The sequence below is a fragment of the Streptomyces sp. NPDC085866 genome (assembly GCF_044541035.1).
GTDB lineage: Bacteria > Actinomycetota > Actinomycetes > Streptomycetales > Streptomycetaceae > Streptomyces.
Window position 1 is genome coordinate 55,435 of sequence record NZ_JBITSQ010000008.1, and the last position, 229,789, is coordinate 285,223.

Consider the following 229,789-nt stretch of genomic DNA (forward strand, 5'->3'; position numbering starts at 1 on the left):
CCAAGGGGAGTACGGACACGGAGGCGATCGTAGCCAGCCGGCGGGCCGGCGTCGTGGGCCCGTGCACACACGCCTGAGTATCCGTACCTAGGAGGCGAGATGAGTACGCGCGCGGATGGGGCGGGACCCGAGTGAACGGGAGAGTGGAGACACGGCAAGGGGCGCGGACCGGCACCGCCGACACGGGGCGGCGGAGCGGCGCCCGCGCCCTGGCCGCTCCTTCCGCCGATCCGTCGGCGGAAGCGAGACACGGGGGGCCCGGGGCAGACCACCACGGGGGACCGAAGGGGAAAACCGTACGGGGGAGTGCGGGAAGTACGGGGGAGTGGGAAGGCGCCGGTCCGGCGAACGGACCGGCGCCTTCCTCGTGCTCGGGGGGTGCTCAGCCCTTCCCGCTCACGCGCCCCTGGAGCAGCCGGGACAGGGCCGCGTGGACGTCGTCGAGGGAGCGCTCCGGCTGGAAGGACTTCCAGTCCAGGGCGGCCACCAGGACCATGCCGACCAGCGCGGCCGCGGTCAGCTGGACGTCGATCTCGTCGCTGAACTCGCCGGCCGCCACGCCCTCGCGCAGCACGCCCTCGACGACGGCGACGGCCTCCTGCCGCACCACCATCAAGGTGGACTGCCAGGCGCGGTTGGTGCGCCACAGCTCGGCCACGTAGAGCTGGGTGAAGGCCGGGTAGCGGTCGATGAAGACCAGACCCGCGCGGACCATCGCGTCCAGCGCGTCCACCTTGCTGCCGCCCTCGGCCGCGGTCCGCTCGGCCGCCTCCCGCAGGGAGGCGGTGAGGAGGCCCACGCCGTGCCGCAGCAGCTCCTCGAAGAGGACCGACTTGCTCGCGAAGTTGTAGTAGACCGTGCCCTTCGCGACTCCGGCCCGCTCCGCGATCTCGTCCACAGTGGTGGCGGAGAAGCCCTGCTCGGCGATGAGTGTGACGGCCGCCTCGTAGAGCTTCTGCCGGGTTGCCTCGCGGCGCGTGCTGCCGCCGGACGTGGCGCTGGTGCTTTCCATGGCCCTGATTGTCACAGGTACGCGCGCGTGCAGGGGTGTCTTGGGGATCACAGGCTCAGCTCCGGGTGCAGCCGGTCCAGCGTCCACACCTGGCGGCGCCGGGCCGCGAGCGCGGTCAGGGCCAGGGCGCCCGCGGTGAACGCCGCCAGCACCGCGCACGCCAGCCACACCGGGCCGAGCCCGCCGCCCGTGATCAGCCGGCGCAGGGCCGCCACGATGTAGCTCATCGGCAGGAACGGGTGGAGGGCGTTGAAGAAGCCCGGGCTGGTCTGCACCGGGTAGGTGCCTCCCGCCGAGGTCAGCTGGAGCATCAGCAGGGCCAGCACGAGGATCCGGCCGGCCGCGCCGAAGCGGGCATTGAGCCACTGCACGATCGCGGCGAAGCACGCCGCCACCAGGAACAGGAAGCCGACCGTGCCGGCCGCCCGCGCCATCTGCAGGCCGATCGCCCAGTGCAGCACGGACATCAGGGCCACCGTCTGCAGCACGCCCACCGCGGCCACCGGCAGCCAGCCGGCCAGCGCGATCCGCCAGCCCGGCGAACCTGCCGCCAGGGCACGCCGGTTGAGCGGCGGGATCAGCATGTACGCCACCATCGCGCCCACCCACAGGGACAGCGGGATGAAGTAGGGGGCGAAGCCGGTGCCGTAGTTGGGCGCCTTGTGCAGGTCGTGGGTGGCGAGCTGGACCGGGTCGGCCATCACGCCGGTGTGCTGGTCGCGGTCCTGCTTGTCGTAGTCGGGGATCTTCTTCGCGCCGTCGTGCAGACCGCCGGCGAGCTTTCCGGAGCCGTCGACCAGCTTGTACATGCCGCCGCTCAGGGTCTGGGCTCCCGACTCGGCCGTCCCGATGCCCTGGTCGAGCTTCGCCGCGCCGGTGCCGGCGGTGCCCAGTCCGGCATGGAGCTTCTTGGCGCCCGCGGCGACCTCGGCCGCGCCGTCGTTCAGCTTGTTGATCTTCGTGACGGCGTCGTTCACGTCCTCGTAGAGGTGCGGCGCGCGCTCGGCCAGGGCCTGGGCCTGCGTTTGCAGCTTGGTGAGGTTGGTCCGCAGCGTCTTCAGGTCGCCGTTCTGGTCGGCGATCAGGGTGTTGAGGTCGTCGGCGACGGTGGCCACGTCGGCGGCCGCCTGCCTGGCCTTCTTCAGGTCGGGGCAGACGGGGTCGGGGATCGCCGCGCTCGCGCAGCGCGCCTGGTAGACCTCGTCCAGGACGGCCGCGGACGCGTGGGCCGTCCGTGCGGCGCCCGGCGCGAGCTTCACCAGGTCGTCGAGGTTGTGGCGGACCGCCTCGGCCGAGTCGGCGACCAGCTGAGCGGTGTCCCCGATGGTCTTCTCGTTGTCCTTCAGGAACGGGCCGGCCTTGCGGTAGACGCCGTTGACGTTGTCGGCGAGGGTCTGCGTGCCGTCCGCGACCCGCTGCGAGCCGTTCTCCAGGTCGCTCGCACCCTGGGTGAGCTTCGTCAGGCCCTTGGAGAGCTTGCCGCTGCCGCTCTTGGCGTCCGTCAGGCCGTCAGCGAGGTCCTTGGAGCCCTTTTCCGCCTTCCCGAGGCCGCCCTTGAGCCGGTCGGCGCCCTCGGCCGCCGTCACGGTCTTGTCGTGGATGCCGGAGAAGGAGATGAAGATCTTGTCCAGGAAGGTCCGGGACGCCTTGGTGGAAGCGGCCGTGCGGACCTCGTTGAAGACCGTCCGGGAGATCTGGCCGACGATGTAGTTGTTCGCGTCGTTCGTGCGCACCCGCAGCGCGCCCGTCTCCGGGGAGTCGCCCGAGCTGGAGGCGATCCGGTCGCTGAAGTCGGCCGGCATCGTCAGCGACAGGTAGTAGGTGCCGTCCTCGACGCCCTTGCGGGCCTCGGCGTCGCTCACCTCGTGCCACGCGAAGGTCTTGCTGTCGCGCAGCCCGGCCACGATGTCGTCGCCGGCCGTGATCTTCTTCCCGCCCGCGGTGGCGCCCTTGTCGTCGTTCACCAGGGCCACCGGGATGCGGTCCAGACGGCCGTACGGGTCCCAGAACGACCACAGGTACAGGGCGCCGTAGAGCAGGGGCAGCACGAGCAGCGCGACCAGCGCGGCGCGCGGCAGCTTCCCGCGCCCGAAGCGCCTCAACTCAAGCGCGGCCAGCCTGGGCGAGCGCATCGGCCTCCTCCTTCGTGTCGCTCTTCTCGCTGTCGTCGTCGCTCTTCGCTTCGCTTCGGTCGCTCTCGTCCTCGCTGCGCAGGTCGCTCTCGTCCTCGCTGCGGAGGGTGGGGACGACGACGCAGTCCTCGGGGGCGGTACGGCACACCGCCACGACCGTCGTGCCCGCGCGCGCCAGGGACCGCAGCAGGTCCCAGACCTCGGCGCGCTCGGCGTCCGAGAGCTTCGTCTCGACGTCGTCCACACCGAGCAGTCCGGGCCGGCCGAGCAGGGCCAGCGCGATGGACAGGCGCAGTTCCTCCAGCCGCTCCAGATCGCGTACGGCCGTGCGGGGGCCCTTGGGGAGCGCGTCGAGGTCGAGTCCGGCGGCGGCCAGCGCCGCGTCGACGCGCTGCTGTGACTCGCGGGCCCGGTCCGCCCGGCGGCGCAGCAGCAGGCGCGGCGAGTCGCCGAACCTGCGCTGCAGCAGGGCCCGTTCCCGCAGGTGCTCCCCGACGGTCAGGGCCGGTTCCAGGTCGGTGACACCGGCCACGTTGGCCACGGCGGCGACACGGCGCACGGCCGCCATGTGCCGCGGGATTGCGGATCCGCCCACGGTGGCCGTGCCGGCGGTGGCCTTCATCCGTCCCGTGAGCGCGAGCAGCAGGCACGTACGGCCGGAGCCGGACGGTCCCTCGATCGCGATCAGCGAACCGGGCTTCGCGTCGAAGGTGATGTCCCGGAAGGCCCACCCCCGTGGCCCCTTGAGCCCTAGGCCCTCGGCTGTGACGTCCATGCCGTCCACAAGCCCCCCTGCCTGCTTGGAATCTTTTGAACTGACTGGTCAGTGCAAAAATACGCCCGAACCTGCGATCGAAGCAAAAGCCCAGGTCAGAACGGATTGTCAGTGCCATACCTCACGATGGGCACATACGGCACCTGTGCCGTCACCCAGACGACAGGAGGTTCGTCATGGCCAACTCGTCCGCAGCCGCCGCCCACCGGCGCCGCGCCACCGGCCCTGCCCCCTCACTGACCGGCCCGGCGAGCGATGTGCACCCCGTGCTCCGCCGGGCCACGGCCCCGCCCGCCGCCCTCGACCTGCTGACGCTGGCCCGGGCCGGCCTCGAAGAAGCCGCCGTCCTGGAAACCCCCAACGAGCGCTATGCGACGGCCCATCTCGCCGCGCTGCGCACCGCCGCCGCCGTGCTCGCCGCCCGGGCCCGCCCCGAGACCTCCCCGCGTCGCCGGGCCCGCATCCGCAGCGCCTGGGAGGTGCTCCCCGAGGTCGTTCCCGAACTGACCGAGTGGAGCGCGCTCTTCGCCTCCGGCGCCGCCCGCCGGGCCCGCGCCGAGGCGGGCATCCAGGGAGCGGCCGGACAGCGGGACGCCGACGACCTGATACGCGACGTGGCGATGTTCCTCCGCATCGTCGAGCGGATGCTGGTGCTGCAGCCCGTCCTGCCCCAGCCCCGGCAGGACACCGGCGAGCGCGGCGGCCCGGGCCCGCACGGGGGTCTCCCGGACGCGGGCTGACCGGGCGACGGTCCACCGGGTGGGACGGACACGGCAGTGCACCTCTGCGGTGACCAGGTACGGCGCCGGAGGCAATAGGGTGGAGTTCGCCTGAAGCCGTCCGCCCTGCCGAGGAGTCAACTGCCGTGTCGGACCCGATGCGCCCGCCCGTCTCCCCCCACCACACTCATGCGACGTCGCTGCGCTCCGGCTCCTCCCGACCCCGCGCCTCTCTCCGTACCGCCGTGGTCTGGGAGGTCCTCCAGGACGCCCTCGACCGCCGGGTCAAGGCCACGGGGCGGGACTCGCTGGACGTGCTCGACACCGGAGGCGGCAGCGGCAACTTCGCCGTGCCCCTCGCCCGCCTCGGTCACCGGGTCACCGTCGTCGACCCCAGCCCGAACGCGCTGTTCGCGCTGGAGCGCCGCGCCGCCGAGGCCGGTGTCGCCGACCGGGTCAAGGGCGTCCAGGGCGATGCCCTCGGCCTGTTCGAGGTGGTCGAGCGCGGCGGCTACGACGCCGTCCTGTGCCACGGCGTCCTGGAGTACGTCGACGACCCCGGCGAGGGCCTGCGCAACGCGGTCGCCGCGCTGCGCCCCGAGGGCGTCCTCAGCGTGCTCGCCGCCGGTCTCGGCGGTGCCGTCCTCGCCCGGGCCCTCGCCGGTCACTTCAAGGAGGCCAAGCAGGCCCTGGAGAACCCGGAGGGCCGCTGGGGTGCCGGCGACCCGATGCCGCGGCGCTTCACCGCGGAGCAGCTCACCGCGCTGGTCGAGGGCGCGGGCCTGAGGGTCGGTGCGGTGCACGGCGTGCGGGTCTTCGCCGACCTGGTGCCCGGTGTCCTCGTGGACACCGAGCCCGGCGCCCTCGACGCCCTGCTCGAGCTGGAGGCCGCGGCGGCCGAGTTGCCCGCGTTCCACTCCGTCGCCACCCAGCTCCATGTGCTCGGTGAGACGCGGGGGGCCGCGGAGGCCTGAGCGGCCTTCCGGGACCCGGCGCTGATCAGGGACTTGGCAGCAGATGGAGTACGCCACAGGCCCCCCGATCGAGCGGTTTGCGCCGTATGATCGAGGTATACCGTTCGGCATGACGGTTCGGCCGCCGGGGAATGGAAGCCTCAGCGAGCCGGGACGGCCATGGCGGATTCCGGTTGGCCTATTGGCGTAGAGGGGCGGGTTTCACGGGGGCGATTCCCTGCCTATCCTGAAGGGACCCCCCGGGTCGCCCCGGCGACTGCACGATGAGGAGGACTCCGTGCCGCTCTCGGAGCACGAGCAGCGCATGCTCGAGCAGATGGAGCGAGCGCTGTACGCCGAAGATCCCAAGTTCGCGTCGGCGCTTGAGGGAAGTGGGCTGCGGACGTACACCCGGCGGCGGGTCTACCAGGCGGTCGCAGGCTTCCTCGTGGGTATCGCGCTCCTCATGGCCGGAATGGTCGCACAGCAGATCTGGGTCAGCGTGGTGGGCTTCCTCGTCATGCTGGGCTGTGCCGTACTCGCCGTCACAGGCTGGCGGAAGGCACCCAAGCCGGGTGAGCAACCCGCGGCCGCCCCGCGCCGCCAGGTACGACAGAAGCGTTCCATGATGGACCGGATCGAGCAGCGCTGGCAGCGCCGACGGGACGAGCAGCAGGGCCACTAGCCGCTCGCCGGTTCGCGCCCACCACAGGTTCGCGCACACCACAGCAGACATCCGTGAGGGGTGACCACCAGCCGGTGGTCACCCCTCACGCGTTCTCCGGTCTCAGCCCTGCTGCCCCGAAGGCCTGCGCAGCGTCGGCCGGGCCGCCACCGCACGCGCCCTGAGCGCCGCCCACCGGGTCGACACCGCCCACAGCACCCGCGCCGCCGACCGCGGCGCGAACCGTGCCCGCAGCCGCGTCCGCCCGCTCACGCCGCCGTTCAGGCCGGCGATCACCCGGCGCACGTCCTCGGCCAGGCTCGCCACCGGGCGCGGCCGGGGTGCGTACAGCACCTGCTCCAGCGCGTCCGCCACCCGGTGCACGGCGGCCCCGGCCGCCGGGTCGAGCTCGCCCAGCCGCACGATCCTGGCCGCGGCCTTGCGCGGGGTCTGCGACTCGTCCGGCAGGATGCCCACGTCCCAGGCGCTGTCGATCAGCTCCTGCCAGACCGCCAGCGTGTGTGCCGCCGCACCCTCCTCGGTCCGCGCGTGCGCGCCGAGCCGTACGGACCGCACCCGCGCCCGCCACAGCATCGGCGCCAGCGGGATCGCCAGCACCGCCAGGCCGCCGAGCCCGATCAGCGCGTACCACAGCCAGTGCCACGAACCTCCGCCACCACTGTGCACGGCCACCGCCGCGGACGGGCTGTCGCACGCCTCCAGCTTGCGCAACTGGGCCGTGCAGCCCTCGCTCGGCGAGGCCGACACCGAGGGCGCCGCCGACGCCCCGTGGGACGGCAGGGCCTCGTCCGGCTCGGAAGTGCCGGGCTTGTTCGACTGGGTGTACGAGGGCACGGTGCCCCGGGTCGGGGTCGGCTCGAAACGGGTCCAGCCCACGCCCTCGAAGTACAGCTCGGGCCAGGCGTGCGCGTCCTTCAGGCTCACCGAGACCGTGCCGTCCGCCTGCGGGGTGCCGGGCGCGAAGCCCACCGCGACCCGGGCGGGGATGCCGAGCGTGCGGGCCATCGCCGCCATCGTGAAGGAGAAGTGGACGCAGAAGCCCTGCTTCTTCTTCAGGAAGGCCGCGATCGCGTCGGGACCGCGGCCGACCTCCACCTGGGTGTCGTACTGGAAGCCGCCGGACACCGCGAAGTAGTCCTGGAGCTTGACCGCCTCCTCGTAATGGCTCGCCGAGCCCGCGGTGATCTCCTTGGCGGTCGTGGCCACCACCTTCGGCAGCCTGGACGGCACCTTGGTGTACTCGCGCCGCAGCGCCGCCGGCGGCTGCGGAGCCGCGGCCAGCTGCTCGGCGGTCGGCTGCACGTCCAGGCTGTTCACCTGGTACGTCTCGCCGCGCGTGTTCTGCCCGTGGTCACCGACGAGCGTCATGCCGACGGGCTCGTACCGCCAGTTGCCGCTGACCCGCACACCGCTCGGCGGGTACGGCATCGGCAGCCAGTCCTGCGCGTACCAGTCCGCCGCCGTGATCGTCGTCTTCACAGTGGTGCGCTTGACGCCCGTGCCCAGGCCGACGGGCGTGGGGAAGGCGTCGGGCACGGCGACGATGTGCCGCTGGGACGGCTTCCAGGTGGTGCCGTCGAAGTCGTCCAGCGACACGATCCGCAGGTACATGTCCGAGAGGTCGCCGGCACTGGTCTTCAGGGACAGCACCTGGCGGTCGTTCTCCACGTTCAGGCTGTCGCGCAGCGACACCAGGGGGTTGACCGCGGAGATCGTGCCGCCGTTTCCGTTGCCCGCGCCGACGCCCGCTCCGGCGCCGTCCAGCAGGCCGCCCTGCATCGCGGGCAGGGTCAGCGGCACCGCCAGGGCGACACCGAGGGCGACCGCGCCGATCCGGCGTCCGGTGCGCACCGGGGCCACCGCGCCGGCCTCCGGGTCGCCCGGGGCGCGGGCCGCGCCGCCGAAGACCCGGCCCCACTGGGCCAGCCGCTCCCGGCCCTCGGCGAGCAGCAGCATCAGATAGCCGGCCGCCGCGACCAGGAACCACAGCCAGTCGGTGCCGCCGCCGGACAGTCCCGCGGCCACCGAGTACAGCGCGAGCAGCGGCAGTCCGGCCGGGGCCGCGCTGCGGAAGGTCACCGCGAGGGTGTCCACCAGCAGGCCGATCACCAGGACACCGCCGATCAGCATCAGCCTGATGCCGTCGGTCAGCGGTGCCGGTATCGCGTACTGGCTGACGTCGTCGGAGCCCTGCTGGAGCAGGTCTCCGAAGTGCCGGAAGGCCTCCGGACCGGGGACCAGCCCGACGAGCGCCTGCTGCCGGGCGAAGACCAGGGTCAGCAGCATCAGCGTGACCAGGACCTGCGCCGCCACGGTCAGTGGGCGCGCCAGCGGCACCCGTCGGGCCGCCGCGCCCACTGCGGTCTGCACCGCGACCAGCAGCACGGTCTGGAACAGCCACGTGGGCTGGTCGACCAGGGGCAGCAGTGCGCACGCGGCCATCAGCGTCGCCGCGGCGGCACAGAGGGCAAGTCGTGCCCGCCCGCTCATCACAGTGCCTCCCCGCTCACCGCGGTCAGACCCGAGCGTTCCCGGTCCGCCTGCCGCCACAGATCGTTCAGCGAGGCGCCGCGGGGCACGCCCAGCGCCGTCCAGCCCGCCTCGCGCAGCATGCGCAGCCGCTCGGCGGGCCGGCCGCCCGGGCCCGGTACGTCCGTGGCCTCCCGCACCCAGGTGTCCGGGTCCAGCACGAACGCGATCGCACCGCCGCTGCGTTGGCGCATCTTCGCGACCACCGCGGCCTGCTCCTCGTCGAGATCGCCGAGGAAGGCGATCAGCAGCCCCTCGTTCCCACCGCGGAGCATGTCGTACGCCCGGGACAGGTCCGTGCCGTCGGAGTGGTCGATCACCGCGAGGGTGTCCATCATCAGCCCGGCCGCGTCCGCGGAGTCCTGGCCGGCACCCGCGAACCCGTCGGCGCCCTCGCCGGGCACCGAGCTGCCGTTCTCCGTGAGCAGGCGCACCGTGAAGCCCCGTTCGAGCATGTGCACCAGGACCGACGCGGTGCCCGAGACGGCCCACTCGAAGGCCGAGTCGGGGCCCGCGCCCTCGTAGCCGATGCCCCGGGTGTCCAGCAGGACCGTGCAACGCGAGCGGCGCGGCTGCTCCTCGCGGCGCACCATCAGCTCGCCGTAGCGCGCGGTGGAGCGCCAGTGCACCCGGCGCAGGTCGTCGCCGTAGCGGTACCCGCGCGGGATCACGTCGTCCTCGCCCGCGAGGGCCAGCGAGCGCTGCCGCCCGTCGCCGTACCCTTTGGCCTCACCGCTGAACCGGACCGGAGCCAGCGGCTCCACGCGCGGTATGACGGTCAGCGTGTCGAACGTCGAGAAGGCGCGGGTGAGTTCGCACATCCCGAACGGGTCGGTCAGCCGCAGCTGCAGCGGACCCAGCGGATAGCGGCCGCGCAGGTCCGAGCGGACCCGGTAGGACACCTCGCGGCGGCCGCCCGGCTCCACCCGGTCCAGCACGAAGCGCGGCCGGGGCCCGAGCACGTAGGGCACCCGGTCCTGGAGCATCAGCAGGCCCGTGGACAGCCGGGAGACGTTGTCCACCCGCAGGTGCACCCGGGCCTCGCTGCCCGCGGGCACGCGCGCGGGGGAGAGCCGGCGGCTGCCGGCCACCCGGTAGCGCGTGCGGTAGAGCACGGTCGCGCAGAGCAGGGGCAGCACGGCCAACAGCAGGCCGACCCGCAGCAGATCCATCTGGCCCAGCACATACGCGCAGATCGCGGCCGCGATCCCGGCGGCCAGGAAGGAACGCCCGCGGGTGGTGAGCCCCGCCAGGGCCGTACGGACCCCGCCCGCCTCCCCGCGGTCGGGCTCCGCCTGCCCCGTCCCCCCGGTGCTCATCACAGACTCCGCGGGGGCTGCTGCGGATAGGCCGGGACACCCCGGCCGAGACCGCCGAAACCGCTCTGCTGCTGCGGCGCCGCGGGCACCGGGGTGTGCTGCAGGATCTCCAGCACCACCTGCTCGGCCGTACGGCGGTTGAGCTGGGCCTGGGCGGTGGGCAGCAGCCGGTGGGCGAGAACGGCGACGGCGAGCGCCTGGACGTCGTCCGGCAGCGCGTACTCCCGGCCGCTGAGGGCGGCGGACGCCTTCGCCGCGCGCAGCAGATGCAGCGTCGCGCGCGGGGAGGCGCCGAGTCTGAGGTCGGGGTGCGTGCGGGTGGCCGCGACCAGTTCCACCGCGTACCGCCGCACCGCCTCGGAGACGTGCACCCCGCGCACCGCCTCGATCAGCTTCACGATCTCGTGCGCGTGCGCCACCGGCTGGAGGTCCTCCAGCGGGGAGACCCCGCCGTGCACGTCCAGCATCTGCAGCTCGGCCTCGACACTCGGGTAGCCGACGGATACCCGGGCCATGAAGCGGTCGCGCTGCGCCTCGGGCAGCGGATAGGTGCCCTCCATCTCCACCGGGTTCTGCGTGGCCACCACCATGAAGGGGCTGGGCAGTTCGTAGCTCTGCCCGTCGATGGTGACCTGGCGCTCCTCCATCGACTCCAGCAGCGCGGACTGGGTCTTGGGCGAGGCGCGGTTGATCTCGTCGCCGATCACGATCTGCGCGAAGATGGCGCCCGGCTTGAACTCGAAGTCCCGACGCTGCTGGTCCCAGATGGACACACCGGTGATGTCCGAGGGCAGCAGGTCGGGCGTGAACTGGATACGCCGCACCGAGCAGTCGATGGACCGCGCCAGTGCCTTGGCGAGCATGGTCTTGCCCACTCCGGGGACGTCCTCGATCAACAGGTGTCCCTCGGCGAGCAGTACGGTCAGCGAAAGCCGTACGACCTCGGGCTTGCCCTCGATCACACCCTCCACCGAACTGCGGACACGCTCCACAGTGGCGGTCAGATCAGTGAGGCTCGCTCGATCGTCATAGGTCGTCACCCGGCCCTCCTCGGCCCGTTCTTACTCGGGCCGACGCTCTGCGATGCGAAACCGGCCCACCCCGAAAACACGGACACCGCGCGGAAAAGGTTCCACGCGACGCCCACACCCCGCATTCTTGCTGCCGTTACCGATTCGTGTCACTCGCCTGTGGACAACTGCCCTCACGATGTCGGTCTTACGGCCTTTTCGACCACCGTTTTCGATGCCGTGCGGCGGAATGCTTTCGCAGCGCGGGGGTGTTCGGGTTGGGCCGGCGGCCCCGGTCAGGCCGGGTCGACCTCGCGCAGCAGGCCGGTGCGCACGTCGAAGACGAAGCCGCGCACGTCGTCGGCGTGCAGCAGGAACGGCGAGGTGCGCACCCGCTGCATCGACTGGCGCACGTCCTGGTCGACGTCCCGGAACGACTCCACCGCCCACGCCGGACGCTGGCCGACCTCCATCTCCAGCTCGGTGCGGAAGTCCTCGGTGAGGGACTCCAGACCGCAGCCGGTGTGGTGGATCAGGACGATGCTGCGGGTGCCGAGCTTGCGCTGGCTGATGGTCAGGGAGCGGATCACGTCGTCGGTGACCACGCCGCCCGCGTTGCGGATCGTGTGGCAGTCGCCGAGCTGCAGGCCGAGCGCGGCGTGCAGGTCGAGGCGGGCGTCCATGCAGGCCACCACGGCCACGTGCAGGACCGGACGGGCGTCCATTCCGGGGTCGGTGAAGGCCTCGGCGTAGTGCTCGTTGGCCTCCACGAGGCGGTCCGTCACGGTGCCGCTCGTTATGGCGCCTTCGGATCCAGTGGGAACTGCTGCGGAAGTCGTCATACTCATGACGTTACTGGTCACCCCCGGTCCCGGCCTGCTGTGAGAGCGGACAAAGAACGTCATCGTGGCTTGTTGTGAGCTAACCCACACGGAGGGCAAACGTGGGCCGGATGGGTGAATCTTTTCGAATTGCCACTCCGTCCGAGGCGCGGTACGCGACGCGCAGGCCGGTTGATTGACCGCGAGACACGGTGGACTAAAGTGACGCGAAGCGGGAGGGGCGGCTCTCCCTGCTGGTGAAACCCCCGGAGACCCCGGCCCACACCCGGACCGTCTCCCCACGTGCGCGGCGCGTACGTACGGCTCGGCCTCCTCCCGCTCCCGGTCGGCTGACGCTTCCGGCGCCGGCAGGCCTCCCCTTCACAGAGCGGGCGGGGACCCGGCGGTGCGTACGGCCCGCCGGAACTGAGAGGCCCCCTTGAGCCAGAGTCGACACGTCCCGGTGATGCTCCAGCGGTGCCTGGATCTGCTGGCGCCCGCCCTGGAGCGGCCGGGAGCGGTGGTCGTCGACTGCACCCTCGGCCTCGGCGGCCACAGCGAGGCCCTGCTGACGCAGTTCCCCGAGGTGCGGCTCGTCGCCCTCGACCGGGACAAGGAGGCGCTGCGCCTGTCCGGCGAGCGGCTCGCGCCCTTCGGCGAGCGGGCCACCCTGGTGCACGCCGTCTACGACGAGCTGCCCGACGTACTGGACCGGCTGCGCATCCCGCGCGTGCAGGGCGTCCTGTTCGACCTCGGCGTCTCCTCCATGCAACTGGACGAGGCCGACCGCGGCTTCGCCTACGCCCAGGACGCCCCCCTCGACATGCGTATGGACCAGACGACCGGCATCAGCGCCGCCGAGGTCCTCAACACCTATCCGGCGGGCGAGCTGGTGCGGATCCTGCGCGCGTACGGCGAGGAGAAGCAGGCCAAGCGGATCGTCTCGGCGATCGTCCGCGAACGCGAGAAGGAGCCGTTCAGCAACAGCGCGCGGCTCGTCGAGCTGATCCGGGACGCGCTGCCGCAGGCCGCCAAGCGCACCGGAGGCAACCCGGCCAAGCGCACCTTCCAGGCGCTGCGCATCGAGGTCAACGGCGAGCTGTCCGTCCTGGAGCGGGCCATCCCGGGCGCGGTGAAGGCCCTCGACGTCGGCGGACGCATCGCCGTGCTGTCGTACCACTCGCTCGAGGACCGGCTGGTGAAGCAGGTGTTCGCGGCCGGCGCCGCGTCCACCGCGCCGCCCGGGCTGCCGGTCGTGCCCGAGCGCTACCAGCCGCGGCTCAAGCTGCTCACGCGTGGTGCCGAACTTCCCACCGAGGAAGAGGTCGCCGAGAACCGCAGGGCCGCCCCGGCCCGGCTGCGGGGCGCCGAGCGCATCAGGGAGGACGCCGAGTGAGCGAATCGGGTCGGTTGGGTTTCCGAACTCACCCGTCGGCGCGCCGGAGCCACCGGAGGCCCAGTGAGTAGGAAACCCGAACTGAGGGGGAGGGCCGCCCGGCTCGCCCGGCTCTTCCCGGCCGGCCGCGCCCGCGCGGCCCGCACCCCGTTCGTCCTCCTCGTCGTCCTGCTGCTGGGCGGCGGCCTCATCGGGCTGCTGGTGCTCAACTCCGCCCTCAGCGAAGGCTCGTTCAAACTCGACGACCTGCAGAAGCAGACGAAGGGCCTCACCGACGAGGAACAGGCCCTGCAGCGGGACATCGACGCCTACTCGTCCCCCGACGCCCTCCAGCGCCGCGCCCGCCAACTCGGCATGGTCCCCGGCGGCGACCCGGCCTTCCTCGGCTCCGACGGCAAGGTCAAGGGTGTACCGAACGCGGCCAGCCCCGAGCCCGCCTCCTTCGCCCAGCCGGTCGCCCCGGAGGCCATCCTCACGGCCCCCGGTGTCTCCGCGTCGCCCTCGACCGCCGCGACCCCGTCGTTCTCCCCGGTCGCGCCGACGCAGCCACCCGTGACCCCGGCCCCCTCGGCCCCGGCGGCCGCCCCGGACGGGGCGGTGCCACCGCCGCCCGCCACCTTCCAGTCCGCGCCCACCCCGACCCCCGGCAGGTGACGGAATGTCCGACAGGGAACCGTCGCGGCGCCGCGTGCCCGGCCCCGCGAAGCCGCCCCGGCCGCGGGGCGCCGTACGGCGGCAGCCCGGGCCCGGTGCCCGACCGGCCCGCCGGCCGAGCGGGGCCCGGCCCATGCCCCCGCCCGCCCTCCGGCTCGGCAGCCCCCGCCCCCGGCTGCGCATGGTCGGCCTCGCGCTCACCCTGGTGCTGCTCGCCTTTGTCGTACGGCTGCTCCAGGTCCAGGCCGTCGACGCCAGCGCGTACGCCGCCAAGGCCGAACTGAACCGGTACGTCGTGCACACCCTGGCCGCCGAGCGCGGCCAGATCACCGACCGCAACGGCGTGGCCCTCGCCATCAGCGAGGACGCGTACGACATCACGGCCGACCCGACGATGTTCACGGTCAAGCAGCTCAAGATCGACGACGGGCCCGAACAGGCCGCCGCGCTGCTCGCGCCGATCCTCGGCCAGGACCAGGCCACGATCGTCAAGAAGCTCAGGCCCGCGAACAAGCTGTCGCGCTACACCCGGCTCGCCACCCGGCAGACACCGCAGGTCTGGAAGCAGATCAAGGACCTGAAGAGCGCGCTCGCCCAGAAGGCCAGGACCGACAACAACTCGGCCAACGTGCTCGCCGGCGTCTTCGCCGATCCCAGCAGCCAGCGCGTGTACCCCAACGGCGAGCTCGCCGCCGGGATACTGGGCTGGGTCAACGCCGAGGGCCAGGGCGGCGGCGGCATCGAGCAGGAGCTGAACAAGCAGCTGTCCGGCAAGGCCGGCAAGATCCGCTACGCCCAGTCCGGCGGCCGCGAGGTGCCCACCGCGGGCTCGACGGAGACGCCCGCCGTGCCCGGCAGCGACGTCGAGCTCACCATCGACCGCGACATCCAGTGGGCCGCCCAGAACGCCATCACCGAGCAGGTCAAGAAGTCCAAGGCGGACCGCGGCTACGTCATCGTCCAGGACACCCGCACCGGCCAGATCCTGGCCATGGCCAACTCGCCCGGCTTCGACCCGAACGACCTGTCGAAGGCCGACGGGGCGGCCATGGGCAACGCGGCCGTCCAGGACGCCTACGAGCCCGGCTCCACCGCCAAGGTGATGTCGATGGCGGCGGTGCTGGAGCAGAACGCGGCCACCCCGCTCACCCATGTCGTCGTACCGAACCGGCTGCACCGCGGCGACCGCCTCTTCCAGGACGACATCGACCACGTCACCTGGTACCTCACGCTCAACGGCGTGCTCGCCAGGTCCAGCAACATCGGCACCATCCTCGCCACCGGCCAGCTCGGCAAGACCCAGCCGGAGGCCAACAAGGTCCTCTACTCGTACCTGCGCAAGTTCGGCATCGGCGGTCCCACCGGGCTCGGCTTCCCCGGCGAGACCAGGGGCATCCTCGCGCCCGCCGGCAAGTGGTCGACGTCGCAGCAGTACACGATTCCTTTCGGCCAGGGCTTCTCCCTGAGCGCCATGCAGGCCGCCTCCGTGTACTCGACGATCGCCAACGGCGGTGTCCGTGTCGAGCCGACCCTGGTGCGCGGCACCGAGGGCGCCGACGGCCGCTTCACCCCCGCCGCGCAGCCCAGGAAAACGCGAGTGGTCAGCGAGAAGACGGCCAGGACGCTCGCCCAGATGCTGGAGTCCGTGGTGGACGACGAGCACGGCACCGGTGCCAAGGCCCGCATTCCCGGCTACCGGGTCGCGGGCAAGACGGGTACGGCCAACCGCGTGGATCCGGCCACCGGCCGTTACCGCGGCTACACCTCGTCGTTCGCCGGATTCGCACCCGCGGACAACCCGCGCATCACCGTCTACTGCGCGATCCAGAACGCCACGTCCGGCAACTACTTCGGCGGCCAGATCTGCGGACCCATCTACAAGCAGGTGATGGAGTTCGCCCTGAAGACCCTCCAGGTCCCGCCGACCGGGGCGAAGCCGGCGAACCTGCCCGTCGACTACAAGCCCTGATCAGCCCCACCCCGCACCACCGGAACACCACCAGGAACGAGCCCGTGAGAACGATCACCCCCGATTCCGGGAACCAAGGCGCCGCAGAGCCCTCACTTCGCTCCGGAGCGGGTGCGCCCGGTACGCTCACCGCCGTGCCACACGCTGATCAGTCCCAAATCACCCAGAAGGGCGCTTCCGTGACATATCCGGGACCGCCGCGACCGGTTCAGGTCTCCGCCACACCCCTCGCGGAACTGGCCGATCAGCTGGGTGCCGTCGCTCCGGACAGCGCAGCCGAGGTCACGGGGATCACCCATGACTCGCGCGCCGTCCGCCCCGGCGACGTGTACGCCGCCCTTCCGGGCGCCCGCCTGCACGGCGCCGACTTCGTGACCCAGGCCGCCGGCCTCGGCGCGGTCGCCGTGCTGACCGACCCGACGGGCGCCGAGCGCGCGGCGGCGACCGGACTGCCGGTCCTGGTCGTGGACGATCCGCGCGGGCGGATGGGCGAACTCGCGGCGACGATCTACGGCCACCCCGGTCGCGACCTGCTCCAGATCGGCATCACCGGCACCTCCGGCAAGACCACCACCGCCTACCTGGTCGAGGGCGGTCTGAAGACCACCCGCGACACCGGACTCATCGGCACCGTCGAGATGCGCATCGGCGAGGAGCGCATCAAGTCCGAGCGCACCACCCCCGAAGCCACCGACCTGCAGGCCCTGTTCGCCGTCATGCGCGAACGCGGCGTCGAGGCGGTCGCCATGGAGGTCTCCAGCCACGCCCTGGTCCTCGGCCGGGTCGACGGCTGCGTCTTCGACATCGCCGTGTTCAACAACCTCAGCCCGGAACACATGGAGTTCCACTCCGACATGGAGGACTACTTCCGGGCCAAAGCGCAGCTGTTCACGCCGAAACGCAGCAAACTCGGTGTGATCAACGCGGACGACGAGTACGGCCGCCGACTCGCCGACGAGGCGACCGTCCCGGTCGTCACCTTCTCCGCCGAGGGCCACCCCGACGCCGACTGGCGCGCCCAGGACGTCCAGGTCGGCCCCATGGACTCGACGTTCACCGTCGTCGGCCCCCAGGGCGAGCGCGTCCACGCCAAGTCGCCGCTGCCGGGCCCCTTCAACGTGGCGAACACCCTCGCTGCCATCGTTGCCCTCGCCGTGGCCGGCCTCGACCCGCAGGTCGCCGCCGACGGCGTCGCCGCCGTACCGGGCGTCCCCGGCCGCCTGGAGCGGGTGGACGCGGGGCAGCCCTACCTCGCGGTCGTCGACTACGCGCACAAGACCGACGCCGTCGAGTCGGTGCTCAAGGCGCTGCGCAAGGTCACCAAGGGCCGGCTGCACGTCGTTCTCGGCTGCGGCGGCGACCGCGACCAGACCAAGCGCGCCCCGATGGGCGCCGCCGCGGCCCGGCTCGCCGACACGGCCGTACTGACCTCCGACAACCCCCGCTCCGAGGACCCGCTCGCGATCCTCGCGACCATGCTCCAAGGCGCGGCCTCCGTGCCCGCGCACGAGCGCGGCGACGTGCTCCTGTTCGAGGACCGGGCCGCCGCGATCGAGGCCGCCGTGGGCCGCGCGCAGCCCGGCGACACCGTGCTGGTCGCGGGCAAGGGCCACGAGCAGGGCCAGGACATCGCCGGCGTGGTCCGTCCCTTCGACGACCGCCAGGTGCTTCGCGCAGCTATCCAGAAGACCCAGGGATGAACTTGTGATCGCCCTCTCCCTCGCCGAGATCGCAGCAGTCGTCGGCGGGCAGACCCACGACATACCGGATCCGTCCGTCCAGGTCACCGGACCGGTCGTCCGGGACTCCCGCGAGGTGGTGCCCGGCACCCTGTTCGCCGCGTTCGTCGGCGAGCGCGTGGACGGCCACGACTTCGCGCAGGCCGTCGTGGAGGCGGGCGCGGTCGCCGTACTGGCGTCGCGCCCCGTCGGCGTGCCCGCGATCGTCGTCGACGACGTCCAGACCGCCCTCGGCGCCCTGGCCCGCCATGTCGTACGACGGCTCGGCGCGACCCTCGTCGCCCTGACCGGCTCGGCCGGCAAGACCAGCACCAAGGACCTCATCGCCCAGGTGCTCCAGAGCAAGGCGCCGACCGTGTTCACGCCCGGCTCGCTCAACAACGAGATCGGGCTGCCGCTGACCGCCCTGTCCGCCACCGAGGACACCAGGTTCCTCGTCCTGGAGATGGGCGCGCGCGGCATCGGCCACATCCGCTACCTCACCGACCTCACTCCGCCGAAGGTCGGCCTGGTGCTCAACGTCGGCACCGCCCACATCGGCGAGTTCGGCGGCCGTGAGCAGATCGCGCAGGCCAAGGGCGAGCTGGTGGAGGCGCTACCCGAGGACGGAGCCGCGATCCTCAACGCCGACGACCCGTTGGTACGTGCCATGGCCTCCCGTACCAAGGCGAAGGTGGTCCTTTTCGGAGAGTCGGCCGAAGCGGACGTACGCGCCGAGAACGTGCGACTCACGGACAGCGGACAGCCCGCCTTCAGGCTTCACACACCCTCCGGTGCAAGCGATGTGACCATGCGCCTGTACGGTGAGCACCACGTGTCGAACGCGCTCGCCGCGGCCGCCGTCGCCCATGAGCTGGGCCTGTCCGCGGAAGAGATCGCCACCGCGCTCTCCGAGGCGGGCTCCCTCTCCCGCTGGCGGATGGAGGTCACCGAGCGCCCGGACGGCGTGACCATCGTCAACGACGCCTACAACGCCAACCCCGAGTCCATGCGGGCAGCCCTCAGGGCGCTCGCGGCCATGGGCAAGGGGCGCCGCACGTGGGCGGTGCTCGGCAAGATGGCCGAGCTGGGGGACGAGGCGCTCGCCGAGCACGACGCCGTCGGACGGCTCGCCGTCCGGCTCAACGTCAGCAAGCTCGTCGCGGTCGGGGGGATTGAGGCCTCCTGGCTGCAACTGGGCGCATATAACGAGGGTTCGTGGGGTGAGGAGTCGGTGCACGTGTCCGACGCACAGGCGGCGGTCGACCTGTTGCGCAGCGAGTTGCGCCCAGGGGACGTCGTACTCGTGAAGGCGTCCCGTTCGGTGGGGCTCGAAAGCGTCGCCCAGGCGCTCGTCGAGACCGGTGCCGAGGGTGAGGTTGCCGCCCGATGATGAAGCAGATCCTGTTCTCGGGAGTCATCGGCCTCTTCCTGACCCTGATCGGGACCCCGCTGCTGATCAAGCTGCTGGCCCGCAAGGGGTACGGCCAGTACATCCGTGACGACGGCCCGCGTGAGCACGCCAGCAAGCGCGGTACGCCCACCATGGGTGGTATCGCCTTCATCCTGGCGACCATCGCCGCGTACTTCCTGAGCAAGCTCATCACCGGCTACCCGCCCACCTACTCCGGCCTGCTGGTGCTCGGCCTGATGTTCGGCATGGGTCTGGTCGGCTTCCTGGACGACTACATCAAGATCGTCAAGCGGCGTTCGCTGGGTCTGCGGGCCAAGGCCAAGATGGCGGGCCAGCTGATCGTCGGCATCGGCTTCGCGGTGCTGTCGCTGATGTTCGCCGACGCCCGGGGCAACACCCCGGCCTCCACCAAGCTGTCGTTCATCACGGACTTCGGCTGGTCCATCGGCCCGGTGCTGTTCGTCGTCTGGGCGCTGTTCATGATCCTGGCGATGTCGAACGGCGTGAACCTCACCGACGGTCTGGACGGCCTCGCCACCGGCGCCTCCGTCCTCGTCTTCGGCGCCTACACGTTCATCGGTGTCTGGCAGTTCCAGGAGTCCTGCGCCAACGCGGGCACCCTGACCAACCCGGCCGCCTGCTACGAGGTGCGCGACCCGCTGGACCTCGCCGTGGTCGCCTCCGCCCTGATGGGTGCCTGCCTGGGCTTCCTGTGGTGGAACACTTCGCCGGCGAAGATCTTCATGGGCGACACCGGTTCGCTCGCCCTCGGTGGTGTCCTGACGGGCCTGGCCATCCTCTCCCGCACGGAGCTGCTGGTGGCCATCATGGGTGGCCTGTTCGTCCTCATCACCATGTCGGTCGTCATCCAGGTCGGCTCCTTCCGGCTCACCGGCAAGCGCGTCTTCCGGATGGCGCCACTCCAGCACCACTTCGAACTCAAGGGCTGGTCCGAAGTCCTGGTGGTGGTCCGCTTCTGGATCATCCAGGGAATCTGTGTGATTGTCGGACTTGGCCTCTTCTATGCGGGATGGGCAGCGGACAAGTGACCTCCTCGGTGCCTTCTGAGCCTTCTGACTTCCAGGGCAAGCACATCACCGTCGCCGGGCTCGGCGTCTCCGGCGTCCCGGCGGCGAAAGTGCTGCACGCGCGCGGGGCGCTCGTCACCGTCGTCAACGACGGCGACGACGCACGCGCGCGTGAGCAGGCCGCGGAGCTGGAGGCGCTCGGCATCACCGTGCGCCTCGGCGACGGGGCGACCCTGCCCGAGGGCACCGAGCTGATCGTCACCGCGCCAGGCTGGAAGCCGGACAAGCCGCTGTTCCTCGCGGCCGAACAGGCGGGCGTGCCCGTCTGGGGCGACGTGGAGCTGGCCTGGCGCCTGCGGGGCCCCGACGCGGCCCCCTGGCTGGCCGTGACCGGCACCAACGGCAAGACCACCACCGTCCAGATGCTGGCGTCGATCCTGAAGGCCGCGGGCCTGCGCACGGCCGCGGTCGGCAACATCGGCGTCTCCCTGCTGGACGCGGTCCTCGGCGAGGAGCGGTACGACGTCCTGGCCGTCGAGCTGTCCAGCTACCAGCTCCACTGGGCGCCCTCCCTGCGCGCCCATTCCGCGGTCGTCCTGAACCTCGCTCCGGACCACCTCGACTGGCACGGCTCCATGGAGGCCTACGCCGCCGACAAGGGCCGCATCTACGAAGGCAATCGGGTCGCCTGCGTCTACAACGTGGCCGACAAGCTCACCGAGGACCTGGTGCGCGAGGCGGACGTGGAGGAGGGCTGCCGCGCCGTCGGCTTCACCCTCGGCACCCCGGGCCCCTCCCAACTCGGCGTCGTGGACGGCATCCTGATCGACCGCGCCTTCGTGGAGAACCGCCACAAGAACGCGCAGGAGCTGGCCGAGGTCTCCGACGTCAACCCGCCGGCCCCGCACAACATCGCCAACGCCCTTGCCGCCGCGGGCCTCGCGCGCGCCTTCGGAGTGCCCGCCAAGGCCGTACGCGACGGCCTCAGGGCCTTCCGGCCGGACGCCCACCGCATCGCACACGTCGCCGACATCGACGGGGTGGCCTACGTGGACGACTCCAAGGCGACCAACACCCATGCCGCGGAAGCCTCGTTGGCGGCATATGAGCCGATCGTATGGATTGCGGGTGGTCTGGCGAAGGGTGCGACCTTCGACGAGCTGGTCGCCAGGTCGGCAAAGCGGCTTCGCGGTGCCGTTCTGATCGGCGCCGATCGTGCCCTGATCCGCGAGGCCCTCGCGCGACACGCCCCGGAGGTACCCGTCGTCGACCTCGAACGGGCCGACACTGGGGCGATGCTCCAGGCGGTGACGGAGGCGAAGCGGCTCGCGCGGCCCGGCGACACGGTGCTGCTGGCCCCGGCCTGCGCCTCCATGGACATGTTCACCAACTACAACCAGCGCGGTGACGCGTTCGCGGAGGCCGTCCGCGAACTCGGCGCGGGCGCCTGACGGCGGGTCTCGGCCACCTGGGGTGCTTCGGGACCCTTGGAGGGACGCGTGAGGCGGATGTGGCTCGGGTTTGGTCGGTGGGTGCGAGGAGCTGGTGATGTCCAGTAGCCGTACAGGCCGTCCTCCGGTTCAGCGCGCCGCCAAAAGGCCCGCGGCGTCCCGGCCGTCGGGCGAGAACCCCCTCCTGCGGCTCTACATGCGCGCACGCAAGGCCTGGGACCGGCCGCTGACCGCCTACTACCTGATCCTCGGCGGCAGCCTGCTGATCACCGTGCTGGGCCTGGTGATGGTCTACTCGGCCTCCCAGATCACCGCGCTGCAGCTGTCGCTGCCGGGGTCGTACTTCTTCCGCAAGCAGTTCCTCGCCGCGCTCATCGGCAGTGCGCTGCTGTTCGCCGCGTCCCGTATGCCGGTGAAGCTGCACCGCGCACTCGCCTACCCGATCCTCGCCGGTGCCGTCTTCCTGATGGTCCTGGTGCAGGTGCCGGGGATAGGGATGGCGGTCAACGGCAACCAGAACTGGATCTCCCTCGGCGGCTCCTTCCAGATCCAGCCCAGCGAGTTCGGCAAGCTCGCCCTGGTGCTGTGGGGTGCGGACCTGATCGCCCGCAAGCAGGAGAGGAAGCTGCTGACCCAGTGGAAGCACATGCTGGTGCCGCTGGTGCCGGTCGCCTTCCTGCTGCTGGGCCTGATCATGCTCGGCGGCGACATGGGGACCGCGATCATTCTCACGGCGATCCTGTTCGGCCTGCTGTGGCTGGCGGGGGCACCGACCCGGCTGTTCGCCGGTGTCCTCTCGACCGCCGGTCTGATCGGTGTGGTCCTGATCAAGACCAGCCCCAACCGGATGGCCCGGCTCGCCTGCATCGGTGCCACCGAGCCGAAGTCCGGGGTCGCCGACTGCTGGCAGGCCGTGCACGGGATCTACGCCCTCGCCTCCGGCGGACTTTTCGGGTCCGGTCTCGGCGCGAGTGTGGAAAAATGGGGCCAACTACCTGAAGCCCACACCGACTTCATCTTCGCCGTCACAGGTGAGGAACTGGGCCTGGCGGGGACGCTGTCGGTGCTCGCCCTGTTCGCGGCTCTAGGCTATGCGGGAATCCGCGTGGCCGGATGCACGGAGGACCCCTTCGTGAGGTACGCCGCGGGAGGCGTGACCACCTGGATCGTCGCCCAGGCGGTGATCAACATCGGTGCGGTGCTCGGTCTGCTGCCGATCGCCGGCGTCCCCCTCCCGCTGTTCTCCTACGGAGGGTCCGCCCTGCTGCCGACCATGTTCGCCATCGGGCTGCTGATCGCCTTCGCACGCGACGAGCCCGCTGCGCGGGCGGCGCTTGCGATGCGGCAACCTCGCTTTGGTAGAAAGCGGGCTGGAGGCGCCAGGATGGATCGGGGGCCTCGGAGATGGAACACGATGCGACGGCGTGCCTCGGTGGCGCGTTCGTCCGGAGAGCGGTGAATTTCGGTGCATGTCGTACTCGCTGGTGGGGGGACCGCCGGCCACATCGAGCCCGCGCTCGCCCTCGCGGACGCCCTGCGCAGGCAGGATCCGACTGTGGGGATCACGGCCCTGGGCACGGAACGCGGACTTGAGACCCGACTCGTCCCGGAGCGCGGCTACGAGCTGGCGCTGATCCCCGCCGTGCCACTGCCCCGCAAGCCCACGCCCGAGCTGATCACCGTTCCGGGCCGGCTGCGCGGCACGATCAAGGCCGCCGAGCAGATCCTGGAGCGCACCAAGGCCGACTGCGTGGTCGGCTTCGGCGGCTACGTCGCCCTGCCCGGCTACCTGGCCGCCAAGCGCCTCGGTGTGCCCATCGTGATCCACGAGGCCAACGCGCGGCCCGGCCTGGCCAACAAGATCGGCTCGCGGTACGCGGCCCGGGTCGCCGTCTCCACGCCGGACAGCAAGCTGCGCGACGCCCGCTACATCGGCATCCCGCTGCGCCGCTCCATCGCGACCCTGGACCGCGCCGCCGCCCGCCCCGAGGCCCGCGCCCGGTTCGGCCTCGACCCGAACCTGCCCACGCTGCTCGTCTCCGGTGGTTCGCAGGGTGCCCGGCGCCTCAACGAGGTCGTCCAGCAGGTCGCTCCCTGGCTGCAGCAGGCCGGTATCCAGATCCTGCACGCGGTCGGCCCGAAGAACGAACTGCCGCAGGTGCAGCAGATGCCGGGAATGCCCCCCTACATCCCGGTAAGTTACCTGGACCGGATGGACCTCGCGTACGCCGCGGCCGACCTGATGCTCTGCCGCGCGGGCGCGATGACCGTCGCCGAACTCTCCGCCGTCGGGCTCCCGGCCGCCTACGTCCCGCTGCCCATCGGCAACGGCGAACAGCGGCTGAACGCCCAGCCGGTGGTGAAGGCCGGCGGTGGACTCCTCGTCGACGACGCGGAGCTGACCCCCGAGTGGGTGCAGCAGAACGTCCTTCCCGTGCTCGCCGACCCGCACCGGCTGTACGAGATGTCGCGCGCGGCAAGCGAGTTCGGTCGCCGGGACGCCGACGAGCTGCTCGTCGGCATGGTGTACGAGGCGATCGCCTCGCGCCGATAGGACCGTATGACGAAGGGGCAGTGAGCGTGGCCGGACCGACGACCGCCGAGCGCGGTGAACGCCAGCAGGAGTCGTCCGGCCCGCCGCTCGCGCGGCGGTTGAGGAAACCCCGCCTTCGTACGATCGTCATTCTGGCGGTCGCCCTGGTGCTCCTCGGGGCGGGTTCCACTTGGGTGTTGTACGGCTCGTCGTGGCTGCGTGTGCAGCACGTCTCGGTCTCGGGCACCCGTGTCCTGGCCCCCGCCGACGTGCGCGAGGCCGCCTCCGTGCCGGTCGGGGACCCGCTGATTTCCGTGGACACGGACGCCATCGCGGCCAGACTTCGCCGGAAATTGCCCCGAATTGACACCGTTGATGTCGTCCGTTCCTGGCCCCATGGAATCGGCCTGAAAGTGGTCGAGCGCACTCCGGTGCTGCTTGTCCGAAAAGCCGGGAACTTCGTCGAAATCGACGATGAAGGTGTCCGTTTCGCCACGGTTTCACAGGCGCCGGAAGGCGTTCCGGTGCTGGAATTGGCCGCATCCCGCAAGGGTTCCGGTTCCGCCAGTTTCCGGCGTTTCGGCACCGACCGGCTGGTGCGCGAGGCGGTCCAGGTCGCCGGCGACCTGTCGGCCGCGGTCGCTCGGGACACCCGGACCGTCCAAGTCCGCTCCTACGACGACATCTCGCTGGAGTTGGGCGACGGTCGCACGGTGGCATGGGGTAGCGGCGAGAGCGGCCGCGCCAAGGCGCGGGCCCTCACGGCTCTCATGAAAGCAGCTCCCGGCGCGCGGCACTTCGACGTCAGCGTCCCCACCGCCCCTGCGTCATCGGGGAGTTGACGCACATCAGCGCAGGCCAGCACCCTGGTTGGGCACTGCTACGGCTGATCACATAGGGTGAAAAGAAAAACGGGAGGTTCGGCGTGTTCGTTGAACGGGCGCCACTTGTCGACTTAGTGTCCTGTTCAGAAGACTCCAGGGAACAGACACACTGGTAACCCTAAACTTCAGGGTTAGGGTTCGGGTCGGCGTTCGGACCGTCCCATTCGGCATCAGTCGTCCCGGTGCGGGGAACCGCCCGGTGGCGACAACGTAATTCGAGGCGAGAGGCCTTCGACGTGGCAGCACCGCAGAACTACCTCGCAGTCATCAAGGTCATCGGTGTCGGCGGCGGTGGTGTCAATGCCATCAACCGGATGATCGAGGTCGGTCTCAAGGGCGTCGAGTTCATCGCCATCAACACCGACGCACAGGCGCTGTTGATGAGCGACGCCGACGTCAAGCTCGACGTCGGCCGCGAACTCACCCGCGGACTCGGCGCCGGAGCCAACCCGGCCGTCGGCCGCAAGGCCGCCGAGGACCACCGTGAGGAGATCGAGGAGGTCCTCAAGGGGGCCGACATGGTCTTCGTGACGGCCGGTGAAGGCGGCGGCACCGGCACCGGCGGCGCGCCCGTCGTGGCCAACATCGCGCGCTCGCTGGGCGCCCTCACCATCGGCGTGGTCACGCGCCCGTTCACCTTCGAGGGACGGCGCCGCGCGAACCAGGCCGAGGACGGCATCGCCGAGCTGCGCGAAGAGGTCGACACCCTCATCGTCATCCCGAACGACCGGCTGCTGTCCATCTCGGACCGCCAGGTCTCGGTCCTGGACGCCTTCAAGTCCGCCGACCAGGTCCTGCTCTCCGGTGTTCAGGGCATCACCGACCTCATCACCACCCCCGGTCTGATCAACCTCGACTTCGCCGACGTGAAGTCGGTCATGTCCGAGGCCGGTTCGGCCCTGATGGGCATCGGCTCGGCCCGTGGCGACGACCGCGCGGTGGCCGCCGCCGAGATGGCGATCTCCTCGCCGCTCCTCGAGGCCTCCATCGACGGCGCCCGGGGCGTCCTGCTCTCCATCTCCGGCGGTTCCGACCTCGGCCTGTTCGAGATCAACGAGGCCGCCCAGCTGGTCAGCGAGGCCGCCCACCCCGAGGCCAACATCATCTTCGGCGCGGTCATCGACGACGCCCTCGGCGACGAGGTACGGGTCACCGTGATCGCGGCCGGCTTCGACGGCGGCCAGCCGCCGGCCCGCCGGGACAACGTCCTCGGCTCGGCCTCCTCCTCGGCCCCGGCCCGCCGCGAGGAGCCCGCTCCGGTACGGCAGCCGGAGAGCCGCCCGTCCTTCGGGTCGCTGGGCAGCGTGACCCCGAAGGAGGAGCCGGAGCCGGCGCCCGAGCCGGTGGCCGACGTCCCGGCCGCCCCGCCGGTCCCGTCGTCGCGGAGCTACTCGGACAGCGCGGCCGAGGAACTGGACGTCCCGGACTTCCTGAAGTGATAGGACAGCGCGAGAGCGTGAGCGGCGCGCACTTCGCCTTCACCGACCGGTGGGGCGGGGTGAGCGCCGCTCCGTATGAGGAGCTCAACCTCGGCGGCGCGGTCGGGGACGATCCCGCGGCGGTACGGGAGAACCGGGAGCTGGCCGCGAAGGCGCTCGGGCTGGACGCCGGGCAGGTCGTCTGGATGAACCAGGTGCACGGCGCCGACGTGGCCGTCGTGGACGCGCCCTGGGGCACGGGGAAGCCGGTACCGGAGGTCGACGCGATCGTCACCGCCCGCCGGGGACTCGCCCTGGCCGTCCTCACCGCCGACTGCGTGCCGGTGCTGCTGGCCGACCCCGTCGCCGGGGTCGCGGCCGCGGCTCACGCCGGGCGGCCCGGCATGGTCAAGGGGATCGTTTCCGCTGCCGTACGGGCCATGGCCGAACTCGGCGCCGAGCCGGGCCGGATCGTCGCCCGCACCGGACCGGCCGTCTGCGGCCGGTGCTACGAGGTGCCGGAGCAGATGCGCGCCGAAGTGGCCGCCGTCGAGCCGACGGCGCACGCCGAGACGAGCTGGGGCACACCCGCGGTCGACGTGAGCGCCGGAGCGCACGCACAGCTCGACCGGCTCGGGGTGCGCGACCGGGCGCAGTCACCGGTGTGCACGCTGGAGTCGGGCGATCACTTCTCGTACCGCCGTGACCGCACCACCGGGCGGCTCGCGGGCTATGTCTGGCTGGACTGATGGGGCATGACGGACCGTAAGACCGAACTCGCCGCAAATCTGGCGAAAGTGGAGGAGCGCATCGCTGCCGCGTGCGCGGCAGCCGGGCGTGAGCGGGAAGAGGTGACCCTGATCGTGGTCACCAAGACCTACCCGGCGAGCGATGTGCGGATTCTGTCGGAACTCGGTGTGCGCCATGTCGCCGAGAACCGCGACCAGGACGCGGCACCGAAGGCCGCGGCTTGTGCGGATCTGCCCCTGAATTGGCATTTTGTCGGCCAGTTGCAGACCAACAAGGTGCGTTCCGTGGTCGGTTACGCCGACATCGTGCAGTCCGTCGACCGCGCGCGACTCGTCACCGCCCTGTCGAACGAGGCCGTGCGGGCGGAGCGTGAGGTGGGGTGTCTCATCCAGGTCGCGCTCGACGCCGGCGAGAGTCTGCGGGGCGAGCGCGGAGGCGTGGCGCCCGGCGGAATCGAAGAGTTGGCCGACTTCGTAGCCGGTTCGCCCGGACTGCGGCTCGACGGACTGATGACCGTCGCTCCGCTCACCGGGGAGTACGCGGGACGCGAACAGGCGGCATTCGAGCGGCTCATGGATTTGTCGACTGACCTGCGCCGCGCCCATCCGGCTGCAACCATGGTGTCGGCAGGGATGAGTGCGGACCTCGAACAGGCCGTGGCCGCCGGGGCGACACATGTGCGCGTCGGCACCGCGGTACTCGGAGTCCGCCCCAGGCTCGGGTAACGTCGCCAAGAAGTCGGACCACAGCAGAAAATATGGTCAATGCCTGTGAAGACGGGCACAACGACCTCGTGGATCGCGGGCACTTGGCAGTCGTCAGTCGATCCACCACAGAGCGGAGGACTCAGAGCATGGCCGGCGCGATGCGCAAGATGGCGGTCTACCTCGGCCTCGTGGAGGACGATGGGTACGACGGCCGCGGATTCGACCCCGACGACGACTTCGAGCCCGAACTGGACCCGGAGCCCGAGCGGGACCACCGACGGCATGAATCGTCACACCAGTCGCACAGTGCACACCAGTCCCAAAGGGACGAAGAGGTGCGAATCGTGCAACCGCCCGCACCGCGTGAACCGGTGGCCCGTTCGACTTCGCTCGCCGCGGAATCCGGACGTCCGGCGCGCATCGCGCCCGTGGCATCCATCACACAAGAACGTCAGTCCCTGGAGAAGAACGCACCGGTGATCATGCCCAAGGTTGTGTCGGAACGAGAGCCTTACCGGATCACCACGCTTCACCCGCGGACGTACAACGAGGCCCGTACCATCGGGGAACACTTCCGTGAGGGCACCCCGGTGATCATGAATCTGACTGAGATGGATGACACAGACGCGAAGCGACTTGTCGACTTTGCGGCCGGTTTGGTGTTTGGTCTTCACGGCAGCATCGAGCGGGTGACGCAGAAGGTGTTCCTGTTGTCTCCTGCTAACGTCGATGTCACGGCGGAGGACAAGGCCCGCATCGCAGAGGGCGGGTTCTTCAACCAGAGCTGAGACGCACCACCGGAAAGAAGCATGGAACAGGGGAGAGGGAAGTCCAGGCCATGAGCGTGTTCGCGCAGGTGATCTACATCGCGCTGATGGTGTTCCTCGTTGTGCTGATCTTCCGGCTGGTCATGGACTATGTCTTCCAGTTCGCCCGCTCGTGGCAACCCGGCAAGGCGATGGTGGTCGTCCTTGAGGCCACCTACACTGTCACCGATCCACCGCTGAAGCTTCTGCGGCGGTTCATCCCGCCGCTGCGTCTCGGGGGCGTGGCGCTCGACCTGTCCTTCTTCGTACTGATGATCATCGTCTACATCCTCATCTCCGTTGTGCAGAGCTTCTTGTGATGAGGGTGGACGATACGGTCTTGCCGACTGCCGATGACTACGTTGAGGTGAAGAGATGCCGTTGACCCCCGAGGACGTGCGGAACAAGCAGTTCACGACCGTCCGCCTCCGAGAAGGCTATGACGAGGACGAGGTCGATGCCTTCCTCGACGAGGTCGAAGCCGAACTGACCCGTCTGCTCCGCGAGAACGAGGACCTGCGCGCCAAGCTGGCCGCGGCCACGCGCGCTGCTGCCCAGAACCAGCAGAACATGCGCAAGCCTCCGGAGCCGCAGGACCAGCAGCCCGGCATGCCTCAGCAGGGTATGCGAGGACCCGGCGCTCCGGTGCCCGCCGGCATATCGGGCCCGCCGCAGCAGCAGATGGGTGGCCCCATGGGTGGTCCGCCCCAGCTGCCGAGCGGTGCCCCGCAGCTGCCCGCCGGTCCCGGCGGTCAGGGTGGCCCGCAGGGTCCCGGCCCGATGGGCCAGGGTCCGATGGGTCAGGGTCCGATGGGTCAGGGTCCGATGGGTCAGGGCCCCATGGGTGGTCAGCCGCCCATGCCGCAGCAGATGGGTGGCCCGATGGGCGGCCCCATGGGCGGTCCGATGGGCGGCCCCGGTCAGGGCCCCGGTGGCGACAGCGCCGCCCGTGTCCTCTCGCTGGCCCAGCAGACCGCCGACCAGGCGATCGCCGAGGCCCGCTCCGAGGCCAACAAGATCGTCGGTGAGGCCCGCAGCCGCGCCGAGGGTCTGGAGCGTGACGCCCGTGCCAAGGCGGATGCGCTGGAGCGGGACGCGCAGGAGAAGCACCGCGTCGCCATGGGCTCCCTGGAGTCCGCGCGCGCCACGCTGGAGCGCAAGGTCGAGGACCTGCGCGGCTTCGAGCGCGAGTACCGCACGCGTCTGAAGTCGTACCTGGAGTCGCAGCTGCGTCAGCTGGAGACGCAGGCCGACGACTCCCTGGCTCCGCCGCGCACCCCGGCCACCGCCTCGCTCCCGCCGTCCCCGGCGCCCTCCATGGCACCGGCCGGCGCGAGCGCCCCGTCCTACGGCGGCAACCAGGGGATGGGCGGCCCTCCGGCGCCGTCCGCCCCGTCCTACGGCGGCCAGCAGCAGATGACCCCCGCGATGACCCAGCCCATGGCTCCGGTCCGTCCGCAGGGTCCGTCCCCGATGGGCCAGGCACCCTCGCCGATGCGTGGGTTCCTGATCGACGAGGACGACAACTGACGGGCCGCGGCCACTAGTACGACAACGGCGTCGGCAGCGTTCAACAGGGCGGGGCCCCGGACTTCGGTCCGGGGCCCCGCCCTGTTTACGCGGGTTGCGAGGGGACGCATCTCAAGGGCACGGGGCTGCGTCGACATGCTGCTCCGCCGCGTGGGCGCACGGTTACGGCACCCACCGGACCCCATGACGAAGGGCCCGGCCTCCTTGCCGGAGACCGGGCCCTTTCAGACGATCAGCGTCTACGCCTTGCGCAGCCGGAACGTGAGAGACAGCCCCTCGTCGGTGAACGGCTCGCCGAAGCTGTCGTCCGCCTCACCCTGGCCGAAGTCGGTCGACAGGACCTCCTCGGCGATCAGTTCGCTGTGCTCGGTCAGGGCCGCGATGACCGCCGGGTCCGTGGAGGTCCAGCGCAGCGCGATCCGGTCGGCGACGTCCAGGCCGCTGTTCTTGCGGGCCTCCTGGATCAGCCTGATCGCGTCACGGGCCAGGCCCGCCTGCCGCAGCGCCTCGGTGATCTCCAGGTCCAGGGCTACCGTCGCGCCCGAGTCGGACGCCACCGACCAGCCCTCGCGCGGGGTCTCCGTGATGATCACCTCGTCCGGGGCGAGGGTGACCGTCTCCCCGTCGACCTCGACCGACGCCGTGCCCTCGCGCAGGGCCAGGGACAGCGCCGCCGCGTCCGCGTTCGCGATGGCCTTGGCCACGTCCTGGACGCGCTTGCCGAACCGCTTGCCCAGGGCGCGGAAGTTCGCCTTGGCGGTGGTGTCGACCAGCGAGCCGCCGACCTCGGACAGGGACGCCAGCGCGGAGACGTTCAGCTCCTCGGTGATCTGGACGTGCAGCTCGGGGTCCAGGTTCTCGAAGCCGGTGGCGGCGATCAGGGCCCGGGACAGCGGCTGGCGCGTCTTGACACCCGACTCCGCGCGCGTGGCACGGCCCAGCTCCACCAGCCGGCGGACCAGGACCATCTGCCTCGACAGGTCGGGGTTGATCGCGCCGAGGTCCGCCTCCGGCCAGGAGGCCAGGTGCACCGACTCCGGGGCGCCCGGAGTCACCGGCACGACCAGGTCCTGCCACACCCGCTCGGCGATGAACGGGGTGATCGGGGCCATCAGCTTCGTGACCGTCTCCAGCACCTCGTGCAGCGTGCGCAGCGCGGCCTTGTCGCCCTGCCAGAAGCGGCGGCGCGAGCGGCGGACGTACCAGTTGGACAGGTCGTCGACGAACGCGGAGAGCAGCTTGCCGGCGCGCTGGGTGTCGTAGGCCTCCAGCGCCTGGGTCACCTGGTCGGTGAGCGCGTGCAGCTCGGACAGCAGCCAGCGGTCCAGCACCGGGCGGTCGGCCGGGGCCGGGTCCGCGGCGGACGGCGCCCAGTTCGACGTACGCGCGTACAGCGCCTGGAAGGCCACCGTGTTCCAGTACGTGAGGAGCGTCTTGCGGACGACCTCCTGGATGGTGCCGTGGCCGACCCGGCGGGCCGCCCAGGGGGAACCGCCGGCCGCCATGAACCAGCGCACCGCGTCCGCGCCGTGCCGGTCCATGAGCGGGATCGGGTCCAGGGTGTTGCCCAGGTGCTTGGACATCTTGCGGCCGTCCTCGGCGAGGATGTGGCCGAGGCACACGACGTTCTCGTACGACGACTTGTCGAAGACGAGGGTGCCGACCGCCATGAGGGTGTAGAACCACCCGCGCGTCTGGTCGATCGCCTCGGAGATGAACTGGGCCGGGTACCGGCTCTCGAACAGCTCCTTGTTCTTGTGCGGGTATCCCCACTGCGCGAACGGCATCGAGCCCGAGTCGTACCAGGCGTCGATGACCTCGGGCACGCGCGTGGCGGTCTTGCCGCAGCCGTCGTGGCGGCACGCGAACGTGACGTCGTCGATGTACGGGCGGTGCGGGTCCAGGCCGGCCTGGTCGGTGCCGGTCAGCTCGGTCAGCTCCGCGCGGGAGCCGACGCAGGTGAGGTGGTCGTCCTCGCAGCGCCAGATCGGCAGCGGGGTGCCCCAGTAGCGGTTGCGGGACAGCGCCCAGTCGATGTTGTTGTTCAGCCAGTCGCCGAACCGGCCGTGCTTGACCGTCTCCGGGAACCAGTTGGTCTGCTCGTTCTCCTGGATCAGGCGGTCCTTGACCGCCGTGGTGCGGATGTACCAGGAGGGCTGCGCGTAGTAGAGCAGCGCGGTGTGGCAGCGCCAGCAGTGCGGGTAGCTGTGCTCGTACGGGATGTGCTTGAAGAGCAGACCACGCTGCTGGAGGTCCTCGGTGAGCTTCTCGTCCGCCTTCTTGAAGAAGACGCCGCCGACCAGCGGGACGTCCTCCTCGAAGGTGCCGTCGGGCCGGACCGGGTTCACCACCGGCAGGCCGTACGAGCGGCAGACCCTCAGGTCGTCCTCACCGAAGGCGGGGGACTGGTGGACCAGACCCGTACCGTCCTCGGTCGTGACGTACTCGGCGTTCACCACGTAGTGGGCCGGCTCCGGGAACTCCACGAGCTCGAACGGACGCTGATACGTCCAGCGCTCCATCTCGGCGCCCGTGAAGGACTGGCCGGTGGTCTCCCAGCCCTCGCCGAGCGCCTTGGCGACGAGCGGCTCGGCGACGACGAGCTTCTGCTCGCCGTCGGTCGCGACGACGTAGGTCACCTCGGGGTGCGCGGCGACCGCCGTGTTGGACACCAGGGTCCACGGGGTCGTCGTCCACACCAGGAGCGCGGCTTCGCCGGCGAGCGGTCCGGAGGTGAGCGGGAAACGGACGTACACGGACGGGTCCACGACCGTCTCGTAGCCCTGCGCCAGCTCGTGGTCGGACAGGCCGGTGCCGCAGCGCGGGCACCAGGGGGCGACGCGGTGGTCCTGCACCAGCAGGCCCTTGCCGAAGATCTCCTTCAGCGACCACCAGACGGACTCCACGTACTCGGGGTCCATGGTCCGGTAGGCGTCGTCCAGGTCGACCCAGTAGCCCATGCGGGTCGTCAGCTCGGTGAAGGCGTCGGTGTGCCGGGTCACCGACTCGCGGCACTTGGCGTTGAACTCGGCGATGCCGTACGCCTCGATGTCCTGCTTGCCGGAGAAGCCCAGCTCCTTCTCGACCGCCAGCTCCACCGGGAGGCCGTGGCAGTCCCAGCCGGCCTTGCGGGCCACGTGGTAGCCGCGCATGGTGCGGAAGCGGGGGAAGACGTCCTTGAAGACCCGCGCCTCGATGTGGTGGGCGCCGGGCATGCCGTTCGCGGTGGGCGGGCCCTCGTAGAACACCCATTCCGGGCGGCCCTCGGACTGCTCCAGGCTCTTGGCGAAGATCTTCTGGTCGCGCCAGAAGTCGAGCACGGCGTGCTCAAGCGCGGGCAGGTCGACCTGGGCGGGCACCTGGCGGTACGTCGGCGCTGTCATCTGCGAGCATCCTCCAACGGACTTGCTGCCTTCCGTCGGAGGGACGAGAGCCTTCATTCCTGCTACGCCGTGTGCGGCGCGCTCCCGCGGTACCACCCTCCTTGGCTCCCCGTCGCGCCGTACGCGCCGGTGAGCCCCCTCATTGGGGTCGCGAAGCCGGCTCTACTCGCCGTGGGTCCTCCACGGCTTTCTTCCGACGGCTCCGGGGTGATCTTCACGTCGCGCTCGCCCCCGGGCTCACACCGTCCCCGGGTCGCTCTGGGCTGCGTACGTCGCTACTCGTCCCCATCCACGCTTTTCGCTCCGCCCAGTGTACGGCGCCGCGCGGACAGCGGCCGACCGCTTTTCGGGGCACGCGCGGGACCCCGCCGGGGCGGCGGCGGGATGACCCGAATGGCGAGGGGTACGGGTGTGCACATCCGCGCGCGCCCGGCTCGGCGGATTACCCGGCGGGGAGCTGGGCACAACGGATGCAGGTCCGCTGCGCGGGGGGTGCGGGCGGGCGAATCGGGCGGTGTGCCCCGTTGCCGCGGGACTCAAGTCGATTTATCGTCCCAGCACGATTCGCGGGCAAGATCACAATATGTGAAGGGGTCGCGGCCATGGTGGCGAAGAAGACCGCCGTACAGCAGCCGGCGACCGGCCGCTCCCAGGGAGTGGGCCGCAAGAAGACCACGCGCGCGGGTGCCGCCTCGGCCGGCCGGGCGGGACCGGTGAAAACGGTCCGTTCCCGCGCCGACGGCACCACACGCTCCGACCGCCCCCCGGGCGGCACGGCAGCCGCCAGGACAGCGGGGAAGCCGCCCGGTGAGGAGCCGAGCGCTGCCGAGAAGCGGGCGGCCGCGACGGAGGAGGCCGGGCGGACGAGGGGCTCCACGGCGAAGAGGGGCTCTACGGCGGCGGCCGGCAAGGGCACGGCCGTCGAGGGCGCCGGGAAGAGCACGGCGGTCGAGAAGGCCGGGAAGAGCACTTCGGTCGGGAAGGCGGGGAAGAAGACGGCGACTGGCGAGGCGGGCACGAAGCCTGCCGCCGGGAAGGTGGGCGTCGGGAAGGTGGGCGCCGGGAAGGTGGGCGTCGGGAAGGCTGCGGCCGAGGCAGGGGCGGCCGAGGAGGCGGCGGCTGGGACGGCGGCGGCCGGGAGGACGGCGGGCAGGAAGGCCGTGGCCGGGGACGCGGTGGCCAAACAGGCTCCGGCTGGTAAGGCGGCTGCGAAGAGAGCGGGCTCCGGGAAGGCCGCGGCCGACGTGGGGGTGGTCGAGGAGGCCGCGGCCGAGAAGTCGGCGGTCGAGGAGTCGGCGGCCGAGGAGTCGGCGGTCGAGGAGACGGCGGCCGAGGAGTCGGCGGTCGAGGAGACGGCGCCGAGGAAGGCCGCGGCCAAGGAGGCGGTGGCCAAGAAGGCAGTGGCCAAGAAGGCAGTGGCGAAGGAGACGGTCGGCGAGGACTTGGCTGCGAACGCGATGGCCAAGAAGTCCGCGGCCAGGGAAACGGCGGCCAAGGGCACGGCCGTCGAGGAGCCGGCCGCGAAAGCGGGGGCCAAGAAGGCGACGGCCAAGAAGGCGACGGCCAAAGAGACGGGCGCCAAGGGGACGGCCGCCGGCAAGAAGGGGGCCGGGAAGGGCGCCCTCGCGGAGAAGGGGGGCGAGAAGGCGGTGGAGGTGGTCCCCGAGGTGGCGGCCGCCGAGGAAACGGTCGCCGGTGGAGTCGTGAAGGGGGCTGCCAAGAAGGCCGTCGGTAAGAAGGCGGTCGGCGAGGGCGTCTCCACGGGGGCGGCCGGGAAGAGCACGGCCAAGAAAGCGGGCGCGGCGCGGGCCGCGAAGCAGACGGGAGCCACGACGGTGGTTGCGAAGAAGACTCCTGGCACGGCCACGGCGGAGCAGAACGCCGTTCCCAAGGCGCGGGTCGCCGCGGCGGAGCCCGGCGAGCTGGCGGTGCGCCCGGGCGAGGACCCCTGGACCCCGGAAGAGGTCGCGGAGGCCCGTGCCGAGCTGCAGTCCGAGGCGGAGCGGCTGCGGACCGAGATCAGCTCCTCCGAGGCCTCCCTGGTGGGCCTGATGCGGGACTCCGGGGACGGTGCCGGTGACGACCAGGCCGACACCGGCACCAAGAACATCACGCGCGAGCACGAGATGGCGCTGGCCGCCAACGCGCGCGAGATGCTCATCCAGACCGAGCGTGCCCTGGAACGGCTCGACGCGGGCACCTACGGCCTGTGCGAGAACTGCGGAAACCCCATCGGCAAGGCCCGCATGCAGGCGTTCCCGAGGGCCACTCTGTGTGTGGAGTGCAAGCAGAAGCAGGAACGTCGCTCCTGAGCACGAGGGCCTGTCGGGACGTGCCGTACTCTCGTCCTCAGTCAGGCACCTAGGTTGAGGGACTCACGTGGCAGAGGCGGAGCGCATCATCGGTACGCCGGACACCCCGGACGACAGCGGCGAGCGGACGTCCGGCGTGCCCGGCGAGGGTGAGCAGGGGGCGGCGGCGCCGCAGCGGACCGGGCGCGGGCGCCGGATCGCGGTGCTGTTCGCGGTGGCCGCGTTCGCATACGCCCTCGACCTGATCAGCAAGATGATCGTGGTCGCGAAGCTGGAGCACCACGCTCCGATCGAGGTGATCGGGGACCTGCTGGAGCTGCACGCCATCCGCAACCCGGGCGCGGCCTTCGGCTTCGGTGCGGCCTTCACGATCATCTTCACGCTCATCGCGGCCGCCGTGATCGTGGTGATCATCCGCCTGGCCCGCAAGCTCTACAGCTTCCCCTGGGCGATCGCCCTCGGCCTGCTGCTCGGCGGCGCGCTCGGCAACCTCACCGACCGGATCTTCCGGGAGCCCGGGATCTTCCAGGGCGAGGTCGTGGACTTCATCGCGCCCAAGGGCTTCGCGGTGTTCAATCTGGCCGACTCGGCGATCGTGTGCGGCGGCATCCTGATCGTGCTGCTGTCCTTCCGCGGTCTGGACCCCGACGGCACCGTCCACAAGGACTGACGCCGACCGGCACCGCGGGTGCGTTGTCCACAGGCTCGTTCGGGGTCTTCGGAACCGTCCGGCATACTCGTCGGGTGAGCACGATTCCCGAGATCCGTACCCTGCCCGTGCCCGACGGCCTGGAGGGCGAGCGCGTCGACGCCGCCATCTCCCGCATGTTCGGCTTCTCCCGCACCAAGGCGGCGGAGCTGGCCGCGGCCGGCAAGGTCCAGGTCGACGGGACGGTGGTCGGCAAGTCGGAGCGGGTGAGCGGAGGCGCCTGGCTCGAGGTCGAGATGCCCCAGGCACCCGCGCCCGTGCAGGTGGTCGCCGAGCCGGTCGAGGGCATGGAGATCGTGCACGACGACGATGACGTGGTCGTGATCGTCAAGCCGGTCGGCGTGGCCGCGCACCCCTCGCCGGGCTGGAGCGGCCCGACCGTCATCGGCGGTCTCGCCGCCGCCGGGTACCGGATCTCCACCTCCGGCGCCGCCGAGCGCCAGGGCATCGTGCACCGCCTGGACGTCGGCACCTCCGGCCTGATGGTCGTCGCGAAGTCCGAGTACGCGTACACGTCGCTCAAGCGCCAGTTCAAGGAGCGCACGGTCGACAAGCGCTACCACACCCTCGTCCAGGGCCACCCGGACCCGACGAGCGGCACGATCGACGCCCCCATCGGCCGCCACCCGAACCACGACTACAAGTGGGCGGTCACGGCCGAGGGCAAGCCCTCCGTGACCCACTACGACCTCATCGAGGCCTTCCGCGCCGCCTCCCTGCTCGACGTGAAGCTGGAGACCGGCCGCACCCACCAGATCCGCGTCCACATGTCCGCCCACCGCCACCCCTGCGTCGGCGACCTGACCTACGGCGCCGACCCGACCCTCGCCAAACGGCTGCACCTGACCCGCCAGTGGCTGCACGCGGTGCGGCTGGGCTTCGAGCACCCCGGGGACGGGCAGTGGGTGGAGTTCGCCTGCGACTACCCGGAGGACCTGCAGAGCGCCCTCGACCAGGTCCGCGAGGAGACGTGGGCGTGAGCACGCCGTACACCGTCCGGATCGCCGAGGACCTCGCCGACCGCGAGGCCTGCTTCGCGGTGCGCAAGAGCGTCTTCGTCGTCGAGCAGGGTGTTCCGCAGGACATCGAGTACGACGCGTACGACGCCGTGGCCGTGCATGTGCTGGCGGTCCGCGAGGACGGCGTGCCGCTCGGCACCGGCCGCCTGCTGTACGGCGAGGAGGCCGCCGCGAAGACCGGTGGGGACGCCTCGGTGGGCTCCCTGGGGCGGCTCGCCGTCACCCGTGAGGCGCGCGGGCTGGGCGTCGGCGTGGCCCTGGTGCGGGCCATCGAGGAGGCGGCACGCGCGCGTGGCCTGGCCGCGGTGGACCTGCACGCGCAGACCCACGCCCTGGGCTTCTACGAGCGCCTCGGGTACGAGGCGTACGGCCCGGAGTACCCGGAGGCCGGGATCCCCCACCGGGCGATGCGGCGCGCCCTGTAGCCGAGGTGCCGTGACGGCCGGGGCGCGCAGTGCCGTGGCAGGCTGGACGCCTGCCGTGTGATCGTCGACTCCCGGAGCGCCGGCCGTGGATCAGTTGGCTCTGTTGTTCGTGGTGCTGCTCGGGGCCCTGGTGAGCGTCCCGGTGGGGGAACGGTTCGGCTTGCCGGCGCCGGTGCTGATGACCGTGCTCGGCGGGGTCCTGGCGGTGACCGACTTCGTGCCCGACGTGGACATCCCGCCCGAGCTGATCCTGCCCGGACTGCTGCCGCCGCTGCTCTACGCCGCCGTACGGCGGACCTCATGGCGGCAGTTCGCGGCGAACAAGCGGCCGATCTTCCTGCTGGCCGTCGCCCTGGTCTTCGTGACGACCATCTGCGTGGCCGCCGTGGCCCATGCGATCGTGCCCGGCCTGCCGATCGCGGCCGCCGTCGCGCTGGGCGCGCTGATCGCCCCGCCCGACCCGGTCGCAGCCACCGCCGTCGCCGGGCAGCTCGGGCTGCCGCGCCGCCTGGTGTCGATCCTGGAGGGCGAGGGGCTCTTCAACGACGTCACGGCCATCGTGCTCTACCACGTGGCGATCGCCGCCGCCGTGAGCGGGGAGTTCTCGGCCTGGCACGCCGGCCTCGACCTGGTCCTGTCGGCCGTGGTCGCGGTCGCGGTCGGACTGGTGCTCGGCTGGGGCGCGAACAAGCTGATGGACCTGCTCGGCGACCCCACCCTGCAGATCGGGATGACGCTGCTGGTGCCGTACGCCTCCTACGTGCTCGCGGAGGAGCTGCAGGGATCCGGGGTGCTCGCCGTGCTCACCACGGCCCTCTTCCTCGCCGAGTACGCAACCGACGCCGACGACGTGATGACCCGGCTGGCCGGGTACACCTTCTGGGACATCGTCGACACGCTCGTCACCGGAGTCGCGTTCGGGCTGATCGGCCTCGAACTGCACAACGCGATCAGGACGGCGACCGGGCGCTGGGGCGAGCTGCTCGGCTGGGCCGCCATCGTCGTCGGCGTCGTCGTCCTCGTACGGCTGGTGTGGCTGATGCCCGCGACCTGGCTGACCAAGCGGCTGCACGCCCGGCGGGACTACGACGAGGACATCCCGATGAGCTGGCGGGAGACCGTGGTCATGTGGTGGTCCGGGATGCGCGGGGTGGCCTCGGTGGCGCTGGCACTGGCGATCCCGCTCAGGACCGACGACGGATCCCCCTTTCCCGAGCGCGACGAGATCGTCTTCATCGCCTTCGGGGTGATCATCGCCACCCTGGTGCTGCAGGGGCTGACTCTGCCCTGGCTGGTGAAGCGGCTGGGGGTGCGGGCCGACTCCGAGCGGGAGACGGAGTTCGAGGAGGAGCTTGCGCGACGGGCCACGAAGGCCGCAAGGCGGAGGCTGCGGGAGATCGAGCAGGTGGAGGAGTTGCCGGAGGAGCTGGCGGAGCAGATGTTGCGGCGGGCCTTCGACATCGGGATCCGGATCAGCCCGGACATGGGGGAGGCGGAGCGGCGGGAGGCGCATCAGCAGCGGGAGCGGCGGGTGAAGCGGGTGAGGCGGATTCAGGGGGAGATGTTGAGTGCGGCTCGGCATGAGGTGTTGGCCGCTCGGAGTGAGCCGGGGGCGGATCCGGAGATCGTGGATCGGGTGCTGAGGCATCTCGATGTGCGGAGCTTGCGCTGAGATTCCCTCTCCCACCCGCGCACCATCCGTTTCCAGTCGGCCGAGAGGCGGGCGTTCGCTGTGTGTGGGGGCGCGGCGCTGACGGCGGCCTTTCGTGATTTTCGTCGCGTCAACGGTGGTACCGGGCCGGGCCGTTGGGGGAGCGTGCGGGTTGCCACGGTGGGAGGGCCGCCTCTGCCGTGTTGACGCGGGGCAGGGCGTAGGGGTGTTCGGTCGTCAGCCAGGTGATCATTTGTTCGCGGACGGTGACCCGGACCGTCCAGATGTCGTCCGCGTCCTTCGCGGTCACCAGGGCGCGGACCTGGATGGTGTTCGGGGTGGCGTCCGTCACGTAGAGGTTGGAGGTGCGGCCGTCCCAGGCCGGGCACTGGCGCAGGATGTCGCGGAGCCTCTCGCGCATCGCCTCGATCGGCGCGCTGTGGTCGAGGTGCCAGAAGACGGTGCCCGTCATCTGCGGGGTGCCCCGCGACCAGTTCTCGAAGGGTTTGGAGGTGAAGTACGACACCGGCATCGTGATCCGCCGCTCGTCCCAGGTACGGACCGTCAGGAAGGTCAGGGTGATCTCCTCGACGGTGCCCCACTCGCCGTCCACCACCACCGTGTCGCCGATGCGCACCATGTCGCCGAAGGCGATCTGCAGCCCCGCGAACATGTTCGACAGCGTCGACTGGGCGGCGACACCGGCGACGATGCCGAGGATGCCGGCGGAGGCCAGCAGCGAGGCACCGGCCGCGCGCATCGCCGGGAACGTCAGCAGCATCGAGGCGCTCGCCATCACGATCACGATCGCGGAGACCACCCGCATGATCAGCTCCACCTGGGTGCGGACCCGGCGCACCCGGGCGGCGTCCGGGTGGGCGCGCGCGTACCGGGCGTAGGAGGTCTCGACGACCGCAGCGGCGATCCGGATCACGAGCCAGGCGGCGGACCCGATCAGTACCAGCGTCAGGCCCCGGCCCACGCCGGCCTGATGCCGCTGCAGCAGGTTCGTGTGGGCGTAGGAGCCTCTGAGCAGGGCGGTGCACAGGACGAGCTGATAGGGGATGCGGCCGCGCCGCAGCAGGTCCCACAGCGGGGTGTCGGGGTTTCGCTCGTCGGCCTTGCGCAGCAGCCGGTCCGTGGCCCAGCCGATGGCCAGGGTGAGCAGTATCGAGCCGCCGAGCACGATCAGGGGGCGGAGCACGTTCTCCATGCCTTCGCGTCTTACCAGACTCGCGGGCTCCTGAACCTGTGTCTTCGCGGCGCACCCGGGAAGACCGCGCTACGGCGCTGTCGTACCCGGCTGGCACCATGGCCTCATGAACATCATGCTCTTGCACTCGGCCTACGGGCTCAGGCCCGCGGTGCGCGAGGCCGCGGACCGGCTGCGCGCGGCGGGCCACGAGGTGTGGACGCCGGACCTCTTCGAGGGGCGCACGTTCGACACGGTCGAGGAGGGGATGGAGTTCAAGGAGCGGATCGGCAAGGAGGAGTTGCTGAAGCGGGCCGTGCTGGCGGCGGCGCCGTACTCGGAGCGGGGGCTCGTGTACGCCGGCTTCTCGCTCGGCGCCTCCATCGCGCAGACCCTGGCCCTCGGCGACGAGAAGGCACGCGGCGTGCTGCTCCTGCACGGCACTTCGGACCTCGCGCCGAACGCGCAGGTGGACGAGTTGCCCGTGCAGCTGCACGTGGCCGAGCCGGACCCGTTCGAGACGGACGACTGGCTGAGCGCCTGGTACCTGCAGATGCGCAGGGCGGGGGCGGACGTGGAGATCTACCGGTACGCCGGGGCGGGCCACCTGTACACCGATCCCGGGCTGCCGGACCACGACGCGGAGGCTGCCGAGGCCACCTGGCGGGTGGCGCTCGGCTTCCTCGACAGCCTGTAGTGGTCGGCTACACCGGGTCGTAGGTGCGCTCCACCTTCTGCGTTCCGCTGCGGGTGCGGTACGAACGTACCCAGGAGGAGGTCGCGGCGGCGTCCGTGCGGTCGGACAGGACGTAGTAGTCCATCTGCGCGCGGTCGGTGGTGATGTCCAGGACGCCGTAGCCGTGGCGGTCGGTGTCCACCCAGTGGACGTGCCGGTTGGCCGCCTTGATGACCGGCGAGGCGATCGCGGAGACGGTGCCCTCGGGGACCTTCACGATGTCGTCGAGGTTGTCGGAGGTCACCGAGGTGACCACGAACTCGGTGGCCGCCGAGGCCGACAGCGGGTAGGTGCCCGCGTCCACCGGCACGTCGTTGGCCCACGCCATGTGGATGTCACCGGTCAGGAAGACGGTGTTGCCGATGGCGTTGGAGCGCAGGTGGTCCAGCAGCTCGTGGCGGTCGTCGGTGTAGCCGTCCCACTGGTCGGTGTTGGCGGCGATCCCCTCCTGCGGCAGCCCGAGCAGCTTGGCGAGCGGCTTGAGCAGGTCGGCGGAGAGCGAGCCGAAGGAGAACGGCGAGATCATCACCGAGTTGCCGACCAGCCGCCACTTGGTGTCGGAGGCCTTCAACCCGGCCTTCAGCCAGTCGAGCTGGGCCCGGCCGGTGATCGTACGGTTCGGGTCGTCCACCGAGCCGCTCGCCGTGGCGGCCTGCTGGGAGCGGAAGGAGCGCAGGTCCAGCAGGGAGAGGTCGGCGAGCTTGCCGAAGCGCAGCCGGCGGTAGGTGGTGCCGGCGATCGCGGGGCGGACCGGCATCCACTCGAAGTAGGCCTGCTTGGCGGCGGCCTGACGGGCCGTCCAGGTGCCCTCGGCGCCCTCGGTGTGGTTGACCGCGCCGCCCGACCAGGCGTTGTCGGCGAACTCGTGGTCGTCCCAGATCGCGATGACCGGTGCCTTCAGGTGCAGCGCCTGCAGGTCGGGGTCGGTCTTGTACTTCGCGTGCCGGATCCGGTAGTCGGTGAGCGTGAGGATCTCGTTCGTGGGCGCGTGCGGGCGGACGACCGTGCCCCGGGCCGCGTACTCACCGGACTTGTACTCGTAGATGTAGTCGCCGAGGTGCAGCCAGGCGTCGAGGTCGGAGCGGGCCGCGAGGTGGCGGTAGGCGGAGAAGTAGCCGGCCTCCCAGTTGGCGCAGGAGACCACGCCGAAGCGCAGGCCGGACACGGCGGCGTCCGCCGCCGGCGCGGTGCGGGTACGCGCCACCGGGGAGTTCGTGTCACCGGCCGAGAAGCGGAACCAGTAGTCGGTGGCCGGCTCCAGGCCGCGGATGTCGGCCTTGACCGTGTGGTCGGAGGCGGCGGTCGCCGTGGTCGAGCCCTTGGCCACGACGTTCGTCAGCGCCTTGTCCTTGGCGACGACCCAGCTCACCTCGGTGTCCGGGCCGATCCCGGAGCCGGGTATCGCCTGCGGGGTGGGGGTCACCCGGGTCCACAGCAGGACGCCGTCGGGCAGCGGGTCGCCGGAGGCGACACCGTGCAGGAAGGCGGGGGCGTCCGTGGCGGCGCGCGCCGGCAGGGCGGCGGCGAGCGGGCCGGCCAGGACAGCAGTCGCCGCCGCGGCCTTGACGACCGTACGGCGGCGGGGCGACAGGGAGTTGAGGCGCTTGGCGGCCTCGGATGGCTTGTATCGACTGGTCACGACCGATCAGGTTACTGATCGGTACGCGCGAGAGCGGGCGAACTCCGAAAGTTCGCCCGCTCTTCATGCGGTGATCAGTTACTGACGGATCGTCAGATGGTCGGTCAGCCCTTGAGGGCCGCGTCCACAGTGGTGTTGAAATCGGCCACCGACATGGGCGCGTTGCCCTGGCTGCCGACGGTGAGCTTCTTGCCGTCCATGACGAGGCTCGGAGTGCCCGACACGCCGTCCTTGTTGTCGTCGAAGGTCTTCGACATGGCCATCGCCCAGGCGTCGTAGGTGCCCTTCTTGACCGCGTCCTGGAACTTCGCGTTGCTCTTCAGCGCGGGCACGGTGTCGGCGACCTTGATGAGGTAGCTGTCGTCCTTGAACTTGTCGGTGTTCTCGTCCGGGTGCCACTTCGCGGTGTACAGCGCGGTCTTGTACTCGAGGAACGCCTCGGGGCTGACGTTGAGCGCCGCGCCCAGTGCGCTCAGCGCGTTCTTGGAACCCACGCCGTTGTCGTGGTTGTCGATGAACGTGCCGCTGATGAACTGGATCTTGTACTTGCCGGCGTCGATGTCCTTCTTCACCGTCGAGCCGACGGTCTGCTCGAACGCGGCGCACACCGGGCAGCGCGGGTCCTCGTAGACCTTGAGGGTCTTCTTGGCGGTGTCCTTGCCGATGACGACGGTGGTGCCCTTCGTGCCCGTGGTGTTGGCCGGGGCGACGACCGAGGCGTCCTTCAGGCCCTCCCAGTAGCTGGGCTTGTTCATCTGGACGACGGCGTAGCCGATGCCGCCGGCCGCGGCCAGCACGCCCACGACCGAGGCGGCCACGACGACCTGCCGCCTGACCCTGTCGCGCTTGGCCTGCCGCTCGCGCTCCTGGCGCAGCCGCTCCCGGGCCGCCGTCTTCGCCGACTGGCTGTTCCGCTTGCTCATGTTGGTGATCTCCATGTGGGACGCGCACACGTCGTACGCGGGATACGTATGGGGGACTGGTCGTGCTCAGGTGAATGCCGGTGAGCACGGCGGTCCACGCCGTCCCAGGGAGTGCACGAGGAGCCGGTCGCGCGCCGTGACCGGGCGGAGGGCCGGGCGCGGCAGCCGGCGCGCCGGCAGGAGCCGTACGGCGACCACGGCCACCGCCAGCAGCAGCGGCCGGAAGGTGGTCGCGGCGACCGCGCGCAGCAGCTGGGTCAGGGCCCGCTCGCCCCGGCGCAGCCAGGCGGCGGCCAGCAGTCCCACGCCGATGTGCGCGGCGAGCAGCAGCCAGGCCGCGGCCGGGCTGGCGTGCGCGAGCAGTGCCGCGCCGCCGCGGCCCGAGGTGCCGGTCACCTGGGCCAGTGGGGTGCCCACGCTGCCCTGGCACAGCACGTCCAGGCCGAGGGCGCGCAGCGGTCCGGCGACCGGCCCGCCCGCGCTGCCGTAACAGGTGTGCTGGCCGGTGGTGAACACCGTGTCCGCGGCCAGCTCCAGCGGGATCAGCAGGGCCGCGATCCGGCCGAAGCCGCGCTCGCGGCCCGCCAGCGCGTACGCGGTCAGGAACACGCCGGTGGCGACCGCGGCGACGGTCGACACCGGCAGCGGGGCCCTGGACAGCAGGACGTGCGACGCGGTGCTGAGCGTCACGACCACGGCCGTGAACAGCGCCGCGCGCACGGCTCTGAGCTGGGTCCCGGAAATGTCCATAGCGAGAGCAGAGTCTGTCACGTACGCGAGTAAGAGACCCCTAAAGAGTGCCTGTGAGTGTGCGAGGTTACAGCCCCGGAATCCGGCCGTTGCGGAACAGGTCGACGAAGATCTGGTGGTCGGCACGCGCGCGTGCGCCGTACCCGTGCGCGAAGTCCACCAGGAGGGGCGCGAAGCCCTCCTCGTCGGCCGCGAGCGCCGCGTCGATGGCCCGCTCGGTGGAGAACGGCACCAGGGACTCGCCGGAGGTGTCGTCCGCCGCCGCGTGCATCGTGGCCGTGGCCCGGCCGAGGTCGGCGACGACGGCCGCGATCTCCTCCGGGTCGTCGATGTCGCCCCAGTCCAGGTCGACCGCGTACGGCGAGACCTCGGCGACCAGCTGGCCCGCGCCGTCCAGCTCGGTCCAGCCCAGCCACGGGTCGGCGTGCGCCTGCAGGGCGCGCTGGGAGATCACCGTGCGGTGGCCCTCGTGCTGGAAGTACTCCGCGATCGCCGGGTCCGTGATGTGCCGGGAGACGGCCGGGGTCTGGGCCTGCTTGATGTAGATCACGACGTCGTTCTCCAGGGCGTCGCTGTGGCCCTCCAGAAGGATGTTGTACGACGGCAGGCCGGCCGAGCCGATGCCGATTCCGCGACGGCCCACGACGTCCTTCACCCGGTACGAGTCCGGGCGGGCCAGGGAGGAGTCCGGAAGGGTCTCCAGGTAGCCGTCGAAGGCCGCCAGCACCTTGTAGCGGGTGGCGGCGTCCAGCTCGATGGAGCCGCCGCCCGGTGCGAAGCGGCGCTCGAAGTCGCGGATCTCGGTCATCGAGTCCAGCAGCTCGAAGCGGGTCAGCGAGCGGGCGTCACGCAGTGCGTCCAGGAGGGGACCCTGCGCGGTGTCCAGCGTGAACGGCGGCACCTCGTCGCTCTTGGCGCCCGTGGCCAGGGCGTGGATGCGCTCGCGGTAGGCGGCCGCGTAGATCGTCACCAGCTCGGTGATCTGCTCGTCGCTGAGCGCCTTCGCGTACCCGATGAGCGCGACGGAGGCGGCGAAGCGCTTCAGGTCCCAGGTGAACGGGCCGACGTAGGCCTCGTCGAAGTCGTTGACGTTGAAGACCAGGCGGCCGTTGGAGTCCATGTAGGTGCCGAAGTTCTCGGCGTGCAGGTCGCCGTGGATCCACACCCGCGAGGTGCGGTCGTCCAGGTACGGGCCGCCGCGCTTCTCGGCGTCCAGGTCGTGGTAGAAGAGGGCCGCCGTGCCCCGGTAGAACGCGAACGCCGAGGCCGCCATCTTCCGGAACTTCACCCGGAACGCGGCCGGGTCGGCGGCCAGGAGCCGGCCGAAGGCGGTGTCGAAGACGGCGAGGATCTCCTCGCCGCGCTGCTCGTCGTTGAGCTGGGGTACCGACATCGCGGGGTGCCTCCTGGTGCAGGACGGGTGGTGCTGGAATGTGCATGAAGGGGTACGACGGCGCTTCCGCCGTCTCCAACGGGCGACGCCGCGCGGGAGTGCCCGGTTCCCGCACGAAGGTACGTCCGGATCGCCCGCGGGTGTCAGTGGCGGGGCATAGGATTCGACGTTGTCCCCCAGACCGTCCGCAGTCGGTCCACAGCCGGTCGGAAGATCGTAGACGCCTGTTTCCCTTGGAGGCCGAAACCGTGTCAAAGCCGCCCTTCACGCACCTGCACGTCCACACCCAGTACTCGCTGCTGGATGGTGCCGCGCGGCTCAAGGACATGTTCAACGCCTGCAACGAGATGGGCATGACGCACATCGCCATGTCCGACCACGGCAACCTCCACGGTGCGTACGACTTCTTCCACAGTGCGAAGAAGGCCGGAATCACCCCGATCATCGGGATCGAGGCGTATGTCGCCCCCGAGTCCCGGCGCAACAAGCGCAAGATCCAGTGGGGCCAGCCGCACCAGAAGCGCGACGACGTCTCCGGTTCCGGTGGCTACACCCACAAGACGATGTGGGCCGTGAACAGGACCGGCCTGCACAACCTCTTCCGGCTCTCCTCGGACGCGTACGCCGAGGGCTGGCTCCAGAAGTGGCCCCGGATGGACAAGGAGACCATCTCCCAGTGGTCCGAGGGGATCGTCGCCTCCACCGGCTGCCCCTCCGGCGAACTCCAGACGCGGCTGCGCCTCGGGCAGTACGACGAGGCCCTGAAGGCCGCCGCCGACTACCAGGACATCTTCGGCAAGGACCGCTACTTCCTGGAGCTGATGGACCACGGCATCGAGATCGAGCACCGGGTCCGCGACGGCCTCCTGGAGATCGGCAAGAAGCTCGGCATCCCCCCGCTGGTCACCAACGACTCGCACTACACCTACGCGCACGAGGCGACCGCCCACGACGCCCTGCTGTGCATCCAGACCGGCAAGAACCTCTCCGACCCGGACCGCTTCAAGTTCGACGGCACCGGCTACTACCTGAAGTCCACGGACGAGATGTACGCCATCGACTCCTCGGACGCCTGGCAGGAGGGCTGCGCCAACACGCTCCTCGTCGCCGAGATGGTCGACACCACCGGCATGTTCGAGGCCAAGAACCTCATGCCGAAGTTCGACATCCCGGAGGGCTACACCGAGATCACCTGGTTCAAGGAGGAGGTCCGCCGGGGCATGGACCGCCGTTTCCCGGGCGGTGTCCCCGAGGACCGGCAGAAGCAGGTCGAGTACGAGATGGACGTCATCATCCAGATGGGGTTCCCGGGCTACTTCCTCGTCGTCGCCGACTTCATCATGTGGGCCAAGAACAACGGCATCGCGGTGGGTCCCGGCCGAGGCTCCGCGGCCGGCTCGATCGTCGCGTACGCCATGGGCATCACCGACCTCGACCCGATCCCGCACGGCCTGATCTTCGAGCGGTTCCTCAACCCCGAACGCGTCTCCATGCCCGACGTCGACATCGACTTCGACGAGCGCAGGCGCGTCGAGGTGATCCGGTACGTGACGGAGAAGTACGGCGCCGACAAGGTCGCCATGATCGGCACCTACGGCAAGATCAAGGCCAAGAACGCGATCAAGGACTCCGCGCGCGTGCTGGGCTACCCGTACGCCATGGGCGACCGCCTCACCAAGGCGATGCCCGCCGACGTCCTCGGCAAGGGCATCGACCTCGACGGCATCACCAACCCCTCGCACCCGCGCTACAACGAGGCCGGCGAGATCCGCGGGATGTACGAGAACGAGCCGGACGTCAAGAAGGTCATCGACACCGCGAAGGGCGTCGAGGGCCTGGTGCGGCAGATGGGTGTGCACGCCGCCGGCGTGATCATGTCCAGCGAGCCCATCGTCGACCACGCCCCGATCTGGGTGCGCCACACGGACGGCGTGACCATCACGCAGTGGGACTATCCGCAGTGCGAGTCGCTCGGGCTGCTGAAGATGGACTTCCTCGGCCTGCGCAACCTGACGATCATGGACGACGCCGTCAAGATGGTGAAGTCCAACAAGGGTATCGAGCTCGACCTGCTGGCCCTGCCGCTCGACGATCCGAAGACCTTCGAACTCCTCCAGCGCGGCGACACCCTGGGCGTCTTCCAGTTCGACGGCGGCCCCATGCGCTCGCTGCTGCGCCTGATGAAGCCCGACAACTTCGAAGACATCTCCGCCGTCTCCGCGCTCTACCGTCCGGGCCCGATGGGCATGGACTCGCACACCAACTACGCGCTGCGCAAGAACGGGCTCCAGGAGATCACCCCGATCCACAAGGAGCTGGAGGAGCCCCTGGAAGAGGTCCTGGCCGTCACGTACGGCCTGATCGTCTACCAGGAGCAGGTGCAGAAGGCCGCCCAGATCATCGCCGGGTACTCGCTCGGCGAGGCCGACATCCTGCGCCGCGTGATGGGCAAGAAGAAGCCCGACGAACTGGCGAAGAACTTCGTCCTCTTCCAGAAGGGCGCCCGGGACAAGGGCTACAGCGACGAGGCGATCCAGGCCCTGTGGGACGTGCTGGTCCCCTTCGCCGGATACGCCTTCAACAAGGCGCACTCCGCCGCGTACGGCCTGGTCTCGTACTGGACCGCCTACCTGAAGGCGAACCACCCCGCCGAGTACATGGCCGGGCTGCTCACCTCGGTCAAGGACGACAAGGACAAGTCGGCCGTCTATCTCAACGAGTGCCGCCGCATGGGCATCAAGGTGCTCCCGCCGAACGTCAACGAGTCGGTGCACAACTTCGCCGCGCAGGGCGACGACGTGATCCTCTTCGGCCTCGAAGCCGTGCGCAACGTGGGTACGAACGTGGTGGAGTCGATCATCAGGAGCCGCAAGGCCAAGGGCAAGTACGGCTCCTTCCCCGACTACCTCGACAAGGTCGAGGCGGTCGCCTGCAACAAGCGGACCACGGAGTCACTGATCAAGGCGGGCGCCTTCGACTCCCTGGGGCACACCCGCAAGGGCCTCACCGCGCACTTCGACTCGATGATCGACAACGTGGTCGCGGTCAAGCGCAAGGAGGCCGAGGGCCAGTTCGACCTCTTCGGCGGGATGGGGGAGGAGGAGAGCAGCGAGCCGAGCTTCGGACTGGACGTCGAGTTCACCACCGAGGAGTGGGACAAGACCTACCTCCTCGCCCAGGAGCGGGAGATGCTCGGTCTGTACGTCTCCGACCACCCGCTCTTCGGCCTGGAGCACGTGCTGTCCGACAAGGCCGACGCGGGCATCGCCCAGCTCACCGGAGGTGAGCACGCGGACGGCGCGGTGGTCACCATCGGCGGCATCATCTCGGGCCTGCAGCGCAAGATGACCAAGCAGGGCAACGCCTGGGCGATCGCCACGGTCGAGGACCTCGCCGGTTCCATCGAGTGCATGTTCTTCCCGGCGACGTACCAGCTCGTGTCGACCCAACTCGTCGAGGACGCGGTCGTGTTCGTCAAGGGCCGGCTCGACAAGCGCGAGGACGTGCCGCGGCTGGTCGCGATGGAGCTGCAGGTGCCCGACCTGTCGAACGCGGGCACCAACGCGCCGGTGATCCTCACCATCCCTGCGGTCAAGGTCACCCCGCCAATGGTCAGCCGCCTCGGCGAGATCCTCAGCCACCACAGGGGCGAGAGCGAGGTCCGCATCAAGCTCCAGGGGCCGACGAGGACGACGGTGCTCCGGCTGGACCGGCACCGCGTGAAGCCGGATCCGGCGCTCTTCGGAGATCTGAAGGTGCTGCTCGGCCCGTCCTGCCTGGCGGGCTGAGCCGGTGCAGCAGGAAGGGGCGCACCCTCGGCGGGTGCGCCCCTTCCGTGTGCCTGGGCTTCAACTGCCCTTTAGTTGTGGCCGAAGCGCTGCTGCTTCTTACGAGCAACATCCGCCGGGCTGCCCGGGACGTGCATCGGAGACTCGTGCGCCTCCGAGGACGACCGCGGCGCGTGCTCCTGGGCCTGCGAGGTGCGCTGCTGCTGGCTGCCCTGCTTGCGGTTCTTGTTCTTGGCCATGGTGATCTGCCTCCTGTGGGGGATCTAGGGGCCAGGGCCGCGACCAGATTCACATAAGCTGACATCACGCGCATGTCGGATAATTACCGTGTGTAACAGGGGCGATGGGCGAGCGGTATGCACAAACGCCACGCCGAAGATCGAGTTCCGGCCGTTAACCCCCGCGTGGTCGGGCAGACTCGAAGGAAGTCCGGAGCAAAGGAAGTCCGAAGCAAGAGCCTCCTGGGAAGAGGGTGAGTCGCGTGGACCGCTGCATCGTCCTGGTGGACGCCGGGTATCTGCTGGGAGCCGCCGCCAGCCTCCTTGCCGGTGAGCCCTCACGGTCCCGGATCACCGTCGACCACGCCGCGCTGATCCAGGCCCTGCGCGAACGCGCGGAGTCGGAGACCGAGCGCCCGCTGCTGCGCATCTACTGGTTCGACGGCGCCCCCGACCGGGTCCCCCAGCCGGAGCACCGCCGGCTGCGCGTGATGCCCCGCGTCACCGTCCGGCTCGGCGCCCTCACCCGCAGCGACGGTCGCTGGGCACAGAAGGGCGTGGACGCCGCCATGCACGCCGAGCTGACCGAACTGGCCCGCAATCGCGCCTGCTCCGACGTCGTCCTGGTCACCGGCGACGGCGATCTGCTGCCCGGCATGATGGCCGCCAAGGAACACGGCGTCGCCGTCCACCTGTGGGCCGTACAGGCCGCCGACGGGGACTACAACCAGTCCGAGGACCTGGTCGCCGAGGCCGACGAGCGGCGGGTGCTGGACCGGGCCTGGATCACCCAGGCGGTCCGCGCCAAGGAGCTGACGGGCGTCTGCGCACCCCCGCCCGTGCCCCGTCCCGAGATCGCCGCGATCCTCTCCGCACCGCTGCCCGAGTCCGCGCTCGCCACGGCCGCCGAAGCACCCGCCGAGGAGGGCGCCCGCGCGCCCGCCACCGCGGCCGAGGCCGGAAGCCAGGAGCGGGTGCCCACCCCCAAGGGCGTACCGACCCCCAAGGATCTCGCCGCGCTGCGTGCACCCGGCGTACAGGCCGTGCAGCATCCGGCGACCGCGACCCTCAGGTGGTCCTCCGACAAGGGCTGGGTGGACCGGCCCGGTGGGGTCTCCGAGCCGCCCGAGATCGCCTCCATGCCGACGCTCGCCCAGCTCACCACCGCCGAGCAGCGCTGGGCCGACCGGGAGGAGGACATCACCACGGTCGGCGGCGACCCTTACGAGGTGGGGCAGGTCTTCGCCCGTCGCTGGATGTCCCGGCTCGGCGACCAGGGCCAGCTGCAGCGGCTGTCCACGATGTACCCGCGCATCCCGCACCGCATCGACGGCGAGCTGTTGCGCTACGCCGCCCGCTTCGGGCTGCTCGCCCACAAGGACGACCAGATCGACGAGCACGACCGTTACGCCATCCGGGCGGGCTTCTGGCGGGAGATCGACGTACCGGCCGCGGCCGAGCACGCCCCTGCCGGGGAGTGAGCCGGGACTTTCCCGGTGGCGAGATGGGAAGCCGGGGGTGAGGAGAGGCCCCAAAGGCGAGTAAAGGGGCCGGACCCCGTAGTCTCGTGCCTTGTGAGTACGCGCGTGGGACAGGCACTTCGGCATGACGAGGTCGTACGCGTGCGCGGGCTCAGCAAGACCTACCCGCCCGTGAAGGGGCGGCGCGGAGCGCCGGGCGCGCCCGAGGTGCGGGCCACCGACGGCGTGGAACTGGACGTACGGCGCGGAGAGATCTTCGGGCTGCTCGGGCCGAACGGCGCCGGCAAGTCCACCCTCGTACGGCAGCTCACCGGACTGCTGCGGCCGGACGCCGGCAGCGTCGAGATCCTCGGCCACGACATCGTCAGGCATCCCGAGCGGGCCGCCCGGATCCTCGCCTACCTGGGGCAGGAGTCCTCCGCCCTGGACGAGCTGACCGTCGCGCTCGCCGCCGAGACCACCGGACGCCTGCGCGGCCTGGACGTACGGCAGGCGCGTGCCGAGCGGGACGCTGTGCTCGAGGAGCTGGGACTCACGCCGATCGCCGGGCGGGCGCTGAAGAAGCTGTCCGGCGGACAGCGGCGGCTCGCCTGCTTCGCCGCCGCCCTCGTCGGCGAGCGGTCGCTGCTCGTGCTGGACGAGCCGACCACCGGCATGGACCCGGTGGCCCGGCGCGCGGTGTGGGCGGCCGTGGACCGACGGCGGGCCGAGCGCGGTACGACCGTGCTGCTGGTCACCCACAACGTCATCGAGGCCGAGACCGTCCTCGACCGGGTCGCCGTCCTGGACCAGGGCCGGGTCATCGCCTGCGACACCCCGGCCGGACTGAAGGAACAGGTCTCCGGCGAGGTGCGGGTGGAGCTGGTGTGGCGGGAGCGGGCGCCGCTGGACGTGCCCGAGGTCGCCGTGCTGCGCGAACGGGCCGTGGAGTCCGGTCGGCGCTGGACGCTCCGGCTCGCGCCCGAGGAGGCCAGGGCCGCCGTCGCCACGGTGACCGGCGGGGCCGCCTTCGCCGCCCTGGACGACTTCACGCTCGCCACGCCCAGCCTGGAGGACGTCTACCTGGCGCTGGGCGGGGCGGCACGGCAGGGGCTGGTGAAGGCGTGAGCGCGAGGAACGTCGTACCCGTATGGTCCCTGTGGGACGGCGGCGCGGCTGCCGTAGGGAAGAGGAGCAGCTCGTCGTGAGTGTCGTACCCGCGGAGGTTCTGCCGGGCGGTGGCCGGGCCGTGCCGGAGCCGGCCCGGCCCGCGGCCGAGCTCGGGCCGCCCGTGCGGCTGTGGCCGTCGCTGGTGGCCGTCTACCGGGCCCAGCTGTCCCGGGCCCGGGTGGCGCGCATCCCGTTGCTGTTCGTGGCGACCTTCCAGTCCGTCGGCATCACCGTGATGATGCGGGGCGTCGTCGACAGTGGCAGTGAGGCCCAGTCCGTGGTGGCCGGGTCCTCGGTGCTCGTCGTCGCGTACGTCGCGCTCAATCTGCTGTCGCAGTACTTCGGGCAGCTGCGGGCCAGCGGCGGGCTCGACCACTACGCCACGCTGCCGGTGCCGCCCGCGGCGGTGGTGCTGGGCGCGGCGGGGGCGTACGCCTCCTTCACCGTGCCGGGCACCCTGGTGACCGCCGTCTTCGGGTGCGTGCTGTTCGGGCTGCCGCTGTCCAACCTGTGGATCCTGTTGGCCGTCATCCCGCTCGCCGGCGCCGCGCTCGCCGGACTCGGCGCCGCCTGCGGGCTGCTCGCGCCGCGGCCCGAGCTGGCCACGCTGCTCGGCCAGCTGGGCATGTCGGCGGCGCTGCTGCTCGGTGTGCTGCCGGCCGACCGGATGCCGGAGATCGTACGGCTGGCCCGGGACCTGCTGCCGTCGACCTACGGCGTGGAGGCCTACGCGCGGACCTTCGGGTCCCACCCGGACTGGGCCGCCGTCCTCGCTGACCTGGGGGTCTGCGCGGGTGTCGGAGTGATCTCGCTGGCCGTGGCGACCTGGGCCTACCGCAGGGCCGCCGTCCGATGACGCGCCCCACAGCGCGACCTGGCACGATGTCAGGGTGACCGCACCGCTGACGCCGCCCACGCCGCCGCACGACGACTCCCCGCACCAGGCCTGGCAGGCGCCGCCGCCCGCCGGGGCGACGGGCATGGGCCTGTACGAACAGGACGGCCCTGGGATGAAGACCGAAGTTCTGGAAGCCGTCGTGATCGCGATAGCGGTGGCGCTGGGCGGGCTGCTGTTCGGGCTGCTGTGGTGGTGGCTGGCGCCGCACGTACCGCTGGTGGGGGACCAGCTCGACAAGAGCTGGGTCGTCTACCTCAAGGACACCGAAGGGGAGCAGGCGGCCGGGGTGGACGGGACGTTCACGCTGCTGGGGCTGGCCTTCGGGCTGGTCAGCGCGGTCGTCGTGTTTCTGCTGCGGCGGCGCGGCGGTGCGCCGTTGGTGGTGGCGCTGGGTGTGGGCGGTCTGCTCGGGTCGCTGCTGGCGTGGCGGCTCGGGGTGTGGCTGGGGCCCACGTCCGACGTGATCGCTCACGCGAAGGAGGTCGGGAAGGGAGTCACCTTCTCGGCGCCGTTGAAGCTGGGGGCGAAGGGCGCGCTGCTGGCCTGGCCGTTGGCCGCGGTACTGGTGCATCTGGGGCTGACCGCGCTGTTCGGGCCTCGGGACCCCGAGCCGTATCCGCAGGGACCGGCCCCGAAGGACGGGTACGGAGCCCCGCTGACGTAGTCCCGTCAGCCCCGGCCGATCGGTGCCAGCACCGCTTCGGTCAGCTGTGCCAGGTCTCCGGGAGTCAATTCGACCTCCAGGCCCCTGCGGCCCGCCGAGATGCAGATCGTCGCGTGGGACTCGGCCGAGTCGTCCAGGACGGTGCGGAGCCTCTTGCGCTGGCCCAGGGGGGAGATGCCGCCGCGCACGTAGCCGGTGGTGCGTTCCGCGAGGGTGGGGTCGGCCATCGTCGCTCGCTTGCCGCCCACCGCCGCGGCCAGCGCCTTGAGGTCCAGCGTGCCCGAGACCGGCACGACCGCCACCGTCAGCGCGCCGTCCACGTCGGCCACCAGGGTCTTGAAGACCCGGTCGGGGGAGACGCCCATCGCCTCCGCCGCCTCCTCGCCGTAGGAGGGGTGGGAGGGGTCGTGGTCGTAGGAGTGCAGGGTGAAGTCCACACCCGCCGCCGTCAGGGACACCGTCGCCGGGGTGCCGCCGGGCTGCTGCTTCTTCGACTTCTTCGCCATCGGGTGTCGGCCTCGGTTCGCTCAGTTCAGGCTGGTCGGCGTCCGCGTCAGCTCGAACGCGGGCAACGACGGAAGGTTACGGATGATGGCCGTCTCCGCGCGAAGGAGTTTCAGCTCGTCCCGGAGCCGGGAGGCGATGTCCGGCGCCTGCAGCAGCCGTTGCTTGGTCGGCGTGTCCAGGACCATCGCAGCGGCCACCAGGTAGGAGACCACCGACGGGTCGTCCGGGAGGTCCGCGCCCGTCGACAGGGAGCGCTCGCGGGCGCCCGCCAGGCGCTTCTGGTACTGGCGGAAGGCACGCAGGACGCCCTCGGCCAGGGCGCCCGCCTCGTCGCCGGGGTCCTCCGACAGCTCCTCCAGCTCCGCCGTCAGGAACGGGCCCGAGGTGTCCACGGACAGCAGCCGTACCCGGGTCGTCCCGGTCGCCAGCACCTCGAACGTGCCGTCGGCGCGCTCCCGGATGGTCGCCGCGTCCGCCACACAGCCCACGCCGTGGAAGGACGTGAGGGGGTCCGGGCCGAAGCCCGCGGCCGGCCCTCGCTCGGGCTGTGTGGTCGGATCCGGCATGCCCGGTGCGCTCGGTGCCACCTCGTGGCCGTCGCGGATCGCCACGACGGCGAACCGGCGCGGTTCGTCCTCGGGGGTCTTCAGAAGCTCGCGCATCATGGCGCGATAGCGCTCCTCGAAGATGTTCAGCGGCAGCACGAGCCCGGGGAACAACGCCGAGTTCAGCGGGAACAGAGGGAGTCGGACGGTGGTCACGGCGCCCCAGCCTAGTGGTCGGGGGCGGCGGCTCGGCCGCGGTGTTCGTTCCGCGGTCGCGCCGGTGCCGCCAGCAGTTCGGTCAGGGGGGTGCCGCCGGCGGCCGTCAGGAGTGCCTCGCGCAGCCTGAGGAAGTGGCCCAGCGGGTCCTCGGAGATCCGGTCCCAGGGGAACGAGGTGGCGTACGGGCCGATCAGACGCAGCTGGGTGCGGGCGTCCTCCCAGCGCTCCAGCCGGGCGAGGACGTAGACCAGCTTGTTACGGATCTCGGCGGACGACGGCGCGGCCGCCGGGAACCGGCCGGAGAGTGCGATCGCCCGCTCGGCCGCCGCGTCCAGCCGCTCGCGCGGCACCTCGGGGCCGCAGCCGTCGGTCAGGTAGGCGAGGGCTGCCCGGGCCGGAAGCGCCTGGACGAGCGAGTCGGCCGGGGCGTCCTGCGCGGCCAGGTCGGCGAAGTCGAAGCACTCGCGGTGCGAGGCACGGGGGGTGTGGGGGGTGTCCCCCCACACGACGCAGCAGGAGCTGCCCAGGTAGCGCAGGGCGGCCACATGGCAGCCGTAGTGGTGCGGGGCCCGCCGGACCGCCGCCTCCCACAGCTCCTCGAAGTAGCGGTGCCCGGCCCGGGAGCCGCGTGCGTGGTCGAGCGCGATCCGCCAGGGCACCGGGTCGCGGTCGTCGGCCCGGGCGGCGGCCGTGATCAGCGGGCTCACCTCGCGCAGCAGTTCGGCGCGGGCCGGGGAGGGCCAGGCGCGGTCCACCGCGAGCTGGGCCGCGACGAGCGTCACGTCGGGGTCGTCGGCGGCGGCCGCGCGCCAGGCCTCGAACCACTCGCAGCGCGAGCGGGCGAAGGCGGCGAGCCGCCGGGTGTAGCGGTCGTGGGCCTCCCACTCGGCCGCCGCGCGCGTGGCGGCGAGCAGCGCGGAGGCGGCGCCGTACTCGCCCCGGCCGGCCGCTACCAGCACGGGGGAGAGGCGTTCGTCGGGCGCGTCGAGGACGGCCTCGTCGCCGGCCGGCTGAGGGGCGGCGGGGCGTGAGGCACGTCGTGTCATCCGTGTGGGGCGGAGGAACGCCGGCAGTGGAGCCATGGTGTCGACCATTGAAAGACCGCAGGTCGGGGCAGCGCCAGAGGGTCTGGGCAAGTCACGGAAGGTTGTACGTCCGATGGTCAAGGGCAAGTAAAAGGTGATTGTTCAATCAATGTGGTGTATGTGCCCAATGTGACGTACGTGCCGATGGACCGGGCGTCCATGTGCGTGCCGCTGGACCCGGGCATCAGCCGCGTACGTACCGCTGGGCCGGGCGTCAGCCGCGCCGCAGCAGCCGTGTCGCCCCTGCCGCCACCGTCGTCGCCAGGATCCAGCCCAGCAGGATCATCGCCGCCGCCAGCCACTGCCAGCCGCCGCGCAACTGCCACTGGCCGACCTGGCCCAGGTCGATCACCGGCAGCAGCAGGTCCAGCGTGAACAGGGCGGCGCTCCAGGTCGGATGGCCGCCGGGGTTCACCGGCGGATGGCCGGCGTGCGAGAAGGCCAGCGTGCCCGCCGCCCACAGCACCGCCATCCACACCGCGGCCCGGCCCGGCCGGTAGCCGTAGGCCACCGTCCAGTCCTGGACGTACCCCCAGCACTTGGCGGCCGGCGGCAGCGTCTCGCGGCGCCGGCGCTGCTTGGCGAGCAGCACCTCGCGGGCGTCCTCGTCCTCCCCGGCCGCGCGCAGCACGGTGGCCAGCCGCTCGTACGGCTCCGGGTTGTACTCGGCGGTGGCCGCCGCCACCCAGTCCAGCCGCCGGGTCAGCGGGAACGGGCCCTGCGGTACGAGGTTCTCGTACGCGAAGCCGCCCATGTGGAGGTTGCCCGGGCCCGGCCAGCTGCCCGCGTGGTCCACCAGATTCACGATCCGCGCGCCGGACAGCACCACCTTCCCGCGCTCCGGCCTGTCCCCGAGGAAGCGCAGCTCGGGCGTCTGCACCCGGCGCAACGACAGCTCCTGGTCGTCGGTGAAGGTGAACCGGGCCCGCTCCAGGTCCACGGCGTCCCCGAACCGGCCGTCGTCCAGCCGTATCCCGCCCCGGCACTCGAAGCGCTGGATGCGTGTCCCGCGCGCGGGGGTCGTCCCGCTCAGCAGCGGGTTGCCCACGCCGGCCGGGGTCAGATATAGGGTGCGCCCCACCGTCAGCTGGGGGGCGTTCAGGGCCAGGCGCGCGTACGGGTTGGCCAGTTTCGCTCCCCGCAGGCTCAGCGAGACCCCGACCTTGGCGCTGCGCAGGCTCAGCTCGCCGTGCGACTCCAGCAGCTCCGCCTGCAGGTCCTGGCCCACGGTCATGCCGTCCGCGGCGATCGAGCGGCCGCTGCGGTCCCGGTAGACGATCGCCTGGTTGAGCAGCAGGTCCGTGCCGATGTGCGCGTCGGCCAGCCGCACCCCGTTCTGGAAACGGCAGCGCGGCAGGTGCAGATCGCCCTCGGTGTGCACCCGGGCCGCCTCCAGGCGGGGCACCGCGCAGTCCACCAGGCGAAGGGTCGTGAACCTGGCCTCGGGCAGGAGGATCTGCTCGTCGAAACGGCAGCCGCGCAGCTCCACGTACGGCGTGACCGTGCCGCCCGCCAGGTCCACCGTGCCGGTGACCCGCACGCCGACCAGCTTCAGCGAGGACACCCGGCCCGCGAGCGCGGGCGGCCCGTCCAGCACCAGCCAGCAGACGATGCGCGCCCTGACGCTCCGCTCGGGCCCCCAGGGATGCCCGCCGTGCGGATCGTCCACCACGGCGTCCCCGCTGCTCAGGTCGTACACGCTGCCGTTGCGGAAGGCCTGCCACATGCCGGCCTCGGCCGCGGTCAGGTCGTCCGGCAGGTCCCCGGCGTGGATGCCGGCCCCCTCGGTCACCGCTCTTCCTTCCTCCTCTGACTACTCGCTGTCACCCTCTCGTACACCCGTTCATGCCCGCTGAGTGACGCCTGTTACACAAGACGTGAAGGCGATCTTCCGGGTTCCGGCCAGGCTATGTACCGCCCGCTGTCCCGCGTTCTGTATCAGCCATTGATACGCGCGGACGGCTCCGGACCCCGGTCTGAGAGAATTGGCACCGTGATCTCCCGAATCGATCTGCGCGGCGACGCCCTTCCCGAGGGCCCCGCCCTGCGCGACCTGCTGCCCCGAGCCGACTTCGACGTTCAGGCCGCCCTGGAGAAGGTGCGTCCGATCTGCGAGGCCGTGCATCATCGTGGCGACGCGGCGCTGATCGACTTCGCCGAGAAATTCGACGGAGTACGGCTGGAATCCGTCCGTGTCCCGGCCCAGGCGCTCACCGACGCGCTCGAGGGCCTCGACCCGGCCGTGCGCGCGGCCCTGGAGGAGTCCATCCGGCGCGCCCGCCTGGTCCACCGCGAGCAGCGCCGTTCGACGCACACCACCCAGGTCGTGCCCGGCGGATCCGTCACCGAGAAGTGGGTGCCGGTCGAGCGCGTCGGGCTGTACGCCCCGGGCGGCCGCTCGGTCTACCCGTCCTCCGTGGTCATGAACGTGGTGCCCGCGCAGGAGGCCGGCGTCGAGTCGATCGCGCTCGCCTCCCCGGCCCAGGCCGAGTTCGGCGGGCTGCCGCACCCGACGATCCTCGCCGCGTGCGCCCTGCTCGGCGTGGACGAGGTCTACGCGGCCGGCGGCGCCACCGCCGTCGCGATGTTCGCGTACGGCACGGAGTCCTGCCCGCCCGCCAACATGGTCACCGGCCCCGGCAACATCTGGGTGGCCGCGGCCAAGCGCTACTTCACCGGCAAGATCGGCATCGACGCCGAGGCCGGCCCCACCGAGATCGCGGTCCTCGCGGACGACACCGCCGACCCGGTGCACGTGGCCTCGGACCTGATCAGCCAGGCCGAGCACGACCCGCTGGCGGCTGCCGTGCTGGTCACCGACTCGGTCGAACTGGCGGACGCGGTGGCCAAGGAGCTGGAACCGCAGGTGGCGGCCACCAAGCACGTCGAGGACCGGATCGTCCCGGCCCTGAAGGGCAGGCAGTCCGCGATCGTCCTGGTCGACGGCATCGAGGAGGGTCTGCGGGTCGTCGACGCGTACGGCGCCGAGCACCTGGAGATCCAGACGGCGGACGCCGCCGCGGTCGCCGACCGGGTCAGGAACGCCGGCGCGATCTTCATCGGACCCTGGGCCCCGGTCTCGCTGGGCGACTACGCGGCCGGGTCCAACCACGTCCTGCCCACCGGCGGCTGTGCCTGCCACTCCTCCGGCCTGTCCGTCCAGTCCTTCCTGCGCGGCATCCACATCGTCGACTACACGAAGGACGCGCTGGCCGAGGTCGCGCATCACGTGGTGGCGCTGGCGGAGGCGGAGGACCTGCCCGCGCACGGCGCGGCGATCAAGGCTCGTTTTGGCGGAGCCGAACGATGGATGCAGCGGTTGGAAGGTGCCTGAGAGCAAGTGAGCTTCGGAATCGACGATCTTCCCGTACGGGACGAGCTGCGCGGCAAGTCCCCCTACGGCGCGCCCCAGTTGGACGTCCCCGTACGGCTGAACACCAACGAGAACCCGTACCCGCTGCCCGAGCCGCTGGTCGAGCGGATCACGGAGCGGGTGCGCGAGGCCGCCCGGAACCTGAACCGCTACCCCGACCGGGACGCGGTCCAGCTGCGCACCGAGCTGGCCAAGTACCTGACGAAGACCGGCAAGTACCCGCTCGGCGTCGAGAACGTGTGGGCCGCCAACGGCTCCAACGAGGTCATCCAGCAGCTGCTGCAGACCTTCGGCGGGCCGGGCCGCACGGCCATCGGCTTCGAGCCGTCGTACTCGATGCACGCGCTCATCGCGCGCGGCACGGGGACGGGCTGGATCTCGGGCCCCCGCAACGAGGACTTCGACATCGACCTCGCGGTGGCCGGGCAGGCCATCGCCGAGCACAGGCCCGACGTCGTCTTCATCACCACCCCCAACAACCCCACCGGCAACGCGGTTCCGCCCGGGACGGTCCTCGCGCTGTACGACGCGGCCCAGGCGGCCAAGCCGTCCATGGTCGTCGTCGACGAGGCCTACATCGAGTTCAGCCACGGCGACTCGCTGCTGCCGCTGCTGGAGGGCCGGCCGAACCTGGTCGTCTCCCGCACCATGTCGAAGGCGTTCGGCGCGGCGGGCCTGCGCCTCGGCTACCTCGCCGCGCACCCCGCGGTCGTGGACGCCGTGCAGCTCGTACGGCTGCCGTACCACCTGTCGGCGATCACCCAGGCGACCGCCCTGGCCGCCCTGGAGCACACCGACACGCTGCTGAAGTACGTCGAGCAGCTGAAGTCGGAGCGGGACCGGCTGGTGAGCGAGCTGCGGGCGATCGGTTACGACGTCACCGAGTCCGACGCGAACTTCGTGCAGTTCGGCCGGTTCGAGGACTCCCACACCGCCTGGCAGAAGATCCTCGACCGGGGCGTCCTGGTCCGGGACAACGGCGTACCGGGGTGGCTGCGGGTGTCCGCCGGAACCCCCGAAGAGAACGACGCGTTCCTCGACGCGGTACGTGAAGTCAAGAAGGAGCTTGAGGCATGACTCGCGAAGGTCGCGTCGGAAGAATCGAGCGCACCACCAAGGAGACCTCGGTCCTCGTCGAGATAGACCTCGACGGCACCGGGAGGACCGACATCGCCACGGGTGTCGGCTTCTACGACCACATGCTCGACCAGCTCGGCCGGCACGGTCTGTTCGACCTGACCGTGAAGACCGACGGCGACCTGCACATCGACTCCCACCACACCATCGAGGACACCGCCCTCGCGCTCGGCGCCGCCTTCAAGCAGGCGCTCGGCGACAAGGTGGGGATCTACCGCTTCGGCAACTGCACGGTCCCGCTGGACGAGTCCCTCGCCCAGGTCACCGTCGACCTGTCCGGCCGCCCTTACCTCGTGCACACCGAGCCCGAGAACATGGCGCCGATGATCGGCGAGTACGACACGACGATGACCCGGCACATCCTGGAGTCCTTCGTCGCCCAGGCGCAGATCGCGCTGCACGTGCACGTGCCCTACGGGCGCAACGCGCACCACATCGTGGAGTGCCAGTTCAAGGCGCTCGCCCGGGCCCTGCGCTACGCCAGCGAGCGCGACCCGCGCGCGGCCGGCATCCTCCCCTCCACGAAGGGCGCGCTGTAACCCATGAACGGTCTGTCCACCGTCCTGATCGTCGTCGGCCTCTTCCTGGTCGGCGGCATCATCTCCTTCGTCAAGCAGAAGATGCCCACGAGCCTCATCGTGCTGCTGTCCATCGGCGCGGCCATGTGCCTCGTCTCGGGCGTCCTGAGGCTGGAGGTGTGGAATTGAGCGCCAAGCGAGTGGTCGTCTTCGACTACGGCTTCGGCAACGTCCGCTCCGCCGAACGTGCCCTCGCGCGCGTGGGCGCCGACGTCGAGATAACGCGCGACTTCGACCGGGCGATGAACGCCGACGGCCTGCTGGTGCCGGGCGTCGGCGCCTTCGCCGCCTGCATGCAGGGGCTGCGCGAGGCCCGCGGTGACTGGATCATCGACCGCCGGCTGTCCGGCGGGCGCCCGGTGATGGGCATCTGCGTCGGTATGCAGATCCTCTTCGCGCGCGGCATCGAGCACGGCGTGGAGACCGAGGGCCTCGACGAGTGGCCCGGCTCGGTCGAGCCGCTCCAGGCCGACATCGTGCCCCACATGGGCTGGAACACCGTCGACGCACCGGCCGACTCGGAGCTGTTCGCCGGCCTGGACCGGGACGCCCGCTTCTACTTCGTGCACTCCTACGCCGTCCACGACTGGACCCTGGAGACCCACAACCCGGTCATGCACTCGCCCAGGGTGACCTGGTCGACGCACGGCAAGCCCTTCGTGGCGGCCGTGGAGAACGGTGCCCTGTGGGCCACCCAGTTCCACCCCGAGAAGTCCGGCGACGCCGGTGCCCAGCTCCTCACCAACTGGATCGGAACCCTGTAGACCATGGCCAAGCTCGAACTCCTTCCCGCCGTCGACGTCCGTGACGGCCAGGCCGTCCGCCTCGTGCACGGTGAGTCCGGGACCGAGACGTCCTACGGCTCCCCGCTGGAGGCCGCCCTCGCCTGGCAGCGCTCCGGCGCCGAGTGGCTGCACCTGGTCGACCTGGACGCCGCCTTCGGCACGGGCGACAACCGGGAGCTGATCGCCGAGGTCGCCAGGGCGATGGACATCAAGGTGGAGCTGTCCGGCGGCATCCGCGACGACGACACCCTCGCCGCCGCCCTGGCCACCGGCTGCACCCGGGTGAACCTCGGCACCGCCGCCCTGGAGACCCCGGAGTGGGTCGCGAAGGTCATCGCCGAGCACGGTGACAAGATCGCGGTCGGCCTGGACGTGCGCGGCACGACCCTGCGCGGCCGCGGCTGGACCCGTGACGGCGGCGACCTCTACGAGACGCTGGAGCGCCTCGACAAGGAGGGCTGCGCCCGCTACGTCGTCACCGACATCGCCAAGGACGGCACCCTCCAGGGCCCGAACCTGGAGCTGCTGCGCAACGTGTGCGCCGTGACGGACCGGCCGGTCGTGGCGTCCGGCGGCGTGTCGTCGCTGGACGACCTCCGGGCCATCGCCGAGCTGGTACCCCTCGGTGTCGAGGGCTCCATCGTCGGGAAGGCCCTGTACGCGAAGGCGTTCACCCTGGAAGAGGCCTTGGAGGCTGTGTCGTCATGACCGATGCCGTGCGGCGCGTGCAGAGCGGAAGTCCCTGGGAGGAGAGCTTCGGGTTCGCGCGCGCCGTCGCGGCGGGTGACCGTGTGCTGGTGGCCGGTACGACGTCCTTCCGGGGCCGGGTGCTGTACGGGGAGGGCGACCCGTACGAGCAGGCCAAGGTGGCGTTCACCGGCGCACTGGAGGCGATCGCGGAGTTCGGGCTCGGTATCGAGTCCGTGATCCGCACGCGGATGTACCTGACCCATGTGCGGGACGTGGACGCCGTGGGCCGGGCCCACAAGGAGATCTTCGACTCCGTGCGCCCGGCCTCGACCCTGCTGGTCGTGGAGGGCTTCATCGACCCGCGCATCCTGGTCGAAGTGGAACTAGAGGCATTCAGAGGAGCCGTGAACTCATGACCCTGGCGGTCCGAGTCATCCCCTGCCTGGACGTGGACAACGGCCGGGTCGTCAAGGGCGTCAACTTCCAGAACCTGCGCGACGCGGGCGACCCGGTCGAGATGGCCAAGGTGTACGACGCCGAGGGCGCCGACGAGCTGACGTTCCTGGACATCACCGCCTCGTCCGGCAACCGCGAGACGACGTACGACGTGGTGCGCCGCACCGCCGAGCAGGTGTTCATCCCGCTGACCGTCGGCGGCGGCGTCCGCACGGCCGAGGACGTGGACAAGCTGCTGCGGGCCGGCGCCGACAAGGTGGGCGTCAACACGGCGGCCATCGCCCGCCCGGACCTGATCCGTGAGATCGCCGAGCGCTTCGGCCGGCAGGTGCTGGTGCTCTCGGTGGACGCGCGCCGGACCGAGTCGGGTTCGTTCGAGGTGACCACCCACGGCGGCCGCCGGGGCACCGGCATCGACGCCGTCGAGTGGGCGCACCGGGCCGCCGAACTGGGCGCCGGCGAGATCCTGCTGAACTCCATGGACGCGGACGGCACCAAGGACGGCTACGACCTGGAGATGATCGCGGCCGTCCGCAAGCACGTCACCGTCCCGGTGATCGCCTCGGGCGGCGCGGGCCGGCTGGCGGACTTCCCGCCGGCCATCGAGGCGGGTGCGGACGCGGTCCTGGCCGCCTCCGTCTTCCACTTCGGCGACCTGCGCATCGGCCAGGTGAAGCAGACGCTGCGGGAGGCGGGGCACCCGGTGCGGTGACGCCGCGCTGAACTTCGGCCCCGGTTGCCCTCGGGCGGCCGGGGCCTTCTCGTCGGCAGACAGGAAAGAGAAGTTGCGCAAAATCTGTTGTGCAACTTTTCTTTCCCATCTAGCGTTGTGCGCATGACAGCCAAGGGGAGCCGTCCCATCACGGACGTGGGCACGCTCAAGGCGTTCGCCCACCCGCTGCGGATGAAGCTGTACCGAGCCCTGTGCGTGGCCGACAAGGCGACCGCCTCGCACCTCGCCGACCAGGTCGACGAGGCCGTCTCGCTGGTCAGCTACCACCTGCGCAAGCTCGCCGAGCACGGTCTGATCGAGGAGGCCGAGCCGCAGAGCGCGGACGGCCGGGAGCGCTGGTGGCAGCCCTCGTCGGAGGGGGTGAGCATCCGCGACGGAGATTTCCTGGACGCGCCCGAGAAGGCGGCCGTGCACCTGGCGGCGACCCGGCTCTTCCACGACCAGCGCGCCGAGATGTACCGCCGCTACCTGGACGAGCGGGCCACCTGGAGCGCCGAGTGGAACGCCGCCGCGCCCGACAGCGAGTCCCTGCTGCGCCTCACCGCGGCCGAACTGGACGGACTGCGCCAGGAGTTGCTCGCACTGGTGCGGAAGTATGACGAGAGGGGCCGGTCCGCCGAAGCCGCCGGTGAGACCGAAGGGCGCGAGCACGTCGCGCTGCACGTGTCCGGATTCCCGTTCCGCGCCTGAGAAGGGCCCCTCCCGTGACCGCCACCCTCACGCCGTCGGCCGCCGTCACCGACGCCCGCCCCGCCCACCGCGACCCCAACGTCCTGCGCTGGCTCGGTGCCTACACCTCCTCGATGCTCGGCGACAGCATCTACTACATCGCCCTGTCCTGGGCCGCCGTCCAGGCCGGAACACCCGCGCAGGCCGGTGTCGTGATGTCGGCCAGCGCGCTGCCGCGGGCCGTGCTGATGCTCGGCGGGGGAGTGCTCGCCGACCGGCTGGGCCCGCGCCGTGTCGTCATCGGCAGCGACGCCGTGCGCTGCGCCGCCGTCCTCGCGGTGGCCGTCCTGCTGTTCCTGACCAGCCCCGGGCTGTGGCCGCTCGCCCTGCTGGCCCTCGTCTTCGGCACCGTCGACGCCGTGTTCATGCCCGCCGTCGGCGCCCTCCCGGCACGGATCACCGGCAAGGACCAGCTGGCCCGGGTACAGGGCATGCGGGGCCTCGCGATCCGCTTCGCGAACGTCGTCGGCGCCCCGCTCGGCGGCCTCGGCGTGGCGCTCGGCGGCGCGGCGACCGCGTTCACCCTCGCCGGACTGCTCATCGCGGTGTCGGTGCCCCTGCTGGTCTGCGTACGGGTCCGGAAACTGCCGGCGGACGACCGGACGGACACCCGGGAGACGTCCGCCCGGCGGGATCTGCGGGAAGGCCTGCGCTACATCCGCCGCCACCGCGTCCTCGCCCCGCTCATGCTGGCCATCGCCCTCGGCGACTTCGGCTTCGTCGGACCGTTCAACGTCGGCCTGACCCTGCTCGCCGACCGGCGCGGCTGGGGCGCCTTCGGGATGGGCTGGATCCTCGCCGGGTTCGGCGTCGGCGCGGGCGCCGCCTCGCTGCTGCTCACCGTCCGCGGGCGGCTGCCGCGCGCCGGGCTGATCGCCGCGTACGCCATCCTCGGGGGCTCCGTCGCGATCGGTGCCCTCGCCTTCGTCCCGAGTCTCGCCGGGGCCGTCGGGGTGGCCCTGCTCGTCGGACTCCTCGCCGGGCTCAGCGGCGCCATGTGCGGGGCCCTGCTCCAGACCCAGGCCGACCCCGCCTACCTCGGCCGGGTCACGGCCGTCTCCGGCCTGGTCAGCCTCGGACTCGCCCCGCTGAGCATGCCGTTCGCGGCCGCCGCGATCGGGGCCTGGGGCCTTGGCCCGGTCTACGTCGTCAGCGCCGTCGTCTGCGGCCTCGGCGGGCTCGTCGCCCTGTACGTCCCGGGCCTGCGCCGGGCCGAACTGCCTCGCTGAGACTCAGCCGTGGGCCGGCTTGGGCTGGGCCAGCTGGATCAGGTTGCCGACCGTGTCGTCGATCACCGCCGCGATCACCGGACCCTGCTCCTGCGGCTCGTGGGTGAAGCGCACGCCGAGGTTCACCAGCCGCTTGTACTCCGCCTGGATGTCGTCCACCGAGAAGACGATGCACGGGATGCCCGCCTCGTACAGGGCCCGGCGGTACGGCTCCGCGATGGGGCCGTCGCCGGGCTCCAGCAGCAACTGGAGATCGTGCTGGGCCCCGCCCGGCGCGCCGACCGTGACGAACAGCGTGCCGCCGCCCAGGTCCAGACGGGTACGGGTCTCGAAGCCGAGGACGTCCGTGTAGAAGGCGTGCGCCTTCGGCACGTCGTCCACGTACACACCGGTCATCGCGACCTTGATCATGAGGTGCCTCTCAGATGCCCAACTGCTTGGACTCGTGCAGCTTCGCGATGGCGTTCTCGTCGCCGTCCAGCTCGACCTTCGCCGTGCTCTGCCGGCCGAACGCGAACATCAGCAGCTCCGCCGGCTCGCCGGTCACCGTCACCACGGGAGCACCCCGGTGGGCGACGGCCGTCTGGCCGTCCGGACGCCGCAGGACCAGGCCCGTCGGCACACCCCGGCCCAGCAGGCGGGCGGTCCGCTCCAGACGGGTCCACAGCGACTCCTGGAAGACGGGGTCGAGCTCGCGCGGCGTCCAGTCCGGCTGGGCGCGGCGCACGTCCTCCGTGTGGACGTAGAACTCCACGATGTTGGCCGCCTCGTCGATCTGCTTGAGCTGGAAGGGCGAGAAACGCGGCGGGCCGGTCCGGATCAGCTGGATCAGCTCCTCGTACGGCTTCGCGGCGTACTCGGCCATCACCTTCTCCAGGCGCGGCGCGAGCTGCTTGATCAGCGTGCCCCCGGCCGCGTCCGGCCGCCGCTCCCGCACCACCACGTGCGCGGCCAGATCGCGCGTCAGCCACCCCTCGCAGAGGGTCGGGGCCTCCGGACCGGTGGTTTCCAAGAGGTCGGCGAGCAGAAGCCGTTCACGCTGGGCGAAGGTCGACATGCAGTCAGCCTACGACCACGCACAGGCTCCGCCCACCCGTCACCCGGCCACCAACCCTCGACGAGGCTCCCCCAGAACCGAAAGTCTGGGGGGCACCCCCATCGCGCCACCGGGCCCAACCAGTGGACGCGGACCGTCACAGTCAGTACCGCGCGGCACAATGGCAGCCATGACCAGTACGCCTCCGCCCAGCAGCCTGGACCCCGAGATCGCCGCGCGCCTGAAGCGCAGCGCCGACGGGCTCCTCCCGGCCATCGCCCAGCAGTACGACACCGGTGAGGTGCTGATGCTCGGCTGGATGGACGACGAGGCGCTGCATCGCACGCTCACCACGGGCCGCTGCACCTACTGGTCGCGCAGCCGCCAGGAGTACTGGGTCAAGGGCGACACCTCCGGACACTTCCAGTGGGTCAGGTCCGTCGCCCTGGACTGCGACGCCGACACCGTGCTGGTCAAGGTCGACCAGGTCGGCGCCGCCTGCCACACCGGCGCCCGCACCTGCTTCGACGAGGACGTGCTGCTCAAGGACGCCGATTCCGGCGTGCAGGCACAGGATCAGTAAGGTCAGCCGCCATGGACCTCGAGACCTTCCGCAAGCTCGCCACCGACCGACGCGTCATCCCGGTCACACGCAAGCTCCTCGCCGACGGCGACACCCCGGTCGCGCTCTACCGCAAGCTCGCCGCCGAACGCCCCGGCACCTTCCTGCTGGAGTCCGCGGAGAACGGCCGCTCCTGGTCCCGCTACTCCTTCGTGGGCGTGCGCTCCGCCGCGACCCTCACCGCACGGGACGGTGAGGCCCACTGGCTCGGCGCCCCGCCCGTCGGCGTCCCCACCGGCGGCGACCCGCTCGCCGCCCTGCGCGCCACCCTCCAGGCCCTGCACACCCCGCACCAGGAGGGCATGCCGCCCTTCACCGGCGGCATGGTCGGCTACCTCGGCTACGACATCGTCCGCCGCCTGGAGAAGATCGGCCCCGGCGAGCGCGACGACCTGAAGCTGCCCGAGCTGACCATGCTCCTCACCAGCGACCTCGCCGTCATGGACCACTGGGAGGGCTCCGTCCTGCTGATCGCCAACGCGATCAACCACAACGACCTCGACACCGGGGTGGACGAGGCCTACGCCGACGCCGTGGCCCGGCTCGACGCGATGGAGGCCGACCTGTCCCGGGCGGTCGCCCAGCCCCCGGCCGTCCTGCCGCCCTCCGAACTGCCCGAGTACACCGCCCTGTGGGGCGGCCCCGACTTCCGGGCGGCCGTCGAGGACGTCAAGGAGCGCATCCGCGCGGGCGAGGCCTTCCAGGTCGTGCCCTCCCAGCGCTTCGAGACCCCGTGCACGGCCAGTGCGCTGGACGTCTACCGGGTCCTGCGGGCCACCAACCCGTCGCCGTACATGTACCTGTTCCGCCTCGACGGGTTCGACGTCGTCGGCTCCTCCCCGGAGGCGCTGGTCAAGGTCGAGGACGGGCGCGCGATGGTCCACCCCATCGCCGGCACCCGGCACCGCGGCGCCACCCCGCAGGAGGACCAGGCTCTCGCCGAGGAGCTGCTCGCCGACCCCAAGGAGCGCGCCGAGCACCTGATGCTGGTCGACCTCGGCCGCAACGACCTCGGCCGGGTCTGCGAGCCCGGCTCGGTGGAGGTCGTGGACTTCATGTCCATCGAGCGCTACTCGCACGTCATGCACATCGTGTCCACGGTCACCGGCCGGGTCGCCCAGGGCCGTACGGCCTTCGACGTGCTGACCGCCTGCTTCCCGGCGGGCACCCTGTCCGGCGCGCCCAAGCCCCGCGCCATGCAGATCATCGACGAACTCGAGCCGTCCCGGCGCGGCCTGTACGGCGGCTGTGTCGGCTACCTCGACTTCGCCGGCGACTCCGACACCGCCATCGCCATCCGCACCGCCCTGCTCCGGGACGGCACGGCCTATGTGCAGGCCGGCGCGGGCATCGTCGCCGACTCCGACCCTGTCGCCGAGGACCAGGAGTGCCGCAACAAGGCCGCCGCGGTACTGCGGGCCGTCCACACGGCGAACCGTCTCGGACGGTAGCGACCGGTCGGCGGAGCACGGTGGAGAGCGTCACATGTGAACCCCCGGGTGACGGTTCGCCCGGGGTTCAGGCGATAGTGGACCACGTGACTGCCGTACCTCACCCCCGTTCCGAAGCCGCCGCGCCCGCCCGGTCCGGTCGGCGGAGCCTCGCCGTGGCCCTGCTGTTCGGTGCGCTCGGCGCGGCCGTGGCGCTGCTCGCGACCCGGCAGCGTTGGGCGGAGGGCACCGCCACGGTGGCCGGCGGCGCGTTCCCGCTGACCGCCAAGGGCAGCGACGTCACGGGCGTCCCCGCGGCCCTCGCCATAGTGGGCCTCGCCGCGCTGGTCGCCGTCTTCGCCGTCCGCGGGGCGGGCCGCCTCGCCGTCGCCGCGCTGCTCGCGCTCTCCGGCGCGGGCATCGTCGCCGCCGCCCTCGTCGGGGCCTCCGACGGCTCCGCGCTGGACGAGAAGGCCGCGCAGACCACCGGCGACACCTCGGCCACGGTCGCTGCCCTCAGCCACACCGGCTGGCCGTACGTCGCGGTCGTCGGCGGCGTCCTGATCCTGTTCGCCGGGCTGCTCGCCCTGCGCTACGGCAGCGGGTGGCCCGCCATGTCCGGCCGCTACGAGCGCGGGGCCGACCGCCCGCGGCGCAAGGCGCGCCCGGTGGACCCCGAGCGTCCCGAGGAGATCTGGAAGGCCCTGGACCGGGGCGAGGACCCGACCGGCGCCTGAGCGGTACCCCTTGGCTGTCGCTGGATGTGGCGAACCAGACGCCACCCCCGCGTCCGGCACGCGTGCGCGTACGGGACAATGGACGACGAGCGTCCGGCTCGGACTAGGACACACAGCAACGAGGAGCAAGTCATGGCGGGCAGCAGCCACGGTCACACCCCGGCCGCCTGGACCGGCGTCACCATCGCCTTCATCGGTTTCTGCGTCGCGGGCGCCTTCATGGTGATGGCCCAGCCCGTGGGCTTCTGGGCCGGCATGGTGATCGTGGTCCTCGGTGGCGTCGTGGGCGCCGCCATGCGCGCCATGGGTCTCGGCCAGCCGAAGCAGCAGGCGCACGCCGTCGTGCACGCGACCCCCGCCGCGACCCGCGAGCCGGCCGGCGCCGAGAGCTGAGCACCACCGCTTCCCGCGAGGGGCGGCCCGGACCCGAGGAGGGTACGGGCCGCCCCTCGCGCGCGTGCGCGGGGTGTGCGGGGCAGAATGCCTAGCGTGAACGCCGACAGCCACAGCGCCCCGCGCACCAGCCCGCCGCCCGCCCTGTGGGGCAGGCTCGCCCTTCCGGCCGGACTGCTCGCGGCCGTCGGCGGGGCCTTCGCGTACGTAGGCACGGTCGACCCGAACGAGCCAGGCCACTACCCGGTGTGCCCCCTGTACCGGCTCACCGGCCTGTACTGCCCCGGCTGCGGCGGACTGCGCAGCGCGCACGCCTTCGTCCACGGCGACTTCCTCACCGCCCTGCACGACAACGTGGTGGGCGTGGCCGCCTACCTCGGCTTCGCGGTGCTGTGGACCGTCTGGGTGGTCCGCGCGGTGCGCGGCCGGCCGCTACGGATCGAACTCGGGCGGGTGCAGATGTGGGGCATCGGCGCGTTGCTGCTGGTCTTCACCGTGGTCCGGAACCTGCCGGGCGGCGGCTGGCTGCACCCCTAGACCGGCTCCCGCACCGCTCTCGGACCCGTCCACAGAATGTCCAGGTGGTGGGACCGGTATAGATCGGATGCAGGGCCATCGTGGACCTCCGGATACCATCAAAGTGACCAAGGGTTTTCAGAACCCGAAGGAACAACCGTCTGAAAGGGGGCCGCTCGCGTGAGTGTGCTCGACGAGATCATCGACGGAGTCCGTGCCGACCTCGCGGAGCGGCAGGCACGCGTCAGCCTCGACGAGCTCAAGGAGCGTGCGGCGAAGGCCCCCGCCGCCAAGGACGGGGTGGCCGCGCTCAAGGGCGACGGTGTCAAGGTGATCTGCGAGGTCAAGCGCTCCAGCCCCTCCAAGGGCGCGCTGGCCGCGATCGCCGACCCGGCCGGGCTCGCCGCGGACTACGAGGCGGGCGGTGCCGCCGTCATCTCCGTCCTCACCGAACAGCGCCGCTTCGGCGGCTCGCTGGCCGACCTGGAGGCCGTCCGCGCGCGCGTGGACATCCCGGTCCTGCGCAAGGACTTCATCGTCACGTCGTACCAGCTGTGGGAGGCCCGCGCGTACGGCGCCGACCTCGCGCTGCTGATCGTGGCCGCCCTGGACCAGCCGGCCCTCGAGTCGCTGATCGAGCGTGCCGTCTCCATCGGCCTCACCCCGCTCGTCGAGGTGCACGACGAGGACGAGGTCGAGCGGGCCGTGGCCGCGGGCGCCAAGATCATCGGTGTCAACGCGCGCAACCTGAAGACCCTTGAGGTCGACCGCGGCACCTTCGAGCGGGTGGCCCCGGAGATCCCCGAGGGCATCGTCAAGGTCGCCGAGTCCGGTGTGCGCGGGCCGCACGACCTGATCGCGTACGCCAACGCCGGCGCCGACGCGGTCCTGGTGGGCGAGTCCCTGGTCACCGGCAAGGACCCGAAGACGGCTGTCTCCGACCTGGTCGCGGCGGGGGAGCACCCCGCACTGCGGCACGGCCGAAGCTGATCGACGGCTAGGCTTGCCGCGATGACTCCGACCGCATCCCTCAAGGCCGCGGACCGGTACGCCCGCCTCGCGCGCGGCTGCCGCCCGCGTGGCTGCCGCGCGCCCGCCCGCAGGGTGCACGGCCGACGGGTGCGGTACGTCATCGGTGACGAGCCCGGGCAGGTCAACGGCATGCGATGGCAGCGCCCCCTCGGGGGCGCGGGGCAGTGCCCGAACACGCGGCTCCGCCGCGTGGGCGCGAGCAGCGACTGACGGCCGGTACTCGACCGGCAAAACCCCGCCCCCACGGCGAACAGTGCTGTTCACACACCACTCACCGTGAGGATTTCGCATGCCCAGCCAGTTCTTCATCCCTGACCCCGAGGGTCAGGTCCCGAGCGTCGAAGGCTACTTCGGCGCGTTCGGCGGCAAGTTCATCCCGGAGGCCCTCGTCGCCGCCGTGGACGAGGTCGCCGTCGAGTACGAGAAGGCGAAGCACGACCCCGAGTTCGCCCGTGAGCTCGACGACCTGCTCGTCAACTACACCGGCCGCCCCAGCGCCCTCACCGAGGTGCCGAGGTTCGCCGAACACGCCGGTGGCGCCCGGGTGTTCCTCAAGCGGGAAGACCTGAACCACACCGGCTCCCACAAGATCAACAACGTTCTCGGTCAGGCCCTGCTCACCAAGCGCATGGGCAAGACCCGCGTCATCGCGGAGACCGGCGCCGGCCAGCACGGCGTCGCCACGGCCACCGCCTGCGCCCTGTTCGGCCTCGACTGCACCATCTACATGGGCGAGATCGACACCCAGCGCCAGGCCCTCAACGTGGCCCGTATGCGCATGCTCGGCGCCGAGGTCGTCGCCGTGAAGTCCGGCAGCCGCACGCTGAAGGACGCCATCAACGAGGCGTTCCGGGACTGGGTCGCCAACGTCGACCACACCCACTACCTGTTCGGTACGGTCGCCGGCCCGCACCCGTTCCCGGCCATGGTCCGCGACTTCCACCGGGTGATCGGCGTGGAGGCGCGGCGGCAGCTCCTGGAGCGCGCCGGCCGTCTCCCCGACGCCGCCATCGCCTGCGTCGGCGGTGGCTCCAACGCCATCGGCCTCTTCCACGCCTTCATCCCCGACGAGGGCGTCCGCCTGATCGGCTGCGAGCCGGCCGGGCACGGCGTGGAGACCGGCGAGCACGCGGCCACCCTGACCGCGGGCGAGCCCGGCATCCTGCACGGCTCCCGCTCCTACGTCCTGCAGGACGACGAGGGCCAGATCACCGAGCCGTACTCGATCTCGGCCGGTCTGGACTACCCGGGCGTCGGCCCGGAGCACTCCTACCTGCGCGACAGCGGCCGCGGCGAGTACCGCGCGATCACCGACGACGCCGCCATGCAGGCCCTGCGCCTGCTGTCGCGGACCGAGGGCATCATCCCGGCCATCGAGAGCGCCCACGCCCTGGCCGGCGCCCTGGAGGTCGGCAGGGAGCTGGGCAAGGACGGGCTGATCGTGGTCAACCTGTCCGGCCGCGGCGACAAGGACATGGACACCGCGGCGCGCTACTTCGGCCTCTACGACACCGACGCCGAGGTGGCCGCCAACGAAGCCGACACCGCCGAGATCGAGGGGGACGCCAAGTGAGCGGCAACATTCAGCTTCTGAACGACACCCTCGCCGCCGCCAAGGCGGAGGGGCGCTCCGCCCTCATCGCCTACCTCCCGGCCGGCTTCCCCACCGTGGACGGCGGCATCGAGGCGATCAAGGCCGTCTTCGACGGCGGCGCCGACATCGTCGAGGTCGGTCTGCCGCACAGCGACCCGGTCCTCGACGGTCCGGTCATCCAGACCGCCGACGACATCGCCCTGCGCGGCGGCGTCAGGATCGCGGACGTCATGCGGACGGTCAGGGAGGCGAACGAGGCGACCGGGAAGCCGGTGCTCGTGATGACCTACTGGAACCCCATCGACCGCTACGGCGTGGAGCGCTTCACCGCCGAGCTGGCCGAGGCGGGCGGCGCGGGCTGCATCCTGCCCGACCTGCCGGTCCAGGAGTCGGGCCTGTGGAGGGAGCACGCGGAGAAGCACGGTCTCGCCACCGTCTTCGTCGTCGCTCCCAGCAGCAAGGACGAGCGGCTCGCCCGGATCACCGCGGCGGGCAGCGGCTTCGTCTACGCGGCCTCGCTGATGGGTGTCACCGGCACCCGTGAGTCGGTCGGCGTCCAGGCCCACGACCTGGTCGAGCGCACCCGGGCCACCGGCAGCCCGTTGCCGGTGTGCGTCGGGCTCGGCGTCTCCAACGCGGCCCAGGCCGCCGAGGTCGCCGGCTTCGCCGACGGCGTCATCGTCGGCTCGGCGTTCGTGAAGCGGATGCTGGACGCCCCGGACCACGCCTCCGGCATCGAGGCGGTGCGTGGGCTCGCCGGCGAGCTGGCGAAGGGCGTTCGCGGACAGGCGTAACCGCTCGTAACGGAAGATTCGGTCACTCGAACGAGTGGACCTCAGGCCGGGGAGGCGCGCTGCGCCTCCCCGGTTCGTTCTGGGGGTGTGAGCGAGAAGAACCGTGACGAAAAGCGCACCGCCCGGGAGCGGCTGGCGGTCGAGCGCGAGAAGCAGAAGTCCGCGGAGAGGCGACGGCGCGCGCTGATCGTGGGCGCGAGCGTCGTCTGCGTCCTGGGGCTCGCGGCGGTGATCGGCGTGATCGCCGCCAACTCGGGCAAGAAGAAGACCGCCGGCGCGGGCCCGGTCGTGGTGCCCTCCGGCGCGCAGGGCAAGGACAGTCTCGCGATCCCGGTCGGCAAGGACGGCGCCAAGGCGACGCTCACGGTCTGGGAGGACTTCCGCTGCCCGGCCTGCCAGGCCTTCGAGACGATGTACCGGCCCACGCTCCACGAGCTCACCGACGCGGGCAAGCTCAGAGTCGAGTACCACCTGGTCCGGCTGATCGACGGCAACCTCGGCGGCACCGGCTCCCTGCGCGCGGCCAACGCCGCGGCCTGCGCCCAGGACGCCGGAAAGTTCCGCGACTACCACGACGTGCTGTACGCGAACCAGCCGCAGGAGACGGACGACGCCTTCGCGGACAACGCCAAGCTGATCCAGCTGGCCGGCAAGGTGAACGGCCTCGACACCCCCGCGTTCCAGAAGTGCGTCAAGGACGGCACCCACGACACCTGGGTGAACAAGTCCCACAAGGCCTTCCAGACAGGCGGCTTCAGCAGCACGCCCACCGTCCTGTTCGGCGGCAAGAACATCTACGCGGACCAGACGCTGACCCCGGCGAAGCTCAAGCAGATGGTGGAGGACGCGAACCGCGGGTAAGCATGTTTCTCACGTGCCCGTTATGGACCCGTAGCCGGGCTGCCTGCCGTCCTCGCGGCCCGGCACGGTAGCGTCGACCTTGCCATGGAACTTGCCTACATTCCCAGCCCGTCGCGCGGGGTCTGGAACCTCGGTCCGATCCCGCTGCGCGGCTACGCCTTCTGCATCATCATCGGCGTCTTCGTCGCCGTCTGGCTCGGCAACAAGCGCTGGATCGCCCGGGGCGGGCGAGCCGGCACGGTTGCCGACATCGCCGTCTGGGCCGTTCCCTTCGGCCTCGTCGGCGGCCGGCTCTACCACGTGATCACGGACTACGAGCTGTACTTCAGCCCGGGCCGTGACTGGGTGGACGCCTTCAAGGTGTGGGAGGGCGGCCTCGGCATCTGGGGCGCGATCGCGCTCGGTGCGGTGGGCGCGTGGATCGGCTGCCGGCGCCGGGGCATCCCGCTGCCCGCCTACGCCGACGCCATCGCCCCCGGCATCGCCCTCGCGCAGGCCATCGGCCGCTGGGGCAACTGGTTCAACCAGGAGCTGTACGGACGCGAGACCCATGTGCCGTGGGCGCTGCACATCACCTCCTCCGAGGGCGGCCGGGTGCCGGGCTACTACCACCCGACCTTCCTCTACGAGTCCCTGTGGTGCATCGGCGTCGCCCTCCTGGTCATCTGGGCCGACCGCCGCTTCCGGCTGGGTCACGGCCGGGCCTTCGCCCTGTACGTCGCCGCGTACTGCGTGGGCCGTGGCTGGATCGAGTACATGCGCGTCGACGACGCCCACCACATCCTGGGCCTCCGCCTCAACGACTGGACCGCGATCATCGTGTTCCTGCTGGCGGTGACGTACATCGTGGTGTCGGCGAAGAAGCGGCCGGGCCGCGAAGCGGTGGTGGAACCGGGTGCCTCCGACGGTCCGACCGAGGACGTCGCAGGTGCTGAGGCCGACGGTGAGGACGCCGACGCCGACGCCAAGGCCGAGGACAAGGCCGACGTCGAGGTCGAGGACAAGGCCGAGCCGGATGCCGTGGAGGCGAAGGACGAGCCGGAGTCGGCGAAGAAGAGCTGACGGCTGGTTGTAGACACCGAGGGCGCCCGGAATCTTCTGGGCGCCCTCAGTGCGTGCGGAAGGAAGTTTCAGTGCCTCCGCCCCAACGACAGAGTCCGCTGCGCTGCCGCCACCACCGCCGCGTCGACGAAGCGGCCGTCGGGCAGGGCCTGGGCGCCCTCGTTCGTCGCCGCAGCCTTGATGATCGTTTCCGCTGCCTCGATCTCCGCGGACGTCGGGAGATACGCCCGCTCGATCACCGGCAGCTGCCGCGGGTGGATCGCCGCGCGGCCCAGGAAGCCGAGGGTGCGGCCGCGGGCGCAGGAGGTGGCCAGGCCGTCCAGGTCGCGGATGTCGGGGTGGACGGACTGGGCCGGCGGTGCCAGGCCGGCCGCGCGGGCGGCGACGACCACCCGGGAGCGGGGCCAGTCGAGGCCCGCGTCGGCCCGTACGCCCAGGTCGGCCCGGAGGTCGGCCTCGCCGAGGGAGACGCCCCGCAGGGACGGGTGGGCGGTGGCGATGGCGTACGCGTGCTCGATGCCGAGAGCCGACTCCAGGAGGGCGTACAGGGGGACCGGAGTGGCCACGGCGACCTGCCTGATCTGACCCGGGGACGTCACCTTCGGGAGCCGTAGCCCGGACACGCCCGGCAGTGTGGCCAGCGCCGTCAGGTCGGCCGCCGCCCAGGGGCCGTCGAGGGCGTTGACGCGGACGTGGACCGGGACGGGCTGCGGCTCGCAAAGGCGCTCGGTCGTGGCCGCGCGGGCGTAGTCCTTGCGGTCGGGGGCGACCGCGTCCTCCAGGTCGATCACCACCACGTCGGCGCCCGCGGCCAGCGCCTTGGCCACGACGTGCGGGCGGTCGCCGGGGACGTAGAGCCAGGTCAGCGGGAACGGCGTCACAGGGCGCCCTCCTCGCGCAGGGCGCGCAGCTCGGCCGGGGCCAGGCCCAGCTCGGTGAGCACCGCGTCCGTGTCGGCGCCGTGCGGGCGGCCGGCCCAGCGGATCGCGCCGGGCGTGGCGGACAGCCGGAAGAGCACGTTCTGCATGCGCAGCGGGCCCAGCTCCGGGTCGGCGACGGTGGTGACCGTGTCCAGGGCCTGGTACTGGGGGTCTTCCAGGACGTCCCGGGCGTCCTGGACCGGGGCCGCCGCCGCGTCCGCCTTCTCGAAGGCCGCGAGGACCTCGGCGCGGGTGCGGGCCGCGATCCAGGAGCCGACCGCCTCGTCCAGGACGTCGGCGTGCGCGGCCCGGTCCGTGCCCGTGGCGAACCACGGCTCCTCGGTCAGCTCCGGGCGGCCCACCAGCCGCAGCACCCGCTCCGCCACCGACTGCGCGGAGGTGGAGACGGCGACCCAGCGGCCGTCGGCGGTGCGGTAGGTGTTGCGTGGGGCGTTGTTCGCGGACCGGTTGCCGGTGCGTTCCTGGACGTAGCCGAGCTGGTCGTACCAGGTGGGCTGGGGGCCCAGGACGGCGAGGATCGGCTCGATGATCGCCATGTCCACGACCTGCCCCACGCCGGTCCGGTCCCGCGCGGCCAGGGCCGTCAGCACGGAGTACGCGGTGGCCAGGCCCGTGACCGAGTCCGCGAGCCCGAACGGCGGGAGTGTCGGCGGTGCCTCCGGTTCGCCGGTGAGGGCCGCGAAGCCGCTCAGCGCCTCGGCGAGGGTGCCGAAGCCGGGACGGTGCGCGTACGGGCCGAACTGACCGAAGGCCGTGACCCGGGTGAGGATCAGCCGCGGGTTGGCGGCGGACAGCTCCGCCCAGCCCAGATCCCACTTCTCCAGGGTGCCGGGGCGGAAGTTCTCGATCACCACGTCGGCGGTGGCGGCGAGCCGGAGCAGCGTCGCGCGGCCGCCGGGCTTGGACAGGTCGAGGGTGATGGTGCGCTTGTTGCGGCCGAGCACCTTCCACCACAGGCCGACCCCGTGCTTCGCCGGGCCGTGCCCCCGGGACGGGTCGGGGCGGCCGGGATGCTCCACCTTGATCACCTCGGCGCCGAAGTCGCCGAGCAGGGTCGCGGCCATGGGGCCGGCGAAGAGGGTGGCCAGATCGAGGACCCGCAGGCCGTCGAGGGGCTGGATCCGCGGGGCCGTACTCGCGGCCGCGGTCGTGGTCGTGCTCGCCGTCGTGGTCGTGGTCGTGGTCGTACTCATGCCGTGCACTGCGCGTCGATCTCCGGGCGGTAGGGCATCGACGCCGACGCCCCCTCCCGCTGCACGGACAGGGCCGCGGCGGCGGCCGCCCAGGACAGGGCCTCCCGCACCGGCTTCTCCTCGGCGAGGGCCACCGCGAGCGCGCCGACGAAGGTGTCGCCCGCCCCCGTGGAGTCCACGGCCTTCACCGTGGGTGCGGGCACCACCAGGGGTTCGGCGCCCCGGGCCAGGTACAGGCTGCCGGTCGCGCCCAGGGTGACGACGACCTCCGGGACCAGGTCGAGCAGGGCGGCGGCCGCCTCCCGCGGGTCGGTGCGGCCGGTGAGGGTGACGGCCTCGTACTCGTTGGGGACCAACAGATCGATCGCGGCGAGGAGTTCGGGCGGCAGCGGCTGGGCGGGAGCCGGGGTGAGGATGGTACGGACGCCGTGCCGGCGGGCCGCCTGCGCGCCCGCGACGACCGCGGCCAGCGGGATCTCCAGCTGGAGCAGCAGGGCGTCGACGGAGGCGAGCACACCCTCGTCGCCGGGTGCGAGGTGGTCGACGGTGCCGTTCGCTCCGGGAATGACGACGATGGAGTTGCCGCCCTCGTCGTCCACCACGATGTGCGCGGTGCCGGACGGGCCCTCGACCGTGCGCAGGAAGTCGGTGTCCACACCGGAGTGTTCGAGGGTGTCGCGCAGACGCACCCCGAAGGCGTCGTTGCCGACCGCGCCGATCATCGAGACCGTGGCGCCGGCGCGGGCCGCGGCGATCGCCTGGTTGGCACCCTTGCCGCCGGGGATCGTACGGAACTCCCGTCCCGTCACGGTCTCGCCGCGCTGTGGAGCCTTGGTGACGTAGGTGACGAGGTCCATGTTGGTGCTGCCGAGGACGGCGATGTGGGTCATGGTCGGGTCGCCTCCAGGTGCGTGAGGTGGGCGAGGGTGTCGAAGCCGGTGCCGTCGAAGTCGGCGACGGAGGTGGCGAGCCGGTTCTTCAGCGGGGCCCGCCAGCGCTCGGGGAGCGCGCTCGGGGTGCCGGCGAGGAGGCCGGCGACGCTGCCGGCGGTCGCTCCGTTGGAGTCGGTGTCCCAGCCGCCGGACACGGCTCGGCAGACGGAGCCGGTGAAGTCGCCGTCCGCGTGGGTGAGGGCGGCGACGATCAGGGCGGTGTTGGGGATGGCGTGGACCCAGTGGTGGGTCGCGGAATAGGCGGAGTGGAGTTCGTCCACGACGTCGTCGAAGTCCCTGTGCGTCCTGGCCGTTCGCAGGGCGTGGTCGATCGCTCCAGCCAGGCGGGAGCGGGGTGGGACCACCGTGCGACCGGTGTGCAGACAGGCGTGGACGTCGTGGGTGCCGGTCGCCGCCGCCGCGAGGGTGGCGGCCGTGAACATCGCCGCGTAGACGCCGTTCGCGGTGTGCGTGAGGCGCGCGTCGCGGTGGGCCTGTTCGGCGGCGGCCGCGGGGTCGCCCGGGTTGGTCCAGCCGTGCACGTCGGCGCGGATCAGGGCGCCGATCCATTCACGGAACGGGTTGCGGTGGCGGGCTGTGTGCGGGGGTTCGATTCCGGTGAGGAGGTTGCGGAAGGCGATGCGCTCGGCGGTGAAGGTGCGGCCGGGCGGGAGTTCGTCGAGCCAGAGCTGTGCCACGTCGGCGGCGCTGAAGGTCCGTCCGTGGCGCTCGAGCAGGAGCAGGTTGAGGAGGGGGTAGTTGAGGTCGTCGTCCTCGGGCATGCCGTCGATGTTCTCGGCGAGGGAGGTCGCGGCGGAGCGGCGGTTCCAGGGGTACCGGGCGAGCAGGTCTTCGGGGACGCCCTTCGCGGTGAACCAGGTGGACAGCGGCCAGTTGCCGGCGGAGCGGGCGAGGGCGCGGATGCCGTCCAGGGGCAGCTTCTCGACGGGCTTGCCGAGGAGGCAGCCGATGGCCCGGCCCAGCCAGGATGCTTCGAGGGCGAGGGGGGTGAGGGTGGGCGTGGGGCGTCCGGAGAGTTCGGGCCAGTCCGGGCACAGTGCCTTGATGCGGGCCAGGTCCGTCGGCTCGTCGTCTGTCAACCTGCTGGGCAGGTCGGCTAGTTCGTCCAGCAGGTCTTCCGCCAGCAGCCGTAGGTATCGCGATGCCGGTCGCGGTGAGGCTCCGGCGCGCTCCGGCGGCTCCAGGCCGCCCGCCGCCCGCCATCTCGCCTCGATCCTCGACGGTTCCCGGCCGTCCAGGCGGGCCTGGTGGAGTTCGTGGCCCAGGAGGTCCTCCGGCTGGACCCAGGTCAGGCGGAGCATGCCGTGCCTCCGAGCGCCGCGAAGGCCTGCTCGTGTGCACGCCGGCGGCGCACGTCCCGTGCGAAGACCTCGCGGGTGACCGCGGCCAGGGTGCGGGCCGGCTCCCACAGGTCCAGGCGGCTCGCCTCCGCCACCGTCTTCGCCCAGTCCTCCGGGACCGGGGAGCCCAGGGCGCCCGCGAGTGCGCCGGCCATGGTGGCGGTCGAGTCGCAGTCGCGGCCGTAGTTGACCGCGCCCAGGACCGCCTGGCGGTAGTCGCCGCCGGAGACCAGCAACATGCCGAGAGCGATGGGGAGTTCCTCGATGGAGTGCAGCCGGGAGGGCCGGCGGGCGCCGAGCGAGGGGGCGCGGTAGTCGGGGCCGACCGTGTCGTACGGGGCCACCGCCTCCCGGAGGGGGACCAGGGCCGATTCGAAGTCGCCGTGGTCGCGCGCCACGTCGCAGACCTTCTCGATCGCCGTGCGCGTGCCGTCCTTCGCCAGGGACAGACAGGCGGTCACGACCGAGTCCGGGGTCGCACCCGGCGCGGTGGCGGCGGCGACGGCCGCGGCGAAGACTCCGGCGGCCTCGCGGCCGTACGACGACTGGTGCGCACCCGCGACGTCCAGCGCCTCGGCGTAGGCCCCGGCCGGGTCGGCCGCGTTGACCAGGCCGACGGGGGCCATGTACATCGCCGCACCGCAGTTGACGATGTTGCCGACGCCCGCTTCCCGGGGGTCCACGTGGCCGTAGGCCAGCCGTGCCACGAGCCACTTCTCGGCGAGGAAGACGCGGTGGAGCGGCAGCGCCTCGGCCTCCAGCTCCGGGATCCAGCGCGGGTTGGTCATCAGGTCCGGGACCAGGTGGTCGGCGACGGCGTACGCGTCGAGGTGGTCGCGGACGCGGTCGTAGACCCTGACCAGCGCGTGGGTCATCAAAGTGTCGTCGGTGACGTGGCCGTCGCCCTTGTGGTACGGGGCGATGGGGCGGGCGGTGCGCCAGTCGTCGCCGTGCCAGGGGCCGACGATGCCGTGGACCCGGCCGCCGTGGCGGTCGGTGATCTGGTCGGGGGAGTAGCCCTCGACGGGGCCGCCGAGCGCGTCGCCGACGGCGGCTCCGACCAGGGCTCCGGTGATCCGCTCGTCCAGACCGGGCCCGCGGTTTTCTTCTCCTATGGGCGTCATGTCCCGAATCATCCTCCTGGTCGGGCCCGTTGTGCGGCTTCCAGGAGTCCGGCGAGTTCCACCAGGTCGGTGCCGGTGAGGCGGGGGAGGGCACAGCCGGAGAGGATGCGGCAGGCGTCGCGCCAGCTGGCCGGGACGGCCGCGCCGCCGCCCAGGGCGCCGGTGAGCGCGCCCGCGAGGGCGGGGGCGGAGTCGGCGACCCGGGACAGACAGGCGGCGGCGGGGACGGCCTCGGCGAGGCGGCCCCGGGCGGCCGTGGCGAGGGCCAGGGCGACGGGGACGGTCTCGGCGGCGGCGATGCCGTAGCTGTAGACGTGGTCGACGATCTGATGTTCGAGGAGGGGGACGAGGGCGAACGCCGACTCGCCGTCCTCGGCCAGGGCGAGGGCGTGGCGGGTGTTGCGGCCGATCTCCGTCGTCGCGGGGAGTTCGGCGAGCGCGGCTGTCACGCAGGTGTCCGGGTCCGCTCCGGTGAGGGCGAGCGCGAGGGCCGCCGCCATAGCACGGGCGCCGTGCACGCCGTCGCCGTCCTGGGTGTAGCGGGCGTCGAACTCGGCGAGGTCGGCGGCGCGTTGGGGGTCGCCGGGGTGGGCCACCGCGAGGACGCAGGCGCGGACGCAGGCGGCGTCGTCGAAGTAGTGCGGGTTGTCGTGGCCGGTGGCGGGCGGGCGCAGGCCGGCGGCGAGGTTGCCGAGGCCGGCGCGGACGGAGATGCGGGCGCGCAGGGGCAGTACGGCGGACTCGATCTCGGGGGCGCGGTCCGCCGCCGCGGCGACCTCGGCGGCGACGGCGGTCCAGGTGAGGTCGATGGCGGCGCGCATACGGCGTTCCCGGCTGAGGTCGCCGAGCACGTCGTCGTCGCCGGCCCGCAGGACCGCCTCCGCGGCGAACGCCGCCCACTCGGCGTCGTCGGAGGGGCCGAGGCGCAGGGGTTCCGGCGGCTGGTTGAGCGCGATCGGCACGGGCAGGGTGGTGGTGGCGTTCTGCTCGGCGAAGGTGTCCAGTTCGCGGGTCAGGCGGCGGGTCCACTCGGGCATCCTGGCGGCTCGGTGCCGGGCGGCCGGCCAGCCGGCGGCGTCGCCCGCGGCCAGGCCCAGCAGGAGTCCCTCGATCCGGCGCGTCACGGCTGGGCCTCGCTGTCCTGGTGTGCGGAGTTGGCCGCACCCACCAGGGGGTTCCGACCCCTGGCCCCCCGGACCTCCGCCCACCCATCACCCGACTCGGCCGGCTGGCAAGTGGCCGGGAGGGGGGCGGGGGGCTCGGTCGGCCGAGAAGCCATCGGCTCATGCCCCCGAACGCCCACCGGCAGAAAGTCCGGCTGTACCACCCCCGCCCCCCACTTCCCGCCCTCCCCCGGCACCAGCAGCTCCGCCACGTCCAGGACGTGATGGCCGGCCATGGAGGGCAGGCAGCGGCCCCGTACCGGGCCGATGGCCGATGCCCACTGAGGGGGGATCGCCGAGACGCCCTGGGTCGCGCCCGACAGGGCGCCCGCCACCGCCGCCGTCGTGTCCGCGTCGCGGCCCATGTTGACCGCCGTGAGGACCGCCTCCCGGAAGTCGCCGTCCGCCGCCGCGTACGCGCCGAAGGCGAGGGCGACCGCCTCGGGGGCCAGGTCGGTCCAGGGGTAGCCGCCGATGACCACAGCGGAGCGGACCGCGCGTTCGCCGCGGTGGGCCACGGTCACCGCGCGCCGCAGCGAGCGAGCCGTCCAGGAGTCCTCGGGGACGACGGCGAGCGCCGAGGCGATCACCACCGCGGGCGAGGCGCCCGCCATCGCCGCCGCCACTCCCGCCGCGACCGCCTGGCCGCCGTAGATGCCCTCGCCCTCGTGGCTGACCAGGCCGTCGATCGCCACCAGACGGGCCGCTTCGGCGGGGCGGCCCGCCGCGAAGACGCCGAAGGGCGCCGCCCGCATCGCCAGGCCGTCGCTCCAGGCGTGCCGGTGCTGGGCGGAGATGGGCGCCGCGAGGCCGCGGCGGAGGTTCTCCAGCGTGCCCCGCTCGCTGAAGCCCGCGCCGCGGAAGGAGCCCTCGGCCCGGTCGGCGATCCACTCGTGCCAGGCGGCCTCGACATGGGCGGGGGTGAGTGCCGAGCCGTGCCGGGCCAGCAGCAGCCCCGAGAAGATCGCGTACTCGGTGTCGTCGGTGCCGCACGGCTCCTCGGTGACGTACCCCGTGATGCGGCCCCAGCGGGCGCGGATCTCGGAGGGCTTCAGGTTCTCCGCGGGCGCTCCGAGCGCGTCTCCGACGGCCAGGCCGAGCAGGGCGCCGCGGGCCCGTTCGCGCAGTCCGGTGGCGTCCCCGGGCGCCGGGGCCGGGGGAGTGCAGGCGATCGATGCCATGGGCGGCCTCTCCTTCACGGGACCACGGCGGAGCCACAGCGGGGCCGCGTCGGGACCTCAAGGGGGTCACGGGGACCTTTGCGGATGTCTCCCACGGGAGGGGTGCGCGTGAGCCTCGGCGCGCCCTGTGTCACCCAGTCGGCATCTGAGCACTAATCAGCACGGATGAGCGAACGACGGTAAAACCGCAGGTTAGCCCAGCCTTTCCTTGCTGGCGGCGATGAAATTATCGGCGTACGTTCAGTATTGTCGAAAAGTAGAACTCATCCAAAGTTAGCTTTGGCTAATCTTCCTGGGGGACCCGCATGGCCATCATCGAAACCGAGGCGGCGCTGCACGAGGCGCACCGAGACAACCACACGCACCGGGACGTGAACGGCGGTTGGCTGCGCCCCGCCGTCTTCGGTGCCATGGATGGCCTGGTCTCCAACCTCGCTCTGCTGACCGGTGTGGCCGGTGGTTCCGTCGGTCACCAGACGATCGTCATCACCGGGCTCGCCGGCCTCGCCGCCGGCGCCTTCTCCATGGCGGCCGGCGAGTACACCTCCGTCGCCTCGCAGCGCGAACTCGTCGAGGCCGAACTCGATGTCGAGCGTCGCGAACTGCGCAAGCACCCGCAGGACGAGGAGGCCGAGCTGGCGGCGCTCTACGTGGCCCGTGGGGTGGAGCCGGAGCTGGCCCGCGAGGTCGCCCGGCAGCTGTCCAGGGATCCCGAGCAGGCCCTGGAGATCCACGCCCGCGAGGAGCTGGGCATCGACCCCGGCGACCTGCCGTCGCCGCTGGTCGCGGCCGTGTCGTCCTTCGGGTCGTTCGCGCTCGGTGCCCTGCTGCCCGTGCTGCCGTTCCTGCTGGGTGCGGCCGCCCTCTGGCCCGCCGTGCTCCTCGCGCTCGCCGGGCTCTTCGGCTGTGGTGCCGTGGTGGCCAGGGTGACCGCGCGTACCTGGTGGTACAGCGGCCTCAGGCAGCTCGCGCTGGGCGGTGCGGCGGCCGGTGTGACATACGCCCTGGGCAGCCTGTTCGGAACGGCCGTAGGATAGTGCGACCGCTACCTATGCGTTGGGCCGCATAAGTAGCCGTTACTTGCTGGTTTCGAATGCTTAACCACCGGGCATGAGCCGTAAGCGCTGTGGGCAATGACGCCTGCGGCGCACTCGCGGGAGGAGCGACGGCGCTCCACCCGCCCCCCTTCGGACCGACGGACGCCGATCTGATCGATCTTGTCCCGCTCGGTCCCCCCATACTCTCCGCCGCTCGTGTGCGGCGCTGCCGTGACCCCGCGGCACCTGCCGTAAACCCGGGCGGCGTCCGCATGCTGGAACGGGGTATCCGGTTCCCGAGAACCGCTCCATCATGTAACCTGCACGAAATTTAGCCACATCCGCAGAGGGCCAACGTCGTCCCTCGGCACCTGCCACATGCCACATGACGACGACGGGAGAGCCGATGCGTACGCCGCGCCAGCCGTCCCAGCATTCCGCGAATGGCCAGAACTGGTCCTTCATGGATGCTCGCCCTGCTGCGCAGGGTATGTACGACCCCCGCAACGAGCGCGACGCCTGCGGCGTCGGCTTCGTGGCCACCCTCACCGGTGAGGCGAGCCATGCGCTGGTCGAGCAGGCGCTGACTGTCCTGCGCAACCTCGAGCACCGCGGCGCCACCGGTTCCGAGCCCGACTCCGGTGACGGCGCCGGCATCCTCTCCCAGGTGCCCGACGCCTTCTTCCGTGAGGTGGCCGGATTCGACCTTCCCGCAGCGGGCTCGTATGCCGTAGGCATCGCCTTCCTGCCGGGTGAGGGGACCCAGGACGCCGTCTCGCAGATCGAGACGATCGCGGCCGACGAGGGCCTGACCGTCCTCGGCTGGCGCGAGGTCCCGGTCGCACCGGAACTGCTGGGCGCCACCGCCCGGTCCACCATGCCGGTCTTCCGGCAGGTCTTCGTCGCCGACGGCGCCAGCGAGGGCATCGCGCTGGACCGCAAGGCCTTCGTGCTGCGCAAGCGCGCCGAGCGGGAGGTCGGTGTCTACTTCCCGTCCCTGTCCGCCCGCACGATCGTCTACAAGGGCATGCTGACCACCGGCCAGCTTGAGCCCTTCTTCCCGGACCTGTCCGACCGCCGCTTCGCCTCGGCCGTCGCGCTCGTCCACTCGCGCTTCTCCACGAACACCTTCCCGTCGTGGCCGCTCGCGCACCCCTACCGCTTCGTCGCCCACAACGGTGAGATCAACACCGTCAAGGGCAACCGCAACTGGATGCGCGCCCGCGAGTCCCAGCTGGTCTCGGACCTCTTCGGGGACAAGGGCCTGGAGCGGATCTTCCCGGTCTGTACGCCGGACGCCTCCGACTCCGCCTCCTTCGACGAGGTGCTCGAGCTGCTCCACCTCGGCGGCCGCTCGCTCCCGCACTCCGTGCTGATGATGATCCCGGAGGCGTGGGAGAACCACGACTCCATGGAGGCGGACCGGCGCGCCTTCTACGGCTTCCACTCCACGATGATGGAGCCCTGGGACGGCCCCGCCTGCGTCACCTTCACCGACGGCACCCAGGTCGGCGCCGTGCTCGACCGCAACGGTCTGCGCCCCGGCCGCTACTGGGTCACCGACGACGGCCTCGTCGTCCTCGGCTCCGAGGTCGGCGTCCTCGACATCGACCCGGCCAAGGTCGTCCGCAAGGGCCGCCTGCAGCCCGGCAAGATGTTCCTCGTCGACACCGTCGAGCACCGCATCATCGAGGACGACGAGATCAAGGCGTCCCTCGCCGCCGAGCAGCCGTACGCCGAGTGGCTGGAGGCCGGTGAGATCGAGCTGGGCGACCTGCCCGAGCGCGAGCACATCGTCCACACCCACGCCTCGGTCACCCGCCGCCAGCAGACCTTCGGCTACACCGAGGAAGAGCTGCGCGTCATCCTCGCGCCGATGGCCAAGGCCGGCGCCGAGCCGATCGGCTCGATGGGCACCGACTCGCCGATCGCCGCCCTCTCCGAGCGCCCGCGGCTGCTCTTCGACTACTTCACCCAGCTGTTCGCGCAGGTCACGAACCCGCCGCTGGACGCGATCCGCGAGGAGCTGGTCACCTCCCTGCGCAGCTCGCTGGGCCCGCAGGGCAACCTGCTCGACCCGACCGCCGCCTCCTGTCGCTCCGTCGTGCTGCCCTTCCCGGTCATCGACAACGACGAGCTGGCCAAGCTCATCCACATCAACGCCGACGGCGACATGCCCGGCTTCAAGGCCGCGACCCTCTCCGGCCTGTACCGGGTCTCCGGCGGCGGTGACGCCCTCGCCGCGCGCATCGAGGAGATCTGCGCCGAGGCCGACGCGGCCATCGAGAACGGCGCCCGCCTGATCGTCCTCTCGGACCGGCACTCGGACGCCGAGCACGCGCCGATCCCGTCGCTGCTGCTCACCGCGGCCGTCCACCACCACCTCATCCGCACCAAGCAGCGCACCCACGTGGGCCTGCTGGTCGAGGCCGGCGACGTCCGCGAGGTCCACCACGTCGCGCTGCTGATCGGCTTCGGCGCCGCGGCCGTGAACCCGTACCTGGCGATGGAGTCCGTCGAGGACCTGGTCCGCGCGGGCACCTTCCTGTCGGACATAGAGCCCGAGAAGGCCATCCGCAACCTGATCTACGCCCTCGGCAAGGGCGTCCTGAAGGTCATGTCCAAGATGGGCATCTCGACGGTCGCCTCCTACCGCGGCGCCCAGGTCTTCGAGGCCGTCGGCCTGGAGGACGCCTTCGTCGAGAAGTACTTCAACGGCACCGCCAGCAAGATCGGCGGCGTGGGCATCGACGTCATCGCCAAGGAGGTCGCCGCCCGCCACGCCAAGGCCTACCCGGCCTCCGGCATCGCCCCGGCGCACCGCGCGCTGGAGATCGGCGGCGAGTACCAGTGGCGCCGTGAGGGCGAGCCGCACCTGTTCGACCCGGAGACGGTCTTCCGCCTGCAGCACTCCACGCGCTCCGGCCGGTACGACATCTTCAAGAAGTACACCGAGCGGGTGAACGAGCAGTCCGAGCGTCTGATGACGCTGCGCGGCCTGTTCGGCTTCAAGTCCGGCCGCCAGCCGATCTCCATCGACGAGGTCGAGCCGGCGAGCGAGATCGTCAAGCGGTTCTCGACCGGCGCCATGTCGTACGGCTCCATCTCCAAGGAGGCGCACGAGACCCTCGCCATCGCCATGAACCAGCTGGGCGGCAAGTCCAACACCGGTGAGGGCGGCGAGGACCCGGAGCGCCTGTACGACCCGGCGCGCCGGTCCAGCATCAAGCAGGTCGCCTCCGGCCGCTTCGGTGTGACCTCCGAGTACCTGGTCAACGCGGACGACATCCAGATCAAGATGGCCCAGGGCGCCAAGCCCGGCGAGGGCGGCCAGCTGCCCGGCCACAAGGTCTACCCGTGGGTCGCGAAGACGCGTCACTCGACGCCGGGCGTGGGCCTCATCTCCCCGCCGCCGCACCACGACATCTACTCGATCGAGGACCTGGCCCAGCTGATCCACGACCTCAAGAACGCCAACCCGGCCGCACGTATCCACGTGAAGCTGGTGTCGGAGGTCGGCGTCGGCACGGTCGCGGCCGGTGTGTCCAAGGCGCACGCCGACGTGGTCCTCATCTCGGGTCACGACGGCGGTACCGGTGCCTCCCCGCTGACCTCGCTCAAGCACGCGGGCGGTCCCTGGGAGCTGGGCCTGGCCGAGACGCAGCAGACGCTGCTGCTCAACGGCCTGCGCGACCGGATCGTGGTCCAGACGGACGGCCAGCTGAAGACCGGCCGTGACGTGGTCATCGCCGCGCTGCTCGGCGCCGAGGAGTTCGGTTTCGCGACCGCCCCGCTCGTCGTCTCCGGTTGCGTGATGATGCGCGTCTGCCACCTGGACACCTGCCCGGTCGGCATCGCCACCCAGAACCCGACCCTGCGCGACCGTTTCACCGGCAAGGCCGAGTACGTGGTGAACTTCTTCCAGTTCATCGCCGAGGAGGTCCGCGAGATCCTCGCCGAACTGGGCTTCCGCTCCATCGAGGAGGCCGTCGGCCACGCCGAGGCGCTCGACGTCGCCCGTGCCGTCGACCACTGGAAGGCGCAGGGCCTGAACCTGGAGCCGCTGTTCCACGTGCCGTCGCTGCCCGAGGGCGCGGTGCGTCACCAGATCGTCGAGCAGGACCACGGCCTGGAGAAGGCCCTGGACAACGAGCTGATCAAGCTGGCCGCGGACGCGCTCGCCGCCTCGGACGCCACCGAGGCACAGCCGGTGCGCGCCCAGGTCGCCATCCGCAACATCAACCGCACGGTCGGCACCATGCTCGGCCACGAGGTGACGAAGAAGTTCGGTGGCGCGGGCCTGCCCGACGACACCATCGACATCACCTTCACCGGCTCCGCCGGCCAGTCCTTCGGGGCGTTCCTGCCGCGCGGCATCACGCTGCGCCTGGAGGGCGACGCCAACGACTACGTCGGCAAGGGCCTCTCCGGCGGCCGCGTCGTCGTCCGCCCGGACCGCGCGGCCGACCACCTCGCCGAGTACTCGACCATCGCGGGCAACACCATCGCCTACGGCGCCACCGGCGGCGAGCTGTTCCTGCGCGGCCGTACCGGCGAGCGGTTCTGCGTCCGCAACTCCGGCGCGCTGGTCGTCTCCGAGGGCGTGGGCGACCACGGCTGCGAGTACATGACCGGTGGTCGCGCGGTGGTCCTCGGCCCGACCGGCCGCAACTTCGCGGCGGGCATGTCCGGCGGTATCGCGTACGTCATCGACCTCGACCGCGACAACGTCAACGTCGGCAACGTCGGCGCGGTCGAGACGCTGGACGACTCGGACAAGCAGTGGCTGCACGACGTGGTGCGCCGCCACGCCGAGGAGAGCGGCTCGACGGTCGCCGAGAAGCTGCTGGCCGACTGGGACGTGGCCGTGGCACGGTTCAGCAAGATCATCCCCAGCACGTACAAGGCAGTGCTCGCCGCCAAGGACGCCGCCGAGCGAGCCGGTCTCTCCGAGACCGAGATCACCGAGAAGATGATGGAGGCGGCGATCAATGGCTGACCCGAAGGGCTTCCTGAACCACGGCCGTGAGGTCGCCAAGACCCGCCCCGTCACCGAGCGCGTCAAGGACTGGAACGAGGTCTACGTCCCGGGCTCCCTGCTGCCGATCATCAGCAAGCAGGCCAGCCGGTGCATGGACTGCGGCATCCCGTTCTGCCACAACGGCTGTCCGCTGGGGAACCTGATCCCCGAGTGGAACGACTACGCCTACCGCGAGGACTGGGCGGCCGCCCAGGAGCGCCTGCACGCGACCAACAACTTCCCGGAGTTCACCGGTCGTCTCTGCCCGGCCCCCTGCGAGTCGGCGTGCGTGCTCGGCATCAACCAGGCGCCGGTCACCATCAAGAACGTCGAGGTCTCGATCATCGACAAGGCGTGGGAGACCGGGGACGTCGCCCCGCAGATCCCCGAGCGCCTGTCCGGCAAGACGGTCGCGGTCATCGGCTCGGGCCCGGCGGGCCTCGCCGCCGCCCAGCAGCTGACCCGGGCCGGCCACACGGTCGCCGTCTACGAGCGCGCGGACCGCATCGGAGGCCTCCTCCGGTACGGCATCCCCGAGTTCAAGATGGAGAAGCGGCACATCAACCGCCGCATCGAGCAGATGCGCGCGGAGGGCACCCGCTTCCGCACCGGCATCGAGATCGGCCGCGACCTCAAGGCGACCGACCTGAAGAAGCGGTACGACGCGATCGTGATCGCCGCCGGCGCCACGACCGCCCGTGACCTGCCGGTGCCGGGCCGCGAGCTCAAGGGCATCTACCAGGCGATGGAGTACCTGCCGCTGGCCAACAAGGTGCAGGAGGGCGACTACGTCACCGCGCCGATCTCGGCCGAGGGCAAGCACGTCGTCGTCATCGGCGGTGGCGACACCGGCGCCGACTGCGTGGGCACCGCCCACCGCCAGGGCGCGGCCTCCGTCACCCAGCTGGAGATCATGCCCCGCCCGAACGACGAGCGGCACCCGACCAGCCAGCCCTGGCCGACCTTCCCGATGCTCTACAAGGTCACCTCGGCGCACGAGGAGGGCGGCGAGCGGGTCTACTCCGTCTCGACGACCCACTTCGAGGGCGACGAGGACGGCAACGTGCAGTGGCTGCACCTGACCGAGGTCGAGTTCGTCGACGGCAGGCTGACCCCGAAGCCGGGCACCGAGCGCAAGATCCCGGCCCAGCTGGTCACCCTCGCCATGGGCTTCACCGGCACCGACCGGGAGAACGGCCTGGTGGAGCAGTTCGGCCTGGCCCTCGACGAGCGCGGTAACATCGCTCGCGACGCCGACTTCCAGACCAACCTGCCGGGCGTGTTCGTCGCCGGTGACGCCGGCCGCGGCCAGTCCCTCATCGTGTGGGCGATCGCGGAGGGCCGCTCGGCCGCCCGCGGTGTCGACCGGCACCTGACCGGAGCCAGCGACCTGCCGGCCCCGATCCGCCCGACGGACCGCTCGCTGATGGTCTGACGGCTGCGCGGAAGAACGTCCCGTACAACGGCGTACGGAACACTGGTGGCGCCTGCCCCACAGTCCCCGACCGGACGTGGGCAGGCGTCGCCGCCTTTTCAGCGCGAACTCGCCTTCAGACCCTGGAACTTCACGGTCGCGTCCTCGGTGTAGGCGCCCACCCTGCCCTCGGTGTAAGGCCGTTCGGTGTCGACGAAGGTCACCAGGTGCTTGCCGCCCACCCCGACGGTGAGGTTCCCGCCGTTCTGCTCCACCCGGACCGTGTACCAGACGCCCACCGGGTACACCGTCCGCCCGGTCGCCAGGAAGCGCTGGCCCCCCGGATAGGCCGGATCCCGCTTTCCCAGCTCCCAGCCGTTCGGCTTGAGGGTGACGTAGTAGAAGTGCTCCGGATCGGTGTACGCCCAGACCAGCCACGGCACTTCCCACGGATTCGGGTCGGGATCGCGCAGCTGCCGCACCGTCCGCATCCGTGCCTCGTACCGCACGTCCGTGTAGGAGGCGGTGCTCACCACCAGGCCCGCGTGTGTGGTGCCGGGATCCTCCGCGGGCCTGGGGGAGAGCGACAGGGAGTCGTCGTCGCCCAGGTTGGTGCCGTGGCCGTTGAACACCGAGAGCCAGCGGCCGTGGATCGTGCCGTCGATCCACGGTTCGGGCGGCGGTGCGGTGTCGCCCCGGCACTGGGTCAGGGTGACCGTCAGGAGCACGGCCAGTGTGATCGCCAGTGCCAGGGCGGTGAGCAGACGACCCCTGCGCCCCTGCGGGACCGGCGGGATCCGGCGGCGGGGGCGCAGGAGCGATGACGTCATGCCGCAGAGTATGGCCCGGACGCGGTGAGGCCGACCGGAACTTCGGCGGCGAAGTCCTCGGCCAGTTGGGCGAGTACGCGCCCGGCGGCCTGTCCGTCCCCGAACGGGTTGCCCGCGGTCGCCATCCGCCGGTACTCCACCGGGTCGTCCAGCAGCCGCTCGGCCCAGGTCACGATGGCGTCCGGATCCGTGCCGATCAGCCGGGCCGCGCCGGCCTCGACCGCCTCCGGGCGCTCGGTGGTCGTGCGCAGCACCAGCGCGGGCTTGCTCAGGCTCGGGGCCTCCTCCTGGATGCCGCCGGAGTCGGTGAGCACCAGGTCGCACTCGGCCAGCGTGGCCGCGAAGTCCAGGTAGTCGAGCGGTTCGACGAGCGAGATGCCGGCGTGGCCGTCGAGTTCGGGCAGCAGCGCGTCCCGTACGGCGGGGCTCTTGTGCAGCGGCAGCACGATCTCCACGTCCCCGCGCCCGGCGAGCCGGGTGAGCGCACGGCCCATGCCGCGCATCCGCTCGCCCTGGTTCTCCCGGCGGTGCAGAGTCACCAGGACCCGCCGGGCGCCGGTGCGGAACGCGGAGGTGCCGGTGCCCTCGGCCAGCACCCACAGCAGGTTGTCGATGACGGTGTTGCCGGTGGTGAACACCTGCTCCGCCGGGACGCCTTCGTCGATCAGATGCCGTGCCGCGCGCGCGGTCGGGGCGAAGTGCCAGCGGGCCATGCGTCCGATGAGGCTGCGGTTGAGCTCCTCCGGGAACGGGTTGTCGATGACTCCGGTGCGCAGCCCCGCCTCGACGTGGGCGACCGGGATCTTCTCGTAGAACGCGGCCAGGGCCCCGGCCAGCGCGGTCGTGGTGTCCCCCTGCACCACGATCAGGTCCGGCCGCTGCTCCCGCATGGCCTCGCCGAGCTCCCCGACCAGGCGGGCGGTCAGCTCGGACAGCTGCTGCCGGCTGCGCATCACGTCGAGCGCGATCCGTACGTCGACGCAGAGCAGGCCGAGCATCTGGTGGAGCATCTCGCGGTGCTGGCCGGTGGTGACGACGATCGGCTCGAACTGCTCGCTGTCGGCCATGGCCCGCGCCACCGGCGCCAGCTTGATCGCTTCCGGCCGGGTGCCCAGCACGAGCATGGCGCGTACGGGCAGGGTTGACGGAGGTGTGGACATGGAAGGCCCCCCTAGGGCATGCGCGATCGTCGCGGGACCGCGCAAGGGTGTGAGCGGTGCGGAGATGAGAGACGCGATGAGAGATGCGAGAAGAGACGAGAGACGCGCGCGGCGGGAAGGCCGCGGGAGAGGGCCGGTCGCCCTCAGGTGCGCGCGGTCTTCAGCCAGGTCTGCTTGCCGGTGAGCATCCGCCAGAACCCCCACCAGCCGGCGAAGAACCAGATGTAGCCGTAGAAGACGAAGACATGGGCGAGGAGCACACAGCGCACCAGCCCGAGCTCCCGCTCACGCTTGAAGTAGACGAAGCCGTACGTGTAGGCGGCCGTGAACGAGAGCACATAGGGCCCGAGCAGCCACATCGGTGACACGAGCGCGTGGCCCACCTGTACCGAGGCCATGACGGTGGCACCCAGGGCGACCAGGAAGGAGATCGGCAGCAGCGAGGTGAGCAGGATCAGGACCGGGCTCGACAGGTGGTAGAGCATGTCCAGCGCCGGCCGGGTCGGCACGTCCCTGAGGATGAGCGGGACGAGACCGGCGGACTGCAGATGACCCTGGAACCAGCGGGATCGCTGCCGGACCAGGCGCCGCAGGCTGAGCACGGCCTGCTGGGACACCGCGGCGGTGGTGCAGTGCATGTTGGTCCAGCCCTTGGCGATCAGCCGCACCCCGAGGTCGAGGTCCTCGGTGAGGCTGTCGCTCCACGGGCCGGCGCCGTCCAGCGTGTTGAGCGCCGACAGCCGCATGAACTGCCCGTTGCCGCCCATGCCCACGCTGCCGATGAAGCGCCGTGCGCTCTGGAACACGTCGCCGTACACGACGAACTCCATGTCCTGCATGCGGGCGAGCAGCCCCTGGCCCCGGTTGTACATACGGACGCAGACCTGAACCGCGCCCGTACGCGGGTCGTCGAAGTACGGGTCGACGGACTGCACGACGTGCGGGTCGAGCCGCCCGTCCGCGTCGACCACGCACAGCACGACGTCCGCCGGGTCGTGCCCGGCGAGCAGGCCGGACTCCCTGAGGTGCCGCACCCCGTCGTTGAGGGCGGCGCCCTTGCCCCGGCGTGCGTTCGGCGGAGTGCGCCGGTGCAGCCGGACCAGATTCGGGTCGGCGGCCAGCGCGATGTCACTGGTGCGATCGTCGGAGCCGTCGTCTATGACCAGAGCCATGAAATTCCTGGCGGGTAACGAAGTGATGCGCGCAAGGCTTTCCGCGAGAACTTTCTCCTCGTTCAGGCACGCCAGCAGGAATACGTAAAAACGTTCTCTCCGGTCTGTTCGAGAACGCCGAATTCTGCGTCGAGAGAGAAGGAAAAGACTGGTGTTGTAGCAGCCGGCCATCACGATCAGGGTGATGCTCGACCAGAGGAGCAGTTCAATGATCAAGGCTGCCCCCGGCATGGGCCCGCATCCGCCGTCCCTGACGTCGCAGGTGTATCCGGGCCAGCAGTATCAGGCACGCCGTCAGGCAGTAGATCAGGAATCCGGCCCCGGCTACCGCTTGCAGCGCCTTGGCCAAAGGTAGTCCGGGTATTGCTTCCGGTGCGGCCATCGCTCCTGCCAAGGGCAGCAGTGCCCCCAGGGCGGGTCGTCCGTACATTGTCCCCCCATATTCGGTGCGCGTCCCCAACGCGCGAGGCGAACTTAGCAGACCTTCCGGGACCGAGAAGGACATTTGACAGCCCTCGCGGTGGACAGAAGAATCTGTGTCTTCCTGACGCCAAATGCATTGTCAATCATTTGGCAAAGTGGGGGGAAGATCGTGAGACGAGTGATCCCGCCTCGGAAGCGGGTACACAGCCGAATTTCCGTTGTTCTACTACTCGTCGCCGCTCTGCTGAGCGGCACATTCATGGCCACCAACGCCCAGGCCGCCGGGGGGCAGCACCGCAGGGGCGAGGCCGCCGGCACCAGGTCCGGACTCAACCGGGTCGACCTCAAGGGCTGGGCGAAGACCCAGCTCGAGGCCGACCGGACGCGGCGCACCCGGCCGCACCCCAAAACCACCCCGACCACCCGCGCGGCCGCGGCCGCCGTCCCGGTCCGCACCGCGGCCAAGGCACCCACCGCGACTCGGCAGAAGGCGCTGTTCGCCCCTGCCGACGCGGCCGCGGACGCCGCCCCGACCGCACTCGTCCTCTACGACACGGCGGGCCCCTACGGGCAGCTGGGCGAGCTGTACGCGATGGCCACGGCCAACCTCGCCGGCCACTTCGGCACGGTGACGGCCAAGCCGGTCCAGCAGTACACCGCCGGAATGATCGACTCGTACTCGGCCGTGATCTACATCGGCTCGACGTACTACGGCGGTACCGTCCCGGACGCCGTCCCGGCCGCGTTCTACGCCGACGCGTCGGCGAGCACCAAGCCGGTGATCTGGATGGGCGCCAACATCTGGAACATGGCGGGGGCGGTGGGCGTGGCCCAGTTCACGCAGAAGTACGGCTGGGACCCGACGACGTCGTACTACGAGGACGGCGGCTCGATCGGCAACGTCACGCAGGTGACGTACCGCGGCCAGACGCTGACCCGCACCATTCCGGCCGGGCAGGACGGCGGCGTGCTGCGCCCCAACGTCCTGACGGGGCCCGGGTATCCGGCCGTCACCCGGCTCGCGGAGGGCCTGGACAGCTCGAACGGGCACGCCTTCGGCTGGGCGGTCCGCTCGTCCAACCTCACCTACATCGGTGAGATCCCGTTCGCCTACGTCTCCGAGACCGACCGCGTCATCGCCTTCGAGGACCTGCTCTTCGACGCCCTGGCCCCGGCCACCGCCGAGCGGCACCGGGCGACGGTGCGCCTGGAGGACATCAGCCCCGACTCGGATCCCGCCGAGCTGCGGTCGATGGCCGACTACCTGTACTCGCAGAACATCCCCTACGGCATCAACGTGATCCCCGTCTACACGGACCCCAACGGCACCTACAACAACGGCGTCCCGCAGACGATCACGCTCGCCCAGCGCCCGCAGGTGGTCAGTGCGCTGAAGTACATGCTGGCCAGGGGTGCGGTCCTGATGGACCACGGCTACACCCACCAGTACGGCAACGTCGCCAACCCCTACAACGGCGTCACCGGCGACGACTTCGAGTTCTACCGGGCGCACGTCGACTCCGCGAACAACGTCGTCCACGACGGCCCGGTCGCCGAGGACTCCAGCCTCTGGGCGCAGACCCGGGTCACCAGCGCGCTCGCCCAGTTCGCCCTGGCGGGCCTGCCGAGGCCGACGCTGTGGACCACCCCGCACTACGCGGGCTCCGCGGCCGACTACAAGGTCTTCGGCTCCAACTTCTCCGCGCGCCTGGAGCGTTCGCTCTACTTCGCCGGGACGCTGAGCGGGGCCCAGTCCGACCCGAACCGGTTCATCGGCCAGTTCTTCCCGTACGTCGTGAAGGACGTGTACGGCACCAAGGTGCTGCCCGAGAACATCGGCAACTACGAGCCGGAGGCGTACAACAACCACCCGGCGCGCCTGCCCGCCGACCTCATCGCCTCGGCGAAGGCCAACCTGGCGGTACGCGACGGAGTGGCGAGCTTCTTCTACCACCCGTACTACCCGGTGCAGCCGTTGAAGGACACGATCGACGGCATCAGGGCACTCGGCTACACCTTCGTCAGCCCGGCGGCGCTGTGACGGCGCCCGCCCCCAGGAGGAGGACCGTCGCCGTCATGGCGGCGGTCCTCCTCGCCGCCGGCGGCTGCGTGTCCAGCGGGCCGGGCCGCGGGTCCGGCCACGGCGGCAGCACACACGCCTCCCGCCCGGAGACCGGGACCACCACCCTGCGCGGCATCACCCTGCCCTCGTGGTACCGCACCGACTACGACAGCCCGGCCGCACCCCGCTATCTGCGCGGTATCAAGGCCACCGGGGCACGCTGGGTCACCTTCACCCCGACCTGGTACCAGAAGCGGGTCACCGACTCCGGCCCGCACACCACGGAGGAGACCGCAAGCGACGCGAGCCTGCGCAGGATCGTCCGGCGTGCCCACGCGGCCGGCCTCAACGTGATGATCAAACCGCACGTGGACCTGCCCGGCGACCAGGACCGCGCCGAGATCCGCCCCCGCGACCGGTCCGCCTGGTTCGCCGCCTACCGCCGCTTCATCACCCACTACGCGGACATCGCCGCCGACACCGGAGCCGAACAGCTCGCGGTCGGCACCGAACTCGCCGGGGTCTCCGGTGACACCGCCGCCTGGACGAAGGTGATCAAGGCGGTCCGCGCCCACTACGACGGCCCGCTGACCTACGCCGCCAACTACGACGAGTACCAGCACATCCACTTCTGGAAGGACCTCGACCTCATCGGCATCGACGCCTACTGGCCGCTCGCCGAGAAGCCCACCACCGATCCCGCCCTGCTGAACCGTGCCTGGGGCCCGATCCGGCAGAAGCTCGCCGCCTACTCGGCACGCCGGCACCGCCGGATCCTGTTCACCGAGGCCGGCTACGTCAGCCAGCGCGGCTCCACCACCGCCCCGTACTCCTGGACCGTCAGCACCCACCCGGCCGACGCCGAACAGGCCGCCGCCTACCGGGCACTCCTCGACTCCTTCGAGGGCCGCCCGTGGTGGGCCGGTGTCTGCTGGTGGATGTGGGACGACTGGCCGGACAGCGGCGAGACCCCGGCACGCCTGGCGTACACCCCGCACGGCAAACCCGCGGAGGAGGTGCTGCGCCGGAAGTGGGCCGGCTGACGTCCGTGACGCGCCACGGAATCCGGTACGGCTCCTTGTGCACCCGCCACTCCGGCGGAGTGTCCCGGCCGAGGTTGCCGTCGTGGAGGAACCGCCGCTGGGCCGTGTCGACGCGGGAGGTGCCGACGCCCGGCCTTTGCGTCCTCGTGGCCCGGCGGCGGACGTCGGGGAAGATGTCGAGGTATTTCTTCTCGCTGCCGCCCTCGGCGGGGGCGGCCTCCTTCAGGGCACGTTCGCGCAGGCCGGCGAAGCTGCCGGGGCCGGTGCCGGGACCGGGGCAGACCATCGCGTCGTAGTAGATGAGCCGGCCCGGCGCGCCGAGGCCGTCGGGCTCGGCTCGGCGGACGGCGGGTTCGAAGTAGCTGCGCCGGCTCCTTCTCGGCGGGCGCGGCCCGGCCCTGAGGGGCGTCGGCGATGGCCTCGGCGTCCTGGTCCTGCTCCGACCGGCCCCTCGGCCTCCCGGGAAGCCGTGGCGTGCCTGCCCTCCGCGAAGCCGGACGAGCCGGGGCCGGCGGCGTACACCGCCGCCGCGACGATCACCGGCACGGCCGCGAGCGGCGGGATTCCCGCTCGCCTCATACGGCCGCGCCTCCCGTGAGATCCGCGACCTTGACCCAGGCGAGGATCAGCAGCAGTGCCAGCAGGGCCACGCACGCGCCCGCCTGGATCAGGAGGCGACGGTTGCCCCGGGGCGCGTACGCGTAAGCCAGCGTCACCGCCCCGCCCGCCAGCAGGCCCCCGAGATGGCCCTGCCAGGAGGTCACCCACGCGGAGATCACCAGCCACAGCAGCAGACCGCCCATGTACTGGTTGACCGCGCGCATGTCGTAGCCGAGGCGACGGCCCATGACGTAGTACGCGGCGCCCAGCCCGAAGATGGCGCCGGAGGCGCCGACCGTGGGGGTCTCGGGGGCGAGCAGCAGCACCAGGACCGAGCCGCCGAGCGCCGACAGCAGGTACAGGGCGAGGTAGCGGACCCGGCCCAGCTGGGCCTCGACCACCCGGCCGACGTTCCACAGCGTCAGCATGTTCATCAGGATGTGCGCGATGCCGAACGTGCCCTCGGCGGGGGTCAGGTGCAGGAACGCTCCGGTCAGCAGCCGGTACCACTCGCCGTGGGCGACGCCCTCCGGGTAGTAGCCCGCCGGCACGGTGCCCAGCATGTCGAACCGGTCCTCGACCGAGGGCCGTGCCAGCTCGGCCAGATAGGCGAGCACGTTGAGCCCGATCAGCACGTACGTCACCAGCGGCACCGCGCTGATCCGGCCGCCGAACGCGGTGCGCGCCTGCCGGACCGAGCGTGCCCCCTCCTTCACGCACTCCACGCACTGATGACCGACCGCGGCCTCCCGCATGCAGGACGGGCAGATGAGACGGTCGCAGCGCGTGCAGCGGACGTGGGACTCCACCTTGGGGTGACGAAAGCAGGTGGTGACGGCGGACTCGGCGGTCACGGCCGGCTCCTCTGAGGAAAGTTCGGGACAGGGTGAGCCGGTGGGGACGGCGGCGAACAAAATAGCGAACTGATGTGACGGGAGCGACAGTCGGGGCCGCTGATCCCTTAGGCTCTGCTTCCTGCACAGCCAAGGGGGGAACCATGGCCGCGATCAGCTTGCGCAAGGTGGAGGAGACCGCGCCCGCGCTCGTCGAGCCGTACCGCTCGGCCGGCGTCTGCCTGCGCAAACACGGCCTGGACGGGCTGCGGGCGGCCGTGTACCTGGTGGTCGACTACTCGGGCTCGATGAAGCCGTACTACAAGGACGGCAGCGTGCAGGCGCTCGCCGACCGGGTGCTGGGTCTGTCCGCGCACCTGGACGACGACGGCCGGGTACCCGTGGTGTTCTTCTCCACGGAGGTCGACGCGGTCACCGACATCGCCCTCGACGGCCACGAGGGCCGCATCGAACGGATCGCGGCCGGGCTCGGGCACATGGGCAAGACCAGCTACCACCTGGCGATGGACGCCGTCATCGACCACTACATGGACAGCGGCGCCACCGACCCCGCGCTGGTCGTCTTCCAGACCGACGGCGGTCCGATCAACAAGCTCGCCGCGGAGCGCTACCTGTGCAAGGCGGCGAAGCTGCCGCTGTTCTGGCAGTTCGTCGGCTTCGGTGACCCGGGCAGCCGGCAGTTCGAGTTCCTGCGCAAACTGGACGAGCTGGCGGTCCCCGGCAAGCGGCCCGTGGACAACGCCGGCTTCTTCCACGCGGGCCAGGATCCCCGGAAGGTCTCCGACGCCGAGCTGTACGACCGTCTCGTCGCCGAGTTCCCCCAGTGGCTCGCGGCCGCACGCGCCGCGGGCATCGCGCGGCCTGCCTGAGCCGTGCACCGGCCGGCCCCGACCGCTCAGCCGGCGTCCTCGAGCACCGCGTCCCTGCACTCGTCGGGCGTGCCCCACGCGGTGCGCAGGGCGCGGGCCTTGGTCAGCCACAGGGACAGGTCGTACTCCGCCGTGTACCCGATCGCGCCGTGCAGCTGCAGTGCCGTGCGGGCGGTGGCGTAGGCCGCCTCGCAGGCCTTCAGCTTGGCGGCCGCGACGTCCGCGGGGCGCAGGGACACCGCCGCTCCGAAGAGCAGGGGCCGGGCGAACTCCAGGGCTGTCTTCGCGTCGGCGAGGCGGTGCTTGACGGCCTGGAACGAGCCGATGGGGACACCGAACTGTGTGCGCTGCCGGACGTGGGCGACCGTCCGGTCGAGCAGGGCGAGCCCCACGCCGAGGGCCTGGGCGGCGGTGGCCAGGCGCGCCCAGGTGAGGGCGTGGGTGTCCGGCGGGTCGGGGCACAGGAGTTCGCCGCCGGGGGCCAGCGGGGTCAGCCGGCGGGCGGCGTCGAGGGACGGACGGACCGGGCCGGAACCCGGGGACAGGTGCAGTCCCCCGGGGGCCCGGGCGAGGCGGAGGGTGGCGACGTCGCCGTCCAGGGCGTACCCGGTGGGCGCCGCCACGGTGGCGATGATCTCGCCCGCCGCGAGCCCGGGCAGGAACCGCTTCGCCGGGCCGTCCGCACCGAGCAGTACGGCCGCGGCGACCGTCTCCACCAGTGGCCCGGGCACCACGTGCCTGCCCAGCTCCACGAAGGCGACGGCCAGTTCCACCGGATGCGGCCCCAGCCCCCCGTACTCCTCCGGCACGGCGAGCCCGAACACCCCCGCCTCCGCGACACGACGCCACAGCGCACGGCCGCCCGCATGGTCGCCGCGGCTCCAGTCCCGGACCACCGCCGGGGTGTCCGCCGCCGTCAGCATGGCGTGCAACGAGTCGGCGAAGGCGCGCTGCTCGGTGTCGAGGAGGAAGCGCATCAGCGGCGTCCCTTCGGCAGGCCGAGCAGACGCTCGGCGACGATGTCGCGCTGGATCTCGTTGGTCCCCGCGTAGATGGGACCGGCAAGCGAGAAGACGTAGCCCTCCGCCCAGTCCGTCTCCGCCGACTCGCCCTCCTCGCCGAGGAGATCGAGCGCCGTCTCGTGCAGCGCCAGGTCGTACTCGGACCAGAACACCTTGTTCATGCTGGACTCCGGGCCGAGCGCGGCGCCCTCCAGGAAGCGGGCGGCGGCCGCGTAGGTGAACAGCTGGTAGGCGCGGGCGCCGATCAGGGCGTCCGCCACCCGGGCGCGCGCCTGCTCCGGGCGGCCCTGTGCCCTCCACAGCTCCAGCAGCCGGGCGGCGGAGGCGAGGAAGCGGCCGGGGGAGCGCAGGGTGAGGCCGCGTTCGTTGCCCGCCGTGGACATCGCGATCCGCCAGCCACGGCCGGGCTCGCCGATCACGTCCTCGTCCGGCACGAACACCTCGTCCAGGAACAGCTCCGCGAAGGCCGGTTTCCCGTCCAGGCGGCCGATCGGGCGGACGGTGACGCCGGGGGCCCGCAGGTCGAACATCAGATACGTGAGCCCCTGGTGCGGCTTCAGGGCCTCGGGGTCACTGCGGAACAGGCCGAAGGCCCGGTCGGCGAAGGCCGCCCGCGAGGACCAGGTCTTCTGGCCGCTCAGCAGCCAGCCGCCGTCCGTCCGTACCGCCCTGGAGGTGAGCGAGGCCAGGTCGGAGCCCGCCTCCGGCTCGGACCAGGCCTGCGCCCAGACCACCTCGGCTGAGGCCATCGGCGGCAACACACGCGCGCGTTGCTCCTCCGTGCCATGGTCGAACAGGGTCGGCGCGAGCAGGCTGATGCCGTTCTGGCCGACCCGGCCCGGCGCGCCCGCCGCCCAGTACTCCTCCTCGAAGATCAGCCAGCGCATCAGTCCCGCGCCCCGCCCGCCGTACTGCTCGGGCCAGGACACCACCGACCAGCCATCAGCGGCCAGTTCGGCCTCCCAGGCGCGGTGCGCCGCGAAGCCCTCCGCGGTCTCCAGGGAGGGGAGCGGGGTGCGGGGCACGTGTGCCGCCAGCCAGGCGCGGGCCTCGGCGCGGAACTCCTCGTCGGCCGGAGCGTGGGTCAGGTCCACGGTCGCGGTCACCGTCCTTCCCTAACAAGTGTTTGGTAGGTTAGCGTGGCCCTATGACAGGCGTCGAGAGTCCGGTGTACGAGCCCGGGCACGGACTGCTGAAGGGGCGCACCGCCGTCGTCACCGCGGCGGCCGGCGCGGGGATCGGCGGGGCCACCGCGCGCCGCTTCCTGGAGGAGGGCGCCCGGGTGCTGATCAGCGACGCGCACACGCGCCGCCTGAAGGAGCACGAGGCCCGCCTCGTCCGGGAGTTCCCGGGCGCGGTGGCCGCGGTGCCCTGCGACGTCACCGACGAGACCCAGGTGGGCGCGCTCTTCGAGGCGGCCGTACGGGAGCACGGAAAACTCGACATCGTGGTCAACAACGCGGGGCTGGGCGGCACCTCGGACCTCGTCGACATGACCGACGAGCAGTGGTCCCGCGTCCTCGACGTCACGCTGAACGGCACCTTCCGCTGCACCCGGGCAGCCCTGCGCGCCATGCGGGACACCGGCGGCGGGGTGATCGTCAACAACGCCTCCGTCGTCGGCTGGCGCGCCCAGGCCGGCCAGGCCCACTACGCCGCCGCCAAGGCCGGCGTGATGGCGCTGACCCGGTGCGCGGCGATCGAGGCGGCCGCCTACGGGGTGCGGGTCAACGCGGTGGCGCCCAGCCTCGCCATGCATCCCCACCTGGTGAAGGTCACCTCCGCCGAACTGCTCCGGGAACTGACCGCACGGGAGGCCTTCGGGCGGTACGCCGAGCCCTGGGAGGTGGCCAACGTGATCGTGTTCCTGGCCTCCGGCTACTCCTCGTACCTGACCGGCGAGGTCGTCGCCGTCAGCAGTCAGCATCCCTGACGAACGGCAGACCACAATGGGTTCGTGCCGACCAAGAAGAAGCCCCAGGTGACCGCCCCGAAGAAGCCCACGGCCGCCGCCGCCCGGGCGCGCCGCCACGAACTCCTCGGCACCGCCGCCGAGGTCTTCGCCGAGCAGGGCTACAACGCCACCACCGTCCGCACCATCGCCGACCACGCGGGGATGCTCGCGGGCAGCCTCTACTACCACTTCGACTCCAAGGAGTCGATGCTGGAGGAGATCCTGCGGACCTTCCTGGACGAGCTGTGGGACGGCTACGACACCGTCCTGGCCTCCGGGCTCGGGCCCCGCGAGACCCTGGAGGCCCTGGTCACCGAGTCCTTCCGGGAGATCGACCGGCACCGCGCCGCCGTCGCCATCTACCAGAAGGAGAGCAAGCAGCTCGTCGCGCAGGACCGCTTCGCCTTCCTCGCCGACTCGCAGCGCCGGTTCGAGAAGGCATGGCTGTCCACGCTGGAACGCGGAGTCGCCGAGCGCGTCTTCCGCGCCGACCTGGACGTCCGGCTCACCTACCGGTTCGTCCGGGACACGGTGTGGGTCGCCGCGTCCTGGTACCGGCCCGGCGGACAGCACAGCCCGGAGGAGATCGCCCGCCAGTACCTGTCGATGGTGCTGGACGGGATCGCCGTACGCGAATGACATCACGCTCAACACCCCTTTCCTGTGAGGGAGTCGCCATGGCCGAGGCCTACATAGTCGAAGCGGTCCGCACGCCCGTCGGGCGGCGTAGGGGAGGGCTCAGCGGGGTCCACCCGGCCGACCTGGGCGCCCATGTGCTGAAGGCGCTCGTGGAACGGGCCGGGATTGACCCGGCCGCCGTGGAGGACGTCGTCTTCGGCTGCCTGGACGCGGTCGGACCGCAGGCCGGGGACATCGCCCGCACCTGCTGGCTGGCCGCAGGGCTGCCCGAGGAGGTGCCGGGCGTCACCGTCGACCGGCAGTGCGGCTCCTCCCAGCAGGCCGTGCACTTCGCCGCGCAGGCCGTGCTCTCCGGCACCCAGGACCTGGTCGTCGCGGGCGGGGTGCAGAACATGTCCCAGATCCCCATCGCCTTCGCCTCCCGGCAGGCCGCCGACCCCCTCGGCCTGACCGACGGACCCTTCCTCGGCAGCACCGGCTGGCGCGCCCGCTACGGCGACCAGCCCGTCAACCAGTTCGCCGGCGCCGAGATGATCGCCGCCAAGTGGGGCATCAGCCGCGCGGACCAGGAGGAGTTCGCCCTGCGCTCGCACCGACGGGCGGTCCGGGCCATCGACACCGGCCGCTTCGAGCGCGAGAGCGTCCCCTACGGCGAGGTCACCGTCGACGAGGGCCCGCGCCGGGACACCTCCCTGGACAAGATGGCCACGCTCGAGCCCGTCCTCGACGGCGGCACCATTACCGCGGCCTGCTCCTCCCAGGTCTCCGACGGAGCCGCGGCCATGCTGCTCGCCTCCGAGCGGGCGGTAGGGGAACACGGGCTGCGCCCGCGGGCCCGCGTCCACCACCTCTCCGTGCGCGGCGAGGACCCCATCCGCATGCTCTCCGCGCCCATCCCGGCCACCGCCCACGCCCTGAAGAAGACCGGCCTGACCATCGAAGCCATCGACCTCGTGGAGATCAACGAGGCCTTCGCCCCCGTCGTGCTCGCCTGGCTCAAGGAGACCGGCGCCGACCCGGAGAAGGTCAACGTCAACGGCGGCGCCATCGCTCTCGGCCACCCGCTCGGCGCCACCGGCGTCCGGCTGATGACGACCCTGCTGCACGAACTGGAGCGCACCGGCGGCCGGTTCGGCCTCCAGACCATGTGCGAGGGCGGCGGGCAGGCCAATGTGACGATCATCGAACGCGTGTGAGCAGAGCGGCGAAGAGGCCGGCCACCCACCTCGGCGGACGGAGTCCGGCGCAGGCTCCCGAAGCCTGGGAGGCCCCCTGGGGCCGAGCAGAGCGAGGGGGCCGTCGGGGATGGCGCCCATGTGCGAGGGCGGCGGCCGGGCGAACGTGACGATCATCGAACGCCTCTGAGTCCCTCCAGCCCCGCCAGCACCTCCTCCGCCTCCTTCACGATCCGCTCCACCAGCTCCGCGCACGACGGCAGGTCGTCGATCACTCCGGCGACCTGCCCGGAGGCCATCACCCCGAGGTCCGTACGGCCGTCCACCATCGCCGACTTCAGCAGCATCGGCGTGTTCGCGGCCAGCAGCACCTGACTCCAGGACAACTCCTTGCCGTGCCTGAGGGCCAGGCCGTCTTGGACCAGCCGCCGCCAGGTGAGCCCCGACAGCCGCCGGAAGCCCGAGGCCCGTCGTACCGCGTGGGCGAGGGCCCGTATGCGGCCGGACCGCTCCAGCGCGTCGACCAGGTCCGTGCGCAGCATCCGGTGCGGCAGCCCGTCCACCGCCCGGGTGACCGTCACGTCCCGGACCGTCGCCGCCAGATACCGGGCCTTCACCGCGTCCGGCACCGTCGAGTCGGAGGTGAGCAGGAACCGCGTGCCCATGGCCACCCCGGCCGCTCCGTAGGCCAGCGCCGCGACCAGGCCCCGCCCGTCGAAGAAGCCGCCCGCCGCCACGACCGGTATCCGCACCGCGTCCACCACCTGCGGCAGCAGCACGGTCGTCGCCACCTCGCCGGTGTGCCCGCCGCCCTCGCCGCCCTGCACGATCACCGCGTCCGCACCCCACGCGGCCACCTTCTCGGCGTGCCGCCGCGCCCCGACGGACGGGACGACCACCACACCGGCCTTCTTGAGCCGGGTGATCAGCTCGGGGGAGGGGGCCAGGGCGAAGGAGGCCACCCGGACGTGCTCGTCCAGCATGATCTGCACCCGGTCGGCCGCATCGGCCGCGTCCGCCCGCAGGTTCACCCCGAACGGCGCCCGGGTCCGCGACCGGACCTCCCGTATCGCCGCCCGCAGCTGGTCGACGGTCATCGTCGCGGAGGCCAGGATGCCGAGTGCCCCCGCGTTCGCCGCCGCCGAGACCAGCCGGGGACCGGCCACCCAGCCCATCCCGGTCTGCACGATCGGATGCCGGACCCCGACCAGCCGGGTCAGCGCGGTCTCCATCACCCCTTCGCTCCCTCGGGCACCTCACGCGCGCGGGCCCCCGCCGGATCCAGGACCTCGCGGATCAGCCGCAGCTCCTCCTCGCCGGGGTCCCGGGTGTACGGCACCTCGTCGGGCACGGCGAGCGCGAAGCCCGTCGCCTTCCGCACCTGGTCCACGCTCACCCCTGGATGCAGCGAGGCCAGCCGCATGGAGTGGTCGGGAGTGGCGAAGTCGAAGACGCCGAGGTCGGAGACGACCCGGGGGATGCGGTGGAAGCGGGCCGTGCTCCCCAGCTCCGCCGCCCGGTCGTACCCCACCCCGCACACCATGTCCGCCCGCTCCACGAACACCCGCCCGGAGTGTCTCGGGATCCAGTAACTCGTCGGGTTGTTCAGCGTGTTCAGCGGGGCTCCGCGCACCCCGAGCAGCTGCCGCCGGGGCCTGGTCCAGTCGCCGATGCAGGAGATGTTCTGGTTGCCGTACCGGTCGATCTGGCTCGCGCCCATCATCACGTGCCGGCGTCCGCCGGCCACCAGCGCCAGATGCTGCCGGTAGGGCAGCCAGCCCTCGGTCGTGCCGTCCGGGCGGACCAGCAGCGCCTCCCCGTCGGTGAGCAGCAGGTCGGGCGCGAAGGTGAGCCGGGCCAGCCGCGCGCCCAGCGACGGGATCAGGCCCATCGGACTGGCCAGGATCTCCCCGCCGTCCCGCCAGGCCTCGGCGCAGGCGATCACGCAGTACTCGGCCCGCGTGGGCGGGGGAAGAGGGGTGCGGGTGACCTTCATCCTTCCCGCTCCTTCCGCCACTCCCGCACCGCCGACCGGTACGCCTCCTCGTCCCCGGACAGGAACCGCTCGGCGAACTCCGGCCACGGCGTGGACGCGTACTCCCGCTGGTACTCCTCGTCCCGGCCGTAGTCCGGCGCGCAGGAGGTGAAGTGTGCGCCGTTCGGTGCCTCGACCACACCCGTCACGGCGAGCCGCTTGAGAAGCAGCGACTGCGGGGCCGCCTCCTTCGTCAACTCGGCCGTGTCGACGATCCGTTCGCAGGAGACGTAGGCCTCGTCCGCCGCCTCGCAGAACAGGTCGTCGAAGTACGGGTCCGGGCCCAGGTACTGCCCGTTGCCCAGCCGGTCGGCGCGGTTGACGTGCACCAGGGCCGCGTCCATCCGCAGGGCCGGCATGGCCACGAACGTCTCCCCGTCCGCGTAGGGCGAAGTGACCGTCCTCAGATGCGGGTTGACCCGCATGACGTCCGAGCCGAGGCCCGCCCGCACCGGCAGGAAGGGCAGCCGGTGGGCGGCCGCGTGCAGCCCCCACATGAACATCCCCTCGTCGACCTCCGTCAGCTCGAAGTCCCCGCGCTCTCGGGCCGCCCGGTAGTGCGGTTCGAGCGGGATGGAGTCGAGCGTGACGAAGGCGGTGACCAGTGTGCGGATCCGGCCGGCCGCGGCCAGCATGCCGATGTCCGGGCCGCCGTACGAGATGACCGTGAGGTCCCCGATCCCGGCTCTCAGCAGGGCCCTGACCAACGCCATCGGTTTGCGCCGTGAACCCCAGCCGCCGATGCCCAGGGTCATCCCGCTGGACAGCCGGGAGACCACCTCGTCGGCGGTCATCGTCTTGTCGCCCACCTACGCACCCTCCTTCCCGAACGTGTCACGGACCCGGTCGGCCAGTCCGCTGAGGTTGGCCTCGAACGTGAAGCCCTGTTCGAAGCGGTAACTGCGGCGCACGTCGACGGGATCGATCCCGTTGATGGCGGCCTTGGCCATGCGCAGCAGCCGTCCGTCCTTGGCGGCGATCTCGCGGGCCAGCTCCAGCGCAGCCGCCCGCAGCTGCGCCCGGGGCACCACCCGCCACACCGAGCCGTGCGCGTGCAGCTCGGCGGCGCTCGCCGTGCGCGAGGTGTAGTAGAGCGCGCGCATCAGGTGCTGCGGGACCAGCCGGGCCAGATGTGTGGCGGCACCCAGCGCGCCCCGGTCCAGCTCCGGCAGCCCGAAGGAGGCGTCGTCGCTCGCCACGATCGCGTCCGCGTTCCCCGCCAGGCCTATCCCGCCGCCCAGACAGAACCCGTGCACCGCCGCTATCACGGGTGTCTCGCACTCGTACACCGCCGCGAAGGCCTCCGCGCAGCCCTGGTTGGCACCGATCAGCGCCTCCTGGCCCGCCGCCTGTATCTCCTTGATGTCCACGCCCGCGTTGAAACCGCGCCCCTCGGCGGCCAGCACCACGCACCGCACCTCCGGGTCACGGCCCGCCGCGCGCACGGCCTCGGCCAGGGCGAACCAGCCGCGCACCGGCAGCGCGTTCACCGGCGGGAAGTCGACGGTGACTACGGAAATCCCCTTTTCCGGGACCGACATGGAGACACCCATGGACGCATCAGCTACCTTCGCACTCAACGCCTTTCCACCAAACATTTGTTAGGTGTGAGGCTTCGAAGCTAGCAGTCGGCGAAGACGAGCGGGAGAGCCTGTGGAAAACTCCGCGGCAGGGCCTGTGGACAACTCGCTGCGCGGCAGGACCGTCGTCGTCACCGGCGGCACCCGGGGCGTCGGGGCGGGCATCGCGCGGGCCTTCGCCCAGGCCGGCGCCCAGGTACTGGCCTGCGCCCGGCGTCCCCCCGAACAGCCCCTCGACGGAGTGGAGTTCGCACCCCTCGACCTGCGCGACCCGCCCGCCGTCCGCGCCTTCTTCGCCGCGCTGCCCCGGCTCGACGTCCTCGTCAACAACGCGGGCGGCACCTCGTACCGGCGGCTGGCCGACGCGGACGCCGAGCGGCATGCCCGGGTCATCGAGCTGAACCTCGTCACCCCGCTGACCGCCTCCCTCGCCGCCTACGACCGGCTCCGGCGCACCCGAGGTTCGGTCGTCATGGTCGGCAGCGTGAGCGGCGGCCGGCCCTCGCCCGGCTCGGCGGCCTACGGTGCGGCCAAGGCGGGCCTGGCGAACCTGGCCGCGTCGATGGCCGTGGAATGGGCGCCGGAGGTCCGCGTCAACACGCTGGTCGTCGGCATGGTCCGCACCGAACTGTCCCATCTGCACTACGGCGGTCCGGACGGCCTCGCCGCGGTCTGCCGCACCGTCCCGCTCGGCCGGCTGGCCACCCCCTCGGACGTCGGCGCGGCCGCCGTCTTCCTCGCCTCCGACGCGGCCGCCTACATCAGCGGGGCGAGTCTGCTGGTGCACGGCGGCGGGGAGCGGCCCGCCTTCCTGGACGCCGCGACCGCCGACAAGAAGGCCCAAGGAGGCCTGGCATGACCGGAATCTGCGCAGGACGAGTCGTCGTCGTCACCGGGGCCGGACGGGGGCTGGGCCGCGCCCACGCCCTCGCCTTCGCCGCCGAGGGCGCCCGGGTCGTCGTCAACGACCTGGGCGTCGGGCCGGACGGAGTGCCCGGACCGGACAGCCCGGCGGCGGCCGTCGTCGCCGAGATCCGGGAGGCGGGCGGCGAGGCGATCACGCACGGCGGCGACATCGCGACCGGCGAGGGCGCCGCCTCCCTGATCCGGACCGCCCTCGACACGTACGGCCGTCTCGACACCCTCGTCAACAACGCCGGTTTCCTGCGCGACCGCATGCTCGTCAACCTCGACGAGGACGACTGGGACGCCGTGATCCGCGTCCACCTCAAGGGTCACTTCCTCCCCCTCAAACACGCCGCCGCGCACTGGCGGGCCGAGGCCAAGGCAGGCCGCACGCCGGTCGCCCGGATCGTCAACACCAGCAGTGGGGCGGGCCTGCTGGGTTCGGTCGGGCAGGGGAACTACAGCGCCGCCAAGGCCGGGATCATCGGCCTGACCCTCGTCGCGGCGGCCGAACTCGCCCGCTACGGCGTCCAGGTCAACGCCATCGCCCCGGCGGCCCGCACCCGCATGACGGAGCGCACCTTCGCCGCGACCATGGCGGCTCCGGCCGCCGGCTTCGACGCCATGGCCCCCGAGAACGTCTCCCCGCTGGTCGTCTGGCTCGGCTCCGCCGCGTGCGCCGGGGTGAGCGGCCGGGTGTTCGAGGCGGAGGGCGGCCGGATCACGGTCATGGAGGGCTGGCGCCCCGGGCCCGGCATGAACAAGGGGGCGCGCTGGACTCCGGCCGAGGCGGGGGAGGCGGCGCTGAAGCTGTTGGCGGAGGCGGAGCCGCCGGGGGCGGTGTACGGGGCCCAGGGGTAGGGGCCGCCGAGTACTCGGAGCCGAATGGGCCCGCCAGGGGGCTCCGCCCCCTGGATCCCCGCCTGTGCCCACCCGTCACCCGACTCGGCGGTCGAGAAGGACAGGTCCGACCGGGGGCTGGGGACGGAGCCCCAGCGAGGTTCCGCAGACCTAGGTGTCGCACTCCAGAACCGTCTTGCACAATCCGCACCGCGCCCGTACCCGCCCCCGGACCGGCACTCTGATGCGCTGGTGGCAGGTGGGGCAGGGGAAGGAGACGTGGAGGTGGCCGGCGGGGTCGGGGCTGAAGGTGTACGGCGCTCCGGGCGGGACGCCGTGGCGCCGGTCGTGGGCGTAGCGGCGGCGGCCCGCCCAGCCGGCCCCCGTCAGCGGTGGCTGCTGCTCGTCCCGTCGGGCCCGCTCCACGCCCTTGACGTAGGCCGTGTAGGCCTGCGGGCTGGTGAACCACACGGAGGGGTCCTCGCCGAAGAGCCGGGCCCGTTTGGCGAGGACGTAACCGAACTCCTCGGGGGTGAGATAGCCGAGCTTCTGGGAGGAGGCGCCGTCCTCGCGGTAGGCGTCCAGCAGCAGCCACCCCGCGCCCAGGTAGGTCGTCGCCGTGTCCGTGAGGATCTCGTTCTCCGCCGTGGTGGGGAAGGCGAGGTCGAGACGGTGCAGGTAGACGTGGGTCACCTCGTGGGCGAGGGCCGCGCCGATGTCCCTGCGGTGGGTGCGGAAGCGGTCGTTCAGCTCGACGAAGTACTCGGGGCCCGCCGCCAGTTCGACGTTGGCCGCGTGGCTCATCTCCCGGAAACCGACGATCAGCCGGGCATCGGGCAGCCGGAAGTGCCGCACGATCTCGCGGGCCACGCGCTGCGCACCCAGATGCAGGTCGTCCGCGTCGCTGAAGGCCACGTCGGCCGGGGCCACACTGGCCGAGAAGGTCTGCACGGTGTCGTACGACAGCCGCTTGTACAGCGCGGTGATCGCGGCCCGCACCGTCTCCAGATGCGGGTAGCCGTGCTCGACCGGTCCGCCGTTCGCCACGTCCGACCCCCTAAGACGCCCAGAACTGCCATCCACTCTAGGCGGGTGCGAGCGGATTTCGCCGGTGGGCGGCCTGACCGCCCTCGAAGGAGCCACGGCCGCCGGACCAGGCGCTCAGACCGGCAGCAGCCTCGGTGCGCACGGACCCGGCCCCGCCTCCTGCAGCTCCAGCACCCACACCTCGTTCTCGCCCTCCCGCAGCACCGGCCCGGGGACGTACAGGGACCGCTGTGGTCCCACGGACCAGTAGCGGCCCAGGCCGAAACCGTTGACCCAGACGAACCCCCGAGTCCAGCCGGGCAGTTCGAGCCGGGCGTCCCCGGCCCCGCGGACCGTGAAGGCACCTCGGTACAGCCCCGGGGCGCCGTCCCCGGACACCGCGCCGAAGGGCACCGCCTCCAGGCCGGCGTCGAAGGCGTCCAGATCGAGCCCGCGCGCGCGTACCCCGTGCAGATACTGCCGCTCGTGCAGGACACCCCCGGTGATGCCCTTCGCCTCGCCGGAGCGCGGCCCGTAGTTCACCCTCCCCAGGGACTCCACCCACAGCTCCACGCGCGCGGGGCCCGCGACGGGCTCCTTCAGCCGGGCCTCCTCCTCGGTGAGCACCCCGGCCCGCTCGCCGTCGACGTACACCACCGCGAGATCCCTGAGCCCGCGCACCGTCAGCGGGTACGGCTGCCGCGGTCCCGGCACGCTCACCTCGTAGCGCACCAGGCCGCGGGCGACGCCCAGCTCCTCGAAGGACGGCGGTACGGGGGTGACGGTCTCCTCGCCGCCGAGCGCCTCCAGCACGTCACCCATGGGTGCCCACCCGGTGAGCGCCACCTCCGTCGGAGAAACCAACCGAGCGGGCGGGGGCGGAAGTTCGGGCAGCGGGTCGGGGTGGTACTCGGCCAGCACCTCGCGGAAGCGCCAGAACTTCTCCGTGGCCCGCCCGTACTCGTCGACGGGTGCGTCGTAGTCGTACGAGGTCACGTCCGGCTCCAGCGGGCCCTCGTGCAGATCGCCGCCGCCCCGGTTGGCGCCCGCCCAGCCCCCGAAACTCGTGCCGCCGTGCGCCATGTACAGGTTCACCGAGGCGCCGCACTCCAGGATCTCCCGCAGGGCCTCGGCGGCCTCCCCGGGCTCCCGTACGACGTGTTCGCCGCCCCAGTGGTCGAACCAGCCGCACCAGAACTCCATGCACAGCAGCGGGCCCACGGTGCGGTGGCGGCGCAGCGTCTCGAAGGCCGCGCGCGCGTGGGAGCCGAAGTTCACCGTGGCGAGCACACCGGGCAGCGAGCCGCCGGTGAGCATGTGGTCCTCGGGGCCGTCCGAGGTGAACAGCGGCACCGTGACGCCCTTGACCCGCAGCAGCTCCGCGAGCTGTTCCAGGTAGTCCGCGTCCGAGCCGTAGCTGCCGTACTCGTTCTCGACCTGCACCATGATCACCGGGCCGCCCCGGTCGGTCTGCCGGGGCACGATCTCGTGCAGCAGGTGGTGGAACCAGTTCCGCACGTGGAACAGGAAGCGCTCGTCACGGGTACGCGTGTGTGTGCCCGGCTCGCCCGTCACCCAGTGGGGCAGCCCGCCGTTCTCCCACTCGGCGCAGATGTACGGACCCGGCCGCACGATCGCCCACAGGCCGGCCTCGCGGACGGCGTCCAGGAACCGGCCGACCGCCCGCACGTCCCGGAAGCGGCCCGGGCCCGGCTGGTGCAGGTTCCACGGGACGTACGTCTCCACGCAGTTGAGGCCCATCGCCCGCAGCATCTCCAGCCGGTGCCGCCAGTGCGCCTCGTGCACCCTGAAGTAGTGCAGCGCCCCGGACAGCAGCCGTACCGGCCGGCCGTCCAGCAGGAAGTCGGATTCCCCCACCGTGAACTCGCTCATGCACCCAAGCCTCGGCCCTGGCGGTGATCGACGCCATGGACGAAGATCGGCGCTGCTTGGACAAAAGTCCGCCGTCGCCGACGCCGGGAGGAGCGCCGATGTACCAGACCTGGATGCGGTTCTTCAGCCCCGGCCCCGCCCACCACCGCCTCGGCCTGGTCTGCCTCGGCGTCGGCCTCCAGCACGGCACGCTGCCCACGGTCGGCCCCCGCACCCTCGACCACCACGTGGCCGTCGTGGTCAGCACGGGCGGCGGCTGGTACCAGGGCGCCGACGGCCGCCGCACCGCCGTCACCGCGCCCGCGCTGCTCTGGCTCACTCCCGGAGTGCCGCACCACTACGGGCCCGACCCGGACACCGGCTGGGACGAGGGCTTCGTCGACTTCGCCGGGCCCGCCACCTCGACCTACACCGAACTCGGCTACATCGAGCCCGAGCGGCCCGTCGTCCCGCTCTCGGACGCCACCGGCCCCCGCGCGGTCGTCGCCCGCATCGCCCGCGCTGCCCGCCGCGGCAACCCCCTGCTGGAGGTCGAGACCGGCGCCGCCGTCCACGAACTCCTCGTCGCCCTGCGCCGCGCCCGCGCCGACCTCGCCCCCGACGGCGACCAGGTGCTGCAGGCCCTGGCCCGGGACGCCTGCCGGCCGATGAGCGTCGCCGACCACGCCGCCCGGCACGGCATGACCCCCGCCGAACTGCGCCATGCCGTACGCCGCGCCGCCGGATGCAGCCCCAAGGACTACCTCCTCGGCATCCGCCTGGGCCGCGCCAAGGAACTCCTCGCCGCCACCGAGCTGCCCGTCGCCGCCGTCGCCCGCCGTGTCGGCTACGACGACCCCGCCTACTTCTCGCGCCTGTTCTCCCGCCGGGTCGGCCTCGCCCCCGTCCGCTTCCGCGCCCAGCAGGGCCGCAGCGTTCCCGGCGGCTGGAGCGACCGGATCCCGGATCCGGACGATCCTCCGACGGTCGGCGGCTGATCGCATGCTGATCAGCCGGTGAACGGGAGGTGCCCCGCCCCTTAGGGTTGACGCCCATGACCATCAGGAACACCGGTAGCGGTGACGTCGACCCCGCGGTCCGCCAGGAACTGGAGCGGCTGCGCCAGAGCATCGACAACATCGACGCGGCCGTCGTCCACATGCTCGCCGAGCGCTTCAAGTGCACCCAGCAGGTCGGCCGGCTCAAGGCGGTGCACCAGCTGCCGCCCGCCGACCCGGCCCGCGAGGCCCGGCAGATCGAGCGGCTGCGCAGCCTCGCCGAGAACGCCAAGCTCGACCCGGCGTTCGCGGAGAAGTTCCTGAACTTCATCATCGCCGAGGTGATCCGGCACCACGAGTCCATCGCCGAGGACACCGCGAACGGGCAGCCCGCCTGATCACCGCCACCGGGCACACCGGGCAGGGGGTGCGGGACCGGACATATGTCGTGTAACGATCCACCCCTGTGCGCTGTCGGCGGCATCAGGCAGCATGGCGTGCATGTCCGTCATCACGCGCGACGAAGCGCAGCTCCGAGCACAGTTCCTCGACGTCCACCGCTACTCGATCGAGCTCGACCTCACCACGGGGGACGAGACCTTCGACTCCCGCACCGTGATCAGGTTCAGCGCGCGGACCGACGGGGACACGTTCGTCGAGCTGAAGCCCGCCGAGCTGCGCGCCGTCACGCTGGACGGACAACCCCTCGACCCGGAGTCCTTCCAGGACGAACGGCTGCCGCTGAAGAACCTCACCGCCGGCGAGCACGAGCTGCGGGTCGACGCGGTCATGCGCTACTCCCGCACCGGCGAGGGCATGCACCGCTTCACCGACCCCACCGACGGCGAGACGTACGTCTACACCCAGCTGTTCCTGGACGACGTCCAGGGAGTCTTCGCCGCCTTCGACCAGCCCGACCTGAAGGCCGTCTTCGAGCTCACCGTCACCGCGCCCGACGGCTGGAACGTCCTCGCCAACGGCATCACCGAGCACCTCGGCGAGGGCCGCTGGCGGGCCGCCCCGACCCCGCCGATCTCCACCTACCTCGTCGCCGTCGCCGCCGGCCCGTGGCACTCCGTGCGCACCGAGCACCGCGGCCTGCCCTTCGGCATCCACTGCCGCCGCTCCCTCGCGCCCCACCTCGAGGCCGACGCCGAGGAGATCTTCGAGGTCACGCGCGCGTGCTTCGACCGCTACCACGAGAAGTTCGAGGAGCCCTACCCCTTCGACTCCTACGACCAGGCGTTCGTCCCCGAGTTCAACGCCGGCGCCATGGAGAACCCCGGACTGGTCACCTTCCGCGACGAGTTCGTCTTCCGCTCGGCCGTCACCGACACCGAGCGGCAGACCCGCGCCATGGTCATCGCCCACGAGATGGCCCACATGTGGTTCGGCGACCTCGTGACCCTCAAGTGGTGGGACGACATCTGGCTGAACGAGTCCTTCGCCGAGTACATGGGCTACCAGACCACCGCCGAGGCCACCCGCTTCACCGACACCTGGACCGACTTCGGGGTCGCCCGCAAGGCCTGGGGCTACGACGCCGACCAGCGCCCCTCCACCCACCCGGTCGCGCCCGAGGCGGTCGACGACACCGCCGCCGCCCTGCTCAACTTCGACGGCATCTCCTACGCCAAGGGCGCCTCCGCGCTGCGCCAGCTGGTGGCCTGGCTCGGTGAGAAGGACTTCCTCGCCGGCATCAACATCCACTTCAAGCGGCACCGGTTCGCCAACGCCACCCTCGCCGACTTCATCGACTCCCTCGCCGCGGCCACCGAGCGCGACGTGCACGCCTGGGCCGACGCCTGGCTGCGCACCACCGGTGTCGACACGCTCACCCCGGCGATCGAGTCCGTCGACGGCACCTGCGCCCTGACCGTCGACCACGCGGGCAGCCGCCCGCACCGCGTCACCGTCGGCCTCTACGACCGTGACCTCGGCGACGAGGGCCGTCTCACCCTGCGCGAGCGCATCGGCCTCGACGTCCCGCAGACCGCCCCGCAGCCCATCGGCAAGCGCCCCGCGCTGCTCCTGCTCAACGACGGTGACCTGACCTACGCCAAGGTCCGTTTCGACGCCGACTCCTTCGAGGTGGTCCGCACGGACCTGTCGGGGCTGCCCGACCCGCTCACCCGCGCGGTGGTGTGGAACGCCCTTCGGGACGCCGTCCGCGACGGCGAACTCCCGGCCCAGGCCTACTTGGAGACGGCCCGCGCCCACCTCCCGCTGGAGACCGACCTGGCCCTCGTCCAGGGTGTCCTAGCGTTCGCCTCCACCCACGTCGCCGACCGCTTCCTGCGCCCCGAGGACCGCCCGGCCGCCCTCGCCACCCTCAGCTCCCTCTGCCGCGACCTGCTGCGCCGCACCGAGGACGGCGACAACCCCGGCCTGCGCCTGGTCGCCGCACGGCACTTCATCGACGTCGCCGCCCACCCCGACACCATCGCCGCCTGGCTCGCCGACGGCACGGTGCCCGGCGGGCCGGAACTCGACCCCGAGCTGCGCTGGCGCATCCTCGTCCGGCTCGCCGTGCTCGGCGCGACCGACGAGGCCGCGATCGCCGCCGAGCTGGAGCGCGACCCGTCCGCCACCGGCCGGGAGGGCGCCGCCACCTGCCGCGCCGCCCTGCCCGACCCCGAGGCCAAGCGCGCGGCCTGGGAGGCGATGTTCGTCACGGACGACCTCTCCAACTACCTGTTCACGGCCACCGCACGGGGCTTCTGGCAGCCCGAACAGGCCGACCTCGTACGCGAGTACGTGCCGCGCTACTTCGAGGACGCGGTCGCCCTCGCCGCCCGCCGCGGCCCCGCCATCGCCGTCGCCGCCGGCCGCTGGGCCTTCCCGCACCACGCCGTCGACGCGGAGACTCTCGCCCTCGGCGAGGCCTGCCTGCACGAGGCCGACCCGGTCGTCGCCCTCCGCCGCAAGCTGGTCGACGAACTGGACGACCTGGCCCGGGCGTTGCGGGTACGGGGCGAGTAGGCCCGGGAGCACACCCCACGGCCGGGTTCCCGCCCACACGTCGGACCGGCCCGGGAGCACACCCCACGGCCGGTCCCGACGCTCACACGTCGGACCGGCCGCCCGGTCGGTTCGGCCACGTGCCGGAACCGGCCGCACGCCGTACCAGCCCCGCGCCGCTTCGGCCGCGCGGGGGGATCGGCCGCGCATCGCAACGGCCGGCAGCAGGGCGGCACGCCGGACCAGGACCGGCGCTCGGCCGAGGCCACGGCCCCGTGCCCACGGCGCGGCAGGAGCAGGCCACCGCCTCCGCGTGCGGCTCGGGACGGACCCGTACGGCGTCCACCAGGCCTGCGACCACGCCGTCCCGCTCCAGCACCAGGAGCACCTCGTCGTCGGGGCTCGCGCCCTCCGGCAGTGAGTGCAACAGGCGCTACGCGTCCCCCGGCCCCGACGGCAGTCCCGTCGCCGCCACGAACCGGTCCTCGCACCCCGCGAACAGCCTCGGCAGTGGCACGCGTCCGCCGGACCGGGCTCACGCGCCACCACCCGCTCAGCGGGCACGTCGGCCATCCACGCGTCAACCGCCGGAACGACGTCAGCCGCAGGTCACCACACTCCAACGCGTTTTCCCCGTACGGCAGTACCCACTTTCGGGTTCCGATCATTGGGCTTTCCGGACGCGTGGGACTCTTCCCATACAAACTGGAAGACGCCGTACAGAGGCCCCTGCACCAGCCGGAAGCCCCCCATGGTCGCCCCATGTCCCCGCGCCCCGGAGGAGAGCCCATGAGCATGCCGCCCCTCGCCTCAGGACCCGACGGCCCCGGAGCCCTGCGGCCGCTCCTGGACACCGTCATAGACGCACTCGCGAGCGGTGCCCGGGCCCGCAGCGGACCGCTGCCGGCCGGCGGGCCCGGGGCCGTCGCCGCACGGATCACCGACGCCCTCGGGGACGTGCTGCCGGACGACGGCGACCCCGACGCGCTGCGCGCCCTCGTGCATGCCCTGGCCGAGGGCGCCGCCGACCCCGCCGACCCGCTGTGCGCGGCCCATCTGCACTGCCCGCCGCTCGCCGTCGCCACCGCCGCCGACCTCGCCGCCGGTGTCCTCAACCCGTCCCTGGACTCCTGGGACCAGGCCCCGGCCGCCTCCGCGCTGGAAGCCGAGGTCACCCGCGCCCTCGCCCAGGAGATCGGCCTCGCCGACGCCCTGGTCACCACCGGCGGCACCGAGTCCAACCAGCTCGCCCTGCTGCTCGCCCGCGAGGCCCACGGCGGCAGCGTCCAGCTGGTCTGCGGGGCCAACGCCCACCACTCGCTGCCCCGCGCCGCCTGGCTGCTCGGCCTGCCCGAGCCGGTCGTCGTCCCCGCCCCGGGCGGCATCCTCGACCCGGCCGCCATCGACGCGGCCCTCACCGCGCTCTCCGGCCCGCTGCTGGTCGCCGCCACCGCCGGCACCACCGACGCCGGGCTCATCGACCCGCTGCCCGAGATCGCCGGCCTGTGCACCGCCCACGGCGCCCGCCTGCACATCGACGCCGCCTACGGTGGCGGCCTCGCCTTCAGCGACCGGCACCGGGACAAGCTCGCCGGACTCGAAGCCGCCCACACCGTCACCCTCGACCTGCACAAGCTCGGCTGGCAGCCGGCCGCAGCCGGCCTGCTCGCCGTGGCCCGGCCCCGCGACCTCGCCGCCCTGCACCAGCGCGCCGACTACCTGAACGCCGACGACGACACCGAGGCCGGACTCCCCGACCTGCTCGGCCGCTCCCTGCGCACCACCCGCCGCCCGGACATCCTCAAGATCGCCGTCACCCTGAAGACGCTGGGCCGCAGCGGGCTCGGGGCCCTGGTCGACCAGGTCTGCGCCCGCGCGCGGGAGTTCGCCGCGCTCGTCCAGGGCCACACCGGCTTCGAGCTGTACGACCGGCCCGTCATCAGCACGGTCCTGTTCCGTCCCGCCGACGCGGACGACGACACGGTGGCCGCCGTACGCCGCAGGCTGCTGCACGAGGGCCGGGCCGTCCTCGGCCGCGCCCGGCTCGACGACCGCCTCTGGCTCAAGGCCACCTTCCTCAACCCCCACACCCGGCCGGACGAACTGGCCCAGCTCCTCAAACTCGTAGAAGGAACCACCCCCAGATGACCATCCCTCCACGCCACGAGCCCGAGTCCCCGCGCGACCTGGTCGGTATCGGCATCGGCCCCTGCAACCTCTCCCTCGCCGCCCTCGCCCACCCGCTCGCCGAACTCGACGCCGTCTTCTACGAACAGCGTCACGCCTTCGCCTGGCACCCCGGTCTCCTCATCGAGGGCGCCACCATCCAGGTGCCGTTCCTCGCCGACCTGGTGACCCTCGCCGACCCCACCAGCCCGTGGAGCTTCCTCAACTACCTCAGGACCCGCGAGCGGCTCTTCCCCTTCTACTTCGCCGAGCGCTTCCAGATCCAGCGCGCCGAGTACGACGCCTACTGCCGCTGGGTCTCCGAGAACCTCCCCGGGCTGCGCTTCCGCCACCAGGTCGACGCCGTCCGCTGGAACCCCGAACGCGACGTGTTCGAGGTCGACTTCACCCAGCTCGACGCCGAGGGCGAGGCCGAGGCACTGGGGCGCACCTACACCCGCAACGTCGTCCTCGGCGTGGGCACCGCCCCCTACGTGCCCGACCCGCTGCAGCCCCTCGTCGAGGCGCCCGGCGTCCCGGTCGTCCACGCCTCCGACTACCTCGACCACCGCGCCACCGTGCTCGCCGCCGAGCACGTCACCGTCGTCGGCTCAGGACAGTCCGGCGCCGAGGTCTTCCTCGATCTGCTGCGCCACCGCCCCGCCGGACGCGAGAGGCTGCACTGGATCGGCCGGAGCGAGGCGTTCGCGCCGATGGAGTACTCCAAGCTCGGCCTGGAACACTTCACGCCCGACTACACCCGGTACTTCCAGGCCCTCGCCGAACCCGTCCGTGACCGGCTGGTCGCCGCCCAGTGGCAGCTGCACAAGGGCATCGACGCCGGCACCCTCGCCGACATCCACGACGAGCTGTACCGGCGCACCCTGGACGGAGGCTGGCCCGACGCCGTCCTGACTCCCGGGGTCCGCGTCCGTACCGCCGGCCGTGTCGCCACCACCAAGGTCGAACTCCACCTGGAGCACGTCCAGCAGGGCAGCCGCTCCCGGCTCACCACGGACGCCGTCGTCCTCGCCACCGGCTACCGCGAGCGCCCGCTGGGCCGCCTCCTCGCGGGACTCGACCCCTACATGCGCCGCGACAGCAGCGAACGCCCGCGTATCGAGGGGGAGTTCCGCCTGGTGCTCGACCCCTCGGTCACCGGGTCGGTGTACGTCCAGAACGCCGGACTCCACGCCCACGGCGTCGGTACCCCCGACCTCGGGCTCGCCGCCTGGCGCAGCGCCACCATCCTCAACTCCCTCACGGGCAAGGAGCCGTACCCGCTGCCCACCCGAACGTCCTTCACCACGTACGGACTGGAGGAGCCGCAGTCCCGGGTGCCGCGGGCCAGACAGGCGACACGGCTGACCCCGCTGGTGGACGAAAGGTAGAAGGCCCCCGGGACGGTGACACGCATCCTGTGCGTGGCCGGTCCCGGGCGGCCGGTTCCCTTCCTGCGCGACCTAGAAGACGGGCGTGCCGTTCCGCGTGAGCTTCCAGTCCACGGATGCGAAGTCCTTCGGGTCCAGGACGCCCTTCGTGGTGACCCACTCCGCGATCCGGGTGCGGATCTCCGTCGACTCCGACCACAGTTCCTTGGCCGAGGCGACGTGCGGGAAGGCGCCGCCGCCGTTGGCGCGGTAGTTGTTCACCGCGAACACGAACTGCTGGGCGTCGTCCAGCGCGGCACCGTTGAAGGTGAGGTTCTTGATCCGCGAACCGACCGGCTGGGCGATGTCGATGTCGTACGACAGGCCCGAGACGTAGTCGTAGTTGTAGTCGGGACGGCCGCCCTCGTTGGTCAGCTTCTCCACGTCGACGGCGGCGTCGGCGGCCGTCTGGACGTAGTACGCCGCCGAGTACTCCAGGTACGCCCGCACCTGTGCGCCCGTCAGCAGCTTGGCGACCAGCGTGTTGTCGTACACGTAGAGGCTCGACAGGTCGCGGATGGTCACGTTGCCGGCCGGGATCTCGGAGGTGCGGGAGAACGGCGAGGCCTGCGCGACGACCGGCAGCGAAGCGTACTCGGTGCCCGCCAGCGCGGCCTTGACCACGTCCTCCTGGACCTTGGTGATCAGGTCGATGATCGGGGCGTCCTTGTAGCGGGCCTCGACCGTCGTCAGCGTCGCGGTCGCGGTGCCGACGACCTGGTTCACGTACTTGACGACCTTCGCGTGCTCGTCGCCGAGCAGCTTGGTGATCTCCGGGTCGTCGGCGACCGAGTTGGAGTTGAGCACCTTCGAGGAGACGGACTCGACGGTCCACCGGCCCTTCTCGAAGACCAGCTCGATGTCGAACACGGACAGCCGCTCCGCGTAGGCCAGCGGCTCCGACAGCACGACCGTCTTACCGGTCTTGTCGTTGGTGACCTTCAGCTCCGGGATCTCCACGTGCGCGTGCCCGACGAGGATCGCGTCGATGTCCGGAACCTGCTTGGCCACGTTGGCGGCCGCGTTCTCCACGTACGGCAGCTGGTCACCGTAGGACGAGGTGCCGGAGGACCCGGAGTGCGCCGAGACCACGACGACGTCGGCGCCCAGCGCCTTCAGCTTCGGCACCCACTTCGCGGCCTGCTCCTCCAGGCCCGGGAACGCCAGTTTGCCCTGCACGTACGCCTTGTCCCAGATCGCGATGCCGGGGTTGGTCAGACCGAGCACGGCGACCTTGACCGGACGGGCGCCCGGCACGTGGAAGGTCTTGACGAAGTAGGGCGGGAAGGCGGGCCGCAGCGTCTTCGCGTCGACCGCGTTGGCGCCGAGCAGCGGGAAGCCCAGCTGGTCCTCGAACTTGCGCAGGGTCTCGATGCCGTAGTTGAACTCGTGGTTGCCGAGCGCCGCGGCGTCGTACCCGATCGCGTTCATCGCCTGCGCCATCGGGTGCACCGGGCCGCCCTTGGCGGTGATCGGGTCGACCTTGGCGTAGTAGTACGTCAGCGGGGTGCCCTGGATCGTGTCGCCGGCGTCCAGCAGCAGCGTGTTGCAGTGGCCCTTCTCCGCGCGGATCTGGTTGACCAGCGTCGAGATCCGGGCCAGGCCCTGGGCGTTGCCCGCCTTGTCGGTGTACTCCGCGTTCTTGAAGTAGTCCCAGTTGAAGACGTGGCCGTGCAGGTCGGTGGTGCCCATGACGGTGAGCGAGTGGCGCTTCACGTGCTTTCCGGGCGTCGACTGCTCGGCCGCCTCGGCCGCCGGAGCCGCCGCCGCACCGGCGATCGCGACTCCCGCGCCCGTCGCGGCGGACTTCTTCAGGAACTTCCGGCGGTTCAAAGGCATCTCTCGGTCTCCTCGGCGAATGGTCAACAACGCGCGTAGATTCTGACCTGGTCATGACTGACGGCAACAGGTCCAAGAGGTTGCGATCTGGTGACCTGAAGCGTGAACTGCGGCCGCCGAAGCGGGAGGTGCGTGACAGAGTGGGACGTATGACCTCTCCGTCGACCGTCCCGTACGGCACCCCCGACGCCCCTCTCCTCGTGGTCCGCGGCGAGGCCGAACTCGACGTCGAGCCCGAGATCGCCCGCATCGGCGTGACCGTGACCGCCCGCGGCCGCGACCGGCGCTCCACCCTGGACGACCTCACCCGGCGCAACGCCGCCGTGCTCGACCTCGTGAAGTCCTACGGGGACGCGGTGGAGGAGCTGTCCACCGGCGCCTTCTCCATCACCCCGGAGCTCACCGAGCGCGGCAGGGGCGAGCGGGTGCGCAGCTACCAGGGCCGGGTCCACCTCGGCGCCGAGTTCTCGGACTTCACCGTCCTCGGTGAACTGACCACGCGCCTGGCCGACTTGGAGCTGACCCGGGTCGACGGCCCCTGGTGGTCCCTGCGTCCCGGCTCGCCGGTGCATGCCGAGGCCCGGCGGCGGGCGGTCGGTGAGGCGCTCCAGCGGGCCCGGGAGTACGCCGAGGCCCTCGGCACCTCGATCGCCGCCCTGGTCGAACTGGCCGACACCGGCGCCGAGCGGCCGCGGGCCGGCGGGGCCGCCTTCGGACGGGGTGTGCGCCGTATGGGCATGGCCGAAGCGGCCGAGCCGGCCGAACCCCTCGATCTGGAGCCGTCGCGACTGCGTGTCACCGCCCAGGTCAGCGCCCAGTTCACACTGGTACCGCCACGGCTGTGAATTCCGGACACAAAGAAGCTATGACCAAAAAGATTCGCTCATAGGAGCGGGCGGCTGCACAATTCAACACTTGTCAATAGCCCTTTACTCAAAGGTTGTTGAGTGGTCATGTAGCCCGGATTCTCTACCGGCGGGTAAGGCCTAGGCTCGAATCATGCGCCGAGCAAAGATCGTCTGTACTCTGGGGCCCGCCACCGACTCGTACGACCAGATCAAGGCACTGGTCGAGGCCGGAATGGACGTCGCCCGCTTCAACCTCAGCCACGGCACTCACGCCGAGCACGAGGAGCGATACCGGCACGTGCGAAAGGCGGCCGACGAAACCGGTCGCAGCGTCGGAATCCTCGCCGACCTTCAAGGTCCGAAGATCCGGCTCGGCCGCTTCAGCGAAGGACCCGTACTCCTTGAACGCGGTGACTCCTTCACCATCACCGTCGAGGAGGGCGTCGAGGGCGACCGGCACGCCTGCGGCACCACGTATGCCGGCCTCGCCGCCGATGTCACCCCGGGTGAGCGCATCCTCGTGGACGACGGCAGGGTCTGCCTGGAGGTCACCGCCGTCGACGGCCCCCGGGTCCACACCCGGGTGATCGAGGGCGGCGTCATCTCCGACCACAAGGGCCTGAACCTCCCCGGCGTGGCCGTCTCCGTGCCCGCCCTCTCCAAGAAGGACGAGGACGACCTGCGCTGGGCGCTGCGCACCGGCTTCGACGTCATCGCCCTCTCCTTCGTGCGCAGCGGCAAGGACGCCGTGGACGTCCACCGCATCATGGATGAGGAGGGCCGCCGCCTCCCGGTGATCGCCAAGGTGGAGAAGCCGCAGGCGGTCGCCGACATCGACGACATCGTCGCCGCCTTCGACGGCATCATGGTCGCGCGCGGCGACCTGGGCGTGGAGATGCCGCTGGAGCAGGTCCCGATCGTGCAGAAGCGCGCCGTCAAGCTCGCCAAGCGCAACGCCAAACCGGTCATCGTGGCCACCCAGATGCTGGACTCGATGATCGACAACTCCCGCCCGACCCGCGCCGAGGCCTCGGACGTGGCCAACGCGGTCATCGACGGTACGGACGCGGTGATGCTGTCCGGCGAGACCAGCGTCGGCAAGTACCCGATCGAGACCGTGCGGACGATGGCGAAGATCGTCGAGGCGGCCGAGGAGGACCTGCTCGCCAAGGGTCTGCCGCCACTGACCGAGCGGAACAAGCCCCGCACCCAGGGCGGCGCCGTCGCCCGGGCCGCGGCCGAGATGGGCGACTTCCTCGGGGCGAAGTTCCTGGTGGCCTTCACCCAGTCGGGAGACACGGCCCGCCGACTGTCCCGCTACCGCTCGCCCATCCCGCTGCTGGCCTTCACCCCGGAGCAGGCCACCCGCTCCCAGCTCAGCCTCACCTGGGGCGTGGAGACCTTCCTCGGCCCGCACGTCGACTCCACGGACGCCATGGTCGACCAGGTGGACGAGCTGCTCCTGAAGTACGGCCGCTGTCAGAAGGGTGACGTCGTGGTCATCACGGCGGGTTCCCCGCCCGGTGTCTCCGGCTCGACCAACATGGTCCGGGTGCACCACATCGGCGAGGACGACAGTCCCAAATAGCGGACCCGGGGTTGGGCCAGGGCACGGAAAAGGGCCCCTCATTCGGAGGGGCCCAGCCAATTCGGTGACCTTGGAATCCAAGGAAAAGTGCCCCGGGTCGGACTCGAACCGACACTGTACGGGTTTTGAATCCGTTGCCTGCTGCCAATTGGGCTACCGGGGCTCGCAGAATCCAAGGTTTCCCCCGACCCTCCGCGCGTCCACCATACCGTAGCTAGGTAGGCTCTTGTCAGCAGTACCCCTGCCCTGAACGAGGAGCCCCCGTGACCGCCGAGTCGCCCCAGCCCGTAGACGTGCCCGACGACGACAAGTCGCACGTGCCTCCGCTGACGACCCGTGTCGTCATCGCCGAGGACGAGGCGCTGATCCGGCTCGACCTGAAAGAGATGCTGGAGGAGGAGGGGTACACCGTCGTCGGCGAGGCCGGGGACGGGGAGCAGGCCGTGGAGCTGGCCCGCGAGCACCGGCCGGACCTGGTGATCCTCGATGTGAAGATGCCCAAGCTGGACGGCATCTCCGCGGCCGAGAAGATCGCCGAGGAGTCCATCGCCCCGGTCCTCATGCTCACCGCCTTCTCCCAGCGTGACCTCGTCGAGCGCGCCCGGGACGCCGGTGCCATGGCCTACCTGGTGAAGCCGTTCAGCAAGAGCGACGTCGTACCGGCCATCGAGATGGCCGTCTCCCGCTTCACCGAACTGAAGCAGCTGGAGAAGGAGGTCGCCGACCTCACCCTGCGGCTGGAGACGCGCAAGCTGGTCGACCGCGCCAAGTCCATCCTGCAGACCGAGTACGGGCTGACCGAGCCCGCCGCCTTCCGCTGGATCCAGAAGACCTCCATGGACCGCCGGATGTCGATGCAGCAGGTCGCCGAGGCGGTCATCGCGGACAACGAGGAGAAGAAGGCCGCGAAGAAGGCCTGACCCCGCACCTGAACGAAGAGGCCCGCGCCCCGGAGAAGGGGGCGCGGGCCTCTTCGACTGCCCCGGCGGTCAGTCCTCGCCGAGGTACGCCTTGCGGACCGACTCGTCGTGCAGCAGGTCCTGGCCCGTGCCCGACAGGACGATGTTGCCGACCTCCATGACATGGCCCTGGTCGGCGAGCGAGAGCGCCGCCTGGGCGTTCTGCTCGACCAGCAGGATCGTCGTGCCCTGGGACTTCAGCTCGGCGATCGTCGCCATGATCTTCTGCATCATGATCGGCGACAGACCCATGGACGGCTCGTCCAGCATCAGCAGCTTCGGCTGGGACATCAGTGCACGGCCCATCGCCAGCATCTGCTGCTCACCGCCGGAGAGGGTGCCGGCCGCCTGCTTCCTGCGCTCCCCGAGGATGGGGAAGAGGTCGTAGGCGCGCTGGATGTCCTTCTCGATGCCAGGCTTGTCGCTCCGCAGGAACGCACCGAGGCGCAGGTTGTCCTCGATGGTCATGCGCGGGAAGATGTGCCGCCCCTCGGGGGAGTGGGCGAGCCCCAGCGAGACCACCTGGTGGGCCGGGATCTTCTTCAGCGACTTGCCGTTGAACCTGATCTGCCCGCCGACCGGCTTGAGCAGGCCGGAGAGCGTGCGCAGGGTGGTGGTCTTTCCGGCGCCGTTGGTGCCGATGAGGGTGACCACCTGACCGGCGTCGACCTTGAAGGAGATGCCCTTGACGGCCTCGATCTTGCCGTAGGCGACCCGCAGGTCCTCTACTTCGAGCAGTGCGGTCATCGGTCGTTCTCCTTGCCGGGCGCGGCGTCCGTCGTGGCCTCGGCGTGCGCCTCGGCCGCCTCGACCTCGGCGACCTCCTCGTCGCCGGGAGCGTTCTCGAAGGGTTCGCCGAGGTACGCGGCGACGACCCGCTCGTCGCCCTGCACGGTCGCGCTGTCGCCCTCGACGAGCTTCTGGCCCTGCACCAGGACGGCGACGCGGTCGCAGAGGTTGAAGATGAAGCGCATGTCGTGCTCGATGACGAGCACGGCGATGCCCTTGTCCCGGATGGCGAAGACCAGTTCCTCGGTGGCCCGGGTCTCCTGCGGGTTCATACCCGCGGTCGGCTCGTCCAGGAGCAGCAGGCCGGGCTCGCTGGCCAGCGCCCGGGCGATCTCCAGCTTGCGCTGCTCGCCGTAGGGGAGGTTGCGGGCGAGGTGCTCGGCCTTCGCCTCCAGGCCCACGAACTCCAGGAGTTCCATGGCGCGGGCGCGGGAGGCCGCCTCGGCCTTGTGGAAGCCGGGGCCGCGCAGCAGCGCGGACCACAGGCCCTCCCTGGTGCGGGTGTGTCGGCCGACCAGCACGTTCTCCAGGACCGTCATGTTGGCGAACAGACGGATGTTCTGGAAGGTACGGGCGATGCCCGCCGCCGTGACCTTGAAGGACTTCGGCGGCAGGACCTGGCCCTTGTAACGGACCTCGCCCTCGGTGGGTACGTACAGACCGGTGAGGCAGTTGAAGAACGTGGTCTTGCCGGCGCCGTTGGGGCCGATCAGACCGACGATCTCGCCGCTGTTGACGGTGAAGTCGACATTGCGCACGGCCGTCAGACCGCCGAAGCGCATCGTGACGCCGCGGGCGTCGAGCACGACCTCGCCGGGTGCGGAAGCGCCGGGGGCGGCGTCCTGGGTGGTGGTGTCGGTGGTCATGTGGTCACGCCCCTGCCTTGCTGAGGACGGCGGGCGCTTCTGCCTCTTCGTGGAATTCGAGCTGGCGGCGCCGGTTGGGGATGAGGCCCTCGGGGCGGAAGCGCATCAGGATTACGAGCGCGACGCCGAAGGCGAAGAGCTGGTAGTCGCCCAGGAACTGGAGCTTGGCCGGGATCAGGTACAGCAGCGCGGCACCGACCAGCGGACCGGAGATGGTGCCCATGCCGCCGAGGACCACCGCGGCAAGCAGGAAGGCCGAGTTGGGCGGCACGACGTGCGCGAACTGGTACTGCTCCGGGGTCACCGTGTATGTGACGTGGGCCTGGACGGAACCGGCGAGGCCGGCCATGCAGGCGCCCAGGGCGAACGCGATGAGCTTGACCCGGAAGCCGTTGATGCCCATGGCGAGCGCGGCGGTCTCGTCCTCGCGGATGGCGATCCAGGCGCGGCCGATGCGGGAGTCGCTGCTGCGCCGGAACACCACGACCACGATGAACGTGATGAGCAGCATCAGCAGGAAGTAGTTCGCGAACCGGCCGACGGTGGCGCCGAGGAGCTGGTGCTCCTGGCCGAAGTCGAAGCCGAGGATGTTCAGGTTCGGGATCGAGGAGATGCCGTTGGAGCCGTTGGTGACGTCCGGGCCCGAGGTGCCGTCCATGTTGAGGACGGTGATGCGGAAGATCTCACCGAAACCGAGGGTCACGATGGCGAGGTAGTCGCCGCGCAGTCGCAGGGTCGGGGCGCCGATCAGCACACCGAAGACCATCGCGACGGCCGCGCCGCACAGCGCCGAGGCCCAGAACGGCCAGTTGACGTGCAGCGGCGAGGACGGCGAGCCGGAGACCAGGGCCGCGGTGTAGGCGCCGACACCGAGGAAGGCGACGTAACCGAGGTCGAGGAGGCCAGCGAGGCCGACGACGATGTTCAGGCCGAGCGCGACGGTGGCGAAGATCAGGATGTAGACGCCGATCGTCGCGTACTGGTCGTCGGACTGGGTGAACGGGAAGGCGGCCGCGGCGGCGAAGGCACCGGCCATGGTGATGTTGCGGTGGCGCGCGGTGATCGCCGAGACCCGGGCCACGAGCCCGGCCTTGGCGAGGGCACCGAAGCCGAAGCCGGCGGTGATGAGGAAGCCGATGAACAGCTGGTCGTACTCGGTGCCGATGCCGTAGGTGAAGACGATCAGACCGACGGCCATCGCCGCGATGATGACGAGGATCTCGGCGTAGGCGGGCAGCTTGGGGGCCGGCGCCGGGGCCTTGGCGGCGAAGGCCGCCTTGAAGTTGTTCCAGTTCTGCCGGGACTGGTGGCGGAACCGCTCCAGGCCGGTGTCGTCCGGGTCGGCGAGGTCCGGGGCCGGCCGCTCGTACGGCAGGGCCAGCGCGCCGACCAGGGCCGCCAGCGTGGCGATGGCCACGATGAAGCCGCCGGCCTCCAGGTTCACCAGGCCGCCCAGCTTGGCGCTGATGGCGATGACCGTGTACCAGGCGGTGGCGAAGGCGCCGAGCGCGGCCGTCTTCAGGGCGCTGTCGGCGCTGCCCGGGGTCAGCCACTTCAGGCCCTTGACGCCGTAGGAGGCGAGACCGAAGACGGTGGTGAGGATGCCGCCGATCAGGACGAGGACCTGAAGGCCGCCCGGGTAGCCGTAGACGGTGAGGTCACCGGGGAACGCGGCGGTCCAGGTCCAGGCGAGGAAGGTGGAGAGGATCGTCAGGACGCCGCCGCCGGTGGCGAGGGCCCGGCCGAGCGGGGCGGGCAGGCCGATCAGGCCGGACGGGGCGGCCGCGGGAGCGCTCGGGGTCTCGGATGCGGTGGTCTGTGTGGTCATCGGTGTCACGCCCTGTCCGCGACGCGTTCGCCGAGCAGACCCTGGGGCCTGAACAGCAGAACGAGGATGAGGAGTACGAACGCCCAGACGTCTGCCCAGGACTGGCTGCCGAACTTGTCCATGCCGGGGATGTCGGCGATGTAGGCGGTGGACAGGGCCTCGGCGACGCCGAGGACGAGGCCGCCGAGCATGGCGCCGTAGATGTTGCCGATGCCGCCGAGGACGGCCGCGGTGAACGCCTTCAGGCCGAGGATGAAGCCCATGCGGAAGTCGATCTGGCCGTACTTGAGGCCGTAGGCCACGGATCCGACGGCGGCGAAGGTGGCACCGAGGGCGAACGCGACCACGATGATGCGGTCGGTGTTGATGCCCATCAGCTTCGCGGTGTCCGGGTCCTGGGCGGTGGCCTGCATGCCGCGCCCGGTACGGGTGCGCATCACGAAGTAGGCGAGGAACGCCATGCTGAGCGGCGCCGCGCAGACCAGGAAGATGTCACCGGTCTGGATCGTGACGTTGCCGATCTCGAAGGGGCCGCCCGGGATGCTCGGGAACGTGCGGGCGGACTTGGCGCCCGGGTACCAGGCCCACACCGCCTGCTGGAGGGCGAGGGAGAGACCGATGGCGGTGATGAGGGGAGCGAGGCGGGGTGCGCTGCGCAGGGGGCGGTAGGCGAACCGTTCCGCCCCGACGGCGACCGTGACGGCGACGAGGATGGCGCCGATGAGCATCAGCGGCAGGGCCACCCACATCGAGGTGCCGTCGGGAAGGATGTAGGCGTAGACCGTGAGCGCGCCGAACGCGCCGGTCATGAATATCTCGCCGTGGGCGAAGTTGATGAGCTGGACAATGCCATAGACCATCGTGTAGCCAATGGCGACCAGCCCGTACATGGATCCAAGTAGCAGGCCGTTGACCAGCTGCTGCGGCAGTTCGTTCACCGCATGTCCTCCGAGCGTTCGGAAAGTTCGACGGATGTGGCCGGATGCGAGTCCGCGCGGGGCGCCAGTGGAACAGCGCCCCGCGCGGCTCGGCTGGTGCGGGTGTGGGTCAGCTGCCGTTGTAGGTGCCGGACTCCACAGCCTTCCAGGCACCACCCGTCACGGAGTAGACGGTGAGCTGCTTGTTGGTCGCGTCACCGTACTCGTCGAAGGAGACCTTGCCGGTCACACCGTCGAAGGAGACGTTCTGCATCGCGGCGGTGATCTTCGCGCGAGCGTCGGACGGCAGCTTGCCGCCGTTGTCGTCGACGACCTTCTTCACGGCCTCGATGATCGACCAGGCCGAGTCGTAGGAGTAGCCGCCGTACGCCGCGTACGCCTCCTTGTAGCCCGCCGCCTTGTAGTTGGCGACGAACTCCTTGGCGGAGTCGAGCGTCTCGACCGGTGCGCCGACCGAGGTGGCCAGGTCGCCCTTGCCGGAGGCGCCGGCCAGCTTGATGAAGTCGTCGGCGTAGATGCCGTCACCGCCGACCAGCGGGATCTTGGCGCCGGCGGCCTTGATCTGCTTGCTGAGCGGACCGGCCTGCGGGTACTCGCCGCCGTAGTAGACCACCTGGGCACCGGAGTTCTTCACCTTGGTGGCGACCGCGGAGAAGTCCTTGGTGTCGGGGTTGATGTGCTCGGTGCCGACGATCTTGCCGCCGAGCTTCTTGAACTCGTCGGTGAACGTCCCGGCGAGGCCGGCGCCGTACGTCTTCTTGTCGTCGATGACGAAGGCCTTGGTCTTCTTGGCCTTGTTGTAGACGTACTGGGCGGCGAACGGGCCCTGGATGGCGTCCGTGGTCGCGGTGCGGAAGTACGACTTGTACTGGCGCGACTTCGACTTGCGCCAGTCGGGACCCTGGGTCAGGTCCGGGCTGGTGTTGGCCGGGGAGACCTCGACCAGCTTGGCGTCGTCGAAGACCTTCTGCATCGACTGGGCCACGGAGGAGTTCAGCGGACCGACGACGCCGAGGACGTCCTTCTCGCCGACGAACCCGGTGGCGTTCGTCTGGCCCGAGGAGGGCTGCGCCTGGTCGTCGCGCGCCTCGACCTTGAAGGTGATGCCCTTGACGTAGTTCTTCTTGTTGGCCGTCTTGGCCGCGAGGTCCACCGAGTTCCGGATGCCCAGACCGAGTGCGGACAGGTCGCCGGTCAGCGGGGCGTCGACGCCGATGGTGACGGTGGTGCCGCCGCCGTTGCCGGAGTCCGAACCCTTGTCGCCGCTGTCGCGCGAGCCGCAGGCGGTGAGGGTGAGTGCACCCGCCGCCAGGGCGGCGGTGATGGCGATGAGCGAACGTTGACGCACGATCAGTCCTTTCCGATCGACGACCGCATCCCCGTGGAAACGGTCGAGCCGCTCGCGCCTGGCCGAAGTGAGAATCCGACTGCGCGGTGACTGGCCGTGACTCTAGGCGTGTGTGGGGAACGTGGAGGAGGGTCTGACCAATGCTGTGACGCTCTTGTTATGACACGAGGTAATGCAGAGCGGTACACCGTGGGGGGTACGCCGGAATTCCGGCCGATTCGCCCCGTCCGCATTGTGAGAACCCGCAGGACTCACCGTGATCGGTTCAGGTGTCTCAAGGGTTTTGGTGATTACCTGCCACTGTTGCTGCAGGCGACTTTCAGGGCGTGCGAGAGGTGCTGTGCGTAGTGGGGGCCGAGGATGAAACTCTGAATCTGGATTGCGCGCGTATTACGTAGAGTTACTTCCAGGAAAGGCATCCCGGCGTCCTTCGGAACCTTTCCGCATTCCGTCACTTGCATGGAAATGGTGATCTTGCGGGGAGCGCCTGCCTTTGTCCGGAAGGGGACATGCGGCGCCGCGGCCACCGACAGACCGGCGTAGGGCTGGGCCACTTGGGTCACGGTGACCGGCGGTCCCGACTCCACGCTCAACAGCACCTCGAAGCGGAAGCTGCGGGCCGGCGCGCCGGGCGAGGCGGCCCGCTCGCGCAGGTACGACATCGTCACCACCTGGGCGGGGTAAGGCACTTGGGGCGGTGGCGGCTGCTGCGGGCGGGACGCGTAGAGATAGCCGCCGCCCGCGAGCAGGAGCGCGACGGCGGCGAGGGCCAGGGCGGCCCGGCGGTGGCGGGCGTACACGGACGAGAGCAGTGCGCGCCTGCGGCCGCGGGGCGCCTGCGGCGCGGTGTCCCACGCCTGCGTGCCCTCGCCGGGCTCCAGGGGGCCGATGCCGCTCATTGCCACGGACCTCCGCTCGGGGCTCCGTGCCGGTACCGCTCGGCACAGGCGCTGCGGGCCCGACGGTCGATCAACTCGTCGGCGGCAGCGGCCCCTTGGCGCCGCTCGGCCGCCCGTGCCGCGTCCACGACGCCACGCAGGATCTCGTACTGCGCGTTGGACAGCCCCATGGACTGGTAGTCGCCGTAGGTGCCGCTGTCGAGCACCTTCCGCGACCAGTACGCGACGATCCTCGCGCACAGCTGCGCGTCGGAGGCCGGCGACGCGGAGGCGGTGGCCGAGCCGCGGGCCGAGCGCCCGGGGGCGCCGGCGCCGCCCGCACCCGGCCCGGCGCCGCCCGTCCCGCCGCAGCTCGTCGTCCACAGCAGTGCCGGCAGCGCCAGCGAGAGCACCAGGAACCTCACCCCCGGCCGGGGGCCCCCATGCCGTCCCATGTGCCGAAGCTAAGGGGGAGGGACGGCGGGGGGCAACGGGGCGGCGGGGACGCTCTCAGTCGCCGGCGGGCCGGACGTGCGCCTCGTCACCGGCCCGCACGTCGCGCAGCAGGCAGGTCAGCCGGGCGCTGCACACCCGGCGACCCTCCTCGTCACTGATCACGATGTCGTACGTCGCCGTCGACCGCCCACGGTGCACCGGCGTCGCCACGCCGGTCACCAGGCCCGAGCGGGCCCCGCGGTGGTGCGTGCAGTTCAGGTCCACGCCGACCGCGATCTTCGAGCTGCCGCCGTGCAGCATGGAGCCGACCGAGCCCAGGGTCTCCGCCAGCACCGCGGACGCGCCTCCGTGCAGCAGCCCGTACGGCTGGGTGTTGCCCTCCACCGGCATCGTGCCGACGACCCGCTCCGCCGACGCCTCCAGGATCTGCACGCCCATCCGCGTCCCGAGGTGGCCCGCCGAGAACAGCGCGGGCAGGTCGACACCGAGCGCGGCGTACTCGTCGATGACTTCCTGCGGGAATTTCACCTGCTGCTGCTCGCCCATGGGCCCGGCTCCGTTCGTCGTACGCCTGTCTCTTGGCTGAGCGAACGCTCAGTCGGTCGCCGATTGTTCCAGACGGGCTTCCGGCCGGGTCTCCGGGCGGCCCTCCGGCGCACTCTCCAGGCGGACCACGACGGACTTGCTGGCCGGGGTGTTGCTGGTGTCGGCGGTGGCGTCCAGCGGCACGAGCACGTTGGTCTCCGGGTAGTACGCCGCCGCGCAGCCCCGCGTCGTCGGATAGTGCACGACACGGAAGCCGGGCGCCCGCCGCTCCACGCCGTCCTTCCACTCGCCCACCAGGTCCACGTACGACCCGTCGGTGATCCCCAGGGCCCGCGCGTCCTCCGGGTTCACCAGCACCACCCGGCGGCCGTTGGTGATGCCCCGGTAGCGGTCGTCCAGGCCGTAGATCGTGGTGTTGTACTGGTCGTGCGAGCGCAGTGTCTGCAGCAGCAGCCGGCCCTCGGGCAGCTCCGGGTACTCCACCGGCGCCGCCGTGAAGTTCGCCTTGCCGGTCGCCGTCGGGAAGCGGCGCTCGTCGCGCGGTGCGTGCGGCAGCGTGAAGCCGCCCGGGCGGGCCACACGCGCGTTGAAGTCCTCGAAACCGGGGATCACGCGCGCGATGCGGTCGCGGATCGTCGCGTAGTCCTTCTCGAACTCCTCCCACGGCACCTTGCTGTCCGCGCCGAGCACCCGGCGCGCCAGCCGGCACACGATCGCCGGCTCGGACAGCAGCTGCGGGCTCGCCGGCGCGAGCCGCCCGCGCGAGGCGTGCACCATGCCCATGGAGTCCTCGACGGTGACGAACTGCTCTGTGCTCTTCCCGTTCGGTCCGACCTGCAGATCGCGCTCCGTACGGCCGAGCGTCGGCAGGATGAGGGCACGCGCGCCCGTGACGACGTGCGAGCGGTTGAGCTTGGTCGACACGTGCACGGTCAGCCGCGCGCGCCGCATGGCCGCCTCGGTGACGTCCGTGTCGGGGGAGGCGGAGACGAAGTTGCCGCCCATGGCGAAGAACACCTTCGCCTCGCCGTCCCGCAGCGCGCGGATGGCCCGTACGACGTCGAATCCGTGCTCACGCGGGGGCGCGAACCCGAACTCCTTCTCCAGTGCGTCCAGGAACGCCGGGGCGGGCCGCTCGAAGATGCCCATCGTGCGGTCGCCCTGCACGTTGGAGTGGCCGCGCACCGGGCACACCCCCGCGCCCGGGCGGCCGATGTTGCCGCGCAGGAGCAGGAAGTTGACCACTTCGCGGATGGTCGGGACGGCGTGCTTGTGCTGGGTGAGGCCCATCGCCCAGCAGACGATGGTCCGCTCGGAGGCGAGGACCATGCCGAGGGCCTGCTCGATCTCCGTCCGGGACAGGCCGGTCGCCTTGAGCGTCTCGTCCCAGTCGGCGGCGCGCGCGGCCTCGGCGAACTCCTCGTACCCGTGCGTGTGTTCGCGGACGAACTCCTCGTCGACCGCGCCCCGGGTGTCCAGAATCAGCTTGTTGAGGAGACGGAACAGAGCCTGGTCGCCGCCGATGCGGATCTGCAGGAACAGGTCGGTGAGGGCGGCGCCCTTGAGCATGCCCTGCGGGGTCTGCGGGTTCTTGAACCGCTCCAGGCCGGCCTCGGGCAGCGGGTTGATGCTGATGATCCTCGCGCCGTTCGCCTTGGCCTTCTCCAGCGCGGAGAGCATGCGCGGGTGGTTCGTCCCGGGGTTCTGCCCCGCGACGACGATCAGGTCGGCCTTGTAGAGGTCCTCCAGCAGGACGCTGCCCTTGCCGATGCCGATCGTCTCGGAGAGCGCCGAGCCGGACGACTCGTGGCACATGTTCGAGCAGTCGGGCAGGTTGTTCGTGCCCAGCTCGCGCGCGAAGAGCTGGTAGAGGAACGCGGCCTCGTTGCTGGTCCGCCCCGAGGTGTAGAACACGGACTCGTCGGGGGAGCCGAGGGCGGAGATCTCCTCGGCGATGATGTCGAAGGCACGCTCCCAGCTCACCGGTTCGTAGTGATCTCCGCCCTCGGGGAGATGCATGGGATGCGTGAGCCGCCCCTGCTGTCCCAGCCAGTACCCGCTCCTGGTGGCCAGGTCGGCCACGGAGTGCGCGGCGAAGAACTCCGGGGTGACCCGGCGCAGGGTGGCCTCCTCGGCGACCGCCTTCGCGCCGTTCTCGCAGAACTCCGCCTTGTGCCGGTGGTCCGGCTCCGGCCAGGCGCAGCCCGGGCAGTCGAAGCCGTCCTTCTGGTTCACCCGCAGCAGGGTCAGCGCGGTGCGCTTCACACCCATCTGCTGCTGGGCGATGCGCAGGGTGTGCCCGATGGCGGGCAGCCCCGCCGCCGCGTGCTTCGGCTCCGCGACCTGCGGCGCGTCCTGAACCGGATCACCCTTGGGCGGCTTGGTCGCCATCGCACGGTCCCCTTCGACTGCGTGTGAGAAGTACGCCTCCGATCCTCCCACGGGGCACCGACAGCGGTGAGCCCCGGTCCTGCCGGGCGACGGGCGCCGTGCCTGCGCCGGGGTCTGCGAGGTTCCAGCGGGGGGCTGCGGGGGTTCCAGCCGGGATCCGCGGGCGTCCGGCCCGTGTCCGTGGGCGGGTGCCGAACCCGCCGCGGCCCGGAGTGTCAGTGGGGCGTGGCAGGATCGGGGGCGTGGCAGAGACAGCATCGAAGAAGACCGACAAGAACCCCGGCGGCATCCGTCCCCGGCTGATGCTCATGGACGGGCACTCGCTGGCCTACCGCGCGTTCTTCGCGCTGCCCGCGGAGAACTTCACGACCGCGACGGGCCAGCCGACGAACGCGATCTACGGCTTCGCGTCGATGCTGGCCAACACCCTGCGTGACGAGGCCCCCACGCACTTCGCGGTGGCCTTCGACGTCTCCCGCAAGACCTGGCGCTCCGAGCAGTTCACCGAGTACAAGGCGAACCGCTCCAAGACCCCGGACGAGTTCAAGGGCCAGGTCGAGCTGATCGGCGAGCTGCTCGACGCCATGCACGCGCCGCGCTTCGCCGTCGAGGGCTTCGAGGCCGACGACATCATCGCCACCCTCGCCACCCAGGCCGAGGCCGAGGGCTTCGAGGTGCTGATCGTCACCGGCGACCGCGACTCCTTCCAGCTGGTCACCGAGAACACGACCGTGCTGTACCCGACGAAGGGTGTCTCGGAGCTGACCCGCTTCACCCCGGAGAAGGTTTTCGAGAAGTACGGGTTGACACCCGTCCAGTACCCCGACTTCGCGGCCCTGCGCGGCGACCCGTCCGACAACCTCCCCGGCATCCCCGGTGTCGGCGAGAAGACCGCCGCGAAGTGGATCAACCAGTTCGGCTCGTTCGCGGAGCTGGTCGAGCGCGTCGACGAGGTCAAGGGCAAGGCCGGGCAGAACCTCCGCGACCACCTGGAGGCGGTCAAGCTCAACCGCCGTCTCACCGAGCTGGAGCGCCGGGTCGAGCTGCCGAGGACGGTCACCGACCTGGAGCGGGGCCCGTACGACCGCAAGACCGTCACGATGGTCCTGGACACCCTGGAGATCCGCAACCCGTCGCTGCGCGAGCGTCTCTTCGCGGTCGACCCGGGCACCGAGGAGGCCGAGACCACCCCGGTCGCGGCGGGCGGTGTGGAAGTGGACGGCAAGATCATCGGCACCGGCGAGCTGGCCCCCTGGCTGGCCGAGCACGGCACCGGGACCCTCGGCGTCGCCACGGTCGGCACCTGGGCCCTGGGCACCGGCTCGGTCGCCGAGGTCGCCCTGGCGGCGGCCGGGGGAGCCGCCGCCTGGTTCGACCCGGCCGAGCTGGACGAGACCGACGAGAACGCGTTCGCGGCCTGGCTGGCCGACGCCGGCCGCGCCAAGGTGCTCCACAGTGCCAAGGGCGCGATGCGGGTCTTCGCCGAGCACGGCTGGAGCGTCGAGGGCGTCGCCATGGACACCGCGCTCGCCGCCTACCTGGTCAAGCCGGGCCGCCGCTCCTTCGACCTGGACGCGCTGTCCCTGGAGTACCTGCACCGCGAGCTGGCCCCCGCCGCCGCGGCCGACGGCCAGCTGGCCTTCGGCGCGGACGACGGCGCCGAGGCCGAGGCGCTGATGATCCAGGCCCGCGCCGTCCTCGACCTGGGCGAGGCCTTCGAGGCCCGCCTCCAGGAGGTCGGTGCCGCCGACCTCCTCCGGGACATGGAGCTGCCCACCTCCGCCCTGCTCGCCCGCATGGAGCGCCACGGCATCGCCGCCGACCGCGCGCACCTCGAGGCGATGGAGCAGATGTTCGCCGGCGCCGTGCAGCAGGCCGTGAAGGAGGCGCACGCGGCCGCCGGTCACGAGTTCAACCTGGGCTCCCCGAAGCAGCTCCAGGAGGTCCTCTTCGGTGAGCTGGCCCTGCCCAGGACGAAGAAGACCAAGACCGGCTACACCACCGACGCCGACGCCCTCGCCTGGCTCGCCACCCAGACCGACAACGAACTGCCGGTGATCATGCTCCGGCACCGTGAGCAGGCGAAGCTACGCGTCACGGTCGAGGGCCTGATCAAGACCGTCGCCGGCGACGGCCGTATCCACACGACCTTCAACCAGACGGTGGCCGCGACCGGCCGGCTGTCCTCCACGGACCCGAACCTGCAGAACATCCCGGTCCGCACCGACGAGGGCCGGGCGATCCGTCGCGGCTTCGTGGTCGGCGAGGGCTTCGAGTCCCTGATGACCGCCGACTACAGCCAGATCGAGCTGCGTGTGATGGCCCACCTCTCCGAGGACGAGGGCCTGATCGAGGCGTTCACCTCCGGCGAGGACCTGCACACCACGGTCGCCTCCCAGGTGTTCTCGGTCGAGCGGGACGCGGTGGACGCGGAGATGCGGCGCAAGATCAAGGCCATGTCGTACGGCCTGGCGTACGGCCTCTCCGCCTTCGGCCTCTCCCAGCAGTTGAACATCGAGGCGGCCGAGGCGCGCGCCCTGATGGACACCTACTTCGAGCGCTTCGGCGGCGTCCGGGACTATCTGCGCCGGGCGGTCGACGAGGCGCGGGCGACGGGCTACACGGCGACGCTCTTCGGGCGCCGCCGCTACCTCCCCGACCTCAACAGCGACAACCGCCAGCGCCGCGAGGCGGCCGAGCGCATGGCCCTGAACGCGCCGATCCAGGGCACGGCGGCCGACATCGTCAAGATCGCCATGCTCAACGTGGACCGGGCCCTGCGCGAGGCGGACCTCAAGTCCCGCATGCTCCTCCAGGTCCACGACGAAATCGTCCTGGAGATCGCCCCCGGCGAGCGCGAGGCCACCGAGGAGATCGTCCGCCACGAGATGGCGAACGCGGTCAACCTGAGGGCCCCGCTCGACGTCTCGGTGGGCGTGGGCCCGGACTGGGAGTCGGCGGCGCACTAGCCTTCGGTGACTCAGCGGAGGGGCGTTTTCAGCCAAGGGCTGGACAACGCCCCTCCGCCGTCCGACGGTCGCTTTTTCCACACCGGGGGCCAGTCACTTCTCCGCCGCGACGGCGATCAACCCCCATCGGCGCTTCCCGCGGTGCCGAACCCACCGATCCCACCGCACCTCCACGGCCACCCCACCCGCGGGCACCCGTCCCGGCCGAACCCCCGGAGGGTGTTTCACTCACGTGGCCCCCGCCAAAACGCCCCCCGAGCCCCGCAACCGCAACACTGCGAGCATGGGTATACGCATGCTCCATCGCCGGACGCCCGAGGCGCAGGGCCGCACCCCGGCCCCGGCGGACACCGCCTCGGACCGGGCCACGCCCGCCTCGCCGGTCCCGGCCCTAGCGGCCGACGCAAGCACCGCCCGCATCCCCGCCGACCTGGCCACGACCGTACGCAGGGCCGCGGTGGACCTCCGGCGCCGACTGGCCGCCCGCACCCGCCACGCCCCCGACTGGCGCGCCTGGCCCGATCTCGCCCGCGGCTACCTCGCGCTGCTGCTCACCCTCATCCCGAGAGCGCGGCCCCGGCGCACCCTCACCGTGTTCGTGGCCCCGGTCATCGAGCGGCCGACCGGTCCCGGCGCGCATCGGCCGACGCCGCGGGACTGCCCGGAACCGGAGCAGGGCGCCACACCCTGACCCCGACCGCGTACACCAGCACCCCGAGGACCAGCCCGGCGCCCACACCGAAGCACAGGGTGGGCACCAGGTCCCAGGGCTGCGCGTTCGCGCCCCAGTACTCCGACCACCGCGTCGCCCGCTGCACCGCTCCCGCCAGGGCGCAGCCGCCGAGCACGGCGGTGGCCCACCAACGGTCCCGTACGGACAGGACGGGCACCCCCACCGGCTCGCCGGCCGGCGCCCGCCGCAGCGCGCGGACCAGGAACACGACGATCACCACGGCGGCCACCGCGGACGTGCCGTACTGCAGCCACGAGTAGAGCGGCATGCCCGCCAGGCCCCGCCCGAGGGCCGGAACCAGCCGGGACCCCCACCGGTCGTGATGCGTGAACGCGTCCCACCCGACATGCGTCAGCGCGCCGAGAACCGCGGAGACGTACCACCACAGCACCGAAGCGGCCCGTACATGGGCGCGTGGCGCACCGCAGCGCAGCAGAGCGGCCGGTCGCCCCTGCCGGGCCCGGGGCAGCAGGGCCACCAGCGGTTCCCGGACGAGCAGCCACAACCCCACCAGCGCCCAGGAGATGGGCACGTCGACGCCGGCCACACCGGCGAAGGAATGCGTGACCGCCCCGAACTCCATGCCGCCCGGCAGGACGCTCGAGGCGTAGTAGGTCATGTCGGGCGCGAAGGAGCCCGCGACGAGCACCGCGGGCACCAGCCGGCCCCGGCCGCCGCCGTCCCGGCGGATGGCGGGCAGCACGGCCGCCGCATGGCTGAGCGTGAACGGCAACAGAGCCCCCTGGAGCGGTCGTCGGCCGTGGCACCGGAACCGGTGATCATGCCCGTCCAGTATGCGTGAGTACCGTCCGACGCCCGCCACACCAACGGAAGTTGGCCAACCGGTGAAAACCGGGCGCGAACCCGTGCCCGCTTCAAGGAAGGTGTCGTAGGGTCACCTGGGTCGCGGTGCCGGGCGCACGTTCGAACGTACGTCACGTGGATGGAAAGACGGAACAGGGGCAACCAGAGCACCGGGTCGACCGTCAGACCAGAGCGAGGCACACAGACGGAGACGGACGCGCGGGCGTTCACGGGAGGGGTTCACTCTATGGCGGCGCACATCGGCAGGCGGCTGCGCAAGGGAGCGGCGACCACCGCCGTGGCCGCGGCAGCGGTCGCGGCTCTGTCCGCGTCCCAGGCTCCGGGAGCCCCCGGTGAGGACCACGGCAGACAGGCCGCGGCCGGCGCCAGCGCCCCGGTACCGGACCTGGCCGCCGACGGCAACGCCACCGGCAACTCGCCGTACTACACGGACCTGCCGCCGCTCAACAGCCCCAACCCCAGCCCGTCGCCCACCATCGGCACGCCCGTCTCCCGGGGCCCGGCCGAGGCCGGTATCCCCGCGACGGTCCTCGACGCCTACAAGAAGGCCGAGGCCGAGCTGCGCACCTCCAAGCCGGGCTGCAACCTGCCCTGGCAACTCCTGGCCGCCATCGGCAAGGTCGAGTCGGGCCACGCCCGCGGCGGCCGCGTCGACGCCGACGGCACCACGCTGAGCCCGATCCTCGGCCCGCAGCTCGACGGCAACGGCTTCGCGCTCATCAAGGACACCGACCACGGCGAGTACGACGGCAACAGCACCTACGACCAGGCCGTCGGCCCGATGCAGTTCATCCCGTCCACCTGGGCCTGGGCCGGCCGCGACGGCAACGGCGACGGCAAGGCGGACCCGAACAACGTCTACGACGCCGCGCTCGCCGCGGGTCACTACCTGTGCCGCAACGACTGGGATCTGTCCGGCGACGCCGGTCTGCACAGCGCGATCCTCAGCTACAACAACTCGCAGGACTACCTGAACCTGGTCCTGAACTGGCTGGAGTACTACCGCAAGGGCAGCCACTCCGTGCCCGACGGCACCGGCGGCGTGCCGTCCCATCGCAGCGACGACGGCTCGAAGCACACCACGAAGCCCTCCGACCCGCCGAAGACCAAGCCGGGCAAGCCCGGCGGCGGCAAGGGGCACCACGACCCGAAGCCGCCGGCGCCGCCGAAGCCGCCCACCCCCTCCGACACCGTGGACCACCTGGAGGACGCGAGCACCGGCACGGCGAAGCTCACCGCGATGGCCGGCGACGCGTTCACCCAGCGGATCAGCACCCGCGCGGAGACGAAGGCCGGGGCGGCCGTCGGCAAGGTCCGGATCCGGTTCACCATCACCGGCGACACCGACGCCACCTTCGCCGGCGGCGAGACCGTGGCCACGATCGCCACCGACGCCAAGGGCGTGGCGCCGGCACCGGTGCTCGAGGCGGGCGAGAAGACCGGCAACTTCAAGATCACCACCGCTGTCGTCGGCCACAAGGCCAAGGGCGTCGACTACACGGCCACCGTCACCGCACGCGCCGCCGACACCCTCGCCCGCACCAGCGACACCCCGCTGACCTGCACCCCGGGCGGCGAGTTCGCCGACCAGGTCCAGGTGAAGGCGACGTACAAGGGCACCGTCGCCGACAAGGTCGCGGCCACCGCCACCCTGATCAAGTCCGCCGACGACGCCACCGAGAACGACAAGGGCCCCTACTTCAAGGACGCCGACGGCAAGGTCGTACGCACCCTCACAGGCCTCCAGACGGACGACAAGGGCCTGCTCACGCTGCCGAAGCTGTACGCGGACGACGTCACCGGCACCTTCCTGCTCCGCATCACCACCACCGGTGGCGCGACCCTCACCGTCGAACTGGACGTCGCCGCGGCCGACGCCTCGGCCAGCCCCTCGCCGAGCCCCTCCGCGACCTCCTGACGGCACGGACTTCGACCCAGGGCAACACGGCGCCTCTTCCGCCACGGCGGAGGGGGCGCCCTTGTCTGTGTGCGCGACGTGTTCTCATCTCGCGCGCGCGTTGCTACGGTGCCGCACCTGACGACCCATCAGGAAACGTCCGCCGGGAGGCCCCGCATGCGCGCCCTGATCGCCGCCGCGACCGGTCTCGCCCTCGCGCTCGCCCTGGTCCTCGCGATCACCGCCATGGGCGCGCCGACGGGCCGGACGTCCCCCAAACCGCTGCTGACGACGGTGCCCGCGCACCCGTAGCAGCGCCCGTCCGGGAGGGAGGCCGGAATGCGCCGCAAGGCAAGCCTGGTCCTGCTCGCCTGCGCCGTGTTCTTCGCGGCGCTGTCCCCGCTGCTGCGCTGGTACGCCTTCCCGCGCCTGGCCAGGATCCCCGCGAACCAGTATCAGGACATGGTCCTGGAGGCCAAGGACGCGACCCTCCTCGACTACGGCACCATGAGCGCGAAGAAGGTCTCCAAGGTGACCATCGTGCAGACCCTCAAGGGCAACGTGGAGGCCGCCGAGCGGATCGAGAAGACCGCGGGACGGCCCGTCGTCGTCTGGGACGGGCTGTCCTACCTCCAGGGCCCCGACGGCAAGATGATCTCCCGCATCCCGGAGCGCTACATCTTCGACGCCCACAGCCAGGACCCCGTCCACGCCACCGGCGAGTCCGTCGACGGCGACCCGGTCAAGCGGGACGGCATCGAGTTCAAGTGGCCCTTCCTGACCCAGAAGCGCGACTACGAGTACTTCGACGCGCAGACCCGTACCACCAGCCCCATCCACTACAAGGGCACCCGGACCTTCCGCGGCCTGAAGGTCTACTACTTCGAACAGACCATCCCCTGGACCAAGGTCGCCATGCCCAAGACCATGCCGGTGGAGGGCATCACTCCCGAGTCGGTGGCCAAGACCGGCACCACCCGCTGGTACAGCACGGTCCGGAAGTTCTGGGTCGAACCCGTCACCGGAGCGCCCGTCTACGGCGAGGAGCTCCACAAGGAGGAGCTGCGCGGAGGCACCCTCCTCGGCGGCCGCGCCAAGGTGACCGCGTTCGCCGGGGACGTGAAGATGCGCGAGGACTACATCGAGCACACCGTCGCCCTGGTCGAGCACAACCGCACCCTGGTCCTGCTGATGACCTCCTACCTGCCCTGGGGCTTCCTGAGCCTCGGCCTGCTGCTCCTCGCGCTCTCGCTCTACCTGGAGGCGCGTGGCCGCCGCCCCGAGGACCCGGCACCCGCACGGGCGACGGAGCCCGAACCGGTCAGCGCCTGAGCCGCGCGTTGGTGTGCCGGGTGGGCTCGGCGGTCGCCGGGTCCTCGGGCCACGGATGCTTCGGATAGCGCCCCCGCAGCTCCGCGCGCACGCCCTTGTAGCCGTCCTTCCAGAAGGAGGCGAGGTCGGCGGTGACGGCGGCGGGCCGTCCGGCGGGGGACAGGAGATGGACGAGCACCGGCACCCCGGCCACCGTCGGGGTCTCCTGCAGTCCGAACATCTCCTGCAGTTTCACCGCGAGGACGGGCCGCTCCGGGTCCCCGTAGTCGATCCGGATTCTGGACCCACTGGGTACGGCGATCCGCTCGGGCACCAGCTCGTCCAGCCGGGCGGCCTCCCCGCTCGCCCAGGGCAGCAGCCGCGCCAGCGCCTGCCCGGCGTCGATCCGTCCGAGATCGGCCCGCCTCCGGGCCCGGCCCAGCTCCGGCTCCAACCACTCGTCCACGCGCGCGTGCAGCGCTTCGTCCGACACGTCCGGCCACGGCTCCCCGGCGTGCGCACGCAGAAACGTCAGCCGCTGCCGCAGCACCTCCGCATCCGGGGACCACCGCAACAGCCCGAAACCCTCCTGCCGGAGCCCTTCCAGGAGGGCGCCGCGCACGAGCCCGGGATCGACGTCCTTCAGGGGCCGTACGGCCAACTCGACGGCCCCGAGCCGTTCGACACGCCGGGCCACGACATCCCCGTCGGCCCAGTGCACCTCGTCCCGCTCCTCCAGTAGCGCCCCGGCCGCCGCCCGCGCCACGTCCTCCTGCACGCCGGCTCCGAGCCGAACGCGCGCGTGCCCCTTTCCACCGGGCCGATCGGCAACGGCGACGACGATCCAGGGTGCGCCGCGCAGCGCCGACCCCTCGGACAGCTCGGCCCGGGTCCCGGACGCCATGAGATACGAGCCACCGTCGAGCTTGGCAACCCGCTCGGGGAAGGCGAGAGCGGCGACGAGCCCGGCGATCCTGTCGTCACCGGTGCCGGGTCCGGCCTGGGACGCCACTCGCAACCGACGGTCATGGGTGACCGGGTGGGAGAACTCCTCCGACACGGCTCGCAGCCGCCGTACTTCACCGGTCCACCGCCCCCCATAGGCGTCACCCCCATGCCGAGCACGCCGCAACGCACCCGCAAGATCATCCCCGTAATCCCGAGGCACCTCTTCGGAGAGCAGAGCGACAACCGGGGCACCCCCACCGGAGGTGTCCAGCAAGGCCCGCCCCAGCCGAGGGTGCACCCCCAACCGGCCCAGCCGGACACCGACCTCAGTGGCCCGACCGACGGAGTCCACCGCTCCCACGGCCGTCAGAACGTCCCGCGCCGCTGCCATGGCCCCACCCGGCGGCGGGTCCAGCAACGCCAGTCCGGAGGCGTCCGGATCGCCCCAGCAGGCCGCCTGAAGGGCGAACGCGGTCAGGTCGGCCACCTTGATCTCCGGCGCCGGAAAGGCCGGCAGGCGGACGTCCTCGGCCTCCGTCCAGCACCGGTACACCACACCGGGCGCTTCACGTCCGGCCCGCCCCGCCCGCTGCCGCCCGGCCGCCCGCGACGCCCTTACCGTCGCCAGCCCGCTCAACCCGCGCGCGTGGTCCACCCGCGGCTCCCGCGCCAGCCCCGAGTCGACCACCACCCGCACCCCGGGCACCGTCAGCGACGACTCCGCGACGGACGTGGTCAGCACCACCCGGCGCCGCTCCCCGGGCGCCAGCACCGCGTCCTGCACGACCGCCGGCGCCCGCCCGTGCACCTGCAGCACCTCGACCTCACCCGGACGGCCCAGCTGCCCGGCCACACGCGCGATCTCGCCCACGCCGGGCAGGAAACACAGCACGTCCCCCTCCCGCTCGGCCAGGGCCCGCCGCACCACCGACGCCACATGCCCCAGCAGCGCCGGATCGACCCACATGCCGTGCGGCGGCCGTACCGCACGCGCGGGCGGTGCCCAGACGACGTCCACGGGATGCGAGACCCCCTCGGCCTCCACCACCGGCGCATCGCCGAGCAGCCGCGCCCAGCCCGTGGCGTCCGTGGTCGCCGACGCGGCCACCAGCCGCAGCTCCGGCCGCAGCGTCTGCCGTACGTCCCACAGGAAAGCGGCCACCGTGTCGGCGTCCAGATGCCGTTCATGGCACTCGTCGAGCACCACCACGTCGACACCGGCCAGCTCCGGATCCCGTTGCAGCCGCTGCAACAGCACACCGGTCGTCACGACCTCCACGCGCGCGCGGCGCCCCACGACCCGCTCGCCGCGCACCGTGAAGCCGACGCTCTCGCCGGGCTTCTCGCCCAGCAGCCACGCCATCCGCCGGGCCGCCGCCCGGGCCGCGATCCGCCGCGGCTCGGCCACCACGACCCGCCGCGCCGGACCGCCGCCGACCAGCCCCGCCAGCACGAGCGGCACCAGCGTCGTCTTGCCGGTGCCGGGCGGCGCCACGAGCACGGCGGTGCCGTGCGCCTCCAGGGCGTCGCTCAGGGCGGGCAGGGCGGCACGGACGGGCAGCGCGTCCAGGGCGTCGTAACGGATCACGCCCCTAGTGTCGTACGGCACCGAAAACGCCCCGCACGCGTGCGTGCGGGGCGTGGGTGGGCGAGGCCGCTCAGTCCCGTTCGCAGACGAAGATCGCCGTACCCGGGATCAGGTTCCCACGCAGGGGAGACCAGCCGCCCCACTCCGCGGTGTTCCAGGCCGGCCACTCCGGCTCCACCAGGTCCACGAGCCGGAAGCCCGAGGCCGCGATGTCCCGGACCCGGTCGCCGAGCGTCCTGTGGTGCTCGACGTACACCGCGCGGCCCTCCTCGTCCTGCTCCACGTAGGGCGTGCGGTCGAAGTAGGACGCGGACACCGACAGGCCCTCGGGGCCGGGCTCGTCCGGGAAGGCCCAGCGGATCGGGTGCGTCACCGAGAAGACGAACCGGCCGCCCGGCCGCAGCACCCGCCGCACCTCGCGCAGCACCAACCGGGGGTCGGCCACGAACGGCAGCGCCCCGTACGCGGAGCACGCCAGGTCGAAGGAGCCGTCCGCGAAGGGCAGCGCGCCGGCGTCGGCGCAGATCAGGGGAAACGATCCGCCGATGCGCAGGGCGTGCTGGAGCTGGCGGTGCGAGAGGTCCAGGGCCACCGGGTGGGCCCCCTGGGCGGCCAGCCAGCGCGCGCACTGCGCCGCGCCCGCGCCTATCTCCAGGACCTGCTTGCCCTTCAGGTCCTCCGGGGCGCCGAGCAGCTCGGCCTCCACCTCGTCCAGGCCCTCCGGGCCCCAGACGAAGCGGTCGTCGCCGAGGAACGTGCCGTGCTCGACCTGGTACTCGTCGGCGTTGCGGTCCCACCAGCCACGGTTGGCCCGGGTGCTCTCCGCGACCCCGGCGTCACGTCGGGTGGCTTCCGGCTCGAACCCTTCAGGGTCGAGTGCTTCGGACTCTTGGATGATCGGCTCCCTCGTCGTACTCTTCCGTGCAACCCGACCGGGCGAGTGTCACGGAAGGGGTCCCACGGCCCTGCGTGGCCTCCTGGGACGTTTCTTGTGCCGGGTATGCGGCGAACCGCCCCGGGTGTGCGCCTTCGCGCATTGACCATGTCCGGCTGCCCCCGTATGCTACAAGTTGCGCTGCGGGCCTGCGCACCTCAGACGTAGCAGGCTGCGCTCGCATCTGTTGTATGTCCCCTCGGTTGTCGAGGCGCCATCACCAGTTTCTGGTGGGGCGCTTCCTTGGCTGTCCGGCTTCTTCAGAGCGATACGGGCTCCCGGCGTAGCAGTACCTACGACTTTCTGTCCGTAACCGGAGCCCTTTCCCACATGACGAGCAGCACCGAGACCACCGCCACCACCCCGCAGGTTGCGGTCAACGACATCGGTAACGAGGAAGCCTTCCTCGCCGCGATCGACGAGACGATCAAGTACTTCAACGACGGCGACATCGTCGACGGCGTCATCGTGAAGGTCGACCGGGACGAGGTCCTGCTCGACATCGGTTACAAGACCGAAGGTGTCATCCCGAGCCGAGAGCTCTCGATCAAGCACGACGTCGACCCCAACGAGGTCGTCGCCGTCGGTGACGAGATCGAGGCCCTGGTCCTCCAGAAGGAGGACAAGGAAGGCCGCCTGATCCTCTCGAAGAAGCGCGCCCAGTACGAGCGTGCCTGGGGCACCATCGAGAAGATCAAGGAAGAGGACGGCATCGTCACCGGTACCGTCATCGAGGTCGTCAAGGGTGGTCTCATCCTCGACATCGGCCTCCGTGGCTTCCTCCCGGCCTCCCTGGTCGAGATGCGCCGCGTTCGCGACCTCCAGCCGTACGTCGGCAAGGAGCTCGAGGCCAAGATCATCGAGCTGGACAAGAACCGCAACAACGTGGTCCTGTCCCGCCGCGCCTGGCTCGAGCAGACCCAGTCCGAGGTCCGCCAGACGTTCCTCACGACCCTCCAGAAGGGTCAGGTCCGCTCCGGTGTCGTCTCCTCGATCGTCAACTTCGGTGCCTTCGTGGACCTGGGTGGCGTCGACGGCCTGGTCCACGTCTCCGAGCTTTCCTGGAAGCACATCGACCACCCGTCCGAGGTTGTCGAGGTCGGCCAGGAGGTCACCGTCGAGGTCCTCGACGTCGACATGGACCGCGAGCGCGTCTCCCTGTCGCTGAAGGCGACCCAGGAAGACCCGTGGCAGCAGTTCGCCCGGACCCACCAGATCGGTCAGGTCGTCCCGGGTAAGGTCACCAAGCTGGTTCCGTTCGGTGCGTTCGTCCGCGTGGACGAGGGCATCGAGGGTCTGGTCCACATCTCCGAGCTGGCCGAGCGCCACGTGGAGATCCCGGAGCAGGTCGTCCAGGTCAACGACGAGATCTTCGTCAAGGTCATCGACATCGACCTCGAGCGTCGTCGCATCAGCCTCTCGCTGAAGCAGGCCAACGAGTCCTTCGGCGCCGACCCGGCCTCGGTCGAGTTCGACCCGACCCTGTACGGCATGGCCGCGTCCTACGACGACCAGGGCAACTACATCTACCCCGAGGGCTTCGACCCCGAGACCAACGACTGGCTCGAGGGCTACGAGAAGCAGCGCGAGGAGTGGGAGCGCCAGTACGCCGAGGCGCAGTCCCGCTTCGAGCAGCACCAGCAGCAGGTCATCAAGTCCCGCGAGGCCGACGCTGCCGCTGCCGCCGAGGGTGGCGAGGCTGCCGCTCCGGCCGCGTCGGGTGGCGGTTCGTACTCCTCCGAGGGTGCGGACACCTCCGGTGCCCTGGCCTCGGACGAGGCGCTGGCCGCGCTTCGCGAGAAGCTGGCCGGTGGCCAGAGCTGAGCGCTAGCCGCTGGGCTTAGCCGATAGTTCTGAGGGGCCGTACCTTTCGAGGTGCGGCCCCTCGGGCTTGTTCGGGAGCCTGCCGGTCGTCGTTCTGCCGCCGGCCGTCCGTGGCTGGTCGCGCAGTTCCCCGCGCCCCTTGGGGTGTTCGCGCCGCCCGTGTCAGGAAGTGACCGGGATGTTGGTCAGGCCATTGCCGCCCGTCACCGTGTTGCTGCTGTACACCGTCGTCCTGCAGGCGGTGCCGTAGTTCGTCACGTTGATCGCCAGCCGGGTCGAGCCGGTGGCGCCGGTCAAAGTCGACTTGTTGTTCTTGAAGACCGTGCCGCAGCCCCAGCCGGACTGCTGGGTGTGGGTCTGGTAGCCGTCGTTGCTGGTGTTCCGGCCGGTGTTGTCCTGCACGAGGACGCTGTCGCCCTTCACATCGACCCAGGAGTCGTCGTAGTTGGCGCCCGTCAGCCCGCTGCCGTCGAACGTGTTGCCGACGATCTGTGCGCCCGTCGTGCCCTCCTTGATGTCGACGTTCTCGCCGCCGACGTCGGGGCCGATCGTGTTGTTCAGGATCTGGATGCGGTCGCTCCTGTCGGAGAGCGTGTTCGCGGTCCCCACGTAGACGCCCTCGCCCATGCCCCGGCCGTCGTTCCCGGTGTCGTAGATCCTCGAGTTCCTGAGCACGCCGTCCGTGCTGGAGTTGCGGAAGTGCACGCCCTCCATGTCGAGCCCGTGCACGGTGACGCCGTCCACCACGACACCCTTGGCCGAGTCGATCATGATGCCCTTCTGGCCGCCGGTCACGGTCAGCCCGCTGACCGTCCAGTAGGACGCGCCGTTCAGGTGCAGGCCGTAGCCGCCGCTCGCGGTGAGTACGGCCTTGGGGGAGCCGGTGAGGGTGATGCGGGCCGTGGCGCCGGCCGGCGTGGTCGCCTTGAAGTTGCCGGTGTACGTGCCGTCCGCGAGATGGATCGTGTCGCCCGGCTTCGCGCTGCCGAGCGCGGTCTTGAGCTGGGCCGCGGTACCGACCTCGACGGTCGAGGCGGCCGGGGCCGGGCTCGCGGAGAGGAGCAGGCCGCCGGCGGCGGTGGTCGTGGCGAGCAGGGAGGTGAGCAGCGTACGCGTGCGCATGGGGGTGCCTTCCTGTCGTGCGGACATGGGATCTCATACATGAACGTTGTACGTGAATGTGAACTCCGGTCTTCGTGAAGGTACGGACCAGTTGACGGGGCGTCAAGGTGCGCGGAGCAAGGCGGCTGATCAGCGGCCCGACGCGGGAATGCCCACGCCCCAGGGGACGTTGCCGAAGAGGAACACGAGGAGGAGCGGTCACAGTGCTTGATCCGCAGGGTTTGTACGCATGGGAGCCGAAGGGCCTGGCCGTCGTCGACATGGCGCTCGCCCAGGAGTCGGCCGGACTTGTCATGCTCTACCACTTCGACGGATACATCGACGCGGGTGAGACCGGCGACCAGATCGTCGACCGGCTCCTCGACTCACTGCCCCACCAGGTCGTGGCCCGCTTCGACCACGACCGGCTCGTGGACTACCGCGCCCGCCGCCCGCTGCTGACCTTCAAGCGGGACAGCTGGACCGACTACGAAGAGCCCGCCATCGAGGTCCACCTCGTCCAGGACGCCACCGGCGCCCCCTTCCTGCTGCTGTCCGGACCCGAACCGGACGTGGAGTGGGAGCGGTTCGCGGCCGCCGTGCGGCAGATCGTGGAGCGGCTCGGGGTCCGCCTGTCCGTGAACTTCCACGGCATCCCCATGGGAGTCCCGCACACCCGCCCCGTGGGCCTCACCCCGCACGGCAACCGCACCGACCTGATCCCGGGCCACCGCAGCCCCTTCGACGAGGCCCAGGTGCCCGGCAGCGCCGAGTCGCTGCTGGAGTACCGCCTCATGGAGGCCGGACACGACGTCCTCGGTGTCGCCGCGCACGTCCCGCACTACATCGCCCGCTCGCCGTACCCGGACGCCGCGCTGACCGTCCTGGAGGCCGTCACCGCCGCCACCGGGCTGGTGCTGCCGGGCATCGCGCACTCCCTGCGCACGGAGGCGCACCGCACGCAGACCGAGATCGACCGGCAGATCCAGGAGGGCGACGAGGAGCTGACCTCGCTCGTCCAGGGCCTGGAGCACCAGTACGACGCGTCCGCGGGCGCCGAGACCCGAGGCAACATGCTCGCCGAACCGGTCGAGATTCCGTCCGCCGACGAGATCGGGCGGGAGTTCGAGCGTTTCCTCGCGGAGCGCGAGGGCGAGAACTAGACACGGCCGGCCGGCTCGGCCGCTGGGCCGACGCCGGGGGTCGCCCTGTCAGCGGCAGGGCCTAAGCTTCCGCTCATGCTGAAAGTGGGCCTGACCGGCGGCATCGGTGCCGGCAAGAGCGAGGTGTCGCGGCTGCTCGTGGAGCACGGGGCCGTGCTGATCGATGCCGACCGCATCGCGCGCGAGGTCGTGGCGCCCGGCACGCCCGGGCTCGCGGCCGTGGTGGAGGCCTTCGGCGAGGAGATCCTCGCCGCGGACGGCAGTCTGGACCGGCCCGGACTCGGCGCCATCGTCTTCGCCGATCCCGAGAAGCTGGCCGTTCTCAACTCGATCGTGCATCCCCTGGTGGGCGCCCGCTCCCTCGAACTGGAGAGCGCTGCGGCCGAGGACGCCGTCGTGATCCACGACGTGCCGCTCCTCACCGAGAACGGCCTGGCGCCGCTGTACGACCTGGTCGTCGTCGTCGACGCGAGCCCCGAGACCCAGCTCGACCGGCTGGTCCGACTGCGCGGGATGACCGAGGACGACGCACGCGCGCGCATGGCCGCGCAGGCCACCCGTGAGCAGCGCCGGGAGATCGCGGACATCGTGATCGACAACGACATGCCCCTGGACGCGCTGCGCAAGCGCGTGACGGAGGTCTGGGAAGACCTCGTGCGCCGGGCACGCGAGCCGCGGGCGGCATCCGGGGACGGGTGGTTGCGCGACGGTGGCGCGGAATAGCCTTTCGCGTCGGGGCGTTGAACCCCCGCAGTGAGGGAAGGACTTTGCCGTGCCCGAGACCAGCGGTTCGACCGGACGTACTCCGGAGACGCATGTCATAGACTTCCGCGCCGCCGAGCAGCTGCTCAACGCGCGGGATCCGCGGGGTGCGGTGAAGCTGCTGGACGGAGTCATCGCCGCACATCCCGAGAACACCGCGGCCCGGCTGCTGCGCGCGCGTGCCTTCTTCGCGGCCGCACAACTGCGGCCCGCCGAACTCGAGTTCACCATCGTGCTGGAGCGTGAGCCGGACAACGCGTTCGCGCACTTCGCGCTCGCCCGCACCTACGAGCGCCAGGGCCGCGCCGACCAGGCCAAGCGCCACTTCCGGCTGGCCGCGGCGCTCGACCCCAACCCGGAGTACGTCAAGGCGGCCGGCTTCGAGTCCTGACTGCCGGCGGGTCCACGCCGGGGATTCCGTGCCGGCGGGTCCACGCCGGGGATTCCGTGCTGGCAGGTCCGCGCTGGGGCGGGCTGAGGAGTCCGTGCTGGCAGGTCCGCGCCGGGGCGCGCTGAGCAGTCCGGGTTGACGGGTGGGTCCGTGCCGGGGTGCGCCGAGGACCCGCACCGAGGCGTGCGCAGGCCGCCGTCAAGGGTGCCGGGGCCGGGGTGGGGGCGTGTAGGGCCGGCTGCTCGGCCGTGGGTGGGGCGGGCCGCTGTCCACCGGCCGGTACGGCGGTACGTCCCGGCCCGGCTGGTAGTGCGGGCCCTGCCGGATGTGCCTGAGGATCATGGCCATGTCGATGGTGGCCACCAGCCACAGCACCCCGCAGGCGGCCGCCCAGCCGGGGAGCCCGACGAGCGCGAACACCGCGGTGCCGAAGATCGCCCAGACCAGCCCCCACACGCTCAGCCAGAAGCGCGCTCGCAGCGCACTGCGCGCGGTCGCCGGCTCACTGCCCGTACGCATCGGCTCACCACTCCTCCTAGCAACGTACTCTTCGTCGGGGGCGTTCATCAACGACGTTCGCCGAAGGGGGATGCGCCGTGCTGCCGGACGCCGACGACCTGCCCGAAGTGCTCCTCGACCTGGCCGTGCCGCACGAGGAGATCAACGAACTGGTCGCGCTGCGGCGCACGGTGACGGGCGACCCGGGGACGCGGCGCCTCCTCGAGGAGGGCGTCGAGGAGCTGCTCCGGGACCTCGGTGAGACGGGCCGCACGCCCGACCTGGCCGAGCTGCTCGCATCCGCTCCGCCCGCGCTGCACGGCACCTTCGCCGTGTACGTCTTCGTCGCCGCGCTCCCGTACACCCTCGCCTACCACCGGGAACGCGGCATCCCGGCCGAGATCTCCCGGCGCACCCTGGCCGACCTGGGCCGTCACCTGGCGGTGCACCGCAGACGGCACGGCAGGGCCGGGGTGCAGTCGCCGGGCTGGCTCGCCCATCACTTCCGTGGGGAGCTGTACCAGCTGGGGCGGCTGCAGTTCGAGCGGGCGGGACTCGGGCAGCGCACCGCGCAGGTGATCGCGGCGGCCGGTCTGGACGCGGCCCCCGGCACACCCTGCCTGAACCTGCACATACCCGACTTCCGCGGCCCGCTGACGCCGTCCGCCTGCGACCGTTCCCTGGCGCAGGCCCGGGAGTTCTTCGCCCTGTACTTCCCCGAGGAGCAGGCCGACGCCGTGCTGTGCCATTCCTGGCTGCTCGACCCCCAGCTGAAGCGGTACCTGCCCGCGCAGTCCAACGTCGTCCGCTTCCAGGAACGCTTCCGCATCGCCCGCGAGGACACGGAACCGGCCGACACCGAGCCCGTCCAGTTCGTCTTCGGGGACCCGGACCTGCCGGTCGCCCAGTTGCCGCGGCGCACGTCCGTGGAGCGGGCCGTCGGCGACCATCTGCGGGCCGGAGGGCACTGGTACATCGGGCACGGTTGGTTTCCGCTCCAGGAGTTCCCGCTGCGCGGTGAATGACTCGAACGAGTGAATCGGGACTGGGCGGGAACGGGTGTGCGGAGGCTGCCCGTTGTTCGGGCATGACAGTCGAAATGCGTGAGGGATACGACGGAACCGGCCCCGGTGCGATCACTCCGGACGGCTGCGCGGTCGAGCTGTACACGCGGCTGCCGGTGGGCGACGAGCCGGACGTCATCGCCGCAGCGGTGCCCGCAGGGGCCCACATCCTGGAGCTGGGCAGCGGAGTGGGCCGGATGACCCACCCCCTGCTGGAGCGCGGCTTCACGCTCACGGCGGTGGACGAGTCCGCCGAGATGCTCGCCCACGTCCGCGGGGCGCGCACGATATGCGCCCCGATCGAGAAGCTGGACCTGGACGAGAGGTTCGACGTGGTGATGCTCGCGTCGTTCCTCGTGCACAACGGTGACGTCGAGGTGCGGCGGGGCATGCTGCGCGCCTGCGCCCGGCATGTGGCGGAGGGCGGCTGTGTGCTCATCCAGCGGGAGGGCGCGGACTACCACACGAACGTGCCGAGGGAGCGGGACGACCCGAGCGGCTTCACCGTGCGGATCGCGTCGTCGGAGCCGGTCGGCGACGGGGTGAACTCGGTGCGCGCCGAGTACGTGTTCCCGGACGCGGTCTGGACCCAGACGTTCCTGGCCCGGCCCCTGACGAAGGAGCAGTTCGAGGAGGCGCTCGCGGAGGCGGGACTGGAGGTGGACGCCTGTCTGACTCCCGACGGGATGTGGGTGAGGGCGGTACCGGCCGCGTAAGAGCGATGAGTTTCTGGACGGTGGGCGGTCTACCTCGGTGACAGCAATCGGGACCGCTTCACCCAGGAGACCCCCATGTCCGAGACCACCGCCCCCGCCGCTTCCGCTCCGTCCGCTGCTGCCGTGACCACGCGTGGTCGCCTCGCCCGGATCGCCCTGCGCGCGGTGCAGGTGCTGCTCGCCCTCTTCTACGGGATCGCGAGCGCCCTGCCCAAGCTGATCGCGCACCCGTCGGCCGTCGAGTCGTTCGACAAGATCGGCTGGGGCAGTGTGGGCATGTACACCATCGGCGCGCTCGAACTGGCCGGTGCGGTAGCGCTGTTGGTGCCGGTGCTGCAGTCGGTGGCGGCGATCGCGCTGAGCGCGCTGATGGTGGGTGCCTTCGTGGTCCAGCTCACCGTCTTCGACGGCCAGTACGCGGCGACCCCGCTGATCCTGATCGTGCCGCTCGTCCTGATCGCCTGGTCCCGGCGCGGGCGCAACGCGGAACTGCTGAGGCTGCTGGGGCGGGCGGGCCGACGGGCGTGAACCGTGCGGGACACCGCAGGTGACGTCGGCCGGGGCGCGGGGGCCTGGCCGGCGTCACCGCTTGCGGACACAGTCACTGGTGTGCTGGGACGGTGTGCTGGGACATGGGGATGATGCATACGCGGCCGGCGGCTCACCGACCTCGGGGCCGTCCGCCCCGCCCGCCGGGCCCTTGCATCCTGTCCGACCCGCCTGACCCGCGCGGGTCACCCGTCCCGCTCGGTCCGCTCGGTCCGCTCGGCCCACCGAGTCCACCCATGCCGCCCAGCCCGCGCAGTCGTTCCATCTCGCGGCGGTCCCGCTTGGTGGGGCGGCCGGCGCCGCGGTCGCGGAGGCCGGCGGGGGCAACGGCCTCGCGGGGCGGGGGAGGAGGCGAGTTGTCGATGTAGCACTGGGCGGCCACCAGGGCGCCGACGCGCTTGCGGATCAGTCGCTTGACGATCACGATCCGTTCCTGGCCCTCGTTCCGCAGGCGCACCTCGTCGCCGACGCGCACGGAATGGGCGGGCTTCACCCGCTCGCCGTTGACGTGGATGCGCCCGCCACGGCAGGCGGTGGCGCCCAGTGAGCGGGTCTTGATCAGGCGGACGGCCCAGATCCAGCTGTCGATCCGCACGGTCTCGCCGCTCGCCGGCCCGGCGGCCTCGGCGGCAGCCACCGCGGCGGCGATCTTCGGGTCGACCGGCGGGGCACCGGCGGCTCCAGAACCCTCGGCGTCCTGGGCGGGGGCGGGGGCCGCGTCGCCCGATCCGACGGAGTCACGCTGCACGTTCTCGCCCGCATCCTCGGAAGCCATGTCCTGACCTTAACCCGGCGGGCTGGGCGATCCGGAGGCGTTTTCCGGGGAGCGGCTGTCCCCGAGCGAACACCGAAGCGCGCCACCTGAACCGGGCGGGCGGGGCGAGCCGGGGCGTTCTCCGGGGCGCCGGGGCCCAGAGAGCGCCGAAGGGCGCCCGCCCCCGAAGCCCGGCGGCCCGGAAGCTCCCCACCACCCGCCGGCCCACCCCTCCTGCAGGCGGTCCCGTCCGGATTACGCAGCCTCAGCGCCGGGCGAGCCGGAGGCGCTGTCCAGGCCCAGGCATACGGTGGCCGTATGGACGACAGCTGTGCCCTTGCTCGGCTCGACCGGCGCGTCGCGGAGTGCCGGGCCTGTCCACGGCTGGTCGAGTGGCGGGAGGAGGTGGCTCGGACCAAGCGGGCCGCGTTCGCCGACTGGACCTACTGGGGGCGGCCGGTGCCCGGTTTCGGGCCGGCCGACGCCCGCCTCGTGATCATCGGGCTGGCCCCCGCCGCGCACGGGGGCAACCGCACGGGGCGTATGTTCACCGGGGACCGCTCGGGAGACGTGCTGTACCAGGCGCTGTACGACGTGGGGCTCGCCTCGCAGCCCACCTCGGTGCGCGCCGACGACGGCCTGGAGCTGTACGGCGTGCGCGTCACCGCGCCCGTGCACTGCGCTCCGCCCGCCAACAAGCCCACCCCCGAGGAACGCGACACCTGCCGCCCCTGGCTGGTCCAGGAACTGAAGCTGCTGCGCCCGACGGTCAGGGCCGCCGTGGTGCTCGGTGCCTTCGGCTGGCAGGCGGCGCTGCCCGCGTTCGCCGAGGCCGGCTGGCCCGTGCCCCGGCCCCGCCCCGTCTTCGCCCACGGCACCCGAGTCGCCCTCGGTGGCCTGGACGTCTTCGGTTGCTTCCATGTCAGCCAGCGCAACACCTTCACCGGCCGGCTCACCCCCGAGATGCTGCGCGAGGTGCTGCGCACGGCGGCCGACGCGGCCGGACTGCCGTGATGAAGCCTCAGCCGGCTTCGTCCGGCTCGGTTCCGAACAGATGCCGTACCGTCGAGCGGTAGTTGGCGCGGACGTGGCCGAGTGCGTGGGCGCGAGCGCGGTCCGGGTCGCCGGAGGCGATGGCCTCGTACAACTCGCGGTGTTCGTCGAGGAGTTGGGGCCACTCCTCGTTCTGCCGGGTGAGCCAGCGCAGCCGGCCGTCGACCGGCTCCATGACGGAGATGAGCAGGCTGTTGCCGGCCATGGCCAGGATGCGGTCGTGGAAGCGGGTGTTGATGTCCGTGATCGCCTCGCCGTCCCCCTCCTTCGTCGCCGTCGCCGCCTCGGCCAGCAGCCCCCGCAGCTCCGCCAGCGTCTCGGGCGTCACCCGTGCCGCGGCCAGTCCCGCCGCGTACACCTCCAACGCCTCGCGCAGCTCGAAGAGTTCCTTCACATCGGTCGGGGTCAGCCGGCGTACGACCGTACGGCGTGCCGACTCGAACAGGACGAAGCCCTCGGCGACCAGGGCGCGGATCGCCTCCCGCACCGGCACCCGCGAGACGCCGAACCGTTCGGCCAGCTCCCGTTCGACGAGCCGTTCGCCGGGCCCGAGGCGCCCCGCGATGATGTCCTGCCGCAGGGTCGCGAGGACCCGTTCGCGCACCGCGCCCAGGGGTTCGGTCTTCGTCGTGGTGGGGCTCATGGGGCCATCTTCGCCGACCCGGCGGTGCTTTTACGGAGAAGTAACAGCGATGACATCGGTCCGAACGCTTGACGGCGGGACCATGAGGGCAGTTTGGTATACCAAACGAACCGCTCGGCACCCCCCGCAGCCCGGTACTCCGGACAAACAGCCGTCCTCCTCCGTCCCCTCGCCCATGGAGGCCCCGTGTCCCTCGCCGACCGCGCCGAAGCCACCGGCGCCCCAGCGTTCGTCCCCGACCCCCGCCTCACCAACGAGGACCTCGCCCCCGCCGCGCAGCGGAACTGGAAGGTCTTCGACCTGTTCGCCATGTGGATGTCCGACGTCCACAACCTCGGCAACTACACCTTCGCCGCCGGCCTGCTGGTCCTCGGCATGAACGTCTGGCAGGTCTTCACCTCGCTGCTCGTCGGCTTCGTGCTCATCTACGTCGGCATGAACTGGATGGGGAGGATCGGCCAGCGCCACGGCGTCCCCTTCCCCGTCGTCAGCCGCATCAGCTTCGGCATCTGGGGCGCCAACATCCCGGCCCTGATCCGGGCCGTGATCGCCATCATGTGGTACGGCATCCAGACCTATCTGGCCTCCGTCGCCGTCAACGTGATGCTGCTGGCGGCCTGGCCGGGCCTGGAGTCCCTCACCCACAGCTCCTTCCTCGGCCTGGACGCCCTCGGCTGGATCTCCTTCGTCTCCCTCTGGCTGATCCAGGCGCTGATCATCACTCAGGGCATGGAATCGGTCCGGAAGTTCCAGGACTTCTGCGGTCCGGCGATCTGGCTGGTGATGATCGCGCTGGCGGTCTGGGTCCTGGCCAAGGCGCACTGGAGCATCTCGCTCACCTCCACCCCGCACCCGGTCTCCGCAGGTGAGCAGTGGCGGCAGTGGTTCGGAGCGATCGGCCTGATCCTCGCCACCTACGGCACGCTGATGCTCAACTTCTGCGACTTCTCCCGCTTCGCACCCGACTACAGGACGGTCCGGCGCGGCAACTTCTGGGGCCTGCCCATCAACTCCACCGCCTTCGTGGTCGTCTCCGTCATCGTCACGGCGGGCTCGCTGGAGGTCTGGGGCGAGGCCATCACGGACCCGGCGGAGCTGGTCGCCAAGGTCGGCAGCACCTGGGTGCTGGTGCTGGCCGCGCTGACGTTCGCCATCGCCACCATGGGCGTCAACATCGTCGCCAACTTCGTCTCGCCGGCGTACGACCTGGCCAACGTCTGGCCGCAGAAGATCACCTTCAAGGTCGGCGGCCTGATCAGCACCGTGGCCGCCCTGGTCGTCACCCCCTGGAACCTCTTCTCCAACCCGACCGTGGTCAACTACTTCCTCGGCGGCCTCGGTGCCTTCCTGGGACCGCTGTTCGGCGTGATCATGGTCGACTACTACGCGGTCAAGCGCGGCCGGGTCGACGTGAACCAGCTCTTCGACGCCGCACCCGGATCCCGTTACCACTACCGCAAGGGCGTCAACCCCAAGGCCCTGTGGGCGTTCCTGCCCTCGGCCGCGGTCGCCGCGGTGCTGGCGCTGGTCAAGGCCTTCAGCGACGTGGCGCCGTACTCCTGGTTCATCGGCACGGCGCTGGCCGCCGGGCTGTACGCGGTGCTGTGCCGCGGCGAGCGGGCCCGGACGGCCGGGGCGGAGGTCTGACGGACGTGCGGATCGTCGTCACCAACTGCAACACCACGCAGGAGATGACCGAGGAGATCGTCCGAGGTGCCCGGGCCGCCGCAGGCCCGGGCACCACCGTGGCCGGGCTGACCCCCGCGTGGGGCCCGGCGTCGGCCGAGGGCTGGCTCGACAGCTACCTCTCGGCCGCGGCCGTCCTCGACGCACTGCGCACCTACGACGGCCCGTCGTACGACGCCGTCGTGCTGGCCGGGTTCGGGGAGCACGGCCGGGAGGGCGTACGGGAGCTGGTGGACGTGCCCGTCGTGGACATCACCGAGGCCGCGGGCCACCTCGCCTGCCTCCTCGGACGGCGGTACGGCGTCGTCACCACCCTCGACCGGTCCCGCGGGCAGATCGAGGACAGCCTGGAGACCGCCGGCGTGGCCCGCAACTGCGCCGCCGTGATCGGCACGGGCCTCGGCGTCCTGGACCTCGCCGACGACCCGGCCCGCACCGAGGCCGCCTTCCTCGCCGCGGCCGAACGGGCCCGCGAGGCAGGCGCCGAGGTCCTGGTCCTGGGCTGTGCCGGGATGACGGGACTGCAGCGGGCGGTGGGGGAGAAGCTGGGGCTCCCGGTGGTCGACGGGGTCGGAGCGGCGGTGAAGCTCGCGGAGTCGCTGGTGTCGCTGGGGCTGACGACGAGCCGGACGGGCACCTATGCGAAGCCGCTGCCGAAGGGGAGGACATGGGGAGCACGCCCGAGAAGGTGAGGGACGCCCTTCACTGGACGCCCTTCACATGGACGTTCTTCACATGGACGTTCTTCACATGGGCGTCCTTCAGGGCCGCCACACGTACCGCACGTCCGGCTCCCGCTCCTCGTTGCCGCGGCCGTCCGTGTACTCGACGGCGACGAATCCGTGCCGCTCGTAGAACCGGTGGGCGGGCTCGTTGACCTGGAAGGTCCACAGACCGAGCCCGCCCGGACTGCGCTCCTTGGCCAGCGCGACGAACCGGTCGCCGATGCCCCGGCCGCGCCAGTCGGGGTCCAGGTACAGCTGGGACAGTTCGTCCCCGGCGAGCACCATCATGCCCACGATCTCGCCGCCCCCCGTCGCGGCGACCCAGGTCTCCCGCGACGGCACCACGACCTCCCGGAAGTAGTCGCGCACTTCGTCGTCGGAGCGCGCCCGCACGACCGTGGGCAACGCGGCGGTGTAGGACCGCAGCCACACGTCGGCGACGGCGCCGGCGTCCGCCGCCACCGCCCGGCGAAGGACGATCTCGGCCGTCACCGGCCCTCCTCCCGTCTCCGGCACCACGGCCGTCGCCGTGATCTCCACCAGCTGCCCGGTGTACCCGAGGCAGGCGACACCGAGCAGCGTCGACGAGTGCGGCCCCCGGCTCAGCCCCGAGGCCTCGACGACGTCCCACACCGCGGACAGTACCGAAGGCTCGCTGCTCACGACGTACACGTCGGTCGCGACGACATGTTCCAAGTCGCTGCCCACAGCTTGCAGTTGCTCCCGAAGATTGGCGACCACCTGCTCCGCCTGCCGCACGGGATCCCCGGCTCCCACCACCTCCCCCTTCTCGTCGAGCGGCACGGCTCCCGCGAGAAACGCGAGCTTCGTCCCGGCCTCGACGACGGAGGCGTGCGCATAGGTGGGTGGCGGGAAGAGTCCCGGTACGGTCACTCGGCGAATCATGGCGGCCCCTGGGGTGGCGGGTGGACAACCTCCTGATCATCCGGCGCTCGCCCGGGCCTCCGCATCCGAATTTCCGGCTCGGCTACGGCCCCGGACGGACGGTCCGACGCGTCGTCACCCGCCTCCCTTCGCGCCACCGCGACCCTCGCCGACAGCTCCCGCCGCCTGCGCCCTACGGCGGCCCTCGCCGCGATGGACCGCCGTACCGCGGCCGCCGCCACGGCTCTGAACTCGGCGCTCTGCTCCGCCGCTTCGACCCGTTCGACGCGGTAGAGCCGGGTCCGCGGGGCCGACGCCGAGTACGGATTGACGCGCAGCAGATCGGGCTCGCCCAGCAACCGGCGCACCAGTTCGGCCGTCCACCCGCGAGCCCGCAGCCCGGCGATCGACACATGACCGCGCCGTACCTTCGCACCGCTCTCCCCAGCCGTCACCATGACCTCCCCCGTCGTGACAATGAGTGACGACTTCCTTGATAACGCGCCCCACTGACAATCGGGTCGCCGCGCGCCCGGCCCCCGCCCTACGCTCCCCGCACCGAACCCTCACACCGGCTGGAGCCGCCGCCCATGCCCATGCTCCCGGATCCCGACTTCCTCGCCACCACGGCCGACCGCCTGGCCACCCTCCCCACCGTCCGAGCCGTGGCCCCCGGCGGCTCCCGAGCTCAGGGGACGCACACCCCCGACAGCGACTGGGACCTCGCCATCTACTACCGCGGACCCTTCGACCCCGCCGACCTGCGTGCCCTCGGCTGGGAGGGCGAGGTGTCCGAGATCGGCGGCTGGGGCGGCGGTGTCTTCAACGGCGGGGCCTGGCTGACGGTCGACGGACGCCGGGTCGACGTGCACTACCGGGACCTGGACATGGTCGAGCACGAGCTGGCGGAGGCGGAGGAGGGACGGTTCCGGGTGGAGCCGCTGCTGTTCCATCTGGCGGGGATCCCCAGCTACTTGATCGTGGCCGAACTGGCCGTCAACCGGGTACTGCGCGGCGCCCTGCCGCGCCCGGCCGTCTATCCGGAGAAACTGCGCCGGACCGCGGCGGAGCGCTGGTCCGGCACCGCCCGCGCGACCCTGGCCTACGCCGGGGCCCACCACGCCCCGCACGCCCGCCTCACCGAGGTCGCCGGCGCGCTGGCCACCGCCGCCGTACAGGCCGGCCACGCGGTGCTGGCGGCACGCGGGGAGTGGGTGACGAACGAGAAGCGACTGCTGGAGCGGGCCGGGCTGCGACGGATGGACGAGGTGGTGGGCGCGTTGCGGGCGGAGCCGGAGGCGCTGACGGGTGCGATCGGACAGGCCGAGGTGATCCTCGGACTCGGCCCCGAGAGGTGAGGGGCAACCGTGGCGCCGGGCCCCCGGGCGCATTGCGTTCATAAAGAAACCCCCTACCCCGCCACCTTTCACCTCCCCGAAACGTGATCGTCCCGTTTGCACAGCGAACGCGATCTACCGTTGTACGCACACCCAGCAGCCCGGCCGCCGTCGTCCGAAGGCCCACCTCCGCCCTCGAACGAACAGGAGCCCCGTGCCGCGCCCCGCCGTACTGTCCCTGCCCCCTTGGCTCGCCCATGCGTTCCGCACTCAGCGCGGGCCCGTCCCCTGGAGCGCGGTGACCCGGGGTGCACTCGCCGCCGGGCCGCTGTTGCTCGCCGGTGTCGTCGCGGGGCGTGTCTCCGACGGGGTTGTCGCCGCCATCGCCGCGATGCTCGCGGGCATCAACGACCGGCCCGGCAGCAGGCGGGCCTCCGTCCGGCGGCTCGGGGTACCCGCACTGGCCGGGGCCCTCGGGCTGCTCGTCGGGACGTACACCGGGCAGCTGCTGTCCGCCGTCCCGCTGACCCTCTTCCTCACTCTCCTCGGGCTGGCCGCCGGAGGCATGAGTGCCGTCGGGCCCGTCGCCTCCGCCGCCGGTACCCAGCTGCTCGTGGCCGCCGCCATCGGCGCGGGGATGCCGGCGGCCGAGAGCGGCTGGCAGCGGGCCCTCGCCTTCCTCGCCGGCGCCGGCTGGCTGCTCCTGCTGCGGCTGGCGCTGCCCACGCCCGGTTCGCTCGCCGGGGACTTCCGGTTCGACGGCGAACGGGAGGCGGTCGCCGACGTGTACGACGCCGTCGCCGCGCTGCTCGACGCCGTGGGCGGCGACACCGCCACCGCTCGCCGGGCCGCGCTCACCGCCGCCCTCGACCACGCCCAGGACGCCCTCGCCGGACCCCGGCTGCGCCGGTACGCCGGCTCTGCGGCCGAGCGCAGGCTGCACGCCCAGTACGCCGCCGCGCTCCCCCTGGCCGAGGCCGCCACGGCGCTCGCCTGGGCGGGCGAGCCCCTCTCCGCGCGCGCGGCGGAAGGGCCCCGGCGGCTCGCCGCCGCCGTCCGCGGCAACACCGGCACCGGCCCGCTGCCCGCCCCCAGACTCCCCCACGCTCGGCTTCGCTCGCGCGGGGGGACCTCCATCGCCCCCGCCCTGCGCGCCCTCGACGACGCCCTGCTGCGCGCCGCGGAGACCTTCGACCGGACCGCGGGCGGCGCACACCGGCTGCTCGCCCGGCGACGCGGCGCCGGGGCCGCCGTCCGGGCCGCGCTCGGCACCGGCGGGCGAGAGTACGGGCTGCGCGTCGCTCTGTGCTTCGGGGCCAGCGCCGCCGTCGCCCAGGCTCTGCACCACACCCGCTGGTACGGGCAGCACCAGCACTGGTACTGGCTGCCCGCCACCGCCGTCTTCCTCGTCAAGCCCGACCTCGGGCCGCTCGCCTCCCGCGTGCTGAGCCGGGCCGCCGGGACCGTCCTCGGAGCCCTGGTGTTCGCCGGGCTCGCCGCGCTGCTGCCGCGCCCGGAGGGGCTGATCGTGCTGGTGGCGGTGTGCGGGGCACTCGTCCCCGTCGCCACCCGGAACTTCGGCGCCCTCACCACCGTCGTCACCGTCCTCGTCCTGGCCCTGGTGATGGTCGGCGGTGAGCCGCAGGCCTCCGTCAGCCGGATCGGCGAGACCCTGCTGGCCTGCGTGATCGTGCTGATCGTCGGGCATCTGCCGATGCCGGGGGAGCGGGGCGGCGGGGTACGGGCCCGGCTCGCCGCCGCCGCGAGCGCCGCGCACGCCTATCTCGTGCACGTCCTGAGCGAGTCCGGCGACCGCACCGAACGGTGGGCGCTGCGCCGCGAGGCCTATCGCACCCTCGCCGAGGCCCGGGCCGCGATCGCGCTCGCCGCCGCCGAACTGCCCGCCCTCGCCCGGCACACCGAGGGCACGGACGCCGTCGCCGCCGTCCTGGAACGTCTCGTCGACACCACCACGGCCTGCGCCGTGCACCTCGACGACACCGGCCGCCTCACCTCACGACACACCCGTCAACTGCAGGAACTGCTGGACGAGTTGGAGCACGGCCAGGAGTGGGTCCGGCCGCCCGTCGCCGCATAGCGCCGGATGGGCGGTTCGGCCCACCCCGGGGTACGGGACCGTCGTACGTTGGGCCCATGAGCGCCTCCCCCGCCGACCTGGTCGTCACCGGCTGCACCGTCCTCGTGCACGACGAGGAGGAGCGGATCGGCTTCCGCGAGGACGCCGCGATCGTCGTACGCGAAGGTGCGATCGAGGCGGTGACCACCGCGGCCGCCGCGGCGGATCTGGCGGCCATGGAGCGGATCGAGGCGCGCGGGCAGGTCGCGATGCCCGGACTCGTCAACTGCCACACGCACGCGCCGATGGTCGCCCTGCGCGGGCTCGCCGAGGACCTGCCGACCGAGGAGTGGTTCAACGACGTCGTCTGGCCCGTCGAGTCCAACCTCACCGAGAAGGACGTCGAGCTGGGCGCCCGGCTCGCCTGTGCCGAGATGATCCGCGGCGGGGTCACCTGCTTCGCCGACCACTACTTCCACATGGACGTGGTCGCCGACGTCGTCACCGAGTGCGGGATGCGGGCCCACCTCGGCGAGGCCTACTTCTCCTCGCAGGGCCCGCAAGGACGGGAACGGTCACTGGAGTTCGCGCTGGGCCACCGGGGCGCCGCCGGCGGGCGCATCACCACCGCCCTCGCACCGCACGCCCCCTACACCGTCACGGACGCCGACCTCACCGCCACCGCCGAACTCGCCCGCGCCCACGGCCTGCCCGTCCACCTCCACGCCGCCGAGAACCGCGACCAGACCGACACCAGCCTCGCCCGGCACGGCCTCACCCCCGTCGAGGTCCTCGACCGCACCGGACTCCTCGACACCGACCTGCTCGTCGCCCACGGCACCGGCATCATCGAGCGCGACCTGCCGCTCCTCGCCCGCACGGGCGGCCGTACGGCGGTGGCGACCGCACCCCGCGGCTACCTCAAGTTCGCCTGGCCCGACACCACCCCGGTACGGGCCCTGCGCGCGATCGGCGTCCCCGTCGGCCTCGCCACGGACGGCGCCGCCTCCAACAACTCCCTCGACGTGTGGGAGTCGATGGCGCTGACCTCGCTGATCCAGAAGTCCGCCGAGGGCGACCCGCGCTGGCTGACTTCCCGTCAGGCCCTGTACCACGCCACGCTCCAGAGCGCCCGCGCGGTCGGCCTCGACGGCAGCATCGGCACCCTCGCCCCCGGCCGGCGCGCCGACATCGTCCTGGTCGACCTCACCGGCCCGCACACCCAGCCGGTACACGACCTCGCGGCCACCCTCGTGCACAGCGCACGCTCCTCCGACGTCCGCACCACCATCGTGGACGGCCGTGTCCTGATGCGGGACCGCGAGCTGCTCACCCTCGACGTGCCCGCCGTCGTCCGGGAGTTGGACCAGCGGCTGCCCGCCCTGATCGACCGGAGCCACGGACGGCGCATCCAGGAGTACGACACCTGAGTCCGCCCCGGGACACGTGAGTCCGCCCCGGGACGCCTGAGGGGCGCCGGAAAAGAATCTTGGAATCCGGCGCCGTACTCCGATGAGTTCCGCTCCCGACGGCGGTCACCACTCCGAACCGACCGGCGGGCAGGAGGGCTCATGTCGCTTCCGGAGATCGTCTCGCGTGAGCAGTGGCGCGCGGCGCGCGAGGAGTTGCTGCGCAAGGAGGAGGCGGTCAGCAGGGCGCGGGACATACTGAGCGCCGAGCGGCGGCGGCTGCCCATGGTCGCGGTCGACCCGGAGTACGTCTTCGAGGGCGGCGACGGCAAGGCCACCCTCGTCGACCTCTTCGAGGGCCGGGCCCAACTCGTCGTCCACCACTTCATGTTCGCGCCGGAGTGGGAGGCGGGCTGCCCGCGCTGCGCGGCCTTCCTCGACCAGGTCGGCCACCTCGCCCATCTGCGGGCCCGGAACACCTCGTTCGCGGCCGTCTCCCGGGCGCCGTTCACCCGGCTCCTGCCGTTCAAGGCGCGGATGGGCTGGGCGGTGCCGTGGTACTCGTCCTGCCACAGCGACTTCAACCGTGACTTCGGGGCGACGGTGGAGCGGGGCGGGGAGCTGGTCGAGCGGCCCGGCCTCAGCTGCTTCCTGCGGGAGCGCGGCCAGGTCTTCCACACCTACTCGGTCCACGACGACGGCCTGGACGGCCTCGGTGCCACCACCGGCCTGCTCGACCTCACCGCGCTCGGCCGCAACCCGGCGGGCAGCGAACGGCTGCGATACCACGACGAGTACGAGGAGTGACACAGAACGTGGCGAGATCGTCGCCGAATGTGCCGTTTCTGTCGGAAAGTGAACGGATCCTCACGGTCCGCTCTGACCGGGTGTCAACAATGTCTCAGTCCCGTCACCGAGCGAGCCGTCGGCCTTCTCCAGGGCGTTAACTCCAAGAAGTACGACGCTTTCTGGAGGTGCGAGATGGTGAACGGGCGAACCGTGCTCGAGTGCTTTCCCGCAGGTGGCCCGCGGGGATCGTGGCCGGCGGAGGAGTTCGCGCACGCCCGGCGGCTCGAAGGCCTGCCCGCCGAGGTCGTCATGGACCTCGCGACGGACACCTTCCTGGTCATCGTGCGCGGCGACGCCACGGAGTGAGACGGCTCAGGCCGGCTTCGGGGCAGGCACCTTCGCCGTGAACTGCTCCGCCTGCAGCGCATACAACTCCGCGTAGACACCGCCCCCGGCCAGGAGTTCCTCCGGAGTGCCGGACTCCACCAGCCGCCCGTGCTCCAGTACGTGCACCAGGTCGGCATGGCGGACCGAGGCCAGCCGGTGGGTGATCAGAACGACCGTCTGACCGCTGCCCGCCAGCGCCCGGATCTTGTCGAACACCTCCAGCTCGGCCCGTGCGTCCAGCGCCGCCGTCGGCTCGTCCACGATCAGGATGCGCCCGCGCCGGTAGGCCGCCCGGGCGATGCCGAGGCGCTGCCACTGGCCGCCGGACAGCTCGTGGCCGCCGCTGAAGTTGCGCGCCAGCAGCGTGTCCAGGCCGCGCGGCAGATCCGCCACCACCTCCTCGGCCCCCGCCTCGGCGATCGACGTGGCCAGGCGTTCCTCGGTCAGGGGCGCGGAGGAGCGGCCGACGGCCACGTTCACCCGCGCGGTGAACGGCCAGCGCTTGAAGTCCTGGGCGACCATCGCGACGCGCTCGGCGAGCAGCCGCCGGTCGGCGCTCGCGGCGTCGACACCGTCCCACAGGATCCGGCCCCGGTCCGGTGTGTACAGCCCCGCGAGCAGCTTGACCAGGGTGGTCTTGCCCGAGCCGTTCTCGCCGACGAGCGCGATGATCCGGCCGAGCGGGAGCGTGAGGCTCACATCGTCGAGGGCGGGGTGGGCCGCCTCGCCCGGATAGCTGAACGTGACGTTCTCGAACCGGATCTCCCGTGGCTCCTCGGGCAACGGCGCGCCCCCGACCGGGATCGCCCGCTCGGCCGCCTCGGCGTACAGCCGCTGCAGATCGCCCACGAAGAGGGCCTCCTCGTGCAGCTCGTTGATCTCCAGCACCAGCGTGTCCAGGCTCGCCGACCCGGTACGGATCGCGATCACCGCCGTACCGGCCACGGACAGGGCCATCGCGCCGCCCAGCAGCAGCGCGCCCAGCGTGGCGTACGTCGCGACGGTCGCGAGCCCCGTCCAGGCGGCCGCGATCAGACCGGTCCGGGCGGCCAGCCGGGACAGCCGGGCCTGCTCCGCCTCGGCGGTCTCCGACATGGAGCGGAAGTGCCGCAGCAGGAACGGGCCGACGCCGTGCACCCGGATCTCCGGGGCCGCGGCGGGTTCGGTGAGCAGGTTGCCGATCAGATGGCCGGCGCGGGCGTGCTGCACCCAGGTGTGGAAGGACTCGTAGCGGCGGCGGGCGTTGGTCAGGGCGCCCCAGGCGCTGGGCAGGGTCATGGTGACCAGCAGCGGCAGCAGCGCCGGATGCAGCACGGTGAGCACACCGGCCGCAGCGATCAGGGAGATCACCGCGTTGATGACCCGGGCGCCGATGGAGATCATGCCGCGGGCGGACCGGGCGCCGTACTGGGCGGTGTCCAGCAGCTTGTGGAAGGCGTGGTCCTCGATCGCGGCCAGCTCCACGTTGGCCGCCCGCTCCAGGTACAGCTCGGTCGCCACCCGCTCCACCTTGGGCTCCAGCCGTCCGGTGGCATAGGTCGACGCGGCCCGCAGCAGCGCCGCGACCAGCATCACGGCGGCCATGACGGCCAGGGCGGGGGCGGCCGCGCGCAGCCGCTGCGCGATGTCGGGCCCGGCGAGCAGCTTTCCGAGCGCGCTGTTCACGGCCAGCAGGCTCGCCGCCTGGGCCACGCCCCGGGCCAGCTCGGTGGCCAGCACGATCCGGGCCGCCCGTGGGTCCGCCTGCCGGGCCAACCGCAGGCTGGACGCCAGCATGCCGGGCAACCGGACCACCATCGCCCGGAAGCTCAGTTCCAGAAAGGCGTCCGCATGCTCGTTCCACCCCATGTCGTACCGCAGTGGCCCCCCGAACAGCAGCTGCTCCGACCCCGAGACCTCGGAGCCACCCGCCTCGCGCTTCTTCCTCACCGCGCCCCTCCCCCTGGCCCATGACCGAACGGCCACTATCGCGGGCGGACCGGCGATGGGGCAGGGCGCGAGAGGTGGTGGCGGGGGCGCGCAGGGGGTGCGGCGGTGGAGGGGTGGCGGGCGTGGGCCGTCGGGTTGTGGCGCCGGCTGAGTGAGGGGTCTTGGCGCGTGGCGGTCATCGGGTCGGGGCCGGGACGCGGGGCTGTCGCGCCCGGCGAGCCAGGGGACCCAGGGCTGCGGCGTCCGCCCGGCGAGGAGGGCCCACGGCTGCGGCGTCCGCCGAGGGAGGCGGCGCCGGTCACGAGGAGCCCCGGGCGAGAGTCCCGCACCTCACCTCACCCACCGGCCGAAGCCGGCGCAGCCTCACGCCGAGACGGCTCGGGACCAGTCCGGGGTGGTCCCCGTCACCCGGCACAGGGCCAGGTACAGGGGGATCGGCGGGGTGTAGGGGACCGTGCCCTCGGGTCGGTGGATCAGGCGGGCGGTGGCGGGGACCAGGGCGCCGGGGGCGTACTGGGCGGGGGCCGGCCAGGGGAGGGCGTAGTCGGAGTCCGACGGGACGATCCACCACCAGTGCGTGCCGTCGGCGTACACGCAGCCCACCCGCGGCAGCCGCGGGACGATCAGTGGTCCGAGGCGGTCGGGTACGGCCACGGCGTCACAGCCCAGCGGTGACGTCATGCCCTCCGGTACCTGCAGGCGACGGACCGTGGCCGGTGTGTGCTGCCGGCGTCCGAGGCGGACCAGGGTGTCCAGGCCGAGCGGCCGGCCGGACTCGTCGGCGCCGCTCACGGCCGCTCCCACGCGCGCCGCTGCTCCGGGGCCCGGTGCCGGGCCTGTGCCTCTTCCTCCTCGCCCGGACCGGGCGGCGGGCCGTCCGGCTTGGGGCGGGCGCCCCAGCCCAGGTCGTTGCGCGGCTCCACGGTGCCGCGGGCCGCGTCGGTCTGGCGGGCCAGCTCGGCCCAGACCAGCAGCCCCGGACCGTGTTCCTGCGCACCCCACGCCTGGCACAGTGCGTCGACGAGGAGCAACCCCCTCCCGTGCTCCTCGTCGGGGCGCTGCGGGGACGGGTGGGGCTCGCCGGGCGCGCAACCCTCGTCACGCACGGCTATGCGCACCATGTCGTCGTGGTCGTGCAGCTCGCACACCACGCGACTGCTCGCGGTGTGCACGATGGCGTTGGTGACCAGCTCAGATATGACGAGGGCCGCGTTGTCGCAGGTGTCCGCGCACACCGACCAGCCGGTCAGCCGGGCACGCGTCAGGCGTCTCGCCTGGGCGGGGGAACCCGGATGTGCGGCCAGCTCGAAGCGGAACCGGCGCTCGGCAGCGCCCCCACCAGGGGCTGCTCCCGTTGCCGCACCTGGACCAAGGCGGTCTGCGGCGGCGTCTGTTCCTAAGGGCGCGGACGGAATCACGCTTGCCACTATCTCCCCGGCGTGGACACTTGGCAAGTGTCACTATGAAAAATGCAGAGTGCTGTGTGACTCGGTCAACGGCCGTGGCACACTGCTCGCAACAGCACCTCGAGCGGCGCCAATTGGGACCGTCGTCGATCCGGCCGGATCTTCGAATGAGTCTTCGAACGGCGCCGCAGGGCTGTCGGGATTCTTTTGCCGGAGCGGACTCTTGTGTCGGAGGTGGGAGCGTGAGCGAGCCGCGGTCCGCGCCGACCGTGGGCCAGGTGGTCCTCGGCCGGCGCCTGCTGGACCTGCGGGAGCGCGCCGGGTTGAAGCGCGAGGAGGCCGCCCATGTGCTCCGCGTCGCCCCCGCCACCATCCGCCGTATGGAGATGGCCGAGGTCGCCCTCAAGATCCCGTACCTGCAACTGCTGCTGAAGGCCTATGGAGTTCCCGAAGCCGAGGCCGACGTCTTCGTCCAACTGGCCGAGGAGGCCAACAAGCCCGGTTGGTGGCAGCGGTTCCACGACATCCTGCCGGGCTGGTTCTCGATGTACGTCAGCCTGGAGGGCGCGGCCGGCCTCATCCGCTCCTACGAGCCGCACTTCGTCCCCGGCCTGCTGCAGACCGAGGACTACGCGCGCGGCGTACTGAAGTCGGGTGCCATCGGCCAGACCAGCCCCGACGACATCGAGCGCCATGTCGCGCTGCGCATGCAACGCCAGGAACTGCTCACTCGTACCGACGCCCCCCGTTTCTGGGCGGTGATGGACGAGACGGCCCTGCGCCGCCCGGTCGGCGGCCCGGAGGTGATGCGTACGCAGATCGAGAAGTTGCTCGAGGCCACGACGCTGCCGAATGTGACGCTCCAGGTCGCCCCGTTCGCCAACGGGCCCCACCCGGGGACGTACGGACCCTTCGTCCTGTTCCGATTCGCCATGCCGGAACTCCCGGACATGGTCTACAGCGAGTACCTGACCGGCGCGGTCTACCTGGACGCGCGCTCCGAGGTGGCGACCCACCTGGAGGTCATGGACCGCATGGCGGCGCAGGCCGCCACGGCACAACGCACGAAGGAGATCCTCCAGGATCTCCGCAAGGAGCTGTGAATGGATCACATAGAGCCGCGCACTCGCGTCTACAACGGCATGCCCGCACGGGAGTTGGGCAGCGAGGGGTGGCACAAGCCCTGGAGCGGCGGCAACGGCGGAAACTGTCTGGAGGCGATGAAGCTCGCCGACGGCCGGATCGCCGTACGGCAGTCGACCGACCCGGACGGACCGGCGCTGATCTACACCACGGACGAGATGACCGCGTTCATCGAGGGCGCCAAGGCGGGGGAGGCCGACTTCCTGCTCTCCTGAACCGCCCGATGGTTATTGCTTCTTGCTCGACTTGCCCAAGACTCCCACCCTGGTGGCAGCACCCCGCAACAACGCCTCAGGCGCCGCTCCGTAGGCGTGTTCCGGCGGCGTGGCGTACCCGACCACCAGGCCGTAGGCCGTCGGCATGCGCGTCTGCGGGTGCCGGAACGCGGCCGGTCCGTCCTTACGGCCAGCACGAGGAACCGGGCGGCGCCGGCGACCGTGAAGGTGGCGGGAACGGACGAGAGGCGCCGGTGACGTCCGCCGGCCGGTGTCGTCGCCGACGTGCCTCCGGCGCCGTGGCCCCCTTGAGTCAACGCCCACTTGACCCCGCCGCGACGGCGCGTCACCGCGACGGCGGGAACCAGCGGCGCCGGACGATCCGCAACCCCCGCTTCCTCACACGGCCATCGGCCGGTCGTGCGCGGATATCGGCGCCGGCAGCCGTGAACTCCCCGTCAGGTAACGGTCCACGGCTGCCGCCACCGCCCGCCCCTCCGCGATCGCCCACACGATGAGCGACTGCCCGCGCGCCGCGTCGCCGGCGGCGAACACGCCGGCGACGTTGGTCGCGAAGCAGCCGTCGCGGGCGATCGTGCCTCGCGGCTCCATCAACAGCCCCAGCTGGTCGACCAGCCCGTCCTCCCGGTCGGGCCCGGAGAAACCGAGGGCCAGCAGCACCAGGTCGGCGGGCAGCGTCCGCCCGGTGCCCTGCACCGGCTGCCGCCGCTCGTCCACCTCGACCAGGTGCAGCGATCGAACGTGCCCGCTGTCGTCCCCGACGAAGCGGAGCGTGGACGCCGCGAACAGCCGTGCGTCCGCGTCCGCCGCCGGAGCCGTCCGCAGGTCCCGTGCCTCCTCGTGCGCGGCGGACAGCCGGTAGAGCTTCGGGTACGTCGGCCAGGGCTCGGCCTCCTCGTCGCGCTCGGTACCCGGCTGCGCGTAGATGTCCAGCTGGGTCACCGACGCGGCCCCCTCGCGCACCGCGGTCCCCAGACAGTCCGCCCCGGTGTCGCCGCCGCCCACGATCACCACATGCTTTCCGGCCGCGGACAGCGGCGAGGCCTCCAGATCCCCCTCGCACACCCGGTTGGCCAGCGGCAGGTACTCCATCGCCTGGTGTATCCCGGTCAGCTCCCGGCCCGGCACCGGAAGTTCCCGCCACTCCGTCGCACCCGTGGCCACCACCACCGCGTCGTAGCGGGTCCGCAGATCGTCCGCCGGGACATCCCGCCCGACCACCGTCGACGTACGGAACCTCGTCCCCTCGGCCCGCATCTGCGCGAGCCGCCGGTCCAGATGCCGCTTCTCCATCTTGAACTCGGGGATGCCGTACCGCATGAGCCCCCCGATCCGGTCGTCCCGCTCGTACACGGCGACGGTGTGCCCGGCCCGGGTCAGCTGCTGGGCCGCGGCGAGCCCGGTCGGCCCGGAGCCGATCACCGCGACGGTCTTCCCCGACAGCCGGTCCGGGGGCCGCGGCGGGGTGAAACCCTCCTGCCACGCCCGGTCGGCAATCGCGCACTCGACGTTCTTGATGGTCACGGCCGGCTGGTTGATCGCCAGCACACACCCGGCCTCGCAGGGCGCCGGACACAGCCTTCCGGTGAACTCGGGGAAGTTGTTCGTCGCGTGCAGCCGGTCGCTCGCCGCGCGCCAGTCCTCGCGGGAGACCAGGTCGTTCCACTCGGGGATCAGATTGCCCAGCGGGCAGGCCTCGTGGCAGAACGGGATGCCGCAGTCCATGCAGCGGTCCGCCTGCTTGCTGATGATCGGCAGCAGCGCTCGCGGGACGTAGACCTCGTCCCAGTCCCGGACCCGTTCCTCGACAGGCCGCCGCGGCCACTCCTGGCGCGGCGTGGTCATGAACCCCTTGGGATCGGCCATGGTCGTCTTCCTCGCGTACGTGTACCGGAGGTACTCGATGTACGACGGGCCGTGCGTCATCGGGCGGCACTCTTTCGGCCACGATACGTCCACCCCGACACACACGCAGAGTGGCGGACAGCGCTTTCTGGCGGGATTCCCTCAGCGCCCGGCCCGCCGGCTCCCCGATCCCGCACAGGGGAGGCTCAGACGAGGGTCAGCACGTACACGACGGCGGCCGCGGCGGAGGCGACCGTGCGGACGTGGTTCCAGAACGTCCACTCGCGCACGTACTGCGGCCAGTACGCCGTGGCCTCGGGGCTGCCCGGGGCCATCCGGGCCAGCCTGTCGTTGCGGGGCACGTTCGCGGCCATGGTCAGCCCGAAGGAGCCGAACAGGTACAGCGCGCTGCCCAGCAGCAGCTCCAGCTTCCCCTCGTCCGGCCACACCACGAACGTCACCACCGCGGTTGTCGCGCACAGCACCGCCGAGCCGACGAACACCAGCATGAAGGCGGGCCGCACGGCGGCCACGTTGATCGCCTTCATCGCGGCGACGCCCTGCGCCGGAGGCAGCGCGGCCAGCCCGCGCATCACGAAGGTCGAGAACCCGCAGAACACCCCGGCCACCAGCCCGGTCCCCAGCACACCCAGCACGGCCAGCACGAAGAACGGCCCATCGATCACGGTCACACCCCACTTCCAGCTCGTCCCGGGCCGAGACCCGGCCTCAGCGCTCCCTTCCAGTGAATGCACAGTTCGCCGAGGCGACCATGGCCGAGGGACGCAGGCGCATACGCGGGCGTCCAGCCCCGCTGCCCTGCCGCAGGCATCCTCAGCCGACGTCGGCCTCCTCCGCCCACCCCTGCAGCACACTCTCCACGGCCGCCGCGATCCGCCGCCGCGCCTCGAACCTCGACACCCCGCTCATCAGCAGCTGGTCGTACGGCGTGTCCACGTGCCGTATGCCCGCCACGACAGCCGAGATCACCGCCCCCTCCGACAGCGCCCGCCCGGCCGCACTGCGCCCGACCCGCCCGCTGCCCCGCACCGACGCATGCGCCGCGATCGCCCGGGCCCGCTCGGCCGGGCACCCCGGAAACAGCCGCAGGATCTCCCCCGCGAACGCCGCCACGAACCGCTCGTCCTCCGCCGCCCTGCGCCGGGCGTCCCGGGCCCGCCGCCGACGCCGCGCCTCCGCGTCCGCCAGGCACCGCGCCTCGGCCCGGGCCAGCGCCGCCTCCTCCACGAGAACGCCCTGCCGCTCGTACCGGCTCTTGCGCCGGTTGAACCGCACGACCACCACCGAGAGCGTGCTCTCTTCCCGTGCCCGGCGGGTCAGTGCGGTGTCGCCCCGCGGCAGGAACACCAGGTGTCCCAGGTCGGCGCAGTGGAGGCAGCGCGGCACGCCGTCCTCCAGCACGAGCAGCGAGAGCGGCCCACGCCGGCACCCCGCGCAGCGCTTGCCCCGCAGCGGCTGGACGGCAACAAGTCCGCTGGGGACCCGGGGAGTTGAAGAAGGTGCCATACGCCCTTCTTTCCCCGTCTGCGCCCACCGCTCCCACACCCGACCGGCCGCACCCACACCTTCTCCCGGAAGCTGAACACCGACACCTGCGCACGGTGCCGCACCTGGGTGGCGACCACTTCCACCCCGGCCACCGTGCGGTCCGTGCACGACGGCCAGGACTCACCGCCCGGGACCCGCTCTCCGCCCACCCGCGCTACCGGCCGGCCGGCCGGTGCCCCGCCCTGCTCGCCGTGCCCGGCGGGCGCGAGCATCGCCCGGCCGACGGCCTCGCCACCGCGTTCCGGCAACCGCCGGAGACCGGTGGTGTGCGCCGGTGGCCCTCGGTGCGGGGCCGGGCGACTGTCCCGGCGGCCGTCGCCCGCTTTGCCGGTCTCGCCACCGCGCTCCGGTAACCGCCGACGACCCAGGCGTGCGCCGGCGACCCGTGGTGTGCGCCGGCGACCCGGGTCCGGGATCGGACGGCCGTCCCGGTGGCCGTCGCCCACCCTGCCGACCTGGCCCGCCGATCCCTCCCGGCATCATGGGGGTTGTGCGACTCGAAGCGATCACCTGGGACCGGCTCGCCGAGCTGCTCGCCGACCGGCTGCTCGAGCTGCAGCCGGCCGACGGGGGTGCCTGGCCGCGCGTCGGCTTCGACGGGGCGCCGGCCGCCCGACCGGTGGACCTCGCCGAGCGCGTCGCCGAAGCGCTGCGCGTGCGCGGTCGGCCGTCACTCGTCGTCGGCGCCGAGGGCTTTCTGCGCCCTGCCTCTCTCCGCCTGGAACACGGGCGACGGGACGCGGAGTCCTACTACGACGGCTGGTTCGACACGGGCGCCCTGTGGCGCGAGGTCCTCGGCCCGCTCGACCCCGGTGGCAGCGGCCGCGTCCTGCCCGACCTGTGGGACCCGGACACCGACCGTGCCACCCGCAGCCCGTACGTCCAACTCCCACCCGGCGGGATCCTGTTGCTCCATGGCCCCCTTCTCCTGCGGCACTGGTTCCCCTTCGACCTGACCGTCCACGTCCTCCTTTCCCAAGGCGCCCTGCGCCGCCGCACCCCGGAGACCGACCACTGGACGCTCCCCGCCTTCGAGCGCTACGAGGGCGAGACCGATCCGGCCGGCACCGCCGACGTCCTCGTGCGCGCCGACGATCCTCGCCACCCCGCCTGGCGCGGCTGATCCAAGCGGCTTGGCCAACCTCCCTGTGTATGCACGTGCATGTAACTAGGGTGGCGCCATGACGATCTCCTCCGGCACTCCCGTCTCCTTCGACGACTCCGTCCGCGCCCTCCTCGACGGCAAGAACTTCGCCGGCGTCGCCACCCTCGGTCCCGACGGCGCCCCGCAGAACTCGGTGGTCTGGATCAAGCGCGAGGGCGACACCGTGCTCTTCTCGTCCACCGGCGGCCGTCAGAAGGTGCGCAACCTCCGCCGTGATCCGCGCATCAGCCTGACGGTCTTCGACCTGGCCAACCCCTACCACTCCGCCGAGATCCGAGGGGTCGCCGAGATCCTGCCGGACGAGGACAAGCGGCTCCCGCACGAGCTGTCGCACAAGTACCTCGGCATCGACCCGCCGGCCGAGAAGGACGACGAGGTCCCCGTGATCATCAGGGTCGTCCCGCGGGAGGTCGTGGCCTTCTCGGCGTGAGAGGTCACAGCCAGCCGTTGCGCCTGAAGCCCCGGTACAGGACGAGACAGGCCGCCGCCATCACGCCCATCACGAGCGGATAGCCGAACCGCCAGTGCAGCTCCGGCATGTGGTCGAAGTTCATGCCGTAGACCCCGCACACCATCGTCGGTACGGCGATCACCGCCGCCCAGGCCGTGATCTTCCGCATGTCCTCGTTCTGCGCGACCGTCACCTGCGCGAGATGCGCCTGCAGGATGGAGTTGAGCAGTTCGTCGAACGCGGCTATCTGCTCCTTGGCCCGCATCAGGTGGTCGAACACGTCCCTGAAGTACGCCTGTATCTCCGGGTCGATCACCCGGATCGGCCGGGTCGCCAGATCCTCGACCGGGCGGCCCAGCGGCACCACCGCCCGCTTCAGCTCGAGGAGTTCACGCTTCAGCTGGTAGATGCGCCCCGGGTCGGCCCGCGCGCCGTTCTCCGAGAACACGTCCGTCTCGACCTGGTCGATGTCGGCCTGCACCGCGTCCGTGACGGTCAGATAGTCGTCCACGACGTGGTCGGCGATCGCGTGCAGCACCGCCGCCGGCCCCTTGGCGAGCTGCTGCGGATCCGCCTCCAACTCCTCGCGCAGCGGGCCGAGTGAGCCGTGCCGCCCGTGCCGCACCGTGATGACGAAGTCCTCGCCGACGAACACCATGATCTCGCCGGTGTCGACCACCTCGCTCGTCGCCGTCAGCTGCTCGTGCTCCACGTAGCAGACGGTCTTGAACACGGCGAAGAGCGTTTCCCCGTACCGCTCCAGCTTCGGGCGCTGATGGGCCTCCACCGCATCCTCCACCGCCAGCGGGTGCAGGTCGAACAGCTCGGCGATGCCCGCGAACTCGCTGTCCGTAGGCTCGTGCAGCCCCAGCCAGACGAACCCCTCGCCGCTCTTGCGCACCATCTCCACGGCATTCACCAGGTCGGTGCACCCCGGCACCCGGGCGCCTTCCTGGTACGTCACGCAGTTCACCACGGAGGAACCGAGCGGTGACCGGGCGGGGTGACTCAGGTCCACGCGCGGCCGCCGCCGGGCCAGCCGCGCCACCTTGCGCAGGCTGCCGACCCTGCCCAACCCCGTGACCTTCCGCAGATTCCCTGCCATGGACATCTGGATCTCCTCGCGTGGATCTCCTCGCACAACGCCTTCGCGCCTTGCCCGGCAAGTGTGCCAGCCCGGCGCAAAGCGCGGGTAAGCCTGTGGGAACGGTCTGTTCCGCTTTGTTCCCGCCTGTGGACGGAGCGTCGGCCGGTTCAACCGGTCCGGGCGAGCCGGGCGACTGGGATGATCGCGGTATGACGCCATCCGACGGGTATCTCCTGCACAACCGGCAGAACGAGGCGGGGGAGCGCTTCGACGCCTTCACCTCCCTCTTCGATCCGGTGACGTTCCGGCACCTCGAAGGACTAGGGCTCGGGCCAGGCCGACGCTGCTGGGAAGTAGGGGCCGGCGGCACCTCCGTGGTGTCCTGGCTCGCCCGGCAGGTCGGACCCACCGGGCAGGTCGTGGCGACCGACATCGACACCTCGCGGCTCGCCGCCGTGGCCCGCCCTCCGGTCGAGGTCCGCGTCCATGACGTGGGCGCGGAGGAACCGCCGGGGGACGGCTTCGACCTGGTGCACGCCCGGCTGGTCCTCGTCCATGTCCCGGACCGGGAAAGGGCCTTGCACTCCATGATCAGGGCACTGCGGCCCGGCGGAATGCTGCTGATCGAGGACGCCGACCCGGCCCTTCAGCCCCTGACCTGCCCGGACGAGCACGGCCCCGAGCAGCGGCTCGCCAACCGCCTGCGGCAGGGTTTCCGCAAGCTGCTCGCCGACCGCGGCGCCGACCTGTCGTACGGCCGCAAGCTCCCGCGCCTGCTCCGCGAGGCCGGGCTGCACGATGTGGCTGCAGACGCGTACTTCCCCGTCACCTCGCCGGCCTGTACAGCCCTGGAGTCCGCCACGGTCCGCCAGATCCGCGGCCGGCTCGTCGCCGCGGGCCTCGCCACCGACGAGGACATCGACCGCCACCTGGCCAACGTGGAGGCGGGCGGCATGGACCTGGCCACCGCGCCGATGATCTCCGCGTGGGGACGTAAGGGCTGAGCACTGACGTCCGGCTCAGAAAATGACGCCCCGCTCGGAAACCGATGTCCGGGTCGGAAACTGACGTCCGGGTCAGAGGGAGGGTGTCTTGTGGACCAGGTCGGCCAGAAGCCCTCTAGCTGTCGGTGCCCCGGTGCGGTGGCCTGCCGCCGACGCGTTCCACCGCTCGTGCTCCCGCCCGGCAGCCCTGTGCCGCCGCCTCCTCCGGATCCGCGCCCGTGAGCAGGGCGGCCAGGAACGCGCCGGTGAAGGCGTCGCCGGCGCCCGTGGTGTCCACAGGGTTCGCCGGCACGGCCGGAACCCGAGCGGCCACGGCCCCGGAACGGGCCACCAGCGCCCCGGCCACGCCCGACTTGGCCACCACCAGCGGGACGATCCGGCTCAACTTGGCCGCCGCGTCCGCCGGTTCGGGCAACCCGGTCAGCAGACACGCCTCGTCCCGGCTGGGCAGCAGCACGTCCAGCCCCTCCGTGAACGCCAGGAAACGGTCCACGCCGAGCTCCAGCAGGAAGCCCGCCGACGCCGGGTCCAGACTGACCGGCACGCCACGCTCGCGTGCCGCGGCGAGGGCCACCTCGGCGAGCGCCCGGCTCGGCTCGGTGAACAACAGATAGCCGGACAGGTGCAGCCGGGCGACCCCGTCGAGCAACGCGTCGGACCAGTCGGCGGGTTCGAGCCGCAGGGACGCCCCGCTGTCCGTGAGAAACGTGCGCTCGGCCGAGGCGCCGGTGTCGACGAGGCAGATCACCGTCCCGGTCGCCGCCTCCCGGTCGACCACCAGCCGGGGCCGCACCCCGGCCGCAAGCAGCTCCCGCTCGTGCCACTCCGCCGCGTCCGCGCCCACCCGCCCCAGCAGCCGTACGTCCGCACAGCCCGTGTGGGCCGCCCAGCAGGCCACGTTGGCGCCCGCGCCGCCCGGCAGGGTCCGGATCGCGGCGGTCGTGTCGGTGCCGGTCGCGAGCGGCCCCCGGTGCCGGGCGACGACGTCGGTGACGACGTCCCCGACGACCAGCAGCGCCCCGCCCCGGGGTGCGGGCACTACCTGGTCCACGCCGTTGCGATCCGCGCCGCCAGCCGCACATTGCCGCGCACCGCCGCCAGGTTGGCGTCCAGCGACGCCCCGTCCGTGTGCCGGACCAGGAAGTCGAGCAGGAACGGCGTGACCGCCTGCCCGGTGACGCCCTCCTCGTCACAGGCGTGCAGCGCGTCGGCGAGCACGCGCGCGTGCAGCTCCGGATCGAGCTGCTGCTCCTCCGGGACAGGGTTGGCGACGATCAGCGCCGACTCCGGCGCGTCCAGCGCGTCCTGCGCCCGCATGACCTCGGCGATCTCTTCCGGACTCTGCAGCGCCCAGTCGACCGGATGTCCGGAGTCGGACAGATAGAACCCGGGGAACCGGTCGGTGCGGTACCCGGCGACGGCCACGCCCAGCGTCTCCAGTCGTTGCAGGGTCGCCGGCACGTCCAGGATCGACTTCACGCCCGCGCACACCACCGTGATCCGGGTCCGCGCCAACAGGCCCAGGTCGGCCGACTCGTCCTGGGTCACCGTCCACTCCCGGTGCACACCGCCCAGCCCGCCCGTGGCGAACACCCGGACGCCCGCCAGTGCCGCCAGTTGCGCCGTCGCCGACACGGTCGTCGCCCCGCTCGCCCCTGCCGCCACGGCCAGCGGCAGGTCACGGTGGCCCAGCTTGCGGATGCCGTCCTCGTTCGCGACCCGCTCCAGCTGCTCCTTGTCCAGGCCGACGTGCGGGCGCCCGTCCAGGACGGCGATGGTCGCGGGGACGGCACCCTCCTGCCGCACCACGTGCTCCAGTTCCAGCGCCACCTGGAGATTGCGCGGACGCGGCAGCCCGTGCGCGATGATCGTGGACTCCAGGGCCACCACCGGCCGCCGCGCGTCGATCGCTTCCCGGACTTCTTCCGACACCACCAGCACCACGTGCCCGCCTCCTGTCCGTCGGTCCTTCCTCATCTCTGGCGGGCGCCACGTCCCGCTAAACGCTTGCCGTCTGTGGGAGACACCACCAGCCTGGACCGCATGACTGACCACACCACGCGTCTCGACCACGTCGTCCTGTGGGTGGCCGACCCGGTCGCAGCCGCAGGTTTCTACGAGAACGCCGTCGGCCTGGAGCCGCTGAAGGTCGCCGAGTACACCGAAGGGAAGGTGTCGTTCGTCTCTGTACGCGTCAACGAGGAGACGATCCTGGACCTCGCGCCGCACAGCCTCGTGGAGCGCATGAACATGCTGCCCGGCTCCGTCGAGAGCGCCGGCCATCCCGTCAACCACGTCTGCCTGGCCCTGTCGTCCGCCGGTTTCGACGCCCTGCGCGCCCGCCTGGCCGAACACGACGTCGCCATGTCCGACATCGGCCACGACTCCTCCGGTGCCCGCGGGAACGCCACGCGGAACTTCTACTTCCGGGACCCGGACGGCAACGTCTTCGAGGCCCGGCACTACGCGTAACCGTAGTCGGGGCGTGCGGACCCGCTGCCTCAGAACAGCGGCTCGGGCAGCACGCCCTCCAGGGCGAGCAGCTTCCGCTTGGTCTCCAGACCGCCACCGAAGCCGCCGATGCCGCCGTCGCTCTCGACCACCCGGTGGCACGGCACGACGACCGGCAGCGGATTGGCGCCCATGGCCGCACCCACCGCCTGCGCCCCGCCCGGCTGCCCGACCCGGCCGGCCAGATCGCCGTACCCCACCACCGTGCCGTACGGGACCCCGGAGGCCAGCTCACGCAGCACCTGCCGGTTGAAGCCCGAGATGAGCGACCAGTCCAGGGGCAGGTCGAAGTCGTGGCGCTCGCCCGCGAAGTACGCCTGGAGCTGCCGTATCGCCTCGGCAAGCAGCGGTGAGTCCGGGTCCTCCACAGGTGCGGTGCCCAGCCGGGCCGCCAGCCGCTCCAGGGACCGCTCGCGCACCACGTCCGTGGCGTGGAAGACGACGTTGACCAGTCCTTCGCGGGTCGCCGCCAGCATCAGCGGGCCGATGCCGGTGCCCATGACGGCCCACACGACCCGCTGCTCGTCCTGCCCATGGCTGTCCATGCGCCCACCGTACGACCCGCCACTGACAACGCCCGCCGCACCGCGGTCCCGGCTCAGCCCGTGCTCAGCGCCGTCCGGACCACGTCGGGCTTGTTGGTGATGAGCCCGTCGACGCCGTAGCCCGCGGCCTTCCATGCGGTGGTCGCGTCGTCCACCGTCCAGGCGAACACCCCGAGCCGCCTGCCGTGCGGTCCGGTGACGGCATGCACTGCGGAGACGTAACGGGCGGAGATCGACCCGTACGAGGGATTGATCAGGTCGCTGAAAAGCGCGTACTTGCGCAGCTGCGCCACGGACGGCGTGCCGAGGTAGGCGGTGGTGAGAGCCGGCTTCAGCTTGTGCACGGTACGCACGCTGTCCGCGTCGAAGCTCTGCACGATCAGCCGTCCGAGGTGCCGCCGGTCCAGCCAGCCCTCGTTGCCGAGCAGCCGCACGGTCTGCTGCTCGATGCCGGGGTACAGCTCCGGGTTCTTGACCTCCAGGAGCAGCTTCTCGTGGTTGTGCTCGACCCGGCGCATGTACTGCTTCAGGGTGGGCACGCGCGTGCCCGCGTATGCGGGGGAGAACCAGCTGCCCGCGTCCAGCCGGGCGATCTCTGCGGCGGTGAAGTCCTTCACCTTCCAGGGCGCCCGGCCCGGGAAGACGTCCTCGACGTTCGTGGTGCGCAGCAGGCTGTCGTCGTGGATGACGACCAGTTGGCCGTCCTTGGTGCGCTGGACGTCGTTCTCGACCCAGGAGAAGCCCAGCTGCGCGGCCTTGTCGATGGAGGCCAGGGTGTTTTCGGGAGCGTAGGCGGAGGCACCGCGGTGGGCGATCACCGTGGGCTCCCCGACCTCGCCCGCCAGGGCGTCGGAGGTGGGGCTCAGCAGGGCTGCCGTCCCCAGGATCGCGGTTGCCGTGGCGGCGACTGCGCGCGCGTACATGCGGACTCCTCGCGTCGAGCGATTACCGACAGCATCAGCTTGACAGCAGAGAGTCAACGCCACGCGGGCGCAGGACGGCCACACGATGAATGGTGTCGCCCAAGTCCGCTCACGGGTGCCGCACAAGTGGGGCAAGGCCGTGTTTCTTTGCCGGAAAATCGTTCGACCCTTCCGGTGCGGGTCATACTCTCTGCGTCAACCCTGACCGCCGGCGCGGTCCTGGGACGGGGGCGCATTTCAGAAATTCCGGGACGCAACAGGGCGGAAGGGCAGCCGCGCATGCAGGGCACGGTCGACGGATTCAGCTACGGGGTCGTCACCCCGTTGGTGGCCTTTCTGATGGCCTGCCTCGGTGGCGCCCTCGGCCTGCGCTGCACCACCCGATCCCTGCTGGTCACGCACTCCTGGCGGCCCGCCTGGCTGGCCCTCGGCTCGGCCGCGATCGGCTCCGGCATATGGACCATGCACTTCGTCGCCATGATGGGCTTCACCATCAAAGAGACGCCGATCCACTACGACAAGCCGATCACCTACGCGAGCCTCGGCCTCGCCATCGTCATGGTGAGCGTCGGGATCTTCATCGTCGGCTACCGGGGCGCCACCGGCGCCGCTCTGTTCACCGGCGGCACGATCACCGGTCTGGGCGTCGCCTCGATGCACTACCTCGGCATGGCGGGCATGCACTTCGACGGGCGTTTCTCGTACAACACGCTCACCGTCGCCGCCTCCGTCGCCATAGCGGTCGTGGCCGCCACGGCCGCCCTGTGGGCGGCGGGACGCGTCCGAGGCTTCCTGTGGAGCGTCGGGGCCAGCATGGTGATGGGCCTCGCCGTCACCGGCATGCACTACACCGGTATGAGCGCCCTCGACGTCCACCTGCACAGCGCCCCCGGCTCCGCCACCAGCGGCTCACCTGCCACGGTGCTCGCACCGATGCTGATCGGCCCGCTCGCCTTCCTGCTCCTCGCCGGCGTCGTCGTGATGTTCGACCCGCTGATGGTCATGGGCAGGCCCACCCGGCGGGACGTCGAGGACAAGCCGGGCGTCCCGGCCGCCGCCGTGCCCTCCCATCAGCACCGCCCCCCGGCGCTGCACGTCGGCCACCGGCCGGTCCACGGCTCCCGGCACCACGGCTCCCGCACCCCGCAGAACCGCTGACCGGGACCCGTTGTCAGTGCGGGGTCGTACGGTGGATCCCATGCGGCCCGTTTCCCACATCGAACGCACGGTGGCGCCCTTCGAGGTCGTCAGCCCCTACCAGCCCAGCGGAGACCAGCCGGCGGCCATCGCCGAGCTGGCCAAGCGCATCGAGGCCGGTGAGAAGGACGTCGTCCTGCTCGGCGCGACCGGCACCGGCAAGTCCGCCACCACCGCGTGGATGATCGAGAAGCTCCAGCGCCCCACCCTCGTGATGGCGCCGAACAAGACGCTGGCCGCCCAGCTGGCCAACGAGTTCCGCGAACTCCTCCCGAACAACGCGGTCGAGTACTTCGTCTCGTACTACGACTACTACCAGCCCGAGGCCTACGTCCCGCAGTCGGACACCTACATCGAGAAGGACTCCTCGATCAACGAGGAGGTCGAGCGCCTGCGCCACTCGGCGACGAACTCGCTGCTCACCCGCCGCGACGTCATCGTGGTCGCCTCGGTGTCCTGCATCTATGGCCTCGGTACTCCGCAGGAGTACGTGGACCGGATGGTGCCCCTCCGGGTCGGCGACGAGATCGACCGTGACGAACTGCTGCGCCGCTTCGTCGACATCCAGTACACGCGCAACGACATGGCCTTCACCCGTGGCACCTTCCGGGTCCGCGGCGACACCATCGAGATCTTCCCGGTCTACGAGGAGCTGGCCGTCCGCATCGAGATGTTCGGCGACGAGATCGAGGCGCTGTCCACGCTCCACCCGCTCACCGGCGAGATCATCAGCGACGACCAGCAGCTGTACGTCTTCCCCGCCTCCCACTACGTCGCCGGCCCCGAGCGCATGGAGCGGGCCGTCAACGACATCGAGAAGGAGCTGGGGGAGCGCCTGTCCGAGCTGGAGAAGCAGGGCAAGCTGCTGGAGGCCCAGCGTCTGCGGATGCGCACCACGTACGACATCGAGATGCTCCGCCAGATCGGCAGCTGCTCCGGCGTGGAGAACTACTCGATGCACTTCGACGGCCGCTCGCCCGGCTCGCCGCCCAACACCCTGCTGGACTACTTCCCGGACGACTTCCTGCTCGTCATCGACGAGTCGCACGTCACCGTCCCGCAGATCGGCGCCATGTACGAGGGCGACGCCTCCCGCAAGCGGACCCTGGTCGAGCACGGCTTCCGGCTGCCCTCCGCCCTGGACAACCGCCCCCTGAAGTGGGAGGAGTTCCAGGGGCGCATCGGCCAGACGGTCTACCTGTCGGCGACCCCGGGCGCCTACGAACTGTCCCGCGGCGACGGCGTGGTCGAGCAGATCATCCGTCCCACCGGGCTCATCGACCCGGAGGTCGTGGTCAAGCCCACCGAGGGTCAGATCGACGACCTGGTGCACGAGATCCGCAAGCGCACCGAGAAGGACGAGCGCGTCCTCGTCACCACGCTCACCAAGAAGATGGCCGAGGACCTCACGGACTACTTCCTGGAACTCGGCATCCAGGTGCGCTATCTGCACAGCGACGTCGACACCCTGCGCCGCGTCGAGCTGCTGCGCGAGCTGCGCTCCGGCGAGTTCGACGTCCTGGTCGGCATCAACCTGCTCCGTGAGGGTCTCGACCTGCCCGAGGTGTCCCTGGTGGCGATCCTCGACGCCGACAAGGAGGGCTTCCTGCGCTCCGGCACCTCGCTGATCCAGACCATCGGCCGCGCGGCGCGCAACGTCTCCGGCCAGGTCCACATGTACGCCGACAAGATCACCCCGGCGATGGAGAAGGCCATCGAGGAGACCAACCGCCGCCGGGAGAAGCAGGTCGCCTACAACAAGGCCAACGGCATCGATCCGCAGCCGCTGCGCAAGAAGATCAACGACATCGTCGCGCAGATCGCCCGCGAGGAGGTCGACACCGAACAGCTGCTCGGCTCCGGCTACCGCAAGCAGAAGGACGGCAAGGGTGCCAAGGCCCCCGTCCCGTCGCTCGGCGGCAAGGCGGCCAAGGGCGCGAAGGTCGGCAAGGCCGCCAAGGGCAAGGCGGAGGCGGCGGTGCCCACGGACCGCCCGGCGGCCGAACTCGCCGAGCAGATCGAGGAGATGACGGAGCGCATGCGCGCCGCCGCCGCCGAGCTGCAGTTCGAGATCGCCGCCCGGCTGCGCGACGAGGTCTCCGAGATGAAGAAGGAACTGCGCCAGATGCGGGAGGCGGGCCTCGCCTGACCCTTCGTGACCCCGCTGGACCTCGGCATACGCGCCTCGTGTTGCAACACCGACACAAAGCGCGAGCCGGGGTTCGGCACTGTCAGTGCCCCTGCGTAGGGTGCTGGACAGCCGCCCACTGTGCGGTAACAGGGGACCATCGAGAGGGGAATCAGCCGTGACCGTCAACTTGACCAAGGGTCAGGCCATCAGTCTGGAGAAGAAGGACGGGGCCACCCTGACCGCGGTCCGTATGGGTCTCGGCTGGCAGGCGGCGAAGCGGCGCGGCCTGTTCGGCTCGCGCACCCGCGAGATCGACCTGGACGCCTCCGCGGTTCTCTTCGCCGAGAAGGAGCCGGTCGACGTCGTCTTCTTCCGCCACCTGGTGAGCGACGACGGCTCCGTGCGCCACACCGGCGACAACCTCGTCGGCGGCGTCGGCCAGGGCGGTGACGACGAGGCCATCCTCGTGGACCTGCAGCGCGTCCCGGTCCACGTCGACCAGATCGTCTTCACCGTGAACTCCTTCACGGGCCAGACCTTCCAGGAGGTCGAGAACGCGTTCTGCCGCCTCGTGGACGAGACCAACGGCCAGGAGCTGGCCCGCTACACGCTGGCGGGCGGCGGCGAGTACACCGCCCAGATCATGGCCAAGGTGCACCGTGTGGGCTCGGGCTGGACGATGACCGCCCTGGGCGAGCCGGCCAGGGGCCGCACCTTCCAGGACCTGATGCCGGCGATCCGGTCGTACCTGTAGGACCTGCCGCTGCGGCGCGCACGACAACACGACACAGGGGGGCGTCGGCGATGACGGCCGAGCTGGTGCGGGGACAGAACCACCCGCTGTCGCAGGTCCGGCTGGAGATCCGGATATCTGCCGGGGTGCCGGTCCTGGCGGGAGCCACGCTCGGGGACGAGCACGGCACAGTGCACGGCGCCGAGTGGGTGGCCCACCCCGGCGCCCCCACGCTGCCCGGGATCGAGGTCTCCGGGCAGGCCGCCGCGGACCACCGGCTCGCCGTCGACCTGGACGCCCTGCCCGAGGCGGTCCATCGCGTCACCGTGCTGCTGGCCCTGCCCACGCAGCCGGGAGGCGCGCTCCGGTTCGGTGCGGTCGCCGCCCCGCGCACGGCGGTCACCGGCCTCGACGGCACCGAGATCGTCCGCTTCACCCTCACCGGCCTGGACGCCGAGTCGGCCGTCGTCGCCCTGGAGCTGTACCGCCGGCAGGACGCATGGAAGGTTCGTGCGGTCGGCCAGGGCTATGCCGGCGGTCTCGCCGCGCTCTTCACCGACCAGGGCCTGCCCCAGCCCGCAGCACTCGCGGCGGGCATCCAGGAGGCGGTGTCCCGAAGCCTCGCCCGCGCGATACCGGTGCCACAACCTCAGGAGACCGCCGGCTCTCCGGCCCCACGGCCGGCACAGCCGTACGACGCGCAGGGCGCGCACGACGCTCGGACATCGGGCGGCCCGATCGACTACACCCACCCCGGCCGCCGTACCCCCACGGTCCCACCGCCCCCGGTCCCGGACGGACAGCCTGTCCAGCCCGTGGCGGGTGACGCGGTGGGCTGGTCGATGGAGGAGCGGCTGTACAACCAGGTCTGGGGCATGTTCGAGGATCTGGCCCGCACCACGGCCGCGTACCGCAGCGCCGTCGACTTCGCCGGCGCCCGTCTGGAGAAGGAACTCGACCAGGTCCTCGCCGATCCGCGCAGCCGGCTCGGCACGGCGGGCCAGGCCACGCGCGAGGCGGCCCATGCCCGGCACTCCCAACTGGTCGACCAGGCTCGGGCCGTCTTCGACCGGGACCTCGCCCAGCTCACCGCCGAGTCAGAGGTCGTCGAGCCCGCGCTGCCGCCGGCGTACGCCTGCTGGGACAACCCCGTCTGGCACGGCTACCGCGTGCCGGACGAGCCGCCGATGGCTGTGCGGCTCGGCGATCTCCATCTGCCCGAGAGCGAGCCGCTGCGCATTCCCATGCTGGTCAGGCTGCCGCTGGAGCGGGGGCTGTGGATCGACAGCGGCCCGGTGGAAGGACCCGATGACACCTTCCTGGACTCCGCCGAGGCACACCGGCTGGCCATGGACGCCGCGGTGGCGCTCGCGGTCCGGCTGCTCGCCGTCCACCCGGTGGGGGAGTTCGCCGTGCAGGTTGTCGACCCGGCCGGTGCCGGGGCCCAGGCACTTCTGCCGTTGACGCGGGCGGGGGCTGTGGCGGTGCCTACCGTGAGCGGCGCGGCGGGCGTGGCGGACATGCTGGGACGGCTCACCCGCCGTGTCGACCTGACGCAGATGGCGGTGCGCGGTGGCGCGGCCGAAGCGCTGCCACCCGACGTCGACACCGCTCAGCAGTTGTTGATCGTCAACGACTTCCCGCACGGCTTCGACGACCGGGCGGTGACCCGGCTGCGCTATCTCGCCGACGAGGGCCCGGCCGTCGGCGTGCATCTGCTGATGGTCGCGGACCGTGCGGACGCCGAGGCCTACGGTCCGTTGCTCGACCCGCTGTGGCGTTCGCTCATGCGACTCACCCCCGTACCCGACGATCACCTCGCGGACCCCTGGGTCGGCCACGCATGGACGTACGAGCCCTCGCTCGTGACGCCCGGCAGCGGGATCCTCCAGCAGGTGCTCACCGAGGTGACGGCAGCTCGCGCCAAGCATCGGTAAAGGACTCCTGAACAGCGAATTTGGTCTTTCTTTTACTAAGTACTTTACCTTTCCTTGGTGATTGGGGTACTGTCTTCCAGGCGGAGGGGAGTACTCCCTGACTGCGACGCACCCGTCAGTACGGATCGATGTGAATCCCGGGGCGTCGGCCCATCGCGGGTGGAAGAGACCTCCGGCAGCGACAACGCTGACAGTGTTTGCCGTTACGTAATGCCGGAGGTGCAGTGGAAGTCTCTGTGACCCTGTGGGTCCTGACCATCGTGGGTCTCGCCGCCCTGATCGCGGTCGATTTCTTCATCGGGCGCAAGCCCCATGACGTGTCGATCAAGGAAGCCGGCATCTGGACCGTCGTCTGGATCGCCCTGGCCGGGCTCTTCGGTCTCGGTCTGCTCGTCTTCGGCGGTGGCCGGCCGGCCGGCGAGTTCTTCGCGGGCTTCATCACCGAGAAGTCGCTGAGCGTCGACAACCTCTTCGTCTTCGTCCTGATCATGGCGAAGTTCGCGGTGCCCTCGCAGTACCAGCAGCGCGTCCTGCTCGTCGGTGTCCTCATAGCCCTGGTCCTGCGGGCCGTCTTCATCGCCGCCGGAGCCGCGATCATCGCCAGCTTCTCGTGGGTCTTCTACCTCTTCGGCGCCTTCCTGATCTGGACCGCCTGGAAGCTCATCCAGGAGGCCCGTGCCGACGAGGAGGGCGAGGAGTACGAGGAGAACAAGCTGTTGAAGGCCGCGGAGCGCCGGTTCGGCGTGGCCGACCGGTACCACGGCACCAAGCTCTGGATCCGGGAGAACGGCAAGCGGGTCATGACCCCGATGCTGGTCGTGATGCTCGCCATCGGCACCACCGACGTGCTGTTCGCGCTGGACTCCATCCCCGCGATCTTCGGCCTGACGCAGGACCCCTACATCGTCTTCACCGCCAACGCCTTCGCCCTGATGGGTCTGCGCCAGCTGTACTTCCTCATCGGCGGCCTGCTCAAGAAGCTGGTCCACCTGTCGTACGGCCTGTCGGTCATCCTCGGCTTCATCGGCGTCAAGCTGGTGCTGCACGCACTGCACGAGTCGGGGGTCCATGTCCCCGAGATCAGCATCCCGGTCTCGCTCGGCGTGATCTGTGCGGTCCTCGTCGTCACCACCATCACCAGCCTCATGGCCACCAGGAAGCAGACGGGCGCCGAGGCGGTGCACGGCGAGAGCGCGGGTGCCGCGAAGGACAGCGTCGACGCCTGACGGCAGAGGCCGAGGCTGGACGGCACGGGAGGCGAGAACCGTCGATCGACCTGCGGGGTACCGGCCGTATCGGCGCTGGTGCCCCGCACGGAGAGGATGAGAAGGGATCCGAAAAGAGCGGAATGCGAATCCTGTGCGTGTCTGCCACGATCGCTTCATGATCACTCGGCTCGGGTCGCTCACCACCCAGTGGACGCTCCTCGTGCCGGTGCTCGCGGTCGTTCTGCTGATCTTCACCTGGGGTCGTGATCTGCCCGGCGCGGTCGTCGCGCTGGTGACCCTGGTCCTCGCGGGGTCCGTCCTCGCGGCGGTGCACCATGCGGAGGTGGTCGCCCACCGAGTCGGTGAACCCTTCGGTTCCCTCGTGCTCGCCATCGCCGTCACCGTCATCGAGGTGGCCCTGATCGTCACCCTCATGGCCGACGGCGGCGACAAGAGTTCCACCCTGGCCCGCGACACCGTCTTCGCCGCCGTGATGATCACTTGCAACGGCATCGTCGGACTCTGTCTCCTCGTCGCCTCCCTGCGCCACGGGACCGCGGTCTTCAACCCCGAAGGCACCGGTGCCGCCCTGGCGACCGTCGCGACGCTGGCCACGCTCAGCCTGGTGCTGCCGACCTTCACCACCAGCAAGCCGGGACCCGAGTTCTCCACCGTGCAGCTGACGTTCGCCGCGCTGTCCTCACTGATCCTCTATGGCCTGTTCGTGGCGACCCAGACCGTGCGGCACCGCGACTACTTCCTGCCGATCACCCAACAGGGCGTGGTCATCACCGGCGACGACCACGCCACGCCCCCCTCCGCGCGCGCCGCCTGGACCAGCCTCGGCCTGCTCGGCCTCGCCCTGATCGGCGTGGTGGGCCTGGCCAAGGGTGTGTCGCCCACCATCGAGTCCGGTGTGGAGGCGGCCGGCCTCAACCAAGCGGTCGTCGGCGTGATCATCGCCCTGCTCGTCCTGCTGCCCGAGACCATCGCCGCGCTGTGCTCCGCCCGGCGCGACCGGGTGCAGACCAGCCTCAACCTCGCGCTCGGCTCGGCCATGGCCAGCATCGGCCTGACCATCCCCGCCGTCGCCATCGCCTCCATCTGGCTGTCCGGACCGCTCGTCCTCGGCCTCGGATCGACGGACATGCTGCTGCTCGCACTGACCGTGATCGTCAGTTCCCTGACGGTGGTGCCGGGCCGGGCCACACCCCTGCAGGGTGGCGTGCACCTGGTGGTGTTCGCGGCCTATCTGGAGCTGGCGATCAATCCGTAGCGCGGCCGTCCCGGTCAGCTCGTGACCGGCTCCACCGCCGGCACGGGCACGGGCCGCGTTTCCGGCAGCAGCGCGAAACAGGCCAGACTCACCAAGGCGATGCCCGTCAGATACACGCCCACACCCCACGGAACGCGCCCGCCGTGCTCCGCCAGGGCCGTGGCGACGATCGGGGTGAGCGCACCGCCCAGGACCCCGCCGAGGTTGTAACCGACCGCGGCCCCCGTGCAGCGCACCCGCGCCTCGTACAGCTCCGGCAGATACGCGGCGATCACCGAGAACATGATGACGAAGGCGATCAGCGCGCCCAGGATGCCGAGGAACATCAGCAGCGGCTCGCCCGTCGCCAGCAGGGCGACCATCGGCAGCATCCACAGGGCGCATGCCGCGCACCCCACCAGGCACATCGGCCGGCGCCCGTAGCGGTCGCCCAGGAGTGCCATGAGGGGCGTGAGCGCGCCCTTCACCACCACGGCGGCCATGACACACGTCAGCATGACGGTGCGGCTCACCCCGAGCCGTTCGGTCGCGTACGCCAGCGACCACGTCGTCACCGCGTAGAACACGGCGTACCCGACGGCCAGCGCTCCGGCCGTCAGCAGCACCAGCCGCCCGTGGTGCCGTACGACCTCGACGAGCGGCACGCGCGCGTGGTCGTCGATCTCCAGGAATCCGGGAGTCTCGGTGAGTGACGAACGCAGCCACAGCCCGGCCAGGGCCAGCACGCCGGCAGCCCAGAACGGAACCCGCCAGCCCCACTGCGCGAACTGCGCGTCGGACAGCGCCGCCGACAGCGCGAGCATCACCCCGTTGGCGAGTACGAAGCCGAACGCGGGCCCCACCTGAGGGAAGCTCGACCACAGGGCGCGCCGTTCGGCGGGCGCGTGCTCGGCGGTCAGCAGCACCGCCCCGCCCCACTCACCGCCGAGCCCGAGCCCTTGGAGGAAGCGCAGGACGAGCAGCAGCACGGGGGCGGCCACGCCGAGGGATCCGTACGTCGGCACGCACCCGACCGCGACCGTCGAAGCGCCGGTCAGCAGCAGGGAGATGACGAGCACCGGCCGCCGTCCGCGCCGGTCGCCGAGGTGTCCGAACAGCACCGAGCCCAGCGGCCGGGCCAGGAATCCCACCCCGAACGTCGCGAACGCCGCCAGCGTGCCCGCCACCGGCGAGAACGTCGGAAAGAACAGGGGGCCGAGGACCAGGGCCGCCGCGGTCCCGTAGACGAAGAAGTCGTAGAACTCGATCGCGGTCCCGGCGAGCGAGGCGGCCGCGAGCCGCGGCATGGAAGGGGCCCTTACGGCCCGTACATCGTGCACACTGCGTCAACTACCCACCGTGATCAAGGGTTACGGGGGCGCACGGAGGTGATCAACAAGCCGCGGCGCGCGCCGAGGCGGCCGGAGCAGGCACCCCTCGCCCGCGCCGCGCGCCGTGATAGACCGGGTTCGAGCAAGCGGTCGCAGAAACCGCCCCGAACGGACCGGAGGAACCGTGCCCCGCACCCTGGCCAACGCCCCGATCATGATTCTCAACGGGCCCAACCTGAACCTCCTCGGCCAGCGCCAGCCCGAGATCTACGGCAAGGACACGCTCGCCGACGTCGAGGCGATGTGCGCCAAGGCGGCGGCGGCACACGGCGGCACGGTGGACTTCCGGCAGTCCAACCACGAGGGCGAGCTGGTCGACTGGATCCACGAGGCGCGGCTCACCCACTGCGGGATCGTCATCAACCCCGGCGCCTACTCCCACACCTCGGTCGCGATCCTGGACGCGCTCAACACCTGCGACGGCATGCCCGTACTGGAGGTGCACATCTCCAACATCCACCAGCGCGAGTCGTTCCGGCACCACTCGTACGTCTCGCTGCGCGCCGACGGCGTGATCGCGGGCTGCGGCGTGCAGGGCTACGTGTTCGGCGTGGAGCGGGTCGCCGCCCTGGTGGGGGCGGCGCAGGCCGACGCGTAGCCCACGCCGGCCCTACAGGCGGCCGGACTCCACGATCCGCCGCAGGAAGCGCCGCGTGCGCTCCTGCTGCGGATCGCCGAAGACCTGCGCGGCGGTGCCGCGCTCCAGCACGACCCCTCCGTCCAGAAAACAAACCTGGTCGGCGACGTCCCTGGCGAAGCCCATCTCGTGCGTCGCCAGCACCATGGTCATGCCCTCGCCCTTCAGACCACGGACCACTTCCAGGACCTCGCCGACGAGTTCGGGGTCCAGCGCGGCGGTGATCTCGTCGAGCAGCAGCAGCCGGGGCCGCGCGGCGAGGGCCCGCACGATCGCCACACGCTGCTGCTGGCCACCGCTCAGCCGGTCCGGGTAGGCAGTTGCCTTGTCGTCCAGTCCTAGACGCTCCAGCAGCTCCCTGGCCCGCTCCTCGGCCTCCGCGCGAGAGACGCCGTGCACCCGGCGCGGGGCGAGCGTGATGTTGTCCAGCACGGTCATGTGCGGGAAGAGGTTGTACGCCTGGAAGACCACGCCGATACGGCGGCGTACCGCGTCCTGGTCGACGCGCGGGTCGGTGATCTCCTCGCCGTCCAGCCAGATCGCTCCGTCGTCGATCTCCTCCAGGAGGTTGGCGCAGCGCAGCAGCGTGGACTTGCCCGAGCCGGAGGCGCCGATCAGCGCGGTCACCGTGTGCGGGGCGACCTCCAGGTCGACGTCCCGAAGTACGACCGAACCCCCGAAGGTCTTGCGGACGGACTCCATCCGCAGCACCGGGGAGCCGCCCTGGGGTGCCGTACTCATATCGATCCTCCCTGGGCCCGCTGCCGGTCCATCCGGGCCGTCACCCAGTCCGTGAAACGCGTCATCGGGATGGTCAGCGCGACGAAGACCAGGCCCGCGACGATGTACGGCGTGTAGTTGAGGCTCCGGCCCACGATGATGTCGGCGGCCCGTACGGCGTCCACCGCGCCGCCGATCGACACCAGGCCGGTGTCCTTCTGCAGCGACACCAGGTCGTTGAGCAGCGGCGGCACCTGACGGCGCACCGCCTGCGGCAGCACGACGTAGCGCAGGGCCTGCCGGTTGGTGAGGCCGAGCGAGCGGGCCGCGGCGCGCTGCGAGGGGTGGATGGACTCGATGCCGGCCCGGAACACCTCGGCCACGTACGCCGAGTACGTCAGTGTCAGCGCCGTACCGCCGAGCAGCACCGGATCCACCGTCACGCCCTGCAGCCGCAGCGCGGGCACGCCCAGCACCACGATCATCAAGTTGATGATGAGCGGAAGGCCGCGGAAGAAGTCCGTGTACGCCGCCGCCAGTACCCGCAGCGGGAAGAACACCGGGCCGCGCAGGGTGCGGGCCACGGCGATGAGCATGCCGAGGACCAGCACGGCGGCACCGCAGACGATCAGGAGGCGGACGTTCAGCCACAGTCCTTCGAGGACCTTGGGGAGCGCCTCGCGCGCGTACTGCGCGCTGAAGAACGTCTCCTTGGTGCGCGGCCAGCCCGGAGCGTTGACGACGACCAGGTAGAGCACGGCGGCCGTGACCAGGGTGGAGAGCGCCGCGACGGCCGTGGCGCGGCGGGCCCGCGCCCGCTTGTGGCGCTCGCGCTCCAGCCGCCGCTCGGAGGGCACATAGCCGTCACTGGCGCCGGGCACCGCGTTCCCGGCGCCGCCGGCCATGTCACCTTTGTCGTCCGCCCCCTCCGCCGCGGACTCGCCCTTGGTGACCGTCACTTGAGCACCGGAGCGTCGACGGCGTCGGAGAGCCACTGCTTCTCGATCCGCGCCAGCGTGCCGTCCTTGCGCAGGGCGTCGACGGCGCCGGTCACGCACGCGGTCAGCGCGCTGCCCTTGTCGAGCACGAGCCCGAACTGCTCCGGCGTGCCGCCCTGGTTCTCGAACTGGCCGACGATCTTCGCGCTCGTCACCTCGGCCGCGGTGATGTAGAACGCGGTCGGCAGGTCCGTGACGATGGCGTCGACCTGACCGTTCTTCAGCGCGGACTTGGCCTGGTCGTTCTTCGCGTACACGGCGGGCTCCTGCTTCGGCTTCACCACGTCGGTGATGTAGTCGAGGCTCGTGGTGCCCACCTGGGCGCCCAGCTTGAGGTTCTTCAGGTCCGCGATGCTCGTCGCCTCGGCGGCCTTGCTGCCCTTGAGCGCGATGACGGCCTGACGCACGTCGTAGTAACCGGAGGAGAAGTCCACGGCCTTCTTGCGCTCCGTGCTGATCGACACCTGGTTGATGTCGAAGTCGAAGGTCTTCACACCGGGCGCGAACGCCTTGTTGAAGGGCACGCTCTGCCAGACCACGGCGCTCTTGTCGTAGCCCAGCTGCTGCGCCACGGCGTAGGCCACCGCGGACTCGAAGCCCTTGCCGTTCGCGGGCTTGTCGTCCTTGAACCACGGTTCGTACGCGGGCTCGTCCGTCGCGATCGTCAGCTTCCCGGACGTCTGGGTGGCCAACTTGCCCTTGGCGCAGCTCTTCTCGGCGGACCCGGACGGGGCGGCCGACGTCTTGTCCTCGGGCTGCGGAGCACAGCCGACAGCGGTGGCGAGCAGGGCTATGGTGGCGGCGGCTACCGCGCGGCGCAGTGCGCGAGGGGCAAGGTACATGGCGGGAGATTGGCAGCGAACCCCATGTTTGTCCAGGTCACGGCATTCAGTGTCCGCATACTGGGAACGGGCGTTGCGGTCGTGTGAACGCTGCCACCCGAGGTGGCCCTGGCCTGGGCCGCCGGCCGAGGGCGGGGTTGGAAGACCGGCGGCCCATACCGCGCAGGAGCCGTCATCCTGTGCGGGGCTGCCACCAGTTGACTGCGTGACACGGCGCGAGGGGAGCGCGCATGCGCCCCCGGCGCGTGCGAACGGTTCACACGGGGCGCGCGCCCGGCGCGCGATCGCCGACTTCTCGAGCTACGTCCGCTTCACCAAGGGGCGCGGGGCCGTATCCAAGGGGCGCGGGGCCGTATCCGCATGCGGCTCCGCCGCGCGGGCGCGAAAGGCCCCCACGCACCCGCAGCCGCGCACGAACCAGGCGCCCCGAGCTGTCACGCGCCCGGCAAATCACCACCCGCGCGCGTGCCACTCCGGCAGATGCGGCCGCTCCGCCCCCAGCGTGGTGTCGTTGCCGTGCCCCGGGTACACCCAGGTCTCGTCCGGCAGTACATCGAAGATCTTCGTCTCCACGTCGCGGATCAGACTCGCGAACGCCTCCGGGTCCTTGCGCGTGTTGCCGACGCCGCCCGGGAAGAGGCAGTCCCCGGTGAAGACGTGCGGGTGGCCGTGCGGGTCGTCGTAGACCAGCGCGATGGAGCCCGGAGTGTGCCCCACGAGGTGGCGCGCGGTGAGCTCCACGCGCCCCACCCTGATGACGTCACCGTCGTCGACCAGGACGTCGGTGGCCACCGGGATGCCCGGGGCGTCCTCCCGGCCGGCGTACGTACGGGCACCCGTGGCGGCGGCGACCTCGGCGAGCGCCTGCCAGTGGTCGCCGTGCTGATGCGTGGTGACGACGGACGCGATGCCGTCGTCGCCGATCATGGCGAGCAGGGTCTGTGCCTCGTTGGCGGCGTCGATCAGGAGTTGCTCGTCGGTGGCCCGGCAGCGCAGCAGATAGGCGTTGTTGTCCATCGGGCCGACCGCGATCTTCGTGATCATCAGGTCCTTGAGCTCGTGCACGTCCGCCGGGCCGCCGACCTTGACCTCTCCGCTGTACGTCATGGTGATCAGCCTATAGCGGGGGAGTGCCCGGCGGGCCGTGGTGGCGCTACAGCGGAGGCAGCTTCGGGAGCGCGCCGCCCGTCGCCTCCAGCGCGGCGCCCTCGCGGCGTCCGGCGAGCCAGCCCAACAGGTCCGCCGGAGACCCGGTGACCGTGACCTCGGGCTCGGCGGCCTCGCGTCCCGTGCTCCACGCGCGCGTGCCGTCCGTGACGTGGGTCGCCGGGACGTCGGGGTGCCCGGAGAACCGCTGTGCCAGGAACTCGATCTCCCGCTCGGTGAACTCCGCCGGCAGGTCCTCCAGCTCGTACCCGGTCCCGAGGTCCACATGGTGCAGGTCGACCTCGACCCAGCGCCGGAACGGCACCCGGGACGCGGAGTCGGTGACCCCGTTGCGCAGCTCCACCGTGCGCGTCCAGTCCGCCGGCGCGGCCCCCGTCTCCTGGAAGCGGGCCCCGCTCTCGCGCACGTCGGCGAGCTGGACGTCCAGGGGGCGCGGGGCGTCCCGCTCGATGTCGGCGTCCCGGGCCCCGGCACTCGCGTACATGGGACGGCCCTCGAGGACGTTCACGAGCGCGTCCGCGTTGCGGGCGAGGTGAGCGAGGACGTGTCCACGGGTCCAGCCGGGCAGGCGTGACGGCTCGGCGAGAGATGCGTTGTCCAGCTTGGCGACAGCGGTGAGGAGCCGCTCGGTCGCTTCGCGTACACAGGCCAGGTCATGAGCGTGATCAATCATGGGCCTGACCTTAGTCCCGCCACACCTTTGGGTGAAGGTGGTGAACCTCCGCCGGAAATCGAAAGCACGTGCTATATCGTCGAGGGTGGCGTCGGGCATGCTGGATGACCGGGGGTTGTTATGCAACCGGGAAATCCGACCGGCGTTGTCAGTGGCTCCCCCTAGTCTCGAAGAAGCACGGGGGCCCCGCCCCTGTCACTTCTCTCAAGAAAGGTGCGGACCGGCGTGGCCGACCGTCTCATCGTCCGTGGCGCGCGCGAGCACAACCTGAAGAATGTCTCGCTCGACCTGCCGCGTGACTCGCTCATCGTCTTCACGGGCCTGTCGGGGTCGGGCAAGTCCTCGCTGGCCTTCGACACGATCTTCGCCGAGGGCCAGCGCCGCTACGTGGAGTCGCTCTCCTCGTACGCCCGCCAGTTCCTCGGCCAGATGGACAAGCCGGACGTCGACTTCATCGAGGGTCTGTCCCCGGCGGTCTCCATCGACCAGAAGTCGACCTCGCGCAACCCGCGCTCGACGGTCGGCACCATCACCGAGGTCTACGACTACCTGCGTCTGCTCTTCGCGCGCATCGGCAAGCCGCACTGTCCCGAGTGCGGCCGCCCGATCTCGCGCCAGTCGCCGCAGGCCATCGTCGATAGGGTCCTGGAGCTGCCGGAGGGGAGCCGCTTCCAGGTGCTGTCGCCGCTGGTGCGCGAGCGCAAGGGCGAGTTCGTCGACCTCTTCGCCGACCTGCAGACCAAGGGCTACTCACGCGCGCGCGTGGACGGCGAGACCATCCAGCTGTCCGACCCGCCGACCCTGAAGAAGCAGGAGAAGCACACCATCGAGGTGGTCATCGACCGCCTCACGGTGAAGGACTCCGCCAAGCGCCGCCTCACCGACTCCGTGGAGACCGCCCTCGGCCTGTCCGGCGGCATGGTCGTGCTCGACTTCGTGGACCTCCCCGAGGACGACCCCGAGCGTGAGCGCATGTACTCGGAGCACCTGTACTGCCCGTACGACGACCTGTCCTTCGAGGAGCTGGAGCCCCGCTCCTTCTCCTTCAACTCGCCCTTCGGCGCCTGCCCCGAGTGCACCGGCATCGGCACGCGCATGGAGGTCGACCCGGAGCTGATCGTCCCGGACGAGGACAAGTCCCTGGACGAGGGCGCCATCCACCCCTGGTCGCACGGACACACCAAGGACTACTTCGGCCGTCTGATCGGCGCCCTCGCGGACGCGCTCGGCTTCCGTACCGACATCCCCTTCGCCGGCCTGCCGCAGCGGGCCAAGAAGGCCCTGCTCTACGGCCACAAGACCCAGATCGAGGTCCGGTACCGCAACCGGTACGGCCGCGAGCGCGTGTACACCACGCCCTTCGAGGGCGCGGTGCCCTTCGTGAAGCGCCGGCACAGCGAGGCCGAGAGCGACGCCAGCCGCGAGCGCTTCGAGGGCTACATGCGTGAGGTGCCCTGCCCCTCCTGCGAGGGCACGCGCCTGAAGCCGATCGTCCTCGCCGTCACGATCATGGAGAAGTCGATCGCCGAGGTCTCCGGGATGTCGATCAGCGACTGCGCGGACTTCCTGGGCGAGCTGACGCTGAGCGCCCGCGACAAGAAGATCGCCGAGCGCGTCCTGAAGGAGGTCAACGAGCGGCTGCGCTTCCTGGTCGACGTGGGCCTCGACTACCTCTCCCTCAACCGTGCGGCCGGCACCCTCTCCGGCGGCGAGGCGCAGCGCATCCGCCTGGCCACCCAGATCGGCTCCGGCCTCGTGGGCGTCCTGTACGTCCTGGACGAACCGTCCATCGGCCTGCACCAGCGCGACAACCACCGGCTGATCGAGACCCTGGTACGGCTGCGCGACATGGGCAACACGCTCATCGTCGTGGAGCACGACGAGGACACGATCAAGGTCGCCGACTGGATCGTCGACATCGGTCCGGGCGCCGGCGAGCACGGCGGCAAGGTCGTGCACAGCGGCTCCCTGAAGGAACTGCTCGCCAACACCGAGTCGCAGACCGGCCAGTACCTCTCGGGCCGCAAGTCCATCCCGCTGCCGGACATACGGCGCCCGCAGGACCCGACCCGCCGGCTGACCGTGCACGGCGCCCGGGAGAACAACCTGCAGGACATCGACGTGTCCTTCCCGCTCGGCGTGTTCACGGCCGTCACGGGTGTGTCCGGGTCCGGCAAGTCGACGCTGGTCAACGACATCCTCTACACGCACCTGGCCCGCGAGCTGAACGGCGCGCGCAGCGTCCCCGGACGGCACACGCGCGTGGACGGCGACGACCTCGTCGACAAGGTCGTGCACGTCGACCAGTCGCCCATCGGCCGCACCCCGCGGTCCAACCCGGCGACGTACACCGGCGTCTTCGACCACATCCGCAAGCTGTTCGCCGAGACCACCGAGGCGAAGGTCCGGGGTTACCTGCCCGGGCGGTTCTCCTTCAACGTCAAGGGCGGCCGCTGCGAGAACTGCGCGGGCGACGGCACCATCAAGATCGAGATGAACTTCCTCCCGGACGTCTACGTCCCGTGCGAGGTCTGCCACGGCGCCCGGTACAACCGGGAGACCCTGGAGGTCCACTACAAGGGCAAGTCCATCGCCGACGTGCTGAACATGCCCATCGAGGAGGCGACCGAGTTCTTCGAGGCGGTCCCGGCCATCTCCCGGCACCTGAGGACGCTGAAGGACGTGGGCCTCGGGTACGTGCGGCTCGGCCAGTCCGCGACCACCCTGTCCGGCGGTGAGGCCCAGCGTGTGAAGCTCGCCAGCGAGCTGCAGAAGCGCTCCACCGGACGCACGGTCTACGTCCTGGACGAGCCGACCACCGGTCTGCACTTCGAGGACATCAGCAAGCTGCTGAAGGTCCTCGCCGGCCTGGTCGACAAGGGCAACACGGTCATCGTCATCGAGCACAACCTCGACGTGATCAAGACCGCCGACTGGATCGTCGACATGGGTCCGGAAGGCGGCGCCGGCGGTGGCCTCGTGGTCGCCGAGGGCACGCCCGAGGAGATTGCAGGTGTTCCGGCCAGCCACACCGGCAAGTTCCTGCGCGAGATCCTCGGCCCCGACCGCGTCAGCGACGCGGCACCGGTGAAGGCACCGCGTGGCGCGGCGGCCAAGAAGACGGCCGCGGCCAGGTCGACGGCGAAGAAGACGGTGACGGCCAAGGCCAACAACACGGCGACCAAGAAGGCCGCCGGGGCCACGAAGAAGACGACACCGGCGAAGACGACGACGACACGGGCCCGCAAGGCCTGAGGCCGGTTCGGGTCATGCCCTGACACGTCATCAAAAAAGCGGCGCCCCGCGGGAACTCCCCGCGGGGCGCCGTTCGTTCCACCATCAGCCACCCAGGCTCCGCGGTTCGGCCGTCCCACGAACCGCGGCTCCGGCCGAACCTTGACACGAGCACAGAGGAAAGAGACCGCTCACAACTCGCCCAGCTCGGCCGCGTACGGCGGCTCCGCACCCGCGCGTGAGCAGGTGATCGCCGCCGCGCGTGCCGCGAACCGCAGCAGTCGCCGCCAGCCGTCCCGTCCCAATGCGACGAGTCCCTCCGGCGACAGCGCGTCCTGAGCGGACAGGCCGTGCAGCAGGGCCGCGCTCACCGTGTCACCGGCGCCGATGGTGTCCACGACCTCGACCTTCTCGCCCGGTACGGAGTACTCCGCGCCATCCCGGGTGTGGACGGTGAGACCGTCGCCGCCCCGGGTGACCACGACGGCCGCCGGTCCCGCGGCCAGCCACTCGCGCGGGGTGCCATCCAGCCACTCCGCGTCCTCAGCGGACAGCTTCAACAGCGTCACCGAGGGCAGCCAGCTCTTGAAACGCGCCCGGTAGGCGTCCGCGTCCGGGATGAGAACCGCCCGGATGTTGGGGTCGAGGGCAGTGAACAGGCCCTGTGCGGCCGCGGTCCGCATCAGCTCCTCGTAGGCGCTCGCCCCAGGTTCCAGGACGAGCGAGCAGGTGCCGAAGGACACCGCGCGCGTGCCGGCGGGGAGACCGGCGGGGGCGCTGAAGAGGCGGTCGGCGGTGCCGTCGACATAGAAGGAGTAGGCGGCCGAGCCGCCGCCGTCGATCGTGGCGACCGCGAGCGTGGTCGGCTCGGGGCCGCGCTGCACGCCGGACACGTCCACCCCGGCCCGGCACAGCCCGTCCAGCAGGGCCTCTCCGAAGGCGTCGCGCGAGGTGCGGGAGCAGAACGCGGTCGGGGAGCCGAGGCGGCCGAGGGCGACGGCGGTGTTGTACGGGCCGCCGCCGAGCGCCGGCTTCAGGTCCGCCAGCGCACCCGGGCCGTGCGGTACCAGGTCGATCAGTGCCTCACCGGCGACGACGATCACGAGTCGGTTCCCTTCTCGGGCAGTGCGGACAGCACGGAATGTGCGGAGAGCGCGGACGTTTCGGTCTTCCTGCCAGTCCCGGCCGGCCTTGCACCTCTTGTGCCTGCCGCCTCGTCCTCCGGGCACCCGCAGGAGGTGCGGTGGACGAGGGCGCAGGGCAGCCGGACGGTCCGGGCGGGCCGGTCGGGGTCGGCCAGCCGGTCCAGGAGCACCCGGACGGCCTGGGCGCCGATCTCCCTGCTGGGCTGGGCGACGGCGGTGAGCCGGGGCGAGAACAGGTCGGCCCAGGCGAAGTCGTCGAAGCAGCACAGGGCGATGTCGTCCGGGACGGTCAGGCCCTCCCGGCGCAGGGCGCGCAGGGCGCCGATGGTCATGGCGTTGTTGGCGGTGACCAGCGCCGTGGGCGGCGTCGGCAGGGAGAGCAGAGCGGCTGTGGCCCGTTCGGCACCCGCCGACTCGGAGTTGCCGGACACCACGAGGTGCTCGTCGTGGGCCAGCCCGGCGGTGGCGAGGCCCTGCTGGTAGCCGGTGATCCGCTCACTGGTGGTGCTGAGCCCGGGCAGGCCCGCGACCAGGCCGATCCGGCGATGGCCGAGCCCGGCGAGATGGGTGACGAGGCGGGCCGTCGGACCCTCGTTCTCGGCGCAGACCTGATCGAAACGCGCCTGCTCGGGGAGCACCCGGTCCAGGAACACCGTCGGGACCTCATGGCGGCCGAGGTAGGCGACGAGGTCGTGCGGGTGGGCGGAGGGTGCGACGATCATGCCGTCCACCCGGCGCTCATGGAGAAGTTGAGCGACCTTCCGCTCGTGCGCGGGGTCGTCGTGCGGGTCGGCGATGAGCAGGCTGTAGCCGGCCTCCAGGGCGGCGGCCTCGACGCCCTGCAGGATCTCCGTGAAGTACGGGTTGCTGATCGCCGACACCGCGAGGCCGATGGAGCGGGTGCGGGAGGTCACCAGGGAGCGGGCGAGAGTGTTGGGCGTGTAGCCGAGGGCGTCGACTGCGTCCAGTACGGCCTGGCGGGTGTGGGGCAGCACCGGACGCGTGCCGTTGAGCACGTGGGAGACGGTCGCCACGGAGACTCCGGCACTCCGGGCGACGTCCGCCATGGTGGCCATCGCGCTTTCCTCTCCCTGAACCGCTGAACCGCTGAACCGCTGAACCGCTGAACCGCGGGGCTGTCGGACGCCGGGAAGGTATCCCATCCACCACCCCCGCGTAAACGCTTACGCAAACGTTTACGCGCCCGGATCCGTGCCCCTCCCCGCTCGCCACCCCCGCCCCGGAGTCGGTCGTTCCGTCCGGGTATCGTCGGCCTGCACACCCCCTGACCAGTGGAGACCTGATGTCCGCCCGATCGGCCCGCCCGTCCACGAGTCGCCGTACCGTCCTTCGAGGAGCGGCCGTGGCTCCGGTCGCAGGGCTCGGACTGGCCGCCTGCTCGGCGCCGGGCGGCACCACGGCCGACGCGACCCCGACCGCGCCGGTCGACCTCGGTGCCGAGAGCGAGGTCGCGAAGGGCGGCGCGAAGCTCTACCGGGAGCACAACGTGGTGGTCAGCAGGGACGGGAGCGGGGCCCTCAAGGCGTACAGCACCATCTGCACGCATGCGGGGTGCCCCATCAACAAGCTCCGGGGGACGACCCTGATCTGCCCCTGCCACGGCAGCCAGTTCGACGCCGTGACGGGCAAGGTGGTCCAGACGCCGGCCACCGAGCCGTTGAACGAGCTGCCGGTGAAGGCGTCGAACGGCAGGATCATCGCCGGTCCGGGCGCCTGACCGGCCCGCACCGCCGAGCGGCGCCGAGGTACTTACACCTGGCCCCCGTCATGCCGGCTCCGGGTGTTCCGGCCGCGCGTCACTCCCAGTCCCAGGCGATGCCGACCAGGCCCGGACGTATCCGGGGTTCGACCACGTGGACGCTGTGGTGCGGTCCGCTGACCGTCAGCTCGTGGCGGCCGCTGCGCGGGGCCGCGGGGGAGTGCTGGGCGAAGCGGTGACACCGGGCCGGCAGCGCGGCCCGGTCGAAGCGGACCTGGAGCGCGTACTGGCCGCCGGGGAAGCCGAACCCGTGGACGTACTCGCGCGAGACCCCCGCCGTGCCGTCCTCGATGCCGTACCGGAAGAGGAAGGTGTCGCCGGCGCGCAGCCGGGTGCCGAAGAGGAGTTCGGTCACCAGTACACCCGTGTCCTGGTCCAGGCGGACGCGCCCGGTCCGGCAGTTCTCCAGGGCATGCACCGCCATGGCGCGGGGGCTGCAGCCGGGGTCGCCGTGGTGGACGGCGAGGAAGCGGTCGACGCCGTCGCGGTGGGCCCGCACGATGTGGTGGGACTCGAGGCCGGCCAGCTCGCGGCGGGCGCCGATCCGGACCCGCTCGTGGTGGCCGAGGGTGTGCAGGCCGCCGTCGAGGGACCAGCCCAGATCGCCCTGGAGCCGGTTCAGGGCGTCGGAGGCCTCGAGCAGAGAGCGGTAGGAGCGGGCCGAGGGGCGGCGGGCGGAGGCGGGCTCGCCGGACTCGGTGAGCAGCCGGATCAGGGACTCGTCCGGCAGCTGGAGGATCTCCTCCAGGGCCCGTACGGCGCGCAGCGACTCGGGGCGCTGCGGGCGGCGGGCGCCCTGCTGCCAGTAACTCAGGCTGGTGACACCGACCTTGACCCCGTGGCGCGACAGATGGTGCTGCACGCGCTGGAGCGGCAGTCCGCGGGCGGCGATCGCGGCGCGCAGCGCCACGTGGAAGGGGCCGCCCCGCAGGGCCGTGTCCAGTTCCGCGGTGGGGACGTCCGCGTGCTCTGTGGCGTGCCGCATGGACAGGGGCCTTTCTGTGAGGTGTCGCGACGGCTGGTCAGACCGCTGGCGCAGGTGTGCGGGGCCACCCCCGTGGGCGTCGGGAGACGCCCCTGTGCGCACACCGCGTCCGTACGCCGGCGTGCCACGGCCCCGAGTTCCCCCGCATTGAAGCGTGTTGACCAGACCCCGACAACACCCCGGACCCGGTCACGGCGTACTCCTGGCCGAGCCACGACCCCCACGCGCGCGGACGGGGGCCGCCACGGGCCGCAGGAGTGCAGCCCGGGTGCCCTGCCGGGCAGGTTCGGAGGGGCCGGCATGGCCGGAAATGCAGCCGTCGGGGGCAGTGCGGCGAGGGACAGTGTCGACCGGCGGTGACCGGAGGGTCCGTGCCGGTGGGCGTTGTCCACAGGCGCGACGCGGTGTCGGTGCTCGCCAGTAGGGTGTGAGACATGGCCGACCCCTCCAGCTACCGCCCCAGGCCGGGTGAGATCCCGGACTCCCCGGGGGTGTACAGGTTCCGTGACGAGCACCGCCGGGTGATCTACGTCGGAAAGGCCAAGAGCCTGCGCCAGCGCCTGGCGAACTACTTCCAGGACCTGGCGAACCTGCACCCGCGCACCCGGACGATGGTGACCACCGCCGCGTCCGTGGAGTGGACCGTGGTGTCCACGGAGGTCGAGGCGCTGCAGCTGGAGTACTCCTGGATCAAGGAGTACGACCCCCGGTTCAACGTCAAGTACCGCGACGACAAGAGCTACCCGTACCTCGCGGTGACGATGAACGAGGAGTTCCCGCGTGTCCAGGTGATGCGCGGTCACAAAAAGAAGGGCGTCAGGTACTTCGGCCCGTACGGCCACGCCTGGGCCATCCGGGACACCGTCGACCTGCTGCTGCGGGTCTTCCCGGTGCGCACCTGCTCGACCGGCGTCTTCAAGAACGCCTCCCGCACCGGCCGCCCCTGTCTGCTCGGCTACATCGGCAAGTGCTCCGCCCCCTGCGTCGGCCGGATCACCCCCGAGGACCACCAGGATCTGGCCGAGGATTTCTGCGACTTCATGGCGGGCCGCACCGGTACCTACCTCCGCCGTCTGGAGAAGCAGATGATGGAGGCGGCCGAGGAGATGGAGTACGAGCGGGCCGCCCGCCTGCGCGACGACATCGAGGCCCTGAAGAAGGCCATGGAGAAGAACGCGGTCGTGCTCGCCGACGCGACCGACGCCGACCTCATCGCCGTCGCCGAGGACGAGCTGGAGGCGGCCGTCCAGATCTTCCACGTGCGCGGCGGCCGGGTGCGCGGCCAGCGCGGCTGGGTGACCGACAAGGTCGAGGAGGTCACCACCGGTGCCCTCGTCGAGCACGCCCTGCAGCAGCTGTACGGCGAGGAGACCGGGGACGCCGTCCCCAAGGAGGTCCTGGTCCCGGCCCTGCCCGAGCCGGTCGAGCCGGTCCAGGAGTGGCTGACCGGCCGCCGCGGGTCGAACGTCTCGCTGCGCATCCCGCAGCGCGGCGACAAGAAGGCGCTCATGGAGACCGTGGAGCGCAACGCCCAGCAGGCCCTCGCCCTGCACAAGACCAAGCGCGCCTCCGACCTGACGACGCGCTCCCGGGCGCTGGAGGAGATCGCCGACGCCCTCGACCTGGACAGCGCCCCGCTGCGGATCGAGTGCTACGACATCTCCCACCTGCAGGGAGACGACGTGGTCGCCTCCATGGTCGTGTTCGAGGACGGCCTGCAGCGCAAGAGCGAGTACCGCCGCTTCCAGATCAAGGGCTTCGCCGGCCAGGACGACGTCCGCTCCATGCACGAGGTCATCACCCGCCGCTTCCGGCGTTATCTCGCCGAAAAGGAGAAGACGGGGGAGTGGGCCGACGGCGAGGAGGCGCACACCGACGGCGAGCCGGTCCTCGGCGACGGCGATCTCCTCACCAGCTCCCTCAAGGACGACGACGGCCGCCCCAGGAAGTTCGCCTACCCGCCGCAGCTCGTCGTGGTCGACGGCGGGCAGCCGCAGGTCGCGGCGGCCCGCCGGGCGCTGGACGAGCTGGGCATCGACGACATCGCCGTGTGTGGCCTCGCCAAGCGCCTGGAGGAGGTCTGGGTGCCCGGCGACGACGACCCGGTGGTCCTGCCCCGCTCCAGCGAGGGTCTCTATCTGCTCCAGCGCGTCCGCGACGAGGCACACCGCTTCGCGATCACCTATCAGCGCACCAAGCGCGCCAAACGCTTCCGCGCCGGCCCCCTGGACGACGTGCCCGGCCTCGGCGAGACCCGCAAACAGGCGCTCATCAAGCATTTCGGTTCGGTGAAGAAGCTGCGGTCCGCCACAATCGAGCAGATCCAGGACGTACCCGGGATAGGCCGGAAGACGGCCGAGACCATCGCAGCGGCCCTCGCCCGGGCGGCTCCGGCCGCACCCGCCGTGAACACGGCGACCGGAGAGATCATTGATGACGAGGAACCCGATACGACGGGGGGTTCCTCGGGGGAGCCCGTGTCCGCGGGTCTCCCGGACGAACGACGGGGGCAGGAGAGATGACCGAGCACGACGCACAACCCGCAGCGGACCGAGATCAGGAGGCCGCGGGGGAGCCGCAGCAGGCGGCTGAGGAAAACGGAGCACAGGTGAGTACGGATGCCACGCCGGCCGGGGCGCCCGAAGCGGCCATCCCCGAGCTGGTGATCATCTCCGGCATGTCCGGAGCGGGCCGGTCGACGGCCGCGAAGTGTCTGGAGGACCTCGGCTGGTTCGTCGTGGACAACCTCCCGCCCGCCCTGATCCCCACCATGGTGGAGCTGGGTGCCCGCTCGCAGGGCAACGTGGCGCGGATCGCGGTCGTCGTCGACGTCCGCGGGCGGCGGTTCTTCGACAACCTGCGCGAGTCGCTCGCCGACCTCGACAGCAGGGGCGTCACGCGCCGGATCGTCTTCCTGGAGTCCTCGGACGACGCCCTGGTGCGCCGTTTCGAGTCGGTGCGCCGCCCGCACCCCCTCCAGGGCGACGGCCGGATCGTCGACGGCATCGCCGCCGAGCGGGAGCTGCTGCGCGAGCTGCGCGGCGACGCGGACCTGGTGATCGACACCTCCAGCCTCAACGTGCACGAGCTGCGCGCCAAGATGGACGCCCAGTTCGCGGGCGAGGAGGAGCCCGAGCTGCGGGCGACCGTGATGTCCTTCGGCTTCAAGTACGGCCTGCCGGTCGACGCCGACCTGGTCGCGGACATGCGGTTCCTGCCCAACCCGCACTGGGTCCCGGAGCTGCGCCCGTACACCGGCCTCAACGAGGAGGTCGCCGCCTACGTCTTCAACCAGCCCGGCGCCAAGGAGTTCCTCGACCGCTACGCCGAGCTGCTGCGGCTCGTCGCGGCCGGGTACCGGCGCGAGGGCAAGCGGTATGTGACCATCGCCATCGGCTGCACCGGCGGCAAGCATCGCTCGGTCGCGATGTCGGAGAAGCTCGCCGCACGTCTCGCGGCCGAGGGCGTGGAGACGGTGCTCGTACACCGGGACATGGGACGGGAATGACGGAACGTACACCGCGGCTGAGCAGGCTGCGCCGGGTGGTGCCGGAGGGCCGTTCGAGCCGTGCCGCGACCGACGCGCGGGCGGCTCGCCCCGTCGAGGTCCGCGGCGGCCGGGTCCGCCGGCGCGGCGCCCAGCCCAAGGTCGTCGCCCTCGGCGGCGGCATGGGCCTGTCCGCCTCGCTCGCCGCGCTGCGCCGGATCACCGGCGACCTCACCGCCGTCGTCACGGTGGCCGACGACGGCGGCTCCAGTGGGCGCCTGCGCGACGAGCTGGGGGTGCTTCCCCCGGGTGATCTGCGCAAGGCCCTGGCCGCGCTGTGCGGCGACGACGACTGGGGCCAGACCTGGGCCCGGGTCATCCAGCACCGCTTCCAGTCCCAGGGCGAGATGCACGGCCACGCGGTCGGCAACCTGCTGATCGTGGCCCTGTGGGAGCAGCTCGGCGACCATGTCCAGGCCCTGGACCTGGTCGGGAAGCTGCTCGGCGCGCACGGCCGCGTGCTGCCCATGTCCGCCGTGCCGCTGGAGCTGCAGGCTCTGGTCAAGGGGCACGACCCGGAGCGCCCGGACGAGGTCGACACCGTGCGTGGGCAGGCGACCGTCGCCCTCACCCCCGGTGAGGTGCAGTCCGTGCACCTCGTGCCGCACGACCCGCCCGCCGTCCCCGAGGCCGTCGCGGCCGTCCTGGACGCGGACTGGGTGGTGCTCGGCCCCGGCTCCTGGTTCTCCTCGGTCATCCCGCACCTGCTCGTCCCGGAGCTGCTGGACGCCCTCACCGAGACCAAGGCGCGCAAGGTCCTGTCCCTGAACCTGGCCCCGCAGCCCGGAGAAACCGAGGGCTTCTCCCCGCAGCGTCATTTGGAGGTTTTGGGGCGACACGCCCCTAAACTCGCCCTGGACGTGGTGCTGGCCGACGAGGCCGCGGTGCCCGACCGCGACTCGCTCACCGAGGCCGCCAAGCGGCTGGGAGCCGCGGTCGAGCTGGCGCCGGTGGCCCGGACCGACGGCAGCCCCCGGCACGACCCGGAGCTGCTGGCCGCCGCGTACGACCGTATTTTTCGGATGCATGGAAGGATCGGCCCATGGCGATGACGGCAGCGGTGAAGGACGAGATCTCCCGGCTCCCCGTCACCCGGACCTGCTGCAGGAAGGCGGAGGTCTCCGCCATTCTGCGGTTCGCCGGCGGCCTCCACCTGGTGAGCGGGCGCATCGTGATCGAGGCGGAGCTGGACACCGCGATGGCGGCCCGACGGCTCAAGCGGGACATCCTGGAGATCTTCGGTCACAGTTCGGAACTGATCGTGATGGCGCCCGGCGGCCTGCGCCGCGGCTCGCGCTACGTGGTGCGCGTGGTCGCGGGCGGCGACCAGCTGGCCCGCCAGACCGGCCTGGTCGACGGCAGGGGCCGCCCGATCCGCGGCCTGCCCCCGCAGGTGGTCTCCGGGGCCACCTGCGACGCGGAGGCGGCCTGGCGTGGGGCCTTCCTGGCGCACGGGTCGCTGACCGAGCCCGGCCGTTCCTCCTCCCTGGAGGTGACCTGCCCGGGCCCGGAGGCCGCGCTCGCGCTGGTGGGCGCCGCACGTCGGCTCTCCATCGCGGCGAAGGCCCGCGAGGTGCGCGGGGTGGACCGGGTCGTCGTACGCGACGGTGACGCGATCGGCGCCCTGCTGACCCGGCTCGGTGCGCACGAGTCCGTGCTGGCCTGGGAGGAGCGCCGGATGCGGCGCGAGGTGCGGGCCACCGCCAACCGGCTGGCCAACTTCGACGACGCCAATCTGCGCCGCTCGGCCCGTGCCGCCGTGGCCGCCGGTGCCCGCGTCCAGCGCGCTCTGGAGATCCTCGGCGACGAGGTGCCCGAGCATCTCGCGGCCGCCGGGCGGCTGCGCATGGAGCACAAGCAGGCCTCCCTGGAGGAGCTGGGCGCTCTCGCCGATCCGCCGCTGACCAAGGACGCGGTCGCCGGCCGGATCCGCCGTCTGCTGGCGATGGCCGACAAGCGCGCCGCCGATCTGGGCATCCCGAGCACGGAGGCCAACCTCAGCGAGGAGCTGGCGGACAACCTGGCGGGCTGACCCGAAACACCGTCAACTCGCCGGTGCCGACGTCCATTCGGGTGATCGGCACCGGCGTTTGCGTGTCCGTGAGGCACCCTTGACTCGATCATGAAGTGACATGAGCCTGGCAACCTGTTCGCCGCTGTGGCGGACCACCGGTAGGGGGGTTCATGAGACACAGAGCGAGATCGATCCTCGCTGTCGGCACGCTCCTGATCGGGGGAGCGAGCCTTGCACCCATCGCCCAGGCGCAGAGCGGAAGTCCGGGCCCGTCCGACCCCGACGCGGTCAAGGTCTTCCGAGCAGACGTCACCCCGAAACAGATTCCCCTGCTCCTCAAGGCCGGGCAGGACGGCCAGGAACTCGGCGAGCAGGTGGCCGGGCACGGGAAGACCACCGTCGAGGTCTACCTCACCGGCAAGCAGGCCGGGAAGCTCGAGAAGCAGGGCGTCCACCTCACCGAGCACGCCCTCTCGGCCAGGGCCGAGGCACGTGTCGAGGGCGCCGCCCAGGGCGTGTTCCGGCCCTACGGCGGAAGCGGAGGTCTGGAGCAGGAGATCGTCCGGACCGGGCAGGCCCACCCCGGCCTCACCAAGGTCGAGTCCATCGGCAAGACGATCAACGGCCAGGACATCCTCGCGCTCAAACTGACCAGGAACGCGCAGAAGTCGAAGGACGGCTCCAAGCCCGCCGTGCTGTACATGTCCAACCAGCACGCGCGCGAGTGGATCACACCGGAGATGACCCGGCGTCTGATGCACTACTACCTGGACAACTACAGGACGGACCGGCGCATCAAGAAGATCGTCGACTCCACCGAGCTGTGGTTCGTCCTGTCGGCCAACCCCGACGGCTACGACTACACGTTCAAGGACTCCACCACCCGCCTGTGGCGCAAGAACCTGCGGGACGTCAACGGCGACGGCGTCATCGGCGCGGGTGACGGCGTCGACCTCAACCGCAACTTCCCTTACAAGTGGGGCTACGACGACGAGGGTTCGTCCCCGAACCCCACCAGCCAGACCTACCGCGGCGCGAGCCCCGAGTCCGAGCCGGAGACCAAGGCGCTCGACGCCTTCGAGAAGCGCATCGGTTTCACCTACGGCATCAACTACCACTCCGCGGCCGAACTCCTCCTCTACGGCGTCGGCTGGCAGGTCGCCACACCCACACCGGACGACGTGCTCTACAAGGCGCTCGCCGGCACACCGGACAACCCGGCGATCCCGGGCTACCGCTCACAGGTCTCCTCGGAGCTGTACACCACCAACGGCGAAGCGGACGGCCACGCCTCGAACGTCAACGGCATGGCGATGTTCACCCCCGAGATGTCGACCTGTGAGACCGCGTCGAACATCGACCCGAACGACGCCTGGAAGCCGGACGACTGCCAGTCGGTCTTCAACTTCCCCGACGACGAGAAGCTGATCCGGCAGGAGTTCGAGAAGAACGTCCCGTTCGCGCTCTCCGTCGCCGAGACCGCAGCCCACCCCGACCGGCCGGTGTCCTCGGTCGGCCTGAGCGCCGCCGACTTCACCCCGGCCGCGTTCTCCACGTCGTACGGGCGGGGTGCGGACCAGGAGGTCTCGGTCGTCGTACGCAAGGCCGTGCGCGACAAGGAGCTCAAGTACCGCGTCAACGGCGGCCGTACGTGGGACCGGACGCTCAGGCCCTGGAAGGGCGGCGAGACCTACGGCGGCGAGGACAACCTCTACTTCGACGAGTACCGGGCCAAGGTCCAGGACGGCGAACCGGGCGACAAGGTCGAGGTGTGGTTCACCGGGAAGACGAGGAGCGGCAAGAAGGTCTCCAGCTCCCACTTCACCTACACCGTCGCCGAGCGGCCCCGTGCCGACACCCTCGTCGTCGCCGAGGAGGGTGCGGCCGCCACGCAGGCGCAGACGTACGTGGACGCGCTGAAGGCGGCCGGGCACAGGGCGATCGTCTGGGACGTCGCCACCCAGGGCGCGCCCGACGCGTTCGGTGTGCTGGGGCACTTCAGGACCATCGTGCACTACTCGGGTGCCAACGGTCCGGGCAACGCCACCCAGCTCCAGCTGCGTGCCTACCTCAACGAGGGCGGCCGGCTGATCGAGGCCGGCGAGCTGGCCGGCGGCAGCGTCGACCTCGGCGGCGGCACCCTCTCGGACGACTTCAGCCAGTACTACCTGGGCGCCTACAGCCGTACGTCGACCAAGGGGGCCACCGCCTTCACCGGCTCCGGCGGCCTCGACGGCTACACCGGCGCCCTCGGTGACACGCCCGGCAACCCGCTCGACAAGGCCGGCACCTACGGCGTCACCTCGGACGAGCTGCCCGCCGCCACGTACCCGCAGTTCAAGAGCGCGGGTGCGGGCCGGTTCGCCGGGACCGTCAGCCCGTACGGCCCGTACTCCGGCTCCTACATGGCAGCGGCCCTGCACACCGACGACGCCTACAAGCGCCTCACCCGCACCATCGACCTCACCGGGGTCACCGCCGCCGACCAGCCGGCCCTGCGCACCCGGCTGTTGTGGGACACCGAGCCGGGCTACGACCACGCGGTCGTCGAGGCCCACATCGTGGGCACCGACGACTGGACGACCCTCCCGGAGGCCGGCGGTGCCACGAAGACGGCCGTACCGGCCGAGTGCGGGGCCGGGTTCCTGATCGGGGAGCACCCCTGGCTCAGGCACTACCTCACCCTCGCGGACAACGCCTGCACCGCGACCGGCACCACCGGTTCGTGGCACAGCCTCACCGGCAGCTCCGGCGGCTGGCAGCAGGTGAGCTTCGACCTGAGCGCGTACGCCGGCAAGTCCGTCGAGATCTCGGTCAGCTACATCACCGACCCGGGCAGCGGCGGGCACGGCGTCCTCGTCGACGACGCCTCGCTCGTGGTCGGCGGCGCGGCGAAGGAGACCGAGGGCTTCGAGTCGTCCCTGGGGGCCTGGAAGGCGGCCGGACCGCCCGCGGGCAGCCCGGCGGTCCTGAAGGACTGGACGCGCACCGGAACGCTCTTCCAGACGTACGGAGCGGTCACCACCGCGGACACCGTTCTGCTCGGCTTCGGTCTGGAACAGGTGCCGTCGGCGGCCGACCGGGCGGCCCTGCTGAGGAAGGCGTTCGGCTCGCTCAACAGATGAGACAGCCGTATTCAACATGTGAGCGGGACCCCCACTCAACAGTGCGCGAAAACGGCACTCATCAGGTGAGCCGACCCGCTCACGAACGAGTGAAAAGAGCGCCAACGGGCGGCGGCATTACGTAACAAAGAGCGGCATAACGACCGCCGATCCGAGGTGGTCCGTACCCTACTGGCCGGTACGGACCGCCTGCCCTTTTATGCGGCATCTCGATGTCACCGCGGGGCCCCCGGAGGGGTAGGGTCGGGGGTGGTCGGGGACATCCCAAATACAGCTCGCCGGCACCGCATGGCCGGCGTACCAACGAGGAGATCGGTTCGTGACGATCCGCGTAGGCATCAACGGCTTCGGCCGTATCGGGCGTAACTACTTCCGCGCACTGCTGGAGCAGGGTGCCGACATCGAGGTTGTGGCTGTCAACGACCTGGGTGACACCGCGACCACCGCTCACCTGCTGAAGTACGACACCATCCTGGGCCGTCTGAAGCAGGAGGTGTCCCACACCGCCGACACCATCACCGTCGACGGTCACACCATCAAGGTGCTCTCCGAGCGCAACCCGGCCGACATCCCCTGGGGCGAGCTGGGCGTCGACATCGTCATCGAGTCGACCGGCATCTTCACGAAGAAGGCCGACGCCGAGAAGCACATCGCCGGCGGCGCCAAGAAGGTCCTCATCTCGGCTCCGGCCAAGGACGAGGACATCACCATCGTGATGGGCGTCAACCAGGACAAGTACGACCCGGCGAGCCACCACGTCATCTCCAACGCCTCCTGCACCACCAACTGTGTGGCGCCGATGGCCAAGGTCCTCGACGAGAACTTCGGCATCGTCAAGGGCCTGATGACGACGGTCCACGCGTACACCAACGACCAGCGCATCCTGGACTTCCCGCACTCGGACCTGCGCCGTGCCCGCGCCGCCGCCGAGAACATCATCCCGACCACCACGGGCGCCGCCAAGGCCACCGCCCTGGTCCTCCCGCAGCTCAAGGGCAAGCTGGACGGCATCGCCATGCGCGTCCCGGTCCCGACCGGCTCGGCCACCGACCTGGTGGTGACCCTCCAGCGCGAGGTCACCAAGGACGAGGTGAACGCCGCGTTCAAGAAGGCCTCCGAGGACGGCGACCTCAAGGGCTACCTGTCCTACACCGAGGACCAGATCGTCTCCTCGGACATCGTCGGCGACCCGGCCTCCTGCACCTTCGACTCCTCCCTGACCATGGTCCAGGAGGGCAACTCGGTGAAGATCCTCGGCTGGTACGACAACGAGTGGGGCTACTCCAACCGCCTCGTGGACCTGACGGTCTTCGTCGGCAACCAGCTCTGATCGGCCGCAGCAGGCCGCTGATGCGTCACGCAGGGCTCGGGCAGCGCACCGTCGCGCTGCCCGAGCCCTGACGCGCGTGCAGGCCGCCCCGGCCGACCTGCGAAGATCGGCCCTCGTAGGAACAAGAGCCCTCAGGAGTCCCCTCTCATGAAGACCATCGACGAACTTCTCTCCGCGGGCGTGGACGGCAAGCGGGTCTTCGTCCGTGCCGACCTCAACGTCCCGCTCGCCGACGGCGTCATCACCGACGACGGCCGCATCCGCGCTGTTCTGCCCACCGTCAAGGCCCTGGCCGAGGCGGGCGCCAAGGTGGTCGTCGCGTCGCACCTGGGCCGTCCCAAGGGCGCCCCGGACCCCGCCTTCTCGCTGCTGCCCGCCGCCGAGCGGCTCGGTGAACTCCTCGGTGCGCCGGTCGCGTTCGCCCAGGACACCGTCGGCCCCGCCGCCCACGACGCCGTGAACGGCCTGCAGCCCGGCCAGGTCGCGGTCATCGAGAACCTGCGCTTCAACGCCGGCGAGACCTCCAAGGACGACACCGAGCGCGGCGAGTTCGCCGACCGGCTCGCGGCCCTCGCCGACGTCTACGTCGGTGACGGCTTCGGCGCGGTGCACCGCAAGCACGCCTCGGTCTACGACCTCCCGGCCCGTCTGCCGCACTACGCCGGCTACCTGATCGCCACCGAGGTCGGCGTCCTGAAGAAGCTCACCCAGGACGTCGAGCGCCCCTACGTCGTCGCGCTCGGCGGCGCCAAGGTCTCCGACAAGCTCGCCGTCATCGACGAGCTGCTCGGCAAGGCCGACCGCCTCCTCATCGGCGGCGGCATGGCCTACACCTTCCTCAAGGCCAAGGGCTACGAGGTCGGCATCTCCCTCCTCCAGGAGGACCAGGTTCCGGCCGTCACCGAGTACATGGAGCGCGCGGAGAAGCAGGGCGTCGAGCTGCTGCTCCCCGTGGACGTCGTGGTCTCCCCGGAGTTCCCGGACCTGAAGGCCAAGGCTCCCACCGAGAACACCGTGGTCGACGCGGACAAGATCCCCGCAGACCAGGAGGGGCTGGACATCGGCCCCAAGACCCGAGAGCTGTACGCCTCGAAGCTCGCCGACGCCCGGACCGTCTTCTGGAACGGTCCCATGGGTGTCTTCGAGCACCCCGACTACGCCGAGGGCACCAAGGCGGTCGCCCAGGCCCTCGTCGCATCGGACGGCTTCACCGTCGTCGGCGGCGGTGACTCCGCCGCGGCCGTGCGTACGCTCGGCTTCGACGAGAAGGCATTCGGCCACATCTCGACCGGTGGCGGCGCCTCCCTCGAATACCTCGAGGGCAAGACGCTCCCCGGCCTCGCCGCACTGGAGGACTGACCTCAATGAGCACGCGCACGCCGCTGATGGCGGGCAACTGGAAGATGAACCTCAACCACCTCGAGGCCATCGCGCACGTCCAGAAGCTCGCCTTCGCCCTGGCCGACAAGGACTACGAGGCCGTCGAGGTCGCCGTCCTGCCGCCCTTCACCGACCTGCGCTCCGTGCAGACCCTGGTCGACGGCGACAAGCTCAAGATCAAGTACGGTGCCCAGGACCTCTCGGCGCACGACTCCGGCGCCTACACGGGCGAGATCTCGGGCCCGATGCTGGCCAAGCTGAAGTGCACCTACGTGGCCATCGGGCACTCCGAGCGCCGCCAGTACCACAACGAGACCGACGAGGTCGTGAACGCCAAGGTCAAGGCCGCCTACAAGCACGGTCTGACCCCGATCATGTGCGTCGGCGAGGAGCTGGAGGTCCGCGAGGCGGGCAACCACGTCACCCACACCCTCGCCCAGGTCGAGGGCGGTCTGAAGGACCTCCCGGCCGAGCAGGCCGAGACCATCGTGATCGCCTACGAGCCCGTCTGGGCCATCGGTACCGGCAAGGTCTGCGGCGCCGAGGACGCCCAGGAGGTCTGCGCCGCGATCCGTGCCAAGATCGCCGAGCTGTACTCCCAGGAGCTGGCCGACCAGGTCCGCATCCAGTACGGCGGCTCCGTGAAGTCGGGCAACGTCGCGGAGATCATGGCGCAGGCCGACATCGACGGCGCCCTGGTGGGCGGTGCCTCGCTGGACGCCGACGAGTTCGTCAAGATCGTGCGCTTCCGCGACCAGTGAGTATGCGCTAGACGCGATCCGTCGTACCCTGGCGGGGGCACAGCCGCGGTGCTGTGTCCCCGTCGTCCATCCGAATCCGAGGAAGTTGGTCCAGCCGTGGTTTTGGGGTTCTCGATCGCCCTGATCGTCTTCAGCCTGCTGCTGATGCTGCTGGTGCTGATGCACAAGGGGAAGGGCGGCGGCCTCTCCGACATGTTCGGTGGCGGCATGCAGTCGTCCGTCGGTGGCTCCTCGGTCGCCGAGCGCAACCTCGACCGCATCACCATCGTGATCGGTCTGCTGTGGTTCGCGTGCATCGTCGTCCTCGGCATCCTGATGAAGACGAACAGCTGATCGGCATCTCGCAAGCACATACATTCCGTACGTAAGGCCCCATGTTCGGTACGCGCTCGTGAGCGCGGCCTATCATGGGGCTTGCGTCTAGATGTGGGGCCTGTAACTCCAATCACTGGACGCGCGTTGGGCCTTACGTAGACTGAGGCGCTCGCGGCGAAGCGGAACGCCGACTCGCTTCGCGGCACCATTACGCAGGGAGTTACACCGTGGCAAGTGGCAACGCGATCCGAGGAAGTCGGGTCGGGGCGGGGCCGATGGGCGAGGCCGAGCGCGGCGAGTCCGCGCCGCGTCTGCGCATCTCCTTCTGGTGCTCCAACGGGCACGAGACGCAGCCGAGCTTCGCCAGCGACGCACAGGTGCCCGAGACCTGGGACTGCCCGCGCTGCGGCTTCCCGGCCGGCCAGGACCGGGACAACCCGCCGGACCCGCCCCGCACCGAGCCGTACAAGACGCACCTCGCGTACGTACGGGAGCGGCGCAGCGACGCGGACGGCGAGGCGATCCTCGCGGAGGCGCTCGCGAAACTGCGCGGCGAGATCTAGGACTTGTCATCGGCCGGGTGCCCCACGGTGCCTGGCCGAAGTCGTTCCTCCCCGCACGTCCGGCCGACTGTCAGTGGCACCCCCTACGGTTTGCGTGAAGGCGTGAACCGCGAGGGGGAGTTGTGACGGCGGTCGAGGTGGCGGAGTCAGGTGCACCGGCGTGGCGCGGGGGATTCGGGCGGCTGTGGAGCGCCGCGGTGCTCTCCAGCTTCGGTGACGCGCTGCGCACGGCCGCGCTGCCGCTGCTGGCCGCCTCGCTGACCGACGAGCCCCTGCTCATCGCCTCGGTCACCGCCTGCGGCTATCTGCCCTGGATCGTCTTCGGACTGCTCGGCGGCGCCGTCGCCGACCGGGTGGACCAGCGGCGGGCCATGTGGACGGTGGACGCGCTGCGGGGCCTGCTGGTCGCGGGGTTCGCCGTGGCCGTCGCGCTGGGGCAGGCCTCGATCGGCCTGCTGATCCTGCTGGCCTTCACCCTGACCACGCTCCAGACGCTGTTCGACAACGCGTCGACGGCCCTGCTGCCCGACCTGGTGGAGACCGAGGCGCTCGGCAGCGCGAACGCCCGTCTGATGACCGGACAGCGGATCGCCGGCGGACTGCTCGGCGCGCCGGCCGTGCCGCTGCTGATCGCTGTCGGGGCAGCCCTCCCCTTCGCCGTCGACGCGGCCACGTTCCTGGTGGCCGCCGTCCTGGTCGCCACCCTCCCGGTCACCCGGCGGGCGGCCGGCCCCGGGGGCGGCACCCTGCGCCGGGACATCGCGGACGGACTGCGCACACTGTGGCGCGACGGCGCCCTGCGTGGACTCTGTGCCGCCACCGCCCTGTGCAACATCGGCATGGGCGCACTGCTCGCCACCCTGGTCGTCCTGGTCACCGGCTGGCTGGACGCGGGGCCCGCGGGATTCGCGGCGGCGGGCACCGCCGTCACCCTGGGCAACCTGGCCGGAGGGCTGGTGAACGGCCGGCTGGTGGACCGCCTCGGCCGACCGGGCTCGGTCCTGCTCGCCGGCGCGGTGCAGACCGGGGCGCTCCTCGTCATGGGCACCGTGCGCAGCCTGGCCGTGCTGGTGGGGGCGCTCGCCGTCTTCGGGGTCATGGGCATGGTGTGGAACGTGAACACGACGACCCTGATGCAGGAGCGCAGCCCCGCCGGGCTGCTCGGCCGGGTCGCCGCGGCCTTCCGGACCCTGGCCTGCGCCGGAGTGCCCCTGGGCGCCCTGCTGGGCGGTGCCGTCGCGACCGCCTGGGGCCGCAACACCCCGCCGCTGCTCACCGCCGGCTTCTTCGTCCTCGCCGTCATCGCGCTGATACCCGCGCGCAAGCCGGACGTACCTGTTGTTGCCCCGCAGGACGGCGCCGCAACAGCTCAGGGCACCCACTGATCAACTAGGTTGGAACCGGCAGCGGGGCAAGGTACGCAGCAGGACAGGTTGCAGGAAAGAAGGCTGAAGTCGGATATGAACGCAGACGGACGTACCAGGCTCAACCAGACGCCCGAGTGGACCGCTCTCACCAAGCATCGGGAGGCGCTGGCCGACACCCATCTGCGGGAGCTGTTCGCCGCCGATCCGGAGCGTGGCGCCGGATACACCCTGCAGGTCGGCGACCTGTACATCGACTACTCGAAGCACCTGGTCACCGACGAGACGCTGCGGCTGCTGCGCGAGCTGGCCACCGCGACGGACGTCTTCGGCCTGCGGGACGCCATGTTCCGCGGCGAGAAGATCAACGTCACCGAGAACCGGGCGGTGCTGCACACCGCGCTGCGCGCTCCGCGGGACGCGGTGATCGAGGTCGACGGGGAGAACGTCGTCCCGGCCGTGCACGCCGTGCTGGACAAGATGAGCGACTTCGCCGAGCGCGTGCGTTCGGGTGCGTGGAGGGGACACACCGGCAAGCGCATCAAGAACGTGATCAACGTCGGCATCGGCGGCTCCGACCTGGGTCCCGCGATGGCCTACGAGGTGCTGCGCAGCTTCACCGACCGCGACCTCACCGTCCGCTTCGTCTCCAACGTGGACGGCGCCGACCTGCACGAGGCCACCCGCGACCTGGACCCGGCGGAGACCCTGTTCATCGTGGCGTCCAAGACGTTCACCACGATCGAGACGATCACCAACGCCACCTCGGCCCGGAAGTGGCTGCTGGACGCGCTCGGTGCCGAGTCCGCGGTGGCCAAGCACTTCGTGGCCTTGTCGACCAACGCCGAGAAGGTTGCCGAGTTCGGCATCGACACGGCCAACATGTTCGAGTTCTGGGACTGGGTCGGCGGCCGCTACTCCTACGACTCCGCGATCGGCCTGTCCCTGATGATCGCCATCGGGCCCGACCGGTTCCGGGAGATGCTCGACGGCTTCCGTCTGGTCGACGACCACTTCCGCACCGCGCCCGCCGAGTCCAACGTGCCGTTGCTCCTGGGCCTGTTGGGCATCTGGTACGGCAACTTCCACGACGCCCAGTCGCACGCGGTGCTGCCGTACAGCCACTACCTCTCCAAGTTCACCGCCTATCTCCAGCAGCTGGACATGGAGTCCAACGGCAAGTACGTGGCGCGGGACGGCAAGCGGGTCGAGTGGCAGACCGGCCCGGTGGTCTGGGGCACGCCCGGCACGAACGGACAGCACGCCTACTACCAGCTCATCCACCAGGGCACCAAGCTGATCCCGGCGGACTTCATCGGCTTCGCCGAGCCGGTCGCCGAGCTGAGCGGTGAACTCAAGTCCCAGCACGACCTGTTGATGGCCAACTTCTTCGCCCAGACCCAGGCGCTCGCCTTCGGCAAGACGGCCGAGGAGGTCCGCGCGGAGGGCGTGCCGGAGGAGCTGGTCCCGCACAAGACGTTCCCGGGCAACCGGCCGACGACCACGATCCTCGCGCGCGAGCTGACCCCGTCCGTGCTCGGCCAGCTGGTCGCGCTCTACGAGCACAAGGTGTTCGTCCAGGGCGCCGTCTGGAACATCGACTCCTTCGACCAGTGGGGCGTGGAGCTGGGCAAGGTCCTCGCCAAGCGCGTCGAACCGGCCCTGACCGAGGGCACGGAGGTCCCCGGCCTGGACGCCTCCACGAAGGCCCTGGTCGCCAAGTACCGGGAGCTGCGCGGCCGTAGCTGACCCGCACGCCCGAGCGCTGCCGCGGACGATTCTCCTGTGCGCTTTCTGCGCGTGAGACGCAGGGGGTTCGCCGCGGCGGCCGCGGTGGCCGTGCGGGGAGTGCCGGCGGCGGGCTGCGGCAGCGGATCGGCCGGCAGAACCATGAAGTACCGCTCGCTCGTCACCGCCGCCCACAAGGCGTACGTATGTTGAAGTTCGGGGCTGGGCCGGGGCAGCGGCAGGACGCCGATTCCGGGGCGGCGGAACCGGGCTCAGGCCACCGCGCTCAACGTGTCCGCCAGGCGGCGGCGCGCCGCCCGCGCCGCGGGGAGGGCGGCCAGGGCCGCGGCTCCCAGGACGGCGCCCGCGTCCAGCAGGAGCAGCAGGCCCGGCGAGGGCGACTGGGCGATGCCGGCGCCGATGCCGTTGGAGCTGCCCTGGGCGTCGATCAGCCGGTGCGCCAGCGGCAGCCCGAGGGCCGTACCGGCGAGGACCGCGGCCAGGGCCGTGCAGGTCGTCGCCGTGACGGTGATCGCGGTGATCTGCCGCGGGGACATGCCGATCGCTCTGAGGGCGAGCATGTCCCGCTCGCCCTCCCGGACGCTTCCGCCGATCGCGGTGAGCAGCTCGACGAGCCCGATGAGAGCGAGCACGGCGATCAGCCCGGCGACGACGGCGCGCAGGGGGGAGAGCCCGTCGGCCGGGTTGGTCGCGGCGTGCACGTCCAGGTGTCCGTTACCTGCTGTGGCCAGGGCGGAGGCGACCCGCTGCGGGTCGGCGCCCGGGCGCAGCCGCAGCTGGTAGAAGGCCGGGGACAGCCGCGGGTCGTTCTCGCGCAGGGTGTCCAGGGAGGTCGTCACGACCCGGCCGGCGTTCTGCGGTTCGATGCTGCGGCCCACGATGTGCAGGATCTGCGGCTGCTCGCCCACCGTCATCCGCACCCAGTCGCCGACCCGCACATGCAGCAGGTCCAGCAGGCCCTGGCCGGCCACGGCCTCGTCCGGTCCGTGCGCGGCCCGGCCCTCGGCGAGGGTGTAGGGGTACGGCTGCGAACCGGTGCCGAGGCCGCGCAGCGCGATCGTCCCGGTCTGACCGGGGACCAGTGCGGCGAGCTCGACGCCCGGGTAGGCGGCGGTGACCTGGTGGTTCGCCGCCAGCAGGGCTCGTACCTGCGAGTCGCTCAGGTCGCCGTCCGAGCGGAGGGCGAGCGCCGTCGGCAGACCCACCCGTTCCGGGCTGCTGTGGAAGCGGTCGATGGTGGTCCACGCGCTGAGCGCCACCACGATCAGCAGCAGCGGCAGCGTCAGCCGGGCCACACCGGCCAGCGACCGGCCGCGGCCCGCGAACGCCTTGTGGCAGCCCAGCACCAGTGCGGCCGGCAGTCGCAGCCCCAGGGCACGGCGGGCCAGGCCGGTCAGCCGGCCGCCCGCCGGAGCCGACGGGCGGGGCACCGGCACCGGAGGCACCCGGCCCGCCCGCCAGGCCGCGAGTCCCGTGGTCAGGCCGATGAACAGCACCGCTGCCACGGGCACGGCGGACAGCGCCACGGTGTGCCCCGGCAGCCCCTGCCACACGCCCACCGCGTCGCCGAGCCGCCCCGGGATCCGGGTGCCCAGACTCTCGGTCACCGCGGCCGCGGCCACCGAACCCAGTGCGGCGTACGCGAGGTGCTGGAGCAGGAAGATCCGTACGACCTGGCCCGGCGTGAAGCCGATCGCCTTCAGCACCGAGATGTCCCGCAGGTGGCCTCGGATGCGGGTGCCGATCGCCCCGTGCACCGCGAATCCCGCGGCGACCAGCGCGCCGAGCCCGAACAGGCCGAGCACCTGGCCGAGGAGCCGGTTCTCGCCCTGCGCGTCGGCCCGCGCCTGCTGCCAGGTGGAGACCTCGCCGACCGCGCCCGCGCCCAGCACGGTGACGGCACGCTGGACCGCGTAGTCCGTGTCGGCAGGGTCCTTCAGGCGCAGCCCGGTCACCTGGCCGCCGGGGGCCCGCACGGCGGACGGCAGCGCCCAGACGAGCCCCGGCTGGGCGCCCGGGCTGTAGCCGGGCTCGGCGCTGTCGGCGATGCCCTCGACGGTCAGGGTGCGGGCGGTACCGGGGAGGGTCAGGGTGTCGCCGGGCTCGGCCAGCAGGGCCCGGGCCAGGCGGGTCTCCAGGACCACGCCGTCCGGCTGCGCCGGGTCCAGCCAGCGGCCGGCCGTGAGCAGCGGGCGTCCGACGGAGGGCAGGTGCGGGGTGCCGCGCAGCTCCACGGCGGCCCGGGTGCCGCGGGAGGCGACGGTGGCGGCCTCGGTCCGGTAGGGGCCGGCGACGGACTCGACGCCGTCCAGCCGGGCAAGCCGCTGGGCGTCGGCGGAGGCGGCCGTGTGGATCCAGACGTGGGCCCCGCGTGCCTGGGTGAAGGTCCGCTGCCACGGGTTGGTGGCGTAGCCGAAGAGGGCGGCGGCCAGCAGCAGCGAGGCGACGATGCCGGCGGTGGCGAGCGTGATGAACAGCGCCTCGCCGCGGTGCGTGCGCAGATCGGAGTGGGCCCAGCGCAGGGTGGCTCGCACGGCTCAGCCCCCGGCCCCGGTCGGTCGGCGCGCCATCAGTCCCTCAGCTCCAGCACACCCGAGGTCCCGGGTTTGCGGGACGGGGTGCCGTCCAGTGCGGCGTCGTCGGCTATGCGGCCGTCGAAGAAGCTGATCACGCGGTCGGCGGCGCTGGCCAGCCGGGCGTCGTGGGTGACCAGCACGATGGTCTGGCCGCGCCCGTGGAAGCGGGACAGCAGCCGCATCACCTCACGGGTGCCCTTGCTGTCGAGGCTGCCGGCGGGCTCGTCCGCGAGCAGCAGCGGCGGGTGGTTGACCAGGGCGCGGGCGAGCGCGACCCGCTGCTGTTCGCCGCCGGACAGCTCGCCCGGCATGCTGCGCTCCTTGCCCTTCAGACCCAGCTCGGACAGGAGGGTCTCGCGCTCGGCCCGAGCCCGCTTCGGCGGGACGCCGGCGAGCAGGGCGGGCAGCTCGACGTTGTCGGCGACCGACAGGTTCGACACCAGGTTGAAGAACTGGAAGACGATCCCGATGGCCTTCCTGCGCTCCACCGCCCAGCGCGCCTCGCTGAAGGAGTCCGTGCACCGGCCGTCGAGCCAGATGCTGCCCTCGTCCGGCCGCTGCAGGCCGCCGAGCAGGTGCAGCAGTGTGGACTTGCCGGCGCCGGAGGGTCCGGTGATCGCCACGAACTCGCCACGCTCGACGCTCAGGTCGACCCCGCGGACGGCACGCGCGGGCGCGCCCTCGCCGTGGTGGGTCTTCACCAGACCCTCGGCGCGCAGCACAGGAGCGTGGGCGTCGCTCACTCCAGCTCCTCCAGTTCCTCCTGGCACCGCTCCAGCCAGTCGAGGTCGGCCTGCAGGTGCAGCATCGCGCCCTCTATGAGCAGATGGGCGATTCGGTTGTCCCGGTTCTCGGCCGCGGCCAGTTTCGACAGGTTGCGCATGGTGTTGAGGTACTGGCGCCGCTGCTTGTTGATGAGGGCGATCTGCTCGACGAGACCGGCCTGCGGGGCGAGCGCGAGCTTCATGAAGAACTCGTCCCGGACCCGCGGCTCGTCCTCGGTCTCCTCGAACCAGGCGTGCAGCGCCTCCCGCCCGGCGTCGGTGAGGTGGTAGACCTTCTTGTTGGGTCGGCTGGACTGCTCGACGTCCTCGCCCTCGATCAGTCCCGACTTCTCGAGGCGGCCGAGGGTCACGTAGATCTGGCCGACGTTCGGCTGAGGGTACGCGGAGCCCAGCAGTTGCTCAAGGTCCTGCTTCAGCTCGTAGCCGTGGGCCGGGCCGCGTGCGAGGAGTGCCAGGAGGGGCAGGCGCACTCGTGCTGTCCTCCTGTTCTCGTAATGTGCTCCAGGCCCTAGTATCGCCCATACCTAACAGGTATACATGGCCTCTGACCGTCGGGCGAGGGTGCCCGTGGCCGGGTGTACGTGTTCAGGGAGGAACCTATGCGGTGGATGCGCGCCGCCGGTAGGGGGCTCCTGGTTCTGGCCGTGGTCGTGTCCGGGTACACGGCTTCCGGCGTGCACGCCGACGAGCGCGACCGGAGCGGTCCGCTCACCCTGGCCACCGCCGGTGACCTCACCGGCTACCTCGGTCCGCTCCTGGAGGGCTGGAACCGTACGCATCCCGCGGAGAAGGTCACCCTCGTAGAGCTGCCGGACTCCGCCGACGAGACCCACGCGCAGATGACCACCGACCTGCGCGGCGGCGACCGGGGTCGGTTCGACGTCCTCAACATCGACGTCAACTGGACCTCGGAGTTCGCGGCCGCCGGCTGGATCCGCCCGCTGCCGCGCGACCGCTTCCCGCTGAAGAGCTTCCTGCCGCCAGTCGTGGACACGGCCACGTACGACGGGCGGCTGTACGCCGTGCCGTACGTCACCAACGCAGGGCTGCTGCTGTACCGCAAGGACGTCCTCGCCAAGGAGGGCGTGCCGCCGCCGCGCACCTGGGCCGAGCTGGAGCACGACGCGAAGACCATCGCGCCCAAGTACGGCCTCGACGGCTACGCGGGCCAGCTCCTGCCCTACGAGGGCCTGACCGTCAACGCGGCCGAGGCCGTGTACTCGGCGGGCGGCTCCATCCTCGGCGACGAGGGCACCCGCGTCACCGTCGACTCGGACGCGGCCCGCGAGGGCATCGGCTTCCTCGCCCGCGGTCTGCGCGAGGGCTGGATCCCGAAGGCGGCGCTGACGTACAAGGAGGAGGAGTCCAAACAGGCCTTCCAGGACGGCCGGCTGCTCTTCCTGCGCAACTGGCCCTACGCCTACGCCGTGGCCTCGGCCAGGGGCTCCAAGGTCGCCGGCCGGATCGGCGCCGTACCGCTGCCCGGGCCCGACGGGCCGGGGAAGAGCGTCCTCGGCGGCTCCGACCTGGCCGTCAACACCCACGCCCGGCACCCCGACTCGGCCGCGCGCCTGATCGCGTACCTCACCAGCGAGGGCGTCCAGCGCCAGGTGCTCACCCGGGGCTCGCTGCCTCCCGTACGCGCCGCGCTCTACGAAGACCCCGCGCTCGTACGGAAGTTCCCCTATCTGCCGACCCTGCGCACGGCCGTTCTCACGGCCGCTCCGCGCCCCAAGAGCCCGCACTACGACCAGGTCAGCCTGGTGGTGCAGGCGGTCGTGCAGGACGCGCTGACCGGGCACGAGACGCCCGAGGCCGCGGTGCGTCGACTGGCGCGCGAGCTCGCCGCCGTCTCCAGCCGCTAGTTACTTGTTAAGTAACGCGGACATCTCATCTGGCTGCAGAGTGCCCCATTGAGTCCGTATTTGTAACCCCAACTCCGCAGTAGCATTCGTTCTTTTCATTGACACCCTCGTGACACGCCTACCTAACATGCATGCATAACTGCTGCCCTTCACAGAGACAGGCCACAGGGTTGAACAGGCATCATTGGTGGCGTGACGCGGTGATCTACCAGGTCTACGTCCGCAGCTTCCTCGACAGCACCGGCGACGGCATCGGCGATCTGGCCGGAGTCCGCGCGGGACTGCCGTACCTGAAGAAGCTCGGCGTCGACGGGATCTGGCTGAGCCCCTTCTACCCCTCGCCCCAGCACGACCACGGCTACGACGTGGCCGACTACTGCGGAGTCGACCCGCTCTTCGGCGACCTCGCCGAGTTCGACCTGTTGATGGCGGCCGCCCGGCAACTCGGCGTCAGGGTGCTCCTGGACATCGTCCCCAACCACTGCTCCAGCGAGCACCCGTGGTTCCGCGAGGCCCTCGCCGCCGAGCCCGGCAGTCCGGCCCGCGCCCGCTTCCACTTCGCCGACGGCCGCGGCCCGGACGGCAGCGAGCCGCCCAACAACTGGCACGCCATGTTCGGCGGCCCGGCCTGGACCCGGGTCACCGAGGCGGACGGCCGCCCCGGCCAGTGGTACCTGCACATGTTCACGCCCGAACAGCCCGACTGGAACTGGCGCAACCCCGAGATCCCCGCCGAGTTCGACCGCGTCCTGCGCTTCTGGCTGGACCGCGGCGTGGACGGGTTCCGCATCGACGTGGCCGCCGGCCTCTACAAGCACCCCGAACTGCCCGACTCCGACGACCCGGAGGCCGACGCCCGCACCCGCGACTCGGTCAACCCGCTCGCCTGGAACCAGCCCGAGGTGCACGACGTGTGGCGGCACTGGCGCGCGGTGTGCGAGGAGTACACGGCGCACGACGGACGCGAACGGCTGCTGGTCGGCGAGGTCTCGGTCCCCACCGCCCGCGAACACGCCCGGTACGTCCGCCCGGACGAACTCCACCAGGCCTTCTTCTTCGACCTGCTCGGCGCGGCCTGGGACGCCGACGCCTTCCGCAAGGTCGTCTCCGAGGCGATGCAGGACATAGCCGGCACGGGTTCCACGGTCACCTGGGTGCTCAACAACCACGACCAGGTCCGCACCGTCACCCGCTACGGCGAACCGGCCACGGAGGGCAGCGGCCTCGGCGCCGCCCGGGCCCGCGCCGCCGCGCTGCTGATGCTGGCGCTGCCCGGAGCCGCGTACATCTACCAGGGCGAGGAGCTGGGCCTGCCCGAGGTCGTCGACCTGCCCGACGACGTGCTCACCGACCCGATCTTCCACCGCACCGGAAGCCGCGCCCGCATCCGCGACGGCTGCCGGGTGCCCCTGCCCTGGTCCGGGCAGGCCTCCCCGTTCGGCTTCACCTCCGGCGCGCAGAGCGCCAAGCCGTGGCTGCCGCAGCCCGAGTACTTCGCCGAGTACGCCACCGACCGCGCCCTCGCCGACACCCGCTCGTTCTGGCACCTGTACCGCGACGGCCTCCAGCTGCGGGCCTCACTGCCCCAGTTGGGCGAGGGCGCGCTGCGCTGGCTGGACACCCCGCCGGGCGTCCTCGCCTTCGTCCGCGGCGACGGCCTCGTCTGCGCCGTCAACTTCGGTACGTCCCCCACGCCCGCGCCGGCCTCCGGCACCCCCCTGTTGTCCAGCGGTCCCTGTCCGGCCGGGGTGCTGCCCGGCTCGACGGCCGCCTGGTGGCTCAGCGACTCCAACCTCTGAGCCTCCGTCAACTCACACCCCTCGAAGGGACATCAACGATGATGCGACGCCGTACCACCCTGCTCACCAGCTGCACCGCCCTCGCCCTGGCCCTCGGCGCGACCGCCTGCGGCGGCGGCCCGGTCACCGCGGGAGGTGGCGACAAGGCGCTCAGCGGCCAGACGGTCACCGTGGCCGGCGTCTGGTCCGGCAGCGAGCAGAAGAACTTCCAGAAGGTGCTCGACGCGTTCACCGCGAAGACCGGCGCCAAGACGCAGTTCGTCTCCACCGGCGACAACGTCTCCACGGTCGTCGGCAGCAAGATCGAGGGCGGCAACGCGCCCGACGTCGTGATGGTCCCGCAGGTCGGCGTGCTCCAGCAGTTCGCGCAGAAGGGCTGGCTCAAGCCGCTGTCCCCGACCGCCGAGCAGACGGTCGACGCCGACTTCGCGCCGGTGTGGAAGAAGTACGGCAGCGTCGGCGGCACCCTCTACGGCCTCTACTTCAAGGCAGCCCACAAGTCGACCGTCTGGTACAGCCCCGACGCCCTCGCCCAGGCCGGCGTCAAGCCGCCCAAGACCTACGACGCGATGCTCAAGGCCGGGCACACCGTCTCCGACTCCGGGCTCTCGGCCTTCGCCGTCGCAGGTCAGGACGGCTGGACGCTCACCGACTGGTTCGAGAACATCTACCTCTCCCAGGCCGGACCCGAGAAGTACGACGCCCTCGCCGCCCACAAGCTGAAGTGGACGGACGCCTCGGTCGTCGAGGCGCTCACCACGCTCGGCAAGCTCTTCAAGGACAAGCAGCTGATCGCCGGCGGTCAGAA

General features: G+C 71.4%; 204 protein-coding genes, 1 tRNA gene and 2 pseudogenes (2 of these 207 running past the window's edge). 122 read left to right on the plus strand and 85 right to left on the minus strand.

Annotation, left to right across the window (positions count from 1 at the left end):
- From ACIF83_RS21055 to ACIF83_RS21070, 4 genes are all read right to left on the minus strand, one after another.
- On the minus strand, window positions 1-19 hold the 5' portion of the coding sequence (locus ACIF83_RS21055) for a DUF4126 domain-containing protein (RefSeq protein WP_398138507.1). 596 nt of this gene lie to the left of the window's left edge; only the first 19 of its 615 coding nucleotides appear in the window; the start codon lies at window positions 17-19; its stop codon lies off the left edge, out of view.
- 363 nt (window positions 20-382) lie between these two features.
- Window positions 383-1,012, minus strand: a complete 630-nt coding sequence (locus ACIF83_RS21060) for a TetR/AcrR family transcriptional regulator (RefSeq protein ID WP_393466370.1) — start codon at window positions 1,010-1,012, stop codon at window positions 383-385.
- Between the two features lie 47 nt (window positions 1,013-1,059).
- A complete protein-coding gene (locus ACIF83_RS21065) occupies window positions 1,060-3,144 on the minus strand; it encodes a YhgE/Pip family protein (RefSeq protein ID WP_398138508.1) in 2,085 nt (694 codons plus the stop codon).
- Window positions 3,116-3,919 carry an ATP-binding cassette domain-containing protein gene (locus ACIF83_RS21070; protein ID WP_399728910.1) on the minus strand — a complete coding sequence of 268 codons (804 nt, stop codon included), beginning with the start codon at window positions 3,917-3,919 and terminating at the stop codon, window positions 3,116-3,118. The genes ACIF83_RS21065 and ACIF83_RS21070 overlap by 29 nt, the downstream gene beginning before the upstream one ends.
- Window positions 3,920-4,095: 176 nt before the next feature.
- Here ACIF83_RS21070 and ACIF83_RS21075 point away from each other — a divergent pair, with 176 nt between their 5' ends.
- The 3 genes from ACIF83_RS21075 (at window position 4,096) to ACIF83_RS21085 (ending at window position 6,276) form a co-directional block, all read left to right on the plus strand.
- Complete coding sequence (locus tag ACIF83_RS21075) at window positions 4,096-4,659, plus strand: SAV_6107 family HEPN domain-containing protein (protein WP_393466378.1); 564 nt, start codon at window positions 4,096-4,098, stop codon at window positions 4,657-4,659.
- A gap of 125 nt (window positions 4,660-4,784) precedes the next feature.
- Window positions 4,785-5,612, plus strand: a complete 828-nt coding sequence (locus ACIF83_RS21080) for a methyltransferase (RefSeq protein WP_399728913.1) — start codon at window positions 4,785-4,787, stop codon at window positions 5,610-5,612.
- A 277-nt stretch (window positions 5,613-5,889) separates the two neighbouring features.
- Window positions 5,890-6,276, plus strand: a complete 387-nt coding sequence (locus ACIF83_RS21085; RefSeq protein ID WP_386574290.1) for a DUF3040 domain-containing protein — start codon at window positions 5,890-5,892, stop codon at window positions 6,274-6,276.
- 102 nt (window positions 6,277-6,378) lie between these two features.
- On the opposite strand, the gene ACIF83_RS21090 is transcribed toward ACIF83_RS21085, so the two are convergent.
- The 4 genes from ACIF83_RS21090 to ACIF83_RS21105 all read right to left on the minus strand — a co-directional run bounded on the left by ACIF83_RS21090 (window position 6,379) and on the right by ACIF83_RS21105 (window position 12,039).
- Window positions 6,379-8,766: a DUF3488 and DUF4129 domain-containing transglutaminase family protein gene (locus ACIF83_RS21090; protein WP_399728917.1), complete on the minus strand. Its 2,388-nt coding sequence runs from the start codon at window positions 8,764-8,766 to the stop codon at window positions 6,379-6,381.
- Complete coding sequence (locus tag ACIF83_RS21095; protein ID WP_399728920.1) at window positions 8,766-10,124, minus strand: DUF58 domain-containing protein; 1,359 nt, start codon at window positions 10,122-10,124, stop codon at window positions 8,766-8,768. The genes ACIF83_RS21090 and ACIF83_RS21095 overlap by 1 nt, the downstream gene beginning before the upstream one ends.
- On the minus strand, window positions 10,124-11,164 hold the full coding sequence (locus tag ACIF83_RS21100) for an AAA family ATPase (RefSeq protein WP_386574287.1): 1,041 nt from the start codon (window positions 11,162-11,164) through the stop codon (window positions 10,124-10,126). The genes ACIF83_RS21095 and ACIF83_RS21100 overlap by 1 nt, the downstream gene beginning before the upstream one ends.
- Before the next feature lie 266 nt (window positions 11,165-11,430).
- Window positions 11,431-12,039, minus strand: a complete 609-nt coding sequence (locus ACIF83_RS21105) for a beta-class carbonic anhydrase (RefSeq protein ID WP_393466389.1) — start codon at window positions 12,037-12,039, stop codon at window positions 11,431-11,433.
- A gap of 355 nt (window positions 12,040-12,394) precedes the next feature.
- Between ACIF83_RS21105 and rsmH the strand changes: the two genes are divergently transcribed.
- The 16 genes from rsmH (at window position 12,395) to ACIF83_RS21185 (ending at window position 30,213) form a co-directional block, all read left to right on the plus strand.
- The gene (gene rsmH / locus ACIF83_RS21110; RefSeq protein ID WP_393466392.1) at window positions 12,395-13,351 is read left to right on the plus strand and encodes a 16S rRNA (cytosine(1402)-N(4))-methyltransferase RsmH; all 957 of its coding nucleotides are present in this window, start codon (window positions 12,395-12,397) and stop codon (window positions 13,349-13,351) included.
- A 63-nt stretch (window positions 13,352-13,414) separates the two neighbouring features.
- Window positions 13,415-14,005 carry a septum formation initiator family protein gene (locus tag ACIF83_RS21115; RefSeq protein ID WP_393466395.1) on the plus strand — a complete coding sequence of 197 codons (591 nt, stop codon included), beginning with the start codon at window positions 13,415-13,417 and terminating at the stop codon, window positions 14,003-14,005.
- A gap of 4 nt (window positions 14,006-14,009) precedes the next feature.
- Entirely contained in the window at window positions 14,010-15,974 is a 1,965-nt protein-coding gene (locus tag ACIF83_RS21120; protein WP_393466398.1) for a penicillin-binding transpeptidase domain-containing protein, read from the plus strand.
- A gap of 44 nt (window positions 15,975-16,018) precedes the next feature.
- On the plus strand, window positions 16,019-17,674 hold the full coding sequence (locus ACIF83_RS21125; protein ID WP_399728925.1) for a UDP-N-acetylmuramoyl-L-alanyl-D-glutamate--2,6-diaminopimelate ligase: 1,656 nt from the start codon (window positions 16,019-16,021) through the stop codon (window positions 17,672-17,674).
- A gap of 4 nt (window positions 17,675-17,678) precedes the next feature.
- Window positions 17,679-19,085 carry a UDP-N-acetylmuramoyl-tripeptide--D-alanyl-D-alanine ligase gene (gene murF, locus ACIF83_RS21130; RefSeq protein WP_398138515.1) on the plus strand — a complete coding sequence of 469 codons (1,407 nt, stop codon included), beginning with the start codon at window positions 17,679-17,681 and terminating at the stop codon, window positions 19,083-19,085.
- On the plus strand, window positions 19,082-20,155 hold the full coding sequence (gene mraY / locus ACIF83_RS21135) for a phospho-N-acetylmuramoyl-pentapeptide-transferase (protein ID WP_393466407.1): 1,074 nt from the start codon (window positions 19,082-19,084) through the stop codon (window positions 20,153-20,155). The genes murF and mraY overlap by 4 nt, the downstream gene beginning before the upstream one ends.
- Window positions 20,137-21,585: a UDP-N-acetylmuramoyl-L-alanine--D-glutamate ligase gene (gene murD / locus ACIF83_RS21140; protein WP_399728930.1), complete on the plus strand. Its 1,449-nt coding sequence runs from the start codon at window positions 20,137-20,139 to the stop codon at window positions 21,583-21,585. Before mraY ends, murD begins: the two co-directional genes overlap by 19 nt.
- 97 nt (window positions 21,586-21,682) lie before the next feature.
- Window positions 21,683-23,044, plus strand: coding sequence for a putative lipid II flippase FtsW (gene ftsW, locus ACIF83_RS21145; RefSeq protein ID WP_399728933.1), 1,362 nt, complete (start codon window positions 21,683-21,685; stop codon window positions 23,042-23,044).
- Window positions 23,045-23,050: 6 nt separating this feature from the next.
- A complete protein-coding gene (gene murG / locus ACIF83_RS21150) occupies window positions 23,051-24,139 on the plus strand; it encodes an undecaprenyldiphospho-muramoylpentapeptide beta-N-acetylglucosaminyltransferase (RefSeq protein WP_145875226.1) in 1,089 nt (362 codons plus the stop codon).
- A gap of 26 nt (window positions 24,140-24,165) precedes the next feature.
- Window positions 24,166-24,960 carry a cell division protein FtsQ/DivIB gene (locus ACIF83_RS21155; protein WP_393466415.1) on the plus strand — a complete coding sequence of 265 codons (795 nt, stop codon included), beginning with the start codon at window positions 24,166-24,168 and terminating at the stop codon, window positions 24,958-24,960.
- A gap of 278 nt (window positions 24,961-25,238) precedes the next feature.
- Window positions 25,239-26,441, plus strand: coding sequence for a cell division protein FtsZ (gene ftsZ / locus ACIF83_RS21160; RefSeq protein ID WP_393466417.1), 1,203 nt, complete (start codon window positions 25,239-25,241; stop codon window positions 26,439-26,441).
- Entirely contained in the window at window positions 26,438-27,169 is a 732-nt protein-coding gene (gene pgeF / locus ACIF83_RS21165) for a peptidoglycan editing factor PgeF (RefSeq protein ID WP_393466419.1), read from the plus strand. Before ftsZ ends, pgeF begins: the two co-directional genes overlap by 4 nt.
- 6 nt (window positions 27,170-27,175) lie before the next feature.
- Window positions 27,176-27,895 (plus strand): YggS family pyridoxal phosphate-dependent enzyme, encoded by a 720-nt coding sequence (locus ACIF83_RS21170; protein WP_399728938.1) that lies wholly within the window; start codon window positions 27,176-27,178, stop codon window positions 27,893-27,895.
- 128 nt (window positions 27,896-28,023) lie between these two features.
- Window positions 28,024-28,665 (plus strand): cell division protein SepF, encoded by a 642-nt coding sequence (locus tag ACIF83_RS21175; RefSeq protein WP_023551436.1) that lies wholly within the window; start codon window positions 28,024-28,026, stop codon window positions 28,663-28,665.
- 50 nt (window positions 28,666-28,715) lie between these two features.
- Entirely contained in the window at window positions 28,716-29,003 is a 288-nt protein-coding gene (locus tag ACIF83_RS21180) for a YggT family protein (RefSeq protein ID WP_094220204.1), read from the plus strand.
- 55 nt (window positions 29,004-29,058) lie between these two features.
- Window positions 29,059-30,213 carry a DivIVA domain-containing protein gene (locus ACIF83_RS21185; RefSeq protein ID WP_399728941.1) on the plus strand — a complete coding sequence of 385 codons (1,155 nt, stop codon included), beginning with the start codon at window positions 29,059-29,061 and terminating at the stop codon, window positions 30,211-30,213.
- Between the two features lie 239 nt (window positions 30,214-30,452).
- Here the strand turns inward: ACIF83_RS21185 and ileS are convergent, their stop codons facing one another.
- Window positions 30,453-33,596, minus strand: a complete 3,144-nt coding sequence (gene ileS, locus ACIF83_RS21190) for an isoleucine--tRNA ligase (protein WP_393466429.1) — start codon at window positions 33,594-33,596, stop codon at window positions 30,453-30,455.
- A 602-nt stretch (window positions 33,597-34,198) separates the two neighbouring features.
- Here ileS and ACIF83_RS21195 point away from each other — a divergent pair.
- The 5 genes from ACIF83_RS21195 (at window position 34,199) to ACIF83_RS21215 (ending at window position 39,733) form a co-directional block, all read left to right on the plus strand.
- Window positions 34,199-35,908 carry a TraR/DksA C4-type zinc finger protein gene (locus ACIF83_RS21195; protein WP_399728945.1) on the plus strand — a complete coding sequence of 570 codons (1,710 nt, stop codon included), beginning with the start codon at window positions 34,199-34,201 and terminating at the stop codon, window positions 35,906-35,908.
- A gap of 67 nt (window positions 35,909-35,975) precedes the next feature.
- Window positions 35,976-36,578: a signal peptidase II gene (gene lspA / locus ACIF83_RS21200; protein WP_393466435.1), complete on the plus strand. Its 603-nt coding sequence runs from the start codon at window positions 35,976-35,978 to the stop codon at window positions 36,576-36,578.
- A gap of 74 nt (window positions 36,579-36,652) precedes the next feature.
- Window positions 36,653-37,597 carry an RluA family pseudouridine synthase gene (locus ACIF83_RS21205; RefSeq protein ID WP_393466438.1) on the plus strand — a complete coding sequence of 315 codons (945 nt, stop codon included), beginning with the start codon at window positions 36,653-36,655 and terminating at the stop codon, window positions 37,595-37,597.
- Window positions 37,594-38,061 carry a GNAT family N-acetyltransferase gene (locus ACIF83_RS21210; RefSeq protein ID WP_393466441.1) on the plus strand — a complete coding sequence of 156 codons (468 nt, stop codon included), beginning with the start codon at window positions 37,594-37,596 and terminating at the stop codon, window positions 38,059-38,061. Before ACIF83_RS21205 ends, ACIF83_RS21210 begins: the two co-directional genes overlap by 4 nt.
- 85 nt (window positions 38,062-38,146) lie before the next feature.
- On the plus strand, window positions 38,147-39,733 hold the full coding sequence (locus ACIF83_RS21215) for a Na+/H+ antiporter (protein ID WP_393466443.1): 1,587 nt from the start codon (window positions 38,147-38,149) through the stop codon (window positions 39,731-39,733).
- Window positions 39,734-39,842: 109 nt separating this feature from the next.
- On the opposite strand, the gene ACIF83_RS21220 is transcribed toward ACIF83_RS21215, so the two are convergent.
- Window positions 39,843-40,925 carry a mechanosensitive ion channel family protein gene (locus ACIF83_RS21220; RefSeq protein ID WP_399728950.1) on the minus strand — a complete coding sequence of 361 codons (1,083 nt, stop codon included), beginning with the start codon at window positions 40,923-40,925 and terminating at the stop codon, window positions 39,843-39,845.
- A gap of 106 nt (window positions 40,926-41,031) precedes the next feature.
- On the opposite strand from ACIF83_RS21220, the gene ACIF83_RS21225 reads away from it, so the two are divergent.
- Entirely contained in the window at window positions 41,032-41,601 is a 570-nt protein-coding gene (locus ACIF83_RS21225; RefSeq protein WP_393466448.1) for a dienelactone hydrolase family protein, read from the plus strand.
- Window positions 41,602-41,608: 7 nt separating this feature from the next.
- On the opposite strand, the gene ACIF83_RS21230 is transcribed toward ACIF83_RS21225, so the two are convergent.
- The 4 genes from ACIF83_RS21230 to ACIF83_RS21245 all read right to left on the minus strand — a co-directional run bounded on the left by ACIF83_RS21230 (window position 41,609) and on the right by ACIF83_RS21245 (window position 46,345).
- Window positions 41,609-43,279, minus strand: a complete 1,671-nt coding sequence (locus ACIF83_RS21230; RefSeq protein ID WP_399728953.1) for an alkaline phosphatase D family protein — start codon at window positions 43,277-43,279, stop codon at window positions 41,609-41,611.
- A gap of 104 nt (window positions 43,280-43,383) precedes the next feature.
- Complete coding sequence (locus tag ACIF83_RS21235; protein ID WP_393466454.1) at window positions 43,384-44,202, minus strand: thioredoxin domain-containing protein; 819 nt, start codon at window positions 44,200-44,202, stop codon at window positions 43,384-43,386.
- 66 nt (window positions 44,203-44,268) lie between these two features.
- Complete coding sequence (locus ACIF83_RS21240) at window positions 44,269-44,952, minus strand: hypothetical protein (protein ID WP_393466457.1); 684 nt, start codon at window positions 44,950-44,952, stop codon at window positions 44,269-44,271.
- A gap of 67 nt (window positions 44,953-45,019) precedes the next feature.
- The gene (locus tag ACIF83_RS21245; protein ID WP_393466460.1) at window positions 45,020-46,345 is read right to left on the minus strand and encodes a DUF2252 domain-containing protein; all 1,326 of its coding nucleotides are present in this window, start codon (window positions 46,343-46,345) and stop codon (window positions 45,020-45,022) included.
- A 248-nt stretch (window positions 46,346-46,593) separates the two neighbouring features.
- Between ACIF83_RS21245 and dnaE the strand changes: the two genes are divergently transcribed.
- On the plus strand, window positions 46,594-50,133 hold the full coding sequence (gene dnaE, locus ACIF83_RS21250; protein ID WP_393466463.1) for a DNA polymerase III subunit alpha: 3,540 nt from the start codon (window positions 46,594-46,596) through the stop codon (window positions 50,131-50,133).
- Between the two features lie 71 nt (window positions 50,134-50,204).
- Here dnaE and ACIF83_RS21255 read toward each other — a convergent pair whose 3' ends face one another.
- Complete coding sequence (locus tag ACIF83_RS21255) at window positions 50,205-50,372, minus strand: hypothetical protein (RefSeq protein ID WP_393466466.1); 168 nt, start codon at window positions 50,370-50,372, stop codon at window positions 50,205-50,207.
- 242 nt (window positions 50,373-50,614) lie between these two features.
- On the opposite strand from ACIF83_RS21255, the gene ACIF83_RS21260 reads away from it, so the two are divergent.
- From ACIF83_RS21260 to ACIF83_RS21275, 4 genes are all read left to right on the plus strand, one after another.
- A complete protein-coding gene (locus ACIF83_RS21260) occupies window positions 50,615-51,832 on the plus strand; it encodes an NYN domain-containing protein (protein WP_393466469.1) in 1,218 nt (405 codons plus the stop codon).
- 93 nt (window positions 51,833-51,925) lie between these two features.
- A complete protein-coding gene (locus ACIF83_RS21265) occupies window positions 51,926-52,939 on the plus strand; it encodes an ABC transporter ATP-binding protein (protein ID WP_399728959.1) in 1,014 nt (337 codons plus the stop codon).
- Window positions 52,940-53,015: 76 nt separating this feature from the next.
- Complete coding sequence (locus ACIF83_RS21270; RefSeq protein WP_393466475.1) at window positions 53,016-53,837, plus strand: ABC transporter permease; 822 nt, start codon at window positions 53,016-53,018, stop codon at window positions 53,835-53,837.
- Between the two features lie 34 nt (window positions 53,838-53,871).
- Window positions 53,872-54,543 (plus strand): AAA family ATPase, encoded by a 672-nt coding sequence (locus ACIF83_RS21275; protein WP_393466478.1) that lies wholly within the window; start codon window positions 53,872-53,874, stop codon window positions 54,541-54,543.
- Window positions 54,544-54,548: 5 nt separating this feature from the next.
- On the opposite strand, the gene ybaK is transcribed toward ACIF83_RS21275, so the two are convergent.
- From ybaK to ACIF83_RS21295, 4 genes are all read right to left on the minus strand, one after another.
- A complete protein-coding gene (ybaK, locus tag ACIF83_RS21280) occupies window positions 54,549-55,049 on the minus strand; it encodes a Cys-tRNA(Pro) deacylase (protein WP_393466481.1) in 501 nt (166 codons plus the stop codon).
- Window positions 55,050-55,070: 21 nt separating this feature from the next.
- A complete protein-coding gene (locus ACIF83_RS21285) occupies window positions 55,071-55,811 on the minus strand; it encodes an LON peptidase substrate-binding domain-containing protein (protein ID WP_393466484.1) in 741 nt (246 codons plus the stop codon).
- Window positions 55,812-55,822: 11 nt separating this feature from the next.
- Entirely contained in the window at window positions 55,823-56,908 is a 1,086-nt protein-coding gene (locus tag ACIF83_RS21290; RefSeq protein WP_399728964.1) for a hypothetical protein, read from the minus strand.
- A gap of 205 nt (window positions 56,909-57,113) precedes the next feature.
- Complete coding sequence (locus ACIF83_RS21295; RefSeq protein ID WP_393466489.1) at window positions 57,114-58,691, minus strand: oxidoreductase; 1,578 nt, start codon at window positions 58,689-58,691, stop codon at window positions 57,114-57,116.
- Window positions 58,692-58,892: 201 nt separating this feature from the next.
- Between ACIF83_RS21295 and hisD the strand changes: the two genes are divergently transcribed.
- From hisD to ACIF83_RS21345, 10 genes are all read left to right on the plus strand, one after another.
- Window positions 58,893-60,233, plus strand: coding sequence for a histidinol dehydrogenase (gene hisD / locus ACIF83_RS21300; RefSeq protein WP_399728967.1), 1,341 nt, complete (start codon window positions 58,893-58,895; stop codon window positions 60,231-60,233).
- 6 nt (window positions 60,234-60,239) lie between these two features.
- Window positions 60,240-61,349, plus strand: coding sequence for a histidinol-phosphate transaminase (locus ACIF83_RS21305; RefSeq protein ID WP_393466495.1), 1,110 nt, complete (start codon window positions 60,240-60,242; stop codon window positions 61,347-61,349).
- Window positions 61,346-61,948, plus strand: coding sequence for an imidazoleglycerol-phosphate dehydratase HisB (gene hisB, locus ACIF83_RS21310; RefSeq protein WP_393466498.1), 603 nt, complete (start codon window positions 61,346-61,348; stop codon window positions 61,946-61,948). The genes ACIF83_RS21305 and hisB overlap by 4 nt, the downstream gene beginning before the upstream one ends.
- A gap of 3 nt (window positions 61,949-61,951) precedes the next feature.
- On the plus strand, window positions 61,952-62,116 hold the full coding sequence (locus ACIF83_RS21315) for a hypothetical protein (protein ID WP_386574244.1): 165 nt from the start codon (window positions 61,952-61,954) through the stop codon (window positions 62,114-62,116).
- A complete protein-coding gene (gene hisH / locus ACIF83_RS21320; protein ID WP_393466500.1) occupies window positions 62,107-62,751 on the plus strand; it encodes an imidazole glycerol phosphate synthase subunit HisH in 645 nt (214 codons plus the stop codon). Before ACIF83_RS21315 ends, hisH begins: the two co-directional genes overlap by 10 nt.
- 3 nt (window positions 62,752-62,754) lie before the next feature.
- Window positions 62,755-63,480 (plus strand): bifunctional 1-(5-phosphoribosyl)-5-((5-phosphoribosylamino)methylideneamino)imidazole-4-carboxamide isomerase/phosphoribosylanthranilate isomerase PriA, encoded by a 726-nt coding sequence (gene priA, locus ACIF83_RS21325; RefSeq protein ID WP_145875170.1) that lies wholly within the window; start codon window positions 62,755-62,757, stop codon window positions 63,478-63,480.
- Window positions 63,477-63,878 (plus strand): RidA family protein, encoded by a 402-nt coding sequence (locus ACIF83_RS21330; protein ID WP_399728973.1) that lies wholly within the window; start codon window positions 63,477-63,479, stop codon window positions 63,876-63,878. Before priA ends, ACIF83_RS21330 begins: the two co-directional genes overlap by 4 nt.
- Complete coding sequence (gene hisF / locus ACIF83_RS21335; protein WP_393466504.1) at window positions 63,875-64,630, plus strand: imidazole glycerol phosphate synthase subunit HisF; 756 nt, start codon at window positions 63,875-63,877, stop codon at window positions 64,628-64,630. The genes ACIF83_RS21330 and hisF overlap by 4 nt, the downstream gene beginning before the upstream one ends.
- A 123-nt stretch (window positions 64,631-64,753) precedes the next feature.
- Window positions 64,754-65,341: a helix-turn-helix domain-containing protein gene (locus tag ACIF83_RS21340; protein ID WP_393466507.1), complete on the plus strand. Its 588-nt coding sequence runs from the start codon at window positions 64,754-64,756 to the stop codon at window positions 65,339-65,341.
- A gap of 14 nt (window positions 65,342-65,355) precedes the next feature.
- A complete protein-coding gene (locus ACIF83_RS21345) occupies window positions 65,356-66,609 on the plus strand; it encodes an MFS transporter (RefSeq protein ID WP_393466510.1) in 1,254 nt (417 codons plus the stop codon).
- Between the two features lie 3 nt (window positions 66,610-66,612).
- On the opposite strand, the gene ACIF83_RS21350 is transcribed toward ACIF83_RS21345, so the two are convergent.
- Both ACIF83_RS21350 and ACIF83_RS21355 read right to left on the minus strand, forming a co-directional pair.
- Entirely contained in the window at window positions 66,613-67,020 is a 408-nt protein-coding gene (locus ACIF83_RS21350; RefSeq protein ID WP_393466513.1) for a VOC family protein, read from the minus strand.
- Between the two features lie 10 nt (window positions 67,021-67,030).
- A complete protein-coding gene (locus ACIF83_RS21355) occupies window positions 67,031-67,666 on the minus strand; it encodes a TIGR03085 family metal-binding protein (protein WP_393466516.1) in 636 nt (211 codons plus the stop codon).
- 169 nt (window positions 67,667-67,835) lie between these two features.
- Here ACIF83_RS21355 and hisI point away from each other — a divergent pair, with 169 nt between their 5' ends.
- From hisI to lgt, 11 genes are all read left to right on the plus strand, one after another.
- Window positions 67,836-68,228: a phosphoribosyl-AMP cyclohydrolase gene (gene hisI, locus ACIF83_RS21360; protein WP_393466519.1), complete on the plus strand. Its 393-nt coding sequence runs from the start codon at window positions 67,836-67,838 to the stop codon at window positions 68,226-68,228.
- Between the two features lie 11 nt (window positions 68,229-68,239).
- Window positions 68,240-69,718 carry an anthranilate synthase component I gene (locus ACIF83_RS21365; RefSeq protein ID WP_393466522.1) on the plus strand — a complete coding sequence of 493 codons (1,479 nt, stop codon included), beginning with the start codon at window positions 68,240-68,242 and terminating at the stop codon, window positions 69,716-69,718.
- Window positions 69,719-69,795: 77 nt separating this feature from the next.
- On the plus strand, window positions 69,796-70,434 hold the full coding sequence (locus tag ACIF83_RS21370; protein ID WP_393466525.1) for a TIGR02234 family membrane protein: 639 nt from the start codon (window positions 69,796-69,798) through the stop codon (window positions 70,432-70,434).
- Between the two features lie 132 nt (window positions 70,435-70,566).
- The gene (locus ACIF83_RS21375; protein ID WP_393466528.1) at window positions 70,567-70,827 is read left to right on the plus strand and encodes an HGxxPAAW family protein; all 261 of its coding nucleotides are present in this window, start codon (window positions 70,567-70,569) and stop codon (window positions 70,825-70,827) included.
- Between the two features lie 87 nt (window positions 70,828-70,914).
- Window positions 70,915-71,364: a DUF2752 domain-containing protein gene (locus ACIF83_RS21380; RefSeq protein ID WP_399728980.1), complete on the plus strand. Its 450-nt coding sequence runs from the start codon at window positions 70,915-70,917 to the stop codon at window positions 71,362-71,364.
- Between the two features lie 159 nt (window positions 71,365-71,523).
- Complete coding sequence (gene trpC, locus ACIF83_RS21385; RefSeq protein ID WP_393466533.1) at window positions 71,524-72,333, plus strand: indole-3-glycerol phosphate synthase TrpC; 810 nt, start codon at window positions 71,524-71,526, stop codon at window positions 72,331-72,333.
- Window positions 72,334-72,354: 21 nt separating this feature from the next.
- On the plus strand, window positions 72,355-72,585 hold the full coding sequence (gene trpM, locus ACIF83_RS21390) for a tryptophan biosynthesis modulator TrpM (protein WP_399728983.1): 231 nt from the start codon (window positions 72,355-72,357) through the stop codon (window positions 72,583-72,585).
- Between the two features lie 79 nt (window positions 72,586-72,664).
- Window positions 72,665-73,948, plus strand: a complete 1,284-nt coding sequence (gene trpB, locus ACIF83_RS21395) for a tryptophan synthase subunit beta (RefSeq protein ID WP_393466539.1) — start codon at window positions 72,665-72,667, stop codon at window positions 73,946-73,948.
- The gene (gene trpA, locus ACIF83_RS21400) at window positions 73,945-74,763 is read left to right on the plus strand and encodes a tryptophan synthase subunit alpha (RefSeq protein WP_393466542.1); all 819 of its coding nucleotides are present in this window, start codon (window positions 73,945-73,947) and stop codon (window positions 74,761-74,763) included. Before trpB ends, trpA begins: the two co-directional genes overlap by 4 nt.
- An 87-nt stretch (window positions 74,764-74,850) precedes the next feature.
- On the plus strand, window positions 74,851-75,624 hold the full coding sequence (locus ACIF83_RS21405) for a DsbA family protein (protein ID WP_393466545.1): 774 nt from the start codon (window positions 74,851-74,853) through the stop codon (window positions 75,622-75,624).
- Between the two features lie 84 nt (window positions 75,625-75,708).
- Complete coding sequence (gene lgt, locus ACIF83_RS21410) at window positions 75,709-76,686, plus strand: prolipoprotein diacylglyceryl transferase (protein WP_393466548.1); 978 nt, start codon at window positions 75,709-75,711, stop codon at window positions 76,684-76,686.
- Between the two features lie 68 nt (window positions 76,687-76,754).
- Here the strand turns inward: lgt and ACIF83_RS21415 are convergent, their stop codons facing one another.
- From ACIF83_RS21415 to ACIF83_RS21445, 7 genes are read right to left on the minus strand one after another with little or no spacing between them, the layout of a single operon-like run.
- Complete coding sequence (locus ACIF83_RS21415) at window positions 76,755-77,567, minus strand: HpcH/HpaI aldolase/citrate lyase family protein (protein WP_393466551.1); 813 nt, start codon at window positions 77,565-77,567, stop codon at window positions 76,755-76,757.
- Window positions 77,564-78,820, minus strand: coding sequence for a CaiB/BaiF CoA transferase family protein (locus ACIF83_RS21420; protein WP_399728989.1), 1,257 nt, complete (start codon window positions 78,818-78,820; stop codon window positions 77,564-77,566). The genes ACIF83_RS21415 and ACIF83_RS21420 overlap by 4 nt, the downstream gene beginning before the upstream one ends.
- A complete protein-coding gene (gene rbsK / locus ACIF83_RS21425; protein ID WP_399728992.1) occupies window positions 78,817-79,710 on the minus strand; it encodes a ribokinase in 894 nt (297 codons plus the stop codon). Before rbsK ends, ACIF83_RS21420 begins: the two co-directional genes overlap by 4 nt.
- Window positions 79,707-81,074: an ADP-ribosylglycohydrolase family protein gene (locus ACIF83_RS21430; protein ID WP_393466560.1), complete on the minus strand. Its 1,368-nt coding sequence runs from the start codon at window positions 81,072-81,074 to the stop codon at window positions 79,707-79,709. The genes rbsK and ACIF83_RS21430 overlap by 4 nt, the downstream gene beginning before the upstream one ends.
- Complete coding sequence (locus ACIF83_RS21435) at window positions 81,062-82,237, minus strand: ADP-ribosylglycohydrolase family protein (protein ID WP_393466563.1); 1,176 nt, start codon at window positions 82,235-82,237, stop codon at window positions 81,062-81,064. Before ACIF83_RS21435 ends, ACIF83_RS21430 begins: the two co-directional genes overlap by 13 nt.
- An 8-nt stretch (window positions 82,238-82,245) precedes the next feature.
- The gene (locus ACIF83_RS21440) at window positions 82,246-83,361 is read right to left on the minus strand and encodes an ADP-ribosylglycohydrolase family protein (RefSeq protein ID WP_398138531.1); all 1,116 of its coding nucleotides are present in this window, start codon (window positions 83,359-83,361) and stop codon (window positions 82,246-82,248) included.
- Window positions 83,358-84,581 carry an ADP-ribosylglycohydrolase family protein gene (locus tag ACIF83_RS21445; protein WP_398138532.1) on the minus strand — a complete coding sequence of 408 codons (1,224 nt, stop codon included), beginning with the start codon at window positions 84,579-84,581 and terminating at the stop codon, window positions 83,358-83,360. Before ACIF83_RS21445 ends, ACIF83_RS21440 begins: the two co-directional genes overlap by 4 nt.
- Window positions 84,582-84,886: 305 nt before the next feature.
- On the opposite strand from ACIF83_RS21445, the gene ACIF83_RS21450 reads away from it, so the two are divergent.
- From ACIF83_RS21450 to ACIF83_RS21460, 3 genes are all read left to right on the plus strand, one after another.
- A complete protein-coding gene (locus ACIF83_RS21450) occupies window positions 84,887-85,618 on the plus strand; it encodes a VIT1/CCC1 transporter family protein (protein WP_393466572.1) in 732 nt (243 codons plus the stop codon).
- A 406-nt stretch (window positions 85,619-86,024) separates the two neighbouring features.
- The gene (gene gltB / locus ACIF83_RS21455) at window positions 86,025-90,617 is read left to right on the plus strand and encodes a glutamate synthase large subunit (RefSeq protein WP_399728995.1); all 4,593 of its coding nucleotides are present in this window, start codon (window positions 86,025-86,027) and stop codon (window positions 90,615-90,617) included.
- The gene (locus ACIF83_RS21460; protein WP_399728998.1) at window positions 90,610-92,073 is read left to right on the plus strand and encodes a glutamate synthase subunit beta; all 1,464 of its coding nucleotides are present in this window, start codon (window positions 90,610-90,612) and stop codon (window positions 92,071-92,073) included. Before gltB ends, ACIF83_RS21460 begins: the two co-directional genes overlap by 8 nt.
- 98 nt (window positions 92,074-92,171) lie before the next feature.
- On the opposite strand, the gene ACIF83_RS21465 is transcribed toward ACIF83_RS21460, so the two are convergent.
- The 3 genes from ACIF83_RS21465 to ACIF83_RS21475 all read right to left on the minus strand — a co-directional run bounded on the left by ACIF83_RS21465 (window position 92,172) and on the right by ACIF83_RS21475 (window position 95,445).
- Window positions 92,172-92,882 (minus strand): calcium-binding protein, encoded by a 711-nt coding sequence (locus ACIF83_RS21465; protein ID WP_398138534.1) that lies wholly within the window; start codon window positions 92,880-92,882, stop codon window positions 92,172-92,174.
- Window positions 92,879-94,042, minus strand: coding sequence for a non-hydrolyzing UDP-N-acetylglucosamine 2-epimerase (wecB, locus tag ACIF83_RS21470; RefSeq protein ID WP_393466583.1), 1,164 nt, complete (start codon window positions 94,040-94,042; stop codon window positions 92,879-92,881). The genes ACIF83_RS21465 and wecB overlap by 4 nt, the downstream gene beginning before the upstream one ends.
- A 143-nt stretch (window positions 94,043-94,185) precedes the next feature.
- Window positions 94,186-95,445 carry a glycosyltransferase gene (locus ACIF83_RS21475; protein WP_393466585.1) on the minus strand — a complete coding sequence of 420 codons (1,260 nt, stop codon included), beginning with the start codon at window positions 95,443-95,445 and terminating at the stop codon, window positions 94,186-94,188.
- A 451-nt stretch (window positions 95,446-95,896) separates the two neighbouring features.
- Here ACIF83_RS21475 and ACIF83_RS21480 point away from each other — a divergent pair, with 451 nt between their 5' ends.
- Together ACIF83_RS21480 and ACIF83_RS21485 are read left to right on the plus strand one after the other, a co-directional pair.
- A complete protein-coding gene (locus ACIF83_RS21480) occupies window positions 95,897-97,678 on the plus strand; it encodes a DUF2334 domain-containing protein (protein WP_399729002.1) in 1,782 nt (593 codons plus the stop codon).
- A 35-nt stretch (window positions 97,679-97,713) separates the two neighbouring features.
- Window positions 97,714-98,742: a glycoside hydrolase family 113 gene (locus tag ACIF83_RS21485; RefSeq protein WP_393466590.1), complete on the plus strand. Its 1,029-nt coding sequence runs from the start codon at window positions 97,714-97,716 to the stop codon at window positions 98,740-98,742.
- Window positions 98,743-98,809: 67 nt separating this feature from the next.
- Here the strand turns inward: ACIF83_RS21485 and ACIF83_RS21490 are convergent.
- Both ACIF83_RS21490 and ACIF83_RS21495 read right to left on the minus strand, forming a co-directional pair.
- Window positions 98,810-99,343: pseudogene (locus ACIF83_RS21490) on the minus strand (chitosanase); the annotation flags it as partial.
- Window positions 99,318-100,196: a rhomboid family intramembrane serine protease gene (locus tag ACIF83_RS21495; protein ID WP_399729005.1), complete on the minus strand. Its 879-nt coding sequence runs from the start codon at window positions 100,194-100,196 to the stop codon at window positions 99,318-99,320. The gene ACIF83_RS21495 and the pseudogene ACIF83_RS21490, both read right to left, overlap by 26 nt.
- 143 nt (window positions 100,197-100,339) lie before the next feature.
- On the opposite strand from ACIF83_RS21495, the gene ACIF83_RS21500 reads away from it, so the two are divergent.
- On the plus strand, window positions 100,340-101,065 hold the full coding sequence (locus ACIF83_RS21500) for a VWA domain-containing protein (RefSeq protein ID WP_398138537.1): 726 nt from the start codon (window positions 100,340-100,342) through the stop codon (window positions 101,063-101,065).
- A gap of 26 nt (window positions 101,066-101,091) precedes the next feature.
- Here ACIF83_RS21500 and ACIF83_RS21505 read toward each other — a convergent pair whose 3' ends face one another.
- Window positions 101,092-102,042, minus strand: coding sequence for an acyl-CoA dehydrogenase family protein (locus ACIF83_RS21505; protein WP_393466598.1), 951 nt, complete (start codon window positions 102,040-102,042; stop codon window positions 101,092-101,094).
- Window positions 102,042-103,181, minus strand: coding sequence for an acyl-CoA dehydrogenase family protein (locus ACIF83_RS21510; RefSeq protein ID WP_399729434.1), 1,140 nt, complete (start codon window positions 103,179-103,181; stop codon window positions 102,042-102,044). Before ACIF83_RS21510 ends, ACIF83_RS21505 begins: the two co-directional genes overlap by 1 nt.
- Before the next feature lie 53 nt (window positions 103,182-103,234).
- On the opposite strand from ACIF83_RS21510, the gene ACIF83_RS21515 reads away from it, so the two are divergent.
- From ACIF83_RS21515 to ACIF83_RS21525, 3 genes are read left to right on the plus strand one after another with little or no spacing between them, the layout of a single operon-like run.
- On the plus strand, window positions 103,235-104,020 hold the full coding sequence (locus tag ACIF83_RS21515; RefSeq protein WP_399729009.1) for an SDR family oxidoreductase: 786 nt from the start codon (window positions 103,235-103,237) through the stop codon (window positions 104,018-104,020).
- Between the two features lie 24 nt (window positions 104,021-104,044).
- Window positions 104,045-104,680, plus strand: coding sequence for a TetR/AcrR family transcriptional regulator (locus tag ACIF83_RS21520; RefSeq protein WP_399729012.1), 636 nt, complete (start codon window positions 104,045-104,047; stop codon window positions 104,678-104,680).
- Window positions 104,681-104,718: 38 nt separating this feature from the next.
- A complete protein-coding gene (locus ACIF83_RS21525; RefSeq protein ID WP_399729015.1) occupies window positions 104,719-105,876 on the plus strand; it encodes an acetyl-CoA C-acetyltransferase in 1,158 nt (385 codons plus the stop codon).
- Between the two features lie 152 nt (window positions 105,877-106,028).
- Here the strand turns inward: ACIF83_RS21525 and ACIF83_RS21530 are convergent, their stop codons facing one another.
- From ACIF83_RS21530 to ACIF83_RS21545, 4 genes are read right to left on the minus strand one after another with little or no spacing between them, the layout of a single operon-like run.
- Complete coding sequence (locus ACIF83_RS21530; protein WP_399729018.1) at window positions 106,029-107,087, minus strand: NAD(P)H-dependent flavin oxidoreductase; 1,059 nt, start codon at window positions 107,085-107,087, stop codon at window positions 106,029-106,031.
- The gene (locus ACIF83_RS21535; RefSeq protein WP_399729021.1) at window positions 107,087-107,851 is read right to left on the minus strand and encodes a CoA-transferase subunit beta; all 765 of its coding nucleotides are present in this window, start codon (window positions 107,849-107,851) and stop codon (window positions 107,087-107,089) included. The genes ACIF83_RS21530 and ACIF83_RS21535 overlap by 1 nt, the downstream gene beginning before the upstream one ends.
- A complete protein-coding gene (locus ACIF83_RS21540; RefSeq protein WP_398138542.1) occupies window positions 107,848-108,699 on the minus strand; it encodes a CoA transferase subunit A in 852 nt (283 codons plus the stop codon). The genes ACIF83_RS21535 and ACIF83_RS21540 overlap by 4 nt, the downstream gene beginning before the upstream one ends.
- A complete protein-coding gene (locus ACIF83_RS21545; protein ID WP_393466617.1) occupies window positions 108,700-109,443 on the minus strand; it encodes an enoyl-CoA hydratase family protein in 744 nt (247 codons plus the stop codon).
- A 100-nt stretch (window positions 109,444-109,543) separates the two neighbouring features.
- Between ACIF83_RS21545 and ACIF83_RS21550 the strand changes: the two genes are divergently transcribed.
- Window positions 109,544-110,329 carry an SDR family oxidoreductase gene (locus ACIF83_RS21550; RefSeq protein WP_399729025.1) on the plus strand — a complete coding sequence of 262 codons (786 nt, stop codon included), beginning with the start codon at window positions 109,544-109,546 and terminating at the stop codon, window positions 110,327-110,329.
- Window positions 110,326-111,237: an SDR family oxidoreductase gene (locus ACIF83_RS21555; RefSeq protein WP_398138544.1), complete on the plus strand. Its 912-nt coding sequence runs from the start codon at window positions 110,326-110,328 to the stop codon at window positions 111,235-111,237. Before ACIF83_RS21550 ends, ACIF83_RS21555 begins: the two co-directional genes overlap by 4 nt.
- 150 nt (window positions 111,238-111,387) lie before the next feature.
- On the opposite strand, the gene ACIF83_RS21560 is transcribed toward ACIF83_RS21555, so the two are convergent.
- Together ACIF83_RS21560 and ACIF83_RS21565 are read right to left on the minus strand one after the other, a co-directional pair.
- Window positions 111,388-112,263, minus strand: a complete 876-nt coding sequence (locus tag ACIF83_RS21560) for a hypothetical protein (RefSeq protein WP_398138545.1) — start codon at window positions 112,261-112,263, stop codon at window positions 111,388-111,390.
- 114 nt (window positions 112,264-112,377) lie between these two features.
- Window positions 112,378-114,135 carry a beta-galactosidase family protein gene (locus tag ACIF83_RS21565; RefSeq protein WP_399729030.1) on the minus strand — a complete coding sequence of 586 codons (1,758 nt, stop codon included), beginning with the start codon at window positions 114,133-114,135 and terminating at the stop codon, window positions 112,378-112,380.
- A 98-nt stretch (window positions 114,136-114,233) separates the two neighbouring features.
- On the opposite strand from ACIF83_RS21565, the gene ACIF83_RS21570 reads away from it, so the two are divergent.
- The 5 genes from ACIF83_RS21570 (at window position 114,234) to ACIF83_RS21590 (ending at window position 121,630) form a co-directional block, all read left to right on the plus strand.
- Window positions 114,234-115,112 carry a helix-turn-helix domain-containing protein gene (locus ACIF83_RS21570; RefSeq protein ID WP_399729033.1) on the plus strand — a complete coding sequence of 293 codons (879 nt, stop codon included), beginning with the start codon at window positions 114,234-114,236 and terminating at the stop codon, window positions 115,110-115,112.
- Window positions 115,113-115,168: 56 nt separating this feature from the next.
- On the plus strand, window positions 115,169-115,510 hold the full coding sequence (locus tag ACIF83_RS21575; protein ID WP_393466632.1) for a chorismate mutase: 342 nt from the start codon (window positions 115,169-115,171) through the stop codon (window positions 115,508-115,510).
- A 103-nt stretch (window positions 115,511-115,613) separates the two neighbouring features.
- Complete coding sequence (gene pepN / locus ACIF83_RS21580; protein WP_399729036.1) at window positions 115,614-118,094, plus strand: aminopeptidase N; 2,481 nt, start codon at window positions 115,614-115,616, stop codon at window positions 118,092-118,094.
- A gap of 768 nt (window positions 118,095-118,862) precedes the next feature.
- Entirely contained in the window at window positions 118,863-120,221 is a 1,359-nt protein-coding gene (locus ACIF83_RS21585; RefSeq protein WP_399729039.1) for a pyridoxal phosphate-dependent decarboxylase family protein, read from the plus strand.
- Window positions 120,218-121,630, plus strand: coding sequence for a lysine N(6)-hydroxylase/L-ornithine N(5)-oxygenase family protein (locus tag ACIF83_RS21590; RefSeq protein WP_398138548.1), 1,413 nt, complete (start codon window positions 120,218-120,220; stop codon window positions 121,628-121,630). The genes ACIF83_RS21585 and ACIF83_RS21590 overlap by 4 nt, the downstream gene beginning before the upstream one ends.
- A 72-nt stretch (window positions 121,631-121,702) precedes the next feature.
- Here the strand turns inward: ACIF83_RS21590 and ACIF83_RS21595 are convergent, their stop codons facing one another.
- The gene (locus tag ACIF83_RS21595; protein ID WP_399729042.1) at window positions 121,703-123,508 is read right to left on the minus strand and encodes a bifunctional metallophosphatase/5'-nucleotidase; all 1,806 of its coding nucleotides are present in this window, start codon (window positions 123,506-123,508) and stop codon (window positions 121,703-121,705) included.
- A gap of 149 nt (window positions 123,509-123,657) precedes the next feature.
- On the opposite strand from ACIF83_RS21595, the gene ACIF83_RS21600 reads away from it, so the two are divergent.
- On the plus strand, window positions 123,658-124,353 hold the full coding sequence (locus ACIF83_RS21600; RefSeq protein WP_393466644.1) for an SIMPL domain-containing protein: 696 nt from the start codon (window positions 123,658-123,660) through the stop codon (window positions 124,351-124,353).
- Window positions 124,354-124,507: 154 nt separating this feature from the next.
- A complete protein-coding gene (gene pyk, locus ACIF83_RS21605; protein ID WP_399729045.1) occupies window positions 124,508-125,944 on the plus strand; it encodes a pyruvate kinase in 1,437 nt (478 codons plus the stop codon).
- Between the two features lie 88 nt (window positions 125,945-126,032).
- On the opposite strand, the gene ACIF83_RS21610 is transcribed toward pyk, so the two are convergent.
- Window positions 126,033-126,107 (minus strand) — tRNA-Leu (locus ACIF83_RS21610).
- 100 nt (window positions 126,108-126,207) lie between these two features.
- Here ACIF83_RS21610 and ACIF83_RS21615 point away from each other — a divergent pair.
- On the plus strand, window positions 126,208-126,864 hold the full coding sequence (locus ACIF83_RS21615; protein ID WP_393466650.1) for an ANTAR domain-containing response regulator: 657 nt from the start codon (window positions 126,208-126,210) through the stop codon (window positions 126,862-126,864).
- A gap of 69 nt (window positions 126,865-126,933) precedes the next feature.
- Here the strand turns inward: ACIF83_RS21615 and ACIF83_RS21620 are convergent, their stop codons facing one another.
- From ACIF83_RS21620 to ACIF83_RS21660, 9 genes are all read right to left on the minus strand, one after another.
- Window positions 126,934-127,650, minus strand: a complete 717-nt coding sequence (locus tag ACIF83_RS21620; protein ID WP_393466651.1) for an ABC transporter ATP-binding protein — start codon at window positions 127,648-127,650, stop codon at window positions 126,934-126,936.
- Window positions 127,647-128,558: an ABC transporter ATP-binding protein gene (locus tag ACIF83_RS21625; RefSeq protein ID WP_393466654.1), complete on the minus strand. Its 912-nt coding sequence runs from the start codon at window positions 128,556-128,558 to the stop codon at window positions 127,647-127,649. Before ACIF83_RS21625 ends, ACIF83_RS21620 begins: the two co-directional genes overlap by 4 nt.
- Window positions 128,559-128,562: 4 nt before the next feature.
- On the minus strand, window positions 128,563-130,386 hold the full coding sequence (locus ACIF83_RS21630) for a branched-chain amino acid ABC transporter permease (RefSeq protein ID WP_393466657.1): 1,824 nt from the start codon (window positions 130,384-130,386) through the stop codon (window positions 128,563-128,565).
- Between the two features lie 5 nt (window positions 130,387-130,391).
- Window positions 130,392-131,324, minus strand: a complete 933-nt coding sequence (locus ACIF83_RS21635) for a branched-chain amino acid ABC transporter permease (protein ID WP_145875065.1) — start codon at window positions 131,322-131,324, stop codon at window positions 130,392-130,394.
- Window positions 131,325-131,433: 109 nt separating this feature from the next.
- A complete protein-coding gene (locus ACIF83_RS21640; RefSeq protein WP_393466660.1) occupies window positions 131,434-132,672 on the minus strand; it encodes a branched-chain amino acid ABC transporter substrate-binding protein in 1,239 nt (412 codons plus the stop codon).
- Window positions 132,673-132,962: 290 nt separating this feature from the next.
- Window positions 132,963-133,571, minus strand: a complete 609-nt coding sequence (locus ACIF83_RS21645) for a Tat pathway signal sequence domain protein (protein WP_399729052.1) — start codon at window positions 133,569-133,571, stop codon at window positions 132,963-132,965.
- Window positions 133,568-134,005: a hypothetical protein gene (locus ACIF83_RS21650; RefSeq protein ID WP_399729055.1), complete on the minus strand. Its 438-nt coding sequence runs from the start codon at window positions 134,003-134,005 to the stop codon at window positions 133,568-133,570. The genes ACIF83_RS21645 and ACIF83_RS21650 overlap by 4 nt, the downstream gene beginning before the upstream one ends.
- A 55-nt stretch (window positions 134,006-134,060) precedes the next feature.
- Window positions 134,061-134,552, minus strand: a complete 492-nt coding sequence (locus ACIF83_RS21655) for a PaaI family thioesterase (protein WP_386574167.1) — start codon at window positions 134,550-134,552, stop codon at window positions 134,061-134,063.
- A gap of 48 nt (window positions 134,553-134,600) precedes the next feature.
- Entirely contained in the window at window positions 134,601-136,943 is a 2,343-nt protein-coding gene (locus ACIF83_RS21660; protein ID WP_399729057.1) for an FdhF/YdeP family oxidoreductase, read from the minus strand.
- Between the two features lie 242 nt (window positions 136,944-137,185).
- Here ACIF83_RS21660 and polA point away from each other — a divergent pair, with 242 nt between their 5' ends.
- Together polA and ACIF83_RS21670 are read left to right on the plus strand one after the other, a co-directional pair.
- Window positions 137,186-139,912, plus strand: coding sequence for a DNA polymerase I (gene polA / locus ACIF83_RS21665; protein WP_399729060.1), 2,727 nt, complete (start codon window positions 137,186-137,188; stop codon window positions 139,910-139,912).
- A 283-nt stretch (window positions 139,913-140,195) separates the two neighbouring features.
- Entirely contained in the window at window positions 140,196-140,603 is a 408-nt protein-coding gene (locus ACIF83_RS21670) for a hypothetical protein (RefSeq protein WP_399729063.1), read from the plus strand.
- Here the strand turns inward: ACIF83_RS21670 and ACIF83_RS21675 are convergent.
- Window positions 140,521-141,378, minus strand: a complete 858-nt coding sequence (locus ACIF83_RS21675; RefSeq protein ID WP_399729066.1) for a DUF4184 family protein — start codon at window positions 141,376-141,378, stop codon at window positions 140,521-140,523. The genes ACIF83_RS21670 and ACIF83_RS21675 overlap by 83 nt on opposite strands.
- 318 nt (window positions 141,379-141,696) lie before the next feature.
- On the opposite strand from ACIF83_RS21675, the gene ACIF83_RS21680 reads away from it, so the two are divergent.
- From ACIF83_RS21680 to ACIF83_RS21690, 3 genes are all read left to right on the plus strand, one after another.
- On the plus strand, window positions 141,697-143,388 hold the full coding sequence (locus ACIF83_RS21680) for a lytic murein transglycosylase (protein ID WP_399729069.1): 1,692 nt from the start codon (window positions 141,697-141,699) through the stop codon (window positions 143,386-143,388).
- Window positions 143,389-143,544: 156 nt separating this feature from the next.
- On the plus strand, window positions 143,545-143,679 hold the full coding sequence (locus ACIF83_RS21685; protein ID WP_316753571.1) for an SPW_0924 family protein: 135 nt from the start codon (window positions 143,545-143,547) through the stop codon (window positions 143,677-143,679).
- 27 nt (window positions 143,680-143,706) lie between these two features.
- On the plus strand, window positions 143,707-144,699 hold the full coding sequence (locus ACIF83_RS21690) for a DUF3068 domain-containing protein (protein ID WP_399729072.1): 993 nt from the start codon (window positions 143,707-143,709) through the stop codon (window positions 144,697-144,699).
- Here ACIF83_RS21690 and hrpB read toward each other — a convergent pair.
- Together hrpB and ACIF83_RS21700 are read right to left on the minus strand one after the other, a co-directional pair.
- A complete protein-coding gene (gene hrpB / locus ACIF83_RS21695) occupies window positions 144,689-147,214 on the minus strand; it encodes an ATP-dependent helicase HrpB (protein WP_399729075.1) in 2,526 nt (841 codons plus the stop codon). The two genes, ACIF83_RS21690 and hrpB, sit on opposite strands and share 11 nt — an antisense overlap.
- A 70-nt stretch (window positions 147,215-147,284) precedes the next feature.
- Window positions 147,285-148,112, minus strand: coding sequence for a class I SAM-dependent methyltransferase (locus ACIF83_RS21700; protein WP_393467010.1), 828 nt, complete (start codon window positions 148,110-148,112; stop codon window positions 147,285-147,287).
- 366 nt (window positions 148,113-148,478) lie between these two features.
- Between ACIF83_RS21700 and rpsA the strand changes: the two genes are divergently transcribed.
- Entirely contained in the window at window positions 148,479-149,972 is a 1,494-nt protein-coding gene (gene rpsA, locus ACIF83_RS21705) for a 30S ribosomal protein S1 (RefSeq protein ID WP_009322963.1), read from the plus strand.
- Between the two features lie 162 nt (window positions 149,973-150,134).
- Here the strand turns inward: rpsA and ACIF83_RS21710 are convergent, their stop codons facing one another.
- Window positions 150,135-151,094: a right-handed parallel beta-helix repeat-containing protein gene (locus ACIF83_RS21710; protein ID WP_399729078.1), complete on the minus strand. Its 960-nt coding sequence runs from the start codon at window positions 151,092-151,094 to the stop codon at window positions 150,135-150,137.
- A 203-nt stretch (window positions 151,095-151,297) separates the two neighbouring features.
- Between ACIF83_RS21710 and ACIF83_RS21715 the strand changes: the two genes are divergently transcribed.
- The 3 genes from ACIF83_RS21715 to ACIF83_RS21725 all read left to right on the plus strand — a co-directional run bounded on the left by ACIF83_RS21715 (window position 151,298) and on the right by ACIF83_RS21725 (window position 153,389).
- Window positions 151,298-152,236, plus strand: a complete 939-nt coding sequence (locus tag ACIF83_RS21715; RefSeq protein ID WP_393466687.1) for a PAC2 family protein — start codon at window positions 151,298-151,300, stop codon at window positions 152,234-152,236.
- Window positions 152,237-152,311: 75 nt separating this feature from the next.
- Window positions 152,312-152,959, plus strand: a complete 648-nt coding sequence (gene coaE, locus ACIF83_RS21720; RefSeq protein WP_399729081.1) for a dephospho-CoA kinase — start codon at window positions 152,312-152,314, stop codon at window positions 152,957-152,959.
- A 49-nt stretch (window positions 152,960-153,008) separates the two neighbouring features.
- Window positions 153,009-153,389: a tetratricopeptide repeat protein gene (locus tag ACIF83_RS21725; RefSeq protein WP_386574155.1), complete on the plus strand. Its 381-nt coding sequence runs from the start codon at window positions 153,009-153,011 to the stop codon at window positions 153,387-153,389.
- Window positions 153,390-153,587: 198 nt separating this feature from the next.
- Here ACIF83_RS21725 and ACIF83_RS21730 read toward each other — a convergent pair whose 3' ends face one another.
- On the minus strand, window positions 153,588-153,908 hold the full coding sequence (locus ACIF83_RS21730; RefSeq protein ID WP_393466694.1) for a DUF6343 family protein: 321 nt from the start codon (window positions 153,906-153,908) through the stop codon (window positions 153,588-153,590).
- A 77-nt stretch (window positions 153,909-153,985) separates the two neighbouring features.
- On the opposite strand from ACIF83_RS21730, the gene ACIF83_RS21735 reads away from it, so the two are divergent.
- The 3 genes from ACIF83_RS21735 (at window position 153,986) to ACIF83_RS21745 (ending at window position 156,195) form a co-directional block, all read left to right on the plus strand.
- Window positions 153,986-154,912 carry an acyltransferase domain-containing protein gene (locus ACIF83_RS21735; protein ID WP_399729084.1) on the plus strand — a complete coding sequence of 309 codons (927 nt, stop codon included), beginning with the start codon at window positions 153,986-153,988 and terminating at the stop codon, window positions 154,910-154,912.
- A 74-nt stretch (window positions 154,913-154,986) separates the two neighbouring features.
- Window positions 154,987-155,667: a class I SAM-dependent methyltransferase gene (locus ACIF83_RS21740; RefSeq protein WP_399729437.1), complete on the plus strand. Its 681-nt coding sequence runs from the start codon at window positions 154,987-154,989 to the stop codon at window positions 155,665-155,667.
- A gap of 75 nt (window positions 155,668-155,742) precedes the next feature.
- Window positions 155,743-156,195: a DoxX family protein gene (locus tag ACIF83_RS21745; protein ID WP_399729087.1), complete on the plus strand. Its 453-nt coding sequence runs from the start codon at window positions 155,743-155,745 to the stop codon at window positions 156,193-156,195.
- A gap of 133 nt (window positions 156,196-156,328) precedes the next feature.
- Here the strand turns inward: ACIF83_RS21745 and ACIF83_RS21750 are convergent, their stop codons facing one another.
- On the minus strand, window positions 156,329-156,991 hold the full coding sequence (locus ACIF83_RS21750; protein ID WP_393466703.1) for an RNA-binding S4 domain-containing protein: 663 nt from the start codon (window positions 156,989-156,991) through the stop codon (window positions 156,329-156,331).
- A 297-nt stretch (window positions 156,992-157,288) separates the two neighbouring features.
- Between ACIF83_RS21750 and ACIF83_RS21755 the strand changes: the two genes are divergently transcribed.
- A complete protein-coding gene (locus ACIF83_RS21755) occupies window positions 157,289-157,984 on the plus strand; it encodes a uracil-DNA glycosylase (RefSeq protein ID WP_398138565.1) in 696 nt (231 codons plus the stop codon).
- A 7-nt stretch (window positions 157,985-157,991) separates the two neighbouring features.
- Here ACIF83_RS21755 and ACIF83_RS21760 read toward each other — a convergent pair whose 3' ends face one another.
- Window positions 157,992-158,666: a GntR family transcriptional regulator gene (locus ACIF83_RS21760; protein ID WP_393466710.1), complete on the minus strand. Its 675-nt coding sequence runs from the start codon at window positions 158,664-158,666 to the stop codon at window positions 157,992-157,994.
- A 186-nt stretch (window positions 158,667-158,852) separates the two neighbouring features.
- On the opposite strand from ACIF83_RS21760, the gene ACIF83_RS21765 reads away from it, so the two are divergent.
- Together ACIF83_RS21765 and ACIF83_RS21770 are read left to right on the plus strand one after the other, a co-directional pair.
- Window positions 158,853-160,313, plus strand: coding sequence for an NCS1 family nucleobase:cation symporter-1 (locus tag ACIF83_RS21765; RefSeq protein WP_399729092.1), 1,461 nt, complete (start codon window positions 158,853-158,855; stop codon window positions 160,311-160,313).
- 5 nt (window positions 160,314-160,318) lie between these two features.
- A complete protein-coding gene (locus ACIF83_RS21770) occupies window positions 160,319-161,044 on the plus strand; it encodes an aspartate/glutamate racemase family protein (protein WP_393466716.1) in 726 nt (241 codons plus the stop codon).
- 69 nt (window positions 161,045-161,113) lie between these two features.
- Here the strand turns inward: ACIF83_RS21770 and ACIF83_RS21775 are convergent, their stop codons facing one another.
- From ACIF83_RS21775 to ACIF83_RS21785, 3 genes and pseudogenes are all read right to left on the minus strand, one after another.
- Entirely contained in the window at window positions 161,114-161,569 is a 456-nt protein-coding gene (locus tag ACIF83_RS21775) for a GNAT family N-acetyltransferase (protein ID WP_393467016.1), read from the minus strand.
- 81 nt (window positions 161,570-161,650) lie between these two features.
- Window positions 161,651-161,983: pseudogene (locus ACIF83_RS21780) on the minus strand (RidA family protein); the annotation flags it as partial.
- On the minus strand, window positions 161,980-162,420 hold the full coding sequence (locus tag ACIF83_RS21785; protein ID WP_399729095.1) for a hypothetical protein: 441 nt from the start codon (window positions 162,418-162,420) through the stop codon (window positions 161,980-161,982). The gene ACIF83_RS21785 and the pseudogene ACIF83_RS21780, both read right to left, overlap by 4 nt.
- A gap of 132 nt (window positions 162,421-162,552) precedes the next feature.
- Here ACIF83_RS21785 and ACIF83_RS21790 point away from each other — a divergent pair, with 132 nt between their 5' ends.
- The 5 genes from ACIF83_RS21790 to ACIF83_RS21810 all read left to right on the plus strand — a co-directional run bounded on the left by ACIF83_RS21790 (window position 162,553) and on the right by ACIF83_RS21810 (window position 167,940).
- The gene (locus ACIF83_RS21790; RefSeq protein ID WP_399729098.1) at window positions 162,553-163,320 is read left to right on the plus strand and encodes a nucleotidyltransferase domain-containing protein; all 768 of its coding nucleotides are present in this window, start codon (window positions 162,553-162,555) and stop codon (window positions 163,318-163,320) included.
- A gap of 193 nt (window positions 163,321-163,513) precedes the next feature.
- A complete protein-coding gene (locus tag ACIF83_RS21795) occupies window positions 163,514-165,397 on the plus strand; it encodes an FUSC family protein (RefSeq protein ID WP_393466724.1) in 1,884 nt (627 codons plus the stop codon).
- A gap of 56 nt (window positions 165,398-165,453) precedes the next feature.
- Entirely contained in the window at window positions 165,454-166,806 is a 1,353-nt protein-coding gene (locus tag ACIF83_RS21800) for an amidohydrolase (RefSeq protein WP_399729101.1), read from the plus strand.
- 141 nt (window positions 166,807-166,947) lie between these two features.
- Entirely contained in the window at window positions 166,948-167,592 is a 645-nt protein-coding gene (locus tag ACIF83_RS21805) for a DUF899 domain-containing protein (protein ID WP_399729104.1), read from the plus strand.
- A gap of 174 nt (window positions 167,593-167,766) precedes the next feature.
- Entirely contained in the window at window positions 167,767-167,940 is a 174-nt protein-coding gene (locus tag ACIF83_RS21810; RefSeq protein WP_186581274.1) for a hypothetical protein, read from the plus strand.
- 6 nt (window positions 167,941-167,946) lie between these two features.
- On the opposite strand, the gene ACIF83_RS21815 is transcribed toward ACIF83_RS21810, so the two are convergent.
- The 3 genes from ACIF83_RS21815 to ACIF83_RS21825 form a co-directional block, all read right to left on the minus strand.
- On the minus strand, window positions 167,947-169,890 hold the full coding sequence (locus ACIF83_RS21815; protein WP_393466732.1) for an ABC transporter ATP-binding protein: 1,944 nt from the start codon (window positions 169,888-169,890) through the stop codon (window positions 167,947-167,949).
- Window positions 169,891-170,253: 363 nt separating this feature from the next.
- The gene (locus ACIF83_RS21820) at window positions 170,254-170,682 is read right to left on the minus strand and encodes a hypothetical protein (protein WP_393466735.1); all 429 of its coding nucleotides are present in this window, start codon (window positions 170,680-170,682) and stop codon (window positions 170,254-170,256) included.
- The gene (locus tag ACIF83_RS21825) at window positions 170,679-171,317 is read right to left on the minus strand and encodes an ATP-binding protein (protein WP_393466738.1); all 639 of its coding nucleotides are present in this window, start codon (window positions 171,315-171,317) and stop codon (window positions 170,679-170,681) included. The genes ACIF83_RS21820 and ACIF83_RS21825 overlap by 4 nt, the downstream gene beginning before the upstream one ends.
- A 221-nt stretch (window positions 171,318-171,538) precedes the next feature.
- On the opposite strand from ACIF83_RS21825, the gene ACIF83_RS21830 reads away from it, so the two are divergent.
- Window positions 171,539-172,399 (plus strand): helix-turn-helix domain-containing protein, encoded by an 861-nt coding sequence (locus ACIF83_RS21830; RefSeq protein WP_398138573.1) that lies wholly within the window; start codon window positions 171,539-171,541, stop codon window positions 172,397-172,399.
- A complete protein-coding gene (locus ACIF83_RS21835; protein WP_145875008.1) occupies window positions 172,400-172,654 on the plus strand; it encodes a DUF397 domain-containing protein in 255 nt (84 codons plus the stop codon). It begins immediately after the preceding gene.
- 399 nt (window positions 172,655-173,053) lie between these two features.
- Here the strand turns inward: ACIF83_RS21835 and ACIF83_RS21840 are convergent, their stop codons facing one another.
- The 3 genes from ACIF83_RS21840 to ACIF83_RS21850 form a co-directional block, all read right to left on the minus strand.
- The gene (locus tag ACIF83_RS21840) at window positions 173,054-174,541 is read right to left on the minus strand and encodes a glutamate synthase subunit beta (protein WP_399729440.1); all 1,488 of its coding nucleotides are present in this window, start codon (window positions 174,539-174,541) and stop codon (window positions 173,054-173,056) included.
- Between the two features lie 185 nt (window positions 174,542-174,726).
- Window positions 174,727-175,206 carry a DUF1772 domain-containing protein gene (locus ACIF83_RS21845; protein WP_393467021.1) on the minus strand — a complete coding sequence of 160 codons (480 nt, stop codon included), beginning with the start codon at window positions 175,204-175,206 and terminating at the stop codon, window positions 174,727-174,729.
- Between the two features lie 148 nt (window positions 175,207-175,354).
- Window positions 175,355-176,047: a DUF2293 domain-containing protein gene (locus ACIF83_RS21850; protein WP_399729110.1), complete on the minus strand. Its 693-nt coding sequence runs from the start codon at window positions 176,045-176,047 to the stop codon at window positions 175,355-175,357.
- Between the two features lie 95 nt (window positions 176,048-176,142).
- On the opposite strand from ACIF83_RS21850, the gene ACIF83_RS21855 reads away from it, so the two are divergent.
- The 3 genes from ACIF83_RS21855 (at window position 176,143) to ACIF83_RS21865 (ending at window position 177,684) form a co-directional block, all read left to right on the plus strand.
- Window positions 176,143-176,442, plus strand: a complete 300-nt coding sequence (locus ACIF83_RS21855) for a hypothetical protein (protein ID WP_393466746.1) — start codon at window positions 176,143-176,145, stop codon at window positions 176,440-176,442.
- Between the two features lie 137 nt (window positions 176,443-176,579).
- Window positions 176,580-177,212, plus strand: coding sequence for a uridine kinase (locus ACIF83_RS21860; RefSeq protein ID WP_399729113.1), 633 nt, complete (start codon window positions 176,580-176,582; stop codon window positions 177,210-177,212).
- Window positions 177,213-177,270: 58 nt separating this feature from the next.
- Window positions 177,271-177,684 carry a PPOX class F420-dependent oxidoreductase gene (locus ACIF83_RS21865; RefSeq protein WP_399729116.1) on the plus strand — a complete coding sequence of 138 codons (414 nt, stop codon included), beginning with the start codon at window positions 177,271-177,273 and terminating at the stop codon, window positions 177,682-177,684.
- A gap of 4 nt (window positions 177,685-177,688) precedes the next feature.
- Here ACIF83_RS21865 and corA read toward each other — a convergent pair whose 3' ends face one another.
- On the minus strand, window positions 177,689-178,816 hold the full coding sequence (gene corA, locus ACIF83_RS21870; RefSeq protein WP_393466755.1) for a magnesium/cobalt transporter CorA: 1,128 nt from the start codon (window positions 178,814-178,816) through the stop codon (window positions 177,689-177,691).
- A gap of 185 nt (window positions 178,817-179,001) precedes the next feature.
- On the opposite strand from corA, the gene ACIF83_RS21875 reads away from it, so the two are divergent.
- Window positions 179,002-179,796 carry a methyltransferase domain-containing protein gene (locus ACIF83_RS21875; protein ID WP_393466758.1) on the plus strand — a complete coding sequence of 265 codons (795 nt, stop codon included), beginning with the start codon at window positions 179,002-179,004 and terminating at the stop codon, window positions 179,794-179,796.
- A 115-nt stretch (window positions 179,797-179,911) separates the two neighbouring features.
- On the opposite strand, the gene ACIF83_RS21880 is transcribed toward ACIF83_RS21875, so the two are convergent.
- Both ACIF83_RS21880 and ACIF83_RS21885 read right to left on the minus strand, forming a co-directional pair.
- A complete protein-coding gene (locus ACIF83_RS21880; protein ID WP_393466761.1) occupies window positions 179,912-180,847 on the minus strand; it encodes a carbohydrate kinase family protein in 936 nt (311 codons plus the stop codon).
- Window positions 180,835-181,740: a pseudouridine-5'-phosphate glycosidase gene (locus tag ACIF83_RS21885; protein WP_393466764.1), complete on the minus strand. Its 906-nt coding sequence runs from the start codon at window positions 181,738-181,740 to the stop codon at window positions 180,835-180,837. The genes ACIF83_RS21880 and ACIF83_RS21885 overlap by 13 nt, the downstream gene beginning before the upstream one ends.
- A gap of 99 nt (window positions 181,741-181,839) precedes the next feature.
- Here ACIF83_RS21885 and ACIF83_RS21890 point away from each other — a divergent pair, with 99 nt between their 5' ends.
- On the plus strand, window positions 181,840-182,268 hold the full coding sequence (locus tag ACIF83_RS21890; RefSeq protein ID WP_393466767.1) for a VOC family protein: 429 nt from the start codon (window positions 181,840-181,842) through the stop codon (window positions 182,266-182,268).
- Between the two features lie 29 nt (window positions 182,269-182,297).
- On the opposite strand, the gene ACIF83_RS21895 is transcribed toward ACIF83_RS21890, so the two are convergent.
- Complete coding sequence (locus tag ACIF83_RS21895; protein ID WP_393466770.1) at window positions 182,298-182,852, minus strand: methylated-DNA--[protein]-cysteine S-methyltransferase; 555 nt, start codon at window positions 182,850-182,852, stop codon at window positions 182,298-182,300.
- Between the two features lie 53 nt (window positions 182,853-182,905).
- Window positions 182,906-183,775, minus strand: a complete 870-nt coding sequence (locus ACIF83_RS21900) for a glycerophosphodiester phosphodiesterase (protein WP_393466772.1) — start codon at window positions 183,773-183,775, stop codon at window positions 182,906-182,908.
- Window positions 183,776-184,054: 279 nt separating this feature from the next.
- On the opposite strand from ACIF83_RS21900, the gene ACIF83_RS21905 reads away from it, so the two are divergent.
- The 6 genes from ACIF83_RS21905 (at window position 184,055) to ACIF83_RS21930 (ending at window position 192,257) form a co-directional block, all read left to right on the plus strand.
- Window positions 184,055-184,933 carry an MHYT domain-containing protein gene (locus ACIF83_RS21905; protein ID WP_393466775.1) on the plus strand — a complete coding sequence of 293 codons (879 nt, stop codon included), beginning with the start codon at window positions 184,055-184,057 and terminating at the stop codon, window positions 184,931-184,933.
- 40 nt (window positions 184,934-184,973) lie between these two features.
- Window positions 184,974-187,121, plus strand: a complete 2,148-nt coding sequence (uvrB, locus tag ACIF83_RS21910) for an excinuclease ABC subunit UvrB (RefSeq protein ID WP_393466777.1) — start codon at window positions 184,974-184,976, stop codon at window positions 187,119-187,121.
- Between the two features lie 157 nt (window positions 187,122-187,278).
- Window positions 187,279-187,857 carry a TerD family protein gene (locus tag ACIF83_RS21915; RefSeq protein ID WP_393466780.1) on the plus strand — a complete coding sequence of 193 codons (579 nt, stop codon included), beginning with the start codon at window positions 187,279-187,281 and terminating at the stop codon, window positions 187,855-187,857.
- Between the two features lie 50 nt (window positions 187,858-187,907).
- Window positions 187,908-189,773, plus strand: coding sequence for a TerD family protein (locus ACIF83_RS21920; protein ID WP_399729125.1), 1,866 nt, complete (start codon window positions 187,908-187,910; stop codon window positions 189,771-189,773).
- A 224-nt stretch (window positions 189,774-189,997) separates the two neighbouring features.
- Window positions 189,998-190,999: a TerC family protein gene (locus ACIF83_RS21925; RefSeq protein WP_399729127.1), complete on the plus strand. Its 1,002-nt coding sequence runs from the start codon at window positions 189,998-190,000 to the stop codon at window positions 190,997-190,999.
- A 157-nt stretch (window positions 191,000-191,156) separates the two neighbouring features.
- Window positions 191,157-192,257, plus strand: a complete 1,101-nt coding sequence (locus ACIF83_RS21930; RefSeq protein WP_399729130.1) for a calcium:proton antiporter — start codon at window positions 191,157-191,159, stop codon at window positions 192,255-192,257.
- Window positions 192,258-192,271: 14 nt separating this feature from the next.
- Here ACIF83_RS21930 and ACIF83_RS21935 read toward each other — a convergent pair whose 3' ends face one another.
- A complete protein-coding gene (locus ACIF83_RS21935; RefSeq protein ID WP_399729133.1) occupies window positions 192,272-193,543 on the minus strand; it encodes an MFS transporter in 1,272 nt (423 codons plus the stop codon).
- Between the two features lie 208 nt (window positions 193,544-193,751).
- On the opposite strand from ACIF83_RS21935, the gene aroQ reads away from it, so the two are divergent.
- The gene (gene aroQ, locus ACIF83_RS21940; protein WP_381657986.1) at window positions 193,752-194,225 is read left to right on the plus strand and encodes a type II 3-dehydroquinate dehydratase; all 474 of its coding nucleotides are present in this window, start codon (window positions 193,752-193,754) and stop codon (window positions 194,223-194,225) included.
- A 12-nt stretch (window positions 194,226-194,237) separates the two neighbouring features.
- On the opposite strand, the gene ACIF83_RS21945 is transcribed toward aroQ, so the two are convergent.
- From ACIF83_RS21945 to ACIF83_RS21965, 5 genes are all read right to left on the minus strand, one after another.
- Window positions 194,238-195,005 (minus strand): amino acid ABC transporter ATP-binding protein, encoded by a 768-nt coding sequence (locus tag ACIF83_RS21945; protein WP_393466794.1) that lies wholly within the window; start codon window positions 195,003-195,005, stop codon window positions 194,238-194,240.
- The gene (locus ACIF83_RS21950) at window positions 195,002-195,943 is read right to left on the minus strand and encodes an amino acid ABC transporter permease (protein WP_399729137.1); all 942 of its coding nucleotides are present in this window, start codon (window positions 195,941-195,943) and stop codon (window positions 195,002-195,004) included. The genes ACIF83_RS21945 and ACIF83_RS21950 overlap by 4 nt, the downstream gene beginning before the upstream one ends.
- Window positions 195,940-196,824 carry an ABC transporter substrate-binding protein gene (locus ACIF83_RS21955; protein ID WP_393466800.1) on the minus strand — a complete coding sequence of 295 codons (885 nt, stop codon included), beginning with the start codon at window positions 196,822-196,824 and terminating at the stop codon, window positions 195,940-195,942. The genes ACIF83_RS21950 and ACIF83_RS21955 overlap by 4 nt, the downstream gene beginning before the upstream one ends.
- Before the next feature lie 450 nt (window positions 196,825-197,274).
- Window positions 197,275-197,931 (minus strand): MBL fold metallo-hydrolase, encoded by a 657-nt coding sequence (locus ACIF83_RS21960; RefSeq protein ID WP_399729140.1) that lies wholly within the window; start codon window positions 197,929-197,931, stop codon window positions 197,275-197,277.
- A 46-nt stretch (window positions 197,932-197,977) separates the two neighbouring features.
- Entirely contained in the window at window positions 197,978-198,664 is a 687-nt protein-coding gene (locus ACIF83_RS21965; protein WP_398138586.1) for a maleylpyruvate isomerase family mycothiol-dependent enzyme, read from the minus strand.
- 225 nt (window positions 198,665-198,889) lie between these two features.
- Here ACIF83_RS21965 and uvrA point away from each other — a divergent pair, with 225 nt between their 5' ends.
- A complete protein-coding gene (gene uvrA, locus ACIF83_RS21970; RefSeq protein WP_399729143.1) occupies window positions 198,890-201,919 on the plus strand; it encodes an excinuclease ABC subunit UvrA in 3,030 nt (1,009 codons plus the stop codon).
- A 170-nt stretch (window positions 201,920-202,089) separates the two neighbouring features.
- Here uvrA and ACIF83_RS21975 read toward each other — a convergent pair whose 3' ends face one another.
- Together ACIF83_RS21975 and ACIF83_RS21980 are read right to left on the minus strand one after the other, a co-directional pair.
- On the minus strand, window positions 202,090-203,001 hold the full coding sequence (locus tag ACIF83_RS21975) for a carbohydrate kinase (protein WP_399729146.1): 912 nt from the start codon (window positions 202,999-203,001) through the stop codon (window positions 202,090-202,092).
- Window positions 202,998-204,119 (minus strand): LacI family DNA-binding transcriptional regulator, encoded by a 1,122-nt coding sequence (locus tag ACIF83_RS21980; RefSeq protein WP_393466813.1) that lies wholly within the window; start codon window positions 204,117-204,119, stop codon window positions 202,998-203,000. Before ACIF83_RS21980 ends, ACIF83_RS21975 begins: the two co-directional genes overlap by 4 nt.
- A 227-nt stretch (window positions 204,120-204,346) precedes the next feature.
- Between ACIF83_RS21980 and ACIF83_RS21985 the strand changes: the two genes are divergently transcribed.
- Window positions 204,347-204,781 (plus strand): Rieske 2Fe-2S domain-containing protein, encoded by a 435-nt coding sequence (locus tag ACIF83_RS21985; RefSeq protein ID WP_393466815.1) that lies wholly within the window; start codon window positions 204,347-204,349, stop codon window positions 204,779-204,781.
- Between the two features lie 79 nt (window positions 204,782-204,860).
- On the opposite strand, the gene ACIF83_RS21990 is transcribed toward ACIF83_RS21985, so the two are convergent.
- On the minus strand, window positions 204,861-205,808 hold the full coding sequence (locus tag ACIF83_RS21990; protein WP_393466818.1) for a hypothetical protein: 948 nt from the start codon (window positions 205,806-205,808) through the stop codon (window positions 204,861-204,863).
- A gap of 434 nt (window positions 205,809-206,242) precedes the next feature.
- On the opposite strand from ACIF83_RS21990, the gene uvrC reads away from it, so the two are divergent.
- The 13 genes from uvrC (at window position 206,243) to ACIF83_RS22055 (ending at window position 222,148) form a co-directional block, all read left to right on the plus strand.
- Window positions 206,243-208,330, plus strand: a complete 2,088-nt coding sequence (gene uvrC, locus ACIF83_RS21995; protein WP_399729151.1) for an excinuclease ABC subunit UvrC — start codon at window positions 206,243-206,245, stop codon at window positions 208,328-208,330.
- Window positions 208,327-209,316, plus strand: a complete 990-nt coding sequence (rapZ, locus tag ACIF83_RS22000; protein ID WP_393466824.1) for an RNase adapter RapZ — start codon at window positions 208,327-208,329, stop codon at window positions 209,314-209,316. Before uvrC ends, rapZ begins: the two co-directional genes overlap by 4 nt.
- A complete protein-coding gene (gene yvcK / locus ACIF83_RS22005) occupies window positions 209,313-210,407 on the plus strand; it encodes a uridine diphosphate-N-acetylglucosamine-binding protein YvcK (protein ID WP_393466826.1) in 1,095 nt (364 codons plus the stop codon). The genes rapZ and yvcK overlap by 4 nt, the downstream gene beginning before the upstream one ends.
- Complete coding sequence (gene whiA, locus ACIF83_RS22010; protein WP_071381536.1) at window positions 210,398-211,387, plus strand: DNA-binding protein WhiA; 990 nt, start codon at window positions 210,398-210,400, stop codon at window positions 211,385-211,387. Before yvcK ends, whiA begins: the two co-directional genes overlap by 10 nt.
- Window positions 211,388-211,539: 152 nt before the next feature.
- Complete coding sequence (locus tag ACIF83_RS22015) at window positions 211,540-214,494, plus strand: M14 family zinc carboxypeptidase (RefSeq protein WP_399729156.1); 2,955 nt, start codon at window positions 211,540-211,542, stop codon at window positions 214,492-214,494.
- Between the two features lie 319 nt (window positions 214,495-214,813).
- Window positions 214,814-215,824, plus strand: coding sequence for a type I glyceraldehyde-3-phosphate dehydrogenase (gene gap / locus ACIF83_RS22020; RefSeq protein ID WP_399729159.1), 1,011 nt, complete (start codon window positions 214,814-214,816; stop codon window positions 215,822-215,824).
- A gap of 147 nt (window positions 215,825-215,971) precedes the next feature.
- A complete protein-coding gene (locus tag ACIF83_RS22025; protein WP_393466834.1) occupies window positions 215,972-217,183 on the plus strand; it encodes a phosphoglycerate kinase in 1,212 nt (403 codons plus the stop codon).
- 5 nt (window positions 217,184-217,188) lie between these two features.
- Entirely contained in the window at window positions 217,189-217,965 is a 777-nt protein-coding gene (gene tpiA, locus ACIF83_RS22030) for a triose-phosphate isomerase (RefSeq protein ID WP_393466836.1), read from the plus strand.
- A 96-nt stretch (window positions 217,966-218,061) separates the two neighbouring features.
- Window positions 218,062-218,298, plus strand: coding sequence for a preprotein translocase subunit SecG (secG, locus tag ACIF83_RS22035; RefSeq protein WP_020939321.1), 237 nt, complete (start codon window positions 218,062-218,064; stop codon window positions 218,296-218,298).
- A 257-nt stretch (window positions 218,299-218,555) separates the two neighbouring features.
- Window positions 218,556-218,843, plus strand: a complete 288-nt coding sequence (locus tag ACIF83_RS22040; protein WP_007448238.1) for an RNA polymerase-binding protein RbpA — start codon at window positions 218,556-218,558, stop codon at window positions 218,841-218,843.
- 122 nt (window positions 218,844-218,965) lie between these two features.
- Entirely contained in the window at window positions 218,966-220,228 is a 1,263-nt protein-coding gene (locus ACIF83_RS22045) for an MFS transporter (RefSeq protein WP_399729163.1), read from the plus strand.
- 75 nt (window positions 220,229-220,303) lie between these two features.
- Window positions 220,304-221,956 (plus strand): glucose-6-phosphate isomerase, encoded by a 1,653-nt coding sequence (gene pgi / locus ACIF83_RS22050; RefSeq protein WP_399729166.1) that lies wholly within the window; start codon window positions 220,304-220,306, stop codon window positions 221,954-221,956.
- Window positions 221,957-222,007: 51 nt separating this feature from the next.
- Complete coding sequence (locus tag ACIF83_RS22055) at window positions 222,008-222,148, plus strand: hypothetical protein (RefSeq protein WP_399729169.1); 141 nt, start codon at window positions 222,008-222,010, stop codon at window positions 222,146-222,148.
- Between the two features lie 59 nt (window positions 222,149-222,207).
- On the opposite strand, the gene ACIF83_RS22060 is transcribed toward ACIF83_RS22055, so the two are convergent.
- The 3 genes from ACIF83_RS22060 to ACIF83_RS22070 are packed head-to-tail and all read right to left on the minus strand — an operon-like array spanning window position 222,208 to window position 225,787.
- The gene (locus tag ACIF83_RS22060; protein WP_399729172.1) at window positions 222,208-224,490 is read right to left on the minus strand and encodes an FtsX-like permease family protein; all 2,283 of its coding nucleotides are present in this window, start codon (window positions 224,488-224,490) and stop codon (window positions 222,208-222,210) included.
- Window positions 224,491-224,525: 35 nt separating this feature from the next.
- Window positions 224,526-225,275 (minus strand): ABC transporter ATP-binding protein, encoded by a 750-nt coding sequence (locus ACIF83_RS22065; RefSeq protein ID WP_393466848.1) that lies wholly within the window; start codon window positions 225,273-225,275, stop codon window positions 224,526-224,528.
- Window positions 225,272-225,787 carry a PadR family transcriptional regulator gene (locus ACIF83_RS22070; RefSeq protein WP_393466851.1) on the minus strand — a complete coding sequence of 172 codons (516 nt, stop codon included), beginning with the start codon at window positions 225,785-225,787 and terminating at the stop codon, window positions 225,272-225,274. Before ACIF83_RS22070 ends, ACIF83_RS22065 begins: the two co-directional genes overlap by 4 nt.
- Window positions 225,788-225,916: 129 nt before the next feature.
- Between ACIF83_RS22070 and ACIF83_RS22075 the strand changes: the two genes are divergently transcribed.
- From ACIF83_RS22075 to ACIF83_RS22085, 3 genes are all read left to right on the plus strand, one after another.
- A complete protein-coding gene (locus ACIF83_RS22075; RefSeq protein ID WP_398138596.1) occupies window positions 225,917-227,182 on the plus strand; it encodes an ABC transporter substrate-binding protein in 1,266 nt (421 codons plus the stop codon).
- Between the two features lie 131 nt (window positions 227,183-227,313).
- Window positions 227,314-228,981 carry a glycoside hydrolase family 13 protein gene (locus tag ACIF83_RS22080; RefSeq protein WP_393466857.1) on the plus strand — a complete coding sequence of 556 codons (1,668 nt, stop codon included), beginning with the start codon at window positions 227,314-227,316 and terminating at the stop codon, window positions 228,979-228,981.
- A 38-nt stretch (window positions 228,982-229,019) separates the two neighbouring features.
- On the plus strand, window positions 229,020-229,789 hold the 5' portion of the coding sequence (locus tag ACIF83_RS22085) for an ABC transporter substrate-binding protein (protein WP_398138597.1). The gene runs 556 nt beyond the window's last position; 770 of the gene's 1,326 nt are visible here — the first part of the coding sequence; the start codon lies at window positions 229,020-229,022; the stop codon falls past the right edge of the window.

Coding starts and splice junctions, on each gene's coding strand:
- ACIF83_RS21060 (WP_393466370.1), bottom strand. CDS start 1,012: ATGGAAAGCACCAGCGCCACGTCCGGCGGCAGCACGCGCCGCGAGGCA.
- ACIF83_RS21065 (WP_398138508.1), bottom strand. CDS start 3,144: ATGCGCTCGCCCAGGCTGGCCGCGCTTGAGTTGAGGCGCTTCGGGCGC.
- ACIF83_RS21070 (WP_399728910.1), bottom strand. CDS start 3,919: ATGGACGTCACAGCCGAGGGCCTAGGGCTCAAGGGGCCACGGGGGTGG.
- ACIF83_RS21075 (WP_393466378.1), top strand. CDS start 4,096: ATGGCCAACTCGTCCGCAGCCGCCGCCCACCGGCGCCGCGCCACCGGC.
- ACIF83_RS21090 (WP_399728917.1), bottom strand. CDS start 8,766: ATGAGCGGGCGGGCACGACTTGCCCTCTGTGCCGCCGCGGCGACGCTG.
- ACIF83_RS21095 (WP_399728920.1), bottom strand. CDS start 10,124: ATGAGCACCGGGGGGACGGGGCAGGCGGAGCCCGACCGCGGGGAGGCG.
- ACIF83_RS21105 (WP_393466389.1), bottom strand. CDS start 12,039: ATGACGTTCTTTGTCCGCTCTCACAGCAGGCCGGGACCGGGGGTGACC.
- ACIF83_RS21120 (WP_393466398.1), top strand. CDS start 14,010: ATGTCCGACAGGGAACCGTCGCGGCGCCGCGTGCCCGGCCCCGCGAAG.
- mraY (WP_393466407.1), top strand. CDS start 19,082: ATGATGAAGCAGATCCTGTTCTCGGGAGTCATCGGCCTCTTCCTGACC.
- murD (WP_399728930.1), top strand. CDS start 20,137: ATGGGCAGCGGACAAGTGACCTCCTCGGTGCCTTCTGAGCCTTCTGAC.
- ftsW (WP_399728933.1), top strand. CDS start 21,683: ATGTCCAGTAGCCGTACAGGCCGTCCTCCGGTTCAGCGCGCCGCCAAA.
- ACIF83_RS21170 (WP_399728938.1), top strand. CDS start 27,176: ATGACGGACCGTAAGACCGAACTCGCCGCAAATCTGGCGAAAGTGGAG.
- ACIF83_RS21175 (WP_023551436.1), top strand. CDS start 28,024: ATGGCCGGCGCGATGCGCAAGATGGCGGTCTACCTCGGCCTCGTGGAG.
- ACIF83_RS21180 (WP_094220204.1), top strand. CDS start 28,716: ATGAGCGTGTTCGCGCAGGTGATCTACATCGCGCTGATGGTGTTCCTC.
- ACIF83_RS21185 (WP_399728941.1), top strand. CDS start 29,059: ATGCCGTTGACCCCCGAGGACGTGCGGAACAAGCAGTTCACGACCGTC.
- ileS (WP_393466429.1), bottom strand. CDS start 33,596: ATGACAGCGCCGACGTACCGCCAGGTGCCCGCCCAGGTCGACCTGCCC.
- ACIF83_RS21195 (WP_399728945.1), top strand. CDS start 34,199: ATGGTGGCGAAGAAGACCGCCGTACAGCAGCCGGCGACCGGCCGCTCC.
- ACIF83_RS21220 (WP_399728950.1), bottom strand. CDS start 40,925: ATGGAGAACGTGCTCCGCCCCCTGATCGTGCTCGGCGGCTCGATACTG.
- ACIF83_RS21225 (WP_393466448.1), top strand. CDS start 41,032: ATGAACATCATGCTCTTGCACTCGGCCTACGGGCTCAGGCCCGCGGTG.
- ACIF83_RS21235 (WP_393466454.1), bottom strand. CDS start 44,202: ATGAGCAAGCGGAACAGCCAGTCGGCGAAGACGGCGGCCCGGGAGCGG.
- ACIF83_RS21240 (WP_393466457.1), bottom strand. CDS start 44,952: ATGGACATTTCCGGGACCCAGCTCAGAGCCGTGCGCGCGGCGCTGTTC.
- ACIF83_RS21245 (WP_393466460.1), bottom strand. CDS start 46,345: ATGTCGGTACCCCAGCTCAACGACGAGCAGCGCGGCGAGGAGATCCTC.
- ACIF83_RS21255 (WP_393466466.1), bottom strand. CDS start 50,372: ATGGCCAAGAACAAGAACCGCAAGCAGGGCAGCCAGCAGCAGCGCACC.
- ybaK (WP_393466481.1), bottom strand. CDS start 55,049: ATGGCGAAGAAGTCGAAGAAGCAGCAGCCCGGCGGCACCCCGGCGACG.
- ACIF83_RS21290 (WP_399728964.1), bottom strand. CDS start 56,908: ATGGTCGACACCATGGCTCCACTGCCGGCGTTCCTCCGCCCCACACGG.
- hisB (WP_393466498.1), top strand. CDS start 61,346: ATGACTCGCGAAGGTCGCGTCGGAAGAATCGAGCGCACCACCAAGGAG.
- ACIF83_RS21315 (WP_386574244.1), top strand. CDS start 61,952: ATGAACGGTCTGTCCACCGTCCTGATCGTCGTCGGCCTCTTCCTGGTC.
- priA (WP_145875170.1), top strand. CDS start 62,755: ATGGCCAAGCTCGAACTCCTTCCCGCCGTCGACGTCCGTGACGGCCAG.
- ACIF83_RS21330 (WP_399728973.1), top strand. CDS start 63,477: ATGACCGATGCCGTGCGGCGCGTGCAGAGCGGAAGTCCCTGGGAGGAG.
- hisF (WP_393466504.1), top strand. CDS start 63,875: ATGACCCTGGCGGTCCGAGTCATCCCCTGCCTGGACGTGGACAACGGC.
- ACIF83_RS21340 (WP_393466507.1), top strand. CDS start 64,754: ATGACAGCCAAGGGGAGCCGTCCCATCACGGACGTGGGCACGCTCAAG.
- ACIF83_RS21350 (WP_393466513.1), bottom strand. CDS start 67,020: ATGATCAAGGTCGCGATGACCGGTGTGTACGTGGACGACGTGCCGAAG.
- ACIF83_RS21355 (WP_393466516.1), bottom strand. CDS start 67,666: ATGTCGACCTTCGCCCAGCGTGAACGGCTTCTGCTCGCCGACCTCTTG.
- hisI (WP_393466519.1), top strand. CDS start 67,836: ATGACCAGTACGCCTCCGCCCAGCAGCCTGGACCCCGAGATCGCCGCG.
- ACIF83_RS21365 (WP_393466522.1), top strand. CDS start 68,240: ATGGACCTCGAGACCTTCCGCAAGCTCGCCACCGACCGACGCGTCATC.
- ACIF83_RS21375 (WP_393466528.1), top strand. CDS start 70,567: ATGGCGGGCAGCAGCCACGGTCACACCCCGGCCGCCTGGACCGGCGTC.
- ACIF83_RS21380 (WP_399728980.1), top strand. CDS start 70,915: ATGCCTAGCGTGAACGCCGACAGCCACAGCGCCCCGCGCACCAGCCCG.
- trpM (WP_399728983.1), top strand. CDS start 72,355: ATGACTCCGACCGCATCCCTCAAGGCCGCGGACCGGTACGCCCGCCTC.
- trpB (WP_393466539.1), top strand. CDS start 72,665: ATGCCCAGCCAGTTCTTCATCCCTGACCCCGAGGGTCAGGTCCCGAGC.
- lgt (WP_393466548.1), top strand. CDS start 75,709: ATGGAACTTGCCTACATTCCCAGCCCGTCGCGCGGGGTCTGGAACCTC.
- ACIF83_RS21420 (WP_399728989.1), bottom strand. CDS start 78,820: ATGAGTACGACCACGACCACGACCACGACGGCGAGCACGACCACGACC.
- rbsK (WP_399728992.1), bottom strand. CDS start 79,710: ATGACCCACATCGCCGTCCTCGGCAGCACCAACATGGACCTCGTCACC.
- ACIF83_RS21430 (WP_393466560.1), bottom strand. CDS start 81,074: ATGCTCCGCCTGACCTGGGTCCAGCCGGAGGACCTCCTGGGCCACGAA.
- ACIF83_RS21435 (WP_393466563.1), bottom strand. CDS start 82,237: ATGACGCCCATAGGAGAAGAAAACCGCGGGCCCGGTCTGGACGAGCGG.
- ACIF83_RS21445 (WP_398138532.1), bottom strand. CDS start 84,581: ATGGCATCGATCGCCTGCACTCCCCCGGCCCCGGCGCCCGGGGACGCC.
- ACIF83_RS21450 (WP_393466572.1), top strand. CDS start 84,887: ATGGCCATCATCGAAACCGAGGCGGCGCTGCACGAGGCGCACCGAGAC.
- gltB (WP_399728995.1), top strand. CDS start 86,025: ATGCGTACGCCGCGCCAGCCGTCCCAGCATTCCGCGAATGGCCAGAAC.
- ACIF83_RS21460 (WP_399728998.1), top strand. CDS start 90,610: ATGGCTGACCCGAAGGGCTTCCTGAACCACGGCCGTGAGGTCGCCAAG.
- ACIF83_RS21465 (WP_398138534.1), bottom strand. CDS start 92,882: ATGACGTCATCGCTCCTGCGCCCCCGCCGCCGGATCCCGCCGGTCCCG.
- wecB (WP_393466583.1), bottom strand. CDS start 94,042: ATGTCCACACCTCCGTCAACCCTGCCCGTACGCGCCATGCTCGTGCTG.
- ACIF83_RS21475 (WP_393466585.1), bottom strand. CDS start 95,445: ATGCCGGGGGCAGCCTTGATCATTGAACTGCTCCTCTGGTCGAGCATC.
- ACIF83_RS21480 (WP_399729002.1), top strand. CDS start 95,897: ATGGCCACCAACGCCCAGGCCGCCGGGGGGCAGCACCGCAGGGGCGAG.
- ACIF83_RS21485 (WP_393466590.1), top strand. CDS start 97,714: ATGGCGGCGGTCCTCCTCGCCGCCGGCGGCTGCGTGTCCAGCGGGCCG.
- ACIF83_RS21500 (WP_398138537.1), top strand. CDS start 100,340: ATGGCCGCGATCAGCTTGCGCAAGGTGGAGGAGACCGCGCCCGCGCTC.
- ACIF83_RS21505 (WP_393466598.1), bottom strand. CDS start 102,042: ATGCGCTTCCTCCTCGACACCGAGCAGCGCGCCTTCGCCGACTCGTTG.
- ACIF83_RS21515 (WP_399729009.1), top strand. CDS start 103,235: ATGACAGGCGTCGAGAGTCCGGTGTACGAGCCCGGGCACGGACTGCTG.
- ACIF83_RS21525 (WP_399729015.1), top strand. CDS start 104,719: ATGGCCGAGGCCTACATAGTCGAAGCGGTCCGCACGCCCGTCGGGCGG.
- ACIF83_RS21530 (WP_399729018.1), bottom strand. CDS start 107,087: ATGGAGACCGCGCTGACCCGGCTGGTCGGGGTCCGGCATCCGATCGTG.
- ACIF83_RS21535 (WP_399729021.1), bottom strand. CDS start 107,851: ATGAAGGTCACCCGCACCCCTCTTCCCCCGCCCACGCGGGCCGAGTAC.
- ACIF83_RS21545 (WP_393466617.1), bottom strand. CDS start 109,443: ATGGGTGTCTCCATGTCGGTCCCGGAAAAGGGGATTTCCGTAGTCACC.
- ACIF83_RS21555 (WP_398138544.1), top strand. CDS start 110,326: ATGACCGGAATCTGCGCAGGACGAGTCGTCGTCGTCACCGGGGCCGGA.
- ACIF83_RS21565 (WP_399729030.1), bottom strand. CDS start 114,135: ATGAGCGAGTTCACGGTGGGGGAATCCGACTTCCTGCTGGACGGCCGG.
- ACIF83_RS21570 (WP_399729033.1), top strand. CDS start 114,234: ATGTACCAGACCTGGATGCGGTTCTTCAGCCCCGGCCCCGCCCACCAC.
- ACIF83_RS21575 (WP_393466632.1), top strand. CDS start 115,169: ATGACCATCAGGAACACCGGTAGCGGTGACGTCGACCCCGCGGTCCGC.
- pepN (WP_399729036.1), top strand. CDS start 115,614: ATGTCCGTCATCACGCGCGACGAAGCGCAGCTCCGAGCACAGTTCCTC.
- ACIF83_RS21585 (WP_399729039.1), top strand. CDS start 118,863: ATGAGCATGCCGCCCCTCGCCTCAGGACCCGACGGCCCCGGAGCCCTG.
- ACIF83_RS21590 (WP_398138548.1), top strand. CDS start 120,218: ATGACCATCCCTCCACGCCACGAGCCCGAGTCCCCGCGCGACCTGGTC.
- ACIF83_RS21595 (WP_399729042.1), bottom strand. CDS start 123,508: ATGCCTTTGAACCGCCGGAAGTTCCTGAAGAAGTCCGCCGCGACGGGC.
- ACIF83_RS21600 (WP_393466644.1), top strand. CDS start 123,658: ATGACCTCTCCGTCGACCGTCCCGTACGGCACCCCCGACGCCCCTCTC.
- pyk (WP_399729045.1), top strand. CDS start 124,508: ATGCGCCGAGCAAAGATCGTCTGTACTCTGGGGCCCGCCACCGACTCG.
- ACIF83_RS21620 (WP_393466651.1), bottom strand. CDS start 127,650: ATGACCGCACTGCTCGAAGTAGAGGACCTGCGGGTCGCCTACGGCAAG.
- ACIF83_RS21625 (WP_393466654.1), bottom strand. CDS start 128,558: ATGACCACCGACACCACCACCCAGGACGCCGCCCCCGGCGCTTCCGCA.
- ACIF83_RS21630 (WP_393466657.1), bottom strand. CDS start 130,386: ATGACCACACAGACCACCGCATCCGAGACCCCGAGCGCTCCCGCGGCC.
- ACIF83_RS21645 (WP_399729052.1), bottom strand. CDS start 133,571: ATGAGCGGCATCGGCCCCCTGGAGCCCGGCGAGGGCACGCAGGCGTGG.
- ACIF83_RS21650 (WP_399729055.1), bottom strand. CDS start 134,005: ATGGGACGGCATGGGGGCCCCCGGCCGGGGGTGAGGTTCCTGGTGCTC.
- ACIF83_RS21655 (WP_386574167.1), bottom strand. CDS start 134,552: ATGGGCGAGCAGCAGCAGGTGAAATTCCCGCAGGAAGTCATCGACGAG.
- ACIF83_RS21660 (WP_399729057.1), bottom strand. CDS start 136,943: ATGGCGACCAAGCCGCCCAAGGGTGATCCGGTTCAGGACGCGCCGCAG.
- ACIF83_RS21670 (WP_399729063.1), top strand. CDS start 140,196: ATGGGTATACGCATGCTCCATCGCCGGACGCCCGAGGCGCAGGGCCGC.
- ACIF83_RS21680 (WP_399729069.1), top strand. CDS start 141,697: ATGGCGGCGCACATCGGCAGGCGGCTGCGCAAGGGAGCGGCGACCACC.
- ACIF83_RS21685 (WP_316753571.1), top strand. CDS start 143,545: ATGCGCGCCCTGATCGCCGCCGCGACCGGTCTCGCCCTCGCGCTCGCC.
- ACIF83_RS21690 (WP_399729072.1), top strand. CDS start 143,707: ATGCGCCGCAAGGCAAGCCTGGTCCTGCTCGCCTGCGCCGTGTTCTTC.
- rpsA (WP_009322963.1), top strand. CDS start 148,479: ATGACGAGCAGCACCGAGACCACCGCCACCACCCCGCAGGTTGCGGTC.
- ACIF83_RS21710 (WP_399729078.1), bottom strand. CDS start 151,094: ATGCGCACGCGTACGCTGCTCACCTCCCTGCTCGCCACGACCACCGCC.
- coaE (WP_399729081.1), top strand. CDS start 152,312: ATGCTGAAAGTGGGCCTGACCGGCGGCATCGGTGCCGGCAAGAGCGAG.
- ACIF83_RS21730 (WP_393466694.1), bottom strand. CDS start 153,908: ATGCGTACGGGCAGTGAGCCGGCGACCGCGCGCAGTGCGCTGCGAGCG.
- ACIF83_RS21740 (WP_399729437.1), top strand. CDS start 154,987: ATGCGTGAGGGATACGACGGAACCGGCCCCGGTGCGATCACTCCGGAC.
- ACIF83_RS21745 (WP_399729087.1), top strand. CDS start 155,743: ATGTCCGAGACCACCGCCCCCGCCGCTTCCGCTCCGTCCGCTGCTGCC.
- ACIF83_RS21750 (WP_393466703.1), bottom strand. CDS start 156,991: ATGGCTTCCGAGGATGCGGGCGAGAACGTGCAGCGTGACTCCGTCGGA.
- ACIF83_RS21755 (WP_398138565.1), top strand. CDS start 157,289: ATGGACGACAGCTGTGCCCTTGCTCGGCTCGACCGGCGCGTCGCGGAG.
- ACIF83_RS21760 (WP_393466710.1), bottom strand. CDS start 158,666: ATGAGCCCCACCACGACGAAGACCGAACCCCTGGGCGCGGTGCGCGAA.
- ACIF83_RS21785 (WP_399729095.1), bottom strand. CDS start 162,420: ATGGTGACGGCTGGGGAGAGCGGTGCGAAGGTACGGCGCGGTCATGTG.
- ACIF83_RS21790 (WP_399729098.1), top strand. CDS start 162,553: ATGCCCATGCTCCCGGATCCCGACTTCCTCGCCACCACGGCCGACCGC.
- ACIF83_RS21800 (WP_399729101.1), top strand. CDS start 165,454: ATGAGCGCCTCCCCCGCCGACCTGGTCGTCACCGGCTGCACCGTCCTC.
- ACIF83_RS21805 (WP_399729104.1), top strand. CDS start 166,948: ATGTCGCTTCCGGAGATCGTCTCGCGTGAGCAGTGGCGCGCGGCGCGC.
- ACIF83_RS21810 (WP_186581274.1), top strand. CDS start 167,767: ATGGTGAACGGGCGAACCGTGCTCGAGTGCTTTCCCGCAGGTGGCCCG.
- ACIF83_RS21835 (WP_145875008.1), top strand. CDS start 172,400: ATGGATCACATAGAGCCGCGCACTCGCGTCTACAACGGCATGCCCGCA.
- ACIF83_RS21840 (WP_399729440.1), bottom strand. CDS start 174,541: ATGGCCGATCCCAAGGGGTTCATGACCACGCCGCGCCAGGAGTGGCCG.
- ACIF83_RS21850 (WP_399729110.1), bottom strand. CDS start 176,047: ATGGCACCTTCTTCAACTCCCCGGGTCCCCAGCGGACTTGTTGCCGTC.
- ACIF83_RS21865 (WP_399729116.1), top strand. CDS start 177,271: ATGACGATCTCCTCCGGCACTCCCGTCTCCTTCGACGACTCCGTCCGC.
- corA (WP_393466755.1), bottom strand. CDS start 178,816: ATGTCCATGGCAGGGAATCTGCGGAAGGTCACGGGGTTGGGCAGGGTC.
- ACIF83_RS21875 (WP_393466758.1), top strand. CDS start 179,002: ATGACGCCATCCGACGGGTATCTCCTGCACAACCGGCAGAACGAGGCG.
- ACIF83_RS21890 (WP_393466767.1), top strand. CDS start 181,840: ATGACTGACCACACCACGCGTCTCGACCACGTCGTCCTGTGGGTGGCC.
- ACIF83_RS21895 (WP_393466770.1), bottom strand. CDS start 182,852: ATGGACAGCCATGGGCAGGACGAGCAGCGGGTCGTGTGGGCCGTCATG.
- ACIF83_RS21900 (WP_393466772.1), bottom strand. CDS start 183,775: ATGTACGCGCGCGCAGTCGCCGCCACGGCAACCGCGATCCTGGGGACG.
- ACIF83_RS21905 (WP_393466775.1), top strand. CDS start 184,055: ATGCAGGGCACGGTCGACGGATTCAGCTACGGGGTCGTCACCCCGTTG.
- uvrB (WP_393466777.1), top strand. CDS start 184,974: ATGCGGCCCGTTTCCCACATCGAACGCACGGTGGCGCCCTTCGAGGTC.
- ACIF83_RS21920 (WP_399729125.1), top strand. CDS start 187,908: ATGACGGCCGAGCTGGTGCGGGGACAGAACCACCCGCTGTCGCAGGTC.
- ACIF83_RS21930 (WP_399729130.1), top strand. CDS start 191,157: ATGATCACTCGGCTCGGGTCGCTCACCACCCAGTGGACGCTCCTCGTG.
- ACIF83_RS21935 (WP_399729133.1), bottom strand. CDS start 193,543: ATGCCGCGGCTCGCGGCCGCCTCGCTCGCCGGGACCGCGATCGAGTTC.
- ACIF83_RS21945 (WP_393466794.1), bottom strand. CDS start 195,005: ATGAGTACGGCACCCCAGGGCGGCTCCCCGGTGCTGCGGATGGAGTCC.
- ACIF83_RS21955 (WP_393466800.1), bottom strand. CDS start 196,824: ATGTACCTTGCCCCTCGCGCACTGCGCCGCGCGGTAGCCGCCGCCACC.
- ACIF83_RS21960 (WP_399729140.1), bottom strand. CDS start 197,931: ATGACGTACAGCGGAGAGGTCAAGGTCGGCGGCCCGGCGGACGTGCAC.
- ACIF83_RS21965 (WP_398138586.1), bottom strand. CDS start 198,664: ATGATTGATCACGCTCATGACCTGGCCTGTGTACGCGAAGCGACCGAG.
- ACIF83_RS21980 (WP_393466813.1), bottom strand. CDS start 204,119: ATGGCCACCATGGCGGACGTCGCCCGGAGTGCCGGAGTCTCCGTGGCG.
- ACIF83_RS21985 (WP_393466815.1), top strand. CDS start 204,347: ATGTCCGCCCGATCGGCCCGCCCGTCCACGAGTCGCCGTACCGTCCTT.
- ACIF83_RS21990 (WP_393466818.1), bottom strand. CDS start 205,808: ATGCGGCACGCCACAGAGCACGCGGACGTCCCCACCGCGGAACTGGAC.
- uvrC (WP_399729151.1), top strand. CDS start 206,243: ATGGCCGACCCCTCCAGCTACCGCCCCAGGCCGGGTGAGATCCCGGAC.
- rapZ (WP_393466824.1), top strand. CDS start 208,327: ATGACCGAGCACGACGCACAACCCGCAGCGGACCGAGATCAGGAGGCC.
- yvcK (WP_393466826.1), top strand. CDS start 209,313: ATGACGGAACGTACACCGCGGCTGAGCAGGCTGCGCCGGGTGGTGCCG.
- whiA (WP_071381536.1), top strand. CDS start 210,398: ATGGCGATGACGGCAGCGGTGAAGGACGAGATCTCCCGGCTCCCCGTC.
- ACIF83_RS22015 (WP_399729156.1), top strand. CDS start 211,540: ATGAGACACAGAGCGAGATCGATCCTCGCTGTCGGCACGCTCCTGATC.
- ACIF83_RS22025 (WP_393466834.1), top strand. CDS start 215,972: ATGAAGACCATCGACGAACTTCTCTCCGCGGGCGTGGACGGCAAGCGG.
- tpiA (WP_393466836.1), top strand. CDS start 217,189: ATGAGCACGCGCACGCCGCTGATGGCGGGCAACTGGAAGATGAACCTC.
- ACIF83_RS22040 (WP_007448238.1), top strand. CDS start 218,556: ATGGGCGAGGCCGAGCGCGGCGAGTCCGCGCCGCGTCTGCGCATCTCC.
- pgi (WP_399729166.1), top strand. CDS start 220,304: ATGAACGCAGACGGACGTACCAGGCTCAACCAGACGCCCGAGTGGACC.
- ACIF83_RS22075 (WP_398138596.1), top strand. CDS start 225,917: ATGCGGTGGATGCGCGCCGCCGGTAGGGGGCTCCTGGTTCTGGCCGTG.
- ACIF83_RS22080 (WP_393466857.1), top strand. CDS start 227,314: ATGCATAACTGCTGCCCTTCACAGAGACAGGCCACAGGGTTGAACAGG.